This is a genomic window from Arthrobacter sp. TMT4-20, from assembly GCF_054510775.1.
Map to the genome: position 1 here is coordinate 57,672 of NZ_JBTNDW010000001.1, position 229,001 is coordinate 286,672.

The 229,001-nt window shown below is 63.7% G+C and carries 209 protein-coding genes, 5 tRNA genes, 1 other RNA gene and 2 riboswitches (2 of these 217 cut by a window edge); of the genes, 73 read left to right on the forward strand and 142 right to left on the reverse strand.

Translation table 11 applies throughout. The features are described from left to right. From ACX80Z_RS00250 to leuC, 4 genes are all read right to left on the reverse strand, one after another. A protein-coding gene (locus ACX80Z_RS00250; protein WP_459314539.1) for a lysophospholipid acyltransferase family protein crosses the window boundary here: on the reverse strand, window positions 1-29 show its 5' end (the start). It extends 730 nt beyond the left edge of the window; the window shows 29 of its 759 coding nt (coding positions 1-29); it begins with the start codon at window positions 27-29; its stop codon lies beyond the left edge, outside the window. A gap of 17 nt (window positions 30-46) precedes the next feature. Then, entirely contained in the window at window positions 47-1,474 is a 1,428-nt protein-coding gene (gene murA, locus ACX80Z_RS00255; protein ID WP_459314540.1) for a UDP-N-acetylglucosamine 1-carboxyvinyltransferase, read from the reverse strand. A gap of 205 nt (window positions 1,475-1,679) precedes the next feature. Next, window positions 1,680-2,279, reverse strand: coding sequence for a 3-isopropylmalate dehydratase small subunit (gene leuD, locus ACX80Z_RS00260; RefSeq protein WP_024476101.1), 600 nt, complete (start codon window positions 2,277-2,279; stop codon window positions 1,680-1,682). Between the two features lie 9 nt (window positions 2,280-2,288). After that, window positions 2,289-3,767 (reverse strand): 3-isopropylmalate dehydratase large subunit, encoded by a 1,479-nt coding sequence (gene leuC / locus ACX80Z_RS00265; protein WP_019483021.1) that lies wholly within the window; start codon window positions 3,765-3,767, stop codon window positions 2,289-2,291. A 109-nt stretch (window positions 3,768-3,876) separates the two neighbouring features. Here leuC and ACX80Z_RS00270 point away from each other — a divergent pair, with 109 nt between their 5' ends. Both ACX80Z_RS00270 and ACX80Z_RS00275 read left to right on the forward strand, forming a co-directional pair. Continuing rightward, window positions 3,877-4,596 (forward strand): IclR family transcriptional regulator, encoded by a 720-nt coding sequence (locus ACX80Z_RS00270; RefSeq protein WP_024476100.1) that lies wholly within the window; start codon window positions 3,877-3,879, stop codon window positions 4,594-4,596. 69 nt (window positions 4,597-4,665) lie between these two features. Further along, window positions 4,666-5,196: a DUF1697 domain-containing protein gene (locus ACX80Z_RS00275; protein WP_459314541.1), complete on the forward strand. Its 531-nt coding sequence runs from the start codon at window positions 4,666-4,668 to the stop codon at window positions 5,194-5,196. Between the two features lie 32 nt (window positions 5,197-5,228). Here ACX80Z_RS00275 and ACX80Z_RS00280 read toward each other — a convergent pair whose 3' ends face one another. From ACX80Z_RS00280 to ACX80Z_RS00320, 9 genes are all read right to left on the reverse strand, one after another. Then, window positions 5,229-7,091 (reverse strand): polysaccharide deacetylase family protein, encoded by a 1,863-nt coding sequence (locus ACX80Z_RS00280; RefSeq protein ID WP_459314542.1) that lies wholly within the window; start codon window positions 7,089-7,091, stop codon window positions 5,229-5,231. A gap of 477 nt (window positions 7,092-7,568) precedes the next feature. Continuing rightward, complete coding sequence (locus ACX80Z_RS00285) at window positions 7,569-9,212, reverse strand: GTPase family protein (RefSeq protein WP_459314543.1); 1,644 nt, start codon at window positions 9,210-9,212, stop codon at window positions 7,569-7,571. Further along, window positions 9,209-11,020 (reverse strand): dynamin family protein, encoded by a 1,812-nt coding sequence (locus ACX80Z_RS00290; RefSeq protein ID WP_459314544.1) that lies wholly within the window; start codon window positions 11,018-11,020, stop codon window positions 9,209-9,211. The genes ACX80Z_RS00285 and ACX80Z_RS00290 overlap by 4 nt, the downstream gene beginning before the upstream one ends. Before the next feature lie 84 nt (window positions 11,021-11,104). After that, window positions 11,105-11,177 (reverse strand) — tRNA-Glu (locus ACX80Z_RS00295). A gap of 87 nt (window positions 11,178-11,264) precedes the next feature. Beyond that, window positions 11,265-11,336 (reverse strand) — tRNA-Gln (locus ACX80Z_RS00300). A 70-nt stretch (window positions 11,337-11,406) separates the two neighbouring features. After that, complete coding sequence (locus ACX80Z_RS00305) at window positions 11,407-12,126, reverse strand: HAD family hydrolase (protein ID WP_019483026.1); 720 nt, start codon at window positions 12,124-12,126, stop codon at window positions 11,407-11,409. A 2-nt stretch (window positions 12,127-12,128) separates the two neighbouring features. Next, on the reverse strand, window positions 12,129-13,637 hold the full coding sequence (gene gltX / locus ACX80Z_RS00310; RefSeq protein ID WP_459314545.1) for a glutamate--tRNA ligase: 1,509 nt from the start codon (window positions 13,635-13,637) through the stop codon (window positions 12,129-12,131). Between the two features lie 105 nt (window positions 13,638-13,742). Then, complete coding sequence (locus ACX80Z_RS00315) at window positions 13,743-14,015, reverse strand: hypothetical protein (RefSeq protein ID WP_459314546.1); 273 nt, start codon at window positions 14,013-14,015, stop codon at window positions 13,743-13,745. Between the two features lie 26 nt (window positions 14,016-14,041). Continuing rightward, on the reverse strand, window positions 14,042-14,815 hold the full coding sequence (locus ACX80Z_RS00320) for a fumarylacetoacetate hydrolase family protein (protein ID WP_024476094.1): 774 nt from the start codon (window positions 14,813-14,815) through the stop codon (window positions 14,042-14,044). A gap of 555 nt (window positions 14,816-15,370) precedes the next feature. Between ACX80Z_RS00320 and ACX80Z_RS00325 the strand changes: the two genes are divergently transcribed. Continuing rightward, window positions 15,371-16,417, forward strand: coding sequence for a hypothetical protein (locus ACX80Z_RS00325; RefSeq protein WP_459314547.1), 1,047 nt, complete (start codon window positions 15,371-15,373; stop codon window positions 16,415-16,417). Window positions 16,418-16,434: 17 nt separating this feature from the next. Here the strand turns inward: ACX80Z_RS00325 and ACX80Z_RS00330 are convergent, their stop codons facing one another. Continuing rightward, window positions 16,435-18,060 (reverse strand): carbohydrate-binding protein, encoded by a 1,626-nt coding sequence (locus ACX80Z_RS00330; RefSeq protein ID WP_459314548.1) that lies wholly within the window; start codon window positions 18,058-18,060, stop codon window positions 16,435-16,437. 256 nt (window positions 18,061-18,316) lie between these two features. Between ACX80Z_RS00330 and ACX80Z_RS00335 the strand changes: the two genes are divergently transcribed. From ACX80Z_RS00335 to ACX80Z_RS00345, 3 genes are read left to right on the forward strand one after another with little or no spacing between them, the layout of a single operon-like run. Further along, the gene (locus ACX80Z_RS00335) at window positions 18,317-20,641 is read left to right on the forward strand and encodes a glycosyltransferase family 2 protein (RefSeq protein ID WP_050994955.1); all 2,325 of its coding nucleotides are present in this window, start codon (window positions 18,317-18,319) and stop codon (window positions 20,639-20,641) included. Window positions 20,642-20,698: 57 nt separating this feature from the next. Then, window positions 20,699-21,076, forward strand: a complete 378-nt coding sequence (locus ACX80Z_RS00340; protein ID WP_459314549.1) for a SpoIIAA family protein — start codon at window positions 20,699-20,701, stop codon at window positions 21,074-21,076. After that, on the forward strand, window positions 21,069-22,607 hold the full coding sequence (locus tag ACX80Z_RS00345; protein WP_459314550.1) for a putative bifunctional diguanylate cyclase/phosphodiesterase: 1,539 nt from the start codon (window positions 21,069-21,071) through the stop codon (window positions 22,605-22,607). Before ACX80Z_RS00340 ends, ACX80Z_RS00345 begins: the two co-directional genes overlap by 8 nt. Window positions 22,608-22,673: 66 nt before the next feature. On the opposite strand, the gene ACX80Z_RS00350 is transcribed toward ACX80Z_RS00345, so the two are convergent. Together ACX80Z_RS00350 and ACX80Z_RS00355 are read right to left on the reverse strand one after the other, a co-directional pair. Then, on the reverse strand, window positions 22,674-23,780 hold the full coding sequence (locus tag ACX80Z_RS00350; protein WP_024476091.1) for a branched-chain amino acid aminotransferase: 1,107 nt from the start codon (window positions 23,778-23,780) through the stop codon (window positions 22,674-22,676). Window positions 23,781-23,791: 11 nt separating this feature from the next. Continuing rightward, a complete protein-coding gene (locus ACX80Z_RS00355) occupies window positions 23,792-24,853 on the reverse strand; it encodes a 3-isopropylmalate dehydrogenase (RefSeq protein WP_019483037.1) in 1,062 nt (353 codons plus the stop codon). 135 nt (window positions 24,854-24,988) lie between these two features. Between ACX80Z_RS00355 and ACX80Z_RS00360 the strand changes: the two genes are divergently transcribed. The 5 genes from ACX80Z_RS00360 (at window position 24,989) to ACX80Z_RS00380 (ending at window position 31,016) form a co-directional block, all read left to right on the forward strand. After that, window positions 24,989-26,188, forward strand: coding sequence for a sensor histidine kinase (locus ACX80Z_RS00360; RefSeq protein ID WP_459314551.1), 1,200 nt, complete (start codon window positions 24,989-24,991; stop codon window positions 26,186-26,188). Next, window positions 26,185-26,955: a response regulator gene (locus ACX80Z_RS00365; RefSeq protein ID WP_459314552.1), complete on the forward strand. Its 771-nt coding sequence runs from the start codon at window positions 26,185-26,187 to the stop codon at window positions 26,953-26,955. Before ACX80Z_RS00360 ends, ACX80Z_RS00365 begins: the two co-directional genes overlap by 4 nt. 119 nt (window positions 26,956-27,074) lie before the next feature. Beyond that, complete coding sequence (locus ACX80Z_RS00370) at window positions 27,075-27,851, forward strand: ABC transporter ATP-binding protein (RefSeq protein ID WP_459314553.1); 777 nt, start codon at window positions 27,075-27,077, stop codon at window positions 27,849-27,851. A gap of 3 nt (window positions 27,852-27,854) precedes the next feature. After that, window positions 27,855-30,377, forward strand: a complete 2,523-nt coding sequence (locus ACX80Z_RS00375) for an ABC transporter permease (RefSeq protein ID WP_459314554.1) — start codon at window positions 27,855-27,857, stop codon at window positions 30,375-30,377. 105 nt (window positions 30,378-30,482) lie between these two features. Next, window positions 30,483-31,016: a hypothetical protein gene (locus ACX80Z_RS00380; protein ID WP_459314556.1), complete on the forward strand. Its 534-nt coding sequence runs from the start codon at window positions 30,483-30,485 to the stop codon at window positions 31,014-31,016. Between the two features lie 98 nt (window positions 31,017-31,114). Here the strand turns inward: ACX80Z_RS00380 and metG are convergent, their stop codons facing one another. Continuing rightward, window positions 31,115-32,686 carry a methionine--tRNA ligase gene (gene metG / locus ACX80Z_RS00385; RefSeq protein ID WP_116779124.1) on the reverse strand — a complete coding sequence of 524 codons (1,572 nt, stop codon included), beginning with the start codon at window positions 32,684-32,686 and terminating at the stop codon, window positions 31,115-31,117. A gap of 39 nt (window positions 32,687-32,725) precedes the next feature. On the opposite strand from metG, the gene ACX80Z_RS00390 reads away from it, so the two are divergent. Continuing rightward, window positions 32,726-33,514, forward strand: coding sequence for a DNA alkylation repair protein (locus ACX80Z_RS00390; protein ID WP_459314557.1), 789 nt, complete (start codon window positions 32,726-32,728; stop codon window positions 33,512-33,514). Here the strand turns inward: ACX80Z_RS00390 and serA are convergent. The 8 genes from serA to ilvD form a co-directional block, all read right to left on the reverse strand. Further along, on the reverse strand, window positions 33,511-35,103 hold the full coding sequence (gene serA, locus ACX80Z_RS00395; protein WP_019483045.1) for a phosphoglycerate dehydrogenase: 1,593 nt from the start codon (window positions 35,101-35,103) through the stop codon (window positions 33,511-33,513). The two genes, ACX80Z_RS00390 and serA, sit on opposite strands and share 4 nt — an antisense overlap. 189 nt (window positions 35,104-35,292) lie before the next feature. After that, the gene (ilvC, locus tag ACX80Z_RS00400; RefSeq protein ID WP_459304782.1) at window positions 35,293-36,318 is read right to left on the reverse strand and encodes a ketol-acid reductoisomerase; all 1,026 of its coding nucleotides are present in this window, start codon (window positions 36,316-36,318) and stop codon (window positions 35,293-35,295) included. Window positions 36,319-36,389: 71 nt separating this feature from the next. Further along, window positions 36,390-36,902: an acetolactate synthase small subunit gene (gene ilvN / locus ACX80Z_RS00405; protein ID WP_019483047.1), complete on the reverse strand. Its 513-nt coding sequence runs from the start codon at window positions 36,900-36,902 to the stop codon at window positions 36,390-36,392. A gap of 1 nt (window position 36,903) precedes the next feature. After that, complete coding sequence (locus ACX80Z_RS00410; protein WP_024476080.1) at window positions 36,904-38,793, reverse strand: acetolactate synthase large subunit; 1,890 nt, start codon at window positions 38,791-38,793, stop codon at window positions 36,904-36,906. A gap of 305 nt (window positions 38,794-39,098) precedes the next feature. Then, window positions 39,099-40,043: a PKD domain-containing protein gene (locus tag ACX80Z_RS00415; protein ID WP_459314558.1), complete on the reverse strand. Its 945-nt coding sequence runs from the start codon at window positions 40,041-40,043 to the stop codon at window positions 39,099-39,101. Between the two features lie 5 nt (window positions 40,044-40,048). After that, a complete protein-coding gene (locus ACX80Z_RS00420; RefSeq protein ID WP_459314559.1) occupies window positions 40,049-40,717 on the reverse strand; it encodes a DUF6318 family protein in 669 nt (222 codons plus the stop codon). Between the two features lie 288 nt (window positions 40,718-41,005). Beyond that, window positions 41,006-42,787, reverse strand: a complete 1,782-nt coding sequence (locus tag ACX80Z_RS00425; protein ID WP_459314560.1) for an HNH endonuclease signature motif containing protein — start codon at window positions 42,785-42,787, stop codon at window positions 41,006-41,008. A 164-nt stretch (window positions 42,788-42,951) separates the two neighbouring features. Then, complete coding sequence (ilvD, locus tag ACX80Z_RS00430) at window positions 42,952-44,655, reverse strand: dihydroxy-acid dehydratase (protein WP_024476193.1); 1,704 nt, start codon at window positions 44,653-44,655, stop codon at window positions 42,952-42,954. Window positions 44,656-44,771: 116 nt separating this feature from the next. Between ilvD and ACX80Z_RS00435 the strand changes: the two genes are divergently transcribed. Then, on the forward strand, window positions 44,772-45,263 hold the full coding sequence (locus tag ACX80Z_RS00435) for a hypothetical protein (RefSeq protein WP_019481270.1): 492 nt from the start codon (window positions 44,772-44,774) through the stop codon (window positions 45,261-45,263). 35 nt (window positions 45,264-45,298) lie between these two features. On the opposite strand, the gene ACX80Z_RS00440 is transcribed toward ACX80Z_RS00435, so the two are convergent. Continuing rightward, the gene (locus ACX80Z_RS00440; RefSeq protein ID WP_459314561.1) at window positions 45,299-46,249 is read right to left on the reverse strand and encodes a 2-hydroxyacid dehydrogenase; all 951 of its coding nucleotides are present in this window, start codon (window positions 46,247-46,249) and stop codon (window positions 45,299-45,301) included. Between the two features lie 115 nt (window positions 46,250-46,364). On the opposite strand from ACX80Z_RS00440, the gene ACX80Z_RS00445 reads away from it, so the two are divergent. The 4 genes from ACX80Z_RS00445 (at window position 46,365) to ACX80Z_RS00460 (ending at window position 48,308) form a co-directional block, all read left to right on the forward strand. Beyond that, window positions 46,365-46,496 carry a hypothetical protein gene (locus ACX80Z_RS00445; RefSeq protein WP_019481268.1) on the forward strand — a complete coding sequence of 44 codons (132 nt, stop codon included), beginning with the start codon at window positions 46,365-46,367 and terminating at the stop codon, window positions 46,494-46,496. Window positions 46,497-46,502: 6 nt separating this feature from the next. Continuing rightward, window positions 46,503-47,600, forward strand: coding sequence for a PQQ-dependent sugar dehydrogenase (locus ACX80Z_RS00450; RefSeq protein ID WP_459314562.1), 1,098 nt, complete (start codon window positions 46,503-46,505; stop codon window positions 47,598-47,600). 90 nt (window positions 47,601-47,690) lie between these two features. Beyond that, a tRNA-Lys gene (locus tag ACX80Z_RS00455) sits at window positions 47,691-47,766 on the forward strand. Window positions 47,767-47,879: 113 nt separating this feature from the next. Beyond that, complete coding sequence (locus ACX80Z_RS00460; protein WP_459314563.1) at window positions 47,880-48,308, forward strand: hypothetical protein; 429 nt, start codon at window positions 47,880-47,882, stop codon at window positions 48,306-48,308. A gap of 47 nt (window positions 48,309-48,355) precedes the next feature. Here ACX80Z_RS00460 and ACX80Z_RS00465 read toward each other — a convergent pair whose 3' ends face one another. Continuing rightward, a complete protein-coding gene (locus ACX80Z_RS00465; protein WP_459314564.1) occupies window positions 48,356-48,865 on the reverse strand; it encodes a MarR family winged helix-turn-helix transcriptional regulator in 510 nt (169 codons plus the stop codon). A gap of 141 nt (window positions 48,866-49,006) precedes the next feature. On the opposite strand from ACX80Z_RS00465, the gene bcp reads away from it, so the two are divergent. The 7 genes from bcp (at window position 49,007) to ACX80Z_RS00500 (ending at window position 58,154) form a co-directional block, all read left to right on the forward strand. After that, window positions 49,007-49,477 carry a thioredoxin-dependent thiol peroxidase gene (bcp, locus tag ACX80Z_RS00470; protein WP_024476198.1) on the forward strand — a complete coding sequence of 157 codons (471 nt, stop codon included), beginning with the start codon at window positions 49,007-49,009 and terminating at the stop codon, window positions 49,475-49,477. 57 nt (window positions 49,478-49,534) lie between these two features. Beyond that, window positions 49,535-49,619, forward strand: a tRNA-Leu gene (locus ACX80Z_RS00475). Between the two features lie 364 nt (window positions 49,620-49,983). Further along, window positions 49,984-50,688, forward strand: coding sequence for a fasciclin domain-containing protein (locus ACX80Z_RS00480; protein WP_019481246.1), 705 nt, complete (start codon window positions 49,984-49,986; stop codon window positions 50,686-50,688). Window positions 50,689-50,899: 211 nt separating this feature from the next. Beyond that, window positions 50,900-52,627 carry an ABC transporter substrate-binding protein gene (locus ACX80Z_RS00485; protein WP_459314565.1) on the forward strand — a complete coding sequence of 576 codons (1,728 nt, stop codon included), beginning with the start codon at window positions 50,900-50,902 and terminating at the stop codon, window positions 52,625-52,627. Window positions 52,628-52,717: 90 nt separating this feature from the next. Continuing rightward, a complete protein-coding gene (locus ACX80Z_RS00490; protein ID WP_024476201.1) occupies window positions 52,718-54,220 on the forward strand; it encodes a malate:quinone oxidoreductase in 1,503 nt (500 codons plus the stop codon). Window positions 54,221-54,269: 49 nt separating this feature from the next. After that, window positions 54,270-57,431 carry an efflux RND transporter permease subunit gene (locus ACX80Z_RS00495; RefSeq protein ID WP_459314566.1) on the forward strand — a complete coding sequence of 1,054 codons (3,162 nt, stop codon included), beginning with the start codon at window positions 54,270-54,272 and terminating at the stop codon, window positions 57,429-57,431. A gap of 162 nt (window positions 57,432-57,593) precedes the next feature. Further along, window positions 57,594-58,154 (forward strand): MarR family winged helix-turn-helix transcriptional regulator, encoded by a 561-nt coding sequence (locus ACX80Z_RS00500; RefSeq protein ID WP_459314567.1) that lies wholly within the window; start codon window positions 57,594-57,596, stop codon window positions 58,152-58,154. On the opposite strand, the gene ACX80Z_RS00505 is transcribed toward ACX80Z_RS00500, so the two are convergent. Then, window positions 58,148-58,951, reverse strand: coding sequence for a transglutaminase-like domain-containing protein (locus tag ACX80Z_RS00505; RefSeq protein ID WP_019481241.1), 804 nt, complete (start codon window positions 58,949-58,951; stop codon window positions 58,148-58,150). The two genes, ACX80Z_RS00500 and ACX80Z_RS00505, sit on opposite strands and share 7 nt — an antisense overlap. Window positions 58,952-59,055: 104 nt before the next feature. On the opposite strand from ACX80Z_RS00505, the gene ACX80Z_RS00510 reads away from it, so the two are divergent. Further along, window positions 59,056-59,973 (forward strand): oxidoreductase, encoded by a 918-nt coding sequence (locus ACX80Z_RS00510; protein WP_024476203.1) that lies wholly within the window; start codon window positions 59,056-59,058, stop codon window positions 59,971-59,973. 13 nt (window positions 59,974-59,986) lie between these two features. Here ACX80Z_RS00510 and ACX80Z_RS00515 read toward each other — a convergent pair whose 3' ends face one another. Further along, entirely contained in the window at window positions 59,987-60,769 is a 783-nt protein-coding gene (locus ACX80Z_RS00515) for a hypothetical protein (protein WP_459314568.1), read from the reverse strand. A 106-nt stretch (window positions 60,770-60,875) separates the two neighbouring features. Between ACX80Z_RS00515 and ACX80Z_RS00520 the strand changes: the two genes are divergently transcribed. Next, complete coding sequence (locus ACX80Z_RS00520) at window positions 60,876-61,793, forward strand: alpha/beta fold hydrolase (protein ID WP_459314569.1); 918 nt, start codon at window positions 60,876-60,878, stop codon at window positions 61,791-61,793. Window positions 61,794-61,830: 37 nt separating this feature from the next. Here the strand turns inward: ACX80Z_RS00520 and ACX80Z_RS00525 are convergent, their stop codons facing one another. From ACX80Z_RS00525 to ACX80Z_RS00555, 7 genes are all read right to left on the reverse strand, one after another. Beyond that, a complete protein-coding gene (locus ACX80Z_RS00525; protein ID WP_237742098.1) occupies window positions 61,831-62,775 on the reverse strand; it encodes a DUF368 domain-containing protein in 945 nt (314 codons plus the stop codon). A gap of 42 nt (window positions 62,776-62,817) precedes the next feature. Then, window positions 62,818-63,966 (reverse strand): cysteine desulfurase family protein, encoded by a 1,149-nt coding sequence (locus ACX80Z_RS00530; protein WP_459314571.1) that lies wholly within the window; start codon window positions 63,964-63,966, stop codon window positions 62,818-62,820. After that, window positions 63,963-64,880, reverse strand: coding sequence for a carboxylating nicotinate-nucleotide diphosphorylase (gene nadC, locus ACX80Z_RS00535; RefSeq protein ID WP_459314572.1), 918 nt, complete (start codon window positions 64,878-64,880; stop codon window positions 63,963-63,965). The genes ACX80Z_RS00530 and nadC overlap by 4 nt, the downstream gene beginning before the upstream one ends. Continuing rightward, window positions 64,877-66,439: an L-aspartate oxidase gene (nadB, locus tag ACX80Z_RS00540; RefSeq protein WP_459314573.1), complete on the reverse strand. Its 1,563-nt coding sequence runs from the start codon at window positions 66,437-66,439 to the stop codon at window positions 64,877-64,879. Before nadB ends, nadC begins: the two co-directional genes overlap by 4 nt. Continuing rightward, a complete protein-coding gene (gene nadA / locus ACX80Z_RS00545; protein WP_459314574.1) occupies window positions 66,436-67,734 on the reverse strand; it encodes a quinolinate synthase NadA in 1,299 nt (432 codons plus the stop codon). Before nadA ends, nadB begins: the two co-directional genes overlap by 4 nt. 17 nt (window positions 67,735-67,751) lie before the next feature. Continuing rightward, entirely contained in the window at window positions 67,752-68,525 is a 774-nt protein-coding gene (locus tag ACX80Z_RS00550) for an NUDIX hydrolase (RefSeq protein ID WP_024476211.1), read from the reverse strand. Between the two features lie 238 nt (window positions 68,526-68,763). Continuing rightward, window positions 68,764-69,255: an Lrp/AsnC family transcriptional regulator gene (locus tag ACX80Z_RS00555; protein WP_116778622.1), complete on the reverse strand. Its 492-nt coding sequence runs from the start codon at window positions 69,253-69,255 to the stop codon at window positions 68,764-68,766. Window positions 69,256-69,551: 296 nt separating this feature from the next. Here ACX80Z_RS00555 and ACX80Z_RS00560 point away from each other — a divergent pair, with 296 nt between their 5' ends. The 5 genes from ACX80Z_RS00560 to ACX80Z_RS00580 all read left to right on the forward strand — a co-directional run bounded on the left by ACX80Z_RS00560 (window position 69,552) and on the right by ACX80Z_RS00580 (window position 73,858). Then, window positions 69,552-70,583, forward strand: a complete 1,032-nt coding sequence (locus ACX80Z_RS00560; RefSeq protein ID WP_459314575.1) for a thiamine pyrophosphate-dependent enzyme — start codon at window positions 69,552-69,554, stop codon at window positions 70,581-70,583. Continuing rightward, window positions 70,576-71,613, forward strand: a complete 1,038-nt coding sequence (locus tag ACX80Z_RS00565; RefSeq protein WP_459314576.1) for an alpha-ketoacid dehydrogenase subunit beta — start codon at window positions 70,576-70,578, stop codon at window positions 71,611-71,613. Before ACX80Z_RS00560 ends, ACX80Z_RS00565 begins: the two co-directional genes overlap by 8 nt. Continuing rightward, a complete protein-coding gene (locus ACX80Z_RS00570; protein WP_019481228.1) occupies window positions 71,606-71,935 on the forward strand; it encodes a biotin/lipoyl-containing protein in 330 nt (109 codons plus the stop codon). The genes ACX80Z_RS00565 and ACX80Z_RS00570 overlap by 8 nt, the downstream gene beginning before the upstream one ends. 25 nt (window positions 71,936-71,960) lie before the next feature. Further along, window positions 71,961-72,761 (forward strand): alpha/beta fold hydrolase, encoded by an 801-nt coding sequence (locus tag ACX80Z_RS00575; RefSeq protein WP_459314577.1) that lies wholly within the window; start codon window positions 71,961-71,963, stop codon window positions 72,759-72,761. 128 nt (window positions 72,762-72,889) lie between these two features. Continuing rightward, complete coding sequence (locus tag ACX80Z_RS00580) at window positions 72,890-73,858, forward strand: serine/threonine-protein kinase (RefSeq protein ID WP_459314579.1); 969 nt, start codon at window positions 72,890-72,892, stop codon at window positions 73,856-73,858. A gap of 115 nt (window positions 73,859-73,973) precedes the next feature. Here ACX80Z_RS00580 and ACX80Z_RS00585 read toward each other — a convergent pair whose 3' ends face one another. Continuing rightward, window positions 73,974-74,129, reverse strand: coding sequence for a hypothetical protein (locus tag ACX80Z_RS00585; RefSeq protein WP_019481225.1), 156 nt, complete (start codon window positions 74,127-74,129; stop codon window positions 73,974-73,976). 128 nt (window positions 74,130-74,257) lie between these two features. Here ACX80Z_RS00585 and ACX80Z_RS00590 point away from each other — a divergent pair, with 128 nt between their 5' ends. Next, the gene (locus tag ACX80Z_RS00590) at window positions 74,258-74,710 is read left to right on the forward strand and encodes a PGPGW domain-containing protein (protein ID WP_459314581.1); all 453 of its coding nucleotides are present in this window, start codon (window positions 74,258-74,260) and stop codon (window positions 74,708-74,710) included. A 27-nt stretch (window positions 74,711-74,737) separates the two neighbouring features. Here the strand turns inward: ACX80Z_RS00590 and ACX80Z_RS00595 are convergent, their stop codons facing one another. From ACX80Z_RS00595 to ACX80Z_RS00615, 5 genes are all read right to left on the reverse strand, one after another. Then, window positions 74,738-75,634 carry a DNA-formamidopyrimidine glycosylase family protein gene (locus ACX80Z_RS00595; protein WP_459304916.1) on the reverse strand — a complete coding sequence of 299 codons (897 nt, stop codon included), beginning with the start codon at window positions 75,632-75,634 and terminating at the stop codon, window positions 74,738-74,740. A gap of 92 nt (window positions 75,635-75,726) precedes the next feature. Next, window positions 75,727-77,058: an MFS transporter gene (locus ACX80Z_RS00600; RefSeq protein WP_019481222.1), complete on the reverse strand. Its 1,332-nt coding sequence runs from the start codon at window positions 77,056-77,058 to the stop codon at window positions 75,727-75,729. A gap of 150 nt (window positions 77,059-77,208) precedes the next feature. Further along, window positions 77,209-78,663: a 4-hydroxyphenylacetate 3-monooxygenase, oxygenase component gene (gene hpaB / locus ACX80Z_RS00605; protein ID WP_459314582.1), complete on the reverse strand. Its 1,455-nt coding sequence runs from the start codon at window positions 78,661-78,663 to the stop codon at window positions 77,209-77,211. Between the two features lie 60 nt (window positions 78,664-78,723). Further along, window positions 78,724-78,945 (reverse strand): flavin reductase family protein, encoded by a 222-nt coding sequence (locus ACX80Z_RS00610; protein WP_459314584.1) that lies wholly within the window; start codon window positions 78,943-78,945, stop codon window positions 78,724-78,726. After that, the gene (locus tag ACX80Z_RS00615; protein WP_459314586.1) at window positions 78,881-79,276 is read right to left on the reverse strand and encodes a flavin reductase family protein; all 396 of its coding nucleotides are present in this window, start codon (window positions 79,274-79,276) and stop codon (window positions 78,881-78,883) included. The genes ACX80Z_RS00610 and ACX80Z_RS00615 overlap by 65 nt, the downstream gene beginning before the upstream one ends. 132 nt (window positions 79,277-79,408) lie before the next feature. Between ACX80Z_RS00615 and ACX80Z_RS00620 the strand changes: the two genes are divergently transcribed. Next, window positions 79,409-80,134, forward strand: a complete 726-nt coding sequence (locus ACX80Z_RS00620; RefSeq protein WP_459314587.1) for an IclR family transcriptional regulator — start codon at window positions 79,409-79,411, stop codon at window positions 80,132-80,134. Window positions 80,135-80,206: 72 nt separating this feature from the next. Here ACX80Z_RS00620 and ACX80Z_RS00625 read toward each other — a convergent pair whose 3' ends face one another. The 4 genes from ACX80Z_RS00625 to ACX80Z_RS00640 all read right to left on the reverse strand — a co-directional run bounded on the left by ACX80Z_RS00625 (window position 80,207) and on the right by ACX80Z_RS00640 (window position 87,084). Then, window positions 80,207-81,481 (reverse strand): MFS transporter, encoded by a 1,275-nt coding sequence (locus ACX80Z_RS00625; RefSeq protein ID WP_459314589.1) that lies wholly within the window; start codon window positions 81,479-81,481, stop codon window positions 80,207-80,209. Between the two features lie 78 nt (window positions 81,482-81,559). Next, window positions 81,560-84,811 (reverse strand): AAA family ATPase, encoded by a 3,252-nt coding sequence (locus ACX80Z_RS00630; RefSeq protein WP_459314591.1) that lies wholly within the window; start codon window positions 84,809-84,811, stop codon window positions 81,560-81,562. Next, window positions 84,808-85,974 (reverse strand): exonuclease SbcCD subunit D, encoded by a 1,167-nt coding sequence (locus ACX80Z_RS00635; RefSeq protein WP_459304478.1) that lies wholly within the window; start codon window positions 85,972-85,974, stop codon window positions 84,808-84,810. The genes ACX80Z_RS00630 and ACX80Z_RS00635 overlap by 4 nt, the downstream gene beginning before the upstream one ends. A gap of 75 nt (window positions 85,975-86,049) precedes the next feature. After that, on the reverse strand, window positions 86,050-87,084 hold the full coding sequence (locus tag ACX80Z_RS00640) for an aquaporin (RefSeq protein ID WP_116778632.1): 1,035 nt from the start codon (window positions 87,082-87,084) through the stop codon (window positions 86,050-86,052). 181 nt (window positions 87,085-87,265) lie between these two features. Between ACX80Z_RS00640 and ACX80Z_RS00645 the strand changes: the two genes are divergently transcribed. Next, window positions 87,266-88,318, forward strand: coding sequence for an ADP-ribosylglycohydrolase family protein (locus ACX80Z_RS00645; RefSeq protein WP_459314592.1), 1,053 nt, complete (start codon window positions 87,266-87,268; stop codon window positions 88,316-88,318). A 66-nt stretch (window positions 88,319-88,384) separates the two neighbouring features. Further along, on the forward strand, window positions 88,385-89,305 hold the full coding sequence (locus tag ACX80Z_RS00650) for an SDR family NAD(P)-dependent oxidoreductase (protein WP_035747476.1): 921 nt from the start codon (window positions 88,385-88,387) through the stop codon (window positions 89,303-89,305). A 40-nt stretch (window positions 89,306-89,345) separates the two neighbouring features. On the opposite strand, the gene ACX80Z_RS00655 is transcribed toward ACX80Z_RS00650, so the two are convergent. After that, entirely contained in the window at window positions 89,346-90,344 is a 999-nt protein-coding gene (locus tag ACX80Z_RS00655; protein WP_024476306.1) for a 3'-5' exonuclease, read from the reverse strand. A 90-nt stretch (window positions 90,345-90,434) separates the two neighbouring features. Here ACX80Z_RS00655 and ACX80Z_RS00660 point away from each other — a divergent pair, with 90 nt between their 5' ends. Next, window positions 90,435-91,031: an HAD family hydrolase gene (locus ACX80Z_RS00660; protein ID WP_019481211.1), complete on the forward strand. Its 597-nt coding sequence runs from the start codon at window positions 90,435-90,437 to the stop codon at window positions 91,029-91,031. Window position 91,032: 1 nt separating this feature from the next. Here the strand turns inward: ACX80Z_RS00660 and ACX80Z_RS00665 are convergent, their stop codons facing one another. From ACX80Z_RS00665 to clpS, 10 genes are all read right to left on the reverse strand, one after another. Continuing rightward, window positions 91,033-91,719: a hypothetical protein gene (locus ACX80Z_RS00665; protein ID WP_459314594.1), complete on the reverse strand. Its 687-nt coding sequence runs from the start codon at window positions 91,717-91,719 to the stop codon at window positions 91,033-91,035. Continuing rightward, the gene (locus ACX80Z_RS00670; RefSeq protein ID WP_019481209.1) at window positions 91,716-92,636 is read right to left on the reverse strand and encodes an ABC transporter ATP-binding protein; all 921 of its coding nucleotides are present in this window, start codon (window positions 92,634-92,636) and stop codon (window positions 91,716-91,718) included. The genes ACX80Z_RS00665 and ACX80Z_RS00670 overlap by 4 nt, the downstream gene beginning before the upstream one ends. Beyond that, window positions 92,633-93,007 carry a GntR family transcriptional regulator gene (locus ACX80Z_RS00675; RefSeq protein WP_019481208.1) on the reverse strand — a complete coding sequence of 125 codons (375 nt, stop codon included), beginning with the start codon at window positions 93,005-93,007 and terminating at the stop codon, window positions 92,633-92,635. The genes ACX80Z_RS00670 and ACX80Z_RS00675 overlap by 4 nt, the downstream gene beginning before the upstream one ends. A gap of 228 nt (window positions 93,008-93,235) precedes the next feature. Further along, on the reverse strand, window positions 93,236-93,919 hold the full coding sequence (locus ACX80Z_RS00680) for a DedA family protein (protein WP_459314595.1): 684 nt from the start codon (window positions 93,917-93,919) through the stop codon (window positions 93,236-93,238). A 55-nt stretch (window positions 93,920-93,974) separates the two neighbouring features. Then, entirely contained in the window at window positions 93,975-94,625 is a 651-nt protein-coding gene (rdgB, locus tag ACX80Z_RS00685) for an RdgB/HAM1 family non-canonical purine NTP pyrophosphatase (RefSeq protein ID WP_459314597.1), read from the reverse strand. After that, window positions 94,618-95,391 carry a ribonuclease PH gene (gene rph, locus ACX80Z_RS00690; protein ID WP_019481205.1) on the reverse strand — a complete coding sequence of 258 codons (774 nt, stop codon included), beginning with the start codon at window positions 95,389-95,391 and terminating at the stop codon, window positions 94,618-94,620. The genes rdgB and rph overlap by 8 nt, the downstream gene beginning before the upstream one ends. Before the next feature lie 92 nt (window positions 95,392-95,483). Beyond that, a complete protein-coding gene (locus ACX80Z_RS00695) occupies window positions 95,484-96,287 on the reverse strand; it encodes an MBL fold metallo-hydrolase (protein WP_459304479.1) in 804 nt (267 codons plus the stop codon). Between the two features lie 2 nt (window positions 96,288-96,289). Continuing rightward, on the reverse strand, window positions 96,290-97,219 hold the full coding sequence (gene murI / locus ACX80Z_RS00700) for a glutamate racemase (protein WP_019481203.1): 930 nt from the start codon (window positions 97,217-97,219) through the stop codon (window positions 96,290-96,292). A 97-nt stretch (window positions 97,220-97,316) separates the two neighbouring features. Further along, window positions 97,317-97,877: a DUF2017 domain-containing protein gene (locus ACX80Z_RS00705; protein ID WP_116778636.1), complete on the reverse strand. Its 561-nt coding sequence runs from the start codon at window positions 97,875-97,877 to the stop codon at window positions 97,317-97,319. Window positions 97,878-97,914: 37 nt separating this feature from the next. Continuing rightward, entirely contained in the window at window positions 97,915-98,223 is a 309-nt protein-coding gene (gene clpS, locus ACX80Z_RS00710; protein ID WP_019481201.1) for an ATP-dependent Clp protease adapter ClpS, read from the reverse strand. 69 nt (window positions 98,224-98,292) lie between these two features. On the opposite strand from clpS, the gene ACX80Z_RS00715 reads away from it, so the two are divergent. Beyond that, complete coding sequence (locus ACX80Z_RS00715) at window positions 98,293-99,642, forward strand: nicotinate phosphoribosyltransferase (RefSeq protein WP_019481200.1); 1,350 nt, start codon at window positions 98,293-98,295, stop codon at window positions 99,640-99,642. Continuing rightward, window positions 99,639-100,262 (forward strand): isochorismatase family protein, encoded by a 624-nt coding sequence (locus ACX80Z_RS00720; protein ID WP_459314600.1) that lies wholly within the window; start codon window positions 99,639-99,641, stop codon window positions 100,260-100,262. Before ACX80Z_RS00715 ends, ACX80Z_RS00720 begins: the two co-directional genes overlap by 4 nt. 61 nt (window positions 100,263-100,323) lie before the next feature. Here the strand turns inward: ACX80Z_RS00720 and ACX80Z_RS00725 are convergent, their stop codons facing one another. The 8 genes from ACX80Z_RS00725 to ACX80Z_RS00760 all read right to left on the reverse strand — a co-directional run bounded on the left by ACX80Z_RS00725 (window position 100,324) and on the right by ACX80Z_RS00760 (window position 110,038). Beyond that, window positions 100,324-102,105 (reverse strand): DEAD/DEAH box helicase, encoded by a 1,782-nt coding sequence (locus ACX80Z_RS00725; protein WP_116778639.1) that lies wholly within the window; start codon window positions 102,103-102,105, stop codon window positions 100,324-100,326. A gap of 14 nt (window positions 102,106-102,119) precedes the next feature. Continuing rightward, window positions 102,120-103,586 carry an MFS transporter gene (locus tag ACX80Z_RS00730; protein ID WP_459314601.1) on the reverse strand — a complete coding sequence of 489 codons (1,467 nt, stop codon included), beginning with the start codon at window positions 103,584-103,586 and terminating at the stop codon, window positions 102,120-102,122. 83 nt (window positions 103,587-103,669) lie between these two features. Next, window positions 103,670-103,984 (reverse strand): DUF3039 domain-containing protein, encoded by a 315-nt coding sequence (locus ACX80Z_RS00735; protein WP_019481196.1) that lies wholly within the window; start codon window positions 103,982-103,984, stop codon window positions 103,670-103,672. Window positions 103,985-104,033: 49 nt separating this feature from the next. After that, on the reverse strand, window positions 104,034-104,816 hold the full coding sequence (gene nagB / locus ACX80Z_RS00740) for a glucosamine-6-phosphate deaminase (RefSeq protein ID WP_019481195.1): 783 nt from the start codon (window positions 104,814-104,816) through the stop codon (window positions 104,034-104,036). 20 nt (window positions 104,817-104,836) lie between these two features. Then, window positions 104,837-106,408 (reverse strand): transporter, encoded by a 1,572-nt coding sequence (locus ACX80Z_RS00745; RefSeq protein WP_459314603.1) that lies wholly within the window; start codon window positions 106,406-106,408, stop codon window positions 104,837-104,839. After that, window positions 106,390-107,202, reverse strand: coding sequence for an ABC transporter ATP-binding protein (locus ACX80Z_RS00750; RefSeq protein ID WP_459314604.1), 813 nt, complete (start codon window positions 107,200-107,202; stop codon window positions 106,390-106,392). Before ACX80Z_RS00750 ends, ACX80Z_RS00745 begins: the two co-directional genes overlap by 19 nt. Window positions 107,203-107,289: 87 nt before the next feature. Further along, window positions 107,290-108,291, reverse strand: coding sequence for a tetratricopeptide repeat protein (locus tag ACX80Z_RS00755; protein ID WP_459314606.1), 1,002 nt, complete (start codon window positions 108,289-108,291; stop codon window positions 107,290-107,292). 34 nt (window positions 108,292-108,325) lie between these two features. Then, the gene (locus ACX80Z_RS00760) at window positions 108,326-110,038 is read right to left on the reverse strand and encodes a hypothetical protein (protein WP_459314608.1); all 1,713 of its coding nucleotides are present in this window, start codon (window positions 110,036-110,038) and stop codon (window positions 108,326-108,328) included. 302 nt (window positions 110,039-110,340) lie between these two features. Here ACX80Z_RS00760 and ACX80Z_RS00765 point away from each other — a divergent pair, with 302 nt between their 5' ends. Then, window positions 110,341-111,654, forward strand: a complete 1,314-nt coding sequence (locus tag ACX80Z_RS00765; protein ID WP_459304485.1) for an AI-2E family transporter — start codon at window positions 110,341-110,343, stop codon at window positions 111,652-111,654. Between the two features lie 49 nt (window positions 111,655-111,703). Here the strand turns inward: ACX80Z_RS00765 and ACX80Z_RS00770 are convergent, their stop codons facing one another. Further along, a complete protein-coding gene (locus ACX80Z_RS00770; RefSeq protein ID WP_019481189.1) occupies window positions 111,704-112,495 on the reverse strand; it encodes an alpha/beta hydrolase in 792 nt (263 codons plus the stop codon). A gap of 32 nt (window positions 112,496-112,527) precedes the next feature. Continuing rightward, window positions 112,528-112,860, reverse strand: a complete 333-nt coding sequence (locus ACX80Z_RS00775) for a hypothetical protein (RefSeq protein ID WP_024476289.1) — start codon at window positions 112,858-112,860, stop codon at window positions 112,528-112,530. Window positions 112,861-112,984: 124 nt separating this feature from the next. On the opposite strand from ACX80Z_RS00775, the gene nucS reads away from it, so the two are divergent. Further along, window positions 112,985-113,680, forward strand: a complete 696-nt coding sequence (gene nucS, locus ACX80Z_RS00780; protein WP_019481187.1) for an endonuclease NucS — start codon at window positions 112,985-112,987, stop codon at window positions 113,678-113,680. Here the strand turns inward: nucS and ACX80Z_RS00785 are convergent. After that, the gene (locus ACX80Z_RS00785; RefSeq protein ID WP_459314610.1) at window positions 113,677-114,693 is read right to left on the reverse strand and encodes an NADPH:quinone reductase; all 1,017 of its coding nucleotides are present in this window, start codon (window positions 114,691-114,693) and stop codon (window positions 113,677-113,679) included. The genes nucS and ACX80Z_RS00785 overlap by 4 nt on opposite strands. An 87-nt stretch (window positions 114,694-114,780) precedes the next feature. Here ACX80Z_RS00785 and ACX80Z_RS00790 point away from each other — a divergent pair, with 87 nt between their 5' ends. Beyond that, the gene (locus ACX80Z_RS00790; protein ID WP_459314612.1) at window positions 114,781-116,010 is read left to right on the forward strand and encodes an N-acetylglucosamine-6-phosphate deacetylase; all 1,230 of its coding nucleotides are present in this window, start codon (window positions 114,781-114,783) and stop codon (window positions 116,008-116,010) included. Between the two features lie 266 nt (window positions 116,011-116,276). Next, on the forward strand, window positions 116,277-116,480 hold the full coding sequence (locus ACX80Z_RS00795; RefSeq protein ID WP_019481284.1) for a cold-shock protein: 204 nt from the start codon (window positions 116,277-116,279) through the stop codon (window positions 116,478-116,480). A 100-nt stretch (window positions 116,481-116,580) separates the two neighbouring features. Here ACX80Z_RS00795 and ACX80Z_RS00800 read toward each other — a convergent pair whose 3' ends face one another. The 13 genes from ACX80Z_RS00800 to ACX80Z_RS00860 all read right to left on the reverse strand — a co-directional run bounded on the left by ACX80Z_RS00800 (window position 116,581) and on the right by ACX80Z_RS00860 (window position 128,014). Then, a complete protein-coding gene (locus ACX80Z_RS00800; protein ID WP_019481285.1) occupies window positions 116,581-117,012 on the reverse strand; it encodes a DUF2550 domain-containing protein in 432 nt (143 codons plus the stop codon). A gap of 11 nt (window positions 117,013-117,023) precedes the next feature. Beyond that, entirely contained in the window at window positions 117,024-117,308 is a 285-nt protein-coding gene (locus ACX80Z_RS00805; protein ID WP_019481286.1) for a F0F1 ATP synthase subunit epsilon, read from the reverse strand. A gap of 5 nt (window positions 117,309-117,313) precedes the next feature. Next, window positions 117,314-118,777 (reverse strand): F0F1 ATP synthase subunit beta, encoded by a 1,464-nt coding sequence (atpD, locus tag ACX80Z_RS00810; protein ID WP_019481287.1) that lies wholly within the window; start codon window positions 118,775-118,777, stop codon window positions 117,314-117,316. 85 nt (window positions 118,778-118,862) lie between these two features. Continuing rightward, window positions 118,863-119,756 (reverse strand): F0F1 ATP synthase subunit gamma, encoded by an 894-nt coding sequence (locus ACX80Z_RS00815; RefSeq protein ID WP_459314614.1) that lies wholly within the window; start codon window positions 119,754-119,756, stop codon window positions 118,863-118,865. Between the two features lie 90 nt (window positions 119,757-119,846). Then, window positions 119,847-121,481: a F0F1 ATP synthase subunit alpha gene (gene atpA, locus ACX80Z_RS00820; RefSeq protein WP_019481289.1), complete on the reverse strand. Its 1,635-nt coding sequence runs from the start codon at window positions 121,479-121,481 to the stop codon at window positions 119,847-119,849. Between the two features lie 100 nt (window positions 121,482-121,581). Continuing rightward, entirely contained in the window at window positions 121,582-122,397 is an 816-nt protein-coding gene (locus ACX80Z_RS00825) for a F0F1 ATP synthase subunit delta (RefSeq protein ID WP_019481290.1), read from the reverse strand. Next, window positions 122,397-122,945, reverse strand: a complete 549-nt coding sequence (locus ACX80Z_RS00830; RefSeq protein ID WP_024475444.1) for a F0F1 ATP synthase subunit B — start codon at window positions 122,943-122,945, stop codon at window positions 122,397-122,399. Before ACX80Z_RS00830 ends, ACX80Z_RS00825 begins: the two co-directional genes overlap by 1 nt. Before the next feature lie 50 nt (window positions 122,946-122,995). Continuing rightward, the gene (locus tag ACX80Z_RS00835; protein WP_019481292.1) at window positions 122,996-123,211 is read right to left on the reverse strand and encodes an ATP synthase F0 subunit C; all 216 of its coding nucleotides are present in this window, start codon (window positions 123,209-123,211) and stop codon (window positions 122,996-122,998) included. Between the two features lie 104 nt (window positions 123,212-123,315). Next, window positions 123,316-124,137 (reverse strand): F0F1 ATP synthase subunit A, encoded by an 822-nt coding sequence (gene atpB / locus ACX80Z_RS00840; protein WP_019481293.1) that lies wholly within the window; start codon window positions 124,135-124,137, stop codon window positions 123,316-123,318. Between the two features lie 85 nt (window positions 124,138-124,222). Beyond that, window positions 124,223-124,552: a hypothetical protein gene (locus ACX80Z_RS00845; protein ID WP_459314615.1), complete on the reverse strand. Its 330-nt coding sequence runs from the start codon at window positions 124,550-124,552 to the stop codon at window positions 124,223-124,225. Continuing rightward, a complete protein-coding gene (locus tag ACX80Z_RS00850; protein ID WP_459314617.1) occupies window positions 124,545-125,048 on the reverse strand; it encodes a hypothetical protein in 504 nt (167 codons plus the stop codon). Before ACX80Z_RS00850 ends, ACX80Z_RS00845 begins: the two co-directional genes overlap by 8 nt. Before the next feature lie 127 nt (window positions 125,049-125,175). Beyond that, window positions 125,176-126,183 carry an MraY family glycosyltransferase gene (locus tag ACX80Z_RS00855; RefSeq protein WP_019481296.1) on the reverse strand — a complete coding sequence of 336 codons (1,008 nt, stop codon included), beginning with the start codon at window positions 126,181-126,183 and terminating at the stop codon, window positions 125,176-125,178. A 1-nt stretch (window position 126,184) separates the two neighbouring features. Continuing rightward, entirely contained in the window at window positions 126,185-128,014 is a 1,830-nt protein-coding gene (locus ACX80Z_RS00860; RefSeq protein WP_019481297.1) for a polysaccharide biosynthesis protein, read from the reverse strand. Between the two features lie 168 nt (window positions 128,015-128,182). On the opposite strand from ACX80Z_RS00860, the gene ACX80Z_RS00865 reads away from it, so the two are divergent. From ACX80Z_RS00865 to ACX80Z_RS00875, 3 genes are read left to right on the forward strand one after another with little or no spacing between them, the layout of a single operon-like run. Continuing rightward, window positions 128,183-129,082 carry a glycosyltransferase gene (locus ACX80Z_RS00865; RefSeq protein ID WP_459314618.1) on the forward strand — a complete coding sequence of 300 codons (900 nt, stop codon included), beginning with the start codon at window positions 128,183-128,185 and terminating at the stop codon, window positions 129,080-129,082. A gap of 1 nt (window position 129,083) precedes the next feature. After that, window positions 129,084-130,055, forward strand: a complete 972-nt coding sequence (locus ACX80Z_RS00870; protein ID WP_459304492.1) for a glycosyltransferase — start codon at window positions 129,084-129,086, stop codon at window positions 130,053-130,055. 2 nt (window positions 130,056-130,057) lie between these two features. Then, a complete protein-coding gene (locus tag ACX80Z_RS00875) occupies window positions 130,058-131,041 on the forward strand; it encodes an NAD-dependent epimerase/dehydratase family protein (protein ID WP_459304493.1) in 984 nt (327 codons plus the stop codon). Here ACX80Z_RS00875 and ACX80Z_RS00880 read toward each other — a convergent pair. From ACX80Z_RS00880 to argS, 9 genes are all read right to left on the reverse strand, one after another. Further along, window positions 130,947-131,687: an L-threonylcarbamoyladenylate synthase gene (locus ACX80Z_RS00880; protein WP_019483134.1), complete on the reverse strand. Its 741-nt coding sequence runs from the start codon at window positions 131,685-131,687 to the stop codon at window positions 130,947-130,949. The genes ACX80Z_RS00875 and ACX80Z_RS00880 overlap by 95 nt on opposite strands. A 4-nt stretch (window positions 131,688-131,691) precedes the next feature. Continuing rightward, window positions 131,692-132,585 carry a peptide chain release factor N(5)-glutamine methyltransferase gene (prmC, locus tag ACX80Z_RS00885; protein ID WP_459314619.1) on the reverse strand — a complete coding sequence of 298 codons (894 nt, stop codon included), beginning with the start codon at window positions 132,583-132,585 and terminating at the stop codon, window positions 131,692-131,694. A 14-nt stretch (window positions 132,586-132,599) separates the two neighbouring features. After that, complete coding sequence (gene prfA, locus ACX80Z_RS00890) at window positions 132,600-133,676, reverse strand: peptide chain release factor 1 (RefSeq protein ID WP_019483132.1); 1,077 nt, start codon at window positions 133,674-133,676, stop codon at window positions 132,600-132,602. 150 nt (window positions 133,677-133,826) lie between these two features. Continuing rightward, window positions 133,827-136,139 (reverse strand): transcription termination factor Rho, encoded by a 2,313-nt coding sequence (rho, locus tag ACX80Z_RS00895; RefSeq protein WP_459314620.1) that lies wholly within the window; start codon window positions 136,137-136,139, stop codon window positions 133,827-133,829. Between the two features lie 360 nt (window positions 136,140-136,499). Next, entirely contained in the window at window positions 136,500-137,504 is a 1,005-nt protein-coding gene (gene thrB / locus ACX80Z_RS00900) for a homoserine kinase (protein WP_459314621.1), read from the reverse strand. Beyond that, entirely contained in the window at window positions 137,497-138,624 is a 1,128-nt protein-coding gene (gene thrC / locus ACX80Z_RS00905) for a threonine synthase (RefSeq protein WP_019483129.1), read from the reverse strand. Before thrC ends, thrB begins: the two co-directional genes overlap by 8 nt. After that, window positions 138,625-139,944 (reverse strand): homoserine dehydrogenase, encoded by a 1,320-nt coding sequence (locus ACX80Z_RS00910; RefSeq protein ID WP_019483128.1) that lies wholly within the window; start codon window positions 139,942-139,944, stop codon window positions 138,625-138,627. It lies immediately after the preceding gene. A gap of 49 nt (window positions 139,945-139,993) precedes the next feature. After that, window positions 139,994-141,442, reverse strand: coding sequence for a diaminopimelate decarboxylase (gene lysA, locus ACX80Z_RS00915; RefSeq protein WP_459304499.1), 1,449 nt, complete (start codon window positions 141,440-141,442; stop codon window positions 139,994-139,996). A gap of 2 nt (window positions 141,443-141,444) precedes the next feature. Further along, on the reverse strand, window positions 141,445-143,094 hold the full coding sequence (gene argS / locus ACX80Z_RS00920; RefSeq protein WP_459314622.1) for an arginine--tRNA ligase: 1,650 nt from the start codon (window positions 143,092-143,094) through the stop codon (window positions 141,445-141,447). A gap of 149 nt (window positions 143,095-143,243) precedes the next feature. Here argS and ACX80Z_RS00925 point away from each other — a divergent pair. From ACX80Z_RS00925 to hrpA, 3 genes are all read left to right on the forward strand, one after another. Beyond that, window positions 143,244-143,316, forward strand: a tRNA-Arg gene (locus ACX80Z_RS00925). A 192-nt stretch (window positions 143,317-143,508) separates the two neighbouring features. Beyond that, a complete protein-coding gene (locus ACX80Z_RS00930; RefSeq protein WP_459314624.1) occupies window positions 143,509-144,477 on the forward strand; it encodes a helix-turn-helix transcriptional regulator in 969 nt (322 codons plus the stop codon). 14 nt (window positions 144,478-144,491) lie between these two features. Next, window positions 144,492-148,439 (forward strand): ATP-dependent RNA helicase HrpA, encoded by a 3,948-nt coding sequence (hrpA, locus tag ACX80Z_RS00935; protein ID WP_459314625.1) that lies wholly within the window; start codon window positions 144,492-144,494, stop codon window positions 148,437-148,439. 13 nt (window positions 148,440-148,452) lie between these two features. Here hrpA and ACX80Z_RS00940 read toward each other — a convergent pair whose 3' ends face one another. Further along, entirely contained in the window at window positions 148,453-148,884 is a 432-nt protein-coding gene (locus ACX80Z_RS00940) for an HIT family protein (protein ID WP_459314626.1), read from the reverse strand. 121 nt (window positions 148,885-149,005) lie between these two features. After that, on the reverse strand, window positions 149,006-149,854 hold the full coding sequence (locus ACX80Z_RS00945) for a sulfurtransferase (RefSeq protein ID WP_116778480.1): 849 nt from the start codon (window positions 149,852-149,854) through the stop codon (window positions 149,006-149,008). A 136-nt stretch (window positions 149,855-149,990) separates the two neighbouring features. Between ACX80Z_RS00945 and ACX80Z_RS00950 the strand changes: the two genes are divergently transcribed. After that, window positions 149,991-151,085: a PLP-dependent cysteine synthase family protein gene (locus ACX80Z_RS00950; protein ID WP_459314627.1), complete on the forward strand. Its 1,095-nt coding sequence runs from the start codon at window positions 149,991-149,993 to the stop codon at window positions 151,083-151,085. A gap of 32 nt (window positions 151,086-151,117) precedes the next feature. After that, a complete protein-coding gene (locus tag ACX80Z_RS00955) occupies window positions 151,118-152,776 on the forward strand; it encodes an alkaline phosphatase D family protein (protein ID WP_459304504.1) in 1,659 nt (552 codons plus the stop codon). Window positions 152,777-152,841: 65 nt separating this feature from the next. On the opposite strand, the gene ACX80Z_RS00960 is transcribed toward ACX80Z_RS00955, so the two are convergent. After that, window positions 152,842-153,540 carry a helix-turn-helix transcriptional regulator gene (locus tag ACX80Z_RS00960; RefSeq protein WP_459314628.1) on the reverse strand — a complete coding sequence of 233 codons (699 nt, stop codon included), beginning with the start codon at window positions 153,538-153,540 and terminating at the stop codon, window positions 152,842-152,844. Window positions 153,541-153,613: 73 nt separating this feature from the next. Between ACX80Z_RS00960 and ACX80Z_RS00965 the strand changes: the two genes are divergently transcribed. Then, window positions 153,614-154,411: an alpha/beta fold hydrolase gene (locus ACX80Z_RS00965; protein WP_459314629.1), complete on the forward strand. Its 798-nt coding sequence runs from the start codon at window positions 153,614-153,616 to the stop codon at window positions 154,409-154,411. Here the strand turns inward: ACX80Z_RS00965 and ACX80Z_RS00970 are convergent. Further along, a complete protein-coding gene (locus ACX80Z_RS00970) occupies window positions 154,358-155,017 on the reverse strand; it encodes an MBL fold metallo-hydrolase (RefSeq protein ID WP_459314630.1) in 660 nt (219 codons plus the stop codon). The genes ACX80Z_RS00965 and ACX80Z_RS00970 overlap by 54 nt on opposite strands. A gap of 111 nt (window positions 155,018-155,128) precedes the next feature. Here ACX80Z_RS00970 and ACX80Z_RS00975 point away from each other — a divergent pair, with 111 nt between their 5' ends. Further along, the gene (locus ACX80Z_RS00975) at window positions 155,129-155,563 is read left to right on the forward strand and encodes a Fur family transcriptional regulator (protein ID WP_019483117.1); all 435 of its coding nucleotides are present in this window, start codon (window positions 155,129-155,131) and stop codon (window positions 155,561-155,563) included. Here the strand turns inward: ACX80Z_RS00975 and ACX80Z_RS00980 are convergent. The 6 genes from ACX80Z_RS00980 to guaB1 form a co-directional block, all read right to left on the reverse strand. Continuing rightward, window positions 155,560-156,447: a metal ABC transporter permease gene (locus ACX80Z_RS00980; RefSeq protein WP_019483116.1), complete on the reverse strand. Its 888-nt coding sequence runs from the start codon at window positions 156,445-156,447 to the stop codon at window positions 155,560-155,562. The genes ACX80Z_RS00975 and ACX80Z_RS00980 overlap by 4 nt on opposite strands. A gap of 2 nt (window positions 156,448-156,449) precedes the next feature. Beyond that, window positions 156,450-157,235 carry a metal ABC transporter ATP-binding protein gene (locus ACX80Z_RS00985; RefSeq protein WP_026041121.1) on the reverse strand — a complete coding sequence of 262 codons (786 nt, stop codon included), beginning with the start codon at window positions 157,233-157,235 and terminating at the stop codon, window positions 156,450-156,452. A 105-nt stretch (window positions 157,236-157,340) separates the two neighbouring features. Continuing rightward, a complete protein-coding gene (locus ACX80Z_RS00990; protein ID WP_459314632.1) occupies window positions 157,341-158,360 on the reverse strand; it encodes a metal ABC transporter solute-binding protein, Zn/Mn family in 1,020 nt (339 codons plus the stop codon). Window positions 158,361-158,470: 110 nt separating this feature from the next. Beyond that, window positions 158,471-159,565: a hemolysin family protein gene (locus ACX80Z_RS00995; RefSeq protein ID WP_459314633.1), complete on the reverse strand. Its 1,095-nt coding sequence runs from the start codon at window positions 159,563-159,565 to the stop codon at window positions 158,471-158,473. Continuing rightward, complete coding sequence (locus ACX80Z_RS01000; RefSeq protein ID WP_019483112.1) at window positions 159,562-160,908, reverse strand: hemolysin family protein; 1,347 nt, start codon at window positions 160,906-160,908, stop codon at window positions 159,562-159,564. The genes ACX80Z_RS00995 and ACX80Z_RS01000 overlap by 4 nt, the downstream gene beginning before the upstream one ends. A 315-nt stretch (window positions 160,909-161,223) precedes the next feature. Further along, complete coding sequence (gene guaB1 / locus ACX80Z_RS01005) at window positions 161,224-162,687, reverse strand: GMP reductase (RefSeq protein ID WP_019483111.1); 1,464 nt, start codon at window positions 162,685-162,687, stop codon at window positions 161,224-161,226. Between the two features lie 197 nt (window positions 162,688-162,884). Here guaB1 and ACX80Z_RS01010 point away from each other — a divergent pair, with 197 nt between their 5' ends. Continuing rightward, complete coding sequence (locus ACX80Z_RS01010; protein WP_459314635.1) at window positions 162,885-166,823, forward strand: multifunctional oxoglutarate decarboxylase/oxoglutarate dehydrogenase thiamine pyrophosphate-binding subunit/dihydrolipoyllysine-residue succinyltransferase subunit; 3,939 nt, start codon at window positions 162,885-162,887, stop codon at window positions 166,821-166,823. A 144-nt stretch (window positions 166,824-166,967) separates the two neighbouring features. Beyond that, window positions 166,968-167,567, forward strand: a complete 600-nt coding sequence (locus tag ACX80Z_RS01015) for a GDSL-type esterase/lipase family protein (RefSeq protein WP_459314636.1) — start codon at window positions 166,968-166,970, stop codon at window positions 167,565-167,567. Between the two features lie 83 nt (window positions 167,568-167,650). On the opposite strand, the gene ACX80Z_RS01020 is transcribed toward ACX80Z_RS01015, so the two are convergent. The 3 genes from ACX80Z_RS01020 to ACX80Z_RS01030 all read right to left on the reverse strand — a co-directional run bounded on the left by ACX80Z_RS01020 (window position 167,651) and on the right by ACX80Z_RS01030 (window position 170,257). After that, entirely contained in the window at window positions 167,651-168,493 is an 843-nt protein-coding gene (locus ACX80Z_RS01020; RefSeq protein ID WP_459314637.1) for a DUF2382 domain-containing protein, read from the reverse strand. Window positions 168,494-168,736: 243 nt separating this feature from the next. Beyond that, the gene (locus ACX80Z_RS01025) at window positions 168,737-169,168 is read right to left on the reverse strand and encodes a DUF1810 domain-containing protein (RefSeq protein ID WP_019483106.1); all 432 of its coding nucleotides are present in this window, start codon (window positions 169,166-169,168) and stop codon (window positions 168,737-168,739) included. A 120-nt stretch (window positions 169,169-169,288) separates the two neighbouring features. Then, on the reverse strand, window positions 169,289-170,257 hold the full coding sequence (locus ACX80Z_RS01030; protein ID WP_019483105.1) for a zinc-binding dehydrogenase: 969 nt from the start codon (window positions 170,255-170,257) through the stop codon (window positions 169,289-169,291). A gap of 141 nt (window positions 170,258-170,398) precedes the next feature. On the opposite strand from ACX80Z_RS01030, the gene ACX80Z_RS01035 reads away from it, so the two are divergent. After that, window positions 170,399-170,473, forward strand: a complete 75-nt coding sequence (locus ACX80Z_RS01035) for a 50S ribosomal protein bL37 (protein ID WP_116778527.1) — start codon at window positions 170,399-170,401, stop codon at window positions 170,471-170,473. A gap of 84 nt (window positions 170,474-170,557) precedes the next feature. Here ACX80Z_RS01035 and rsrA read toward each other — a convergent pair whose 3' ends face one another. Beyond that, window positions 170,558-170,818, reverse strand: coding sequence for a mycothiol system anti-sigma-R factor (gene rsrA / locus ACX80Z_RS01040; RefSeq protein ID WP_019483104.1), 261 nt, complete (start codon window positions 170,816-170,818; stop codon window positions 170,558-170,560). Then, entirely contained in the window at window positions 170,815-171,594 is a 780-nt protein-coding gene (locus ACX80Z_RS01045; protein ID WP_459304514.1) for a sigma-70 family RNA polymerase sigma factor, read from the reverse strand. Before ACX80Z_RS01045 ends, rsrA begins: the two co-directional genes overlap by 4 nt. Before the next feature lie 197 nt (window positions 171,595-171,791). Between ACX80Z_RS01045 and ACX80Z_RS01050 the strand changes: the two genes are divergently transcribed. The 11 genes from ACX80Z_RS01050 to ACX80Z_RS01100 all read left to right on the forward strand — a co-directional run bounded on the left by ACX80Z_RS01050 (window position 171,792) and on the right by ACX80Z_RS01100 (window position 182,087). Then, entirely contained in the window at window positions 171,792-172,370 is a 579-nt protein-coding gene (locus ACX80Z_RS01050) for a DoxX family protein (protein ID WP_019483102.1), read from the forward strand. A 7-nt stretch (window positions 172,371-172,377) separates the two neighbouring features. Then, entirely contained in the window at window positions 172,378-173,706 is a 1,329-nt protein-coding gene (aroA, locus tag ACX80Z_RS01055) for a 3-phosphoshikimate 1-carboxyvinyltransferase (protein ID WP_459314638.1), read from the forward strand. Window position 173,707: 1 nt separating this feature from the next. Beyond that, window positions 173,708-174,841, forward strand: coding sequence for a ribosome small subunit-dependent GTPase A (rsgA, locus tag ACX80Z_RS01060; RefSeq protein WP_116778492.1), 1,134 nt, complete (start codon window positions 173,708-173,710; stop codon window positions 174,839-174,841). A 102-nt stretch (window positions 174,842-174,943) separates the two neighbouring features. Further along, window positions 174,944-175,147 (forward strand): cold-shock protein, encoded by a 204-nt coding sequence (locus ACX80Z_RS01065; protein ID WP_019483099.1) that lies wholly within the window; start codon window positions 174,944-174,946, stop codon window positions 175,145-175,147. Window positions 175,148-175,426: 279 nt separating this feature from the next. Beyond that, complete coding sequence (hisN, locus tag ACX80Z_RS01070; protein WP_019483098.1) at window positions 175,427-176,236, forward strand: histidinol-phosphatase; 810 nt, start codon at window positions 175,427-175,429, stop codon at window positions 176,234-176,236. 53 nt (window positions 176,237-176,289) lie between these two features. After that, window positions 176,290-176,403, forward strand: a riboswitch (SAM riboswitch). A 36-nt stretch (window positions 176,404-176,439) separates the two neighbouring features. After that, on the forward strand, window positions 176,440-177,804 hold the full coding sequence (locus ACX80Z_RS01075) for an aminotransferase class V-fold PLP-dependent enzyme (protein ID WP_459314640.1): 1,365 nt from the start codon (window positions 176,440-176,442) through the stop codon (window positions 177,802-177,804). Window positions 177,805-177,884: 80 nt separating this feature from the next. Next, the gene (locus ACX80Z_RS01080) at window positions 177,885-178,643 is read left to right on the forward strand and encodes a class I SAM-dependent methyltransferase (RefSeq protein WP_116778494.1); all 759 of its coding nucleotides are present in this window, start codon (window positions 177,885-177,887) and stop codon (window positions 178,641-178,643) included. 49 nt (window positions 178,644-178,692) lie between these two features. Then, window positions 178,693-179,601 carry a metal ABC transporter substrate-binding protein gene (locus ACX80Z_RS01085; RefSeq protein ID WP_459314642.1) on the forward strand — a complete coding sequence of 303 codons (909 nt, stop codon included), beginning with the start codon at window positions 178,693-178,695 and terminating at the stop codon, window positions 179,599-179,601. Next, complete coding sequence (locus tag ACX80Z_RS01090; protein ID WP_019483094.1) at window positions 179,598-180,407, forward strand: metal ABC transporter ATP-binding protein; 810 nt, start codon at window positions 179,598-179,600, stop codon at window positions 180,405-180,407. Before ACX80Z_RS01085 ends, ACX80Z_RS01090 begins: the two co-directional genes overlap by 4 nt. Window positions 180,408-180,415: 8 nt before the next feature. After that, the gene (locus ACX80Z_RS01095; protein ID WP_459314644.1) at window positions 180,416-181,345 is read left to right on the forward strand and encodes a metal ABC transporter permease; all 930 of its coding nucleotides are present in this window, start codon (window positions 180,416-180,418) and stop codon (window positions 181,343-181,345) included. A 1-nt stretch (window position 181,346) separates the two neighbouring features. Further along, window positions 181,347-182,087 (forward strand): metal-dependent transcriptional regulator, encoded by a 741-nt coding sequence (locus ACX80Z_RS01100; RefSeq protein WP_459314645.1) that lies wholly within the window; start codon window positions 181,347-181,349, stop codon window positions 182,085-182,087. On the opposite strand, the gene crcB is transcribed toward ACX80Z_RS01100, so the two are convergent. Together crcB and ACX80Z_RS01110 are read right to left on the reverse strand one after the other, a co-directional pair. Then, entirely contained in the window at window positions 182,084-182,470 is a 387-nt protein-coding gene (crcB, locus tag ACX80Z_RS01105) for a fluoride efflux transporter CrcB (RefSeq protein WP_459314646.1), read from the reverse strand. The two genes, ACX80Z_RS01100 and crcB, sit on opposite strands and share 4 nt — an antisense overlap. Then, window positions 182,467-182,958, reverse strand: coding sequence for a fluoride efflux transporter FluC (locus tag ACX80Z_RS01110; protein WP_459314647.1), 492 nt, complete (start codon window positions 182,956-182,958; stop codon window positions 182,467-182,469). Before ACX80Z_RS01110 ends, crcB begins: the two co-directional genes overlap by 4 nt. A gap of 23 nt (window positions 182,959-182,981) precedes the next feature. After that, window positions 182,982-183,053: riboswitch (Fluoride riboswitch) on the reverse strand. Window positions 183,054-183,186: 133 nt separating this feature from the next. Between ACX80Z_RS01110 and ACX80Z_RS01115 the strand changes: the two genes are divergently transcribed. Then, the gene (locus ACX80Z_RS01115; protein WP_459314648.1) at window positions 183,187-184,287 is read left to right on the forward strand and encodes a carboxylate-amine ligase; all 1,101 of its coding nucleotides are present in this window, start codon (window positions 183,187-183,189) and stop codon (window positions 184,285-184,287) included. Here ACX80Z_RS01115 and ACX80Z_RS01120 read toward each other — a convergent pair. From ACX80Z_RS01120 to ACX80Z_RS01170, 11 genes are all read right to left on the reverse strand, one after another. Continuing rightward, a complete protein-coding gene (locus tag ACX80Z_RS01120; protein ID WP_019483088.1) occupies window positions 184,284-184,775 on the reverse strand; it encodes a YdeI/OmpD-associated family protein in 492 nt (163 codons plus the stop codon). The two genes, ACX80Z_RS01115 and ACX80Z_RS01120, sit on opposite strands and share 4 nt — an antisense overlap. Window positions 184,776-184,797: 22 nt before the next feature. Further along, window positions 184,798-186,525, reverse strand: coding sequence for an alpha-glucosidase (locus tag ACX80Z_RS01125; protein ID WP_459314649.1), 1,728 nt, complete (start codon window positions 186,523-186,525; stop codon window positions 184,798-184,800). A gap of 4 nt (window positions 186,526-186,529) precedes the next feature. Beyond that, a complete protein-coding gene (locus ACX80Z_RS01130; RefSeq protein WP_019483086.1) occupies window positions 186,530-186,754 on the reverse strand; it encodes a hypothetical protein in 225 nt (74 codons plus the stop codon). Between the two features lie 104 nt (window positions 186,755-186,858). Continuing rightward, window positions 186,859-187,229: a transfer-messenger RNA gene (gene ssrA, locus ACX80Z_RS01135) on the reverse strand. A gap of 100 nt (window positions 187,230-187,329) precedes the next feature. Then, window positions 187,330-187,701 carry a hypothetical protein gene (locus ACX80Z_RS01140; protein ID WP_019483085.1) on the reverse strand — a complete coding sequence of 124 codons (372 nt, stop codon included), beginning with the start codon at window positions 187,699-187,701 and terminating at the stop codon, window positions 187,330-187,332. 3 nt (window positions 187,702-187,704) lie between these two features. Continuing rightward, the gene (gene smpB, locus ACX80Z_RS01145; RefSeq protein WP_024476764.1) at window positions 187,705-188,178 is read right to left on the reverse strand and encodes an SsrA-binding protein SmpB; all 474 of its coding nucleotides are present in this window, start codon (window positions 188,176-188,178) and stop codon (window positions 187,705-187,707) included. An 87-nt stretch (window positions 188,179-188,265) separates the two neighbouring features. Next, window positions 188,266-189,777, reverse strand: a complete 1,512-nt coding sequence (locus ACX80Z_RS01150) for a peptidoglycan DD-metalloendopeptidase family protein (protein ID WP_459314650.1) — start codon at window positions 189,775-189,777, stop codon at window positions 188,266-188,268. A 28-nt stretch (window positions 189,778-189,805) separates the two neighbouring features. After that, window positions 189,806-190,720, reverse strand: a complete 915-nt coding sequence (ftsX, locus tag ACX80Z_RS01155; protein ID WP_024476767.1) for a permease-like cell division protein FtsX — start codon at window positions 190,718-190,720, stop codon at window positions 189,806-189,808. After that, window positions 190,717-191,421, reverse strand: a complete 705-nt coding sequence (ftsE, locus tag ACX80Z_RS01160; protein ID WP_019483081.1) for a cell division ATP-binding protein FtsE — start codon at window positions 191,419-191,421, stop codon at window positions 190,717-190,719. The genes ftsX and ftsE overlap by 4 nt, the downstream gene beginning before the upstream one ends. A gap of 159 nt (window positions 191,422-191,580) precedes the next feature. Further along, a complete protein-coding gene (gene prfB, locus ACX80Z_RS01165; protein ID WP_019483080.1) occupies window positions 191,581-192,699 on the reverse strand; it encodes a peptide chain release factor 2 in 1,119 nt (372 codons plus the stop codon). 57 nt (window positions 192,700-192,756) lie between these two features. Beyond that, window positions 192,757-193,887, reverse strand: a complete 1,131-nt coding sequence (locus ACX80Z_RS01170; RefSeq protein ID WP_459314652.1) for a carboxylate-amine ligase — start codon at window positions 193,885-193,887, stop codon at window positions 192,757-192,759. Window positions 193,888-194,107: 220 nt separating this feature from the next. On the opposite strand from ACX80Z_RS01170, the gene ACX80Z_RS01175 reads away from it, so the two are divergent. Then, window positions 194,108-195,247: an NAD(P)-binding domain-containing protein gene (locus ACX80Z_RS01175; protein WP_459304524.1), complete on the forward strand. Its 1,140-nt coding sequence runs from the start codon at window positions 194,108-194,110 to the stop codon at window positions 195,245-195,247. Here ACX80Z_RS01175 and ACX80Z_RS01180 read toward each other — a convergent pair. From ACX80Z_RS01180 to ACX80Z_RS01215, 8 genes are all read right to left on the reverse strand, one after another. Next, entirely contained in the window at window positions 195,182-196,771 is a 1,590-nt protein-coding gene (locus tag ACX80Z_RS01180; RefSeq protein ID WP_459314654.1) for an FG-GAP repeat domain-containing protein, read from the reverse strand. The genes ACX80Z_RS01175 and ACX80Z_RS01180 overlap by 66 nt on opposite strands. An 89-nt stretch (window positions 196,772-196,860) precedes the next feature. Next, window positions 196,861-197,337 (reverse strand): pilus assembly protein TadG-related protein, encoded by a 477-nt coding sequence (locus ACX80Z_RS01185; RefSeq protein WP_459314655.1) that lies wholly within the window; start codon window positions 197,335-197,337, stop codon window positions 196,861-196,863. Further along, window positions 197,334-197,777, reverse strand: a complete 444-nt coding sequence (locus ACX80Z_RS01190; protein WP_459314656.1) for a TadE/TadG family type IV pilus assembly protein — start codon at window positions 197,775-197,777, stop codon at window positions 197,334-197,336. The genes ACX80Z_RS01185 and ACX80Z_RS01190 overlap by 4 nt, the downstream gene beginning before the upstream one ends. After that, complete coding sequence (locus ACX80Z_RS01195; protein ID WP_459314657.1) at window positions 197,743-198,189, reverse strand: TadE family protein; 447 nt, start codon at window positions 198,187-198,189, stop codon at window positions 197,743-197,745. Before ACX80Z_RS01195 ends, ACX80Z_RS01190 begins: the two co-directional genes overlap by 35 nt. Continuing rightward, window positions 198,164-198,355 carry a hypothetical protein gene (locus ACX80Z_RS01200; protein ID WP_237715293.1) on the reverse strand — a complete coding sequence of 64 codons (192 nt, stop codon included), beginning with the start codon at window positions 198,353-198,355 and terminating at the stop codon, window positions 198,164-198,166. The genes ACX80Z_RS01195 and ACX80Z_RS01200 overlap by 26 nt, the downstream gene beginning before the upstream one ends. Window positions 198,356-198,438: 83 nt before the next feature. Then, window positions 198,439-199,380 (reverse strand): type II secretion system F family protein, encoded by a 942-nt coding sequence (locus tag ACX80Z_RS01205; RefSeq protein ID WP_459314658.1) that lies wholly within the window; start codon window positions 199,378-199,380, stop codon window positions 198,439-198,441. After that, complete coding sequence (locus ACX80Z_RS01210) at window positions 199,377-200,234, reverse strand: type II secretion system F family protein (protein ID WP_459314660.1); 858 nt, start codon at window positions 200,232-200,234, stop codon at window positions 199,377-199,379. The genes ACX80Z_RS01205 and ACX80Z_RS01210 overlap by 4 nt, the downstream gene beginning before the upstream one ends. Further along, window positions 200,231-201,457 (reverse strand): CpaF family protein, encoded by a 1,227-nt coding sequence (locus ACX80Z_RS01215; RefSeq protein WP_459314662.1) that lies wholly within the window; start codon window positions 201,455-201,457, stop codon window positions 200,231-200,233. Before ACX80Z_RS01215 ends, ACX80Z_RS01210 begins: the two co-directional genes overlap by 4 nt. A gap of 247 nt (window positions 201,458-201,704) precedes the next feature. Here ACX80Z_RS01215 and ACX80Z_RS01220 point away from each other — a divergent pair, with 247 nt between their 5' ends. After that, window positions 201,705-203,609 (forward strand): GH25 family lysozyme, encoded by a 1,905-nt coding sequence (locus ACX80Z_RS01220; RefSeq protein ID WP_459314663.1) that lies wholly within the window; start codon window positions 201,705-201,707, stop codon window positions 203,607-203,609. 51 nt (window positions 203,610-203,660) lie between these two features. Here ACX80Z_RS01220 and ACX80Z_RS01225 read toward each other — a convergent pair whose 3' ends face one another. The 6 genes from ACX80Z_RS01225 to ACX80Z_RS01250 form a co-directional block, all read right to left on the reverse strand. Beyond that, on the reverse strand, window positions 203,661-204,611 hold the full coding sequence (locus ACX80Z_RS01225) for a glycosyltransferase family 4 protein (protein WP_459314664.1): 951 nt from the start codon (window positions 204,609-204,611) through the stop codon (window positions 203,661-203,663). 50 nt (window positions 204,612-204,661) lie between these two features. Then, window positions 204,662-205,690, reverse strand: a complete 1,029-nt coding sequence (locus tag ACX80Z_RS01230; RefSeq protein WP_459314665.1) for a glycosyltransferase family protein — start codon at window positions 205,688-205,690, stop codon at window positions 204,662-204,664. Window positions 205,691-205,891: 201 nt separating this feature from the next. Next, window positions 205,892-207,079, reverse strand: coding sequence for a glycosyltransferase (locus tag ACX80Z_RS01235; protein WP_459314666.1), 1,188 nt, complete (start codon window positions 207,077-207,079; stop codon window positions 205,892-205,894). Between the two features lie 59 nt (window positions 207,080-207,138). Next, complete coding sequence (locus tag ACX80Z_RS01240) at window positions 207,139-208,938, reverse strand: ABC transporter ATP-binding protein (RefSeq protein ID WP_459314667.1); 1,800 nt, start codon at window positions 208,936-208,938, stop codon at window positions 207,139-207,141. Window positions 208,939-208,956: 18 nt separating this feature from the next. After that, window positions 208,957-209,358, reverse strand: coding sequence for a DUF2304 family protein (locus tag ACX80Z_RS01245; RefSeq protein ID WP_459314668.1), 402 nt, complete (start codon window positions 209,356-209,358; stop codon window positions 208,957-208,959). 5 nt (window positions 209,359-209,363) lie between these two features. Continuing rightward, a complete protein-coding gene (locus ACX80Z_RS01250) occupies window positions 209,364-210,029 on the reverse strand; it encodes a glycosyltransferase family 2 protein (protein WP_459314669.1) in 666 nt (221 codons plus the stop codon). Between the two features lie 100 nt (window positions 210,030-210,129). On the opposite strand from ACX80Z_RS01250, the gene ACX80Z_RS01255 reads away from it, so the two are divergent. Both ACX80Z_RS01255 and ACX80Z_RS01260 read left to right on the forward strand, forming a co-directional pair. Then, the gene (locus ACX80Z_RS01255; RefSeq protein ID WP_459314670.1) at window positions 210,130-211,275 is read left to right on the forward strand and encodes a glycosyltransferase; all 1,146 of its coding nucleotides are present in this window, start codon (window positions 210,130-210,132) and stop codon (window positions 211,273-211,275) included. 79 nt (window positions 211,276-211,354) lie between these two features. After that, the gene (locus ACX80Z_RS01260; protein ID WP_459314671.1) at window positions 211,355-213,337 is read left to right on the forward strand and encodes a DUF6541 family protein; all 1,983 of its coding nucleotides are present in this window, start codon (window positions 211,355-211,357) and stop codon (window positions 213,335-213,337) included. Window positions 213,338-213,359: 22 nt separating this feature from the next. Here ACX80Z_RS01260 and ACX80Z_RS01265 read toward each other — a convergent pair whose 3' ends face one another. From ACX80Z_RS01265 to glf, 4 genes are read right to left on the reverse strand one after another with little or no spacing between them, the layout of a single operon-like run. Beyond that, window positions 213,360-214,094, reverse strand: a complete 735-nt coding sequence (locus tag ACX80Z_RS01265) for an ABC transporter ATP-binding protein (protein ID WP_024475671.1) — start codon at window positions 214,092-214,094, stop codon at window positions 213,360-213,362. 2 nt (window positions 214,095-214,096) lie between these two features. Continuing rightward, the gene (locus tag ACX80Z_RS01270; protein ID WP_459314672.1) at window positions 214,097-214,987 is read right to left on the reverse strand and encodes an ABC transporter permease; all 891 of its coding nucleotides are present in this window, start codon (window positions 214,985-214,987) and stop codon (window positions 214,097-214,099) included. 3 nt (window positions 214,988-214,990) lie between these two features. Further along, window positions 214,991-216,991 (reverse strand): glycosyltransferase, encoded by a 2,001-nt coding sequence (locus tag ACX80Z_RS01275; RefSeq protein WP_459314673.1) that lies wholly within the window; start codon window positions 216,989-216,991, stop codon window positions 214,991-214,993. Then, window positions 216,988-218,175, reverse strand: a complete 1,188-nt coding sequence (gene glf / locus ACX80Z_RS01280; protein WP_459314674.1) for a UDP-galactopyranose mutase — start codon at window positions 218,173-218,175, stop codon at window positions 216,988-216,990. The genes ACX80Z_RS01275 and glf overlap by 4 nt, the downstream gene beginning before the upstream one ends. A gap of 120 nt (window positions 218,176-218,295) precedes the next feature. Here glf and wecB point away from each other — a divergent pair, with 120 nt between their 5' ends. Next, window positions 218,296-219,351, forward strand: a complete 1,056-nt coding sequence (wecB, locus tag ACX80Z_RS01285) for a non-hydrolyzing UDP-N-acetylglucosamine 2-epimerase (RefSeq protein WP_459314675.1) — start codon at window positions 218,296-218,298, stop codon at window positions 219,349-219,351. Here wecB and ACX80Z_RS01290 read toward each other — a convergent pair. Genes ACX80Z_RS01290 through ACX80Z_RS01310 form a run of 5 tightly spaced genes read right to left on the reverse strand, consistent with a single transcriptional unit; the run spans window position 219,337 to window position 224,538 of the window. Next, window positions 219,337-220,485, reverse strand: coding sequence for a glycosyltransferase family 4 protein (locus tag ACX80Z_RS01290; RefSeq protein ID WP_459314676.1), 1,149 nt, complete (start codon window positions 220,483-220,485; stop codon window positions 219,337-219,339). The genes wecB and ACX80Z_RS01290 overlap by 15 nt on opposite strands. Further along, entirely contained in the window at window positions 220,482-221,474 is a 993-nt protein-coding gene (locus ACX80Z_RS01295; RefSeq protein WP_459314677.1) for a Gfo/Idh/MocA family oxidoreductase, read from the reverse strand. The genes ACX80Z_RS01290 and ACX80Z_RS01295 overlap by 4 nt, the downstream gene beginning before the upstream one ends. Window positions 221,475-221,476: 2 nt before the next feature. Beyond that, window positions 221,477-222,577 carry a DegT/DnrJ/EryC1/StrS family aminotransferase gene (locus ACX80Z_RS01300; protein WP_024475677.1) on the reverse strand — a complete coding sequence of 367 codons (1,101 nt, stop codon included), beginning with the start codon at window positions 222,575-222,577 and terminating at the stop codon, window positions 221,477-221,479. After that, window positions 222,574-223,209: an acyltransferase gene (locus ACX80Z_RS01305; protein WP_459304542.1), complete on the reverse strand. Its 636-nt coding sequence runs from the start codon at window positions 223,207-223,209 to the stop codon at window positions 222,574-222,576. Before ACX80Z_RS01305 ends, ACX80Z_RS01300 begins: the two co-directional genes overlap by 4 nt. Window positions 223,210-223,248: 39 nt before the next feature. Beyond that, window positions 223,249-224,538: a nucleotide sugar dehydrogenase gene (locus tag ACX80Z_RS01310; RefSeq protein ID WP_459314678.1), complete on the reverse strand. Its 1,290-nt coding sequence runs from the start codon at window positions 224,536-224,538 to the stop codon at window positions 223,249-223,251. 191 nt (window positions 224,539-224,729) lie between these two features. On the opposite strand from ACX80Z_RS01310, the gene ACX80Z_RS01315 reads away from it, so the two are divergent. Further along, on the forward strand, window positions 224,730-228,701 hold the full coding sequence (locus tag ACX80Z_RS01315; RefSeq protein ID WP_459314679.1) for an FtsK/SpoIIIE domain-containing protein: 3,972 nt from the start codon (window positions 224,730-224,732) through the stop codon (window positions 228,699-228,701). On the opposite strand, the gene ACX80Z_RS01320 is transcribed toward ACX80Z_RS01315, so the two are convergent. Further along, on the reverse strand, window positions 228,698-229,001 hold the 3' portion of the coding sequence (locus tag ACX80Z_RS01320; RefSeq protein WP_459314680.1) for a hypothetical protein. It continues 137 nt past the right edge of the window; 304 of the gene's 441 nt are visible here — the last part of the coding sequence; the start codon falls outside the window, past its right edge; its stop codon occupies window positions 228,698-228,700. The genes ACX80Z_RS01315 and ACX80Z_RS01320 overlap by 4 nt on opposite strands.

The window sequence follows — 229,001 nt, forward strand, 5'->3', positions numbered from 1 at the left end:
GTGGCGCGGGACCTTCTGGATTCAGTCATAAACGAGTGCCGCGAGCCTAGCGGCCGCCCTCCACCGATGCCACAGCAGCGTCGGTCACAGGAGCGTCCGATTCAGCAGCGTCCGTCACAGGAGCGTCCGGTTCAGCAGTATCTGATTCAGCAGTATCAGAGGCGATATCGAAATCGGCTCCCAGGCCTTCGAGCTTGTCCTGGAAACGTTCGTAGCCGCGGTTGATCAGCTCGATGCCAGTCACCCGTGACGTGCCCTTCGCCGCGAGGGCGGCGATGAGGTGGCTGAAGCCGCCGCGCAGGTCGGGGATATCAATGTCCGCGCCATGCAACTGCGCCGGACCAGAAATGACCGCCGAGTGGAGGAAGTTCCGCTGCCCAAACCGGCACGGGACGCTACCCAGGCATTCGCGGTGTACCTGGATGTTGGCACCCATCCGGATCAGGGCATCGGTGAAGCCGAAACGGTTCTCGTAGACGGTCTCGTGAACAATCGACACGCCCTCCGCCTGGGTGAGGGCGACGACGAGCGGCTGCTGCCAGTCGGTCATGAACCCGGGGTGCACATCGGTTTCCAGGACCAGCGGGGACAGCTTTCCGCCGGGATGGTAGAAACGGATGCCGTCGTCGTCGACGTCGAACGCTCCACCGATCTTTCGGTAGGTATTCAGGAAGGCGGTCAGATCGAGCTGACGCGCACCCTCAACATAGATGTCACCCTGGGTGACCAGCGCTGCTGATGCCCAGGATGCGGTTTCGTTGCGGTCGGAAATGGCCTTGTGGTTGAAGCCACTCAGTTCGCTGACGCCCTCGATGCGGATGGTGCGGTCGGTCTGCACCGTGATGATCGCGCCCATTTTCTGGAGGACAGCGATCAGGTCCATGATTTCGGGTTCGACGGCGGCACCCTTGAGTTCGGTGATGCCCTCGGCCCGGGTAGCGGTCAGCAGTACCTGCTCGGTGGCACCGACGCTCGGGTACGGCAGTTCGAGCTTCGCGCCGTGCAGACCCTTGGGCGCCGAAATGGAGATGCCACCGGGACGCTTGTCCACGACGGCGCCGAAGTTGCGCAGCACCTGCATGTGGTAGTCGATCGGGCGGTCGCCGATTTTGCAGCCGCCCAGGTCGGGGATGAAGGCTTCACCGATGCTGTGCATCAGGGGGCCGCAGAAGAGGATGGGGATGCGTGAGTCGCCGGCGTGGGCATCGATGTCCTTGGACTGGGCCATCTTTGCGCCCTTGGGGTCCATGCTCAGATCCCCGGTGACGGGGTCCTTGGTGACCTCAACGCCGTGGAGCTTCAAAAGGCTGGTGACAACCTCGACGTCCTTGATCTCAGGGACATTCCGCAGGACCGAGGGAGCATTACCCAGCAGGGTCGCCACCATCGCTTTGGGCACCAGGTTTTTGGCTCCACGAACGGAGACCTTGCCGGTCAGAGGGACTCCACCACGAATGGTCAGCACGCTTCCCATGAACACCTATTTTCTTCGATTTGCACACAACAGAGATTGCCCCCAAAGCAGCAATTGCCTCCCGCTAAGCATAGGAGCATGTCTAGGAAGACTGAAATAGACTCCCCGGGGCTACTGTCGAAAACTCTCGATCTGCCCCATTCATTCCCCGCCGTTCCGCAGGAAAGCACCGCCGCCGATGACCTTGCTCACCGTCGGGCGTGGCTCAGGTGCGCACGGGGAGGGTCTTCGGCTTCCACGCCGGGCGGGAGGCCTCATATTTGGTGATGGTTTCCTCGTGGGTCAACGTCAGACCAATGTCGTCGAGGCCCTCCAGCAACCGCCAGCGGGTGTAATCATCGATCTGGAACGGAGCCGTCACGCTGCCGCAGCTGACGGTGCGTTCCTCCAGGTTGACGGTGACCTCGGTGCCGGGATGATTCTCGAGGACCTTCCAGATCAGCTCAATGTCATCCTGGGCCAGCTGCGCCGCGACCAGACCCTGTTTGCCGGAGTTGCCGCGGAAAATATCGGCGAACCGGGACGCCAGCACGGCCTTGAACCCGTAGTCCTTCAGCGCCCAGACCGCGTGTTCACGAGAGGAGCCGGTACCGAAATCCGGCCCCGCGACAAGGACCGAACCGGCGCTGAACGGAGCCTGGTTGAGGATGAAGTTCGGGTCCTTCCGCCACTCGGCGAACAGGGCGTCCTCGAACCCGGTCCTCGTGATGCGCTTCAGGTACACCGCCGGGATGATCTGGTCGGTGTCGATATTGCTCTGGCGCAGCGGCACGCCGATTCCGGTGTGGGTGATGATCTTTTCCATGGGAAGCTCCTAGGCGGCGTTCGCGGCTGAGGCAACGACGTCGTCGTGCTGGCCTGTTGTGGCGGGCGGCAATGGCTCGAGATCGGACGGCGAGCTGAGGGTGCCGCGGACCGCAGTGGCGGCGGCGACTACCGGGGACACCAGGTGGGTGCGCCCACCCTTGCCCTGCCGGCCCTCGAAGTTGCGGTTCGACGTCGATGCGCACCGCTCCCCCGGCGCCAGCTGGTCCGGGTTCATGCCCAGACACATTGAGCAGCCAGCGAAACGCCATTCCGCGCCGAAGTCCTTGAACACCTGGTCCAGGCCCTCGGCCTCGGCATCGAGGCGAACCCGGGCCGACCCGGGAACCACCATCATGCGGATGTTCGGGTCCTTGACCCGGCCGCGGATGATGTCGGCGGCAATCCGCAGGTCCTCGATCCGGCTGTTGGTGCAGGAGCCAAGGAACACGGTGTCCACCCTGATGTCCTTCATGGGGGTGCCGGCGTCCAGTGCCATGTACTCGAGGGCACGTTCGCAGGCCGCCTTGTCGTTCTCGTCGGCGAAATCGTCAGGGGACGGCACGGCCTGCGACAGTGAGACGCCCTGGCCGGGGTTGGTACCCCAGGTGACGAAGGGCTCCAGCTCATCGGCGTCGAGGAACACTTCGGCGTCGAACACGGCGTCGTCGTCGGTGCGCAGCGTCCTCCAGTTCTCGACGGCGGCATCCCAGTCCTCGCCCTGCGGTGCGTGGGGCTTGTCTTTCAGGTACTCAAAGGTGGTGTCATCCGGGGCGACCATGCCGGCACGGGCGCCGGCCTCGATGGACATGTTGCAGATGGTCATCCGCGCTTCCATGGACAGCGCACGGATGGCAGAGCCACGGTATTCGAGCACATAGCCCTGCCCGCCGCCGGTGCCGATCTTGGCGATGACCGCAAGGATGATGTCCTTGGAGGTCACACCGGGCTTCAGGGTGCCCTCCACCGTGATGGCCATGGTCTTGAACGGCTTGAGCGACAGGGTCTGGGTGGCCATCACGTGCTCCACCTCTGAGGTGCCGATGCCGAGCGCCAGGGCACCAAACGCCCCGTGGGTGGAGGTGTGCGAATCGCCGCAGACCACCGTCAGGCCCGGCTGGGTGAGGCCCAGCTGCGGGCCGATGATGTGGACGATGCCCTGTTCGGCGTCGCCCAGTGAATGCAGGCGCACCCCAAACTCTTTGCAGTTCGCGCGGAGGGTTTCGATCTGGGTGCGGCTGGTGAGGTCAGCGATCGGCTTGTCGATGTCCCAGGTGGGGGTGTTGTGATCCTCGGTGGCAATGGTGAGGTCCGGCCGGCGCAGCGGGCGACCCGCCAGCCGCAGCCCCTCGAAGGCCTGCGGAGAGGTGACTTCATGGACCAGGTGGAGATCGATGTAGAGCAGGTCCGGCTGGGATTCGGCACCCTGCACCTCGCCCTTGCGCACAACGTGTGCGTCCCAGACCTTCTCTGCGAGCGTGTTGCCCATGACCGGTTTCCCTTCGGAGCTCTTCTACTGACGTCTCGGACGGATGCATCCCAAAAAAGTTACATCCCAGACAGTTGCATCTCAAATGCTGAGACGGCAATATCATCCTATGGACAATATTAGCGGTGTAGGTGTGATAGACAAAGCGGCGACCGTGCTCGACGCCCTCGAAGCGGGTCCCACCACCCTGGCGCAGCTCGTGGCGGCGACCGGACTGGCCCGTCCCACTGTGCATCGCCTGGCGCAGGCCCTGGTGCATCACCGGCTGGTCAGCCGCGATATTCAGGGCCGCTTTGTGCTCGGCAGCCGCCTGGTTGAACTGGCTGCCGCTGCCGGTGAGGACCGGTTGATTGCATCGGCGTCCCCCGTCCTGCTGCACCTGCGGGACGCGACCGGTGAGAGCGCGCAGCTGTTCCGTCGGCAGGGCGAGTGGCGTGTTTGCGTGGCGTCGGCAGAACGCCCGATCGGTCTCCGCGACACCATCCCGGTGGGCACCCAGCTCTCCATGAAAGCTGGCTCCGCGGCCCAATGCCTGCTGGCCTGGGAAGACCACGACCGCCTCCTCAAAGGATTACAGGAAGCCCGGTTCACCCCGACGGTACTGGCCGGAGTACGACGTCGGGGCTGGGCCCAGAGCCTCGGCGAACGGGAGGCGGGGGTTGCCTCGGTTTCGGCCCCGGTCAGGGGGCCATCGGGACGGGTGATCGCGGCGGTGTCCATCTCCGGACCAATGGAGCGGCTGACCCGTCAGCCCGGACGCATCCACGCTCAAGTGGTCCTCAACGCTGCCCAGCAGCTCACCCACGCCGTCGGCAAAACCGCCGACTGATCGCCTCGAAGCCCGCACCTCGATAGGGTGTGGCTATGACTGTTGGTGTGGCATGACTGGGGGTGTGGCATGACTGAATATGCAATCTTCCTCCGTGGGGTCAACGTCGGCGGAATTATCCTCAAAATGGCTGACCTGCGCGCCGCCGTCGAGACACTCAACGTCAGCAGGGTGACAACGCTCCTGGCGTCAGGCAACGTCACCTGTACCACCGATCTGGCAGCTGATGAGCTCAAGGAGTCGGTTGAGAGGCTGCTGCGCGTTACCTTCGGGTATGACGCGTGGGTGGTGATCATCGAGGCCGGCAGGCTGCGCGAACTGGTGGAGGCCTGTCCTTTTCCCGCCGACGACCCCGCTAGCCACACCTATCTCACCCTGTGCTCGGATCCGGCGGCGCTCGCCGATCTCGTGGAAGCGAGCGCAGGACTTGAGCCGGGTCTGACAGTGCTGGGTCCCGAGGCCGCCGCCTGGTGGGCGCCGCGTGGTGGAACCCTTGAGTCTCCACTGAGCAAGCTGACCGCCAAGCCGCGGTTCAAGAACTCGACCACCACCCGGAATCTGAGGACCCTGCAGAAGGTACTTTCGGCTCTCGACAGCTAGCTGTCGAGGGCCGCATCGCCATTGGTGACGTTTTATGGTGCGGAATTGATGGCCCTGAAGAGGAATGCGGCCATCGCGTCGCGGTTCACCGGCTGCAAAGCCCGGTACGTACGCGTTCCATTGGGTTCGTCCCACCCGGTGCTAATGCCTTCGCTCGCGAGCCAGGACATCTCTTTGTAGAACAACTGGCTCGTCGACACATCCGCAAACGGCGACACTGCAGGCGGCGTATAGGGCGGGGAGCCACCCGCCCGGTAAAGGAACGCAGCCATCGCGTCGCGGTTCACCGGCTGCAAAGCACGGTACGTACGCGTTCCATTGGGTTCAGCCCACCCAGTGCTGATGCCCTCGCCAGCGAGCCAAGCTATCTCCTTATAGAACAACTGGCTCGTCGACACATCCGCAAACGGCGACACTGCAGGCGGCGTATAGGGTGCCTCAGCCGCACTGAACGTCGTGGTCCACTCAGTTGTGGCACCAGCCTGCAAGACGTATCCGTCAGTTGCACGTGCGGTGATCGTGACCGTGTCTACGCCAGGGTGGGTGCCAGCGGAGACCACTGTTCCGCTTACCAAGTACTCCACGCCCACCGTCGCTGGGATCGTATACGTGTCCTGGGCAGTCCCATCCTCATCGATGAACACCACCGCCGCAGGCACAACCGGAGTCGGGGCCGGATGCGTTGTTCCGGCGGCTGTGAGTTCGTAGTCATCCGTGATCAGCGTTCCATTGCTGATTAGGTTCAGGCCCATACTGATCGCCGAGGCGCCTGCAGGCACGGGCGGTGACGTCCAGGTGGCCTCGGTCCAGTCCACGGCTGCGTCGAACAGCGGACTCGATGTCCAGTAATTCCACGTGCCAAGTCCGGTTCGGTAGTAGAGGGCGAACTGGGTCGGCGCGGTTGACTGGTACCAGGCCTTCATCTCGTAGCTACGACCTGGGTCGGCGCTGGGCGCGCATTCGCCCAAATCGAGAGTTGGGAGGAGTTTCGCGTCGCCGTCGACATATTCGGCCATCGTCAACTGTTGGGCGACGGCGCCGGTGCGACCAGGGGTGACCCGGGTAAAGGTAGGAGAATTCGCCCCGTAAGTTCCGATAGACCAACAACTGGGTAGGCCGGGAATAGCGCTGGGCGTTTCAAGGCTGGGATTCTTGAGCAAGTTTCCAGTGGTGATCGGGGCCGGCGCGGCGGGACCGGAGACGGCTGGCTGTGTGGCTCCGCCGACGACGTCGTGCACCGTCTTGACCTCGATGGTGCCGGCCGCAACCTGTTCCGCAAGCCAGGTTGTGAATTGCGCGAAGATAGCATCGCTGACGGACAAGGTATTTCCATCAAGGCCAACGTGGTGGAAGGTCAGCTGCACCCAACCCCCGCTCCCGTTCACAGATTGCGTGACGGTATTCTGCAGATCGGCTAGTGTCCAGGTGTTATCCACCTGCTCGGGGGCGCCTGTGTTGTATGGATTGGCAGGGGGAATGGTTTCTGCGACCGGATAAGAAGCGGAGTCCGGATTTTTGCTTCGAACATCACCTAGACCGCGCGCACTGTTGTATCCGCAGTCTCTGACTATTGTTTCCACCGAAAGGCTTGAGGACGCGAAGGGGTAGGCAAAGCTCGTAATATTCAATCCCTTGTTGATCAGGTTGACCCGGTCGTTGCAGACCTGGCGCTTGGCTTCGTCCACCCCCGTGGCGGCCAGGTCAGGGTGTGTTACGGAGTGCCCCCCAATTTCATGACCGTCGGCCTGCAGCACCTGCACCTCGGCGGTTGTCAGGTAGCTCGGGGCATCCAAATACCCAGACGGGATGAAGAATGTACCCCTGAGTCCCTTAGCCTGCAGGGTGGCAGCAGCCGCTATCTGGTTGTCGTTCGCGTCATCGAAGGTAAGGCTCACTACGGTGTTCGCTACGGCCTGCGCCGGGGGCGCGAGGACCGTCCCGACGAGCAGACTAGCGAGTACCGACAGAACGCTCCCTACAGCGGTCCAACGGCTTCGATTGGAGGGAGCTCGGCGCGCTCTTTCCCCAGCATGGCCGGAGTCCGTATCGGCGGATCGTTCATCAAATGCACCCATGTCAGGATCCCACTACTCTGCTCAAGGGGGACCCGACCCCGACGAAGCCAGTCATCATCTGAGACATTTTGACCCCGATGCCCTGAACCGATCAACAGCCGAGCCGCTTGTTCCCCAGCGGTCCCGCAACGCCACAGGTTAGGGCAGTTGCGTAAGGCCCTCATACCAACCTTTGCTCGAAGCGTATTTTGTCTATACCCCCTCGTCGCGGGTAACCACTACCTCATCTGGTGTCGACATACCTGCCCGCACTACTTGCTCCTACCTGGTCTGCCGGGGCTGACCGCGGGTCCAGTCCTAGCCTCGGCCGCGAGCTGCGGTGACAGCCTTCCGGAACCCGTTGTACCTGGTGATCTCGGCCTCGACCGGAGCCACCACGTCCCGCGCGGCGACCTGGGCCACCGCGGCGTGGAGCCGCCGTCGTGCGCGGCGTCCCCGCGAACCAGCCGACACTTTGGCTGCAACAGCAGAGAGCAACGACACCGCGATTCCCAGTACCGCTCCCCCGATCGCCAGCAGCGTGGGCAGCGGGAAGCCCTCAACCATCGGCGTCTCGGGTGCTGGGAGCTGCAGGAAGCCCAGTGCGGCGAGCACGCCAAGCCACCCCAGCCCGGCGACAGCCGCAGCGAACAGCAGCCACTGCAGCAGGCCGATCACCGGCCACCACCAGGACCGTGTGCCCCAGCGGAGGTCGGTTTGCGCGATGGCCTGGTCCAGTCCGTCGGCGAGTGATTCGTTCGCCCCCTGGGCTGCACCGCGGATCTGCTCGCGCCAGGGTCCGCTGACCGATTGGGCTGCAGCGTCGGCGTACTCCCGCAGTGCCCCGTCCATGGCGGCGCGTTGCGCCGGTCCCGGGGTGGGCAGTGAGGTGCGATTGACTGCTGCGTTGACATCCGACCGGCGCAGGTTCAGGCGACGCAGCGGGTCGGGCCTAAGCTTGCCCAGCCAGCGGGTGACCGGCCACCCCGTCGCGGCGTGGGCGTCCCGCCGGTAGGAACCTACGACCGCATCGACCACCGTCTCGGTGCCGACGGCTCCAGCCAGCCGCTCCACCAGCCGTGACCGTGCCGCTTTGGGCGGCAGGACGGCGTCGGTCGGTCCAGCGTGCCCGGCCAGCTGCGTGGCAGCCGCCGTAACATCCGCCGTGAGCCGCGCAGTGGCAGCCTGCCGACGTTTTACCGTCTGCCCAATCTCCGTCACGAGCTGGTCCAGTCCGGCGCCGGTGGCAGCCGAGACCGGGTGCACTGCCACAGAGGGGAGTCCCTCGTCGGCGAGGATGCCGCGCAGCGAAGCCGTCACCTGGTCCACGTCATCCCCGATCAGACGATCGGTCTGGTTCAGCGCCACCATCGTGACGGCGCCGTGGGTGGACATCCGTCGGAGGAAGCCGTGATGCAGGGCGGCGTCGGCGTATTTCTGTGGGTCAACCACCCAGAGCAGGACGTCGACCTGCCCGGCCAGGCGCTCCACCACCTCGCGGTGGCTTGCAGCAGTGGAGTCGAAATCTGGTAAGTCCAGCAGGATCAATCCGTCGCCGTCGTCGGCGGAGGTTCGCCCCCCGAAGGCCAGCCGCGAGTGATCGGGCAGTTCGTGCCGCTGGGCCACCTGCAGCCAGTCCAGGAGCGGGCCGCTGCCCTCGGATTTCCAGAGCACGGCGAGGGGTTCGGAGGTGGTGGGTCGGCGTGCGGCTACCCGCGCGACCTCGGTCCCGGTCAGCGCGTTCAGCAGTGAGGACTTGCCACTGCCGGTGGGGCCAAAAATGCCGACGACGGTGTGGGCGGCGGACAAGGAGCGGCGGGTGCTGGCGCGGTCCAGCACCTCGTAGGCGGCCTTCAGGTCCTGCTCGGGGAGGCGCCCCGCGGCCAGCTCCCGTGCGGTATCCAGAGCTTCAAGCTGGTTCTGGACTGCTGACTCGGCCAGCTTGCCCTTGTGCCGGCTCACTGGCCGTGTCCTTCATCCGCGTAGCCGGCGTCGTCGTTCCCACGGTCAGCGGAATCGTCGCGGTTCAGGTCAGGCTTATCCGAACCGCGTGAGTCAAGGTCACGGGCATACGCCCGCAGGGTGTCGGCCGGGAGCTGCCGGGCTACCGGCTCCAGCAGTGTGAGGTAGCGCTGCTGCTCGGTGAGAAGGAGCGACTCACACCGGCGCTGCAGGTTGTCGCGGGCAGATTTCGCCAGCCGTCGGACAGCGTCCTCGCCGAAGAATGCTTCGAGTAGTTTCTGCCCGACGACGGCGGAGCCACCTGCCACCCCGATCTCCAGTCCGCTCAACCCTGCGGTGGAGGCGAACACCACCACCATGAGAGCGACTGCTACGCCGTTCACGCCGAAGGACAGCATCCGGGCAGTGAATCGCTTGTTCGCGCCCTCGGAACTGACCAGGTCCAGCAGGTCCTTCTGCCAGGCGCGGATCTCCCGCGCCACGGTGGCCGGGAAGTCGTCGCCGCGTGGCGGTAGCCCGGTGAGCAGTTCCCGGCCGGCGTCGCCGTCCCGCCAGGAATGTTCAGCCTTCTGTGCTGCCTGCGCCGCCTGTTCCACGATGACAGCGTGGAGCCCGGTCTCGATGGCCGTCTCCACGGTCACCGCCCGCGTGGGCCGACCGGTGAGGAACGAGCCCATGGCGTCGCGCACCCGGCCGACCCGCGATTCAAGGCCCCGCATGAACTCCCCCGTGCCGACAAAGTCCTGCCAGCGCGCCAACACCTCGCCGCGGAGCAGTGTCCCGTCCTGGGTGGATTCGAGGATCCCCTGGAGGGCGTCGTCGTACGCGCGGGTCGCCGCATCCCGCAGCCGGAGATATTCGGTGTGCTGCTCGTCCTGAGCGTCGGCTGCGTCGTGGACCCGTCCCGCCACGGAGCGGACTGCGCCGTAGAGGGTGCGGCGGGCAATTTCCTGCCGGCCGGTGGCGTCGGCCGCCAGCGCCCGCAGCCACCGGCGGATGGGGTCAACCGCATCTGCCGGGAGCATTCCCGCCGGGTCGAGCGGCAGCTCCGGAATGATGAAGATAGGCGCGTGGCCGAGATCGGCGTTCGCCAGCAACGTGTGCAGGTCGCTGCGGACTTCCTCCTCCACCCCGGCGGGGACCCGGTCCAGGACTACGGCGAGGAGGATGTCGCGTGCCGCAGCATCGGCCAGCAGTTTCCACGGCACAGCATCGGCGTAACGGTTCGCGGTGGTGACGAAGACCCACAGATCAGCCGCTGCGAGGAGCTGGCCGGAAAGCCGCCGGTTCTCGTCGGCGATCGAGTCGAGGTCCGGGGCGTCCAGCAGCGCGAGGCCCAACGGAATCATCGGGTCGGGCCGGAGCAGTAAGGCCCCTGCACCAGCGGCCAGGGTATCGGCGGGCTGTTCGGTCCCGGGTTCGACGGCGCGTACCCGGCTCAGTGTGGGCAGGACCCGTTGGTCCGAGAACCAGTGACCATCGGCCGGGTGATGCAGCAGGACTGGTTGCCGGGTGGTGGGTCGGATGGCCCCGGAGCGGGTGACTGGATGTCCCACGATGGCGTTGACCAGGGTGGACTTTCCGGCTCCGGTGGATCCGCCGACGACGGCCAGCAGCGGGGCGTCAAGGCTGAGTAACCTCGGAAGTACATAGTCCTCGAGCTGGGCCGCGGTTGCCGACGCGTGGAGCTGGGCGCTGTCCGCGCCATGCACCGCCAGAGGAAAGGACAACCCACGCAGCGCCTCCCCTGTCTGGCGTAGCGTCGCCAGAAGCGGCTGGGCATCGGCGGCAGGAAGGGTGTCAGTCACCACCCCATTCTGCCGTACGGCTCAGGGTGCCTGCGGTAGGGCAAAGAAAAACCCCCGGAATCCATGGGATTCCGGGGGTATCTGTGACCCCAGCGGGATTCGAACCCGCGTTACCGCCGTGAGAGGGCAGCGTACTAGGCCGCTATACGATGGGGCCAGTACTGTGTGCTGTCTGGCCTGCGCCAAACGAGCTAGATGATTGTTTCACATCTGATAGATCCGGCCAAATTGTCCGGATCTAACGCTGGGGTACCAGGACTCGAACCTAGAATGTTGGTACCAGAAACCAGTGTGTTGCCAATTACACCATACCCCAATGGCACATACCGGAGCGCTCCTGACGGAGCATCCGGGCCGCGGAAACCGCTCTGCGCCGAGAGATCACTTTACCGGATGTGCGGCAGTAACTGCAAAACGCCCGCCAGTGAGGTGATCCGGCGACCTGTGAAGTCCCCGGTCCCGGCGTCACGCCGGTCCAGCCACACCCCGATCAACCCCGCAGCGTCGGCGCCCTCGGCGTCGACCACCCTGTTGTCTCCCACATAGAGGGTGCGCTCCGGCAGTGTGCCCAACTGCCGTGCTCCTTCCAGGTAGATCGCCGGATCCGGTTTCGCCACGCCAACCGTGTCGATCCCGACGAGGACCTCGAACCGGGACAACCCCGACCGGTTGAGCTTGGCGCGCTGGTAATCGTGCACATTGTTGCTGACCGCCCCGTAGGGGATGCGTCGGCTCTCCAACGCGTCCAGGAGGGGGACGACGTCGTCGTACGGTGCGAAGTGCAGGGGCAGCGTCGCCTCATACGCGGTGTTCCAGTGGCGGGCAGCCTCACCCTCGAGTGGTTCCTCGACGAAGGCAGCCTGCGCATGCCGGACCCGATCCAGCCGCTGCTCGGTGAAGGTCAACTCCCCCGCGAGGAACCGGTCATAGGAGCCCAGCGGGTCGTGGGCGTATAACCGCTTGTACTCGGTCCAGTCCGCGTCGCTGAGATGCGCGAGGGTGTCCGCCCCCACATGGTGGAGGGTCCTTCCCATCGCGGTTTCCAGATCCACCAGGGTGTCGTCGATATCGAACAACACCCCGGCGATGTCCGGGAGGTGCTCCATGATCAGCCGGCCACGCTTCGGAAGGCGGCGATCCGGGCCAGCGAGGATTCCTTGCCGAGAATGACCATCGATTCAAAGAGCGGCGGCGAGATCCGCTTGCCGGAGACGGCTGTCCGGACCGGGCCGAAGGCCAGGCGTGGCTTCATGCCCAGTTCTTCGACCAGGGCCTGACGGAGCGCATCCTGAATGGTCTCGGTGGTCCAGTCGTCGAGCGGCTGCAGCGCGGCCTGCGCTGCGTCGAGGACTTCCCCGAGGTTTGCTGGCAGACCCTTGCGGGCGTCGTCGGCAATCTCGATGCCGGCGTCGGCGGTGAAGAGGAAACCCAGCATGTCCGGGGCTTCGCCAAGGAGAGTGATGCGCTCCTGGATCAGAGGAGCAGCCTCGATCAGGATCTGGCGTTCGCGATCGCTCAGGGTCTCGGCGAGGAAGCCCGCACCCTGAAGGTAGGGGATGATCCGCTGGCGGAAGTCTTCGGCCTCGAGCAGGCGCACGTGGGTGCCGTTGATCGCCTCGGCTTTCTTGAGGTCGAAACGGGCTGGGTTCGCCAGCACATCGTGGACATCAAACTTCTCCACCAGGGTGTCAACAGTGAAGATGTCCTCATCAGCCGACAGGCTCCAGCCCAGGAGTGAAAGGTAATTGAGCAGGCCTTCGGGGATGAAGCCGCGTTCACGATGCAGGAAAAGGTTTGATTCCGGATCGCGCTTGGAAAGTTTCTTGTTGCCCTGACCCATGACATAGGGCAGGTGCCCAAACAGTGGCATGTAGCTGGCGACGCCGATGTCGATCAGCGCCCGATACAGGGCAATCTGGCGAGGGGTTGATGAAAGGAGATCCTCACCCCTGAGCACATGGGTGATGCCCATCAGTGCGTCGTCCACCGGGTTGACCAGGGTGTAGAGGGGAGCGCCGTTGGCGCGGACCACTGCGAAGTCGGGGATGCTCCCGGCACGGAAGGTGATTTCACCGCGCACCAGGTCGGTGAAGGTGATGTCGTCGTCGGGCATCCGCAGCCGCAACACAGCACCACGGCCCTCACTCCTGAAGGCCTCCTGCTGGTCTTCGGTGAGGGTGCGGTCGTAGTTGTCGTAGCCCAGCTTCACGTCCCGACCCGCTGTCCGGTGGCGTTCCTCAACCTCTTCGGGCGTGGAAAAGGACTCGTAGAGGTGGCCGGCTGCCCGCAGCTTGGCGATGACGTCCTGGTAGAGATCGCTGCGCTGCGACTGCCGGTAAGGGGCGTGGGGTCCGCCCACCTCGACGCCCTCGTCCCAGTCGATGCCGAGCCACTTCAGGGCATCCAGCAACTGGGTGTAACTTTCCTCGCTGTCGCGGGCCGCGTCAGTGTCCTCGATCCGGAACACCATGGTGCCCCCGGTGTGACGGGCGTACGCCCAGTTGAACAGGGCGGTGCGGATCAGTCCGACGTGCGGGGTTCCAGTGGGTGACGGGCAAAACCGCACACGCACAGGGGTCTGATCGGTGACAAGGGGGATCTCAGCAGCATTAATCATGATGGGTCCAAGTCTACGGGGCGAGGGGCCCGACCCCGAGCGAAGCGAGGAGTTGGGAGCCCCGGAGACGCTACGGTGCTTTGGTCCCCAACCCCGAGCGAAGAGCTAGCTGGCGACGAACCACCAGGCGCCGAAGATCAGCACCGCAACAAGGGCGCCGACACCGAGCTGAACCCGAAGCGGTGTCTTTGGCCGGAAATAGCGAATGGGCAAGACGGCGGCTGCACCGAACCCCAGCGCTGCGAGAGCGGAGATCCACATCTGGGGCGCACCACCGATGGAGGCCGCACGGGCCAACACCAGCAGCAATGCACAGGCCGCGATGGCAAGGTAGCGCCCCAGCCTGCGGCGCTCGGCGCTCGGACTCCCCTTTTTCACCGGACCCCGCGGCACCCGCCTCATGGTCAGCGACGCGCCGGGTTGGACAACCGCCCGATACCCTCGATCTCGACTTCGTAGGTCTGGCCTTCGCTAATGAGCCCGACGCCGGCTGGCGTGCCGGTCAGGATCAGGTCACCTGGCAGAAGCGTGAAGGCCTGGGATACGTAGGACACCAGTTCCCGAACCCCCCAGATCATCTGGCTGGTTGAGCCGTCCTGCTTGAGTTCACCGTCGAGCCGGCCGCTGACCCGCAGATTCTCGGTGTCCAGTGCTGTTTCGATCCAGGGCCCAACGGGGCAGGAGGTGTCGAAACCCTTGGCGCGCGCCCACTGGTTGTCCGTTTTCTGGGCATCTCTGGCGGTGAGGTCGTTGGCGCAGGTGTACCCGAAGACCACTTCGTCTACCCGGTCCAGCGGCACGTCCTTGCAGATCCGCCCGATCACGACGGCAAGCTCGGATTCGAAGGAGATTTCGTCGGAGAAGGCCGGCAGCGCAATTGGATCGCCGGGGCCGATGACTGAGGTGTTGGGCTTGAAGAACATCAGTGGTGCTGGCGGAACCTCGTTGCCGAGCTCCTTGGCATGCTCCGCGTAGTTGCGGCCGATCCCCACGATTTTGCTGCGCGGGATTACCGGGGCGAGCAGACGGACATCAGCCAACTGGTGGCGGACGCCGGTGAGTTGCACACCTGAGTAGAAGGGGTCGCCAGCCATGACTGCGATCTCTTCCTGGCCTTCCTCTCCCTCAACCACTCCGAATGCTGGGTCACTGTCAACGACAAATCGGGCTATACGCATGAATCCCACGTTACCGTGACCTGAGCGCCTGTGCAGGAATCAGGCGCTCAGCGGGGTAGTAATTCCACAGTGAATTGCCCCGGACAAGCAAATGACCGTGAACCTGTCCCCAGTGGGCAAGTTCACGGTCATCCGGCAAACATTCAGCGCATTAATGCGCTAAATGTCATCATCGGAGCTTAGTGAGGCCAGTTTCCAATGTGAGGCCAGTTTCCAATTTTGGTGATGGTGCTCTGGAACCCGGTCGAGGCGTCAGCAGCGGTCGCTGTGGAGACACCGCCGATTGTGAGCACTGATACAACCATGAGCGAGGCAAATAGTCTTTTCATACGAGAGTCCTTTGCTTATATGAGAAAACGTGAGGCACCGAACCTCACGCAGTTTTATCAGTATACGAACTAAAAACAAAAAACCAAGCGTTTGGAAAGATGAACTTTTGGGAGCATTACCAGCCGAATATCCCCTAAACTTAGGCAGTCGGGTCCCCTCTCAACAAGGGGACTCTGCCGAACGACGCGAGGTCCACTAAAAACTGCACGGAGGGGCTACCAACCCATGGCAACAAATCAGCCCGGCGACCAGCTGTTGTACGAGCTGCGGGCCAGAGAAGCATGGAGCCAGCGGGACTATGAGAGAGCCCGCGTCATCGCAGGCCAGGCCGTTGATCTCGCGCGTGAGGACAACAACGAGGTGGCATGGTGGAACATGGCCTTCCTGCAAGCCGAGTGTTTGCGTGAAGAAGGCGCAGTCCAGGAATCAGTGTTGGTGGCGCAACAATTGCGCGACCATCCCCTCACCAGCCAATCGCCGTCCCTGGCGGTCCGGGTGCTTACCCTGCTTGCTGTCGGGCTTCAGGGGTTGGGGCAACTCCCCGAAGCTGTACGCCAAGCCGCAGCCGCGGTAGAAGTGGCAACCGGCGCGGTCGATGCTCCTGACCTGCGCGTCGAAGCCCATCAGGCCCTGATTGCCTCGCTCGCCGAGAGCGACAGGCTGGATGAGGCCTGGGCCCAGTGCCTCGCTCTGTCGGTACTGCTCTCCACCGAGATGCGGTCCCAGACCGCGGGGAAAGCACACTGGGCTATCGGCAACGTAGCTTTCATGCGGCACGAGGTGGCGGACGGCACAAAATTCCACTCGTTGGCTGCGGGCAACCTCTCGCCAAATAATGACCTCGACCTGTGGGCCCGGTTCAATCGAGCATCCGCTGCACTCAGGCTGGCGGCCGGCGTCGTTGACGCTGAAACTCTCGAGTGCATCGAACGCGCTGAGACTGCCAGCTCAATTGTGGGCGGTAACGACCGTGATCAGCTGGAGCTGTCCCTGACACGGGCTCACTGGCTGGTACTCACGGGCCAGCTCAACGCGGCGGTCAAGCGCCTCAAACCGATCTGTGCCGACAGCACCATCCTGGCTTCGCAGACTGCCGGTGAAGCAAATTTGCTGCTCGGACGTGCGCTGGCCGGGCGCGGCGACGACATTGAGGCAATGAACTACCTCGACGCCGCCAAGGCGAACTTCATCCAGTCCGGAGCCCACGATCGGGCGGCGCACGTCGCAGAATTGATCGAATCCCTCATGCAGCCCGAATCAACCACTACATAAGAGCCAGGCTTCCGCCCTTACGGGGACTCGCTGCGAGTTGCCGTCGGGGTGGGTATTGCCGACCGGGTGGGCCCTGAGGCGTCTTCGTCCTCAAGACCCTCGAGGAGCTCAATGACGTCGTCGTTGGACAGCCGATCCCACGGAGATCCAGCCGAACCCTGCAGGGCAGCTTCCGGGCTGTCGCCCTGGCTCCACCACTTGCATTCGAACACGTGATTGTCGAGCTTGACGAGATCACCGCTCTCATACACCTCTTCCGGATCCCATTCGTCGACGGTTCCGGCGGGAACGGTTGGCGCGGAGACTGGTTTTTCACCCGGCAGAACTGGCCCGATCAGCGTCCACGGCGTCTCATCGGCTCGCAGCACTGGGTTGTCCGGTGTGGAATCTTCGTTCCACCATTTGGCCACATACACGTTGCCATGCCAGACCACTCGCTGCTCAGCCACGTAGGTGGCGTCCTCGGACCAGATAGGGTACGGGCTGGTCTCGGGATTGTCCTCGACCAGTTCCGGAGTGGGTTCGGGCGAGGCCGAGGGGGTGGCGATGGTCTCGGAAGTTCCCTCGAACTCCTGACCCAGGAGCTGTGCGAAGCTCTGGCCGTCCTGGTCAATTCCGCTGCACCCAACCGAGACCACAGTCACGTCGGCGTAGTTGTCGCTGCAGGTGGCATCACGGTTCAGGGACCACATGGACATCCGGCCAATACCCTTTTCGACGGCGAAGGCGTTCAGAGCCGCAGCGTGATCAAGCGAGAACACCTCGCTGACGACGTCGTTCTGGCCGATCATCGGGGTGAGGCCGAGCTTGGTCCAGAGCGCCTGCGGACCGAGTGGCAGATCAGCGCGGCTGTACAGAGTGGACAGCTGTGAGTGGGTGGCTTCGGCGGCGGCAATCGACGCTTCAAGCATGCTCATTGTTTCGGGCCGGCTTTCACCGAAGTCCATCGTCATGATGTTCACCCCGGCGAGGTCCACTTCGCCTTCGAGCATTTGGGTGACTGCGGTGGTCCCCGGCTCGGTCAGGCCCGTCGGAGCAACCGGTAATGTCAGCCAGACGTTCAGGGGCTCATCGGCCGCCAACCGTTCCTGCTGCAGCAGCGCGATAGCCTCAGCCCGCCGCTCCCCTGCTTCGGTGTCGAGCAGGTTTTCGCCCTCGACGTCGAGGTCGATCGTGGAGAGATTGTACCGCTCGACCACTGAGGCGTAAGCGTCTTTCAGATCGTTGACGTCGGTGCAGGAGGTAGCCAGCTCATCATTGAGCAGACCACCGAAGGACACTGCCACTTCCCCGCCGCTCTGCAGCAGACGGGCGATCCGACGATCCAGGTCCATGGTGGATTCGGCTTCATCAAAGGAGTACGCCGCACCCCAGGATGGTTCACAGGGACTTTCCGGGTCGGCAACGACGAACGACAGAACGATGCTGCCGCCCTCTTCGGTCTGCGGGCGTTCAAAGGCGTAAAACGGAGTGGCAGTCGCATCGACGTAGCCGGCGAACCAGGAGCCGCTATCTTCGGCGGCCCGGGCGTCCTCAAACCGGCTCCAGCCGGTGACGGATCCGGCAACCACCGCTGCCACGACACCGATCACCAGCACGAGTCGAACAAACGAGAGTTTCCGACCCGGAAAGTGCCTTGACAATGTGTTCTCCCCAGGGTCGTGGCCCCCGCCAACCGAGGGAAAGTTGAAATATAAACTGTTACGTTAGTAACACACTATAGTGTCGAATCGTAGTGCTAGTGTTGCACCGTCATAGGACGACTGCATCCGGCGTACCGCCGCTGCGTGGAGTCGCTCAATGATCGTAGATCATCCCACTCGTCGGGTGGAAAGGCGAAAGCCATCTGCGATGGGAGCGGCAAAGTCCGATCCTGCAATCGAGTCGCTGGGGAGCGAGATGAAGGATCACAAAGTGGCTGCTGCCTCTGAGCAACAAAGTAAAGAATCAGTTCCGGCCGCGCGCAAGCGCCAGTGGGGTGCCGAGAAGCGGTCCGAGCCGCTCTCAATCGTCCATCCCACGCCGTCGCGTCGAAAGATCGCGCTAGGCCGCCTGGCCATCGTGGCCACCATGGTTGGGTGGGGCTCCTACGTTGTCACCACCATCCTGCGACAGCTGATCGACAACCCCACCGCCGGCTTCCGCTTCCAGTTCGAAGCGGTGTCGTACCTGATTGTCGTCACCTTCCTCACCTTCTCCGCCCTGCTGTACCTGGTGGCACGCCAGGGTGCCCTGTACCGGTTCCGGGACCACAAGCGGGTGCCGCGCGGCGAGCTTGACCGCCACTTCGCCCACTACGACGAGGGCATTACCGTCCTGGTGCCGTCCTACGCCGAAGAGCCACAGGTGGTGCGGGCAACCCTCTGGTCGGCTGCGCTCCAGGAGTTTCCCGACCTACGCGTTGTCCTGCTCCTCGATGACCCCCCGCACCCCACCGATCCGGTGGTGGCCGAGCGCCTGAAAATCACCCGCGAGCTGTCCGAGGGCATTGAGTCCCAGTTGCTTGAGCCCTCCACCCGTTTCAACGACGCGTTGACCAGCTACCGTGAACGACTTATGTCGCCGGGCCCAACCGGTGTGGACGAACTCGAAGTCCTCACCAACGAGTACATTGCAGCGGCCACCTGGCTGGAAGACATGGCGGCCCTCGAGCGGGTTGAAGACCACGTGGATGAGTTCTTCGTCGACCTGGTACTGATGGGCCTCGCCCGGGAGCTCCGCCTGACGGTACTCGGCCTCACCGCAGCGCGTGCGCAGGGCGAGCAGCCCAACGAAGACCGGGTCACTGAGCTGTACCTCCGGCTGTGCCGCATCTTCACGGCCCGGCTGGAAACGTTCGAACGCAAGATGTTCGCCTCGTTGTCCCACGAAGCCAACAAGGCGATGAACCTCAACTCCTACATTTCCCTGATGGGGAAGCGGTGGCACCGCGAGGAGTCCCCGAGCGGAACCATTCTGCGCCCAGCCGAAGGCCCCGCCCAGGTGGATCTGGACGTGCCAGACTCCACGTACCTCCTGACCCTCGACGCGGATTCGCTACTCCTCCGGGACTACTGCCTGCGTCTGGTCTACCTGCTGGAGTCCCCCGGAAACGAGCGGGTCGCAGTAACGCAGACCCCCTACTCCTCCTTCCGCGGAGCCCCGACCCGAATTGAACGAGTCGCCGGCGCGACCACCGACATCCAGCACATCCTGCACCAGGGCATGTCCTACTACGGCGCCACCTTCTGGGTGGGTGCCAACGCCGTGATCCGCAAGGAAGCGCTGATGGACATCCTCGAAGTCGAGGATGTTGGCGGGTTCGAGATCCACACCTACATCCAGGACCGCACCGTCATCGAGGACACCGAGTCCAGTGTTGACCTCGGTGCCCACGGGTGGACGCTGGTCAACTATCCAGAGCGCCTTAGCTACAGCGCGACTCCCCCGGATTTTGGCTCCCTGGTGGTCCAACGACGCCGCTGGGCCAACGGCGGGCTGCTGATCCTTCCGAAGCTGTGGAACCAGCTGCAGGACCGGCGCTACCGCCGGGACCGGATCCTGGTCCGCGAGGTACTGCTCCGGGTCAACTACATGGCGTCAATCGCCTGGGCGAGCTTCGGCCTGCTGTTCCTCCTTGGGTACCCCTACGACAGCAGGCTCCTCAGTCCACTGGTCTTCATGACCGCGATGCCGTACTTCCTCGCGATGGGTAGCGATCTCCGCGATTGCGGGCACCGCTTCAGCGACATCTTCAGGATCTATGGTTTCAATATTGTGCTGCTTCCGGTGAACCTGGCCGGGGTCCTGAAATCCATCCAGCAGGCGTTCACCGGCGAGAAGATCCCGTTTGTTCGCACACCCAAGGTCAAGGACCGCACCGCCGCCCCTGCCCTCTACGTGTTCATCCCCTACGCGATTGTCGCGTTCTCCCTCCTGACCCTGTGGCGCGATGTGCAGCAGGGGAACTGGGGCAACGCTGCATTCGCTGCTTTGAACGCGGTGCTGGCGGCTGGGGCAATTCGCGCCTACATTGGGGTAAACAATTCAATTGTGGACATGGTTCTCGGCGTCCTAAACTGGCTCTACGTACCGCCTCGCAAGAAGCGCGAGACGAAGTCACCGGTTATTGAGAAGTCACCTGAAGAAGCAGATTGGTCCTCCATCCTGTACCACGGAGACCGCCGCCTCAACCGTGACCTCCGGGGATCAAACGACCGCCGCCGACGGATTTCTTCGAGGTAGCCGTCAATCCGCTACCTACCTGGTTGGAGGACAGTCGCAGTCGAAGTGAAGGGGAACATGTCGGCTATCAATGTGCAGAGCGATCAATCAGGCGAAGGCCACCCGGGCAACGTCATCCGGCTGGTCATGCCGAAGGGCGTGGACATCACCGGTGAGATCGCTGAAACGCACGCTGCGCGCGCGCGGTCGATCGCCAATGGCAGTCTACGACCGGTGCTGCTGGAGATCTCCGGGGTCGGGTCGATCAGCCGCGATGCACGGGCAGTCTTCACCAGCTCCCGCACTTCCTCGGCGATAGCCGTGCTGGGTGCCTCCCCCGTGGACAGCGTTATGGCCAACTTTTTACTGGGCGGTGACCCGCCGCCCTGCCCCACCCGTTTTTTCACCACTGAGTCCGAGGCAATGGCCTGGTTAGGTAGTTGCCCGCATGCCTGACAATGAAACCGATCCCCGACTGGCCATGCTGGTCGATGGGATCGTTCGGCTCTCCCGCGGCGATCTCAGCACCCGGATGGAGCCCTCCGCGGCGCGGGACGACGTCGACGCCGTTATCACCGGCTTCAACCTGCTCGCCGAAGAGCTTGAACTGGTGCACCGTGACTTCGAGGATCGGGTGGAGAGCCGCACTGCGATGCTCCACCAGGCGCACCTGGACATGCGCGCCATGGCCATGACTGACGCGCTGACGCAGCTGGATAACCGGATTGCACTCCTCGCCAAACTGGAGGATGAGCTGGCGGCCGATGGTGATGCCACACCGCCGGCCCTGATCCTGCTGGACCTTGACTCCTTCAAGGACGTCAATGACAGTTTTGGGCACGACGCCGGCGACCGGGTTCTGCAGGAGGTCGCCAACCGTCTGGTCGGCGTCATCCGGGACACCGATACCGTCGCCCGCCTGGGCGGGGACGAATTTGCCATCCTGGTCCCCGAGGCGACCCTGGAAATCGCGCTCCGCATCGCCAACCGCGCTCTTGCCGCCCTGGGCGACCGCATCTCGCTGGACGAACTGCATGTCTTTTCCCGTGCCAGCATCGGGGTCAGGCTGGCCGAGCCTGGCCAGAGTCCCGAGAGTATCCTGCTGGACGCGGACACCGCCATGTACGTGGCCAAGCGGGAGGGCCGCAGCACCATCAAGGTCTTCGAACCGGTGATGTTGTTGCAGCGGCAGCTCAGAAGCCAGATTGCCTCCGAGCTCCGCGACGCCATCCGGTCGGATGAGCTGAGCCTTCACTACCAGCCGGTGGTCGACCTGCGTGACGGCCGGGTGCTCGGCCTGGAAGCCCTGGTTCGCTGGAACCATCCCACCCGCGGTTTCATCATGCCGGATGAATTCATCCCGCTGGCCGAAGAAATCGGCGCGGTGATCGAGCTGGACCGGTGGGTGATGGCGTCGGCGATCCGCCAGTACTCGCTGTGGCGCGCGGAAATGGAGCTCGACGACGATTTCCAGCTACGGCTGAACCTTTCGGCTGTCGAACTGCAGCAGCTCGACCTGGTGGACTATGTGCGGGGGCTATTGCGCCGGTTCGACATCCCGCCCGTCGCGCTGGTACTGGAAATCACCGAAACAGCTCTGGTAACGGGCGGCGAGGTGGAAACGTATTCGCTCCTGAGCCTGAAACAGCTTGGCGTGTGCATCGAGATCGACGACTTCGGCACCGGTTACTCATCCATCAGCTACCTGCGGAAACTTCCCGTCAGCATGGTGAAGGTTGATCGTTCACTGCTCAGCGAGCTGTCCACCGGTTCAATCCAGTTCGGCTTCATTGCTGCGATTCTGCAACTCATCCGGGCAGCGGGCCTGGAGGCAGTGTTCGAGGGAATCGAGACCCTTGAGCAGGCCGAGAAGCTAAAGGAAATGGGCTGCGTGGGGGGCCAGGGCTACTACTTCAGTAAGCCGTTGACCGTCGAGGACACCTCAGCCCTCCTGCGTTCCTCAGCGAAGCTGCCGCTCGCCTCCTAGCGGCCGGCTCACCACAATGACCCCCACCCCCGTGCTGCGGGGTGGAGGCCATCGGATGGTCGCGAGCTAGACCAGGCGGGTCAACCAGCCGTGAGTGTCAGGCGAAGTACCCGTCTGGATGCCCAGCAGCTGTTCCCTGATGGACATGGTGACCGCACCGGCCTTGGAATCAGGGGCACCGATCACTTCCGAACCGTCCTTCAGCTGACCGATCGGAGTGATAACCGCGGCGGTACCGCAGGCAAACACTTCAGTGATGTCTCCGGACGCCACCCCATCACGCCATTCATCGAGCGTGATCTTCCGCTCGGTGACCGTGAGTCCGCGGTCCTTGCCCAGCTGGATCACCGATGAGCGGGTGACACCTTCGAGGATGGTCCCGGACAGCGCAGGCGTGACCAGTGAGCCGTCCTTGAACACGAAGAAGACGTTCATTCCGCCGAGTTCCTCGACGGCGTTGTCATTGAACTGGTCCAGGAACAGGACCTGCTTGCAGCCCTGGGCCTCGGCCTCCAGCTGCGCTGCGAGGGACGCGGCATAGTTGCCACCGCACTTCGCGTTGCCGGTGCCGCCACGCCCTGCGCGCGCGTAGTTGCGTGAGACCCAGATGTCGACCGGCGCCAGTTCCCCACCGAAGTAGTTTCCGGCCGGTGAGGCAATGACGCGGAAAGATACTTCCCGTGCTGGCCGTACCCCCAGGAATGCCTCGGTGGCGATCATGAAGGGCCGCAGGTACAGGCTCTCCCCTTCCCGGGTGGGGATCCAGTTCTGGTCCGCCGCCACCAGCTGGCGGAGGGATTCGAGGAAGATGTTCTCGGGCAGCTGTGGCAGGGCCAGCCTTGCTGCAGAGCGGTTCAGCCGCGCAGCGTTCTGGTCCGCCCGGAACGTCCAGACCGATCCGTCCTCGTGACGGTAGGCCTTCATTCCCTCGAAGATCTCCTGACCGTAGTGCAGCACTGCTGCCGCCGGGTCCAGTGCGATAGGCCCGTAGGCTTCCAGACGCGCGTTGCCCCAGCCGCCGGCACCGGTGGTGTCCGCCTTGAAATCGACCACAACCGTGTGATCGGTGAAGTGGTTTCCAAACCCGGGGTCCGCGAGAATCTCGGCCCGTTCCTGATCGGATTTGGGGTTGGCAGAGGGGTGCTGGCTAAATTCCAGGTCGGTGGCTGTCATGGTTAACCAGCTTAGGACACCAGAGCGGCGATCGCATCGCCGATTTGGGCCGTAGTGCGGGGCGCACCGGTGCGGGAGGCGACGTCGTCGTCCACTGCGCGCTCAACCCGCGCGGCGGCGTCGTCGAACCCGAGGTGGCGGAGCATCAAAGCGACGGACAGAATGGCCGCTGTGGGATCGGCCTTCTGCTGCCCGGCGATGTCCGGCGCCGACCCATGAACCGGTTCGAACATGGAGGGGGCGGTGCGGTCCATGTTGATGTTGCCCGAGGCTGCCAGCCCGATTCCGCCGGTGATCGCCGCGGCGAGGTCGGTGATGATGTCGCCGAAGAGGTTGTCGGTGACGATGACGTCGAACCGCGCCGGGTCGGTGACCAGGAAAATCATGGCGGCGTCAACGTGCAGGTAATCGTGGGTGACGTCGGGGAATTCGGCGGCGACCGCTTCGACCGTCCGGCGCCACAGATGGCCTGAGTAGACAAGAACATTGTGCTTGTGGACGAGCGTCAGGTGGCGGCGGGGACGGTCATTGGCCCGGCGGAACGCGTCCCGGACTACCCGCTCCACGCCGTGGGCGGTATTGAGGGAGACTTCGGTGGCAATTTCGTGGGGGGTGCCACCGCGGAGAATGCCGCCGTTACCGGCGTAGGGCCCCTCGGTTCCTTCACGGACCACAATGAAGTCGATGTCGCCGGGTGCGGCGAGGGGGCTCGCGATGCCCGGGTAGAGCCGTGAGGGGCGCAGGTTCACGAAGTGGTCGAGGGAGAACCGGAGCTTCAGCAGCATCTCGCGTTCGATGATGCCCGAGGGGATGCGGGTGTCGCCCGGGGCAGCACCGACCGCACCGAAGAGGATCGCGTCGTGTTCGCGAAGCTTTGCGAGGGTCTCATCGGGCAGGGTCTCACCTGATGCGAGCCAGTGTTCGGCACCGAGCTGGTATTCGGTCAGGGCGAAGGTGGTGTCGAGGTTCGCGGTGACACTGTGGAGTACCTTGACGGCTTCTGCGATGACCTCGGGGCCGATTCCGTCGCCCGGGATGACTGCCAGCTGGACTGTTGAAGATGGTTCGCTCATAGGAACAGATTATTCAGGGTTCATATGATGGACAACTCGTCTCACTTAGTGAGATGCGCCTGACAGCTCCCCGCCGGGTGGTCTCCACCCAGGGACTGATGTTTAGGGGATTAGCACCGCCTAGAGTTGACTCCCATGGACCTCCACCACCGTCTCGCTCGTGTGCTGCGCGCCCACCCGGGCCGCGTGGACCTGGCGCTTACGGTGGTGCTGCTGGTGATCCTCGTCGCGCCAACCCTGCTCTCCTCCGCCGTGCCGCTCGAAATGCTCGCCGCAGCCGGGCTGGTTCTTCCCCTCGTCTGGCGGCGGTCCCGACCCGTCCACGCTGCGGGACTGATCGCGGCCGTCTCGGTGCTGCAACTCATCTTCTATGTGATGCCAGTTCCGGCTCAGGCGGCGGTGCTGATAGCCCTCTATGCCCTGGCTGCCTACGCTCCCCGCTGGGCGAGTCTGGGCGGACTTGCGGTGGCTTCAGTCGGCTGTTTCGCCGGTCTACTCAGGTACAGCGCCTACTTCGGAATCAGCCCCTTCGAGATGCGGGACGCGTCACTTCCCCTGTTCGTCGTGATCGCCGTCCTGGTCCAGTCTCTGGTTCTCCTGTGCTGGGCATTCGGCGATCTGGCACGCAACCGCCGACTCACCCTGCAGGCCCTCGAAGACCGCACCCGACGCCTTGAGGTGGAGCGCCAGCAGGAACGGGATCTGGCTGCTGCCGACGAACGCAGTCACATTGCGCGCGAGATGCACGACATCGTGGCCCACTCCCTCTCGGTCATCATCACCCAGGCCGACGGCGCCAGATACGCGAGCGTGCAAGACCCCACGGTGGCGCCAGCGACACTCGGCACCATCGCCGACACCGGCAGGGCCTCACTTCGGGAGATGCGCCGCCTGCTGGGCGTCCTGCGTGGCGATGAGGAAACATCGACGCGGCCGCTCCCGACCCTCGCAGATGTCCGGGCCCTGATCGAAACGGTCCAGCATGCCGGGCTGACCACCGCCTACTCGGTGGACGGCACCAGCCGACGTGAGCTCCCCGCCGGGGCCGAGCTGACCGCCTACCGCGTGGTCCAGGAGTCCCTCACCAACGTGCTGAAACATGCGGGACCCGACGCCCGCGCCGTCGTCGCCCTGGCCTGGACCCCGCGGGGCCTGAACCTCACCATTGACGACGACGGTCGCGGAGCCAGCGCCGATCCCACCTCTGCGGGCGCAGGGCAGGGCATCAAGGGCATGCAGGAACGGCTCGGACTCTACGACGGGGAGCTGACCGCCGTCGCCCCTGCTGGCGGCGGATACCGCATCGCCGCATTCATCCCCTACACGGAAGCATGACAGTGACAAACTACCCAGTGACGGATAACCCAGTGACGGATTGCCAGCTGACGGATGACCAGGTGACCGGCGAACCGGTCATCCGGGTGGCCCTCGTGGATGACCAGCGGCTGGTCCGCAGCGGCTTCACCATGCTGATCAATTCCCAGCCCGACCTGCGCGTCGTGTGCGAGGCGGGAAACGGGACCGAAGCGGTGGCCGCGTTGAACGCCACCAGTGCCGACGTGGTGCTGATGGACGTCCGGATGCCCGGAATGGACGGCATCGAGGCAACCCGCCGCATCCTGGAGCAGGCGTCGCGCCTGACCGGGGCGGCGGAACGGACCGGTCCGAAGATTGTGGTTCTGACCACCTTTGATCTCGACGAGTACGCACTGGCCGCGATCCAGGCGGGTGCGAGCGGCTTCCTGCTCAAGGATGCGCCGCCGGAGGAACTGCTTGAGGCGATCCGCACCGTGTATCGCGGTGACGCGGTGATTGCTCCCTCCACCACCCGGCGGCTGCTGGATCATGTGGCTCCGATGCTGCGCCGATCCTCCCCCGCTGCGGGCGCCAACGCCGAGTCGGTCAAGTCCCTGACGGCGCGTGAGCGGGAGGTCTTCGGACTGATCGCGCGAGGCCTGTCCAACCCCGAGATTGCCGGCAGCCTCTACCTGTCCGAAGCGACAGTGAAAACCCATGTGGGCCATATTCTGGCGAAGCTGCAGGCCCGGGACCGGGTGCAGGCTGTGCTGATCGCCTATGAAACCGGCGTGGTGCACCCCTAGCCCTGAATCTCCTCGTCCCGGAGCACTGGGATGACTCATCCCGCGGGATGAGGAAGGCAGCAGCGGAGACCGGACCGTAGGCTGATCCGCCACGAAGACTGCCGCCCTAGCGTTGAAGCATGAGAATTTCCGCCAACACCGCCGACCACCCTTCGACGTCGTCCGCTGCCTCCCAGCCGGCCGCGTCAGCCGACTCGCTCTCCAAAACCTATGGGCGTGCCGACACCCGCGTGCACGCCCTGAAGGAGGTCAGCGTGACCTTCGAACGCGCCCGGTTCACGGCGATCATGGGCCCCTCGGGGTCCGGCAAGTCCACCCTGATGCATTGCCTGGCAGGGTTGGACACCGCGGACTCCGGCCGCGTCCGGATTGGGGACACCGAACTCACCGGGCTGTCCGACAATGAGCTGACCCGGCTGCGGCGGGACCGGATCGGTTTCGTGTTCCAGGCCTACAACCTGATCCCCACGCTGACCGCCGAACAAAACATCACCCTGCCGGTGGCGCTTGCGGGTGGCACGGTGGACAGTCAGTGGCTGACCGAGGTCTGTGCCACCCTGGGCTTGGCCGACCGGCTCACGCACCGGCCGCATGAGCTGTCCGGTGGCCAGCAGCAGCGGGTGGCGGTGGCCCGCGCCCTCCTGACCCGCCCCGACGTGTTGTTCGGCGATGAGCCCACCGGCAACCTCGATTCCCGCTCCGGCGCCGAGGTACTCTCCCTGCTGCGCCGCAGTACGCGGGAAATGGGGCAGAGCATCATCATGGTGACCCACGACCCCGTGACCGCTTCCTATGCCGACAGCGTCCTGCTGATGAACGACGGCGAATTGGTGGGCCAGCTGGACCGCAGCACACCCGACGTCATCTCGCAGGCTCTCGCCGGACTGGGGGCCTAGGCGATGCTGCAGGTTGCACTTGCCCAACTCCGGATTCACGCCAGGCGGTTTGTTGCGGTGGGGCTGGCCGTGATGCTCGGCGTCGGCTTCCTGGCCGCGACCCTGATGGTCTCAGGCACTACGCAGGCCACCCTCCAACAAAGCATCGGGGCCACCTACGCGAAGGCTGACCTGGTGGTCACCGTCGGCGACGGCGGTCAGTCAGCACTGGAAACCGAGCAGCTGCTGTCCGGTATTGACGGGGTGTCGGCCGTCCACGCCGCGCAACGGACCCTCTCGACGCTGCAGCTTCCTTCGGGGCCGGCGGACGTCTTCGTCCTGAGCACCGCCCCGACTGAACTTCAAACCTCGACCATGGTCAACGGGGCCCTCCCCGCCGACGGTTCGGGAATCAGTATCGACAAGACGTCGGCCGCCGAGCTGGGGATGACGGTGGGCGACACCTACGCTCTGGAGCAGTCCTACTATTCGCTCGTCGGCGGCGACGCACCCCCTCCCATGACCGTCACAGTGACGCTCACGGGGATCACCGAGGATTCGGCCGACCCTTATCTCTCCGGTCTGCCGCAGGTCTACGCCGCGCCGGACCTGGTGCAGACCCTGAGCGTCCTGTCCCCCGGCGAGCAACCGCCCCAGGCCACCATCGCCCAGCTGGCCCTCCTCGGAACTGCCGATCCCTCAGCCGTCAGTGCCGATGCCACAGCTGCGCTCGCAGCAGCAGGCGTCTCGGCCGAGGTTCGCACCAGCGCCGAACAGGTGACTGCAGACGTGGCGGCTCTTTCGGGAGGGACTGACCAATTGACGGTGATCCTGCTGGCCTTCGCCATCGTCGCCGTCCTGGTGACCGTGCTGGTCATCTCCAACACGTTCTCCGTACTGGTGGCACAGCGAACCCGTGACCTTGCGCTGCTGCGCTGCATTGGCGCCTCGAGGCGTCAGATCCGCCACTCGGTCCTGCTCGAAGCCGCTGTGGTGGGGCTCGTGTCCTCGGTGCTCGGGGTGCTTCTCGCCGCAGGAGTGATGTTTACCCTCGTCTCTGTTGCAGCCGCGCAGGAGGGTACCGAGTTCGCCACCCTGGCCATCCCGGTCTCGGCCATCCTGGTGAGCCTCATCGTCGGCCTCGCGATGACCCTGGCCGCCGCTTTTGTCCCGGCCCGCGCCGCGACCGCTGTCGCCCCCCTCGAGGCGCTACGTCCCGCCGAGGACGCCACGACCGGGACCCGCAAGGGCAGGATACGGCTGGCCATTGGATTGCTGCTCGTGCTGCTCGGCGCCGGACTGCTCGGGGTGGGCGCCGTCTCATCGGCACTGCTGATCGCGTTACCCGGCGGTGTGTTCTCCTTTGTGGGCGTGCTGCTGTGCGCCTCCCTGTTCCTGCCTGCCCTCGTGACAGCCGTCGGCCGGCTCGCGGCACCGCTGGGAGTGCCGGGTAGGCTCGCGGCGCTCAATGCGGTCCGCAACCCGGCCCGGACCACTGCCACCGCCAGCGCACTGCTGGTGGGCGTCACCCTGGTGACCATGATGATGGCCGGCGCCCACACCTCGCGGGCCGCGTTTGAAGCCGAGCTCGGCGCCAATTACCCGGTGGACCTCGCGGTCCAGGAGGTCGGAAACGCTGCCGCTGCTGACGCTGCCGTGACAACAGTTCAGCAGCTGGCGGGCGTGGATGCGGCGATGGCCCTCTCGGTCGCTGCTGTCTCCGACGAGGCAGCCGGCACCCTGCCCGTGTACGCCATCTCCCCCGACGAGGCGGAGTCCGTGCTTCGCAATACTGGACTTGAGCTGGTGGACGACGTGGTGTTCATGCCGCAGGACTCCGGGCTCACCGAGGTGACGCTCGAGGGTGCGACAGGACCGGTCACTCTCCCGGTCCGGGAAGCCCAGACCCAGATTTTCGTTCCGGCCATCACTGAGGCCACGGCGGCGGCGCTCGGGGCGGCTCCCCTGCCGGGCGTTGCGGCATTGGGCGATGAGACGAGCATTCTGTGGCTGAAACTCGATGACTCACTTGATGCTGCCGGAGTGACTGGGCTGCGGTCCGAGATTGTCGAGGCGCTGAGGGTTTCCGAATATCAGGTCAATGGCGCTGCTATTGAACGGGTCTCCTTCAACGAGATCATCGACGTCATCCTGCTGGTAGTCACGGCGCTGCTGGCCGTCGCCGTGTTGATTGCGCTGATCGGCGTCGCGAACACACTGTCGCTGTCGGTGCTCGAACGCACCAGGGAATCATCCCTGTTGCGCGCGCTGGGCCTGACTCGTGGTCAGCTGCGCGGGATGCTCGCCGTCGAGGCGGTCCTCATTGCCGGCGTCGCTGCCGCCTTCGGGTGCCTGCTCGGGGTGGTGTATGGGTGGCTGGGCGTGCAGTCGGCGCTTGGTGCAATCACCCCGGTCACGCCGTCGATCCCCTGGGCGCAGCTGGTGGGGGTGGTCGCCGTCGCCGTCGTCGCGGCACTGTTGGCGTCGGTGCTGCCGGCCCGCCGGGCGGCTCGGCTGTCACCGGTCGAGGGACTCGCGACGGCGTGACCCTGACGGCGTGAATCCCGGGTGTGCCGAGCCGGGCCAAGCCGGGCGGAACCTGCGAAGATGGGGGTCATTATTCTTTGCAGGTTCCGTTCGAAAGGTTTACCCATGGATCACTCCCCGACCCCCCGCAGCAACTCGAACCCAGCCGACTCCAGCAGGCTGTCGGCCTACCTGGATGACCACCTGGTGGCATCTGCTTCCGGAGTGAAACTGTTTTCGACGGCCCAGGAATCCTGGTGCGGCACCAAGCATGAGCAGACCTTCGCCTCGCTCACCAAGGAGATCTCGGGCGAACGGGACGAACTCGCGCAGATCATCAGCTCCCTCGGCTACACGCCGAGCAAGGTCAAGATGGTCATCGCGCAGGTTGGCGCGCAGCTGAGCAAACTCAATCCCCTGAACCTCCGCCGCTCGGACAAGGGCGGCGGCGCACAGCTGGAACTTGAGGCGCTGCAGAGTATTGTCCGCGGCAAGGAATGCATGTGGGAAACCCTGGGCGCCCTCACCGAGGCTGGCTCGACCGAGCTAGACGCCGAACAGCTGCGCCACCTGGCCGATCGGGCCCGCAAACAGCAGGAACAACTCGCGCACGTGATGCGGGAGACGGCGCCCGAGCGTTTTCTCTCCGGCGACCACTAGCCGCCTGCCAAACAAACCCGCCGAGACGCGAGATCTGGCGGCCCGCTAAACCCGCCCCAAAGCTCGTGCGAGTCGCCAGCTCTCGCTGTTCGACGAGGTTAGCCCTCGGCGGGCTCTTCGTACTTCGGGAAGATCGGCGCCGGTGCCGGCAACGCCGTGCCGGCCACCAACGGCGTGGCGATTGCGCTGAACTGGCGGGCGACGTCGTCGGGCCCGGTGCCCTGGCCCAGCGCCGAGAGGAGCCGTCCGGCGCCGTCGGGCATGACCGGCTGAGCGAGGATCGAGACGATCCGGAGCACCTCCAGCGTCACGTACAGCACCGTGTTCATGCGCTCGGGGTCGGTCTTCCGGAGCACCCAGGGCTGCTGGTCGGCGAAGTACGCGTTCGTGTCGCCCAGCACTCCCCAGCTCAGTTCTAGCGCGCGGGAGAATTCCTGCCGGTCGAACGCGGTACGGGACGACTCCAGGAGCCCGTTGGCCTGCGCCAGGATCGCCTCGTCGGCCGGCGCGAACGACGACGGCGAGGGCACCTGCTCGTCGCAGTTCTTGGCCACCATCGACAATGATCGCTGGGCGAGGTTGCCCAGGTTGTTGGCGAGGTCGGAGTTCATCCGGCCCACGATCGCCTCATGGCTGTAGGACCCGTCAGCACCGAAGGGCACCTCACGCAGCAGAAAGAACCGGACCTGGTCGAGGCCGTACTGCTCCACCCAGTCCTTCGGCGCGACCGTGTTGCCCAGCGACTTGGACATCTTCACGCCCTTGTTGAACAGGAATCCGTGGATCATGATCCGTTTCGGCAGCTCGAGCCCTGCGGACATCAGGAACGCAGGCCAGTAGATGGCGTGGAAGCGTGAAATGTCCTTGCCGATAACGTGGACGTCGGCTGGCCAGTACTTTTTGAAGCGTTCCGACTCGGTATCGGGGAACCCGACGCCGGTGAGGTAGTTGGTGAGCGCGTCCACCCAGACGTACATCACGTGGTCTTTGTTGCCGGGGACCGGCACTCCCCAGTCGAAGGTGGTGCGGCTGATGGACAGGTCCTCCAGGCCGCGCTTCACGAAGCTGATGACCTCATTGAAGCGGGACTGGGGCGCACCGAACTCGGGCTGGTCGGAGTACAGGGCAAGGAGCTTGTCCTGGTAGGCGGAAAGGCGGAAGAAATAGCTTTCCTCTTCCGTCCAGGTCACCTCGGTGTCGGTTTCGGTGGCGTAGCGGACGCCGTCGTCGCGCACCTCGGTGTCGTCCTCGCTGTGGAACGCCTCGTCCCGCACCGAATACCAGCCAGCGTACTTGTCCAGGTAGATGTCGCCGCGGGCTTCCATCAGCTTCCAGATGGCGGAGGCAGCGGCGTAGTGGTCGGCGTCAGTGGTGCGGATGAAACGGTCATAGGAGCTGCCGACGTCGTCGTTCATGGCCTGGAACGCCTGGGCGTTGCGGGTGGCTAGGTCACGGACGGGGATGCCTTCGCGGTCGGCGGTCTGCTGCATCTTCAGGCCGTGCTCATCGGTGCCGGTCAGGAACATCACGTCGTAGCCGTCGAGGCGCTTGAACCGGGCCAGTGCGTCGGTGGCGATCGCCTCATAGGCGTGGCCGATGTGCGGGATCCCGTTGGGGTAGGAGATCGCGGTGGTGAGGTAATACGGGGGCAGCTGCTCTGTGGATGTCACCTAAAGAAATTACCCTGTTTTCCTGTCCCTTGTCGCTTCGTGACCGGGCAGCCCGCTGGTAACGTCCGTGGCATGGTCCCTGATCTGGCGCACGACGACGACGGTTCCGCCCCCGGGCCGGCGTCTGAAGCAACACAGTTGGTCGCTGCCGTACGCGACCGGCTGCGAACCGTTGCCGACCCCGCGAAGGCGCCCCGGATGCAGGCGTACATGAAATCCGCGATGCCCTATCTCGGGGTGTCGTCCCAGCCGCTCAAAGTGATCTGCCGGGAAGTCTTCACTGCGCACCCGCTTCCGGACCGGGCCCAGTGGGAGTGGGCGGTCCGCCAACTGTGGGACGGGGCAACTTTTCGGGAGGAACGGTACGCCGCCGTCGCCCTTCTGACCCACCGCCGCTACAGCGGCTATCAGGATGAGCAGACCCTCACGCTGTACCGCCAACTGGTGGAGACCGGCGCCTGGTGGGACTTCATCGACGTGATCGCCAGTCGCGGTGTGGGACCTATCCTGCGGGCCGCGCCGGAAACCGTGACGCCGCTGATGCGGTCCTGGGCCCGCGACGGCCACCTCTGGGTACGCCGGACGGCGATCCTGTGCCAGCTCCCCAGCAAGGGGGAAACCAACGCTGCGCTGCTGGCCGACGTCGTCGGGGTGAACCTTGAGGACAGTCTTTACGGCAAGGAATTCTTTATCCGCAAAGCGATCGGGTGGGCGCTGAGGGAGTATGCGAAGACGGATCCCGGCTGGGTGCTGGCCTTCGTTCAGGACAATGAAAAGGGCCTCTCGCCGCTGTCGCGGAGAGAGGCCCTGAAGCATTTGGGTGGCTAGCTCTGCAGATCCACCTCGCGTGCCACCGTCGCGCCGATCGCTTCCTTGAGGGCGTCGAGCACGTCCTGCGGAACCGCACTGTCGACGGTCAACAGGGAGAGGGCCTGGCCGCCCTCAGTGTTGCGGGCCACCTGCATGCCGGCAATGTTGATTTCCTTCTCCCCCAGCAGGCGACCGAGGGTACCAATCACGCCGGGACGGTCCTGGTACAGCAGGACCAGCAGGTGCTCGCTGATCGGGATTTCCAGGTCGTAGCCGTTGACGCCGACCAGCTTCTCGATCTGCTTGGGGCCGGTCAGGGTGCCCGCTACCGAGATCTGCGATCCGTCCGACAGCGCGCCCCTGATGGTGAGCACGTTGCGGTACTCCTCCGATTCGGGGGTGGTGACCAGCCGGGTGTTGATGCCCCGCTGTTCGGCGAGGATCGGAGCGTTCACGTAGGAAACCTGCTCGGAGACGATATCGGTGAAGACCCCCTTGAGGGCTGCGAGCTCCAGCGCCTTCACATCCAGGGAGGCGATTTCGCCGGCGACCTCGACCTCGATCTGGGTGAGCGAATCGTGGGTCAGCGCGGTGAAGATCCGGCCCAGCTTCTCGATCAGCGGGATTCCCGGGCGCACCTCAGGTGCGATGACGCCGCCGGCCACGTTGACGGCGTCGGGCACCAGTTCACCAGCCAGGGCGAGGCGGACCGACTTGGCAACAGACACGCCGGCCTTTTCCTGCGCCTCATCGGTGGACGCGCCGAGGTGCGGGGTGACCACCACGTTGTCGAGGGTGAAGAACGGCAGGTCGGTGCTGGGCTCGGTGACGAAAACGTCGACGCCGGCGCCGGCAATCTCGTTGGACTGCAACGCGGTGAACAGCGCTGCCTCGTCCACGAGGCCTCCGCGGGCCACGTTGACGACGTAAGCCGAGGATTTCATCTTCTTGAAGGCGGCCTCGCCAAGCATGCCCAGCGTCTCGGGGGTTTTCGGCATGTGGATGGTGATGAAGTCTGACTGTTCAAGGAGCTCGTCCAGGGTGACGAGCTGGACGCCGAGCTGGGCGGCGCGGGCCGAGGTGATGTACGGATCGTAGGCGAGGATTTCGGTATCGAAACCCTGCAGGCGGGCCGCGACGAGGGCGCCGATGCGCCCGAGGCCGATGATGCCGACCTTCTTCTCGTACAGTTCGATGCCCGAGTACTTGGAACGCTTCCACTCGCCGCCCTTGAGCGCTGCGCTGGCCTGCGGGATGTGGCGGGCGAGGCTGAGGATGTGGCCGACGGTCAACTCGGCGGCGGAGATGATGTTGGAGGTGGGCGCGTTGACCACCATGACGCCCGCCTGCGTGGCGGCTTTGATGTCGACGTTGTCCAGGCCGACGCCGGCGCGGGCAATGACCTTCAGGTTCGGCGCTGCGGCGATGGCTTCGGCATCCACCTGGGTGGCGGAGCGGACGAGGATGGCGTCGACGTCGACAATTGCGGCGAGCAGCTGGGCCCGATCCGAACCGTCGGTCTGCCGGATCTCAAAGTCGGGGCCCAAGGCCTCAACAGTGGCTGGGGACAGCTCTTCGGCAAGGAGAACTACGGGTTTGCTGGTCACGGGGGTGATCCTTCGCTGCTGTGCTGTGTGAGTTAGACAATTCGGGGGGATGTGGCAAGTCTAAATGGGCGGTGCGCCCGGGCCCGCTTTGTTACTCAGCGGGCCGGACGACGCCACAGCGCAGCACTCGGCCAGGACTCCGAAGGGCCCTGGCCGAGTGCTGTTGCTGTGTCGAGGAAACGACCGTATCTAGCGGGCTACTGAGCCTTCGTTGTAGTCGTCGTTCGTCTTGATCCAGGAGAAGAGCTTCCGCAGTTCGCGGCCGGTGGCCTCGATCGGGTGGTCCTCACCCTTCTTGCGCAGCTCGGCAAATTCCTTGCCGCCGTTGTCCTGGTCGTCGATGAAGCGCTTGGCGAAGGCACCGCTCTGGATGTCGGCGAGGACAGCCTTCATGTTTTCCTTCACCGAGGGGTCGATGACGCGGGGGCCGGAGACGTAGTCGCCGTACTCAGCGGTGTCGGAAACGCTCCAGCGCTGCTTGGCGATGCCGCCTTCAACCATCAGGTCGACGATCAGTTTCAGCTCGTGCAGGACCTCGAAGTAGGCGACCTCCGGCTTGTAGCCGGCCTCGGTCAGGGTTTCGAAACCGTACTGGATGAGCTGTGATGCGCCACCGCAGAGGACTGCCTGCTCGCCGAAGAGATCGGTTTCGGTTTCCTCGGTGAAGGTGGTCTCGATGACTCCGGCGCGGGTGCCGCCGATGGCCTTGGCGTAGGACAGCGCCAGTTCGCGGGCCTTGCCGGACGGGTTCTGCTCGACGGCGATCAGATCGGGGACGCCTCGGCCGGCTTCAAACTCGCGGCGCACAATGTGGCCGGGGCCCTTGGGCGCGACCAGAGCGACGTCGACGTCGGCGGGTGCCTTGATGTAGCCGTAGCGGACGTTGAAACCGTGACCGAAGAACAGGGCGTCGCCGGCCTGCAGGTTGGGGGCAATGTCCTCCGCGTACACGTGGCGCTGCACCTGGTCCGGGGTGAGAACCATGATGAGGTCGGCCTCGGCGGTGGCGTCAGCGACGCTCAGCACGCGAAGACCCTCGGCCTCCGCCTTGGCGCGGGACTTCGAGCCTTCTTTGAGGCCAACACGGACGTCGACGCCGGAGTCGCGGAGGCTCAGCGCGTGCGCGTGCCCCTGGCTGCCATAGCCAATAACAGCCACGGTGCGGCCCTGGATGATTGAAAGGTCTGCATCGTCGTCGTAGAACAACTCAGTCACTTGGTTTTCTCCTGTGTTTTTTCTTGCTGGAGTCCAGCTTGTGGTCTTTTGGGTGGAACTGCCGTTAGGTGTCAGGCGCTGCGTAGGGCGCGGTCGCTCATGGACTTTGCCCCGCGGCCAACGGCCAGGGTTCCTGACTGAACAATTTCGCGGATCCCGAACGGCTCCAGCACTGACAGGAGTGCTGTGAGTTTTTCGGCGGTGCCGGTGGCTTCGATGATCAGGGCGTCGGTTGAGACGTCGACCACCGATGCGCGGAACAGGTCGGCTGCCTGGGTTACCTGCAGCCGTGTTGCGGCATCTGCCCGTACCTTGACCAGGATGTGGTCGCGCTGCACGGAGGAATCGGGAACCAGCTCAACAATCTTGATCACGTTGATGAGCTTGTTCAGCTGTTTGGTGACCTGCTCCAGCAGGTCACCCTCGGCCTCGACCACTACCGTGATCCGGGACATACCCTGGATCTCGGTGGGGCCAACTGCCAAAGAATTGATGTTGAACGCGCGGCGCGCAAAGAGACTTGCGACGCGGGTCAGGACGCCGGGAACGTCCTCCACCAGAACGGAAAGCGTGTGACGAGCCATGTTAGTCCTCCTGCTCCCAGTCTGGGGTCATATTACGGGCAATCTGGATGAGGTCGTTGCTGACCCCCGAGGGGACCATCGGCCACACCATTGAGTCGCGGCTGACAACGAAGTCGATGACCACCGGACGGTCGTTGATCTCCAACGCCTGGGCGATGGTGGCATCGATGTCTTCGTCCCGTTCGCAGCGGAGGCCCGCACACCCGTAGGCGTCGGCCAGCTTCACAAAGTCGGGTACCCGGGCCGTGTCATGACCCGTGTTCAGGTCAGTGTTCGAATACCGGCCCTCGTAGAAGAGAGTCTGCCATTGGCGGACCATCCCGAGGGACGAGTTGTTGATGACTGCCACCTTGATGGGGATGTTGTTGATCACACAGGTGGCCAGTTCCTGGTTGGTCATCTGGAAGCAGCCGTCGCCGTCGATCGCCCAGACCACCCGGTCCGGATTACCCACCTTGGCACCCATTGCTGCGGGCACTGCGTATCCCATGGTGCCGAGGCCACCGGAGTTCAGCCAGGCGTGGGGGCGCTCGTATTTGATGAACTGTGCAGCCCACATCTGGTGCTGGCCCACGCCTGCGGCGTAAACCCCTTCGGGTCCGGTCATCTCGCCGATCCGCTTGATCACGTGCTGCGGTGCCGACAGGCCGTCGTCGGGCTGGGTGTAGCCCATGGGGTAGGTTTCGCGGAGCCGGTTGATCATGGTCCACCAGGCGTCGATGTTCGGCGCGCCGGTGGCTGCGAACTGCTCGCGCAGGGCGTTGGTGAGCTCGGGCATGATCTCCTTGACCGAGCCGACAATCGGAACGTCGGCGGTGCGGTTCTTAGAGATTTCGGCGGGGTCGATGTCCGCGTGGATTACCTTGGCACCGGGTGCGAAGGTGGACAGGACACCGGTGACCCGGTCGTCGAACCGGGCGCCCAGTGTGATGAGCAGGTCCGATTGCTGCAGCGCGGTCACGGCTGACACTGAGCCGTGCATGCCGGGCATGCCGACGTGCTGCTGGTGCGAATCGGGAAACACGCCGCGCGCCATCAGCGTAGTGACTACGGGTGCGCCAACAAGCTCAGCCAGTTCCAACAGTTCAGCGGCACCGTGGGCTTTGATGACACCGCCACCCACGTAGAACACCGGGCGCTGGGATTCGCTGATCAGCCGGGCTGCCTCGCGAACCTGCTTCGAGTGACCGCGAACCACTGTCCGGTAGCCGGGCAGGTCGATCTTGGGTGGCCAGGAAAACGTCGTCGTCGCCTGTTGCGCATCCTTGGAGATGTCGACGAGCACCGGGCCGGGGCGGCCGGTGGATGCGATGTGGAAGGCCTCGGCAATGATCCGAGGGATGTCGGCTGCCTTGGTGACCAGGTAGGAGTGCTTGGTGATGGGCATGGTGATGCCCACGATGTCGGCTTCTTGGAACGCGTCCGAGCCAATCACTGCGCTGTTGACCTGGCCGGTGATGATGACCATCGGAACGGAGTCCATGTGGGCGTCGGCGATGGCGGTGACCAGGTTGGTGGCGCCGGGGCCGGAGGTGACGATGCAGACACCCGGCCGGCCGGTCACCATGGCATAGCCCTGGGCCGCGTGCCCGGCGCCCTGCTCGTGGCGCACCAGGATGTGCCGGAGTTTTGTGGAGGCGAGCAATGGATCGTAAGTCGGAAGGATGGCTCCGCCGGGAAGGCCGAAGATGTCGTCGACGCCTAGCTCCTCGAGAGAGCGGACGATCGCTTCCGATCCGAGCATCTCCGTGGGCGGAACTACAGTGTTGGGGCCTCGGACGGCAGTGGGCTGGACGGCTTGCACTGAGTCACGGGTGTGGCTGCGCGCCGGGGCCGCCGGAGCGGTTGGTTTGGCCATCAGCGTGGGGCTGGAGGGCGATCCCTTGGACATTGGTGACTTCCTTGATGAATCGATACTGCTCGTGTAATGCGGGTGTCGTGCGCTTTGCGTCGGATGGGAACAAAAAAACCCCTCAGCCTGGTTGGCTCCGTGAGGGGTTGCGCGTGACGTAGTGTTACCAGTCGGGCTTTAGGCCACGCGCTTGGTAAGAAGGACTACTACGGATTCGAACTGCATATCTGTAGTTTCCACTCACCTTTTGGGGGTGTCAAACGGCGACACCTGGCGTCTCACTATATGGACACCTCGTCCAGTTAGTGGACACTAACTGGGTTGGCTTTTGGGCCGTCCTGTGGTCAGCATCCGATGCCTTGTGGGTTCTCCAAACAGGTCTCCGCCACGCTATGCCGCTCACTGCGCCAAATACTCATCAAATGCGGCTCCGAAGTAACCCTTGCCTGACCCGCAACAGGCAACCACGGACCACCATCCACCGAATAATCCCCAGCGAAGAGCGTATCCAGCCCGACCAGGTAGTCGCCCGTTTCGGAATACCTGTGGCTAGTTAAAGTCTCAACGTCGAAGCCGTCCCCGGGCAGCGCCGACCCAGGATCGGTGGTGACCAGGCTCGAACCGTCACCATACGACCACTCATACGACACTGGCCACGCACGAAGCCGAATCTGAGCGTTCTGGAACTCAAACGTGAACTCCTGCTCCTGCGCCACGGCATAAAGATTGCTGTGCGCATTCCGCAGTCCGAAATGATCCGGCTGAGAAAACACACCGGCAGCGATAATCGGTTGGCTCTCAAACTCGGTCAACGTAATGACGATAGGGGCTTCTTCCAGCGTCGCCGCCGTCGGGGCGGTCGGCGGGGCCCCCGGATACAAACAACCACTACGACCCGTCGCGGTCCGCGTCGGCGGACTAACATTGCGATTCACCTCAATCCACTGCACCAATACCCCATCCGCCTGCGCATCACACTGAGCATTCAACTGCACGCAATACGCAGGGTCCATAAAATCCTGCGCCCCAGCAGTACACACCCGCTCATACGTGTAATCCACCCCGTCATCCACCGGAAGATTGGCACTCGAGGCGTCCGAGGACTCGGTCGACTTTGTTCCTTCCGAACCCGATACAGATTGACGGGTAACGTTCCTCGCGCTGACATCGGACTCGTCGAACGTGATCCCCGACTCGCTTTCGGAGGCTCGAACAGGGGCCGCCGTCAAAAGCGAGAAAATAAGCCCCACCAACACCGCAATCGCACCAAACTGAAACACTGATTTCATTAGACTCATGTCCCCTCAGGGGATCCAAAGTCGAGCATGATCCATCGGTCTTCCTCATAGATAGCGATCACGACGTCGATGCTCGGATCGGACGGCGGTGACTCCCCCGTTTCACCACCAGACGGGGAGAACATCGTCACCCGGTCCTGCCCAACTTCGACAAATGAATTGATCGAACCAGCTGTGTTGGCTTCGAATTCAGACGAAAAGCTAATGACCTCTGCGTCACCACCAGCTACCCAACCGCCAGTAGAAAAATGGTCCTCTACGCCCTCGACGACATTCATACATGTCCCACACCCAGTGTCAGTGATCTCCAGGAACTCAGCCCAGTCGTTGGTGATATATCCGTAGCTGAAAAGCTCAAACCAGTACTCGGTGAAGGCTTCAAGGCCCTCGACCGAATTCTCATCGGCCAGGGGCGGCTTCTCTGGCACCGGGATGTTCGCCGCCGGGCCATTAGACGATGCGGGGCTCGGCTCGGGCGTGGAGGGTGCCGTGAGGGTGGAGCCTTGGGAGGGACTCGGCGACGTGTCGGCCGAAGTAGAGACGACCGGAGTTGACGGCCCCGGCGCACCGGGATCGGCCTGGCACCCCACCATCAAAAGACCAGGGATCATGACCAGCGCGGCGGTCGTCCGCCGCGAACCGAAGGTGCTGCGAGGCTGTGGCACTGTGACTCCCGAGAAACGGTGCGAGTCGAACCAATCGAAGACACCAGAATAACCGAATCCAAAGATTTGCAAACCTTTATCCACAACCCAAAATGACGTCAATCTCAGCCTAGGACCTTCGCCCGGCCCCAGAAGCCCGAAGGTGAAAGCCACATTGGACAGTCGTCGGCTGAACTGGGGCTGGGGGCACCGACGCTCCTGAACCGACGGTGGAGTCCCCTGGCAGTGCGGTCAGGTCTGTCTCAGTAGATCAAGGCACTTGGGCAGCACTGGAGAGAACTGACTTGGCTAGAAGGGCGGGGGTATGTCGGGTGGTGGTGCTGGGGGTGGGTCGGCTGTGGTGAGGTAGGTTTCGCCGGCAGGCGAGATCGCGATGATGGTCCCGGGCTCGGGTTGTTGGTAGTGCCAGTAGCCTTCGGTTTTGAACATGTGGTGACGTTTACACAGGGCCGCCAGATTCCCGTAGCTGGTCGTTCCTCCTTGGGACCAGGGGGTGGTGTGGTCGAGTTCGCAGAACACCGCCAACCGGTTACACCCCGGATGCCGACACGTCCCATCCCTGACCCGGACCGCATCCTTCAGGTCCTGCGGGACCCGATACGTGGTCGCATCAGCGCCTAACCTGGCCCCGGTAAAGGGGTGGGTAAGGATCCTCGTGAACGATGGTGCGTGCCCAGCGAGTTTCCGTGCCGTCTCGGGATCAATCGGCCCGTACCCTTCCAACTCACCCGGGGCATCCCCACCGAGGAGAGTCAACACCGGGACGGTGACGAACACCTTCGCCTGCACACCCCAATACGTACTGGCCTCCCCCGGCTGACTGGGGCTGGTGTTCGACCGGGATCCGGGGTCCGCTGTTCCCGGCCCGCCCCGGTCAGCGGCAGCACCTAAGTCAGCGGCACCAGCGGGGTCAGCACCGGGGTGGGTCCCAGCGGCAGCACCAAGGTTAGCGCCGGGGGCAGCAGCTGGGTCAGCGGGGTCGGGTGCATGACTCATGTGTCCAGTGGGTCCGGCACTGGTGAGGACGTCCACCAGAACATCGGCCCTGAGCTGGGTGAGAGTCCTGGCCTCGTCCGGGCCCTGCAAGGCCCGGGCTGCGGTATCGACCCGGTGGAAAATCCCGGCAGCCTGGTCGGTGGGTAGGTAGGCTTCGAGCCACGCCATCCCGTCGTAGGCAGGACTCAGCTGCACTAACCGGCCCAGGACTGCCTTTTGACGGCGGGTGCTGATCGACTCGGGGTGCAGCCTCTCCCGAAGCCTCACTGCCTGGTAATAGAACTTCGAAACCGTCATCTTCCCGGCCATCGTAATAAGCCGGTCCTCAAACGCCGCCGACGCCGCCGCGAAGGTATGGGGGATGCTGATGACTTCCTCCACCACAGCCCACGCGTGGCGACGGGAAAACCGGCCAGCTTCCAAAGCATGAAGGGTGGAAGGGTAATGCCGGACCAGCAGGGTGCTGTGTTCGATCAAGGACCCCGCGGTACGTTCCGGCAAATGCAACGCGGCACCGACCTCCGCCGCGGCGAGGGGCTTATCAAATCCAAAGGCCCCACGACCGTCGTGAATCCGCTCGGCCTGAAGGTCCAACGCCCGGGTAGCTAACTTGGCTTCCTGCGCATCAAGCCAGGACCTCAGCTCAGCGACGTCCTTCAACGCGTCCACCGTCTGAGCAGAGTCCAGACCCGCCACCGCAGCCAACCCAAGATGGCCGGTCAAGGCCGGCGATTCCGCACTGGAACGCACCCGCCCACCCGAACCAAATACCGGACCAGGCTTACCAGGCCCGTCGGCCTGAGGTGCCTCCCAGAACGCGTCAACGCTAAGTGGACCACCCGGACCATACCCACCCGCACTCCCCGAGGCACCCGAGGCACCCGAGGCACCCGAGGCACCCGAGCCACCCGAGCCACCCGAGCCACCCGAGCCACCCGAGCCACCCGAGCCACCCGAGGCAGTGTTCGCGGACCCGCTATCAGAAGCGGAATCGGAGCCAGAATCGGAGCCAAACTCAGGGCCGGAATCGGGGAAGAATGCCGATCCGGTAGCAGAGGCTTTACTGCTTTTCATACCTCCATTCCATCATCGAGCACTGACAGTAATGACAAAATAGGGCCCCATTTAGGGCCCCCAGGAAAACTTTTTTCAACTATTTTTCAGCACCGGAATTCAGGCACCGCAGACCCAGTCCCGGACCACCCCTCCCAAGTGTGGGAGGGGTGGTCCGGGAGGGGTTAGCCGCAGTACGCGCCCTCGGAGGCCGAGTGCACCAGCTTGGCGTACTTCGCGAGCACTCCCTTGGTGTAGATCGCCGGGAGCGGCTCCCAGCCGACCTTCCGGCTTTCGAGTTCGGCTTCGTCCACCAGCAGGTCAAAGCTCTTGTTGGGGATGTCGATACGGATCCGGTCGCCGTCCTTCACGAAGGCGATGGGTCCGCCGTCGACCGCTTCTGGTGCCACGTGCCCAATGCACAGGCCCGTGGTGCCACCGGAGAACCGGCCGTCGGTCAGCAGCAGCACATCCTTGCCGAGGCCCGCGCCCTTGATCGCGCCGGTGATTGCGAGCATTTCGCGCATCCCCGGGCCACCCTTGGGTCCCTCGTAACGGATGACGACGACGTCGCCGGCCTTCACGACGCCGTCGGCGAGCGCCTTCAGCGCACCTTGTTCCCGCTCGAAGACGCGGGCAGTTCCTTCGAAGACCTCGGCGTCGAACCCTGCGGTCTTGACGACTGCACCTTCAGGAGCCAGCGAGCCCTTGACGATGGTGATGCCCCCGCTGGCGTGGATCGGGTTGTCCATGGCGCGAAGGATCTTGCCATCGAGGTCCGGCGGATTGATCGACGCGAGGTTCTCGGCCAGAGTCTTGCCGGTGACGGTCAGGACGTCCCCGTGCAGCAGCCCGGCGTCGAGCAGCGCCCGCATGATGACCGGCACGCCTCCCACCTTGTCGACGTCGGTCATCACGTAACGGCCGAACGGCTTCAGGTCGCCCAGATGCGGGATTTTGTCACCGATGCGGTTGAAGTCATCGAGCGTCAGCTCAACTTCGGCTTCACGCGCAATCGCCAGCAGGTGAAGCACGGCATTGGTGGACCCGCCGAAAGCCATGGTGACGGCAATAGCGTTCTCGAACGCCTTGCGGGTCATGATGTCCCGCGCGGTGATTCCGAGGCGCAGGAGGTTGACCACTGCCTCACCCGACTTGCGGGCAAAATCATCACGACGGCGATCGGCCGACGGCGGCGCGGCCGATCCTGGCAGCGACATGCCCAGGGCCTCGCCGATGCAGGCCATGGTGTTGGCCGTGTACATGCCGCCACAGGCGCCTTCGCCGGGGCAGACTGCCTTCTCGATGCGGGTGAGGTCTTCTTCGCTCATCTTGCCGGCGGCGCAGGCGCCCACCGCCTCGAAGGCGTCAATCAGTGTGACTTCCCGCTCGGTGCCGTCTTCCAGTTTCACCCAGCCCGGCATGATCGAACCGCCGTAGAGGAAGACGCTCGCGAGGTTCAATCGTGCTGCGGCCATCAGCATGCCAGGCAGCGACTTGTCGCAGCCGGCCAGCAGGACCGAACCGTCAATCCGCTCGGCCTCCATGACGGTCTCCACCGAATCGGCGATCACCTCACGCGAGACCAGCGAGAAGTGCATCCCGGAGTGGCCCATTGAAATGCCGTCGGACACGGAGATGGTGCCGAACTGCATCGGGAACCCGCCGCCCGCATGAACGCCTTCCTTGGCGCACTGGGCGAGCCGGTTCAGTGACAGGTTGCAGGGAGTAATCTCGTTCCACGAACTTGCGACGCCAATTTGCGGCTTCGCAAAGTCGTCGTCGCCCATGCCGACCGCACGGAGCATTCCGCGGGCTGGCGCCCGCTCAAATCCATCAGTGACGGCCCGGCTTCGCGGCTTAATATCAGGGGTATTTTCCAGGCTCATGGGTCAAAGTCTAGGCGTACCCGCATTCCCCGCAATGCCATATGACCACCCTGTTACGGGACGCGGGAGTCACGCGGACTCTCGTCATCGGAGCTATGGCACGTAAACTCGGTCCTATGTCGACGCCTCCATCGGACCCTGACCCGCCAGAAGTGACCGACAAAGCCCCTGATAGCGACCAGCTCAAGGATGATCTGCGAAAAGTCTTCGACTCGCAGATCCCCAACTACGGCGATTACAACCTGGTCTTTGCTGCCAATGAGCGCTACAAACAACGGGAATCCGATGGCGCCCGTGTCACTATGCCGAAATATTACGTACTAGGCTACCGCTGGCAACCAACCGAAATCATGATCGCTCCTGTCGACTCGCATACGCTGGCGGGCACCGGCATCCCCGTGGAAATCAACATGACCAACCTCTCGCATGCCCACCGTCTGGCCAGCGGTCACTACGAAGTAGGCACCAGCACCGGAAAGACATTCCAGTTCGGCGTGCAACCGGAGGCGCGCTTCAGTTCAGGTCCGCACTCACAGCTGGTGATCGATCAACGCGACGATCATCAGGACTTCGACGCGTTTATGGCCGCCTTCATCGCGATGGCCTAGCACCCAAACTCCAGGGCACCCGCCGTCGGGAACCGTTAGCGGTAGAGGGATCCGCGCTGCACCAGGTTGGTTGGCTCCTCGCCGGCAGCAAAGCTGACCAGCTGGCGCCGCAACAACTTGATCATTCGCGGCCAGAATGCGCCGGTGTTGCCGCCGCTGTGGGGTGTGATCAGCGCCCCGGACGCCGACCACAGGGGGTGTCCCTCGGGGACGGGCTCCGGATCGAACACATCGAGAGCCGCCGACAGGCGCCCGGCAATCACTTCCGCCGTCAGAGCCTCGCTATCCACCACCGCGCCGCGGGCCACGTTAACGACCAGTGCGCCATCGGGCATCGCTGCCAGCACTTCGGCGTTGATCAGCCCTCGGGTCGCATCGGTGAGTGGTGTGATGACGATCAGCACTTCGGCTTCCCCTGCGAGCGTCACCAACTCGTCGCTGCCGTGCACGTGCCCCCATTCGTCGTCGCGGGCTGAACTGCCGACCCGGGTCAGCTCCACCTCGAACGGCTCAAGACGCCGGGCAATCTCGACGCCGATTCCTCCGACGCCCACCAGCAGCACCTTGCGGTCGGCGAGGCCGAGATAGCGGCCGGGCCGCCACTGACCCAGAGTCTGGTTGCGGACGGCGTCGTCAATGCCTCGGAGCGAGGCGATTGTGAGGCCAACCGCGAGCTCAGCGGTCGCGGCGGCGTGGACGCCCGCGGCGCTGGTAACGGCGACGTCGTCGCCCACCAACTCGGGGATACCCTCGTAGCCAGTGGATTGGGTGTGTACCAGCAGCAGGTTCGGCGCGCTCTTGACTGCAGCACCGAAAGTCTCGGGCGAGGACATGTAAGGCAATACGGCGGCGTCAATCTCTGCCAGATCTGCACCCACCGGATCCGCGTCGAAGTCCCACACCACCACCGAGATTCCATCCGGCGCTGGCTGCAGCGCATCGAGCATTTCAACACTGGGCACCGAAACTGTCTTGATCCTGTCCATCCCGAAAGCCTAACGTCCAGTTGCGGCCAGCGCCCTCCACGGCTGTGGACACTCGCGCGGGTTGGTCGTAACGTCGAAGGCGGTGGGTGTCCACCAGGTGCGTAAGGATCGTGTCATGGACGTAGTTTTCTGGGTGCTGCTGATCGTCGTCATTGTTGGCGCTGTCTGGTGGTTCCGCTTCCGGAGCGCGCCCGACGACGTCGATACCCACCCGCGCACTGATCCGCCGGCCAGCCGGAAGGATTAGACCATTTTGGCGAGCACCCGACGGCTACCGTCCGCTCTGGCAACCGCCGTCGTCGTGCTTCTGTCCCTTGCAGCGTGCACGGCTGGTGAGCCCAGCCCAATTGTCGGCGGCAGTCCGGCGACAGCGCCAGCGACTGAACCGGAACCTATCCGGCTTCCCGAACTCTCCCCCGGCGACCTTCGCGCGGAAGGGCTCAACGTCCCGTGGGCGCTGGCCACGCTGCCCGACGGATCGCTGCTGGTCACCGAACGCGAGACCGGGGAGATCAAACGGGTGGCCGACGGCGAGACAACTACCGTCGGAACCCTCGGCGCCGAGGTCGCAGCAGCCGGTGAAGGCGGCTTGCTGGGGCTGGCCATCGGCCCAGACTTTGACACGGACCCCAGATTGTTCGTGTTCTACACCGGCCCGACCGACAACCGGATTTCCAGCCTCACCTACAGCGAGGAGGGCCTCGGCCAGCCCGAAGAGGTGCTGACCGGTCTGCCGAAGGCTCATATCCACAACGGCGGACGGATCAAATTCGGCCCTGACGGCTACCTGTATGTGGGCACCGGCGACGCCGCTCAGGCGGACGCCGCACAGGATCCTGACAGCCTGGCCGGCAAGATCCTCCGAATCACCAGCGACGGCGAGCCGGCGCCTGGCAACCCCATTGACGGGTCGCCCGTCTACAGCCTCGGACACCGCAATGTGCAGGGCCTCGCCTGGGATTCAGCCGACCGGTTGTGGGCCAGCGAATTTGGTCCCGAGGTCGACGACGAGCTGAACCTCATCGAGCCCGGCGGGAATTACGGGTGGCCGGCAGTCACTGGCGCCCCCGGAGTAGCCGATTTCATCGACGCCCAGGTGGTGTGGCCCTCTACCGCCACCTCATCCCCAAGTGGAATGGCAATCGTCGATGACATTGCCTATATCGGCGGACTACGCGGAGAGAGGCTGTGGCAGGTGCCGCTGCTGGCGGGGGCCGCCCTCGCGCCGGTCAGCCACTTCGACGGCGAATACGGACGGCTACGCGATGTAATCCAGGGAACGGACGGAGAACTACTGATCGCCACCAACGAGGGCACCGAATCGCGGGTGATCACCGTCGACGCCTCGTAGCCGCCCGGCAAAGAACCAATTTCAGGTTTCAGCAGAAGTGCTGGTAGAGTTTCATGCTGTTGCGGTTGGCCCGATGGGCCCAGTCAACATGCACCTCTAGCTCAATTGGCAGAGCATCTGACTCTTAATCAGAGGGTTTCGGGTTCAAGTCCCGAGGGGTGCACCACCACTAAACCGTCTGATCGGCAGCACCGCCGATCAGACGGTTTTTTGTACCAGTTTGGTAGCGATTTTTCGCTCACTCTTCCCCTCCTTGCTCGCCCGCAGTAGCTTGGCGGCATGGAAGGGATGCCATCCCTCGGGGAAATACACACCGGAGAAATGAACCGGCGGGTGGCACGCGGTCGCTGGGCATCGATTGCCGCAGAATTCGGCATGCTCACCGGGCCCGAGGTCGACGCAAAGGTGGGCCCAAATTCCCCGCCAGCCGGATGCCTCGCAGCGAAACGACAGATCCTGGGGGTGGTTACCCGAGCAGGGCGGGTCCTCTATCCGGGGTTCCAGTTTGATCCCGAGTCTGGCCGGGCCCGACCCATGATTGCCGTCATCGCCTCGATTGGTCTTGCCGGCGGCTGGAAGGATCGGCACCTACTCCAGTGGTTCTGCTCACCCAACGGGTATCTCAGCGGCGACCGACCAGTTGACATTCTCGATGACCCAAACCGTCTCATCTTCGCTGCGCACAGCGACCTGGACCTCGTCTGGTGAATGACTGGTGAAGGGCCGAGTCCTTGGTCCGTCGGTCGTCGGTCGTCCTAGTTGTTTGACGGCAGCGGGCCGTCGGTGCCCGATGCGGTGGGAACCGTCGTGGCCCACCGGGGAGCTCCGAGTTCCCGGATCACACTCTGCAGATGGTCGCGGAGTTCGTCGGAGATCAGGCCCTCACCGGTCACCAGTGTGCGTTCGATATCTTTCGACTGAGAGAGAACGCCAAGGCCAGCGTCCGTTATTGAAACCATATGGCTACGCCGGTCCAGATCATTTCGAGTTCGGGAGACATGCCCCCGAGTTTCCAGCCGTGAAAGTGTCTTTCCCATGGTCTGCGCCTGTACCCGTACTATCTGGGCGAGGTTCGCCTGAGTCATCGGACCTTGACCCTCCAGAACACCCAACGCAATGACTCCGGCGTGGGTGACACCCAGGTTCACCAGCCGTTCATTCCACGCGTGCTCGACCAGGCGGGCAGCAGTGGTCAGCAGTCGGCCGGTGGGCCATTGCTCCAGGTCCGGCATAAAAGAAAGCACTTCCTCTCGCCGCACAGACATGCAGCGTTGATCACGGTAACGCCGACCGGTGTAGTTTCAAACGTATCGACCTTATTTACTTATGATAGCTACGGATTTGCGAAAAGTGTCAGCGCCACCATGGCCGACGCAACTAACAAACAAGCAGAAGGAATACAAATAATGGCTGAACGTCTAATGTCGGGCGAGGTAGCCCCCGATTTCTCCCTGCCCGCAGCCGACGGTTCCACCGTGTCCCTGAAGGACTATGCAGGCTCCAGCGTGGTGGTCTATTTCTATCCGGCGGCTTCCACTCCCGGCTGCACCACCCAGGCATGCGACTTCCGCGACAACCTGGCATCCCTTGCTGCCGCGGGCTACACAGTCCTCGGCATCTCACCCGACAGCGTGGCAAAGCTCCGGAAATTTGCCGATACAGAAGAGCTCACCTTCCCCCTCCTGTCCGACGAAGACCACGCGGTAGCCGAGGCGTGGGGTGCATGGGGTGAAAAGAAAAACTACGGCAAGGTCTACGAAGGCCTGATCCGCTCGACGGTCGTCGTCGGACCCGATGGACTGGTGCAACTACCCCAGTACAACGTCCGCGCCACCGGCCACGTCGCGAAACTTCGGCGAGACCTCGGCGTCCAATAGATTCGCGTACACTGGAGGCTGACGTTTTCGGCAGCTTGTCTGTCCTAGGCGTCGAACGCGCGAGTGGCGGAATTGGCAGACGCGCTGGATTTAGGATCCAGTGTCTTCGGACGTGAGGGTTCAAGTCCCTTCTTGCGCACCATAGCTATGAGTCGCGACATGGACTACATGCGAGTCGCGACAAAAGAAAACACCCCCCGCTTCGGCTGGGGGTGTTTTCTTTTGTCTGGGTGACCCGCTCGACGCGAGATTCGTCATCCCCACCCGGGCCGACACAGTTTCCCACCCCGGCAGGCCGCTCCACGGTGGGACCTGGGTCACATTGGGCCTCGGGAATCGCCGACCTTGCGCGGTCTTTACCCGGTGTAGAAAATTTCAGGAATCGCCACCCATCCTCGCTCCGAACACGACCGAAGTACCTATGAGACATCGACACGATGTGTTCGACAAGTTAGTTAGCTGATCGGCAGAGTACGCCCGGTCACACCAATGAAGGAGAAAATCCAATGGGAAACATCAAGAGCCGTAAGCTCTCCATCCTCGGTGTTGCTGCAGTGGCCATGTTCGGCCTCGCAGCATGCGGTGGCGGCGACACCGCAACTGAGTCCACCGGGGAAATGACCAGCGAGGAAATGACCACTACCGAAGCCGCTCCCGAAGCAACTGAGTCGGCAATGGAAGAGGAAATGGGCGAAGACATGGACCCAGCCGCAAACCTGGTTGGCCCAGGTTGCGCCGGCTACGCCGAGCAGGTTCCAGACGGCGACGGCTCGGTTGCCGGCATGGCCCTGGATCCAGTAGCAACAGCTGCGTCGAACAACCCGATCCTCACCACGCTGACCGCAGCCGTCACCGGCGAACTGAACCCAGATGTCGACCTCGTTGACACCCTGAACGGCGACGAGTTCACCGTCTTCGCACCGACCGATGATGCCTTCGCGAAGATCGACGAAGAGACCATCGCGGCTCTCCAGACCGATGCGGACCTCCTCACCGGCATCCTGACCTACCACGTAGTCCCCGGCCAGCTGTCCCCGGATGAGGTCGCCGGAACCCACACCACCGTCAACGGTGCAGAGCTGACCGTTGAAGGCATGGGCGACGAAATCACTGTCGGCGACGACGCTTCAGCAGTAGTCTGCGGTGGCGTAATGACCCAGAACGCAACCGTGTACATGGTCGACACCGTTCTGATGCCTCCTAGCGAGTAATTGACTCCCTGCTTCGAATCCTCTAACTCGAAACAGGGCGACAAAGGCTGGGATCCTGAACACCTTACGGTGCTCAGGGTCCCAGCCTTTCCTCGTATCCGGGGTTTGCTGGGGGATGACCGCTGGCGCCTGTCCGAACACCACTGGGATCATCATTTAGACTGGGAAACCTAAACAATTTCCGCCGTGTGCGGGTACGGCTGAGGAGACAATGGCAATGACCGCTGCTGCCAGGCACTCCGGTTGGGCCCGCGTGGCGCTGAGTGCCGTTGCGGTCTCCCTCTGCCTGACGGTTGCTGGCTGCACCGGGGCAACGCCCTTGCCGACGACGACGTCGTCGACTCCTGCACCCTCCCAAACCAATCCCGCCCAGGACCCCGACGCGGTCTTCACGTTCGGCACCGCCGCTGATCCGATCGGGCTGGACCCGGCCCTGGTGGCCGACACCGAGTCATACCGAATCACCCGGCAGATTCTCGAGGGCCTGGTGGGCATCGATCCGCTCACCTCCGAGCCCGTCCCGCAGCTCGCTGCCTCCTGGGATGAGCGGGAGGACGGCCGGGCCTACGCATTCACCCTCCGCGAGGACGTCGAATTCCACGATGGTGTGCCGTTCAACGCCCAGGCAGTCTGCGCGAACTTCGACCGCTGGTACACGCTCCCCCCGGAGACGCGCCCCTCGGACGGAACCGTCGCCTTCGGCTCGGTCTTCAACGCCTACTCGGACTCCCCCGAGCTATCCGTCTACTCCTCCTGCCAGCCCCTGGGCGAGTTCGAGGTGTTGATCCGGCTCAATAGCCGCCTGACAGGGTTCATCCCCGCCCTGGCGATGCCCTCCTTCGCGATGTCCTCACCCCGGGCGCTTGAGGAACTCGCCGCCGATGAGCTGACCGAGGAGGTCAACGACATAGCGGTGTCGCAGTACGCGCTCAGCCCTGTCGGCACCGGACCCTACACCTTCGAAAGTTGGGAACCGGGGGAAGTGCGGTTGTCCTCCTATGAGAATTACTGGGGGGCCCGGGGCGAGATCGGCACCGTCGTGTTCACCACCCTCCCCCTCCCCGATGATCGGCTGGAAGCACTCAACACCGGACAGATCGACGCCTACGACTTCGTTACAGTCGACAACGCCGGCGCCCTGGTCAGGGAAGGCCAACAGCTGCTCCAGCGCGACCCCTATTCCATCCTGTATCTCGGGATGAACCAGGACTTCCCCGGTGTGGACAGTCTGCTGTTCCGCCAGGCCGTAGCCCACGCCATCGACAAACAGGCCATGATCGATGGGCAGTTCCTGAACGGCACGGCGCCCGCCGATGAGTTTGTCCCGCCCAAGCTGGCGGTCACCAATGACGAGATCACCCGCTACGACTACGACGTCGAACTGGCCCAGGAGTTGCTGGCGGAATCCGGGTACGACGGCGAACCTCTGCCCTTCCACTACCCGACCGACGTCTCACGCCCCTATCTGCCGGCACCTGAGGGGGTGTTCGCTGTCCTCCAAACGCAGCTCGAAGAGGCCGGTTTCACTATTGACCCGGTGCCCACCGCCTGGGCCGATGGTTACCTTGAGGCCTTACAGAACGACGAGGAGCGCGCGTTCCACCTCCTCGGCTGGAGCGGAACCTACCAGGACCCCGACAACTTTATCGGCCAGCTTTTCGGCGCAACCACCGTCGAGTTTGCCTTCGAAGACAACCAGCTCTTTAGCAAAATTGACCGGGCCCGCACCCTTCCCGACGGCGACGACCGGGTGGCCGCCTACCAGGACATCAGCGACCAGCTGGCCCGGCGGCTACCAGCGGTTCCCCTCGCCTTCCCCATCTCTGCCCTGGCAGTCTCGGAGCGGGTAGCAAACTACCCCGTCAGCCCCGTGATGAACGAAGTGTTCAACCTGGTTGACCTGACCGACGTCGAGCTGGAAGCCACCGGGAGCGACTGATGACCTGCCACCCCCGCCACGACGGCGGACCAATTACCCAAGGAACCCACCAGACGCTACGCTCAATGCTAAGCGCCCTCGCCACTGGAGATGAAGTTGACTGCTAAGAACCAGGCGGAAATTCCCGCGGAACACACCGACGTCGTCCTGATCGGTGGAGGAATCATGAGCGCCACCCTTGGCGCCTTCCTCAAACAGCTGCAGCCTGACTGGAGCATCTCACTATTCGAGCGCCTCGACCGGGCCGGGCTGGAAAGCTCCGACCCGTGGAACAACGCCGGGACCGGCCACGCGGCACTCTGCGAACTGAATTACACCCCGGCAGGCCCGGATGGGACAGTTGACCCGGCCAAGGCCGTCGCCATCAACGAGCAGTTCCAGGTGTCACGCCAGTTCTGGGCCCACATGGTGGAAAGCGGCCATCTGGGTGATCCGTCCGGATTCATCAACCCCGTGCCGCACATGAGCTTCGTCTGGGGCGAAAAGAACACCGCCTACCTGCGCAAGCGCTACGAAGCCCTGCGGAGCCAGCCCCTCTTCGAAACCATTGAGCACGCCGAGGACCCCTCGGCCATCGCCGACTGGGCGCCGCTGCTGATGAGCGGCCGGACCGCTGGCCAGCCGGTGGCAGCCTCACGCGTGGCCGGCGGGACCGACGTCGACTTCGGGTCCCTGACCCGCGGCCTGACCAGTTACCTCGAAGCCAACGGCGTCGACCTCAACTACAACCACGACGTCGCCGATCTCTCCCGCGGCTCGAAAGGCCGCTGGGAAGTCAAGGTCCGCAACCGCGCTACCGGACAGGCCCGCACCGTCAACGCGCGCTTCGTCTTCATCGGGGCCGGCGGCGGGGCACTGCACCTGCTGCAACGCACCGGCATTCCCGAGGGCAAGGGATTTGCGGGCTTCCCCGTCTCGGGTCAGTTCCTGAAGTGCGGCGATCCGGACATCGTCAACCAGCACAACGCCAAGGTCTACGGCCAGGCGTCGGTCGGCGCACCACCCATGTCGGTGCCGCACCTGGACACCCGGTATGTCAATGGCGAACGGTCGCTATTGTTCGGCCCCTATGCCGGGTTCTCCACCAAGTTCCTCAAGCGTGGCTCGTTCTTCGACCTGCCCGGGTCCATCCGGCCGTCGAACCTGGTGCCCATGCTGGCCGTGGCCAAGGACAACGTGCCGCTGACCAAGTACCTGATCTCCGAGGTGCTGAAGAACCGGGACGCGAAAAACACCTATCTCAACGAATTCATCCCCGACGCCGACGGCGACAAATGGGACCTGATCACCGCCGGGCAGCGCGTCCAGATCATCAAGAAGGCTCCGGGCAAGGGCGGGGTGCTGCAGTTCGGCACCGAGGTCATCACTGCAGCCGACGGATCGGTCGGAGCACTGCTGGGGGCCTCCCCCGGTGCTTCCACCGCCGCGCCGATCATGCTCGAGATCCTGAAGCGCTGTTTCCCAGCCCAGCTTCCGGGTTGGGAGCCGAAGCTCAAAGACATGATCCCCGGCTACGGTGTGAAGCTCAATGAGAACTCCTCGCTCGCCGCTGACATCCTGTCCCGTACCGACCGGGTGCTGAAACTCCAGTAACCATCGCCAGAGCCGTCGACCCGGCCGGCAGAAGTAGAAGGCGCGGCACATGTTCCGTCTGGCTCAACTTTCCCTGGGAAACCGTGCACTGATTGCGCTGATCACCATTCTGGCGTCGGTGTTCGGTGTGATCACGATGGGCTCCCTCAAACAGGAGCTCATCCCGTCACTGGAGTTTCCGCAGATCACCGTGCTGTCGTCGGTCCCCGGCGCCTCACCGGAATACCTCGACCAGCAGGTGAGCGAACCGCTGGAGACCGCGCTTAGCGGCGTGGAGGGGCTCGAGTCGTCGTCGGCCACGTCCCGTACCGGGGTCTCTACCATCAACCTGATGTTCGCCTACGGCACCGACCTCGACCGCGCGCGCGGCCAGGTGGACCGGGCGATCTCGACGGTGCGGCCCCTCCTGCCCGAGGACGTCTCGCCGCAGTCCTTGGCCGGGAGTATCGCCGACCTCCCAATCGTGTTCATGGCCGTCTCTTCCGATCAGCCGCTGAGCGAGCTGAGCGGCGACCTCAACCGGCTGGCCGTCCCGCGGCTGCAGCAGCTGGAGGGCGTTCGCGCGGCCGAGGTCAGCGGCGGGGCCGGGCAGTACATCTCGATCCTCCCCGACCGGCAGGAACTCGCCGCCAACGACCTCACGGTCGCCGATATCACTGCGGCACTGGAGAACAACGGCGACCTCATCCCGGTGGGGACCCTCGAGGACGGCGACCGTTCCCTCACCATCCAGGCCGGGAGCCCCATCACCTCGCTCGAGGACATCCGCGTGCTGCCCCTCCTGCCGGAGGGCGGCTCCCCCGACGCCGGAGAGACGCCGCCGACGCTCGGCTCCGTCGCCGAGGTGGCAGTGGCCGACGACGACGCCACGTCGGTGACCCGCACCAACGGTATTGAGACTCTCGCCCTGACCGTGACGAAAATCCCTGATGGGGATACGGTCGCGATCTCCAACCTGGTGGAAGAGTTGCTGCCGCAGCTGGAAGCCGAGCTGGGCAACGGCGCCGAAATCACCGTGATCTTTGACCAGGCGCCCTTCATTGAACGCTCCATCAGTGACCTGACCACGGAGGGCATCCTGGGCCTCGGCTTTGCCGTGCTGGTCATTTTGGTGTTCCTGCTGTCGGTGCGGTCCACGCTGGTGACGGCGATCTCGATCCCCCTGTCGCTGTTGATTACGTTCATCGGCCTGTGGGTCACCGGCTACTCGTTGAACATCCTCACGCTGGGCGCCCTGACCATCGCGATCGGGCGGGTGGTGGACGACTCGATTGTGGTCATCGAGAACATCAAACGGCACCTCAGCTATGGCGAGGACAAGCGCGAAGCCATTCTCACCGCCGTCCGTGAAGTGGCCAGCGCGATCACCGCATCAACGCTGATCACCGTCGCGGTGTTCGCACCGATCGCCTTCGTCGGTGACCTGGCGGGTGAACTCTTCAGGCCATTTGCCCTGACCACCACGATCGCGCTGCTGGCTTCCCTGGCGGTGTCGCTCACCATCGTTCCCGTGCTGGCGTACTGGTTCCTGCCAGCCGCGGCATCCGATGTAGACCCGGACCTGGTCCGCAAGCAGGCGCATCAGGCCGAACGAAAATCCTGGCTGCAGCGCGGCTATCTTCCGCTCCTCGGGGCAACCCAGCGGCATCCGGTCTGGACCCTGACGGCCGGTGGCCTTGTCCTCGCAGGCACTGCCGCGATGATCCCCCTCCTCCAGACCAATCTGCTGGGGAACACGGGGCAGAACAGTTTCAGCATCAACCAGACCCTCGAACCGGGTTCCAGCCTGGACACCACTGTTGCTGCCGCTGCGCAGGCCGAGGAAGTGCTCGCTGGCTTTCCCGAGGTGGAGGAGATCCAGGTGACGGTGGGTAACGCGTCCAGTGGTTTCGCCGCCCGACTGTCCGGTGGAACGTCGGTGGCCGCCTTCACGGTGATTACCGCCGAGGACGCCGACCAGGAGCAACTACAGAACGAGGTGAGGCAGGAACTGGAGTCGTTGACCGGCGTCGGGACCTTCGCCCTCGCCACCCAGCAGGGTGGGCTTGGCACCTCAAGCACTATCGATGTGAACATCACGGCACCGGGTCCGGACGAGCTGCAGGCCGCCAATGACGCCGTCGTCGACGCCATGCAAGGCGTCGAGGGCGCCCGCGACGTGACCAGTAACCTCTCCGCAGCCCAACCCCAGGTGCAGATCAGCGTTGACCGGGCCGCCGCCGTCGCCGCCGGGCTCAGCGAAGGGCAGATCGCGGGGTTGCTCGGTGGGAGCATCAGCCCGATCCCCGGCGGACAGGTACGGCTGGAAACCACCGACTACCCGGTACTCATCGGTGAGGGCACCGAGGTGACCAGCCTGGACCAGTTGGAGGAACTCAATCTTCCGACCCCCGAGGGCCCGGTACCGCTGACCTCCGTTGCATCGGTGGTTGAGGTTCAGGTGCCGTTGACCATCACCAGTGCCAACGGGGAACGGACCGCCCAGGTCTCCATCACACCGTCCGGACAGAACCTGGGGGCGCTGACCACCTCGGTGACTGAACGTCTGGAGGGTGTTGAACTCCCTGCGGGAACCACGGCAACCCTGGGTGGAGCATCCGCCGAGCAGGCCGAATCCTTCGCTCAACTGTTCCTCGCCCTGTGGGCGGCCGTGGCGATTGTGTACGTGATCATGGTGGCCACCTTCAAGTCCCTGATCCAGCCGCTGATCCTCCTGGTCTCGGTGCCGTTCGCCGCCACCGGCGCCATTGCCCTCCTCGTCATCACCCAGATTCCGCTGGGGCTGCCGTCCCTGGTTGGCATGTTGATGCTGGTGGGCATCGTGGTGACGAACGCTGTGGTGCTTATTGACCTCATCAATCAGTACCGGCGCCCGCACGACGGAAGTCCGGGCATGAGCGTCGAGGAGGCGATCATCCAGGGTGCCCGGCAGCGACTGCGCCCCATCCTGATGACCGCGCTGGCAACGATCTTCGCACTGACGCCGATGGCCCTCGGCTTCACCGGCGAGGGTGGGTTCATCTCGCAGCCGCTGGCGATCGTGGTGGTGGGCGGTCTGGTCTCCTCCACAGCGCTCACGCTGATCCTGGTACCGGTGTTGTACCGGCTGGTTGAGGGTCGCCGGGAGGCCCGGTTGCAGACCCGGTTGCAGACCCGGTTGCAGACCCGCCGCGACGCGCCCGTCTCAGGGCGACGTGCCCGGGCCCACTGACCAGGATCTGGCTGCCCCACGGGGAACAGAATGCCCGCCGGCCCGGTTGTAACTATTGTGGATGCAGATGCATCTAGTTGGAGGAGGAATCATGCAGAGCGGTATCTTTACGGTGGGTAACGCGTTCCGGAACCTCCGACCTTCCAGCACCGACTCAAAACGATGACCGGACTCACCGTGCCTGAAAAATCTGGGCCTGAAACAACTGGGCCCGAAACAACGTCTGCGGCAACAGTGTCCGAAGCAAGAGTGCCTGAAACAACAGAACCGGCAATCCGGCTGACAGCCGAGGCCTGGGAATCCCTCTTCAGGGCGCAGGTGGCGGTGATGCGCCGGCTACGCAACGACCCGTCGTTCAAGAAACTCGCCATTGGCGAATACGACGTCCTGTTCAACCTCACCCGCTGCCCCACCGGCTGGACCCGCCTGAACGAGTTGAACCGCAGCCTGCTGATCTCGCAGCCGAGCCTGAGCCGCATGGTGGAGCGGCTCGAAGCCAAGGGCCTGGTCCAGCGGAAACAAGCCCCTGACGATCAGCGCGGCGTGATGGTGGCCCTGACCGATGCTGGCCGTGAGCTGCAACGCGAGATTGGCGCCGCGCACGTCCGGGTGATCCACACCCTGCTGGGCCCGATCCTGAAGACCGGGGAGCTGGAACAGTTACTGGAACTCACCCACCGGATCCGCGAGGGCGTCGACGACGCCGAGCGCGCCGACTACTGAAGCTGGATCAGCTCTCCCGGCTGATCGACCGGCAGGGAATCCACCACGGCTGTCACCTCGAGCGTCTCGAGTTGCAGGCTGCCCCCCACGGTGGAGAGGAATGCCGTATCCGAGGCGTCACGGCCGGTAGCGACCCGCAGCAGGGACTCCCGGGGAGCCAGGCCGGTGGCGTCGACGACATGCCAGGCGCCGTCCACCCAGGCCTCAGCCACAGCGTGGAAGTCCATCGGACTCAGTCCGGGCGCATACACCGCGGCGAGCCGGGCCGGAACGTCCTTGGCGCGCAACAGGGAGATCACGAGGTGCGCGTAGTCCCGGCACACGCCACGCCGCCCCAGCAGGGTTTCCACGGCGCCGTCGGTGGGGCGGGACGAACCCGACACGTAGGCGAGTTCCTTGCCTACCCACTCCCGTACCGCGTTAAGCAGTTCCGATCCTGCCAGGGTGCCAAATTCAGCGTACGACGTCGGCAGGAGCCGGTCCGATTCGCAGTAGCGGCTCGGGCGAACGTACCGGATGAGATCCGCTTCAGACGCCGCTTCGGCGGATGCGGTACCCGTGACCGTGGCGCTGTACTCAAGGGAAATGTTCGCCTCACCGTCCACTTTGAGGGTATGAAGCCGCCCACCGTGGATATCCTCCAACTCGCCTGGGACCACCGGTGCGCCATCCACCAGCACCACCAGGTTCTCTTCAAAACTGCTGTACCCGGGGTTTCGCACCGGGGCCAGGGCAAAGACGAGTGACGAAGCGGAACGGGTCCGCGCGATGATGCGGGCAGTCACTGATCGCTGCATGGGGGTACTCCTGATTGAGGGTATGAGGTGCCGGGCGCGGTAGGCCCACGGTGCGGACTCTATGCTGAAAGCTACCACCACGTTAGAACAAGAAAGGCCCCTTAGTGAATTCCACCCACCAGCACCAGATCCAGGACCTTGAGGGTCGCGCCGTCGTGATCACCGGAGCCAACAGCGGTCTGGGCTTGCAGACGGCGATAGCCCTGGCCCGGCGGGGAGCCTCGGTGACGCTCGCCTGCCGGAACGAGGCACGGGGAACTGAAGCCCTAAAGACGGTCAGCTCCCGGGTCCCGGGAGCCACTGTTGACCTGCGGATCCTCGATCTCTCGTCGCTGGCTTCCGTGCGGAGCTTCGCCGCCGGTTGGACCGCACCGCTGGACCTCCTGATCAACAACGCCGGTGTGATGGCCACGCCGAGGATCCTCACCGAGGACGGGTTCGAGCAACAGCTCGGCATCAACCATCTCGGCCACTACGCCCTGACCGGCCTCCTGCTGCCGCGGCTCCGCGAAGCGTCAGCTCCCCGCGTCGTCTCGGTCTCCAGCCTGGCGCACAAGCGGGGCACCATCAACTTCGACGACCTCAATTCCTCCACCAGATACCGCCGGTGGACCGCCTACAGCCAGAGCAAAATAGCCAACCTGTACTTCACCATGGAACTCGACCGGCGTGTCAGGGCCAACGGAGAGCAGCTTCTCGCGGTCGCCGCCCATCCTGGTCTGTCCAATACCAACCTCACGGCTGGCATGGGCACCACACCGGTACTGGACGTGCTGGGCGGTTTCTTCAAACTCTTCGGGCAGTCCGATATCGCCGGTGCCCTGCCGATCCTGCGGGCAGCAACCTCGCCGACGGCGAGCGGTGGGGACTACTCGGGCCCCGATGGTCCAGGCGAAACCAGGGGAAATGCCGTCTTGGTGGCACCAGCACCGCGGGTGCTCGACCCGCTGGTCGCCGGAAGGCTGTGGGAGGTCAGCGCCGCGATGACTGGCGTCACCTTCCCCGATCTTCCTGCTGCCTGAGAAAGAAACCGCGTTATTCCGCCACCTCGAGGGAAGCGATCATGCGCCGAATCTGGGTGAATTGTTCGGCATCGAAGAACTCCTCGGCGTCGGCAATGGTTTCAAACGATGCGGTCCGGGATCCCACCTGCTCGGGGGTCAGGGCTGTCAGCGAGATCGCATCCCCGAAGGAATACAGTCCAACGTGCTCCGGGCCCTGCACTGTGTTGTACAGCGTGCAGGCTACGCCGTCCGCGCCGCCCAGCACATCGGTGACACCGAAGGAACTGAAGAACCGGTAGCCCTCGATCAGCCGGACCACCAGCCGCGGCTCAATCGACTGGTCGGACTCGGCGGTCGACGGCAGATCCACGGGCTGGCTGAGGATCACTGTGTAGGGATTGGCGTCGTCGGGCGCGCAGTCCTCGTCCGTGGGCGTGATGCCCGTGTGCAGTTCAGCCACCGGACGCCCGTCGGCATTCTCGACGGCAACGTGAACTGATTCCGGCTCGAAACCTTCACCGGGATCCTCGATCGGCTCGGCGGTCCAGTCCGGTGGGAGCTCAAAGCTCACCAGGGCCTGAGGGTCGGTGAAGACCTGCCAGTCGTCGTCGGGAGCCGGGCGGTCTGCCACCGTGGGCTTCGGCGCCGGTGGGGTGGTCGCCGGCGCTGCGGAGCTGGGGTCCGACGACGGCGTCGCTGACTGCGCCGGCCGGTCGCCGATTTCCACGCCGGTACACCCGGATGCTGCCAGCGCCACGCTTAGCAACAGGACGCCCGCCGCAGCAATCCGCACTGGTCCCCGTGATCGACTCATCTGATGCGTCCCCTAATCGTCGGTTGCCGGGCCTCTGATCTGAGTCTAATCAGTGAAGCACCCCACCATGAGGCATCCACACCGGCCGCCGTGGAGAATTACTGTTATGACCCCTGATCTGTCCGATGCGACTGTTTCCACCGATGCACGTGTCTCCACGATGCGGTATCCCACAGCACTGGGGCCCGTCCAGGTCAGGATCTCGAGGACCGCCGGGGTAGCAGCGCCGCCCTGGGTCCTGCTGCACGGCGCCGCGGGGTCCTGGAAGACCTTCAGGGAGTTGCAGGCAGCACACAACTTTCCCACCGGCGTCGACACCGTGGTGATCGACCTCCCCGGGTGGGGCGACTCCCCCGGCGTCGGGACTTTCACGATCGAGTCGCAGGCCGCGGCCGTCGTCGAGGTCCTGACCCTTGCGGGCTACCGCCAATGGCGACTTTTCGGTCATTCGATGGGCGCTGTTCCGGCACTGGAGATCGCGGCGCTGGAACCGGACCGGACCCTCGCGGTGATCGTCCTATCTCCCACCTCGGTGATCGCTTCCGGCGCGTTCCGTCGCCCCTGGCGGAACCTCCTGACGATGGGACCACTCCTCGGGATGAAGGCGATCATGCGGTTTCTGCAGCTCACCGGGGTGCTGGCGCCACGCGTGGTGGCGGTTGCCCGACGCACCGGATTGCTCAGATTGGTGTTACGGCCCTTCGTCGTCGACCCTGCCGCCCTGACCGGCCCGGTTGTCGACGCGCTCGCCGTCGATGCCCGTCCTGCCGCCTTCGCCGTCGCCGCCCGGGCGTTGAAGCACTACGACTTCTCCCACTGGGCCCTGGCCGGGGGGACCCACCTGGTGTTGCGGGGCGAGCGGGATGTCTTCACCCCTGCCGCGGAGATTCGGGAGCTGGCACGATTGCTGCCCGACGCCCGGGCCCACGTGCTGCCGGGAACGGGACACTTCGCGCAGGTGGAGGACCCGGAGGCCGTAGCAGAATTCCTGGTGCGGGAAACCGTGTCACCACCGAACGCGTAGGGCGCCTGGGCAGGAGGGTCCTGGCCGAGTAAGGGTCCTACAAGGAAGCTGCCACTGCGGTGCCGCGCCGCTCCCGCAGCCAGAGGAGCAGGACCACTGTTGCCCCGCCCAGGGCGGCAAGGAGTGGGCCGAGCCAGTCGCCGTCGGGCTGGAGCAGTGTTCCGTTGTCCTGCCAGGGCCAGAGTGCCCGCAGCGATCCCAGGATCAGGCCGGTCGCGACCAGCAGCACCGCACGCCGATGCACCCGCAGGAGATATGCGAGCAGCTGAACGATTGAGGCGAGTCCCAGGACCGCGCCGCTGGCGAAGAGGGCGAGGTAGCCGAAGTCCCGCTCGCTGACCGCCTCGAGGGTCGGTTCGTACATGCCGAAGGTCAACAGGATGAACGACCCGGACAGCCCCGGCAGGGCCAGCGCGCACACCGCAGCGGCACCGCTCAGGATCAGCACCCACCAGGCGGGGTCTTCGACCTGCATGGAAGGGATGCCGAGCAGCCAGAAAACTGCTGCAGCGACGAGTAGAACCACCACGGGGCCGAAGATCCGGGTGTTTCGAGTGATCGGGCCGGCTTCCCTGGCCATTGAGATGGGGACCAGCAGGCTGGCCGAGACCATGCCGAGGAAGAGCGCATTCGAGAGTACCGGCTGGCCCTCTACAAAGCCGTGCAGCGGGCCGGACAGAGCGAAAAGGGCGAAGAACATGCCGATGAGCAGCGGAATCACCAGGGACCATTCGACGTCGCCCAGGTGGTGGGCGAAGCCCTTTCCGCCACGTTTGAAGACGAGCCGGACCACACCACGGATCAGATGATTCGCCGAGGTGATCAGGCGATCAAAAATACCCAGCACCAGGGCGACAGTCCCACCGGAGACGCCAGGCACCAGCTCGACAATGCCGATCAGGGCCCCACGAACTGCGTGGGCGAAACTGGAACGGAGAGTGGGGGCTGCGGGCTTCACTGGGAGCGGCGGGGAGGACGTCACCTATTCAACAGTAGTATGCCGACGGCCAGGGCGGGGATTCCGTTAAGCAGGGCGGCCCAGTGCCCTGACCGAGGCGACCGCCGCGGTGACGGCACGGGAGGCCAGGGCCATGTCGCGTTCGGTGGTGGCTGCGGTCCACGAGAACCGGACCGCCGTCTGGGCTGTTGTACGGTCGATTCCGAGCGCCAGCAGGACAGCCGACGGCTCGTCGCTTCCCGCGGCGCACGCCGACCCGCTGGAGCAGACCACGCCGCGGCGCTCGAGCTCCAGCAACACCGATTCACCGCTGGTTCCCGGGAAGCAGAACGACGCGAGATTCGGGAGACGTTGCTCCCGGTCTCCGGTCAGTACGGCGCCGGGCACGGTGTCCAGGACGTGGTTGATGAGATAGTCCCGCTGGGCTTTTGCCGCGGGGACCGCGGTATCCCGCTCGTCCTGCGCGAGGGCGAGCGCCGTGGCGAGCCCCACCGCTCCGGCAACGTTCTCGGTTCCGGAACGCCGTCCACGTTCCTGGCCGCCACCATGGATGAGCGGTTCCACCGGGATCCGGCCTTTGAGGTAGAGCAGACCGGCCCCCTTGGGCGCGCCCAGTTTGTGCCCGGACAGCGTGAGCGCGTCAACCCCCAGCTCGGCGACGCTCAGTGGCAACCAGGCGCCCGCCTGCACTGCGTCGGTGTGGAAGGGCACCGATGCCGCCGCGCAGAGGCCAGCGAGTACCCGCAGTGGCTGGACCGTCCCGACCTCGTTGTTGGCGTACATGATCGAACACAGCGTGGTGCCCGGTGTCAGTGCCTTCTGGAGCGAGTCAGGCTCAACGAGACCGGTGGCCGACACCGGGACAACAGTGATCCGGAACCCATGAAACCGGTGCAGGTAGTCGAGGGTTTCCAGCACGGCGGGGTGCTCGACGGCGCTGGTCACCAGGTGGCGGTCGCGGGGGGCGGCAAGCGCAATGCCCTTCAGCGCCAGGTTGTTGGCTTCGGTGCCACCCGAGGTGAAGGTGAGTTCGGAGGGGCGGCACCCCAGCACTGTCGCGGCCTGTTGCCGTGCAGCTTTCAGGGCAGCCGCTGCCGTTTCCCCCAGCGCATGGTGGCTGGAGGGATTGCCGAAGTTGGTGCTCATCAGCGGCCACATCGCCTGCAGCACTTCCTGACGCGGCGGGGCAGTGGCCGCGGCATCCAGATAAATCACAGGGCGGCCTCCGTGGCGCTCCCGGCGGCGGCTGGCTGGGCGGAGGTCAGCTCAAGGTCCAACCCCAGATCGAGTGAGTGGACGCTGTGCGTCAGTGCGCCGGAGGAAATGATGTCCACCCCGGTGCGGGCAATGGCTGCGACGGTGTCCAGCCGCACGTTTCCGCTGGCTTCAACCAGGGCACGCCCAGCCACCAGCCGCACTCCCTCAGACAACTGGGCCAGGCTGAAATTGTCGAGCATGATCGTGTCCACCCCTGCCGCCAGCACCGGCTCGATCTGATCGATCCGGTCCACTTCGACCTCGAAGTGCACCGTGTGGGGAAGCCGGGCCTTCGCTGCGGCGAGCGCCGCGGTGAGCCCGGTGGTTCCCCCGCGGGTCAGGAGGGCCAGGTGGTTGTCTTTGGCCATCACCGCGTCCGAGAGGCTGAAGCGGTGATTGAACCCGCCCCCGCAGCGGACCGCGTAGCGTTCCAGCACCCGCAGGCCCGGGGTGGTTTTTCGGGTATCGACGATGCGGGCGGGCGTGCCATCCACTGCCCGCACGAACTGGGCGGTCAGGGTGGCGATCCCGCTGAGCCGCTGCGCCAGGTTCAGGGCAACCCGCTCGGCGGTGAGCAGGGATCGGGCGGGACCGGACAGGACGGCCAGCACAGTGCCGACGTCGAACGCGTCCCCATCCGTCACCGGAAACCGCACGGTGACGCGCTGGTCGGTTAGCCGCATCGCGGCCTCGATGACCTGCTGACCGCAAAAGATTCCCGCCTCGCGGGCAACTATCGCTGCGTCGGCTCTAGCCGACGCCGGGATCAGGGTCTCCGACGTGATGTCGCCCCAGGGCGCATCTTCGGCGAGCGCCGCAGCAACGATGCGGTCGACGTCGGCCTGTGCTGGCTGCCCGGTCGGCTGGCTCATGACCGTGCCCTTCGATAGGAGGTGAGCTGCGGGGCGCTTTCCGCCGGGCGGGGGCCCGGGAAATCCGTGCGGTAGTGGGCTCCGAGGGACTCCTCGCGCGCAGCGGCAGCGTGCACGAGCAGCCGTGCGGCGACCACCAGGTTGGCGGTTTCGCGTTCCGCGACGGTGTCCCCGGCGGTGGAGTATTGGTCGAGCTGTTTGGCGGCCACCTGCAGGCCGGCTGCACTGCGCGTCACTGCTGCGTGATCGGTCATCAAGCTCTGCAGGGTACGGCGTTCGCAGACCTCGGACCGGTCGGGTTCGGGGAACTCGAGCCCGATGGCCGGGAACGTGGGCCAGCCGCCGTCGTCGGCCGCTGTTTGCGTGGCGAGGGCGTCGACTGCCCGCCCGGCATAAACGAGACCTTCCAGCAGGGAATTGGACGCCAACCGGTTGGCGCCGTGGACGCCGGTGCAGGCGGTCTCGCCGACGGCGTAGAGGCCGGGTAGGGAGGTCCTCCCCCACAGGTCGGTCTGGATTCCCCCCATCCAGTAGTGGGCTGCGGGGACGACCGGCAACGGCTCAGCAGACCAGTCAAAACCGTGGGCAGTGGTTTGCCGGTGCAGGGAGGGGAACCGGGCGGCAAGGAAGCCAGCTCCGCCGAGCCCGGTGGCGTCGAGGTATACCCGGTCCTCGCCTCGCTCCCGGAGGTGCAGGGCGGTGCTTCGGGAAACGACATCCCGTGGGGCCAGCTCCGCTGCCGGGTGGTAGGCGGTCATGAACCGTGCCCCGGACCCATCGAGCAGGATCGCGCCTTCCCCGCGGACAGCCTCTGAGATCAACAGGTTGCCGGGGACATCGAGGGCTGTGGGGTGGAACTGGAAGAACTCGAGATCCTTCACGACGGCGCCGGCGCGCCAGGCGGCAGCCAGCCCATCCCCGGTGGCGACCAGGGGATTCGTATTGTGCGTGAACAGCTGCCCGGCCCCACCCGTCGCAAGGATGACGGCGTCGGCGTCGACAGTGGTCAGTACCCCGGCACGCAGGATCAACGCACCGGTGACCGTGGGCGCTTCAGCCTCGTCGGTGCGCAGGTCGGCGAGGAACGCGTGTTCGAGCACCGCGATGCCGGGATCCTTCCGGACCGCGGCAATCAGCGCCTGCGCGACGGCGGCACCGGTCGCGTCGCCGCCGGCGTGAAGGATGCGCGACGCCGAGTGCGCGGCTTCCCGCCCCAGTGCCAGTTCTCCGCCGGCCGTGCGGTCAAAGGGCGCGCCCAGCGCCAGTAGCACCCCAATGTGGTCCGCAGCCGCAGCGCAGAGGACCTCGACCGCTTCGGGTACGCACCAGCCGTTGCCGGCCAGCTGTGTGTCTGTCACGTGGCTGGAGACCAGGTCATTGCCGCCCGGGAGTACCGCGGCGATGCCGCCCTGGGCATGCCAGGTGTTGCTGTCCGCCAGGTTCCCTTTGGTGAGCAGGGTGACCGCGGCGCGGGGTAGGGCTTGCCGGAGGCGAAGCGCCGAGTACAGGCCGGCGATGCCGCTGCCCACAACGAGCACGTGTGCCGGCGAGGTGTTCATGGCTGGACCGGTCGCGGCTGGACGGCGAGCATGCGCTCCAGCGCTACCCGGGATGGTGAGGCGACCGATTCAGCCACGGTAATCCGGTTCAGCACCGTGCCGGCCACCAGCGCTTCGAGGACCCACGCCAGGTATCCCGGGTGGATGCGGTACATGGTGGAGCAAGGGCAGATCACCGGGTCGAGGCAGAAAATGGTGTGTTCGGGGTGCTGGCTGGCAAGCCGGTTGACCATGTTGATTTCAGTGCCGACGGCGAAGGTGGTGCCAGGTGCGGCGGCTTCGATCGCTTTGCGGATGTAGTCGGTGGAGCCGGACTCATCGGCAGCATCAACCACCTCCATGGGGCATTCCGGGTGGACAATTACCCGGACACCCGGAAAGTCCGCCCGGGCCTTTTCGATCTGGTTCACGGAGAAGCGTTTGTGCACCGAGCAGAAACCGTGCCACAGGATCACCCGGGAGTCCTGCAACGTAGCCTCCTCGTTGCCTCCCAACGGCTTCCGCGGATTCCACAGCGGCATCTGCTCCACCGGTACCCCCATCGCCTTGGCCGTGTTCCGGCCGAGGTGCTGGTCGGGGAAAAACAGCACCCGCTGGCCCCGTTGAAAGGCCCACTCGAGGACGGCCGCGGCGTTCGAGGAGGTACACACGATTCCACCGTTGCGACCGCAGAAACCCTTCAGCGCGGCCGAGGAGTTCATATAGGTGACGGGGATAACGGGGACACGGCCGTCGTCGTCGGGCTCTGTTCCGAACAGCTCGGCAAGGTCTTCCCAGCAGTCGGTCACCGAATCGATGTCGGCCATGTCGGCCATTGAACAGCCCGCTGCGAGGTTGGGGAGGATGACCGCCTGGTCTGGCTGGGAGAGCATATCGGCGGTTTCGGCCATGAAGTGGACGCCGCAGAAGATGATGGCTTCCGCCTGGGTCTTCTCGGTGGCGGCGCGGGCGAGCTGGTAGGAATCGCCGATGAAGTCGGCGTATTTGACCACCTCGTCGCGCTGGTAGAAGTGGCCCAGGATGACCGCCCGGTCCCCGAGGGTCGCCTTGGCCGCGAGAATACGGACGTCGAGCTCCTCGTCGGTGGCGAGCCGGTACTCCTCGGGCAGCTCCCCCTGTCGCGGCGAGGAAAGCGGCGCCGGGTCGGCCATCGAGGCGCCGGGGCCGTAGGTGGGCTGGATTTCCCGGTCGATCGCCCAGGGGTCTTTGGCGAGGGCGGGCGAGCACGTGGTGACTCGCTGGGTCTGGGCCTGCTCGCGGGTCACAAGCTGGATCGCAGTGGTGACACTAGTCATGGGAAACTCCTGAAACTCTAGTCAGTCGAGGCGATGGTGGAGCTGGAAGCGCTGGTGGAGGTGGTCTCTGCTGGCGTGGCCTGGCCGGATGTGGCCTGGGTGCCGAGGGTCCCCGTGGACCCCGTATAGCGGTAGAGCCGGGGCGGCCGGTGTCGCACTCCCTGGAGGTAGTCATCGGTGGGGGTGATATCGGGGGTGGCCCGAAGCTGACGGCGGAAATTGGCGGGATCCAGGTGCCGATCCAGGACCGCCTCGTAGACTTCCCTGACCTGCGCCAGGGTGAAGGTCTCGCCAAGAAAGTGGTAGGCGATTGAGCCGTATTCCACCTTGCTGCGCAGCCGCCAGAGGGCGTAATCCACGATGGAATTGTGGTCGAAGGCCAGATCCTCGAGCTTGTCGGCGCGGAACCATTTCACATTCTCGGATTCCTGGGTCAGGGCAGCCTCGTCGGGTTGTACCAACGCCCAGTAGACGATAGAGACCAGGCGTTGAGTGGCGGCCCGGTCCAAACCGCCAAACGCGTAAAGCTGCTCCAGATAATTGGGGACCAACCCGGTAGTCTCCCGCAGGTTGCGCGACGCGGCATCCTGGAGCGACTCCACCTGGGCTAGCGGGCCACCCGGCAACGCCCACTTGCCGAGATGCGGCTGCCTGATCCGCCGGACCAGCGGCAACCACAGGGTGGGCCGGCCCGACGTCGCACTCGGCCGGAGCGCGAAGATCACCGTTGAAATCGCCAGCGCGGGTGGCTGCAACTGCCGCTCGGAGACGTTTGCTGCGTCTGCGTACATCGGATCCCCTTGCCTAGTGCTTCACCCATGAGTTAATGTCAGATTGACTCTAACTAATTTTAGCGGGAAATCCCCGGTTCTCCAACCCGCCCCCGCACGGAGCCGCCCCAACCCGGGATCGAGTCAACAGACATGACGGGTTACGGCCCGACAATCGGATATTTCTGGCGACTCGCTCTGGGGTGGGGGTGACTTAGGTGCGGGGCTGGTGGCGACTCGACCCGGGGGTGGGGGTGACTTAGGTGCGGGGCTTGGTGGGGGCGTGCTCGGCGGCGGCACGCATCAGCGGCAGGGTCCGACCCTCGAAGTGGGTGTTCAGCACGATCACGGTCGATGAGCGCACCACCGTCCGGGTAGCGATGATGGCGTCAATCACCCGCTGCAGGTCCGGGTTGGACCGGGCCGCCACCTTGGCGAGCAGATCGCTCTCGCCCGAAACGGTGTGCACTTCCTGGATCTCCGGGATCTTCGCCAGCGCGACGGCGACGGCGTCGTGCCCGGAGTCCTGGTGAATGGTCAGCGAACAGTAGGCCACCACCGGGTAGCCCAGGCTGCGCGGTTCAATCCTCGGCCCCCAGCCGGCGATCACCCCGTCGCGCTGCATGCGGTCGAGCCTCGCCTGGATGGTGGCGCGGGCAACCGAGAGGCGCCTCGACGCCTCAAGCACACTCATCCGCGGATCATCGGTGAAGAGCTCAGCGATTCGTGAATCGAGGGGATCGATGACCATGGATAACCTTTCGGGAGCAAAAGAGGCGCCGGTGTTGTATCTTGGCGAAATAGTGACTACTGTCACAGACGTTGGTCTATTCGACCAAGCGGCAGGGGTGGGTTCGACGGCGCACGTGCTCCTGTCGCTTTTTTTGTGCCGTCTTTTTCCCAGCCTATCGAACACTTTGTATATCAATTGCCAACATGTCTCAGCATTTCGAGACATACTGCGCAGCTCTCACCACACAGATTGCAGAGGCTGCATTTTGGACGTAGCGTCGCTCGAGCAGAGTGACTTCGATCATAAGGATGGCAATGAACTCCACGCCCACCCCTCCCGAGGAGGAACTGAAGAGGCTCTACCGGCTTTTGGTAACAGTGCGTCAGCTGGATATTGCGGCCGTCCGCTGGCAGCGGCAGGGCATCATCCCCGGCTACGCTCCCCTGCTGGGTCAGGAGGCGGCCCAGGTGGGCAGCGGCTTCGCCGTGGACACTGCGCTGGACTTCGTTTTCCCCACCTACCGGGAGATGGGCGTGGCCCGGGCCATGAACGTTGACATGGTGCAGTACATGGCCACCCACAAGGCCATCTGGCATGGCGGGCTTTACGATCCGGCTGCCACTCACCTTGCACCCATCCAGGCGGTAGTCGCCGGATCGGTTCTTCACGCCGTCGGGTGGGCCCACGGCCAGACCCTCGCCCGGCATGAGCGTCAGCCCGGTGCCGGCAGCGGCGTCGCTCTCACCTATTTCGGCGACGGAGCCAGCTCCCAGGGCGACGTCCATGAGGCAATGAACTTCGCTGCGGTGATGAAAGCCCCCGTGGTCTTCTTCGTGCAGAACAACGGGTGGGCGATCTCCGTCCCCACGGCCGCGCAGGTTGCCGGTGGCGCCGTGGCGGCCCGCGCCGCCGGTTATGGGATGCCGTCCCTCACCGTGGACGGCAACGACGTCGTCGCCGTCCTTGCGGCGACCCGGCAGGCGGTTGAGCATTGCCGCGCCGGGAACGGACCCATGCTGATCGAAGCCAACACGTACCGCCTGGGTCCACACTCCACGAGCGATGACCCGGGCCGTTACCGCTCCCTCGCCGACGAGCAGACAGCCCGCAGCCTCGATCCGGTGCAGCGTTGCGCGGACCTGTTGCGTACCGCCTACGGAACGGAGACCGATTACTTCGGCGCCGTCCTCGCCGAGGCCGAGGCCGAAACCGAACGGGTCAGGGAGGGTCTGGAGGCTCTCGAGCCGCGGCCCGGATCCGACATGTTCACCTACGTCTTCCAGGAGAGCACGCCCGCCCTGCAGCAGCAGGAGACAACATGGAGAGAGGAATCAGAGCATGTCTGAGCAGACGGCGGAGATCACGGCTCCGGTCACAGTCGATCCCGAGTCGCCCCTCGAGCACCTCTCCATGCAGCAGGCGCTGAATCGGGCGCTGGCAGAATCGCTGGACGAGAATCCCAAGACCGTCATCTTCGGGGAAGACGTGGGCCAGCTCGGCGGCGTGTTCCGGATTACCGACGGGCTGCAGCAGCGGTTCGGTGCGGACCGGGTATTCGACACCCCCCTGGCCGAATCGGGCATCCTGGGCATGTCGGTGGGGCTGGCGATGGCAGGTTTCCACCCCATCCCTGAAGTGCAGTTCGACGGGTTTGCCTACCCCGCCGTCAACCAGATTGTGTGCCAGATCGGCCGGATGAATTACCGGAGCCGGGGCACCCTCCCCATGCCGATCACCCTGCGGGTTCCCTCCTTCGGTGGGATCCGCGCGCCCGAACACCACGGCGAAAGCCTTGAGAGCCTCTTCGCCCACGTGCCCGGGCTGAAGGTGGTGTCGCCGTCGGACCCCCATCAGGCCTACCACCTGCTCAAGCATGCCGTGCGGCGCCCCGACCCGGTGATCTTCATGGAGCCCAAGGCCCGCTACTGGCAAAAGGGACAGGTCGACACCGCCGACGGCGGCACCCTCGAAGGCTCGCGCGTCGCCCGCAGCGGTCGGCACGTCACCCTGATCGCCTGGGGTGCGATGGTGTCACGCTGCCTTCAGGTAGCCGAGCTCGCGGCCGAAGACGGGATCGACGTCGAAGTCCTCGATCTGCGCTGGCTGAAGCCGATCGACGCTGCAGGCCTTGCAGCGTCAGTGCTGAAGACGAAGCGCGCCGTCGTCGTCCACGAAGCGCCGCGCACCAGCGGACTGGGCGCCGAAATCGCGGCATTGGTGACCGAGCAGTGCTTCAATGTTCTGAAGGCACCGGTGGAACGGGTGACAGGGTTTGATGTCCCGTATCCCTCCGGCGATCTGGAAGACGAGTACGTACCGAACATCGACCGGATCCTTTTCGGCATTCAACGAGTATTGGAGCATCGCCGTGGCTGAACTGTCCTTTCCGCTACCCGACCTGGGTGAGGGCCTGATCGAGGCTACAGTCCTGGAATGGCTGGTCGCCGTGGGTGACACTGTTGAACGCAATCAGCCGCTGGTTGAGGTGGAAACCACCAAGTCTGCCGTGGAGTTACCCTCACCGCAGGCGGGAACAGTGGTTAGAGTTCATGGTGAGCCGGGAGACGTAGTGAAAGTAGGGGACCCTCTGATTGTGTTTGAGGTCCCCGACAACACGGCCGGCATTGTTGGCACCGTGCCCGAGGAACGCGCGCCCAAGCGGCGGGTGCGCCTGAGCCTCGGGTCCGACGACGACTGACACGCCTAATCTGAGGGAGATCGATATGGGACGCCACCGGGACCACCTCGTGGAGGGCATTGACCCGCACCTGTCCGTTGAGGAACACAGCCCTGCGCAAAAGTCCGACGCACGCCCTGTGCTGTTGCTGCATGGATTTGCGTCGTCGTCGAAGTTGAACTGGCATGATTCGGGCTGGGTGAGGGCATTGACCGACGCCGGTCGACGGGTGATTACCGTCGATCTGCCGGGTCACGGGAGCAGCGCCTCCCCGGAGGAACGTGATGCGTACGCACCAAGCCGGATCCGGGCCGACCTGTTGCAGCTCCTGCTGGACTACCAGGTGACTCCCCTCGACGAGTCCAAGCCTTCCAGCGGCGTGGACATTATCGGATATTCGCTGGGATCGAGACTTGCCTGGGAGTTTGGCGCCACCCAGCCTGAACTGGTGCACCGGATGGTCCTCGGGGGGCCGGGCACCGCAGACCCCCTGGCTGATTTTGACCTTCCCGCCGCCCAACAGCACCTGACCGACGGCACCCCGATCGACGACGCCTCGACCGCCGGCCTGTTACGGATGGCCCGGCTGGTGCCATCCCACGACGTCTTCGCGCTGCTGACCATGGTGGAGGCGATCAAGGGCGAGCCGTTCAACGCTGCCGAGGCAGTGCCGCACATGCCGTTGCTGCTGGTCGCCGGCGACAAGGACGACCGGGCAACCACCATGCCCGAGCTGGCCGCGTTGAGTCCGCGCGCGGAGACTGTGTGGCTCCCGGGCCGAACCCACACCAATGCGGTGACGTCGAGGGCCTTCAAAACGGCTGCGATTGAGTTCCTCAACGGTTAGCTCACCGCGCTTTTCGCTGGCTCCGTGCGGCGCGTCACTACTCGCGCCAAAGTACGATAGCGTGGCATAGTCAGCGGACTTAGTAATACGAGCTGATCCCTGTCAATCTCTCGTACGGTGAGGACCCCGTGAACCAACTGCTAGCGCAGCGGTATCTAACCGCCGAGCTCCTCGGCACGGGCGGCGCGGCGGCTGTGTACCGCGCGATTGATCAGAACCTGGGCCGCGACGTCGCGGTCAAGGTGTTCAACCCCAGTACCTCCGACGACGACGACTACCGCCGGCAGCACACCGAAACACTACTGCTCGCCACGCTGAACCATCCGGGCCTTGTTACCCTCCACGATGCGGGGCTGCAGCAGGACGAGTCGGGCCGGACCACCAGTTTTCTGGTCATGGAACTCGTCGATGGGCTGGATCTGAGGAAACTCCTGAAGACCGAACGCCTCGAACCCCTAGCGGTGGCCCAGCTCGGTGCCGACCTGGCCGATGCGCTGGCCTACGTCCATTCCCAGGGCGTCATCCATCGGGACGTCAAGCCCGCAAACATCCTGCTGTACCGTTCCGACGAGCAGGACACCCGACTGTACTCGAAGCTGACCGACTTCGGCATTGCGCGGATGGTTGACGCCTCGGCGGCGACCGCCACCGGCGCCACCATCGGCACCGCCAACTATCTCAGCCCCGAGCAGGCGCACGGAACGGCTGTCGACTACAAATCCGACATTTACTCTCTCGGCCTGGTGCTGCTCGAATGCCTTACCGGCAAAAAGGCCTTCCCCGGCGCCGTCGTCGAAGCGGCCGTCGCCCGGCTCCTGCGCGATCCTGAGGTTCCCGCCGATCTGGGACCCTTCTGGGCCCCGCTGCTGACCAGCATGACGGCACGCGGCCCCCAGCAGCGCCCTGATGCCCACGAGGTTGCCCTGGCCTTGCGTGAGTACGCCGCGGCCGACGACGACCTCCTGGTGGCCAGGCCCGCCGGGCAGGCCCGCTCGGAGGAGTCCGCCGCTGAGTCGCCGGGGGCGATCACCGGCGGGATAACCACCGGCAACGTCTACATTCCGGCACCGCCGGCCCACGCACCCACCCTTGGCTAGCACCCCCACTCCCCCGCACACGAGCGCACCGGACCCAGGTACTGGCGCCGCGCATCGTGCCATGCGTCGCGGCCCGCTCAGCGGCGCTCAGTACCTGGAAAAGTGGTTCGGGGAGCTAGTTGTCTTCGTCCGAGGGTTCCTCGGGCTCAAAGCTCGAGGCCTCTTCAGTGACTCCTGCTCCTACCCCCTCCTCGGACTCCGGGATAGTGCCATCGGGGCCTTTCGACTTCTCGTCGGCGTTCGCATTTTCCGGCTCAGGCTGCTCAGTCATGGCGCTCCTTCTGGTTGCTGTTCAACTCGTCCTGTCATCCTAGCGAGTCCCGGTGGCGCTGACTCATCGAATGGCCCAGGGCTCGCTCCTGGGCGCCGGCGCCGGACCGAATATGGCAAGCTAATCAAATGATGAAGGCGGACCGCGTGCACCCCTGGATACGGCGAGTCGCCATTGAAGTGGGCGGGTGGACACTGGTGGTGCTTGGTATTGCCGGGTTGGTCCTCCCCGGTCCGGGCCTGCTATTGGTCGCTTCCGGACTGGCAGTGCTTTCCTTCCGCTATCCCTGGGCGGAACGGCTCTTGCACCCGGTGATGGCGCGGGCCATGCAGGCGGCCGAGCTGGGCATGCTGACCTGGCCGCGCATTGTGCTCAGTGTGCTGGGCGCGCTGACGCTCATGGCCACGGGAGTGATCTGGGGGTTACAACCCGATGTCCCCGGCTGGTGGCCGCTGGAAGACCGGTGGTGGCTGCCGGGCGGCTGGGTCACCGGTGGCACCATGATCGGCTCAGGCATCATTGCGTTGGGCCTGATTGTTTACAGTTACCGACGGTTCAGGCCCGGTCGGTCAGAACGCTAGACGCACGGCACCGGCCAGGTGCGCTGGCTACTTCAGGAACTTCGAGGTACGCCGGTCGGCCAGCGGTTTGCCGCCGGTCTGGCAGGTGGGACAGTACTGCAGCGAGGAATCCGCGAAGGAAACTTCGCGCACCGTATCACCGCAGACCGGGCACGCCTCGCCCGTGCGGGCATGTACGCGCAGTGACTGCCGTTTGGTGTCCTTGAGTTCCTTGGCGGGCCGCCCGGACGCAGCCTCGATCGCTGTCCTCAGCAGGTGGTGCATGGTGGTGTGGAGGGTGGCGACGGCGTCGTCGTCGAGCTTGTTGGCCAGGGCAAACGGCGAGAGCCGTGCCGCGTGCAGGATTTCATCGCTGTAGGCGTTGCCAATTCCCGCGATCTTTGACTGATCCCTCAGCAGCCCCTTGATCTGGCCAGCGTGGGCGTGTAGCAGGGGCTTGAATCCCGCCAGGTCCAACTCAAGCGCATCCGGTCCCAGCCTGGCGATCCCGGGAACCTCCTCAGGGCTCTCGACCACGTAGGCGGCCAGCGACTTGCGGGTCCCAGCCTCGGTCAGGTCGAAGCCCGGCTCACCCCCGGGTCCAGGTTCGGTGCCAGCGTCCGCGAACCGGACCCGCAGCGCGATTAGCCCCTTGCCCGGCTTCAGGCGTGCCGTGCTGAGACTGTCGGACCATCTGAGCCACCCGGCGCGGGCCAGATGCATCACCAGGAATAGCCCGCCGATCTCCAGCACCAGGAATTTGCCACGCCGGTCAACTGATTGAACCTGCAGCCCAGCCAGGGACTGCACGGGTACCTTGGCCGTCTTCAGCACCGAAAAGGACGCCACCTCAAGACCGGCGACGACGGCGGGCGGACCGTCCTCGGGGATGAGTTTCCGCCGAAGGAAATCAACGAGTCCCTGCACCTCAGGCATCTCTGGCATGGACCTAGGTTAACACTGCTGCACAACGGACGGGGCCGGAAGCAGCGGGAGGTCTCCCGCCGCTTCCGGCCCCGTTGATGCAGTATGACGCGCTAGTGGTGAGACACGCCCAGCGGTGCGCCCTTGGTCTCCTTGACCAGGCTGACGCCGATGAAGGAAATCACACACAGCACCATGATGTAGATCGCCACGGAACCCGACCATTCGTACGCCTCAAGGAGCGCCTGCGCCACTGTGGCAGCGAACGCTCCGCCGAGGATTGCGCCGAGGGCGTAGCCGATCGAGATGCCCGAGTACCGCACCTGGGCGGGGAACATTTCGGCGTACATGGCCGACATGGGGCCGTAGGACAGACCCAACCCAATGGTCAGGACGAACAGGGCCACCCCGTAGAGCACGATGTCGCCGGTGTCGATCAGCATGAACATCGGGATCATCCAGACGAAGACCCAGGCATAGCCGATCTGGAAGGTCCGGACCCGGCCAATCTTGTCGGAGAGCCAGCCTCCCACCATGGTGAAAATCAGCCAGCCGAAGGAGGCCAGCACTGTTGCCAGCAGCACCTCCTGGATGGGAAGTTCCAGACGCCCAGTGGCATACGAGATGAAGAAGGCAATCAGGAGGTACCCGGCGGCGTTGTTACCGATGAAGATGGCAGCCGACAGGAGCACGTTCTTGGTGTGGTTCCGGAACAGTTCACGAAGCGGCGCCTTGCTTTCCGCCTTGCGCTGCGCCATCTCCTTGAACACTGGGCTCTCGGCGACCGAGCGGCGGATCAGGTATCCCACCACGATCAGGACCACCGACAGCAGGAACGGAATCCGCCAGCCCCAGGCCAGGAACTCATCTTCGGTCAGAACCGTCCGCAGCAGCAACAGGAGGCTGGTCGCGAGGATCATCCCGATGGGGACACCGATCTGCGGGTAGGCCCCGAAGAGTCCGCGCCGGTGTACGGGTGCGTGCTCCACGGCCATGAGTGCTGCACCGCCCCATTCACCGCCGGCGGAGAAGCCCTGGATGATGCGGAACAGGATCAGCAGGATGGGTGCCCAGATGCCGATCTGCGCGTAGGTCGGCAGGAGGCCGATCAGAGCGGTCGCCCCACCCATCAGGAGCAGGGTCATCACCAGCACGGCCTTGCGGCCAATCCGGTCACCGAGGTGACCCGCGACGATCGCGCCGAGCGGACGGAAGAGGAAGCTGATGCCGATCAGGGCGAACGACAGGATCTGAGCCAGGCCGGGGTTCGAATCCGACAGGGGTGTCAGGAAGAGCCCGGCCAGGACTGTCGCAGTCAGCTGGGCGAAAATGAAAAAGTCGTACCACTCGATGGTGGTGCCGACCAGGGTCCCCGCCAGAACCTTGCGTTCCTCGCGGGTCACGCGTTGTTTGGGCTGGCCAACGCTGGTGGAAGAAGACGTCATTGTGTACTCCAGGGTGGGACGGACTATTTACTGACAGAACGTTCGGTTTGTGACGCTGATCATACTACCCCGGGATGGCCTAATGCACGCTCCCCGGCGACGACTTGCCGGAAGACCTGCCGGGAAGCCTGTCGAAATGCGGCGGCGCGCCTAGTCGGTACGAGCCAGGAACTCGCGCACCCGCGCCTGGACAGGGGCAGTGTCATAGCTTTTGACCAGCGCCCCGGCCATCCGAACCGGGTCGCCAAAGAAGAAATACTCATACAGGGCCTGACGACCCGAGAAACCGGAGATTGACGCGTCATGGGCCAGCTTGAATAGCCGCACCCGTTCGGGTCCGGTGAGCGTTTTGGTCTGGAGATACCGTTCGATATCCGGCAGCGCCGCACTGGCCAGATCAGCCTCGCCCGGGAGCGCCATCAGGCCGCTGGCGGATAATTTGCGGATAATCTGGGGGAAGCGCTGGGCCACCTTCGGATACCAGTTGCGTGCCGCGTTGAGTGTGGCCCACTTCGGCAACATCACGCCGTCGTCGTTCAGTGTGGCATCGACCTCGGACGCCCGCAGCAGGGCTTTGCCGATTTCGACCGTCTGGATGAGCTCGGCGAGATCCTCCTGGATGTGCTGGAATCCGCCGATACCGATGGACTCCGACAACTCCGCTGCCAGGCCGAGGAAGAACTCGCTCTTGGCTATGGTCCGCGTGACCACCTGGTGGGTCATCAGCGCCCCGGCGCCGGTTTCGGAGTAGAAGCCGTTGCAGAGGTCGGGGTGCCCGAGCATGAAGATGCGCTCGTTCGGCACGAACACGTTGTCGAATATGACGACGGCGTCCATTTCCTCGAACCGCGAAGCCAGCGGCTCGTCGTGGATCGACCCACCATTGTGGAGGGGGGTCCGGCACAGGTACCTCAGACCCTCAGCGTCGTTGGGGAGCGCGAACGCGAAGGAATACGGCGCATCCTCGGGGGTTCCGCGCAACAGGGTGGACGGGAAGACAAGCAGTTCATCGGCGATGGGGGCGTTGGTAGCGAGCATGCGGGCACCGTTGATAATGATTCCGTCGTCGCGTTCCTCGGTGATGCGGGCCGACAGGTGACCACCCAGCTGCTCCGATCCCGACACCGACCGATTGACCTGCGGCGGAATCAGCGTGTGGGTGGTGAGGAGATCATTCTCCCGGCAGAACTCGTAGTACCGGCGAATGTTCTCGCCGAACATGGGGTCCGCCTGGGCAAACCAGTGTTCGGCCGCGCTCAGCGCGGTCAGGCACCCATTCATGTAATCCCCGGTGCGGCCCAGGAAACCCTGCGAATATTCGGCCCAACAGGCCGTCGCCGCACGACGCCGTTCCAGGTCCGCGACCGTGCGCGGCACGAGGAAGGAGGCGTTGACCCGGTCACCGCTCGACGGCGATGGGTACGTCAGCCGGTCCGCATACTCGGGATCGTGCTGCAGATCGAATAGCCGGGCGTAGGACCGCGCCACATTACTGAACGCAGGGTGATCGGCGATGTTTTCGCTGACCACCTGACCATCGATGACCACGTGCGGTCGCATGGAATTCAATGTGTCCAGGTACTGCGTGCCGGATCGGATGCCCATTGTTCTTCAGTCCTCGAGGAAGTCGTGCGGTTCAGCTGCCTGGGGTTTTGGTGGACCCGGTCAGAGTAGGTCTTCCATCCCCAGCTGGTCTTCCGGGATGGTCGTGAAGCTACTGTTGGCGTACGCCAGGGCATCACCCTTGCGGTAGTTGAAATCCTGCACCTCGCCGAGGTACAGGGTGTGGTCGCCGCCGTCGTACGCTGCCCACGGGGTGCACTCAAAGTAGGCCAGGACGTTCCCCAGACGTGGCGCACCTTCCCCCCCCGACCCAGAGCGGCTCATCAACGGGTCGCCCGGCGAAGTGCAGGGCCAGTTGGCGCTGCTCAGCGCCGAGGATGTTGACGGTGAACGGTCTGCCGGCCAACTCGTCGTGGGCCGTGGTGCTGCGGGCGATACTCACCAGCACCAGCGGCGGATCCATTGACACCGAGGTAAAGGAATTGACGGTGATCCCATGACGCTTGGTGGCGCCGTCGAAGGTGACGATCGCGACGCCGGTCGCGAACCGGCCAAGGCTTCCCCTGAAGTGGTGGGCCCGCGGTACGTTCAGGGAGCGCCGACGTGCGGGTGCGCCGCTGCTGGCTGCACTCCCGTGCTGCGGTGAAGCGGTCATGGTCAAACTCCCTTGACGTGCCTGTACTAGCATTAAGGACAGCCTAGCTGTTCTATAGTTGAACAATTCATTCTGATAGTGAAATATTGGCGGAAGTGACGAAGACAACAGCCGCCCACCCGAGAGGACGCCATGGACAGTGTGCAGACCAGCGCTACGGTGGCACCGTCGTCACATTCCCAGACCCTCTCTCGGGGCATCCGTGCCCTGGAAATCCTGGCCGAAGCGCGCACCCCCCTGTCAATCGCCGAACTGTCCACGCAGCTTGGAGTGCACCGCTCCATCGCCTACCGCATCCTGCGGACCCTCGAAGACCACTCGCTGGTGGTGAGGGATGCTGCGGGTCGGGTGCAGGCGGGCCCCGGCCTCGCCGCGCTGGCCCGCGGCGTCGCGGGCGATCTGCAGTCGGCGGCGCTCCCCGAACTGACCCATTTGGCCAATAGCCTGGGCATGACCGCCTTCGTTGCCGTCCTGAACCAACATGACTGCGTCACGCTGGTCACGGTAGAGCCCCGGCACACCGGTGCCACCGTTGCCCAGCGCCCTGGCACCCGCCACTCGGTGAGCGCCGGAGCGCCTGGAATTGCCATCCAATCGGCAATGACTGAACAGGACTGGGCCCGTTTTGCCCCTGGCCAGCAGTACCGGGAAGCCGCGCGCACCGCGCAGCGCACCGGCTACGCGGTGAGCCACGATGAGGTGATTGAGGGCGTCTCCTCGGTAGCCGTACCGGTCCGCATCCCCGGTCAACCACCGGCAGCCGTAGCGCTGGTCTACATCCGCAGCCAGCACACTCCGGCGGAGCTTGGTGCTCAACTCGCGGATTGCGCGCGGACCATCGAACAACAGTTGCGCTGAGGCCACCCCCACCCCACCCGGGCCGAGGCGCGGGGTGCTGGGTGCAGGTACTGGGGTATGGGGTGCAGCGGGCTAGTCGGATTGATGCTGCCGGGGCACCGTCAATGAAACGACTCCCAGCACCAGCAGCGCACCAGCCGCAGCTACCGGAACCACGAAGGCAGAACTGAAGCCGTTCGCTTCCGCCAGGGTCCCGGCCACTGCGGCCCCGATCGCCGTCCCAGCGACAATTCCGCTGGCCAGCAGGGTCATGACCGTTCCCATCAGTTCCTTCGGGGCCACCAGGGAGCCGATACTGAAAATCGTGACCATCGTGGGTCCCACCGGGATACCCAGGACGAACAGCACCAGCAGCATCAGCGGGACCTCCTGCGGGATGAAGAGGAACAGGCTGAGCAGGCTCATCCCGCCAGCGGAGATGATCCAGCGAAACGACGCCGAGAATCGGGCTGACCAGTACGCCACCGACAGCGCCGCCGCCGCTGAGCTCAGACCCATCACGGCGTACAGCAGACCCGCCGACGTAGCAGCCCCGAACTCGCCGGCGAACGCGATCAGGGCCGTCTGCGTTGAGCCGAAGAAGGTACCCATTGCAACCATGCCAAGCACCGGGAGCGGAACCAGCAACCAAAACCGTCGGCTGCCGGGCTCCCTCCGGCGGGTGCTGGGCTCCCCCTCCCGGGCAGGGTGAGGACGCCGGTTTAGCGGCACCACGGCCTGGACCGTGGGGTGAATTGCGAACGCGCTCACCATGACGATGGTCAGCACGGCGGCGAGGGCCAGCGGCAGCCAGGGGGCAATCACACTCGCCAACAGGCCCACAAGTGCTGGCCCCAGAACGAAGGTCAGTTCATCCGCGGTGCTCTCGTAGGACAGCGCCGTATCCAGATCGCCCTGTTGGGTTCCGCGGGTCAGGGCGATCCACCGCACCCGGGCCAGTGGCCCGATCTGCGGGCAGGTCAATCCCATGCCGAAGGCTGCCCCGAGAATGAGTGCGGTGGAGGCCGCCGAAAAGTCAGGCACTGAGTAACTGGCCGTGACCACCAGGGCAATCGCCATAGTGTTCAGGACCGCCGAGACGAGCAGCACGGGCCGTTGCCCGGTGCGGTCGGCAAGGTACCCGAGAATAGGGGCTCCCAGCGCCGAACCGACGCCGACCGCTCCGGCGGCAAACCCTCCGGTTGCTACCGACCCGCTGGCCGCCGTAACCAGGGTCAGGGCCCCGACAGTCAACATGGCCAGGGGCAGCCGGGCGAAGAAGCCGATGGTGAGGAAAGAAGATCCGGCGAGGGCCGGGAGCCGGCCATAGCGTCCCAGCCGGCTAGCGGATACTGCGGGTAGTGTCATGGTGAGGGTCTTTCCGGATACAGCTGATTGCGCATCGTCCCCCCTCCCGATGCGCCCAACCCGGTGACAACCCTCAATTTACACCGTCTGCAGCCCATCCGTCTGATGCGGACCGGTGGGCTGATCGTCGATGGGCAGTTGGTCGATGGGCAGTTGGTCGACCGGTAACTGGTCGACAATCCGCAGGGTGGATCCGTTTCGTCCCTTGATCACCTGAAGCTGGGCGGTGATGCGCTGCTTGAGTTCGGCGACGTGGCTGACCAGCCCCACCATGCGGCCACCGTCCCGAAGCCCTTCCAGAGCATCCATGACCTGTTCCAGGGATTGGTCATCGAGACTACCGAAGCCCTCATCAACGAACAGTGTCTCGATCTCGATTCCCCCTGACTCGGCCTGAACGACGTCGGCCAGGCCGAGGGCGAGCGCCAGGGCCGCCATGAAGGATTCGCCGCCTGAGAGGGTTGCCGTGTCCCTCGTATTTCCGGTCCAGCCGTCGATGACGTTGAGTCCCAGGCCCGACTTCTTGTTGCCCGATAGCGCATCACTGTGCACGAGAGCATAGCGCCCATCAGACATGGCCAGCAGCCGTTCAGTCGCTGCATCCGCTACCTGCTCCAGGCGTGCAGCCAGCACGTAGGTGCCAAGACTCATCTTGTACGAGTTGTCTCCGCCTCCGGCCGCGGTGTCGGCCAAGGATTTCACGAGTTCATACTCGGTCCGCAGCGGCAGCACCAGCTTCTCCTGGCGGCCCATTTCGGCTGCATAGCGTTCAAGCTGTGCCGCCGACTCCTCGATCATCCGACGTTTGACCTCACTTTTCGCGGCGCGTGCAGCCGATTCACTCTCCGCCGCTGCCGCTGCTTCAAGCACTTCGCGGGTCACTGCCAGCAGACCGGCTGCCTCGTCCTGAAGTGCCCCGGCAATCTCCGGCAGGCCCTGATCAGCTTCCAGCCGGTGCGTGGTGCGCTGATAGCCGCTGAGGAACTGCTCGGCGCGCTGCAGCCCAGCCGACGGCAGCAGGGCCGCGCGCACCTCATCCGGGTCGTCGAATGACGAGTTCAACAGTCCCTCGGCCAGCGAGCCAAACGCCTGATCGTGGCCGTCGCGGGCACGGATCAGGCCCTGCAGGGCGTCCCGACAGGTGGCAATAGCTTCGTGTCCCGCCGACAGCTGAGTAATCCGTTCCGCCAGGGTGTCATACCCGTCGCGGAGCGTGACCAGCCGCCCCGTCACTTCCCCTCGCTGTTCCTCCAGCCCGGCAATCAGTGACCGCAGTTCAGCAAGTGAAGTTGTCAACCCGTTGTAGGTGGCAGTGAGGCTTTCTTCGCGTTCGGTCAACTCGACCAGCCGGGCCGTGACGCGCTCCAATGCCTGTCGTGCTGCGACTGCTTCCGCCAGCAGGCCAGTGTCCCGCGTGAGCTCCTCCTGCACGTCGGCAGCATCCCTGCCACCACCCTGCGCCTCCAACCTGGCGGCCTCCAGGACTGCCTCGTCCCGCACTCGTCGGATCCGGTCCAGCTCCTGCTCGGCGGCGTCCTGCTTTCGGTGTGCAGCCTCTTCCTGGTCGTGGGTGACCAGGGTGTCCAGATCGGCCGAGGCCGGCCGGGGATGGGACCGGCTGCCGCAGACCGGGCAGTCACTATCGTCGGTGAGCCGGTCAGCCAACTCGGCTGCAGCCTGTTCCAGGCGTTGCCGGAGGGTATCCAGCCAGTGACCCTTGAGCTCTAGGAAGCGCCGTTCGGCTGCCGTGTACTTCTCCTCCTCGCCCAGGACCCTGTCTCGCGCGGTCCCGAGGGCCGCGATCGTGGTCAGGAGCCGCTTGCCCTCTGCCACCCGCTCCCCCAGCGTCGATTCCTGGTTGACCTGACGCTCAAGCTCGCTACGCTCCGCACGGGCTTCGGCGGCCTCGGCGCGGACCTCCGCCTGGGCACCCGAGCAGTCCGCAAGGGCTGCCTCAATCCGTTCCTGCTCAGCCGCCGCCTTGGCGAGCCTGTGCTCCAGCGACTGCAGACGCTGTTCCTCCGGCAGTGCCGAGCGCAGCACCCCGAGGTCTGAGGTGGCACTGGTGCAGGCAGCATCGAGCACGCCGATCGTCTCGTCAAGGCTGGACCCCGCGCCGTCGACGCCGGCAGGGCTCACATCGACGCCGGCAGGGCTCACGTCGACGCCGTCGGCGGCGGTGATGGCGGAAATGACGTCGTCTGGATTGAGGCCGGGCACCAGGGATCCGGCCACCTCGGATTCGGCGATCCGGAGCGTTGCGACCTTCGCCCCGGCGGTGGCGTGGCTGAGCGTCCGCTCTGCCTGATCCAATGAGCGGAGGCCACCTTCCAGGATGCGGGCCTTCCGATCCCGTTCCACTGCAGCCTGAAACACTTCCGCATCCTCACGCTGGGCCAGATGCGCGGCCTCGTCAGCCCTGAACTTCGCCAGTGCACCCTGGCGCGCGTGGAGGGCCGACGTCTCCTGGTGTGCCTGTCGGAATGCAGCAAGCTCCAGCGAATCCTTGGTCGAAGTCTGGGTTGCGCTTTCCAGCGCACCCGCGAGACGCAACTGCAAGCCGCTGATGGTTTCCGGTCCGGCTTCCTGGGTTTCCGGAGCCGCGTCGGACCCAGGGGCGGAATCGGGGGCGGGGTCCGCCTCGCCCCCCATGAGAGCATGGCGCTCCACCTCATCCAGGGCCCGACGGAAGATGTGGGTCAACCCGGCTTCGGCGTCGGCGACCCGGCCGCCGAGCGCCCGGGCTCGTTCAGCGAGGACTTGCTCCACCTGCTCGAAACGGTCGGTGGAGAAGAGCCGCTGCAGCAGTTCCCGGCGGGATTTCGCATCGGAGCGAAGGAAAGCGGCGAACTCGCCCTGTGGCAGCATCACCACCCGGGTGAACTGCTCACGATTCATGCCGAGAAGGGTCTGGATCTCGTCGCCGGCTTCATCGTTTCGGGCGGATTTCTGGACCCATTCGCCGTCGACCTGCTCCCTCAGCAGGGTGCGGGCCGGCTCGGAGGTGGTCCCCTTGCCCCGCTTGGCCGGGCGATTCCATTGCGGATTGCGGATCACTTCCAACCGGCGACCGCCCACGCTGAACTCGCAGGTCACCTCGGGGGCCAGCGACTCGGGTGCGTGGTCGCTGCGGAGCCGCTTTGCACCCTGCCGGGCGCCGGGCACCGATCCATAGAGCGCGTAGCAAATCGCGTCGAGTACGCTCGATTTTCCGGCGCCCGTGGGACCGTTCAGGAGGAACAGACCGTGGGCACCCAACCTGTCGAAGTCGACCTGCTGGCGTTCAGCGAAGGGGCCGAACGCCTGAAGTTCCAGGCGGTGGATCCTCACCGTTCGACCTGTGCCGAACGGACTGTCTCAAGGGCGGAGGTGATGACAGCGCGTTCGCCATCGTTCGCTGGACGGGACCGGACGTGGTCAAAGAAGCCACAGCACACCTCCACATCATCAGTGGCCGTGGCGATGCGCTGGCTGTAGGTCTGCGCTGCGCGTTGCCGGTCACCGGCCGGTTCGAAGTTCAATACCAGGGTGGTGGGGAAGCGGCTCCGCAGGCGCTCCATAGCCTGGGCGGGCCGGTCAGCGTCGGTGAGGGTGATGTGGCAATAGGCGTTCTCGGCCCAGTCATGGCGCGGGTCCGCCAGCAGGTCCTCAAGTTCCCCAGTCAGGACCGCCAGCTCGCGGTACCCTGGCCAGTTAATTGCACTGACCTCACCCAGCCCGTCGGCGCTGATGTCCACCAGCCAGGCGCCCTTGGCCTGGTTGGCTTCCGAGAACGAATAGGGCAGGGGCGAACCGGAGTACCGCACATTGGGTGCCAATTGCTGCTGGCCATGAAGGTGCCCCAGGGCCGTGTAGTCGAAGGATTCAAAGAGATCGAGGGGCACGGCACCAACCCCACCCACGCTGAGATCGCGTTCGCTGGCCGAGGTGATACCGCCGCTGGCGAAGGTGTGCGCCATGACCAGGGACCGGACGGTCCCGGCCGCCCGGCGATGCGCCAGGTCCGAATGGACCCGGTCCAGGGCTGCCCTGGTCACGCTGGTGTGTGTCGGGGCCTCGGCTCCGAGCCCACCTGCGACCAGCCGCGGCTCGAGGTAGGGCAGGCCATAGACGGCCAGCTCGGCGCCGTCGTCGTCAAGGGGGAAAAGGACCGGCCGTGCAATGTCCTCAAGCCGGGTGCGTAAGTGCACTCCGCCGCGTTCCAGAATGCGACCGCCGAATCCCAGTCTGGTGGCGGAGTCGTGGTTTCCACTGGAAACCACCACCTGCGCTCCGGCCCCGGTGAGACGATCCAGCGCGTCGTCGAAGAGGCCGACGACGTCCACGCCGGGCAGTGCACGGTCGTAGACGTCGCCGGCGATCAGCACCACATCGACTTCATGCTCGCGAACAGATTTCTCGAGGTGGTCGATGAAAATCCGTTGCGCCTGAAGGGTACCCACACCGTGGAACGACCGTCCCAGGTGCCAATCGGATGTGTGCAGTAGCCTCATGATTCCAAGCTACCGGCCCCCACTGACATTCCTGCGGAGGGTTCCCGGCGGTGCGGACTTTGGCCGGGTTTTAGCCTACTTTTCGTCGCGGCGATCGTCGGATCCGTCGAAGAACGTCCGTGCCTCGTCGGTCCCGGCGGGACGGTCGACCTGACCATCCTCGGCCGTGTCACCGGTGCGTGCATGGCCCGCCGGGTAGCGGTCAGCCGACGTCACCCCGGTGGTCTGCGAGGGGGCGTTGACCCCGGTGGCTGCCGGGGCTGCGTCGTCGTCGGCAGGTGCGGCGACGGATCCGTCGGCCGGCCCAGCCACCCCGGCTTCACTCTTGCGTCCACCAAACAGCTCGGTGCTGCGGTAGATCAGTCCAGCGATCGCTGCGCCGAGCACCGGTGCTACCCAGAACAGCCACAGCTGCTCGATGGCCCAGCCTTCGGAGAAGATGGCGGCGGCGGTTGACCGGGCTGGGTTCAACGACCCGTTGGTGATGGGGAGCAGGAAGGTCAGCAGCGCGGCGTAGACCAGCCCGATGGCGAAGGGCCCACCGGCGTTGCGCAGCGCACCAGTGGCGGTGCGGGAGGTAGCCCCCAGCACGACGGCGACAAAGATCGCGGTGCCGACAACCTCGGCGAGGAGAGCGCTGCTCAGGGCGAACTGGGTGGGCGAATTGTCTGCGTAACCGTTGGCCGAGACGGCGAACAGGGCCTGGACGCTACCGGCAAACTGCTGGTTGGCGCTCAGGAGCAACCAAATAAATACTGCTGCGACAACGCCGCCGACCACCTGCGCCACAATGTAAGGCAGTACCGAGGCCCACGAGGTTTTACCTGCGATTGCCGAGCCGAGCGTGACCGCCGGGTTGAAGTGACCCCCCGACACATAGCCGAACGCGACCATCGCTCCGATCAGCGCCAGACCGAAGGCGAGAGTCGGCTGAACACCCGTCTGGGTGTTCAGGATGGTAACGCCCAGTCCCGCGAGGACCAGCAGGAACGAGCCTGCTGCTTCGGCGAGGGACCGGGCCACCAGTGGAAAGTCTTTGATCCCGGCAGCGCGCCCGGAGTGTTCCGGGTCCGCGTGCAGATCGTGGCTGGGCAGAGATGTCTGCGTCATGGTGAACGTATTCCTTCAAGCTGAATGGGAGAGTCGAGATGGGGGTCGACTCTATTGTCGGGACCGTACGATCCGGTCAGGCAAACCCGTCCAGCGTTCCACTTGTTGCTGGATGCCCGCTGTGAGCGGGCGACGCCGGTGGACGGGGCAGTAGCACCATACCCGACACTAGACTGTTGAGGTGCCTGTTGCCCCGACTTATTCCGACCGTGTTCATGGCTGCCTGCTGGGCGGTGCCCTCGGCGATGCCCTCGGCTATGCCGTCGAAGAACTCGACCTGCAATCCATCCGGACAGCCTACGGTCCACACGGTGTGACCTCCCCCGACGCTTTGCCGGACACGTTCCGGTTTTCCGACGATACCCAGCTCACGTTGTATACGGTCGACGGACTCGTTGATGCCATCCAATGGGCCAATGATGGAGTGGCGGCTGATGAGACCGCCTGCCTGTGGCTGGCCTACCTGCGGTGGCTGGCGACGCAGGGCGAGACGCCGTCGTCGTCGGCGCCTGCTCCCCCGCCCCGCTGGATCGATGCCCAGGAAGTCCTTCAGCACCGCCGCCGGCCCGGCGCGGCGTGCCTCAGCGCACTCCGCAGCGGAGACATGGGCACCCAGGCGCGGCCACTGAATCTTGACGCCAAAGGCTCCGGCACGGTGATGCGTTCCGCCCCGTTTGGGCTGGTGCCCCATATTCCTGTCGAGGTTGCCGATCGGCTGGCGATGAACGCCGCCGCACTGACCCACGGCCACCCCACGGCCCAGCACGGCGCTGCCGTGGTCGCCGTCCTGATCCACTCAATCGCCCGTGATGGCAAGCCTCTCGCTGAGGCGGTGGCTGCCGCCGTCTCCCGGGCAGCCGCTTCGGCGCTACCCGAGCTGGTCCGCCTCCTTGAGACCGCTGTCAAACTGGCCGACGACGGCGGTGTCTCGCCTGAGCTGATGACAGCAGCCCTCGGTGGTGGGTGGACAGCTGACGAAGCCCTGGCGATTGCCGTGTATGCGGTGCTGGCAACCGAGACGACCGCGGGAGTAGAGGACCACTTCCGCGCTGCGCTATGCCTCGCGGTCAATCACGACGGTGACAGCGACACGACGGGGTCGATCGCCGGCAACATCCTCGGCGCGCTCTACGGGGTGCAGGGGCTGCCCGCCGCGTGGGTGTCCTTGCTGGAGGGTGCCGAAACCGTCAGCGCGATGGCTCAGCTGTTGGTGGAAACCACCTCGACCGGCTGAGCCTTTCCCTGGGGCGATTCTGGGGGCGATTCTTGGGCTGGGCCCTGCTGTGCCTAGTCTTGGCTCATGGATAACTGGAGTCCCGCTCACCTGTCGGATCTGAGCGGCCGCACCGTGGTGGTCACCGGAGGGAACGCCGGGCTCGGCTATTTTGCCTGCGAGCAGCTGGCGGCGGCCGGGGCAACCGTGGTGATGGCGTCGCGCAATGAGCAGAAGGCCACAGCGGCCATTGCAGCGATCCGGCGCAGGGTTCCCGACGCAGACGTCCACTACCAGGAGCTCGATCTGGCCCGGCTCGACTCGGTACGGCAGGCCGTGGAAGTGCTCTCCTCACGGGGTCCCCTCGATGCGCTCCTGGCGAACGCCGGAGTTGTGGGCGCGGCCGGACGCCAGCACACGGCGGATGGTTTTGAGCTGCAGTTCGGCACCAACCACCTGGGACATTTTGCCCTCACAGCGGGCCTGCTGCCTGCCCTCACCGCTGCGCGCGGCCGGGTGGTTCATCTGGGCAGCATCAGCCACCGCTGGGTCCGGCTGAACACTGCCGACCTGATGCCAGCGAAGTACAACAATCCGCGCTCCTACGCGACGTCGAAGCTGGCTGTCATGACCTTCGGTTTCGAACTCGCTGCCCGGCTTCACCTGCTGGGGAGCCCGGTACAGAGCATCGTGGCCCATCCGGGTCTGGCCCTGGACATGCTCACTCCGCACCGACCCGGAATCGGTTTGAACGACACCCCACCCGCTGCACAGCGCCGCGTGCTGGCACCCGTCTCGCACGGCAAGGACACCGGGGCGTGGCCACTGGTTCGGGCGGTGGGTGATCCGGGCGTCGACAACGGCTCCTACTGCGGGCCGAGCGGCTGGTTCCAGTTACGGGGTCACCCGACGTCGGTGCCGGCGCATCCGCACGCCCGCGAGCGCAACACCGCTTCCCGGCTGATCGACGCGTCGGAGGAGCTCACCGGGGTCCAGCTGGCCCTGTAGAGCGGCTGGAACCGTAAGCAGGTCAGGGACCGTAGACCGGTCAGGGACTGTCGACGGGCCAGCGGCCCTCAGTCATCTGCAGGAACTCGGCTTCCGAGAGGACCTCGATCCGCTGGCCTCGCTCGTGGAGGTCGAGAACACGCCGGGCTTTGCCGGTGACGCGTCCATTGCGCAGATCCGAGGCCTCAAATCCGTCGCCCACCACCAATACTGTGGTGCGTTGGGTGACCGTGCTCGCTGGTTGGGCGCCGAGCCACGCGGCCCGTTCCTTGGCCTGCGGACGAGGCATGCCGAGCGTGCCGGTGAACACCACCGTCTGGCCGTACAGCGGGTTCGCCGGATCGGCTGCGCCATTCGCGGGCGGGTTCAAGCCCTCCTCGGGCCACCCGGAGGGGCCGGTCCGGGTAGCAACCGGGCCACGGGCCAGGGCACCGCGCGTCGCCTTCGAGACAGGGTTGATTCCCGGTACGTAGGCATCCTGGATCGAGAGTGGGAGCCGCTGCAGCGCGGCTAGTTCTGCCAGCGAGTCCGCACCGTTCATCCTGGCGATGTCGATCATGATGCCGGCACACGCCCTGGCATCCTCAACTGCATCATGGTGGTTGACCAGCGGGACTCCGGCCGCCTCGGCGACGAAGGGCAGCGAGTACGAGGGCAGCGAATAACTGCGCCGGGAGAGCACCACGGTGCAGGTGTAGTTGTAGGCCGGGCCCGCGATGTTGGAAACTTCCTGTCCCGACCTGATGACGCCCAGATCGAAGGCCGCGTTATGTGCCACCAGGACGTCGTCACCAATAAAAGCACCGATCTCCGGGAATAGGTCCCCAAACCGTGGCTGGGTCGCCACCATCTCCGGGGAAATGCCGTGGATCCGTACGTTGCGCCAGTCGAAATGGTCGTGCCCCGCGGGAGGGCGCATCAGCCAGTGGGCCTCGTCCACGATCCTGCCGTCCCGCACCTTGGTCAAGCCAACCGCGCAGGGCGAGCCACGGAACCCGTTTGCTGTCTCAAAGTCGATTGCTGTGAACTCAATTCCCACCGGGTCAACGCTACGGGTTGAACCGACGGATTTTACCTAACGTTCACCCGCGCGCCGGGAGATACCTGCCACAGTCCCCTACCCTGAGGTATGGGAAAGACACAGTGGTACCTGTTCGATTACGGCATGGTGATCTCCAATGCGCCCACACCCGAGGACTGGCTGAACCTCGAGGATGCTGCTGGCGTCCAGCTGATGGACCCCGGCTCGCCCTACTGGCAGCACCGGTTAGACTTCGATGCTGGCCGCAAGACCAGCGTCGAATACTGGTCGCTGGTCACCGGACGCGACGTCACTGAGAGCCGGACGGACCTGCTCGACACGCTGGATGCCAACCAGTGGTCCCACTTCAACCTGGAAACCCTCGATGTCCTCGAGGAACTCAGCAGCCAGGGTGCCCGGCTGGCGCTGCTCTCGAATATGCCTGCCCCGATGGTGGCCAGGTTTGAGCAGGCGTCCTGGACCGGGTACTTCACGAAGATGTACTTCAGTTCGGTGCTCCAGCTGGTGAAGCCGCAGCGGGAAATCTTCGAACACGTGCTGAGGGACCTTGGCGCCGAACCACATGAGGTCACCTTCGTTGATGATGCCCAGGTCAATGTCGCTGCCGCGCAGGAGCTGGGCATCGACGCTATGCTCCACCAGCCAGGCATCGACCTGCAGCGTGAGCTGTTCGCCCCACGCTGAGCTAGGGCACGGCCCGTCGCAGGGTGAGGTAGGACCCGCCCGCCAGCGCCAGGCCGACGACGGCGAGCCAGCCTGCGACGCTCAGCTGGGTCTGGCTGCTGAGGAACTGGCCCACCTGGCCCCAGAGTTCCTGGCGAGTGAGGTAGAAGACGAGGCCGACCAGCAGGACTGCAGTCCCGATCCCGGTGATCAGGAGTCCCGTGGTCTGCCACCGTTTGTAGATGGTCGCGGCCCAGAAGCCAACCAGGAACAGCACCATCATCGCCGTGAAGTAGAAGACCATCATCGGCAGGCCGGATCCTTCGGCAATCCAGTCAATCGCGAAGAATCTGCCGTTGAGTCCCCACCCGTCAGTTGCTATCTCGATCAGGCCGAGCACGTAATAGAGTGCCGTTGTCACTGCCGCAATGATCGAGAACAAGCCGAGGGTCCCGAGGAAGAAGGACTTGCGACTGATACTCAGTCCCTGCGAAAAGGGGAAGGTCAGGGTGAGCGACTGGATTCCCAGCGCCAGGAAGTACCACATGATGGCCTGGGAACCGCCCGAATATTTTGCTCCCTCATAGGGGATGAAGGACCAGATGACCCAGCTCAACCCGAAGGACGCAACGAGGATTACGGCCGGAATGCCGATAAAGGTCCATCTGTTGCTGAGCTGCATGCGCATGACATTGACTACACGACTCATTGTGATACCTCCAGCGAGTGGTTGTGCACGGCGTCCAGATCGCCGCTGGTCGCTGCCAGGGTTCGACGGATCACCAGCTGCTGCAGTGAGACCGGAGCGAGCTCCAGGCCCAGCTCTGCGGCCTCGCGTTTCTCCGTCGGCGTGAGCACGCCGACGGCAGTCACCGAGGCCAGTGAGGCGAAGTTGTCGGTGTGAAGAATTTCCCGGCCGGCAAGGAACGCCTTCACCACGGTTGCGGATCCGACCACCGTGAACGCCGAACCCCTGATGCTCTCGGCGTCGTCGTTCATGATGATGCGGCCTTTGTCGATCACGATCACGTGCTCCAGGAGATTCGCCACCTCATCGATCAGGTGGGAGGAGAGCACTACGGTCCGCGGGTGTAACGCGTAATCCTCGACGAGCCGGTCGTAGAACAGCTGCCTCGCCACGGCGTCCAGACCAAGGTAGGGCTCATCGAAGAACGTCAGCTCGGCGCGGGATGCCAGACCGATGATGACCCCGACGGCCGAGAGTTGCCCGCGGGAGAGCTTCTTGATCGATCGCTTGAGGGGCAACTGGAAATCCTCGACCAATCGGTTGGCAAGTGCCTGGTCCCAGTTGGTGAAAAACAACGCCGCCGACCGGAAGGCATGCTTGGGCGTGAACGCATCTGGATACTTTTGCGATTCACGGATGAAGCAGATGCGGCTCAGCACCCGTTCATTCTCGTAGGGACTCTCACCGAAGACGGCGACTGTCCCGGAGGTCTGGAAACCCTGCGCGGTGAGGATGGACATCAGGGTGGTTTTGCCTGCCCCGTTACGTCCGAGGAGGCCGTAAATTTTCCCGGGCTGCAGCGACAGGCTCACCCCGTCGAGCGCCGTGGAATTGCGGTAGGTCTTGATCAGATCATGTGTTTCGATAACGCTGCTCATGGTGTTCCCCCCGAAACTGATTCGCTGGAGCGGACCATTTCCGCCAGTTCGGAGGGGCTGATTCCCAGCTTCCGAGCCTCTACCGCCAGCGGGCGGACGTATTGGTCAAAGAATTGGTCCCGCCGGCGCTGCAGGAGCGCGGCGCGGGCACCGGTGGCAACAAACATTCCTATTCCCCGTTGCTTGTAGAGAATGCCCTCGTCCACGAGCCGGTTGACGCCCTTGGCGGCAGTCGCCGGGTTGATGCGATGGAAAGCGGCAAACTCGTTCGTGGATGGGACCTGCGCCTCTTCGGCCAGGGTTCCCTCGACAATCTCGTTTTCGATCTCTTCGGCTATCTGAAGGAAGATGGGCCTACTGTCGTCGATCATCTGGCCCCCCGGTGACCAGTCAGCTGGTCAATTGGTTAGTTACTGATGTAACTAACCATACAACCGGGGGCGGGCGATGCCAAGGCTTTTTTGGGACGGCTGTGGTGGGCACGGCGCCGTCGGGAACTCCTGCGCAGTTGGCGGGTGAAGCACGCCTCGAACCCGCCACTGCCGCTCGGGCGATTGGGGACACTCGCCACGGCTGCACAATCGGCAGGAGGCCGTGTGTCAGGCCGGGTCCCGCTCAGCCCGATTGCGGCGAATCTTCAGGATCCGGCTGACCACAAAGTAGCCAAGGAATACGACGACGGCGGCGATCACGATTTTCTGGAACACGTCCGCATAGGCTTCGACAACGTGCCAGTTTTCCCCGAGGTAGAAACCGGCCAGCACGAAGATGCAGTTCCAGATGAGGCTTCCTGCGGTGGTGAGGGCAATGAATATCCAGATCGACATCCGCTCGATGCCCGCCGGGATGGAGACCAGACTGCGAAACAGCGGAATCATCCGGCCGAAGAACACTGCCTTGTAGCCGTGGCGGTCGAACCAGGCCTCTACGCGGTCCACATCCTCCAGATCGACCAGTGGGACCCGGGACACGATGGCCCGCATCCGGTCGCGTCCCAGCCAGGCGCCCAGCAGGTACAGGATCAGCGCACCGACCACTGAGCCTGCGGTGGTCCAGAAGATGGCTTCGAACAGGGTGAAGCTACCCCGGCTTGCCGTGAAACCCGCCAGCGGCAGGATGACTTCACTGGGCAGTGGTGGAAAGAGGTTTTCCAGTGCGATCGCCAGACCGGCGCCGGGCGCGCCGATGGTTTCCATCATGGAAACAGCCCAATCGGAAATGCCGTCCAGCACCGACCCGCCGCCGGTCGGGGTGGTCGGTGCTGTCTGCGAGGAAATAGTCATATCCTGACCAATTTTGCCCTACGAGCCTGGGCTTTGCCGGGAGCGGAGGCGGGATTCAGCGCAACGCTTCGATCAGGTGCGGCAGCAAAGCCTTGAAGGCTTTCGCGCGGTGGCTGATCGAATTCTTCTCCTCCGACGACAGCTCGGCACAACTCTCCTCACGGCCTGCCGGCTGCAGAATGGGGTCGTACCCAAATCCACCGGCTCCGCGGGGCTCGTCGAGGAGGGATCCCCTGAGCTCGCCCAGAGCCACCTGGGCGGTCCCATCCGGGAGGGCTACCGTGGCGGCGCAGACGAATGATGCGCCGCGCTGTGCCCCCGGTATGTCGGCGAGCTGTGCCAGGAGGAGCTGCAGGTTGGCTTCATCATCACCGTGGCGTCCTGCCCACCGTGCCGAAAAGATCCCCGGCGCACCGCCGAGCACGTCGACGGCGAGACCCGAGTCGTCGGCAACTGCCACCAGCCCGGTTGCCGCCGCCACCGCCCGCGCCTTGAGGAGGGAATTGGCTTCGAAGGTGGTGCCGCTTTCGACGACGTCGGGCGCGCCGGCTGTCGCAGCGTCAATAACCTGCGTATCAACGTCAAGACCAGGAACCTGGCCCCGCAGCAGTTCACGCAGTTCCCGGAGCTTGCCCGCGTTACGGGTGGCGAGCACCAGCCTGGGTGCTGCCACAGCCGGTCGACCGTTCCCGGTGTTCTCAGACACCGGCACCCTCACCAAGGATGTCGAGCTGGATCTGGGTCAGCTGGGAAGTGCCGAGCAGGGCCAGGTCAAGGAGTGCGTCGAGCTCGTCACGATCAAACGGTGCACCCTCGGCGGTGCCCTGGACCTCCACGAACTTGCCGCTGCCAGTGACCACCACGTTCATGTCCGTTTCCGCGCGGACGTCCTCGACGTAGGGCAGGTCAAGCATGGGCACGCCGTCGATGATTCCGACGCTGACCGCGGCGACCGTGTCGATGAGGGGCTGCGCCGACGCGGCGATGAGCTTGTTTTCCTTGGCGTAGCGGATTGCTTCGGCCAACGCCACGTAGGCGCCCGTGATCGCTGCAGTGCGGGTGCCGCCGTCGGCCTGGAGTACGTCACAGTCCAGCACAATGGTGGTCTCCCCCAGCGCCTTCGTGTCAATGATGGAGCGCAAAGACCGCCCGATCAGACGGGAAATCTCGTGGGTGCGGCCCCCAATTTTGCCCTTGACCGATTCGCGGTCCGATCGGGTATTGGTGGCGCGGGGAAGCATGGCGTACTCTGCCGTGACCCAGCCCTTGCCCTCGCCCTTGAGCCAGCGGGGTACGCCCTGGGTCAGTGATGCGGTGCAGAGGACACGGGTGTTGCCGAACTCGATGAGTGCCGACCCTTCGGCCTGGTTGGACCAGCCGCGGGTGATGCTGATGGGTCGGAGCTGGTCCGGGGTGCGGCCGTCCGCCCGGAGGATGGCAGCGATGGGCGAGGAAGTGTCTGCTGGAGTCATGGGCTTAAGTCTACGGGCCGGCGGAAAAGTGGCCGAGCCGCAAGACCGCTGTTGGGCAACCACTCGTGTGCGGGGGCGGTACTTTTTTGGCGTCAGATCTCGTAGGAAACGCCAGCAACCGCGACGGCGAGATCCCCACGGTAGCTGGTCCTGGCCTCCTCGATGGTCCTGTTGGCGTCATTCCACACCGGGATGTGGGTGAGCAGCAACCGGTCCGACGACGCCGCTGCCGCCACCTGCCCGGCCCGCCGGCCGGTAAGGTGGACGCCCTCAATCGCGTCGTCACGGCCCTCGTGGAACGCCGCCTCGCACAGGAAAACATTGGACCCGGCGGCGGCCTCGATCAGGCCGTCGCAGGCATCCGTATCGCCGGAGTAGGTCAACACCCGGGGCGGGTCGCCGGGATTGTCTCCCGCGACCTCGACGCGCAGGGCATACGCCTCCTCGACCGGGTGCAGCACCGGGTACGGCGTGACGGTGAAGGGCCCCAGGGTGACGGCGGCGCGGGATTTCCAGATCTGGAAGTCGAAGTCCTCATGCATACCGGGGTCGAGGTCCAGCCCGTAGGCGGTCGCCATCCGGTCGGCGGTACCCGCGGGGCCCCACACCGGGATCCGCGGCCGGTGCCAGCCGTTGGGATCCCAGTGCACCGCAACGTGCAGACCGCAGAGATCCATGCAGTGGTCGGGGTGCAGATGGCTGAGGAACACTGCATCAATATCGCGCAGGTCCATGTAACGCTGCAGCGCGCCCAGGGCGCCGTTGCCGAGATCGAGGAGGATCCGCCAGGTCCGGGTGCTGTCACCGTCGGGCACCGTCGCGGTCACCAGGTAGCACGACGCCGGCGATTGGGGGCCAGGAAACGACCCGCTACAGCCCACGATGGTCAGCTTCATGGCTAGGAGTTCCCCCTCGCATCGGCGCGCGCAGTGGCGATCATTTCCGGGGTGATCCTGGCCATACTTCCGGTGGGATACTGGGCGGCCACATGGTCGACGTGTTCTACGCTGAGGACCTCGGGTCCCAGGAACCGGCGGGCCAGCTCACCGAACCGCTGGGCGTCACCGGTGGCGACGAAGTGGTGCCTGGGCTGAGCCTCCCCCACCCGCTCCAGGTCGTGGGAGATCAACGCACGATAGACATCCTTCGCGGTTTCCTCGGCGCTTGAGACGAGTGTGACCGCATCCCCCATCACATAGGAGATCGCCCCGGTCAGCAGGGGGTAATGAGTGCACCCCAAGACCAGCGTGTCCACTCCCGCCTCCTTCAGCGGCTGCAGGTACCGCTGGGCGGTCGAGAGGAGTTCAGGACCCGAGGTGATCCCAGCCTCGACAAATTCGACGAACTCGGGACAGGCGGCTGAGGTGATGGACAGGTGCGGAGCGGCGGCGAAGGTGTCCTCGTAGGCGCGGGAGCCCACCGTGGCTGAGGTGCCGATCACCCCGATCCTCCCGCTCCGGGTTGCAGCGACGGCCCGCCGGACCGCTGGCTGGATCACCTCGATCACCGGGATGCCGTAGCGGGCGGTGTAGCGTTCGCGGGCGTCACGGAGCACGGCCGCTGACGCGGAGTTGCAGGCAATAACCAGGAGTTTGACGCCTGAATCCACCAGCTCATCCATTACGCCCAACGCGTGGGCGCGAACCTTGGCAATGGGCAATGGGCCGTAGGGGCCGTGAGCGGTGTCGCCGACGTAGAGAATCGACTCGCGCGGGAGCTGATCAATCACGGCGCGCGCAACTGTCAGCCCACCGACGCCCGAATCGAAAATGCCGATCGGGGCCTCGGTTCGCTTCACTGCTGAAAAATCGCCCGGGACGGAGGTCATAACCTACCGACCATAAGACCTGTCACCGGGATTAGACGAACCCGACGCCAGTGGAATTAGTCACAGCCTTCGACCACAGCTGCGCGGCAGGCCTCGTTCACTTGTCTTTCAGCCCAAACAGGGCCTGGACCAGTGACTCCTGAAGCCAGCTCGCAAAGTTGTACACCAGCGCCAGGTAGGTCTCGACGTCGTCGGCGTCGGCGACGTCGTCAATGTTGTGAAGGCGGGCCGCGTCCTCGTCGGTTTCGATTTTCAGCCGGTCCGCGAGGACCAGCCGGACGTCGTTGAGCGCCCGGGCCATCAGCCGGGCCTGCTCGGCGGTGAGGGTCAGCGGGCTGGACTCCAGCAGCAGGGCACTGCCGCGCAGGGTGCCGATCTTGTCCTCGCGGAGGGACCGTTCGGTCAGCCGGCGGAATTCCAGCGCCTCGCCGTCGTCGTTCCGGACCGCATCCGGCAGCAACCTCCTCACGGCGCTGTCTGAGGGGGTGACCGCGGTGCTATCCACGCCGACCATGGCGGCGAGCGGATCGGCATTGGCTGGCTCGGCGGGCTCCAGCAGTTCGATGATGTCCTCGAACAGCTTGCGCAGCAGCTGCCGCTCCCCCGAATCCAGGGTGCCGATGATCCCACGACGGGTTGCCTTGAATGCCTTGGCCAAGAATTCTCCTTAACGCACAGTTACTGGGTAGCTCGCCTCAGGGGGCGTCGGACTTCTGGAACGTCGCCCAGAGTCCGTAGGAATGCATGGCCAGCGTGTCCCGCTCGGCCTCTTCCCGGCTGCCACCGGCGACCACCGACTTACCCGCCTCGTGGACTTCCATCATGAGCTTGTTCGCCTTGGCTTCGCTGTACCCGAAATAGGTCTGGAACACGTAGCTGACATAACTCATGAGATTGACCGGATCATTCCAGACGATCACTACCCACGGGATATCACTGGCGGTCAGCTGGTCGGTGTCCGTTTCCTCGAGCCGTTCGGTGTCCGGAGCGGTGCCAACAGTCATAGCACCATTGTAGAACGCAGGTCGGGTGACAGGATTCCGGTTGTGTCGGCGCCCAAACGGGTTAGAGTCGTGACTGTGAGCCCCACCAACTCCGCCCCGGTCGTCAGCACCCGGGCCAGCACCGCCCTGTATACGGACCACTACGAGCTGACCATGCTTCAGGCCGCCCTGCATTCCGGGGCTGCGCACCGGAAATCGGTTTTCGAAGCTTTCGCACGGCGCCTCCCGGAGGGCCGACGCTATGGGGTGGTGGCCGGAACGGGACGCCTGCTGGAGAGCCTCGAAAACTTTCGCTTCGGCACTGAACAGCTGGACCACCTGTCAGCGGCCGGAGTGGTGGACACCCTCACTCTTGACTGGCTGGCCGACTTCCGCTTCGGCGGGAACGTCTGGGGTTATGCCGAGGGCGAGGCGTACTTCCCGCACTCCCCCATCCTGATCGTTGAGGGAACCTTCGCCGAGGCCTGCATCCTGGAAACCCTGGTGCTCTCCATCCTCAACCACGACTGTGCGATTGCCTCGGCCGCGTCACGGATGACCGGGGCGGCCGGCAGCCGTCCCTGCATCGAGATGGGGTCGCGCCGCACCCAGGAGGAGGCTGCGGTGGCCGCCGCGCGGGCCGCGATCATTGGGGGTTTCGCCAGCACCTCCAACCTAGAGGCCGGTCGGAGGTACGGCGTGAAGACCGTCGGCACCGCAGCCCACTCCTTCACCCTGCTGCACGACACGGAGCGGGATGCCTTCGCCGCCCAGGTCGCCACGCTGGGCGCCGGAACATCGCTGCTGGTGGACACGTACGACGTCGAACGCGGCGTCCGGACCGCCGTCGAGGTGGCTGGACCGGAGCTGGGTGCGGTGCGGCTGGATTCGGGCGACCTCGTGGCCCAGGCCCGCTGGGTCCGTCAGCTGCTCGATGACCTGGGCAACCACAACACCCGGATTGTGGTCACCTCGGATCTCGACGAGTTTGCGATTGGCTCCCTCGCCTCCGCTCCCGTGGATTCCTACGGCGTCGGCACCTCACTGGTCACCGGTTCGGGCGCCCCGACCGCGGGCCTGGTCTACAAACTGGTGAGCCGGACCGATGACGACGGCGAATTCGTTTCAGTAGCGAAGTCAGCACTGAACAAGGCCTCGCGCGGCGGGCGCAAATACGCACTCCGCCGCCTCAACGACGCGGGCATCGCCACAACCGAGGTGGTGGGAATTGGCCGCTCGCCTCACGACGACGGAAACGACCGGCCGCTGCTGCAGCAATTTGTCAGCGACGGCGACATCCTGCCCGGCTGGACCGGGGCCGATGCGGTGCGCCGCGCCGTCGAACACCACCGGTCGTCCATGACCGAACTGCCGGGCTCGGTCATGCGACTGCAGCGCGGAGAACCCGCCATCCCCACCGAATACGAGGAGGAACCATGACCCGCGCCCTGATCATTGTCGACGTCCAGAACGATTTCTGTGAAGGTGGGTCGCTAGCCGTCGACGGCGGCGCCGACCTCGCCTCCCTGCTCAGCGACTTCATCGACGAGCAGGGCGGGGAGTTCGATCACATTGTCGCCACCCAGGACTGGCACATCGACCCTGGAGCCCACTTTTCACAGACCCCTGACTTCCTCCACTCCTGGCCGGTCCACTGCGTCGCCGACAGCAAGGGATCACGGTTCCACCCGGACCTGGATACCGAGAATGTCGAAGCAGTCTTCCGGAAAGGCCAGTTCGAGGCGGCGTACTCGGGCTTTGAAGGCGTCCTCGCCCCCGAAGACGAGGTTCCCACCGGCGAGCAGAAGCTCGGCGCCCTGGCTGAGGGGTCGACAGAAGACCCGGTGACACTCGATGACTGGCTCCGTGAGCGGGAGGTCGATGAGGTGGCACTGGTTGGCCTTGCCACCGACTTCTGCGTCAAGGCAACCGCCCTGGACGCTGTAGCGGCTGGCTACACCACCTCGGTCCTGGTCCGCTACACCCGCGGGGTCCACCCCGACGGCGTCGAGACCACCCTCGAGGAACTCGAAGAAGCCGGCGTCGAACTGGTCGAGTAGGACCTGGCCTTCGCTGCCGCGCGCCCAGGTCCCTCACCCTTCGCGGTAGTGCACCGGGCGGCTATTTCCGGCCGATGAACCAGTCCTGCAACTTCTTCAGCCGCCGCTGGAGCTGATCCTCGTTGGCCTGTGCCACGGCCGGACCGCCGCAGGCCTTCCTCAGCTCGGTGTGCACCACACCGTGGGGCATGCCGGAGCGTGCCGACCAGGCTGATACGTTCTTGGCGAGCTCACCCCGTAGTTCTGTGAGTAGCCGGTGGTCAACGACCAGCGGCTCGGGGGCTGGCGCCACCGCGACGCCCTTGCGTCCCCGGCGGGTCTGTTGTTCCTGCTGGCGTTGGCGCAGCAGAACTCCCACCTGGTCAGCGTCGAGCAGCCCCGGAATGCCGAGGAAATCCTGTTCATCCTCGCTGCCCATTTCGCCGCCGGTACCGAACTCACCGCCGTCGAAAAGAACCCGGTCAAAGGACGCCTGGGATTCAAGCGCCTCAAACTTCTGCTTGGTCAGTTCGTCGGAGGCTTTCTCGGCACGGTTCGCCTCCTCCATCAACGCTTCCTCGGGGGCGAACCCGTCCTCGTCAGTCGCCGGACGGTCCAGGGCATGGTCACGCTCAAGTTCCAGCTGGTTGGCGAGGATCATCAGGTTCGGCACCGATGGCAGGAAGACCGAAGCGGTCTCTCCCCGGCGTCGGGCACGCACAAAGCGTCCCACCGCCTGGGCGAAAAACAGCGGCGTCGCTGTCGAGGTTGCGTAGACCCCGACGGCGAGCCTCGGTACGTCAACGCCTTCGGAGACCATCCGGACCGCTACCATCCAGCGCTGCTCGCCAGCCGAGTACTCCTCGATCTTCTCCGACGCCTTCGCATCATCCGAGAGAATCACTACCGGTGATTCGCCGGTGATCTTCTTGAGCAGGCCAGCATAGGCCCGGGCGTCGTCGTGGTCGGTGGCGATCACCATGCCGCCGGCGTCGGATACCGTCCGCCGCACCTCGGAGAGCCGCTTGTCGGCCGCGGCGAGGACCGCCGGGATCCACTCGCCGGTGGGGTTCAGCGCCGTCCGCCAGGCATGAGCGGTGATGTCCTTGGTGACTGACGCTTCGCCGAGCGAAGCCGCCATCTCCTCGCCGGCGCTGGTGCGCCACCGCATCTGGCCCGAGTAGGCCATGAAAATGACAGGCCGCACCACGTGGTCCCGCAGGGCCTCGCCGTAGCCGTAGGTGTAATCGGACTTGGAGCGTCGAATACCGTCGGCGTCGGCCGCGTACTCGACGAAAGGGATCGCCGCCGTGTCCGAACGGAACGGCGTCCCGGTGAGCGCCAGCCGCCTGGTCGCCGGTTCGAAGGCTTCACGAATACCGTCACCCCAGGACAGGGCATCGCCACCGTGATGAATCTCATCCAGGATGACGAGGGTCCTGGCGGCTTCGGTCTTGGCACGGTGCAGCATCGGCTTGCTGGCCACCTGGGCGTAGGTCACTGCCACGCCGATAAAACCCTGACCGTGACGGCCGTCAGCGTTCCGGAAGTTGGGGTCGATCGCCAGGCCAATCCGCGCCGCGGCGTCAGCCCACTGCCGCTTCAGGTGGTCAGTCGGCGCGACGATAGTGATCCGGTTGATGGTGCCGCGTTCCACGAGCTCGGTGGCAACCCGCAGCGCGAAAGTGGTTTTACCCGCGCCCGGGGTGGCCACGGCGAGGAAATCCTGCGGGCCGGTGGCAAAGTACTTGGCGAGCGCCTGCTCCTGCCACTGCCGGAGTTTCGGCGCCGTACCCCACGCCGCGCGTTCCGGGTAGGCCGGTGGCAGCGATGCACCTGTGGCAGGGGCAACGCCGAAGAGCATGTTATTACTCACGCTTAAGAAGAGACCTTTCCATGCCTGTCTGTGTCTGGGTGGGGACTAGCCGGCTCATCGGAGGATCCCAGCACCGCCCTCGAACCGGCAACTATACCGGCAACCGCGAAGAGGCACAGAGCCAGCCAGATCGCAACAAACACGCCCACCTGTCCCGGGTTCGACGGGTCACGTAACAGGGCGAAAAGCCCTCCCGCGATGGTGCTTCCGACCATCCCACCCATCTGGTCGCTGAGTTGCAGCGAGGAGGAGTTTTTCCCCCGCTCCTGTGCCGGTGAGAGCTTCAGGACCAGCACCGAGGTGCTCGACAGGGTCATTCCCATGGCAAAACCGGCAAGGGTCCACACCACCACCAGAACCCAGAAGGGCACCGTCGGAACCGAGACCAGTGCCAGTCCGCCGACGCTGGTCGACAGGATCGACGCCCCAAGGACCAGCAGCCACTGTCGGCGGAAGGTGACACGAGCCTGCACAAAGGCCCCCGCACTCCACCCCAGGGCGCCGGCGCTCAGGGTGAGGCCGGCGGTCGCCTCATTCATGCCACGCGAGGTCACCAGCATCAGGGGAAGGAACGCCTCGGCGCCGAAGAACGCGGCGGTGACCAGGCCGCGGGTGGCGATGATGCTCGGCAACCCTCGGGCGAGCCGCACTGTCCCCTTCGGCAGCAGGCGGGGGAAGGTCAGCGCTGCGACGGCGACGCCCCCGGCGGCGAGGAGCAGGAGCACTATTGACCCGGCGCTGTCCCCCAGGCCCTGCGCTGCGAGCCGGTTGATGGCGAATTGGGCGGCCAGCACGCCGCCGGCAAGGGCCATCCCGGTCAGGGACCGCCGTCGTCCGTCACCGCGGTTACCGGCACCTGGCTCGGGGGTTGTCAGTGACGCGGTTTTCGGCCAGACCATGACAAACGCTGCCAGGACAATCGGCACGACCCCCAGGAACACCCAGCGCCAGGTGAACTCCTCCGCCAGGTAGCCAGCCACGGCGGGTCCAATCAGGGACGGCAGCACCCAGGCCGCGGATAACCACCCGAAGATCACTGGCTGGCGATGCTGGGGGTAGGCTCCTCCGATGATGACGTAGACGGCCACCACCATGAAACCGCCCCCCAGCCCCGACACTGCCCGGCCCGCAGTAACCAGCCAGAATTCGCCCGCGGCACCTGAGACCAGCAGACCCGCGATCATCAGCGTCAGGCCGACGGCGAGCGCGGGGCGGGGACCTACCCTGTCGCACCAGGTACCGGCAATGACGGTGCCCAGCAACGACGCTGTCAGATACATCGAGAAAGCCAGCCCGTAGCCGGACACCCCACCGAGTTCCTCGACCACCGCAGGCATGGCAGTGGTGACCGCCATCGCCTCGAAAGCGGCGCAGGTGATGATGGAAATGATCCCGATGGTCAGGGGGCGCAGGCTGGCTGGCTCCCCGGTAGCGGGCTCTGCCGTGTTCGGGGCGGGGCGATCTGTCATGAATCCTTAGTCAACCTACGACTTGGTCAGCCCGCGACGAAGCGGCGGTGCCGCGCCGACACCTAGCTCGACCGCGCCGGCACCTATTTGTCCTTGTCGTCCTTACCCGGACGCATTCCGTTGTAAATGTCTTTGCACTCGGGGCAGACCGGAAACTTCTGGGGGTCACGGCCCGGTGTCCAGACCTTGCCGCACAGCGCGATCACCGGGTCCCCGGACAGCGCGGACTCCATGATCTTTTCCTTGCGCACGTAGTGCGCAAGGCGTTCGCGGTCGCCGGGTTCCAGTTCCTCGCGGAGCTCTTCGCGCTCCAGCGTCGCGGTGGACCCTGAGCGTTGGGGGTCGCTCCGCGGGTCGCTGCGGGGGTCATTGTCATAGGGATCTGCAGGCGTACTCATGGTTTCCATCCTATCGTTGCTCAGGTCGTCCAGCCTGTCGCGGGGTCGGCTAGATTCCCTGCCAGGCAGGCTTGTTCGCGTAAGTATGGCGATAGTAATCGGCTAGTTTCAACCCAGAAGCGGCGGCCTCATCGATGAGAACGGTGGTGTGGGGATGCATTTGCAGAACGGATGCCGCGCAGATGGCGGCTACCGGCCCCTCCACGAAGTCGTGGACCGCCCGGGCTTTCTGCGCCCCGGTGGCGATCAGCACCACGTGGCGCGCGTCCATGATGGTGCCCAACCCCTGGGTCACCACGTGGTGCGGCACCTCGTCAATGCTGTCGAAGAAGCGGGCGTTGTCCTTGCGGGTCTGATCGATCAGGCTCTTGATCCGCGTCCGTGATGCCAGGGAACTGCCCGGTTCGTTGAAGCCGATATGCCCGTCCGTACCTACCCCGAGTAGTTGAAGATCGACTCCCCCGGCCTCCCGGATAGCCTGCTCAAAGGCGGCGCACGCGGCGGGAATGTCGTCTGCGGCACCGTCGGGGCCATGGACGTTGTCCGGGTGAATGTCGATCCGGTTCGTGAACTCCCGCCGAATCACCTCCCGGTAGGACTCCGGGTGGCCAACAGGTAGCCCCACATATTCGTCCAGGGCGAAGCCGTGGACGTCGGCGAAGCTCAACGAACCAGTGTGGTGCCGGCGGGCGAGCTCGTCATACACCCCGAGCGGGGAGGAACCAGTGGCGAGGCCCAGCACCGCGTTCGGCTTGCGTCGGACCAGGTCCTCGATCGCGTCGGCTGCCACAGCTGCAATGGCCGCTTGATCAGGGAGGATTACTACTTCCATCAGCTGTCCTATCGTCTGAGCTATTTGTTGACGGCCACTGCCTGCAGCAGTTCGGGGGCCCTCCGGTCGTACCACTGTCCGCCCAGCTTCACGCCGCCCATCAGCAGCGCGGCACCCAGGACGCAACCAACTACCAGCGTAAGCCAACCGAAGACGCTGTTGCCGGTGACAAAGTAGGCGATGGCGAGTCCGAGTTCCGGCAGCACCAGCGCGGTGAGGACCAGCCAGCCAATAATCTGGACTGCGAACATGGAGAATCCGGTTCCCGGCGGTGTTTTCAGCGGGCTCTCGCCCGGGAGCGGCACGTTGTAGGTGTACCGGGCGGAGACCACGCTGGAGAACCCGATCCCGGTCAGCAGGACACCCACCGACAGGCCCAGCATCACCGGCAACTGCTCAAGGCTGCCGGAAATCCACAGCGGACCCACGGTGAAGACCAGCACCGCGGGGGCAGCGATCACAGCTACCGCCAAGGCGCGGCCCGCCCGGTCTGCCCACCCGCTCACCCCGGTGGAAAGGTGCAGCCAGAACGCCGTGTTGTCATAGGAAATGTCGGCCGAAATGGACCAGGCGAGGAGGAACGCGATGATCGGGCCCACGAAATTCAGCATCGTGAAGTCCCCGGACTGGTAGGCGAAAAACAGCATGAGAAGCGGGACCAGCGGGACAATCACGATGGACCCGAGGTAACGGGGATCCCGCGCCCAGTAGGTCAAGGCGCGGGCGGCAACTGCCCCGGTGGGAGTCGCCGGAAACCGGCTGAAGAAGCCCAGGTTGCCTGCCGCTTTTCGGGTCACCGCGTTGTGGGCAGGCGTCACCAACGCCCGGGCCAGGCTGAGCTGCCAGAGCCAGGCCAGCAGGGCGAGGGTAGCGACGCCGAAGGCGAACCGCAGCGCGGCGGTGAGGTAGGCGCCGTCGGCCACGTCCGCCGGAACCGCCCAGAAGACACCCAGCGGCGTCCACCCCAGGATGGCCGCCAGCTCGCCGGCAAATCCGACCGACTGTTCAAACCCGGCCGCTATCCCGGCGATGACGGGCCCCAGCAGGATGATCGGCACCAGCACCACCATGGAGCTGACATCCTTGAACGTGCGCGACGAGGTCAGCGACATGACTGCCGTGGCCGCCAACCGTGAGGCCACGACACACAACAGGGTGGCCAGAATAGCGCACACCACCGCCACCACTGCTGCGGCAGGGTAGAGCCGCCAGGTACCAACCTGACCGAGCGCGGCAAGTAAGGTGATGATCCCCGGGATGCCGATGACCGCGCCCAGCGCGAGCCCGGCGATCAGTTGCGGCATCGGCACGGCGAAGGTAACGAACCGTGCCGGGTCGAGGGTCATATCGATGCCCGAAGAGACCATCGGCACCACAATCCAGCCGAGGACGACTGCTGACCCGGCAATCACCACTACGTTGCGAATAATCTCCGGTTCAGCGGTGCCAAAGGCAAACAGCGCCAGGATCAGCAGGCCCAGCATTCCCAGACCGTACAGGCCGCCCAGGATCACGCCGATCAGTGCCCAGGTGCTGCGTTTGAGGGAGTTCCGCAGGAGGGTGAGTTTGAGCCTTAGGAGGTGCGCAACCATGTGAGTCCCTCCGCGGTGTTGCGTCCGCCCACCAGTTCCACGAACCGGTCCTCGAGGCTGGAGTCCCCGCGCACTTCATCGACGGTGCCGGCGGCCAGGACTGTGCCGGCAGCGATCACCGCAACGTGGTCGCACATCCGCTGGACCAGGTCCATGACGTGGCTGGAGACGATGACTGAACCGCCGGAGCTGACATAGCTGTTCAGGATGTCGCGGATGTTGGCTGCCGATACCGGGTCCACCGATTCGAACGGCTCATCGAGGACCAGCAGGGACGGCGCGTGGATCAGCGCCGAGGCCAGGGCGATCTTTTTGGTCATGCCGGCCGAGTAATCGACCACCAGGGTGCCGGCGTCGTCAGTCAGGTCGAGCGCACGGAGCAGGTCCGCGACCCGCTCCGCCACCGTGTCGCGGTCCATACCGCGCAGCAGGCCCGCGTAGGTCACCAACTGTTCCCCGGTCAACCGGTCGAACAGCCGCACCCCGTCGGGGAGAATCCCCATCAGCTTCTTCGCCTCGAGCGGCCGAGCCCACACGTCCACGCCATGCACCCACACCTGGCCGTGGTCCGGGCGCAACAAACCCGTGGCCATCGACAGCGTCGTGGTCTTGCCAGCGCCGTTCGGGCCCACCAGTCCGTAAAACGAACCGGTGGGGACATCCAGGTCGACGCCGTTCACGGCGATCTTTTCGCCAAAACGTTTGGCGAGTCCCCGGATCACCAGCGCCGGGCTCTCCGGAAAAGCGGGACCGCCGGCAGGGCCCGGGGACAAAGGCATAGATGGTGTGCTCATCCCTCCACGCTAGCAACGTCAAGAGAGACCCATCGTCATCCAAAGGGACGAATTACCGCCCACAGACTCCGTCCGGCGGATGAAAATCTAGAACAGGGCACGTGCCAGTGCTCCCCGCGCCTTGGTGACGCGCGGGTCGCTGATCCCGACGACGTCGAACAGGTCAATCAATCGCACCCGGGCAACTTCGCGGGGTTCCCCCGCGGTCCGTCCAATGAACGAGACGATCCTGGCGAACGCGTCTTCAACGTGGCCTCCCGAAATGTCCAGGTCCGCGACGGCGAGCTGGCTCTCCACCGAGTCGGGCTCGTCGGCTCCGCGCTGCCGGATCGTCTCGGCGTCGACCTCCTTGAGCCGCTGCATCAGTTCCACCTGGGCCAGCCCAGCTTTCGCCTCGGCGTCTGCTGGTTGCTCTGCCAGGGCCTGCCGGTAGGCGGCGACGGCAGCGGGGTAGTCACCGGCCTCGATGGCATCGAAGGCGGCCTGATGCAGGGGCGGCAGCGGCGGCTCTTCGGGAGCGGCCTCCTCGCCGTCGGCACCTTCCCGCAGCGACCCTGAGACGCCGTTCGAGCCCGCCACTTTCAGCAATTCGTCAATGAAGGACCGGATCTGGGCTTCGGGCAGCGCGCCCTCGAACAGCGGCACCGGCTGACCCTTCAGGACCGCCACCACGGTGGGCACCGTCTGTGCCTGGAAGGCCTGGGCTATCTGGGGTTGCGTCTCGACGTCGACCTTGGCCAGCAGCAGCCGACCGTCATGTTCGACCGTCACCGCTTCCAGCACCGCTGTGACGCGGGACGATTCTTCGCTCCAGGAAGCCCTCAGGTCCACGATTACCGGAACCTGCGATGACAGCTGAACCAGCTGAGGGAAGCTCTGCTCGGTGACCTCAACGACGTAGGGGCTGCCTGCCCCTACGCTGGCGGCTCCGGGTGCCGAATCCGCCGGGGGTGCTGCGGGGGCGGGGGTCCCGCCCTGCTGGGCGGTCCGTGCGGCGTCGGCCCGTGCCTTCAAAGCCGACAGATCCACGGCTCCGTGCAGGTTCATTGACGACGGCGGGAGGGGCCCGCGGTTGGTTGGAATACTCATGGTTCCGCCTTTCAAGGGTGGTCTCTGGTGGAAGTTACCGAAGTTCGGCGGAGAGCAACTGCTGGGCGGCACCGATGACCCGGATGCGCTCATCGCTGCCGGCAGGCGGTACATACATCATTACCGCTTCGCCATACCGCACGTCGATGCCCTCGTCGGTTGAGGTTTCGCCGGTCAGCGACTCGTAAACGGTGCCGTCGAGGTCGATCGAATCACCGGCGCCGCGCGGGACGCTGGAATAGGTGTGGTTCAGGTAGCCGAAGACCATCGCGCCGCCGTCGCTGGTGGACAGGGCGTGCGTGAAGTCCTGCTCGGACTCATGCACGAAGGTAATGTCGGCAGAGTCGTTACCCGGATCGGCGACGACGTCGGCCTGGAACGAGGTGATGGCATCCGCAAAGGAATTAGCCTCGAAGGTTTCGGCGTTGTCGCCGTCGGGCTCCGACAGGAAGTCGGCGATCGCGTCCATCGCGTCCTGGGGGGCTAACGCAAGCTCACCTGCGACGTCGACCGGTACCTCGGCTACCCCTGCGGCACCGTCGGAGGCCGGGAAGGTGGTGCCGGGCAGCATCTGGATTGCGGCGCTGAGCTGGTAGTTCGACCGGGGGTCGGCCTGGACCAGGACCAGTGCGTGCGGCACCGGGTTCTCGTCGGACTGGGTCAGGGCGACGACGGTGCGGGGCCAGCTGGTCTCCGATGAAACCATTGTGGTCAGGACGGGCTCGGCAGCCACCGGGGTGGGCTCCGGGACGTCACTGGCCTGAGACCGGACGTCATAGTTGGCGGTCCGGAGCGCCAGGGCCGCCTCGGCGACCCGCGGCTCAAGCAGCTCCGCATCGGATGCCGCGTCACCTTCCGCAACGACAGTCGCCACCGAGGCCAGAATTCGTTCCAGCTGGCTTTCCAGCAGTACGGGTGGGGCCGGTTCGTCGGCCGCTTCGGAAGTCGCTGACGCAGTAGAGCTCGGGTCCGAACTTGGATCCGGGCTCGGGACCGAACTTGGATCGGAGGTGCTGGCGTGAGCCAGCCCGGCGCCCGAGACAGTCAGCCCTGCAACGACGACGGCCATCCCGAAGGATGCTCCGCCTGCCCGCTTCGGCTTCTTCCGGGTTTCCATGCGGCGCTGGTGGGCTCGCGAGCCCTCGGCAGCGGGCCGGTTGCGCTTTGGTGTGACAAAGAAGAGGGCAATCCCCAGCACGATGGCAAGCGCGCCGATCACAATCAGGGGCACCGCCCAGCCGGTGGTCGCCTCGTTGGGCCAGGTGACCGAGATGTCGGTGGGTGCCGGGTTCTCACCGTCGGCTGCCAGGAGGATTGACCAATCGCCCTCGGCTGGATCGAGCCAGCGGTAGGTCACACTGCCATCGGCGGTTTCCTCGCTGGTCCAGAGGTCGGAGCCGCTGGGGTTCGGGACCGTCTCTTCACCCTCGGTGAACGTGGTTTCCAGGCCCTCCTCGGCAATGGCGGTCACCCGCAGGTGCGCGGCGTCGCCCACCCAGGCGTCGACATCCCCGGCACGTCCGACGGCGAGCGTGAAGGTACCTTCGCTGCGCACCGTAATGTCGACGTCGTCTGCGTCTGGAGCCTTCGCCCCGGCATCGATCACGGTGACCGGGCCGGCCTCGGACCCCGCGGGGACGGAGGCCGTCACGGTTTCCGGCGGGGACCAGAACGTGAGCTGGCCGATGCCCAGGAGCATCAGCAGCGCACCGATCACCAAAGCGGGGACTGCAATCTTCAAACGCACTCAGATACCTATCGTTGCTCGTGCGCAGCACGGCCGCGCGTCAGGCGCCGACGGAGGTCCGACGACGCGATGTCTTGTGCAATACCTTGATCTAACGTCCCATCGTAACGAACTTCGGCCCCGCGGCGGGATTTTTATGGGGGTGATCACTCTCGGCATGCGCGCAGACCTGGCGCACGACGTCGGGTCCCCGGCCCGACACGGTAAGCCGACAGTAGGCTGTTAGTGTTTCGCTAACCTTGCTTTAGCGGTTTTGAACCTTATTGCCCGCCGCATGCACTACTGGGAAAGCAGAATGAAGCGTGAGTGATCATCAGGATGTTCCGGCGGGCGAGCCGCTCCCCCGTCCCGCCGCCTCAGTTGACGGGCAGGGCGGTGCACCAGCGGCTTCCGCTGCCAGCCCATCTCACCGCAGCATGATCAGGGCAATTTTTCGCGGGCTCCGCCGGCCTATTCCTGGCGCCCAGCCGCGGCTCCGGTTTGAGTTCCCGCCCGAGCGGATCCCCGCGCCGGTGCCTACCGACGACGACGTCTCACTCGGTGACGACCGGCTGAAGTTCGGAAACGCCCAGCCCCAGTCCATGCGTCATCACCCGATTCACTTCGGTTTCATGGGGACGGTGGGCGTGGGGCTGGCTCTGCTCGCCTACTTCATGATCACCAACGTGGGCCAACTGCTGCTGTGGATTGGCGCGGCAATGTTCATTGCACTGGGGCTCGACCCCATTGTCCGGTGGCTGGAAAAGAAGAAGGTGCCCCGCCCGGCAGGGATTGCGGTGGCGCTGTTGCTGCTTGCCGGCATCATCGCGGCCTTCTTCGCCACCCTGATTCCCACCATCGTGAACCAGACCAGCCAGTTTGTGGATCGGGCGCCCGGTTTCGTTGATGATTTCCTCAACTCCGAGTTCTTCCAGACTGTCGATGAACAGTTCCAGGTCCGGGAACGTGTCACCGAGGAAGTCAACAACTTCTTCAACGACTCGGACGCGGTAGGCGGCATCTTCGGCGGTGTGCTGGGCGTTGGCACCGTCATTATCAACAGCCTGTTCGGTACCCTCATTGTCCTGGTCCTGACCCTCTATTTCCTGTCCTCGCTGCCCGCAATGAAGAAGTGGGCGTACCGGTTGGCGCCGCGCTCACGCCGCCCCCGGGTGGAGTCGCTGGCGGAGGAGATCACCAGCAGCGTCGGCAACTACGTGATTGGGCAGGCCTGTGTGGCCATCCTCAACGCGACCTTCGCCTTCGTTTTCATGACGATCGCGCAGGTGCCCTTTTCGGTCCTCCTGGCCTTCGTCGTCGCGCTGCTGGCCTTCATCCCCCTGGTGGGCGCCCTGATTGCGGCAGTGATCGTGACGGCGGTCGCGATGACTGCCGGCTGGCAGACGGCGCTGCTCTTCGCGGTGCTGTACCTCGCCTATCTGCAGGTCGAGGCATACTTCATCTCGCCGCGGATCATGCAGCGCGCAGTGGCGGTACCCGGTTCGGTTGCAGTCATCGCCGTTATTGCCGGCGGAAGCCTCCTGGGTGTGCTGGGCGCGCTGATTGCCATTCCGACAGCCGCAGCGGTGATGTTGCTGCTCAAGGAGGTCTTTATCGCCCGCCAGGACAGTCAGTAAGCCAGGACAGTCAGGTCACCGGGGCAGGACGCTGTGTCAGGACGCTGTGTCAGGACGCTGTGGCTGCGGCTCCGGTCCAGGTAGTGGGCAGTGACTGCGATGCCCCGGGCAGCACGGTGTCGGTGATTTCATCCAGGACCCGGGCGGCGTACTTCTCCCCCACCCACAGGTGCTTGGCGCCGTCGACGCCGATCACCTCGGCCTGGGGGATCCGGGCGAACCGCTCGGTCGCTGCCGCTGGCTGCAGGTAATCGTCGTGCTCGGGGACCAGCACCTTGAGCGGCAGGCCGGACGCGGCCCATGCCTCAAGATCTTCTTCCCCAGCACGATGCAGTGGGGGCGACAACAGCACCGCCCCCTGGATCAGCGGGGCGATCGGATCAAGGGCGCCGTACTTCAGGCACAGCTCGGTGCCGAAGGACCAGCCCACCAGCCAGATGTTGCCTGGGCTATGCTCGGCCGCCCAGGCGACGGCGGCCTCAATGTCGGCGCGCTCGGCAACCCCACCATCGAACTCGCCTTCGCTGCAGCCCCGCGGCGAGCACGTGCCACGGGTGTTGAACCGCAGCACCGCAATGTCCGCGAGTGCCGGAAGCCTGAAGGAGGCCTTGCGGAAAACGTGGGAGTCCATGAACCCACCTGCAGTCGGCAGCGGATGCATCATCACCAAAGTGGCACGGGCCGGCCTGTCCGCTGGCTCAGCGAATTCGCCCACCAGGCGTAGTCCGTCGGTGGTGCGCAGTTCGATCTCGGTGCGCCGCGCCGGGAGGACCGTTGACGCCCTGATATCCATGGGTCCGTCGGACTCGGTGAACTCATAACTGGTTACGGTGGAAGTCATCGTTTCAGTCTAGGGGAACTGCAGTGGGCGGTTCAGTACCGGTAGCTGCGGGTCCGCCAGCAGTTGACGTGCCAGTGCCTCCGGCCAGCGAGCCCGGCCGCTGCACCAAACAGGGAGTCCTCCTGCCAGACCACCAGGTGCGCAAGACCGGGTGGGATCACCCGGTGGCACCCGGGACAGACATAGTCCTTGGCCGCGTTGCGCTCGGTGATCCGCCGGACGGACCATTCGCCGTCGGGAGCGCTTTCCCGGGTCGGTATCCCCGCCCGCGCACGCTCCAGGTCGATTTCCGGCACCGGTTCTGCCTTCCTCCCGGGCTGCGCTGACGGCTTCCCGGGACGGCGAGGGCGGTTGGAGCGGGGCATAGGTCAAGTCTGCCTGACGAATCGCCGACTCGGGCACAACCGGCGTCCGGTGGGGCGGGGTCCAGCCGCGTCCTGTGGGACGATTTAGGTAATCCCCACCACACAAGTTCCCTGGAAGGCTTTCGTGCGTTTAGTCATAGCCCAGTGCTCAGTCGATTACATCGGGCGCCTCCGCGCCCATTTGCCCCTCGCCACCCGGCTGCTGATGGTGAAGGCCGATGGGTCGGTGTTGGTGCATTCCGATGGTGGTTCCTATAAGCCGCTCAACTGGATGAGCCCGCCAGCCTCGCTGCGGATCTCCACTCCCGAGGAGGCCGACACTGAACTGGGCGTCACCGAGGTGTGGAACGTTCAGCATGCCAAGAGCGATGACCGGCTGGTCATTAACATCCACGAACTGATCCATGAGTCTTCCCATGATCTGGGTGTTGACCCCGGTCTGGTCAAGGACGGAGTCGAAGCGGACCTCCAACGGCTACTCGCCGAACAGATCCACCTGGCCGGAACTGGTTTCACCCTGATCCGCAGGGAGTACATGACCGCCATCGGACCGGTCGACATCCTGGCCCGTGATGCTGCCGGTGCCACAGTAGCCATCGAGCTCAAGCGCCGCGGCGACATTGACGGCGTCGAGCAACTGACCCGCTACCTTGAGCTCCTCAACCGGGACCCCCTGATGGCGCCGGTCCGAGGGATCTTCGCTGCCCAACAGATCAAGCCGCAGGCCCGGGTCCTCGCACTGGACCGGGGTATCGACTGCCTGGTACTCGACTACGACATGATGCGTGGCGTCGACGACGTCGAGTCGCGCCTCTTCTAGGCCTCGGCCACGCGGATCAGCACCTTGCCGGTGACACCATTCTCGACGGCGTCGTGTGCGGCGGCCGTGTCCTCAAGGGCGAACCAGGTGATGGGAAGCCCTGCGGACTCTCCAACGGGCAGCGCGCCCGCGCGGAGGGCAACGGTGATATCCTCGGCGGCTGCGTGGAGCGCCTCGGTTCCCACCGTGTAGAGGAGCAACCCCTGCCACCGAACGTTCTTAGCGAAGCTCGGGACGATCGGAGCCGTGAAACTATCCCCGTTGTTATTCGCGTAGTAGGCGATGCTGCCGTGGTTGGCGATGACCTCGACGTCAAGCAGGGCGTTCTGACCGGGAGCAACCTCGACCACGTGATCGACGCCGTCGGGAGCGATGTCGAGGATACGGTCGGCAATCGAGTCATCCGGGTAGCGCACCACGTGCTGGGCCCCAGCGGCGCGGGCCAGCCCGGCTTTCGCTTCGCTGCTGACCGTCGCAATGACCGTTGCACCAGCCCAGACCGCAAGCTGAATCGCTGCGTGACCAACAGCCCCGGCACCCCCCTGGACAAGGACGATCCGGCCAGCCAGGGCCTCCGGTGCAAGCCGGGCCGGACCGTTCTCATGAACTGTCAGTGCACGGTGAGCCGTCATCGCCGGAACGCCCAGGCTGGCGGCGACCTCGAAGCTGACGCCTTCAGGAAGCTGAACAACACGGTCTGCCGGGAGCACGGCGAATTCCTGGGCGGTTCCGGTCGGGCGGCCGTGGGCGGCAAGGTAGATCCACACCCGGTCGCCGGCCTTCAGAGCGGTGACTCCCTCGCCGACGGCGTCGACCAGGCCGGCGCCGTCCTGGTTCGGAACCACCTCGGGGAAGGCGAGATCACCGGCGGCGCGGGCCTTCCAGTCGGTCGGGTTGACGCCGGAGGCAAGAACCCGAACCCGTACCTCGCCGGGACCGGGGGCGGAGACCTCACGGTCAGCGAGGGAGAGAACTGAGGATGCTCCAGTGCTGGAGTAGACGATTGCTTTCATGGCTGATGGAACAGGGAAGTCCAGCCCCCTATTCCCCGACCCTGCTGTGCCCAGGCCATATTGGTCCGCTGCACATAGAATCGGGGTATGTCCAGCAGCGAAAATTCAGGAACTTCACCCGTGAACTACCTCCGCGGACGCATCGCCACTGAGTCGGGCATCATTGATGACGGTGTCCTCGCCTACGACGGCGACCGCATCGCTTACGCCGGACCAGCGGCTGGGTTCCGCGGCGGCGACTCTGAGCCCGAGCGTACCTTCCCACCAGGAAGCCTCGTTCTCCCCGGCCTCGTCGATACCCACTGCCATGGCGCCAACGGTGGAGACTTCACTAGCGGCGATGCAACCCAGACCCGGATGGCGATTGACTTCCTGCAACGGAGCGGAACCACAACATCCCTCGCCAGTACGATGACTGCGCCCCCCGCCGACCTGTTGAGAGCACTCTCAGTTCTGGCGGAGCTGGCGGAAGAGGGTTTGATTGCCGGTATCCACGCCGAAGGCCCGTTTGTCTCCAAGGTTCGCTGCGGCGCCCAGAATCCCGACCACATTGTCGCCCCCACCCCGGAGTATGTAGCGGCGCTGATCGATGCGGCTCAGGGGCGGATGAAGACGATGACCTATGCCCCGGAGCTTCCCGGCGCGGACGCCCTGATTGATGAGCTGACCACCCACGGCATCACCCCCTCGCTCGGGCACACCGACTGCGATACCTCAACCGCAGCCGCTTCCCTCGCACTGGCATGGGAGGAGATGGACTCCACTGGATTCGATGGGTACACCGGACGCCCCACCGTCACCCATCTTTTCAACGGAATGCCGCCCCTGCATCACCGCTCCCCCGGGCCGGTTGCCGCCTGCCTCAGGATCGCGAAGGCGGGCAACGCCGTCGTTGAGCTGATCGCCGACAACGCCCACCTCGACCCTCAGACCGTGCTCACCGTCTTCGAACTGGTTGGCGCCGAAAACATCACTTTGGTCACCGACTCCATGGCGGCCACCGGGCTCCCCGACGGCGCGTATCACCTCGGATCGTCGGCGGTCACAGTCACCGACGGTGTTGCCACCCTTGACCGCACCGGATCCCTCGCTGGTGGCACCGCAGTGCTCCTCGATGTGGTGCGCCGGACCGTCGCCGCCGGGGTACCGCTCCTCGACGCCATCACATCGGCGACAGTCGTACCGGCCAATGTGCTCGGTCTTGCCGATGAGCTCGGCAGTCTTCGCCTCGGGCTGCGGGCGGACGCAGTGGTGGTCTCCCCCGACCTGCACCTGCTGGCGGTGCTTCGCGAAGGCGTCTGGCTGGCTCCGCTCTAGGCGATCGGACCAATACTTTTGCTCTGTTCGAGACGATAAATTTACCGAACAATGGTTGAAATTCCGTTGACCAGCACTAGCCGTTATGTGATGCTTGTTCCAGTCTTTGTGTACGTGTTTTAGCATGCTCGCAAGACAATGTTGCGAGCGTGTGACATCCGAAACGGAACCGTGTATCTCGGGTGCCGATAGGTTGTTTCCGTGAAGTGACTCCGGGTTCACATGCAGTGTGTGGGTCAGAACATTTCATTATGGAGGAGAAACAAATGGCACAGGGAACTGTGAAATGGTTCAACGCTGAAAAGGGCTTCGGCTTCATCACCCCGGATGACTCCGACGGCGATGTCTTTGTACATTACTCGGAGATCCAGACCGGTGGCTTCAAGACCCTCGACGAGAACCAGCGTGTTCAGTTCGAAATCGGTCAGGGCGCCAAGGGCCCCCAGGCTACCGGGGTTACCGCCCTCTAGCGACAAAGCTGTCCGCTAGACAGCAAGAGCTTTAACCACTGGGGACCTCCACGCAGCTGCGTGGAGGTCCCCAGTGGATAAACGCTATTCAAAGGAAGCGCTAGCGCCAGGTACCGATCCCGACAACCGGTCCCGCTTCAAGCCAGGATGACAGTCCGGCGTATACATCGAACTTCATGGCCAACAGCAATTCCTGACCCTCATAGTCCAGACATACCACCACCGCCCCGGGCTGAATCCTTCTCTTTTCAGCCTCGGTTGGCTGTCGCCATCCCTTGAGCTCCAGGGAACTGCGCAGGTAGCGGTAGCGGGGCCGCGGGCTCAGGGACGCCATCCTGAGCCATTCCAGGTGACGGTCCGTATAACGACAAACCCCCATCCGCCATCCCTCGGGAGGGAAGCAGATGGAGGCGTCGAAGGTGCCTAGCGCCCCGCGGAGCTGTAGGCGTCGCAGACCGAAGGCCAGAATGGCAAGCACCAGCAGCAGGAACACCGCTGCGAGCGTGATGAACGCTATACCGAGACCGTCCATCGCCGAATCTGTCAGCGAGTCTCCGCGGACACTGGGCCGCCGATCTTCGCGTTGTCGGCCACGATTACTACCCGGTTGCTGTCGACGGAGAAGAAACCACCGTCAACCGAAACCAGCAGTCGTTCGCCGGAGACAGGTTCAATTGCCATTTCGCCTTCAGCCAGGATGGCGAGCATCGGAGCGTGCCCAGGCAGGATGCCAATCTCGCCATCGCTGGTGCGCGCCCTGACCATGGTCGCCGCGCCGGACCACACAAAGTGATCCGCCGCGACGATTTCTACTTCGAGTTCAGCCATGAGAGCTACTTTCCGGTCTGCTCTTGGATCTTGGCCCACTGGCGCTCGACGTCGTCAAGACCGCCAATGTTGAAGAACGCCTGCTCAGCAATGTGGTCAAGGTCGCCGTTGGCGATGGCGTTGAAGCCTTCGATGGTGTCCTTGATGCTGACGGTGGAACCCTCAACACCGGTGAACTGCTTCGCCGTGTAGGTGTTCTGCGACAGGAACTGCTGGATACGGCGGGCCCGGGAGACAACAATCTTGTCTTCCTCAGACAGTTCGTCAACACCGAGGATAGCGATGATGTCCTGCAGTTCCTTGTTCTTCTGAAGGATCTGCTTGACGCGCACCGCAGTGTTGTAGTGATCGTGGCCAATGTACTGGGGATCGAGGATCCGCGAGGTCGATGTCAGCGGGTCGATCGCCGGGTACAGACCGCGGGACGCGATCTCACGCGACAGCTCGGTGGTCGCGTCGAGGTGCGCGAAGGTCGCAGCTGGTGCCGGGTCGGTGTAGTCATCCGCAGGCACGTACACGGCCTGCATCGACGTGATCGAGTGGCCCTTGGTTGAGGTGATGCGCTCCTGGAGGAGACCCATCTCGTCAGCAAGGTTTGGCTGGTAGCCCACCGCGGAAGGCATCCGGCCCAGCAGGGTCGACACCTCGGAACCGGCCTGGGTGAAGCGGAAGATGTTGTCAACAAACAACAATACGTCCTGCTTCTGGACGTCCCTGAAGTACTCAGCCATGGTCAGGGCTGACAGGGCAACCCGGAGGCGCGTTCCTGGTGGCTCATCCATCTGGCCGAAGACCAGCGCGGTGTCCTTGAGGACCCCTGCTTCTTCCATTTCTACCCAGAGGTCGTTACCTTCACGGGTACGCTCGCCAACACCAGCGAACACCGACGTGCCACCGAAGTTACGGGCCACACGGGTAATCATTTCCTGGATCAGCACCGTCTTGCCAACACCGGCGCCACCGAAGAGGCCAATCTTGCCACCCTTGATGTACGGGGTGAGCAGGTCAATGCTCTTGATGCCGGTTTCCAACATCTCGGTCGAACCCTCAAGCTGGGCGAATGCCGGCGGCTTGCGGTGGATGGGCCACCGTTCGGTGATCTCCAGCTGAGACTCCTCGACGTCGAGGGGCTTGCCCAGAACGTTGAAGATGTGACCCTTGACGACGTCGCCAACAGGTACCGAGATGGCGCTGCCGGTGTCGTGGACAACGGTTCCCCGGACCAGACCGTCGGTGGCCTGGAGCGAGATTGCACGCACCAGGTTGTCACCGAGGTGCTGTGAGGTCTCGAAGGTGATCATGTGCGTCTCACCATTGAGAGTGATCTCAGTGGTCAGCGCGTTGTAGATTGCGGGAATGGCGTCAGCCGGGAACTCGACGTCGACAACCGGGCCAATGACACGGGCGATTCGACCTGTGCCGCCGGATGCAACTGAGTCACTACCGTGCTCAATAGTCTGGGCAGTCATCTCTCTCACTTCACTTACGTAGATGGCGTGGGGCTAAGTCTAACTAGGGTGGAGCAGGTTCTGGAACTGGTCGATCGGGGCGAAGTCAGGACGCGCTGAGCGCGTCCGCACCTGCCACAATCTCCGACAGTTCCTGGGTGATCTCCGCCTGGCGCGCAGTGTTGCGGAGCCGGGTGTACTTCTTGATGAGGTCCGTTGCGTTGTCGCCTGCGGACTTCATTGCCCGCTGACGGGCGGCGAGTTCGCTCGCTGCGGCCTGCAACAAGGCCGCGAAGATCCGCGACTCGATGTAGCGGGGAAGCAGTGCGTCCAGAACCATTTCGGGCTCCGGCTCGTACTCGTAGAGCGGCAACAGATCCGACTCGGACGCTGCTTCCTCTTCAACGACCTCAAGGGGAAGCAGGCGGATTACCGTAGGTTCCTGCAACACCATTGACTTGAAGCGGGTGTAAACCACGTGGATCTCGTCGACGCCGCCGTCGTCGAAGTCCGTACCGAACTCGGCGAGCAGTGCTTTGCCGATCTCGCGTGCCGTTTCGAAATCCGGCGCGTCAGTACCGCCGATCCACACGTTCTCGAATGCGCGGTCGCGGAAGTCGAAGTAGGCCTGCGCCTTCCGACCGACAAGGTAGGTTTTGACTTCCTTGCCTTCCTCCCGAAGCAGCTCGATCAGTGATTCGGCCTGCTTCAGCACGCTCGCTGAGTAGGATCCTGCGAGTCCGCGGTCCGAGGTCATCACGAGAACCGCCGATCGCCGAATCTGCTCCGGCTCGGTGGTAAGCGGGTGATCGATCTCTGACTGCGATGCCACTGCTGAGACGGCACGGGTGATCGCATTGGCGTAGGGCAGGGACGAGGATACTCGTGCCCTTGCTTTGCCGATGCGAGAAGTCGCGATCAGCTCCATCGCCTTGAAGATCTTCCTCATCGACGTGGTCGACGTGATCTTCTGGCGGTAGACCCGGATCTGGGCTCCCATACATGTCCTTTCCTTCGTAGTCCACCTGGGGATTACGGCTAAGGCCGGGGGTGGTGCCGGGGCGCTTGACGCACCCCGGCACCGGTTTCCCTAGCGCTTCTGCTTGACGATCTTCTCCTGGTCGACCTCGTCCTCGGAGAGGGCGCTGTACTCTTCGTGACCGGCTACCAGACCATCGTGGCCTTCGCCGAAGAATCCCTGCTTGAAGTCGTCGATCTGCTTCTTCAGCTCGTCAACGGTGGAGTCCTCAAGGAGGTTGGTCTCGGCCAGAGTGGTCAGGACCGACGACTTGTGCCGCAGGTGCTCGAGGAACTGGCCTTCGAACTTGCGGACGTCCTCAACCGGTACGTCGTCGAGGTAGCCGTTGGTGCCGGCCCAGATCGAAACAACCTGATCCTCTACGGGGAACGGTGCATACTGGCCCTGCTTGAGCAGTTCCATCAGGCGCGCCCCACGGGTCAGCTGCTGACGCGATGCTGCATCCAGGTCCGAGGCGAACATGGCGAACGCCTGCATGTCCCGGTACTGCGCGAGGTCCAGCTTCAACGTGCCCGAGACCTTCTTCATGGCCTTGACCTGTGCTGAACCACCCACCCGTGACACCGAGACGCCGACATCCACTGCTGGACGCTGGTTGGCGTTGAAGAGGTCCGACTGCAGGAAGATCTGCCCATCGGTGATCGAGATGACGTTGGTCGGAATGAACGCGGAGACATCGTTGGCTTTGGTCTCGACGATCGGCAGACCGGTCATCGAACCCGCTCCGAGCTCGTCGGAGAGCTTCGCGCAACGCTCAAGCAGACGGGAGTGCAAGTAGAACACGTCGCCCGGGTAGGCTTCGCGTCCCGGTGGACGACGCAGCAACAGCGACACCGCGCGGTAGGCTTCAGCCTGCTTGGAAAGGTCATCGAAGATCACCAGTACGTGCTTGCCGGCATACATCCAGTGCTGGCCAATGGCCGAACCTGCATAGGGAGCCAGGTACTTGAAGCCTGAAGGATCGGAGGCAGGTGAAGCAACGATCGTGGTGTACTCCAGGGCGCCCTTGTCTTCCAGGGTCTGGCGTACCGCAGCAATGGTGGAGGCCTTCTGTCCAATTGCGACGTAGATGCAGCGAACCTGCTTCTTGACATCGCCGGATTCCCAGTTGGCCTTCTGGTTGATGATGGTGTCTACCGCGATGGCGGTCTTACCGGTCTGGCGGTCACCGATGATCAGCTGGCGCTGGCCCCGGCCGATCGGGATCATGGCGTCGATCGCCTTGAGACCGGTCTGCATGGGTTCGTGCACCGACTTACGCTCGGTCACGCCGGGAGCCTGAAGCTCCAGTGCGCGGCGTGCTTCAGCCTTGATCTCGCCGAGATCGTCGATGGGCTGTCCCAAGGGGTCAACCACTCGGCCAAGGAAGGCGTCGCCCACTGGCACGGAGAGGATCTCCCCGGTGCGGTGGACTTCCTGGCCTTCTTCGATGCCGGTGAAATCACCGAGGACGACGACGCCGATTTCACGGGTGTCGAGGTTCTGGGCGAGGCCCAGAGTGCCATCTTCGAAACGCAGCAATTCATTGGCCATCACCGAAGGCAGACCCTCTACCTTGGCGATGCCATCGCTGGCGGTACTTACGCGGCCTACTTCAACGCGTTCGGCGTTGCCGGGCTCGTAGGATGCCGCAAACTCGTTCAACGCATTACGGACGTCTTCGGCGTTGATGGTCAATTCGGCCATCTGCAGTCCCTGCTCTCCTGTGTTGTGATCGCCGCTGCTTCACGGCGACCGGTGTGTGATTGAAGTCTGTTGTGTGTCTGGGATAGGACGGTTGCCCGGCCTACACCGCTAGCTTTCGCCGCAGTTCAGACAGCCTGGCGATTACCGTGGAGTCAACCACTTCATCGCCAACCTGGACGCGGACCCCGCCGATTAGCGACGGCTCCACTGTGACATTGGTCCTGAGCTCGCGACCGAACAGGGAATTGAGGCCCTGCTGCAACCGTGCGAACTGTTCATCGGTCAGCGGACGGGTAACGCTGACGTTCGCAATCCAGCGGTCGTGCCGTTTGGCCACGAGCTCTACGAACCGCTTCACCAAGTGAGTGGGCTTGATGCCGCGGGGCGCCTGAACTGCCTGACGCACCAACAGCTGCGCTTCGGCTCCGGCGTGTGGCACCAGTTTCAACGCGAGGTTTACCCTTGCGTCGACGGTTGCCTGCCGCTCGGACAGAGCGCGCTGCAATTCGTGGCTTGATTCAACGGTCCTGATGAAGTCGAAAAGGTCGTTTTCCAGACCCTCAAGACTCGTTGCACCATTGTCCCGGTTCTCCGCTACAGCAATTGCAGCGGTTGCGCCGAGGGTTTCCAGCGCGTCCCCGAGATCGCGGGCCACTGCCCAGCGCATGGAGACCAGATCCCTGACCACCGACGCTGTCTGCTCCGAGACCTTGCCAGCTACCAGGGTCGAAACCAGTGCGGCTTTATCCCTGCCTTCGCGGGAAGGATCGGTCAGCGCACGACGGAGACCGGCGTTGTTGTCGAGCATGTCGAGGACCCCGAAGAGTTCCTCGGCGAGCGACAGCGTTGCGCCGGGCAGACGGGTTTCTAGATCTTTGAGTGCCGTTGCCAGGGACTGGCTGGATACACCTGCCATTACTTCGATGCACCTGCGCTCTGAGTTTCGAGGTCGGCCAGGAAGCGATCGACTACCCGCGCGGACCGCTGATCATCAGAGAGCGACTCTCCGACGATGCGGCTGGCGAGGTCGGTTGCCAGCGTGCCAACTTCGGCGCGCAGTGACACAACAGCTGCCTGACGTTCTGCTTCAATCTGGACGTGTGCCTGCTCGGTGATACGAGCTGACTCAGCCCCGGCCTTTTCCTTCAGTTCCGCGAGGATCTGCGCACCTTCGGCGCGTGCTTCCTCACGGATGCGGTTGGCTTCAGTGCGTGCATCCACCAGCTGCTGCTTGTATTCGTCAAGCGCTGCGTTTGCTTCAGCCTGTGCTGCTTCAGCCTTGGCAATGCCACCTTCGATGGCTGCAGTCCGCTCTGCGAACGTCTTCTCAAACGCCGGCATCACGAACTTGATGACGATGAACATCAGCACCGCGAAGCCCACCAACGTAACGAGCAGTTCCCACAGATTCGGGACCAGAGGACTTGTGCCCTCTTCTGCCGCCATTATCGCTGCGTTAAGCATGTTTCACCCGTCTTTCTTTAGCTAGTCTATGGACCGTAGCGGACGCGTAATTACGCGCCGATAACGAACGCGAAGACCAAGCCGAGGATGGCGAGTGCTTCAGTCAATGCCAGTCCGAGGAAGGCGATGGGCTGGAGGACCCGCTGGGCTTCTGGCTGACGCGCTACACCGTTGATGTATGCGGCGAAGACGAGTCCTACACCGATACCACCACCAATTGCGGAGAGACCGTATCCAACGAGGTTGAGGCTACCCTGTACTTCCATTGTGTTCCTTTCAAGATGCCGCTTGCTGCGACAGGTTGTTTGGGATCATCCCCGACGGGGAAGTCTGTATGTGTTAGTCGTGAAATTTAGGCTAGTCGTGAGGACTAGTGAGCGTCGGCGTGGAGTGCGCCTTCGATGTAGATGGCTGCCAGCAGTGTGAACACGTACGCCTGGAGGATCATGATCAGCACCTCAAGCATGTACATGGAGACGGCTCCCACGAGTACCAGCACGCTCGTACCCTGCAGCAGGATGTTTCCCGTCAGCACCATGTATTCAATGGCCGAACCGGCCAGGGTGATGATGAGGTGACCTGCCAGCATTGTGGCGAAGAGTCGGAGTGAGTGGGTCACCGGCCGGACGAGGAAGTTCGAGATGATCTCGATGGGTACCACGATCGGCAGGATGTACCAGGGAACTCCTGACGGGACAACTGCCAGTTTGAAGTAACGCAGTCCGTGCTTCTTGATACCAATGCCAACCCAGAGGAGGTAGAAAATCGCCGCAATGGCGTAGGCGCTACCTGGATGGGAGAAGCTCGGCAGCTGAAGGAACGGAATGGCGCCGAAAATGTTGTTCACGAGGACGAAGAAGAATGCGGTGAAGAGCCACGGCACATACTTCATGAAGTCCTTGCCGCCGATAATGTCCTTACCGATGGAGTTCCTGACGAATCCGTAAGCGGACTCCCCCAGGAACTGCATTTTGCCGGGGACCAGCTTTCCCTTGCGGGAGGCAATGATGAAGAAGATGGCAATAAAGATGACTGACAGGATGATCATCAGCATCTGCTTGCCGAAGCCACCCTCGAACCAGACGCCGTATTCACCGCCCCACGGGAAAATATCCCGGTAGTGGGTGTCGTCAATTGTGGGGGCTATGAAACCCTCATCCGTTGTAGTGGCCGGGAGCGCAAGCGCGATCAACGCGTTTCCTCTCTGCAGTGTCCATCGTTGGGCAGGTTCTGATCGGGCATGGATTTACTGCTCCGACACATTAAGTTTTCGACATTCACTTAGGGTTCTCCCCAGCCTTCCCGCCACTGTCCCGCGGCGTCGAACCGGGATCAGCTGGTGTAGCGCGGGTGAGGTTATGCATATGGGAGAGGTAGAAACCCCCGACTGCACCCAAGAGACCTCCAACGAGCACTATCCATTGTGTTCCCAGGAGGTTGTCCAGCCCCCACCCTATCAAACTCCAGACGAGTATCCCGCCAATAATATAGCTAAAGACTGCTATCCCAGCGTTGTATCCGCCCTCGCCGTAGGGGCCTCTGACGTCGTCGCTGGCGTCGGCTCGGGAGGCGCCCTGCTGGGGGTCCTGAGGATGGGATTCAGCCAAGGTCGAACTCATTTCCTGGTACCGGCGCTGTCGGCGCGGGGTCGTTGTAGAGCTGGTGCCGGGCCTTGGAGAAGACGTAGAGCTCCACCGTCTGCCACAGGATCACAGTTCCCACCGCTCCCCCGAAGAACCAGTTCGCCTCAAGCCAGGGTGGAGTGCCGAACACGAAGAGGACAACCGCGAACCCAACGACCTTGATGGCATAGGTTACGGCGAAGAGGCCAATCGCGCCTGAGGGGTTGTTGCGGCCGGCGAAGTGACCGACCGCGAGGCTGATGCCGAAGAAAGCGACGACGACCGCGAACCCGAACATCGCGCTCAAGGCAGCGCCCGGGCCAGTGACGAAAGCCGCGACCGCAGCAGTCACAGCAATGGCTGAGGTAGTGACCAGAACGCATTTTTTCAGAATTCCCAACCACAGGGATCCCGAAGGATCAGCGGCGGGATGGGCAGTGCCTCGACGGGCACCGACGCCCGAGGCGTCAGGTGTGCTCATAGGGAATCCATCCGTAGATTCGATGTGAGGGAAGTCCCCGACTCAGGCCACGGGATGAATGCCGCGGGCTGCGGTTCAATTCTACCGTACATAGAAATAGCTCCGTGCTGGCTGAAGAGGTGGAGACTTACGGTACGCGGGTGGCCCGCGCCCGTCCGGCAAAAATTCGTGGGGAATACAGATAAAGGGTCACTACTGCTGCGGCGAGGAGCGAGAAGGCGACCGCTCCGAGCGGCGATGCCGTCGCGGCAACAAATCCGGCAGCTCCGGTAAGCACCGATGCGCCGGTGACGACCAGCGCCGCCTGCACATGGGTCAGACCCACATCGGTGAGGCGTTGGTAGACATGCTCCCGGTGGGAGGCGTACCAACGGTCACCGGCCCGGACCCGGCGCAGGAACGTAGTAAAGGTGTCAGCGAGGTAGATCAGCACCGGCGAGAGCAGATACTCGAGGTACACGCCCGCGAGCAGGCCTGTCACCGCAATGGCTGCGATCGATGCGCCGAGCAGATAGCTCCCGACGTCGCCGAGGAAGACAAATCCCCTGCCCAGATTCCAGGGCAGGAACCCGGCGAATGCTGCCGCGACGACCAGGCCTGCGACGACCAGCCACAGCTGGCTGTTGAGGACCCCGGCCACGGCGTAGAACACTCCGACTGCTACCCCGTGCAGGCCGGAGATCCCGTTGATTCCGTCCATAAAGTTGGCTGCGTTGACGTAGGCCGCCACCGCCAGTGCGCCGACGGGGACCCACCAGAAGCTTTGGCCAATGGTCCACGCCAGGGCTGCTGTGCCCAGCGCGCCGATCGCCAGCTGCAGCACCGCACGCACCTGGATCGAGATGCCGCGGTAGTCTTCGACCCAGCCGAGCAGCGCCGCTGCCGAAAGCATCCCCAGGATAATCAGGATCAGCGACCGGTCAACAGCTACCAGGCCGGTAGCAAGAGAAAGGATCAGACCCGCCGCGATTCCCACCGCAACGGTGATACCCACCCCCCGAATGACCACTGTGGTGTGGGAGGAGCGTTCATTGGGGATGTCCAGCACGCCCAGCTTTTCCAGCAGGGGTTTGAGGACAAAAGGCAGCACTGCACTGAGCACTAGGGCGGCCCCGACCACCACCGCCAGCTGCACGCTATACACCTTCGATTCCGCCCTTGCGCTTCCAGTCGACCAGGTTCAGATGCACCGGGTCCAGTGTTGACACTGACGTGTGGGAAATCTTGGGATGCAGGGGCCGCGCGCCGTCTTCGCCGAACCCCACCAGTTCCTCATGCAGCTTCTCCCCCGGTCTCAGCCCGGTGAATACCACTTCGATGTCCTTCCCGGACATGGCAATCATTCGCTGGGCGACGTCGAGAATTTTGACTGCCTCGCCCATATCCAGAATGAGTACCTCGCCTGGGCGTCCGATCGCCCCGGCCTGGATGACCAGCTGACATGCCTCGGGGATGGTCATGAAAAAGCGGGTGACCTCCGGGTCAGTCACAGTGATCGGTCCACCGACCCTGATCTGCTCGGTAAAGAGGGGCAGCATCGAACCTCTGCTCCCAATGACATTTCCGAACCGGACTGACACGTAGCTGTTTGCGGTCTGGCTGGCCTGCCAGGCGGTGAGCTTCTCGGCGACCCGTTTGGAATGTCCGAGCACACTTGTGGGGTTCGCGGCTTTGTCGGTCGAGATGTTGACAAAGTGCTTCACCCCCGCTGCCTTGGCCGCATTGAGCACATTCTGCGTGCCCAGCACGTTGGTCTTCCAGGCTTCCTCCGGGTACTGCTCCAGCAGTGACACATGTTTGAGCGCTGCTGCGTGGAACACCACCTCGGGCCGGCGCTCCTCGAAAATCCCGAGCAGCGTATCCGCGTCGCGGATATCGGCCAGCACCGTGTCTCTGCCGGTGAGCAGGCCGCGGCCCGTCATCGACAGCTGGGTAGTTTGCAGCCCGGTTTCGTCGCGGTCCAACATGATCAGTTCGGCTGGGCTGAACTGCGCGAGCTGACGGCACAGTTCGGACCCGATAGACCCGCCCGCTCCGGTGACCAGAATCTTTTGCCCCGTGATGTAACCTGCCACCTCATCTGCATGGATATCCACGGGCCGACGGCCGATCAGGTCTTCGACCGCAACTTCCCGGAAATCGGAGAATCCAGCACCGGATCCCCCGGTGGCCAGCATGTCGCGCAGCGGTGGGAGGACCAGAACCTTGATATTCATCCCAGCCACCAGATCCGACACCTTGCGCACCTGCGCCGCCTCGACATCAGCGAAGGCGATCACCAGGACTGAGGCGCGGGTGCGGGCGATGATACCGGGGAGGTCTTCCAGCCGACCCAGTACAGGCACGGTCGCCAGCCTGAGATGCTTCTTCGCCGGGTCGTCGTCGATCAGGCCCACCGGGAAATACGGGGATTCGCGGTCCTGGATCATCCGGCCGACAAGGGACCCGCCGAGGAACCCTGCGCCGTAGATCAGGGTCCGCTGTGCGTCTTCGCCGGGTTTGGCTTTGCTCTCCACGAACATGCGCTTGAGATAGCGGGTCGACGCCATGAACATGCAGGCGAAGGGGAAAGCAATGATGCCGATACTGCGGGGGATCTCAATAATGGAGAAGAACACCACACTGACCAGCAGGAGGATCACCGACACGATGACGGTCACGATGACCAGCAGCTTGGCTTCGTGGAAGCTGCCGAAGCTGTACCGGCCCCGGTACAGGGCAAAACTCAGGCCGACCGCGAGCTGGGCGACAAGCGCCACAGCGCAGAACACGACTACCCCGGTCATATTGATCTGGTTGATCAGCAGTTCATACCGAAGCACCAGGGCCAGAAGAATTGCGACAATCCAGGCGACTGAGTCGAAAATATACTGTGACCAGAGCCAGATTGCTGGCTTCTCCGATCGGGGCGTGGTGCGGTGTCCGGACCCGTCCCGGGCTGGATCCACGCTGTCAGCGAGTTTCATGGTTCCTAACAACGGCTCGGCGAATGTTCAAACGTGCGCTGAGAGTCCTCACGGCAGAATCTCAGCCCGTGCTGGTGTAATAGACTCTCTCTACCCGAGAATACTAACCGCACTACCCGGCCCTGACCGCCTTCGAGGCGTGTTGTGAGTGGACCGGAAAGGACTGTTTTGCAGGATACCGTGGCCGTTGCGGCAGTAACTTTTGACCGCCCCGACGACCTCCGTACCCTCCTGCTGGCGTTGTCCCAACAGAGTGTGCCGCTCACATCGGTTGCATTGGTCGATTCCGGGACGCAGGATATCGAAGGCATTGCAGGTGAATCCGATGCACCCGTGAACTACATCCGTTCCCTGAGCAACCTGGGCGGCGCCGGCGGTTTTTCCCTGGCGATCCTCTCCGCCATGGCCAGTGGTGCCGAGTGGGTCTGGATTATGGACGACGACGCCCACCCCGAAGACCCCGAGGCGCTTGGGACTCTATTGGCGGCCGCCAAAGCCGAGGGACTCGACGTCGTCGTGCCCCTGATCGTGGCACCCGGCGAACCGACCAGGCTGTCCTTCCCGTTCCGGGTGGCGGGGCGATCGGTGCATGACCGGGCCGAGGTCGAGAAGCTGGGGATCATCAAGGATGTTGGCCAGTTTTTCAATGGTGCGCTGATTCGTACTGACGTTTTTTTCAGGGTGGGGCTCCCCGACCTGCGACTGTTCATCCGCGGTGATGAGACTGACTTCATGCTGCGCCTTCGTCGGGCCGGGATCCCCTTCGGCACCGTGACGACAGTCGCCCTCAGCCATCCCCCCGGGTGGGCCGAGACGCAGCAGGTACTCGGTGACCGGCTGCATGTCCTGGTGCCCGAGACCGCCTTCAAACGCTACTTCTATTACCGCAACCGCGGGTACCTCACCCGCCGGTATCTGCGGGTCAAATCGCTGGTCGCTGATGGGGTGGGGTACCCGCTATATTTCCTGAAGCACCGCGACCTCCGAGGATTCGCTGAGTGGTTCAAGGCCTATTCCACCGGTGTCCGCGGGCGTGGCTTCGGGCCACCGTCGGATCAGGGCTACTGAGGTGGCTTCCTCCGCCACGGCGGTGACGGTGGTTGTCACCACCTTCAACCGCGCCGGTTACCTGCGCGTCCTGCTGGAAACGATCGCACGCCTGGATCCCGCACCGAGCAGCGTCATCGTCGTCAATAATGCGAGCACTGACAACACCGACGAGGTGATCGCATCCGCGAACCTTCCCATGCCGTTGATCCATCATCGGTTGCGGAAAAACGTTGGCGGGTCCGGTGGTTTCTCGGTTGGGGCTGAGCGGGCCCTCGCCGAGGGTGCCGAATGGCTGTGGCTGATGGACGACGACGTCGAAGCCCTGCCTGGTGCGATCGCCGCGTTTCAGCCCTGGATGGGAACCTATCGGTGCCTTCACGGCCGCCGCTTCGACCACTCCGGCAAGCCGTTTTTCTGGCAGCACCACTTCAATGCGTTCCTTGGCGTGCACTTCCCGGTCCGCGGCAACGTGTTCAGGCACCGTCCGGTGTTCCACACCAATGTTGGGTGTTTCGAGGGGATGCTGGTGCACGCCGATGTGGTGCGCCGCGTTGGGCTACCGGATCCACGGTTTTTCCTCAACGGAGACGACACCACCTACGGTTGGCTGATCGCCCAGTCCGAACCGGTCGCCTATATCAATGAATATGTCCTGAAGAAGGCCAGACCGCAGAAGCAGATCGACCTTGGCGTGCGCCACCTGAATGATTCCAACGACCTGGGCCGCTACTGCGGCATGCGGAACCGTGGCCACCTGGCGCGGTACCTGCGCGTCAATGGCAGGTTCAACCGTTGGGGGTTTGGCCTGGGAACCCTCCTGACTGCGGCCAAGGAGGTGCTCCGGCTGGTGGCTGTCGAGCACTCCCTGTCCGGTCTCGCTCCCCTGTGGCGGGGCTGGATCGAATCGCGGGGTATCCTCAGGGACCCCGAGTGGCAGCCAATGCCGCCGGTCGACCCCGACCGAACCGCCCACGTGAAGGAAACCCGCTGACCATGTCCTGGCTGATTCTCGGCGCCACCGGCTTTGTCGGATCGGCGATCCTGCAGGCCGCCGAGGCCGCGGGCCTCGACGTGGCTGGCGCTCCGGCGCCCAGACTCAGCAGCGAGGCGACGACGGTGGCCGAGCTTGCTGCCGAGGGATCCACCCATCCGACCCTCGCCGGGCTCACTGCCACGCTGGCAGGGGTTTCGGTGGTGGTGAACGCAGCAGGCCTGGCCGCACCCCGCAGCGGTGATACCCCCGAACTGCGTGGAGCGAATGCCCTGCTGCCAACAATCCTTGCGCAGGCCTGTGCAGCGGCCGGGGTCGATCGTCTAATCCACCTCAGCAGTGCTGCCGTCCAGGGGCAGCGGGACCAACTGGACGAGTCCCTGGACCTCGCCCCTTTTTCGGCCTATTCCCGGAGCAAGGCCCTCGGCGAGCAGGCTCTTCAGGCGGCGGCGTCCGCCTCACGCATTGTCATCGTCCGCGCCACCTCGGTTCAGGGTGCCAACCGGCCGACGACGACGGCGCTCGCCCGGTTGGCTGCCTCACCCCTGGCTTCCGTTGCAGCCCCTGGTACTGCCGCGACGCCGGTCACGTCCGTCGAATCACTGGCCGATTTTGTCGTCAAGGTGGGCACCTTTGAGGGACCGGTCCCGTTGGTCGTCCTCCAGCCGAGCGAGGGGATGTCCGTCCGCTCTGTCCTGGAGGCTGCGGGTGGTACGCCCATCGTGCTGCCGCGACGGCTGTGCCGCGTGCTGCTGCGCGCCGGCTACGCGGTATCGAAACTTGCCGGCGAACGGCTCCACGGCAGCCTGCGCCGGGTGGAGCTGATGTGGTTTGGCCAGGCCCAGGAGCCAGGTTGGGCGGCAGCCCAGGGCATCCGGGTCGAGCAACGTGTCAGCGGGGTGTTGGAGAGTGCGGCGTCCCGGCGTCGTCAGGGCCGGTCGGGCCGGCAGGGTCGCTCGGGCCGGCAGTCTCCGGCGAATCGGTAGCCTCAGCCGGGTCTTTGAGTGCCGGCACCACGACCTGTAGCTGGTCCAGGCTGATGCTGCCTGCACGGACCAGGCGCAGTTCATCACCCGTCGCATCAATGATGGTTGAGGCGGTGGCGCTGCGCGGGCCGCCCTCCAGATACACCTGGACGGAGCCCGCCAGCTGATCGAAGGCGTCCGCGGCGGTGGTTGCAGCCGGCGCTCCCGTGCGGTTGGCTGAGGAGACAGCCAGCGGACCTGTCAAGGCCAGCAGGTCCAGGACCACCCGATCATCGGGCACCCGCAGTGCCACGGTGCCGAGAGTGTCGCCCAGGTCCCAGGTCAGTGACGGCTGCGCGCGGAAGATCAGGGTCAGACCGCCGGGCCAGAATGCCTCGGCCAGCTTTCTCGCGTCCGGATGAATCTCGGCGGCAAGGCCATCCATCGTCTGTACGCGGGGAATCAGGACGGGAGGCGGCATGCTTCTCCCCCGCCCCTTGGACGCCAGCAAGGTGGCAACTGCCTGCGGCGAGAAGGCATCGGCGGCAATGCCATAGACGGTGTCGGTGGGCACCACCACACACTGGTTGGCCGCGATGGCGCGTTGGGCGTGGGCTAAACCGTCGCTGCGCTGGGCGGGGTCGGAGCAGTCATAGCTGGTGGTCACAGAATTATTCTTTCACTGGTGCGTGGGGATGGGCAGGGTGGCTACGCACAGCCGACGTGGAGCGGTCGCGTCCGGTGAGGTCCTGGTGGGTCTGAACCGCGGTCCAGTGCTGGTCTGCTGTCAGAAGAGCGGCAATCGCGGGTGCCTGGACCTCGGCGTGTTCCATCACGAAGTAGCCGCCAGGGACGAGCAGCCGGGCAGCGCTGAGCGCCGCCGCTTTGGGGAGCTCGAGGCCATCAGCGCCGCCACCGTACAGTGCGATCTGCGGGTCGTGGTCCGCCACTTCGGGTTCCCGGGGAACCGCTGCCGACGGAATATAGGGCGGATTGGACACCACCACATCGAAGCTACCGTCTTCTTCCCCCAGCGCATCCCGCAGGTCACCAAGGATCAGCGTCACGCCCCGGCTCACCACATTGCGTTCCGCCCAGGCATACGCCAGTGGGCTGAACTCCACCGCGTACACGTCGGCGCCAGGCACTTCGTCGGCGATGGCGGCGGCGATCGCACCGCTCCCGGTGCCCAGGTCAACCACCCTGGGCCGGGTCAGCGTCAAGGCGTGATCAATGGCGAGCTGCGCCACCGATTCGGTTTCCGGGCGCGGAATAAACGCCCCGGGGCCCACTGCCAGCTCCACCCGGCGGAAATAGGCGACGCCGGTAATGTGCTGCAGCGGCACCCGGCGCTCACGCTCCGCCACCAGCTCAAAAAACCCGGCCGGCGCCGTCGCGCCCAGCAGCGCAAGGGTCTTCACCCGCCCCACTGGCTCCCCCAGCAAATGAGCGGCCAACAGATGAGCATCGACGCTGGGACTGGGCACGCCGGCGTCGTTCAGAAGACCGGTGGCCCGCACCAGGGCGGCGTCGAGCGACTCATCGGAGCGGGGTTGTTCGTTCATGATTCAGCGGACGTTCAGTCGTCCTCGCCAATCGCGTCCAGCCGGGACTGTTCATCCATTTCGATGCCCGCCTGGACCACCGCTTCAAGGTCGCCGTTCATCACCGCGTCGAGGTTGTAGGCCTTGTAGCCGGTGCGGTGGTCAGCGATGCGGTTCTCGGGGTAGTTGTAGGTGCGGATGCGCTCGGAGCGGTCCATGGTGCGGATCTGCGATTTGCGGATATCCGAGTTCGCGGCGTCGATCTGCGCCTGCTGGTGGGCGAGGATACGGGACCGGAGCACCCGCATGCCTGCCTCACGGTTCTGCAGTTGCGACTTCTCGTTCTGCATGGCCACCACGATGCCGGTGGGGAGGTGGGTGATGCGCACAGCCGAGTCGGTGGTGTTCACCGACTGGCCGCCCGGTCCGGAGGAACGGTAGACGTCGATCTTGAGATCGTTCTGGCTGATCTCCACTTCCTCTGGCTCATCCACTTCGGGCAGGATGAGCACTCCTGCTGCCGAGGTGTGGATCCGGCCCTGCGATTCGGTGACCGGGACCCGCTGGACCCGGTGCACGCCGCCTTCGAACTTGAGGCGGGCGTAGACACCCTCCCCCGGCTCGTTGGAGGAGCTTTTGATCGCCATCTGGACATCCTTGTACCCGCCGAGGTCGGATTCGTTGGCAGAAATGATCTCGGTCTTCCAGCCACGCGTCTCGGCGTACCGGGTGTACATGCGCAGCAGGTCGCCGGCGAACAGGGCTGCCTCGTCGCCGCCTTCACCACCCTTGACCTCGATGATGACGTCGCGGCTGTCGTTCGGGTCTCGCGGGATCAGCAGACGGCGGAGCCGTTCCTGGGCGGCGGCGAGTTGTTCCTCAAGGACCGGAACTTCAGCGGCGAACTCGGGGTCGTCAGCCATCTCCTGAGCTGCCTCAAGGTCGTCCTTGAGCGCTTCCCACTTGGTGTGCGCGTCGACAATACCGCTCAGCTCGGCGTACCTGCGGCCAAGCTTGCGGGCCAGCACCTGGTCGGAGTGCACTGCCGGGTCGGAGAGCCGTAGCTGCAGCTCGGCGTGCTCATCGAGCAGGTTCTGGATCGACTCAAACATCTGGGCAATTCCTCTTTCGAACGGATTCCATTCAACAGATATAACCCATTTCGGGCGGTTTACCCGTCATTTCTGTTGACTCGGTTGGTTAAGCACAGCCGCCCACGCACCGTCCGGTGAACCGGTAGGGCGTGGGCGGCGGGTAGCTTGCTAGTCGTCGTCGTTCTTGGAACCCAATGTGGTCTTCTGGACCTGCATCAGGAACTCGACGTTCGACTGCGTCTCCCGGATCTTGTTGGTCAGCAATTCAAGTGACTGCTGTTCGCCCAGTCCGGAAAGGACCCGGCGCAGCTTCCACATGATCTTGACCTCGTCCGGGGACAGCAGCTTCTCTTCGCGACGGGTACCGGACGCGTTGACGTCCACCGCTGGGAAGATCCGCTTGTCAGCGAGGTTCCGGGACAGGCGCAATTCCATGTTGCCGGTGCCCTTGAACTCCTCGAAGATGACCTCGTCCATCTTGGATCCGGTCTCCACGAGTGCAGTGGCGAGAATGGTGAGCGAGCCACCGTTCTCGATATTGCGCGCGGCACCGAAGAAACGCTTCGGCGGGTAGAGCGCTGCCGAGTCGACGCCACCGGAGAGGATACGTCCCGAGGCTGGCGCAGCCAGGTTGTAGGCACGACCCAGGCGGGTCATGGAGTCGAGGAGCACCACAACGTCCATTCCCATCTCGACCAGGCGCTTGGCGCGCTCGATTGAGAGTTCGGCGACGGTGGTGTGGTCATCGGCAGGACGGTCGAAGGTCGAGGCAATGACCTCACCCTTCACCGTGCGCTGCATATCGGTGACTTCCTCGGGCCGTTCGTCGACCAACACCATCATGAGGTGAACCTCGGGATTGTTGATGGTGATCGCGTTGGCGATAGCCTGCAGGATGAGCGTCTTGCCCGCCTTGGGCGGGGAAACGATCAAGCCACGCTGGCCCTTACCGATGGGCGCAACCAGGTCGATGACGCGGGGGCCGATCTTCTTGGCCTCGGTCTCGAGACGCAGGCGTTCGGTCGGGTACAGCGGCACCAGCTTGGCGAACTCGACGCGGTCCTTGAGTTCCTCGGCTGGCTTGCCGTTGACCGAGGTCACGCGGATCAGCGCATTGAACTTCTGCCGGGTGTTGTTCTGGTTCTCGCCGTCGCGGGGGGCGCGGATGGCACCCACCACTGCGTCGCCCTTGCGCAGGTTGTGCTTCTTGACCTGGGCGAGGGAAACATAGACGTCGTTGGGACCGGGCAGGTAGCCGGAGGTCCGCACGAACGCGTAGTTTTCCAGGACGTCCAGGATGCCCGCGACGGGCAGCAGGACGTCGTCCTCGGTGACCTCGACGTCGTCGACCTCGGGGTTCTGGTTGCGGTTCCGACGACGATCGTTCCGGTCGTTGCGGTCGCGGAAGCGGTTGCCGCGATCGTTGCCACGATCATTGCTGTTACCGCGGTCATTACTGTTACCGCGATCGTTGTTGTTGCGATCGTTTCCGCTGTCATCGCGGGAGTTCCGGTTGCGGCGGTTGCGGTTGCGCCCACGCCCGTCGTCTTCCCGGTTCTCGTTGCCGTCATTCCGGTTGTTGGTCCGGTTGTCGTTGCCGTCGTTCCGGTTGTCGTTCCGGTTATCGTTGCGGTTGCGTCCGCCACGGTCAGTGCGGCCGTTCGACTCGCTCTGGTCGTTGGAGTCATTCGACTCTCCGGTGCCCTGGGCGCTCCGGTCAGCATTGTTCCGGTCAGCGTTGTTCCGGTCAGCGTTGTTACGGTCAGTTCCTCGCGAGGAATCATCCGACGACGACGTTTCGGAAGACTCGGTCGTGGTGCTGTCGGTTCGCTCTTCGCCGCGACGTCCACGCCGGTTTTCCCGGGGAGCGCGGCCACGGCCTCGTTCGCCACCGCTATCGCGGCCAGTGTTCTCACGGCCGTTGGTGTCACGGCCGCCGTTGTCACGGCTGTTGGAGCCGTCTGCGGTCTGCGCATCGTCGCCGGTTGAGGCGGCAGACGCATCAGCCTGGGTTGCCTCGGCGGCGGGCAGGCTCACGACTCCGTCAGATCCGGCACGCCGGTTCCGGTTCCGGGTGCGCGATGGACGCTCCGTCTGCTCTGCTGCAGCGCCGTCGCTATCCTGTGCCGGCTCGGCTGCAGTATCAGCGTCGCTGCTGGTGGCACGGCTGGATGAACGGCGCGATGACCGGGCGGAGCCGTTTGACTGGCTGGCTTCCGATTGTGTGGCACCGTTCCCCTCTGTCGGGGCGGCGTCCTTGGGACGATCCGCTACCGCAGAACCACGCTGATGATCTGAGATGGCCGATACCAGGTCGCCTTTGCGCATCCTGGAACCGCCGGTGATGCCCAACTGACCGGCGAGAGCCTGGAGCTGGGCGAGCTTCAGCCCGGCAAGGCCGGAGCTTTTGGAAGCGGGAGCGTCGGCTGTGCCGGCGTTTGATGTGTCCACACCTGATAACAGGTCAGTGGTTTCAGTCACGAAGGATCCTTCCCCCTCGTCGGGCGGTCCAACTCTGAAGTGGACCGCGTTTGGTTAGCCCCGCCGCCGTCATACATTCTGGTCGGAAAGGGTTCGGTCCTGCCGGAAGAGTCCGACCTGGCCGTGCGTGCTGGGAACCTTCAGAAGTAAGTAGGCTGTCGGTTTATCTTCAAACCGCTGGCACTCTGTCATTCGTGGGAGGTTACACCGGAGGTGATGCGACTGCTGATAACCATGCAGCTTTGCGGCGGTCAAAAGAAAATGACGGCCAGATCAGCAGAAGCACTCAGCTGAACAGTAAACCATCCTGCCACAGTGCGACTGTTTGAAACAGTAACGACAGTTGAGATGGGTCACAGCTCATTTCCGTTGGTGCACCACCAGTTTAGCACCCTCGGGGGCCACGGTCAGCTTTAGGACGCGCCACTCGGTCGAGGAATTCTCGTTGATTGACTCGTCGGTCAGCGAATGGATGAGCTGTTCAACGGTCCTGGCCTCGGCGTCGCTGGTTGCGAAGGTCATCACCGTTGGGCCTGCCCCGGAAATCACTGCCGGAAACCCCTGCGCCCGCAGTTGCCGCATCAGAGTGGCGCTGGGCAGCATTGCCTGGGCACGGAAATCCTGGTGCAGCGCATCCTGGGTGGCATCCAGCAGGAATTCGGGCTCCCGGGACAAGGCGTGCACCAGAAGCGCCGCACGGCCCGCGTTCGAGGAGGCACTTGAATGCGAGACAGACGTCGGGAGCAGCGCCCGCGCCGTCTCAGTCGAGAGGCTGGTGGCAGGAACGGCGGCTATCGGAATGATTGAGGGGTGCACCGGCACCCGGGTACTGCGGAAGACCCTTCCGGTTTCCCAGGAGATGGCCAACGCACCCAGCAGGGCAGGCGCCACGTTGTCGGGGTGGCCCTCAAGGGTCGAGCACAGCTGGAGCAGCCCAGCCGAGTCCATCCTGTCGGCGTCAGGCAGGAGGAAATTGGCGGCCAGCACGGCCGAGACGATCGCTGCGGCCGACGACCCGAGCCCCCTGCCGTGCGGGATCAGGTTCTGCGTCTCCAACTCGAGCCCCGGGCAGCCGAAGCCTGAGCGTTCGAGCGTCTCGAGCAGCGTGCGGGCCACCAGATGGGTTTCATCGCCGGGGAGATCCCCTGCGCCCTCGCCGGTCACGGTGACGGTGACGGTGCCGCTGGTGGTGGTCCGCACCGTGACAGTGTCGAACAGCGAAACGGCAAGGCCAAGGGTGTCGAATCCCGGCCCCAGGTTGGCGCTCGTCGCGGGGACGCTGATCGTTGCCGCCTGGCCCGCCGCCACCATCCTGGTGCCGGTGCCCCACCGTTCGGCCGCTGGCGAGGACACCCGTTCACTCACCCGCAGTATCCTCAAGGCCCAACGCTGTCGCGACGCTGACGACGTCGAAATCCACTTTGGTGGGCTCGACGTCGGACCCGTCGGCAGCTTTCAACGCCCACTGGGGGTCCTTGAGGCCATGACCAGTCACTGTGATCACGATGGTCTTACCCACCGGCGCCAACCCTGCCGCATGCTTTTTCAGCAGGCCAGCAACACCGGCCGCCGATGCCGGTTCCACGAAGACTCCCTCTCGTGCCGACAGCCAGCGGTGCGCTTCGAGGATTTCCTCGTCGGTGACGGCTTCAATCAGCCCACCGGACTCGTCGCGCGCTGCAATCGCCTGGTCCCAGGAGGCCGGGTTGCCGATCCGGATGGCCGTCGCGATCGTGTCCGGCTCGGTCACCGGGTGGCCCTTGACCAACGGCGAGGCGCCCTCTGCCTGGAAGCCCCACATCACCGGACGCTTGGTGGCGACCGGGGCGAGCACTGTGCTGTCACCGACCAGGTGCGGGTTGGCGTAGGGCTCGGAGTATTCCTTGTAGCCCTTCCAGTAGGCAGTGATATTGCCGGCGTTGCCGACCGGGAGCAGATGATAGTCGGGGGCGTCACCCAGGACGTCGACCACCTCGAAGGCTGCGGTCTTCTGGCCTTCGATACGCGCGGGATTGACCGAGTTGACGAGGAACACCGGGTACGCCTCGGCAAGCTTACGAGCGACATCGAGGCAGTTGTCGAAGTTGCCGTTGACCTGCAGCAGTTCAGCGCCGTGGGCGATGGCCTGGCTCAGTTTGCCCATGGAAATCTTGCCGTCCGGAACCAGCACTGCACAGGTGATGCCCGCCTGGGTGGCGTAGGCCGCAGCCGAGGCGGAGGTGTTTCCGGTGGAGGCGCAGACCACGGCCTTGGCCCCGGATTCAATCGCAGCGGTAATGGCCATGGTCATTCCGCGGTCCTTGAAGGAGCCGGTGGGATTCATTCCCTCCACCTTGAGGAACACCTGCGACCCGGTCAGTTCGGATAGCGCCTTGGCCGGGACCAACGGTGTCCCACCCTCGCCGAGGGTGATGACCTGGGTGGATTCTGTCACGGGCAAACGATCTGCATATTCGCGGATAACGCCGCGCCATTGGTGAGCCACTTAGGCTCCTTCCACTCGAAGGACACTGGTCACCGAGTTGATCACGGCGAGGTGCTGGATCTGTTCAACTGTTGCGGCGAGGGCCGCTTCGGTAGCGCGGTGGGTGACGATGCGAAGTTCAGCCGTCGCCTGGCCAGGGTCATCCGCGGGATGGATGCTCTGCCGCAGGGTTTCAATGGACACGCCCTGCTCGGCGAACAACTGTGCGATCCGCGCCAGGACTCCTGGCTGGTCAGCGACGTCGAGCCCGATGGAGTAGCTCGTGCGGACTGCGTCGATATTCATGGACGGGACATGGCCGGTGGTGGTTTCGGTCCGGCCGGGACCGCCCAACACCAGGCGGCGCGCAGCGCTGACAACGTCGCCCAGCACCGCGGACGCGGTGGGGGTACCACCGGCCCCCTGTCCGTAGAACATCAGTTCGCCCGCGTTCTCGGCCTCGATGAACACCGCATTGAAGGCACCATGGACTGCGGCCAGCGGATGATCGCGGGGCAGCAGGGTCGGGTGCACCCTGACGCTGACGCCCTCGGTGCCAGCGCCGTCGGCGTCGTCCCTCGGCAGCAACTCGGCGATGGCCAGCAACTTGATGACAAACCCGGCGTCCTTGGCTGCGGCGATATCCGCGGCGGTCACCTTGGTGATGCCTTCGCAGTAGACGTCTTCCAGGGCAAATCGGGTGTGGAAGGACAGGGACGCGAGAATGGCGCCCTTGGCCGCGGCGTCGTGACCCTCCACATCGGCAGTCGGGTCAGCCTCGGCATACCCCAGGCGCTGTGCTTCGGCCAGGGCATCGTCGAACTGGGCGCCGGTGGTGTCCATCTGGTCAAGGATGAAGTTGGTGGTGCCGTTGACGATGCCCAGTACACGGGTGATGCGGTCACCGGACAGGCTGTCCCGGATGGGCCGCAGAATGGGGATCGCACCAGCGACCGCCGCCTCGTAGGAAAGCTGGACCCTTGCGGCGTCGGCCTTCTCGTAGAGGGTGGGCCCGTCGAGGGCGAGCAGCGCCTTGTTGCCGCTGACCACCGTGGCGCCGTGTTCGATCGACCGCAGGATCAGGGACCGGGCGGGTTCAATTCCACCCATCAGCTCGATCACAATGTCGACGCCCTCGACCAGTGACTCGGCGTCGGTGGTGAAAAGTTCGCGCGGCAGGTCGACGTCGCGGGGTGCGTCAATGCTGCGCACTGCAATTCCGGTCAATTCAAGCCGGGCGCCGGTACGCGCTGCCAGCGCGTCGGCGTCCTCGAGCAGGATGCGCGCCACCTGGGATCCCACGTTGCCGCAGCCCAGCAAGGCGATCCGAAGTGTCGACATGGAGTCGGTGTTCGAAGCTGTATCAGATGAAATAGTGTCGCTCCTGCAATCAGTTGGTGGTGCGGGGGATGTCGCGGGCCAGGATGTCGTCCTCGGTTTCGCCGCGCACAATCAGTCTGGCCTGGCCGTTCCGGACTGCTATCACTGGCGGGCGGGCCACCCAGTTGTAGTTGCTGGACAGCGCCCAGCAGTAAGCGCCGGTGCCCGGCACAGCCACCAGGTCACCGGCATCGGTGTCCACGGGGAGGTAAACATCCCTGACCACAATGTCGCCGCTCTCGCAGTGCATTCCGACCACGCGGGACAGCACACCGGAGGCATCCGACGAGCGGGAGGCCAGGACCGCCGAGTAGTCGGCGTCGTAGAGGACCGGGCGGGGGTTGTCGCTCATCCCACCGTCCACCGACACATAACGCCGGGGCGCAGTGTCGCCACCCTCGACGTCGACCCTCACGGTTTTGGTCGTCCCCACGGTGTACAGGGTGAACGTTGTTGAACCTACGATCGCGCGACCCGGCTCAATGGAAATCCGTGGGACGCGCAGTCCCAGTTTGGCGCAGGTGGAACGCACGACGTCGGCCATCGCCACGGCGATCTCTGCCGGTGGGCGTGGTTTGTCGGTTTCGATGTAGGCAATCCCATAGCCGCCCCCGAGGTCCAGTTCGGGCAGCTCCACGCCGTGGCGGTCCCGAACGTCCGCCAGGAAAGCGAGCAATCTGCGTGCCGCGAGTTCGAAACCCTCAGGCTCGAAAATCTGTGACCCGATGTGGCAGTGGACGCCGAGCAGGTTGACCGTTTCGTGGCCCAGCGCCGCGGCGACGGCCTGAGCTGCGGGTGAGGACTCGCCGTCGGCCAGTGACAGCCCAAATTTCTGGTCCTCGTGGGCGGTTGCAATGAACTCGTGGGTGGAGGCGTGGACACCGGGGGTCAGCCGGAGCATCACGTTGGCGGTGGTGCCGCGGGCGGCGGCGAGGGCTGCCACCCGTTCGAGTTCGGGGAGGCTGTCCACCACGATGCGCCCCAGCTTCAGGTCAAGCGCACGGCCCAGTTCGGCGTCGGACTTGTTGTTCCCGTGCAGGCCGAGATGTTCACCGGGAATTCCCGCGCGCATGGCGATGGCAAGCTCCCCGCCCGAGCAGGTGTCAAGGCGTAGGCCCTCTTCAGCCACCCAGTGCGCTATTTCTGTGCAGAGGAACGATTTCCCCGCGTAGTAGACGTCTACTCCCCCGCAGAGGTCGGCAAACGCGGCGTCGAACGCGTCCTTGAAGCTCCGGGCGCGGGTCCGGAAATCGTCTTCGGACACGACGAACAGCGGCGTGCCGAACTGCTCGGCGAGATCACTGACCCTCAGGCCACTGATGGTGAGCTCGTCACCGGCGCGGTCGACGTCGTGAGCCCACAGGGCGGGGTTCAGCCGGTTGATGTTGTCGGGGTAGCTGAGCCAGCCGGGGGCCAGCGGTGAGGCGTTATTCAGGTTCACTTCAGGTCCGTTTCCCATCGTCACATCCGCTCCGGTGCCGATACGCCAAGCAGCCCCAGGCCGTTGGCGAGCACCTGCTGGGTGGCGTTGTTCAGCCACAGCCTGGTGCGGTGCAGGTCGGTGACCGGCTCATCGCCGAGCGGCGCGATGCGGCAGGCGTCGTACCAGCGGTGGTAGGTGCCCGCGATGACCTCGATGTGGCGTGCCACCCGGTGCGGTTCGCGGAAGGCTGCGGCCTGGGCCACCATGCCGGGGAACTGGCCGAGCGCCGCCAGCAGTTCGCCCTCGGTGGGGTGGCTGAGTTCGGAGGCGTCGAACGCGCTCGTATCCACCCCTGCCGCGGCCGCGTTGCGCTCCACCGCGTGGGTCCGGGCGTGAGCGTACTGGACATAGAAGACCGGGTTGTCGTTGGTGCGCCGGGTCAGAAGGTCAAGGTCGATGTCGATGTTCGAATCCGCCGAGAAGCGGGCCAGGGTGTAGCGGGCGGCGTCGACCCCTACGGCGTCGACCAGGTCCTCGAGCGTGACGACGGTGCCGGCGCGCTTGGACATCCTGACGGGGACGCCGTCCTTCATCAGGTTGACCATCTGCCCAATCAGCACCTCGACGGTGTCCGGGTCATCACCGAGCGCGGCTGCTGCTGCCTTGAGCCGGGCCACATACCCGTGGTGGTCGGCGCCGAGCATGATGATGTTCAGGTCGAAGCCGCGGCGGCGCTTATTGACGAAGTAACCAATGTCGCCGGCGATGTAGGCGGGGGCGCCGTCCGATTTGATGACCACCCTGTCCTTATCGTCGCCGAACTCGGTGGACCGTAACCACCAGGCCCCGTCCTCGAGGAACAGGTTGCCCGAGGTTTTCAGTTTCTCCAGCAGGCCTTCGACGAATCCGTCCTGGAAAAGGGAGTGCTCGTGGAAGTAGACGTCGAAATCGACACCGAAGTCGTGCAGCGACTTTTTGATGTCGCCAAACATCAGGTCGACCCCGAGCTCACGGAACCGCTCGACCGAATCGTCCTGCTCTAGGTCGAGGATGGCTGGATCGAGCACCAGGACCCGGGCAGCGATGTCATCGATGTAGGCGCCGCCGTACCCGTCCTCGGGTGATGGCTCGCCCTTGGCGCTGGCCCACAGCGAGCGGGCGAACCGTTCCACCTGGGCGCCGTGGTCGTTGAAATAGTACTCGCGGGTCACCGCGGCGCCCTGGGACTGGAACAGGCGGGCAAGCGCGTCGCCGACGGCGGCCCAGCGGGTGCCGCCCAGGTGGATGGGTCCGGTGGGGTTGGCCGACACGAACTCGAGGTTGATCTTGGTGCCGGCCATGAGCCCGCTGGTGCCATAGCCGGACCCGGCGTCGACGATTGAGCGGGCCAGTTCACCTGCGGCGGCGGCATCGAGGGTGATGTTCAGGAAGCCTGGACCGGCGATCGCTACGGTCTTGACGCCGTCGAGCTGTTCCAGCCGTCCGCTGAGGAGCTGGGCGAACTCGCGCGGGTTCATCCCCGCCTGCTTGGACAGCTGCAGGGCAATATTGGTGGCCCAGTCTCCGTGTTCCCGGCTCCGTGGTCGCTCCACCCGCACCTCAGAGGGAAGCTCGACGTCGAATTCGCCCGCGGCGACGGCGTCTTTCAGGCATGCGGAAATGGCAGCAGATAGTTCTTCAGGAGTCACCCATCCAGCATAACGGCGCACGCCGCTGCGGCCATTTCTGTGACGCAGCGGCGCCCACCACACGAGGGCGGGCCAGGGGTTTTCGTCCAGGGGTGCTTCCCTGATAAGCTCAGTGAGTCCCATTTCGGGGCCGGTCTGACCGGCGTCCCGCCTTCGTAGCTCAGGGGATAGAGCGTCTGCCTCCGGCGCAGAAGGTCGTAGGTTCGAATCCTATCGAGGGCACAGAACAACCCCCAGATTTCACCGAAATCTGGGGGTTGACTGCTTTAACCGGCCAGGTCTGGCCGTGAGACTCCAGCACTGCACTGCCCCCGCACCCCCGAAGCTGCCCGGTCGATTCGTTGCTGCTGTCTTCGGCTGAAATAGGGGCGATTCAGGACAGCTACTGACCTGGTTGAGGAGTATTTTGGAGCCATGTTGGAAACTTCGGCACGGCTGCTCCACTTGCTTTCCCTGCTTCAGCTGCGCCGCGAGTGGACCGGCTCAGCACTGGCGGACCGGATGGACGTGACCGAGCGCACCGTCCGACGGGACATCGGCAAGCTCCGCACCCTGGGCTATCCCATCCATGCCTCGCCCGGCGTCGCCGGGGGCTACCAGTTGGGCGCTGGCGCGCAGCTGCCTCCGTTGTTGCTCGACGACGACGAGGCACTCGCCGTCGCCCTCGGCCTCAGTGCCGTCACGGCTAGCCCCGTCGCCGGAATCGGCGAGGCATCGGTGCGGGCGCTCACCAAGCTGGAGCAGGTACTCCCCAGCCGACTCCGACCGCGGTTCGCCGGGCTGCGAAGCGCCGTCACCAGGATGGCGGCGGTGAGCACACCGGTCCGGCCCGAGATCCTCACCGCCCTGTCCTCAGCCATCACCGAACGACGCACCGTGGTGTTCCGGTACTCCCGCCAGGATGGCGAGTCTTCCCGGCGACTCGTTGAGCCCTACCGACTCGTGGACACCGGTAGACGCTGGTACCTGGTGGCCTGGGACACGATGCGTGAGGATTGGCGGACGTTCCGGGTGGACCGGTGTCAAAGCGTTCCGGCGCAGCGGGAGCGCTTCACCCCGCGCCCACTCCCGGCCCGTGATCTCGCCCTGTATGTGCAGCAGTCAATTACGCGTTTCCCTTACCAGTACGACGTCGTCGTGCGGCTGACCGGCAACATCAACGAGGTGTCACAAAAGGTGTCCCCGGATACCGCCGAACTCCAGAGCGACGGCGAGGAGCACACCCTGATGAGGGCCGGCTTCGACTCGCTCGACTGGCCGCTGATGCATCTGGTGGCACTGGAGCTCGAGTTCGAGATCCTGGAACCGCCGCAAATGCGTGAGCGGGCCCGGTTGGCGGCGGCCCGGTTGACCAGGGCATCGGGAGATAGTCCTACCGCCTAGAATTGGAACCAATCATGGCACTGACTATCTCCTATCCCCCTGAACTGCCGGTTTCCGAGCGACGCGCTGACATTATGGCCGCGATCGCCGCGAACCAGGTGACGATCATTGCTGGCGAGACCGGCTCCGGCAAAACCACCCAGATTCCGAAAATGTGTGTGGAACTGGGACTCGCCGAAAACGGCCTGATCGGGCACACCCAGCCACGACGCCTCGCCGCCCGCACCGTTGCGGAACGTATTGCCGAGGAGTTGGACGTCAAGGTGGGGGCCGAAGTGGGCTTCCAGGTGCGGTTTACCGGCGAGGTCAGCCGCAGCACCAAGATCAAGTTGATGACCGATGGCATCCTGCTGGCGGAAATCCAGCACGACCGGCTGCTGAAAAAGTACAGCACCATCATCATCGACGAGGCCCATGAGCGCAGCCTCAACATCGACTTCATCCTCGGGTATCTGAAGCGGATCCTCCCGCAGCGACCCGACCTGAAGCTCATCATCACCTCGGCCACCATCGACCCTGAACGCTTCGCCGCGCACTTCGCGGCCGACGAGGCCGTCAGCGTCAAGCAGCCTGCACCGATCATCGAGGTTTCCGGACGGACCTACCCGGTGGAAATCCGGTACCGCCCGTTGACCCAGCCGGCCGGTGAGGCTGACGACAGCGCCGACCCGGGCGATCAGGAGGAGGACCGCGACCCCCTTGACGCCGTGTGCGACGCCGTCGACGAGCTGGCTCGGGAAGCACCCGGCGACATCCTGGTGTTTTTCTCCGGCGAGCGCGAGATCCGTGACGCCGCCGATGCCCTCCGCGCCCGGGTGCAGGTCAACCCACGGCTGAAGGGCACCGACATCCTGCCGTTGTTCGCCAGATTGTCGCTGCAGGAACAGCACCGGGTCTTCAAGCCTTCCGGCCCGGGACGCAGGATCATCCTCGCCACCAACGTTGCTGAAACCTCCCTGACCGTTCCCGGGATCAAGTACGTGATTGATACGGGTACCGCCAGGATTTCGCGGTACTCTCACCGCACCAAGGTGCAGCGGCTCCCGATCGAGCGGGTATCCCAGGCTTCCGCCAACCAGCGCTCGGGCCGCTGCGGCAGGGTTTCGGATGGCATCGCCATCCGCCTCTATTCGCAGGAGGACTTCGAGGCCCGCCGCCCGTTCACCGACCCCGAGATCCTGCGTACCAACCTGGCGGCTGTCATCTTGCAGATGACCGCCATGGGCGTCACCCGTGGGCCGAAGGATGTCGCCGACTTCCCCTTTGTTGAGCCTCCGGACTCGAAGGCGATCAACGACGGCGTCACGCTCCTGAAGGAGCTCGGTGCGCTGGAGGCTTCGGGAGGCATCTCGGCAGTTGGCCGGAAACTCGCCCAACTGCCGGTTGACCCGCGGCTGGGCCGCATGATCGTGGAGGCCGGCCAGCGTGGCTGCGCCAAGGAAGTAATGGTCCTTGCCGCGGCCCTGACCATCCAGGATCCGCGTGAGCGTCCACAGGCCGATCAGGGCGCCAAGCTGCAAACCGCGACAGCAATGCACAAACGGTTCCTCGACGAGAATTCGGACTTCACCGGATACCTGAACCTGTGGCGGTACCTGCAGGAACAGCAGAAGGAACTGTCGTCGACCCAGTTCCGCAAACTGTGCCGCAACGAATTCATCAACTATCTGCGGGTCCGCGAGTGGCAGGACCTGTTCGCCCAGCTTCGCCAGTTGGCCAAACCGCTGGGGATCACCCTCTCGCCCGACCCCGTCGATCCGGTGGGCAACGACACCGCAATCCATATCAGCCTGCTCGCGGGCCTGCTCAGCCACATCGGCCTCTACGATCAGCGCAAGCGTGAGTATGCCGGTGCGCGGGGTACCCGGTTCGCTGTGTTCCCCGGCAGCGCCTTGTTCAAAAAGTCGCCCGACTGGGTGATGGCGGCCGAACTGGTCGAGACCTCACGGCTCTGGGCGCGGGTGGCCGCCAAATTCGACCCCCTCTGGGCCGAAGACGTGGCGCCGCACCTGGTGAAGCGCAGCTACAGCGAGCCGCACTGGTCCCGGAAGATGGGGGCGGTGATGGCCCATGAGAAGGTCACCCTGTATGGCGTCCCGATCATCCCGCAGCGCCGGGTCAACTATGGGCGGATCGACCGCGAGGTTGCCCGCGACATGTTCATCAGGCATGCCCTGGTCGAGGGCGACTGGAAAACCCACCACAAATTTTTCCACCGCAACAAGGCACGCCTCGCTGAGATTGAGGAACTGGAAAACCGGTTGCGCCGCCGCGACCTGATGGTCGACGACGAGACCCTCTTCGAGTTCTATGACGCCCGCGTAGGGCCCGAGGTGGTGTCCGAGCGGCACTTCGATTCCTGGTGGAAGGACACCCGTCACCGCCAGCCGGACCTGCTCGACTTCCTGCGCGGTGACCTGCTCGCCGAAAACAGCGACCTGGACGAATCAGCGTTCCCCAAAATCTGGCACCAGGGAAGCTTCGAACTGCCGCTGAGCTATGAGTTCTCCCCCGGTGTGCAGGGCGCGTCCGACGGCGTGACGGTGCAAATTCCCGTGGTGTTCCTGAACCAACTCGACGCCCGGCCGTTCCACTGGCAGATTCCGGGGCTCCGGGTGGAACTGGTGACAGCCCTGATCAAGTCGCTACCCAAGCAGGTCCGCAAGAACTTCATCCCCGCCCCCGATGTGGCGCGCAGCGCCGTCGCTGCGCTGCACACCGACTTCGACCCGGCACGCGACGACCTTGAGGAGTCCCTGGAACTGGTACTCCGCCGGTTGAAGGGCCACGTCATTGCCCCCGGGTCGTGGAACCGGAGCGTCCTTCCCGAACACCTCCTGATGAGCTTCCAGGTGATTGACGGCCAGGGCAAGATCCTCGACGAGGGGACCGACCTTGCCGCCCTGCAGGAACGACTGGCGCCGCAGACACGCCGCGCGATTGCCGAATCCCTCGGTGCCACACCCGCTACCACCCGGCCGACAAAGGCACCCGCCCGCGCGACGTCAGCAGCAAAGTCCCAACCGGCGAAGTCCCAGCCAGCCCATCCCGTGGGCATCGGGATCACCGAGCGGTCCGGCCTGACGTCGTGGACGTTTGGCGACCTTCCCCGGCAGGTGACCCGGCTGGTGAACGGACACACGGTGACGGGCTACCCGGCGTTGACCGACGAGGGTACCGCGGCCGGACTCGCCGTCTTCCCCAACCCGGCCGAGCAGGGTGCGTCGATGCGCGACGGAGTGATCCGACTCCTCGTGGTGCGCGTTCCCAGCCCCGCCAAGTATGTGTTGGAGCATCTCAGCAACGCCGAGAAGCTCACTTTCAGCCAGAACCCGCATGGCAGCGTTGCGGGACTGATCGAGGACTGTACACTCGCGGCGGTCGACAAGCTGACCCCCGAGGCACTGCCCTGGACCGAGGCCGAGTTCAACTCCCTTTACGAAACCGTGCGGGCCGAACTCATCGACACGGTCTTCACTGTCACCGCCACGGTTGAAAGGATCCTGTCCAGCACCCGCCGGATCGAGAAGCAACTCAAGGGCTCCACCAGCCTCGCCCTGATCACCGCGCTGAACGACGTCCGGAGTCAGCTGGAACAGCTCGTCTACCCGGGGTTCGTGGCGAAAACCGGCTACACCCAGCTCAGTCACCTGCCCCGCTACCTGACCGGCATTGAGACCCGGGTCGCCAAGCTGGCCGGCAACGTGCAGCGCGATTCGCTGGGCACGGCTGTGGTCCAACGCCTGGAGGACGAGTACGACGACGCCGTCGCCGCCCTCGTTCCCACTGGCCGGAAGACGCCTCCCGCGTTGCTGCGGGTGCGCTGGATGCTCGAGGAACTGAGAATCAGTCTGTTCGCGCAGGAGCTCGGCACCGCGTACACCGTTTCGGAGAAGCGGATCCGTGCGGCCATCGGCGAGGCCATGGCCGCGCAGCGCACCGGGGTGGGCTCGACCGGGTAGCTAAAGGCTGCCGCTATCCGTCGGTTGGTACGTGCTCGCCGTGCCCGGCCGACCGTAGGGCTCCCCGCAGCGCGTCAGCGTTGGCGTCGAGCCGGGCCGGATCCGGGTTGTGGTCGACCGCGTGAACGTCGAAGTCGCTGGCGCTCTGCGTCGGCCAGACATGGACGTGCAGGTGCGGTACCTCGTACCCCTCTATCAGCACTCCCACCCGTTTCGCCGAGAACGCGGTGGTTTGCGCCTTCGCGATGGTCTGGGCGACCGCCATCACCTTGCCCAGCAGCTCAGGTTCCGCCTCCACCCAGTGCGCCACCTCCTGACGGGGCAGCACCAGGGTATGCCCGTCGGTGAGCGGAGCGATCGTGAGGAACGCGACGACGTCGTCGTCCTTCCAGACGAAGCGCCCCGGAATGTCGCCGTCGATGATCTTGGTGAACAGGGTACTCATGCAAACTCCTTCAGTTCCGGATCGAGTCAACACAGATAACGGGTTTCACGTCGAAAATCGGCTCTTTGTGTTGACTCGATGGTGGGATGTGTTGACCCGATGGTCGGGGTGGGTGGTCGGGTTAGGCGCCGGTGGCGACCGGCAGGTCCGAGCGGGATGACCATTGGGACCAGGACCCCGGATAAAGCGCCGCCGGGTAGCCAGCGATTTCCAGGGCAGCGATCTGGTGGGCGGCGGTAATGCCCGATCCGCAGTACACTGCGACGTCGACGGCGTCGTTGACGCCAAAGGCTTCGAAGCGCCGGCGCAGATCGGCGGGTGTCTTGAACCTCTGGTCGGGGGCAAGATTCTCGCTGGTGGGCGCACTCACCGCACCCGGAATGTGGCCGGCTTTGGGGTCGAGTGGTTCCACCTCGCCGCGGAAACGCTCTCCGGCACGCGCGTCCAGCAGCACACCGTGCTCGGCGATGCCCTGCACACCATCGATGTCGGTGACGGGCATTGCACCACTGCCGCCCTCTTCGTCGAGGCCCAGCTCCACCTCGCCGAGGCAGTGCTGTTCCTCGCCCCCTTCAGTCTCGTACCCGGCGTCGACCCAGGCGGCGAGGCCACCGTCGAGCAGCTGTACCGTGTCGAGACCCGCCCACCGCAGCAACCACCAGAGCCGGGCGGCGGAGGTATTGCCTGAATTGTCATAGGCCACCACCACGTCGCCGTCGTTGATGCCCCACTGCCGGGCGGCTTCCTGCAGTTGCTCAAGGCCAGGCAGCGGGTGCCTGCCCTCCCGCGCCGACGGTTCACCGCTCAGTGTGGCTTCGAGGTCAACGTACACGGCGCCGGGGATGTGGGCTGATTGGTAATGACCGTGGCCGTGGGGATCGCCCAACGCCCAGCGGACATCCAGCAGAACCGTCTGCAGGCCGGAGGTCATCCGGTCCCGCAGGGTCTGCACGTCCATCAGAGTCTTCATCAAGATCTCCTTTTAATGTGACCGGCAACACTGCCGGACCTGATGCAATCCAGTCCACCACAGCCCGGGCCGGTACTCCAATCTCGCCGTCAACGACTTTCCGCCCCTCCGTTGGGCGGCCCGGTAGGCTGAACCAGTGAACATCCTGAGCCCCCTCTCCAACCGGTCCTGGGCTGCTGAGGCCATCCGCCGGATCGAGGCTGAAAACAACCGGTCAGCCGACACCCATCTCTACGCGGTCCCCCTGCCTGAACACTGGGGAGTCGACCTGTTCCTGAAGGACGAGTCGACCCACCGGACAGGCAGCCTCAAACACCGATTGGCTCGGTCGCTCTTCCTGTTCGGACTGGTCAACGGCTGGATCAACGAGCATACGACGGTCGTTGAGGCGTCCAGCGGGTCGACGGCGGTTTCCGAAGCGTACTTCGCGCAACTTCTGGACCTGCCGTTCATCGCTGTGATGACCCGCACCACGAGCAAGGAAAAGATCGACCAGATCGAACAGTATGGCGGCGCCTGCCACTTCGTTGACCACGCCTCCGAGGTTTACGCCGCCGCAGCAGGCCTTGCCGCCACGACTGGCGGCCACTACATGGATCAATTCACCTACGCTGAGCGGGCAACGGACTGGCGTGGCAACAACAACATCGCCGAGTCGATTTTCGGGCAGCTGGCCCTGGAGCAGCATCCGGTTCCCGACTGGATCGTGGTGGGCGCCGGGACGGGCGGCACCAGCGCCACCATCGGGCGTTACATCAGGTACCAGCGCCACCACACCCGGCTGGCCGTGGTCGACCCGGAGAACTCGGCCTTTTTTCCGGCCTGGCGTACCCCCGGCACCGCGGCGGCGGGGAGTCCTTCCCGGATTGAGGGCATCGGACGGCCGCGGCTGGAACCAAGTTTTGTACCCGGCGTCATTGACCACATGATTCAGGTCCCCGACGCCGCGTCGGTCGCGGCGATGCGCCACCTACGCCAGCTCACCGGACTGCATGCGGGCCCGTCAACCGGCACCAACCTGTGGGGAGTCTGGGGGCTGATCGCGGACATGGTCGGCCAGGGTCGCCGCGGCAGTATTGTCTCGCTGATGTGCGACGCCGGCACCAGATACACCGGGTCCTACGACGACGACGCCTGGCTGGCAGCGCGGGACCTGGATCCAGCCCCCTACCTGGCAGTGCTGGAGCGCTTCTTTGTCACCGGGAGTTGGCCCGGTGAACCTGCCAGATAGCGGCGGTCTCGGGAACCGGGTAGAACTGAATAATGACTGATTCCCTGGTACTTGGCCCCATGATGCGCTACGTCGATCTGACCTCGGCCAGCATCTGGGTGGAAACCCGCCAGGCTGCACGGGTCACGGTGACGGCCGGTGACCAGTCCTGGACTGCCCGGACGTTCGGTGTGCATGGCCACCACTACGCCCTGGTGGAGGCTAACGGTCTGGAACCGGGAAGCGTCACCGCCTACACGGTGTCGATTGATGGGGAGCAGGTGTGGCCCGTGGAAGGGTCAGCGTACCCGCCGTCAATGATTGCGACGCTGACCCCTGATAAGCCCATCAAAATGGCGTTCGGTTCGTGCCGGACCAGTGTCCCCCACAACGAAGCGGGAAACAGTAAACACGGTGTCGATTCGATGCGTGCCTACGCCCTGCAGATGGCCGCGGGAGTGGACGACGTCGCCTGGCCCGATCTGGTGGTGTTCCTGGGCGACCAGGTGTACGCGGATGTGACGAGCGACGCGATGCAGGAGTTCATTAGGGCGCGCCGGGACATTGACGAGGAGCCCGGGGAGGAGCTCAAGGACTATGAGGAGTACGCCCACCTGTACAACCTGGCGTGGTCCGACGACGCCAACCGCTGGCTCCTGTCCACCCTGCCCAGCGCAATGATTTTCGACGACCACGACATTCGGGACGACTGGAACACCTCCCTGGCCTGGAAGCACGCGATGGAGGCTACCTCCTGGTGGCAGGGCCGGATCGTCTCGGGGCTGGCTTCCTACTGGGTGCACCAGCACCTGGGCAATCTTTCACCCGAGCACCGGGACCAGGACGAGATCTGGCAGTTGATCAGCTCGCACGACGGCGAGACGGAACTGGACATCAGCAACGTGCTGGACCAGTTCGCTGACCGTGCCAATCAGGAGCCGTCCACCTACCGGTGGAGCTTTGCCAGGGAAATTGGTGACGTCCGACTGGTGGTCCTGGACTCCCGTGCAGGCCGGGTACTCGACCCCGCCCAGCGGTCAATCCTCGACGACCGGGAAATGAAGTGGCTGGATGGACAAATGCAGGGCGGCTTCCGGCATCTGCTGATCGCCACCTCGCTGCCGTTCCTGCTCCCTGCGGGTTTGCACCACATCGAAGCCTGGAACGAGGCACTCGCCGACGGCGCCTGGGGCAGGTTTGGGGCGAAGATCGGCGAAAAGATGCGGCGCACTGTGGATCTGGAGCACTGGGGTGCGTTCCAGCGAAGCTTCCGACAGGTGGCGACGATGGCGGTTGAGGTGGCAGATGGGAAGCGTGGCAAGGCACCCGAAACCGTCACCTTCCTGTCGGGGGACGTGCACTTCTCGTATGTCTCCGAGGTGGAGCGCACCTCGGGGAGCCGGATCATCCAGGCGGTCTGTTCGCCGATCCGCAACCCGCTCCCCCGCGCCATGCGTTTTGCTACCGCCATCCTGTCCTACGGCGTCGCAAGCCCGGTGGGGGCACTGGTGGCCCGGTCGGCGAAGGTGCCGAGTCCGCCCTTCCGGTGGTCCGGGCTGAAAGGCCCCTGGTTCGACAACAATCTGGCCGGCCTCGAAGACGGCCCAGCTGGTCTGCGGTTCTGGTGGGAGCGCGGGGTGGTGGTCGACGGCGACCACCTCTCACCCCGGTTGGAAGAGGTCTCCACGGTGACCGTCTCACCGCGGAACTAGCTCATCACGCGGTTTGAATCCGTCACTGCGTTGGATGTACTGACCGGAGCGGCTGATTGGGTGACTCACCCGCTCCGAGCGTGCACCGGTCTGGCGTTCGCTGGGGGTTCTCCGACCTCGTGGATGGTATGGCCGACGCAAGCCGTCCTGGTTACGCTGGCTCGTTCGATGCGAGACACGGTGAACCATCGCATTGCGTTGCGCAGTCGGCACCACCCCACCAGGTACCACTGGCCGTTCGTGGCGGCGAACAGCACTGGCTCAACGTCGCGGGTGGTCGTGGTCTCGTCTCCCGATGTGTAGGAAATGCGGAGTACCCGCTGCTCGGCCATCGCCTCCTCCAGCGCCGACTTGGTTGCCCGCGAAGAGGAGGGAAGCGCGTTGACCCAGACGCGGTGAGCGAGTTCGTCGACTCGGGCTCGGGTTTTAGGATCGAGGACGTCCATAATCTTCTGGATACCTGCTGCCGCCAGATCGGCGTAGGGGGCATCGGCTGCAGCGGATACGGCTGCCATGAGGGCCACGGCCTGGGCTGGGGACAGGCTGACCGGCGGCAGGGATCCTTCTACAGCCAATCCGTAGCCACCGCCCGGACCTGGGCGGGACCATATCGGCGCACCGCTGTTCTCTAACGCATCGAGGTCTCTCTTGATGGTGCGCACGGATACCTCAAACTCTCTCGCCAACCGCTCAGCGGAAACGCCGCGCGCACCGCTGCGGCGCAACATCTCGGATAATGCATGGAGCCGTTCGACTCGTTTCACAGTTCAGCATCCGACAAATTCTTGACATAAATAGTGACACACCGTTGTCTTGGGTGCCTGCGAGGGTTGTGGCATGTCAACTACTACAAGCAATCCGATCATCATTCTCATCGCCGGCCACTGGCTGGGGGCCTGGGCGTGGGATGAAGTCCTTGAACACCTGACCACCGACCACTTTCGTGCAATCGCGGTGACACTGCCCGGTCTTGACGGGGACGATCCCGAGCGTGCGGCGAAGACTCTCGACGATCAGGCCGCAGCGGTCCTGGATGTCATCACCCAACTCGGGATTTCCGAGGATCAGCCCGCAACTCTCGTCGCTCACAGTGGGGCGAACGCCCCCGTCAGCCTCGTCCTTGACCGACACCCTGAGTTGGTTCATCGAGTGGTGTGGGTCGACTCCGGCCCTGTGGCGACGGGAACCGCCTTCGCCCCAGACCTCCCCGGGGAGTTGAAGGAACTTCCGCTGCCACCCCTCGACGTCCTCGCACAGCAGGCGAGTCTCGAGGGCCTGAGCGCAGAGGTCCTCGAGCGTTTCCGGGCCCGGGCCGTCCCCGAACCCGGCCCCGTGCTTCGTCAGCCCGTCGATCTCACGAATGATGCTCGCCGCAAGGTCCGGACCACCCTGGTGTGCTGCTCGATCCCGAGCGCGCAGGTGCTCGAGCTTGCCCGCGCGGGCCATCCCATGTTTGCCGAAGTCCCGACCATCGAGCACCTCGACGTCATTGACCTTCCGACGGGGCATTGGCCTATGTGGAGCCGTCCCCGCGATCTCGCCAGGGCCATTCAGTCAGCGGCTTCTCAACCCGACGCTGCCCTAGATCGTCACGCTCTCACCGGGGGCAAGATGACGGAACTCGGTGCCATATAGGCCTCCGATCCGCGCCAGATGGCCTTCGACCAGCTGCAGACCGGTTTCGTTGAGGAGCGCATCGTGGATCTGGAATGCCCGGGCCGCCCGCACTGAAGTGACGAAATCGATCACTTCGGCTGTCTTGGACCACGGCGCGTGCACCGGCACCAGAACCGTCGACACGTCAACGCCATGCGGGACTATGAATGAATCGCCCGGGTGGTAGAGAGAACCGTCGATGAGGTACCCAATATTGGCCACCATCGGAATATGCGGGTGGATCAGCGCATGCTGACCACCGAAGGTCTGCACCTCAAAACCTGCAACACTGTACCGCTGCTCGGGCTCGGCCGTATGCACCCGGTCCAGGCCACCGGCGTCGAGCCGCTCGGCCAACATCCCGGCCACCTTCGTTGGTGCATAGATCAGCAGTGACTGGTCCAGTTGCAACGCCGCCACCACCTTCTCCTCGTCGAAGTGGTCGGCATGCTGATGGGTGATCAGCACCGCGTGTGCCCCCGCCAGTGCCGTCTCGGCCTCCGAGAATGTTCCCGGGTCGATCACGAGCACGGCACCGTCTTTCTCCAACCGGACACAGGCATGAGTGAATTTGGTGAGCTTCATCGCGTCAGCCTACCGCCGACCACCCCGGCAGCAACAGGACCGGCAGCTGAGCGCTGGTAACCTTATTCGCGACAGTCAGTAACACCCGAGCCGTCAGGAGGCGATCCGTCAGTGCCACCAACAGCAGAACCGACAGCACGCAAGGGACCGGAACAACGGGTCACCAAGCAGCGGCTGGCGGTAAGCGCGGCGCTGGATAAGCTCGACGATTTCGTCAGCACCCAGGAGCTTCACCGGCGCCTGCACGAGGCAGGCAACGCGGTGTCACTGGCCACCACCTACCGGATTCTCCAGTCGATGTCCGAAGACGGGTTGGTTGACGTGCTGCGCAACGGCGAAGGCGAAGCCGTCTATCGCCGGTGCGACGCCCCGCATCACCATCACCATTTGCTCTGCCGGAGTTGCGGGCGCGCTGTCGAGATCGAAGCGCCAGCCGTTGAGAAATGGGCTGCACGGATTGCTGAAGAGTATGGCTACACCGAGGTGGCCCACACCGTTGAAATTTACGGCCTCTGCCCGGCCTGCACTGCCGGGGCTGCGGGTTAGGCCGGGCGCACCACTGCTGGTGTTGAAGTGGTCGAGGCGGTGCGTCTTCCGCGCTGCCAGCTAATTCCCCGGCAGACGAGGTAGATCACGAAGGAAATTGTGGTCACGTAGGGACTGATGGGGATCCGGCCACCCAGGGCCAGGAGGATCCCGCCGACCACTGACACACAGGCAAAAATCACGCTGAGCAACACCACGATTCGTGGCGACGACGTCACCTTCAGCGCCGCTGCTGCCGGGGTGATGAGCAGGGCCAGGACGAGCAGCGCTCCCACCACCTGAATGGACAGCGCAACCGACACGCCCAGCAGGAACATGAACATGATGGAGAGCCCCCGCACCGGCACGCCGCGAGCCTCGGCGAGGTCGGCGTCGGCGCTGGCAAAGGTGAGCGGCCGCCAAATGGCGAGCAGCGCCACCATCACCGCCACTGCGCAACCCGCCAGCAGGGACAGCTGGACATCATCGACCGAGACAATCTGCCCAGTCAGCAGGCCAAACTTGTTGGCAGCGCGGCCTTCGTACAGCGCCAGGAACAGGATGCCCAGGCCGAGACCGAAGGGCATAATCACACCGATGATCGAGTTCCGGTCCCTCGCCCTGATCCCCATGACGCCGAGGACCACCGCTGCGAGCACTGAACCCACCAGGGATCCGTAGATCACATTCGCCCCGATGAGGAGGGCAAACGCTGCGCCCGCAAACGACAGCTCGGCGATGCCGTGGACGGCGAAGGCGAGATCGCGCATCATCACGAACGTGCCGATCAACCCGCCGAGAAGCCCCAGCACTGCGCCCGCCCAGAGCGAGTTCTGCACCAGAGGAAGCAGATCCGAGTAGTTGTCGAAGTTGAAGATTGCGGTCAGGATCTCCTGCAGGTCCACTGTCAGTGTCCTTCCGCGTGATGGTGGGTGGTGTCATCGGGCAGCCCGACGACGATGATCCGGCCCTTGCTGTGCAGGACCTCGACATTGCTTTTGTAGAGCTCGGACAACACTTCACTGGTCATTACCTCGTGCGGTGCGCCGACCCTGAACTGGCCTTCGGCAAGATATAGCACCCGGTCGACGTAGTCGATGATCGGGTTGATCTCATGCGTCACGAAAACCACTGCCGACTCGTTGACCCGGCACTGCGAGTTGATCAATCCGCTCACTGCCTGCTGGTGGTGGAGATCAAGGGAGAGCAGCGGTTCATCGCAGAGAAGCACCTGCGGATTGGTCGCGAGGGCCTGGGCTGCGCGCAGCCGCTGTTGCTCTCCCCCGGAAAGCCGCCCGACAGGCGCGTCGGCATAGGAGGAGGCACCCACCTTTTCCAGCAGGGCATCGACCGTGGCGTTGTAGTCCCGGCCCCTCCATCTGAGCCCCCACCGGTGACCGTCGACGCCGAGGCCCACCAGGTCACGGGCCCGCAGCGGGGTTTCCGGCGGAAAGGACTTCTGTTGGGGGATGTACCCAATGTCGCGGCTGCCGCGACGCACCGCCGAGCCGTTGACGGTCGCCGAGCCAGAGTCAAGCTGCTGAAGGCCCAGGAGGACCTTCAGGAGACTGGTTTTCCCTGAACCGTTGGGGCCGAGGACAGCGAAAAACTCGCCCTTACCGATATCGAGGTCAAGATTCTGCCAGAGGACACGGTCGCCGAAGGAGAGCGACGCCGATCGGAGCCGAACCATAGGTTCTGTTTCCGGCCGCTCGGCCGTGCGGTGGTCTTGGGTCAAAGCCAGTAGGTTCATCTCCAGCGAAAAGGTAGGTGGCGTGGCGTTTCCACCATCAGTTGATCAGGGGGCGAGGACGCTCTCGATACCGTCCACATTGGAAGTCATCCAACTCAGGAAGTCTTCCCCCTCAGGCACTGTCTCCGTGAAGTTGACGATTTCCACCCCGGCCTCGTCCGCGGCGTCACGAACGGTCTGGGTCTGGGGACTTTCTGTTTGCTCATTATAGGCAAGGAACGCCAGCGAATCGTCCTCCATGAGGTTCATCATTTCGTTCAGAACGGCAATTGAGACATCCGATCCCTCTTCAATCGCCTCGCTGTAGCCATTCGGCGTGACGTTCTCCAACCCTGCCGCTTCGAGCAGGTAGACGGGGACCGGTTCGGTGATTGCGACAGTTTGGCCTGCGGAGACATCCCCCAGTTCCGAGAGCCGCTCGATCAGGGCGGTGATGCCCGCGTCAAACTCCTCAACATTGGCGCTGTACACTCCGGCGTTGTCGGGATCCAGCGCGGTCAGCGTCTCGCCAATCGCAGCCGCCACGGCCCGCATGGTGTTCAGGTCATACCAGACGTGCTCATTCGCCGAGCCGTGGGCATGTTCCTCGGCCGACTCACTGGCATGTTCCTCGGCCGACTCACCGGCATGCTCGTCCTCACCAGCGTGCTCGCCCTCATCCTCGTGCTCCTCCTCGAAGCCCTCGAAGCCTGACTCGCTGACTGCAGAAATCAGGTAGTCATGGTCCATCTCCACCTCGTCGGCCAGCAGGTGCAGGAACGGGTCGTACCCGCCACCATTCTCGATCAGCAGGTCGGCCTCGGAAACCGCCAGCTTGTCCTGAACGGTCGCCTCATAGGAGTGCGGGTCCTGCGCCAGGCTGTCAACAATCGAGTTCACCGAGACGTTCTCTCCACCGATGGTCTGCGCGATGTCTCCGTAGACATTGGTGGAGGCAACCACCTGGATCCCATCCTCGGAGGTGTCTGCTGCAGCATTGCCGCTGTCTGCCTGACCGCAGCCGGTCAGGGCCAGCGCCATCGCTGCTACTCCGAGGAGGCCGGTTGAGGTGGAAAGACGTTGCATGTATCCCTCGATCTACGTGATTGGAACTTGGATCAATAACTCCTGACCCTGAGTCTAACGCAAACGCGAATCATTCGCATATCGAGGGATACGCTGTCGCGGCCGGGCGCCTAGCTAATGCTGCGGTCGAGGCCGAGCTCGTCCACACTGGAGCCAGTCCGCCGGTGTCCCTGATTTTGCGTGGCATCCCGGATCTCTCCGATCAGCTGCTCAATAACATCCTCGAGGAAAAGGACTCCGTGGGTGGCGCCGTCGGGACCCAGTACCCGAGCCAGGTGGGACCCGGTGCGTTGCATGGTGGTCAACGCCGTCTCGATCTCATCATCCATTCTCAGGTTCGCAAGGGTGCGGACCTTGTTTTCAGTAATCGGTTTGGAGTACATCTCCTCGGAAATCGACATGATGTCTTTGAGGTGCATGTACCCGGTGAGGACGTCGTTCTCATCCATCAACACGAACCGCGAGAATCCGGTTCGCCCCACAGTCTTCTCGAACTCTGCTGGGGTGGAGTCCGTCCTGACGCTCACCAGCTCATCCAGCGGCACCATGACCGTCCCGGCAGTCTGGCCCGAGAACTCGAGGGCGCCGGAAATCAGACCGGAGCCGTCGTCAACGAGCCCGTGGCGAGTGGATTCCTGAACGATCGACTGCACTTCCTCAAGGGTGAACGAAGAGGTCACCTCATCCTTCGGCTCAACGCGCATAGCCCGAAGAATATGGTTCGCCAGCCAGTTCAGCGACCCAATAATGGGATTCACCACCCGCGCAATCATCACGAGCGGTGGTGCCAGCAGAAGCGCAGCCTTATCGGCGACGGATACCGAAATGTTCTTCGGGACCATTTCGCCGAACGTGACGTGCAGGAAGGTCACGATCAGCAAGGCGATGGCGAAAGCGATGATGTCAGCGGGTCCCGCAGGGATTCCCACTGATTCAAACGGAACCACCAGGAGGTGATGGATCGCGGGTTCGGCGACCTGCAGGATCAGCAGCGAGCACACGGTGATGCCCAGCTGCGCGCAGGCGAGCATCAACGAGACGTGCTCCATCGCCCAGAGCGTAGTTTTGGCACGCTTGGATCCCTGGTCGGCCAGAGGTTCAATCTGGCTGCGGCGCGCCGACATGACAGCGAATTCGGCGCCAACGAAGAAGGCGTTTCCGATCAACAGGACAATCAGCCATATGATTCCGGCCCAGTCGCTCATCGCTGACCTTCCATTGCGGCGTTTGATACTCCGCCAGTTTCATCTTCAGGGGGCAGCGGGATGAAGCTGACCCGGTCGATTCGACGACCATCCATACGTTCCACCTCAAGGATCCCCTCGGGGACATCGACCCGGTCACCTGGGGCAGCAATCCGGCCCAGCTGGGCCATGATGTACCCGGCGACGGTTTCATAACCAGCCTCGTCGGGTACCGAGAGGTGCGGAATCTGCTCGGTGACCTCGTCCGGACGCATCAGGCCCGGAAAGAACCAGTTACCCGAAGCGCTCTGCAGCACCCCAGGTTTCAGCTTGTCGTGTTCGTCCGAGACCTCGCCGACAATCTCCTCGACCAAATCCTCGAGGGTGACGACGCCGGCAGTGCCGCCGTACTCGTCGAGTACCACCGCCAGCTGAAGATTCGCTTCACGCAGCTCTGCCAGGAGGGAATCCAGGTGTACCGTCTCGGGCACTCGTAGTACCTCGGTCATAATGGTCCCGGCTGGCAGCCCCGCACGCTTGCTGCGGGGAACCGCCACTGCCTTCTTGACGTGGACCACGCCGCGAATGTCGTCGGGTGAGTCAGCGATCAGCGGGAACCGGGAAAAGCCGGTCCGACGGGCCAGGTCGACGACGTCGGCCACGGTTTGATCCGAATCGATCGTTTCCATCCGGATTCGCGGGGTCATGACGTCGGCGGCGGTCCGTTCGGAGAAGCTGAACGTCCGGGCCAGGAAGTTGGCGGTGCCAGCGTCGAGGGTGCCCATCTCAGCCGACCGGCGGACCAGGGAGGAGAGTTCCGAGGGGGTGCGGGCGCCGGAGATTTCCTCTTTCGCTTCCAGTCCAAAGAGGTTCAGGACACGGTTGGAAAAACCGTTCAGCACCACAATCGCCGGTTTGAACACCCCGGTGAAGATCAGCTGGGGCCGCGCCAGCAGCTTGCCGATCTTGAACGGAAGGGCGATCGCCAGGTTTTTCGGAACCAGCTCGCCGATCAGCATTGAAAGCAGGGTGGCGAGTGTCATCGCGATCACCAACGAGACCGTGCCGAGGATCGCGGCGGGGATACCGATGGCGCTCAGCGGGCCCTGGATCAGGCGGCCGACGGACGGTTCCATGACGTAACCGGTCAGCAGGGTGGTGAGGGTAATTCCCAACTGGCAGCTGGAGAGCTGGGTGGAGAGCGACTTCAGACATTTGAGGAGGGGCACAGCCCCCTTGTCGCCATTGTCAACGGCCCGTTGAACGTAGGTCTGATCCAGCGCCACGAGCGAGAACTCGACCGCGACGAAAAAACCAGTACCGAGGATCAGCAGCAGGCCCGCTATCAGGAAATAGATTTCCACGGTGCACTCACCGCCAGCCGGAATTGATGGTGTAAATCATCCTGGTGGCATCGAAAAGACCCGGGCTCAACCGGTCTAGAAGGCTCCGATAAAGACTCCGCTGAGCTGGCACCGGAAACGCTTGGTCCGTTGGGATCTGGTTCGATGGGGCTCAATACTGCCTGGAGTTGGCGATGGGCATTAATGCGGGGTCTGCCGGCGCAAGTCGACCGTTTTGCGGAAAAATGCCGCGAACGCATCGAGGGCCGGCCCCTAGAGGAACTGTCCATAAGAGCTTCAGTTTACATCAGGGACCGGCCCGCGCTAGTTCTGTTTCTACCAGCTCTGCGGCAGGGGCCGGCCCTCTTCGTAACCTGCGGCCGACTGCACCCCGACCACCGCGTTCTCCCGGAATTCAGCCAGGCTACGTGCCCCCGCGTACGTCATCGAGCTGCGTAGCCCCGCCGTGATCAGGTCCAGAAGATCCTCAACCCCGGGCCGGGCCGGGTCCAGGTACATTTTCGAGGTGGAGATACCCTCCTCGAAGAGGCCCTTCCTGGCTCGCGCGAAAACGTCGTCGCGCTGGGTCCGGTTCTGGACCGCACGAGCGGAGGCCATGCCGAAGCTTTCCTTGTATTGCCTGCCGCTGCTGTCAGTCTGCAGGTCACCAGGGCTCTCATAGGTGCCAGCAAACCAGGAGCCAATCATCACCTGGCTGGCGCCCGCAGCGAGCGCCAGGGCAACGTCGCGTGGATACCTCACACCGCCGTCGGCCCAGACCTGCGCGCCGAGCTCGCGCGCCGCCTCGGAGCATTCATGGACCGCAGAGAACTGGGGGCGTCCCACCGCGGTCATCATTCGGGTGGTGCACATGGCGCCTGGGCCGACTCCCACCTTGACGATGTTGGCGCCGGCCTCCACCAGGTCACGCACCCCATCGGCGCTCACCACGTTTCCCGCGACGATGGGCACTGGCCGCGCGAGGCCGTTGACGACACCTCTGACAGCTCGCAAAGCGTCAATCATCTTTCGCTGGTGGCCGTGGGCGGTGTCCACCACCAACACGTCCACGCCGGCGTCGAGAAGTTCAGCAGCCTTCGCCTCGACGTCGCCGTTGATGCCCACCGCTGCTGCGACGCGGAGGGAGCCGTTCGCGTCGAGCGCCGGCCGATAGATTGTCGACCTGAGCGCACCGGTGCGGGTCAGGACGCCGAGCAATTCACCGTCACGGGAGACGGGTGCAAGATTGGTGCTCGCTGCGTCGAGTTCCTCGAAGGCGAGTTGCAGTCCCGCCGCGGTGTCGCCCTCGAACCGGGAGGACTCGAACTTGATGAAGCTGGTGCGCATCACCGACTCCAGTGAAGCAAAACGGTCGACCCCTTCACAGTCGGATGCCCGGACTATTCCTACGCAACGATTTTGCTCGTCCACGACCATCACTGCCCCGTGGGAGCGCTTGTTCATCAGGTGCAGCGCATCGATCACCGTGTGCTCCGGCTTCAGGCGCAACGGAGTCTCATAAACGGCGTCCCGGCTCTTCACCCACTGGGTAACCTCGGCGATGACCGCCGAAGGAATGTCCTGCGGCAATACCGCGAGCCCTCCTCGACGCGCCACCGTTTCCACCATCCGCCGCCCGGTGACAGCCGTCATGTTGGCCACCACCAGGGGAATGGTGGTTCCGGTCGAATCGTCGCTCGCCAGGTCAACATCAAACCGGGAGATCACTTCGGAAGCGGAGGGGACCAGAAAAACGTCCGAATAGGTGAGGTCGGTGGCTGGCTGATTGATAAAACGCATGAGGGTTACTCCTGGATCGGCATCAGCAAAAAGTCTATGTGCTGCACCAGACACTTCGAGCATTCGAGGGATTGGCTTGTTACCTCGGACTGTCATTAGACTGACTGCGGGTCTGTATACAGTTTTATCTCGCTTTAAAACACGCTGCAGGCGACTGAACCGGGCTCAGGGCAACTTACGGAAGAGGCGTATTACTAGTGCCAGAACAACCCAACCACCGTTTACCTGAAGAATTCGGCGGAAACGAGTGGCTTGTCGACGAGTTATACGAAAAGTTCCAGCAGGACCGGAACTCGGTGGACAAGAAATGGTGGACCCTGTTCGATTCCTTCGCGGCCGACGACTCAAAGTCCGAGAACGGCCGCCACACCGCCCCCCGCGCCGCGACAGCCAGCACCAGCAGTGTCGATAACAGCAGTGTCGATAACAGCACTATCGATAACAGCAGTGGCGATCTGGGCCACAACCCCGCCACCCGCGAGTTGCCCGTGGTAAACGCCGAATCCAACTCCCCCAAGGCGTCGGGCGAGTCTCCGGCCAGCTTCGAGGAATCGGCAAAGCCGCCGGTTCCCAAAGAGACCCATTCCAAGGCCGAGGTCAGAGCCGAAGACAACGCTGATCGGGCGATCGAAAAGGCAGCCCAGGAAAGAGCCGAAAAGCCCGTGTCCAGGCAGTCAGACAACGCCAAGGCCGAGAAGCCCTCGACGACGCCAATTCCTGCCCAGCTGCCCAAGTCGGACCGGACCACCGACATGGACGAGGACACCGTCAAGGTGCTGCGCGGCCCGGCCAAGGCCATTGCCACAAATATGGACGCCAGCCTGACCGTTCCCACCGCCACGAGTGTTCGTGCCATTCCGGCCAAGCTCCTGATCGACAACCGGGTGGTCATCAACAACCACCTGGCCCGGGCCCGCGGCGGCAAGGTGTCGTTCACCCACATCATCGGGTACGCCATCATCCGGGCGCTGGCCCAGTTCCCGTCCCAGAACGTGTACTACGACGTCGTCGACGGCAAGCCCGCAGCGGTGCAGCCAGCGCACGTAAACTTCGGCCTGGCCATCGACATGCCGAAGCCTGACGGGACCCGCCTGCTGGTGGTGCCCAACATCAAAAAGGCCGAGACAATGAACTTCTCGGACTTCTGGCACGCCTACGAGGAGCTGGTCAAGAAGGCCCGCGGTGGAAAGCTCGGCGCCGACGACTACGCAGGGACAACGGTTTCGCTGACCAACCCGGGCGGGATCGGTACCGTTCACTCGGTGCCGCGCCTCTCCAAGGGCCAAGCCTGCATCATCGGTGCCGGCGCCCTCGAATACCCCGCCGAGTTCCAGGGCTCCAGCGAAAAGACACTCGCTCAGCACGCGATCAGCAAAACCATCACCCTGACCTCAACCTACGACCACCGTGTTATCCAGGGTGCCGGCAGCGGCGAGTTCCTGCGGATCATTCACCAGTTGCTGCTCGGCGAGCAGAACTTCTACGACGAAATCTTCGAAGCCCTGCGGATTCCCTACGAGCCGGTGCGGTGGAGCGCCGACATCCAGGTTGATCCGATGGATGAGATCAACAAGGTTGCCCGTATCCAGCAGCTGATCCACGCGTACCGGGTGCGCGGCCATCTGATGGCCGACACCAACCCGCTGGAGTACGTGCAGCGCAAGCACGCCGACCTCGATGTACGGACCCACGGGTTGACCCTGTGGGATCTGGACCGTGAATGGCCCACCGGCGGGTTCGGTGGCAAGCCGATGCTCAAGTTCCGCACCATCCTTGGTGTGCTGCGTGACGCCTACTGCCGCACGACCGGCATCGAGTACATGCACATCCAGGATCCCGAGGAGCGTCAATGGTTCCAGGATGAGCTGGAGCACTCATACTCCAAGCCGAGCCGCGAAGAACAGATGCGGGTGCTGCACCAGCTCAACGCTGCTGAAGCGTTCGAAACCTTCCTCCAGACCAAGTTCGTCGGCCAGAAGCGTTTCTCCCTTGAGGGCGGCGAGTCGCTGATTCCGCTGCTCGATTCGATCATCTCCAACGCAGCCGACGACGGCCTCGACGAGGTAGCGATCGGTATGGCCCACCGCGGCCGGTTGAACGTGCTGACGAACATTGCCGGAAAAACCTACGGTCAGGTCTTCCGCGAATTCGAAGGCACCCAGGATCCCCGCTCGGTGCAGGGATCGGGCGATGTGAAGTACCACCTCGGCACAGAGGGCACCTTCACCTCGGACAGCGGCAATGAGACCAAGATCTATCTAGCCGCGAACCCGTCCCACCTTGAGGCAGTCGATTCCGTGCTGGAGGGGATTGTCCGGGCAAAGCAGGACCGCCTCGACCTGGGCGATGCGTTCCCGGTCCTCCCGATCCAGATCCACGGCGACGCGGCTTTCGCGGGCCAGGGTGTTGTTGCCGAGACCCTGAACCTGTCACAGCTTCGTGGCTACCGCACCGGCGGCACCATCCACATCATCGTGAACAACCAGGTTGGTTTCACCACCTCCCCCACTTCGTCACGGTCCTCGGTGTACTCCACCGACGTCGCGAAGATGGTCCAGGCCCCGATCTTCCACGTCAACGGAGACGACCCTGAGGCAGTGGTTCGGGTAGGCCAGCTTGCTTACCAGTTCCGGCAGAAGTTCAACAAGGACGTTGTGATCGACATGGTGTGCTACCGCCGTCGTGGTCACAATGAGGGCGATGATCCGTCGATGACCCAGCCCATGATGTACAACCTCATCGAAGCGAAGCGCTCGGTGCGCAAGCTGTACACCGAGGCGCTGATCGGTCGCGGCGATATCAGCCAGGACGAGGCGGAGCAGGCACTGCGGGATTACCAGGAGCGCCTGGAGCGGGTCTTCGCTGAAACGCATGCTGCCCAGACCTCCCCTATCCCGATCGTCACCAAGGACGCCGCAGCAGTATCGGACATCGAACGCCCCCTGTCGCAGCAGTCCGACACGGGGGTCGGCGTACCTGCCAGCACAGCGATCACCCCGGAAACCCTCGCCCACATCGGCAAGGTTCACACCGCAGTCCCCGAGAACTTCACCGTTCACCCGAAGCTGAAGGCGCTGCTCGACAAGCGCGAGCAAATGTCCCGCGAGGGCGGCATCGACTGGGGCTTCGGCGAACTGGCAGCGTTCGGCTCGCTCCTCATGGAAGGTGTCCCAGTCCGGCTGGCGGGCCAGGACTCACGCCGTGGAACCTTCGTGCAGCGCCACGCGGTCTTCCACGACCGGGCGACCGGCGAGGAATGGTTGCCGCTCGATGACCTCAGCGACGCCCAGGCGAAGTTCTGGATCTACGACTCGCTATTGTCGGAATATGCTGCCATGGGGTTCGAGTACGGCTACTCGGTGGAACGCCCTGATGCCCTGGTGCTCTGGGAGGCCCAGTTCGGCGACTTCGTCAACGGCGCCCAGACCATCATTGACGAGTTCATCAGTTCGGCAGAACAGAAGTGGGGTCAACGCTCCTCACTGGTGCTAATGCTGCCGCACGGTTATGAAGGGCAGGGCCCCGACCACTCGTCGGCCCGCATTGAGCGCTTCCTGCAGATGTGCGCCGAAGACAACATGGTCGTGGCCAACCCCACGTCCGCGGCATCCCACTTCCACCTGCTGCGGCGCCAGGCCTACACCCGGCCGCGGAAACCGCTGATCATCTTCACGCCAAAGCAATTGCTCCGGTTGAAGGCGGCGGCCAGCTCTGTCGAGGATTTCACCAACGGCACCTTCCTCCCGGTCATCCCGGACAAGCAGGAACCCAATGCCAAGGACGTCGACCACGTCATCCTGGTCTCCGGTCGCCTGTACTACGATCTGCTGGCATCGCGCCAGAAGACCGAAGACCAGAAGACCGCGATTATCAGGGTGGAACAGCTCGCGCCCCTCCCGGTCGAGGACATCAAGGCGGCCGTCGGCAAGTACCCCAATGCAGACCTGGTATGGGCTCAGGACGAACCGGCGAATCAGGGACCGTGGCCGTTCATCGGTCTGAACCTGCCGGAACACCTTGACCGGCCATTGCACCTGGCGTCGCGTCCAGCCTCGGCTTCGACTGCCACCGGCTCGGCCAAGCGCCACGCAGTGGAGCAGGAGATCCTGGTGAAGAAGGCATTCGAACGGCAGTAACAACCGACCCATAGGTAGTTACGTATGATGTTGGGTGGGGTGCCGTGCACCCCACCCAACAGTTTTTTTGAGCTCGGTTCGAAACCCGGATCGCAGTGGCGCAACCAAGTGATAAAACGATGAGCGGACAAAGGTAACCAACCAGTGGAACAACGCAGAATCCGGCTCGCAGCCGTAGGTGACGAACTGCTCGCAGGCCTGGGCGATCCTCGAGCCCTTGGCTGGTTTGGCCGCGTCCTCGCCCGGACAGCCCCCGACGGCGTCTCCCTGCAGGCGTTCACCCTCGCCGCCCCGCAGGAGGGCACCGAGGCACTCGCGAACCGGTGGCTGCAGGAAACCGGACGCCGTTTCGATGATGGATTCGAGAACAGGCTCGTCATTGGCCTCTCCGATCGGGACCTCGATCTGGATCTGTCAACGGCGCGCAGCCGGCTCAACCTCGCCAACATCCTCGACGGTGCCGCGCAGATGAGCGTCAAGGTACTGGTGGTGGGGCCTCCCCCCGGTCTGGATGCCGAGCGTAACCGGAGACTGGCTGACCTTTCGGCGGCCTTCGCCGATGTCACCACGCGTCGGAAACATGTCTACGTGGACACGTTCACTCCCCTGCAAGCCCATGAGCAGTGGCGGAGCGATCTCGCGGCGAATGGCGGCGGGCCGGGTCAGGCTGGCTACGGTCTGATGGCCTGGCTGGTTCTCCATCGTGGCTGGTTTCTGTGGCTCGACGTGCCCGCACCGGAGTAGTACCGGCCTGTTCCTGGTAATGCCAGAAGGCCCCAGAATACAAACGCTGGGGCTTCTGACCTCACTTTAATGCGGTTAGATGCCTAGTCGCGGGCAGGGTCGGCATCCGTATCGATCTGTTCCTTGCGGACTTCTTCGGTAACGGTTTTCTCGTCGGTGACCGTTTCCTTGCCGAGACGAACACGTTCGACTGCAACGGTGTCCTTCTCCACAACAGGCGTCTCAGCATGAAGGATCACTTCGTGTTCCTCTTCACTGATGTCCGGTCCGGAGGTGGCATCCCCGCGGTTGGCATCCGTGATGGGCTCGCGCTCGATGGTGACTTCCTCGCGGGTGACCGGAACTGTTTTGGTCACCATTTCGGTCACCACGTGCTTGCGCAGGCGCGCACGCCCTACCTCCCGGCTTTCGGTCCCGATGTTGAGACGCTCCTCCGAGCGGGTCATCGCGTCATCCGTGGTGGGCCCCGAGGTGTCATGGCCCACGTTGCCGGTCTCATTCACGCGACCGGTTCCAGCGCGGGTCTCAGACTCGGGTCCGTCAAGGAAATCACTGTTGCGACTGCTCGGTACGGTACCCGCCTGATCGACGTTTCCGGTACTGGCGGAACCGCTCAGCCCGTAATGCTGGTAGAGCCGGCTCTCCTCCTCGGCTGACAGGTCAGCATCCGGATCCACCCGTGGCGCATCCTTGATCTGGTCTTTGGAATACCCAACCCGAACATCATCACCGTCGACCTCGGCGCCCTCAAGAGGCGCGAAGGACTCGGAGGTACCAAACATGCCTGTCTTCACCGTCACCCAGCTGGGATTGCCGCTCTGGTCATCCAGGTAGATCTGCCCCACAGATCCCACCTTGGCCCCGTCGTTGTCAATGACATTTCCGCCGCTGTTCAGAATGCGGTCAATATGATCAGTTGTAAGCACTTTCTTACTCCTTGTCAGTTATAACCCTGGGTGAAATGAACTCACCGTGCCTTGTTTAAAGGCGTTTCAGGACCCTGAGGTGAAGGAGACTAAGGTTGCCGCCCGCCAATGCGGAGGGCCGTTCGCTCCACTGGACGCCGGGGAGCCAAGGCCACCTCACGATGGTTCCGAAACTCGCCGCCCGGGTCTGAAGCAACAAGAGAAACGTAACCCTAAGCAGGCTTACTGTCAATGAGGTGCGGGCTATTCATTGGCAATCATCCGATCACTCACCGGGTCGGGATCGCCGTTGAAATATCGCTCCAGTACCTGTGCGAATACCTGGCGATCCGGGTCTGCCCTAAGAAACAGCGTCAGCGACGACCGCAGTTTCTGCGCATCCAGCGGACCGAAGATCAGGTCCGCATCGGAACCGGTCAGGGACAAAAGAAGTTCTGCGGCGGCCATCAGGCGTGGGCCTAAAACGGGGTGCGCGAGAAACTCCTGTGCCTCGGCGAGCGACGAGACCGCGAACCGTTGTGCTGTGGCGCTCTTCCCAAGACCGGCGAGTTGGGGGAAGACGAACCACATCCAGTGGGTCTCCTTTTTTCCGGCGGCCAGCTCGGCCATGGCACGCTCGTAGGTACCGCCGCCGTTCTGCGCCGAGACGAAACGCTGCAAATCACTGGCTGCCACGTCTTGCCGTCCTTTTCGCAAACTCACCGCTGCCGAAATTTGTCACCATAGAGGTATCCCTCTGCGTCGGACACGGTATGTCGCAGCTACCGTCACCGACGCTGGAAGATACGAAAGCACCTAGTGAGTGAAGACGATCTTCCCGAATACCTCGCCCTCAAGCATTTTCCTGAAGCCCTTCTCTGCCTGCTCAAGGGGAAACACCTCGTCGATTTCAGGGCGCACCCCCGTGGCAACCAGGAAGCGGGTGAGCCTGATCAGTTCTTCACGGGTCCCCATGGTGGACCCCAGGACCTTCAGCTGGAGAAAGAACACCCGGTTGAGGTCGGCCCCTGGCGCGGCGCCGCTCGTGGCACCACACGTTACCACCGCACCGCCGGGCTTCAACGATTTCAGTGAGTGGGACCAGGTGGCCTCGCCGACTGAATCGAAGACAACGTCAACTCGCTCAGGCAGGCGCGCGCCGTCGTCGAACACTGCGGCAGCGCCCAGTTCCAGCGCGCGCTGCTGCTTGGCCTTACTCCGGCTGGTCACCCAGACCCGGAAGCCTGCCGCGCTGGCCAACGAGATGAGAGAGGTGGAAACCCCTCCCCCCGCCCCCTGCACCAGGATGGTGGACCCGGGCGCGGCGGGTGAGACGGTGAACAGCATCCGATAGGCGGTCAGCCACGAGGTGGGCAGGCAGGCGGCCTCCTCAAAGCTCAGCTCGGGAGGCTTGGGAATCAGGTTGCGTTCCGGGACCCAAACGACGTCGGCCATCGCGCCGGGCAGCTTCTCGGAGAGAAGCGAACGCCGCGGGTCAAGGGTCTCATCCCCCTCCCAGCCGGGTGAGGAAATCACCCCGTGAACCAGCACCTCGTTGCCGTCGTCGTCAACTCCCGCCGCATCACACCCGAGGACCATCGGAAGTTTGTCGGCGCCCAGGCCCACACCGCGGAGCGACCACAGGTCGTGGTGGTTCAACGCAGAGGCCCTGACCGTGACCCGGCGGTACCCTTCGGGCGGATCGCTGGCTGTCAGCTCGCCAATCACCAGACCATCCAATGGGTCCTCGGTGGAAAATGAGTCAACGTATACGGCGCGGGTCACGTGGTGCTCCTTCGGTTCGACTGTCCTACCATCCTAGGACCGCTGGACCCTGCCAACGACGATCCCCCGGTTGACGGCTGAGACGACGAAGTGTGGGAGACTGGATGGTAGTCCAAATACTTTAGAAGCAAGGAGGCAGCCATGAGCAAGCGAGCACGCAAGAAGCGCGACCGCAAGAAGGGCGGCGCTAACCACGGTAAGCGCCCCAACGCCTGAGCAGTCGGGCTAATAGCAAAAAGGAGCCCCCGCGCCGATTATCGGCAGCGGGGGCTCCTTTTTGCTGGGCTCAGTTTGCCGGGCCTAGTGCTCGGCTGTCTTGATCTGGCTGATCCGGTCCAGGATGCTTGTCTTCAGGGTAGTGGGAGCTACCTCGGTGCAGGATCGCTTGACCACCGAGCGAATGACGCACTCGAGGTCGTGCTCCTCGGCACACTCGGGGCAATCCTCGAGATGGTTCTTGATCTCCACCAGGTCGTCGTGGGACAACGCCCCGTCCAGATAGTCGTACAGGCGCTCGATTCGGGAATCGGCGCAGTCGCCAAGGCTCTGACAGTCGCTCATTTGCCACCCTCCTGTGTCTTCGCCGTGCCGCTACCCGCTACAGCCTTCGCGGCGCCAAGGCCCCGATCGTGAGCATATTCGGCGAGCAGTTCACGCAACAGCTTGCGCCCCCGGTGCAGCCGCGACATTACGGTGCCGATAGGGGTGTTCATGATCTCGGAAATTTCTTTGTAGGCGTACCCCTCCACATCGGAGAAGTAGACGGCCAGCCGGAATTCCTCCGGAATGGCCTGCAGCGCCTGCTTCACGTCTGAATCAGGAAGATGATCCAGCGCCTCTACCTCGGCCGACCGTAGGCCAGCGGGGGTGTGTTCCGCCGCTTTGGCGAGCTGCCAATCCTCGATCGTGTCCGAATGAGACTGCAACGGCTCGCGCTGCCGCTTGCGGTACAGGTTGATATAGGTGTTCGTGAGAATGCGGTATAGCCAGGCCTTCAGATTGGTGCCCGGTTTGTACTGATGGAACGCCGAGAAAGCTTTGGTGTAGGCCTCCTGCACCAGGTCTTCAGCATCGGCCGGGTTCCGTGCCATCCTCATGGCAGCCGAATAGAGCTGATCCACATACTGCATGGCGTCCCGTTCGAAGCGGATCTTCCGATCTGCATCCGATTCCGTTGACACATCCAGTTGATCGTCTTCGGCTGGGGCACTACCCGCCGCGGCTGTTGTATTCATTGAGGAAAAGTCTACGCGCCCACGCCCTGAGGGACGCACTGGCGCTACCGTCAGCTGGAAATCGGGCGTCTCACTGACTGTTGCGGCGATCGCCGTCATCATCCGCCTCTCATTAGTTCGGTTGGTTGTCTACTGCTCATAACCGACGGCGCTGGTTGGTTATTCCACTGCTGCACGTCAACCGGCCCCAACCGAACACCCCGGGATGGGCTCGCCAGAGATACCCGTGTCGCCTTACCAATTTAAAAGTGCAAAACTAGGACTCAAGTGCCCGATCAGTCAATAGCCAGGAGGCAATCATGACCCTTGTTCGCGTAGTAGCCCGCCCAATGCTTGCAAGTTCGTTCGTGGTGGCCGGGATCGACCGGCTGCGCAACGCCGAAGCCGCCGGCGCACAGCTTCGCCCCACCCTCGACCGGCTCAACAAAGCGGTACCCTCGGCGGCATCGGTCACCGCCAACGAGAAAGTCGTTGCCCAGGCCCTCGGCGCCGCTCAGGTAGGCGCCGCAGCTCTGCTCGGCATCGGACGTTTCTCGCGGGTCGCCGCGCTGGTGCTGGTTGGCACGGCGGGGCTCAACACCCTAGTCGATTTCAAGTCCGCGGATTCCTCGACGGCCGAGGCACGCAAGAACCGGCGCAACCAGCTCCTGAAGAACGTCTCGCTGATCGGTGCAGTTCTGCTGGCATCGGTGGACACCAATGGCCGCCCGGGCCTCGCGTGGCGTGCCGAGCACTTCGCGTCCGACGCGAAGCGCAACGCCAAGGCTCTTGGGAACGACACCCGCAAGAACGCCAAAACCATTGCCAAAGACACTGAGAAGCAGCTGAAGAAGGCCAACAAGTCGGTCCGCAAGACCGCGTCCGAACTGGTGGGTTAGCAGGTCAATGACCCCCGTGGAACTGTCGCATTGGCCAGCACCCTACGCAACCTCGTCCGTCAATGCGACAGTTCAGGTGCCCGGCTCCAAGTCGCTCACCAACCGTTTCCTGATCCTCGCGGCCCTCGCTGACGGGCAGTCGAGGTTACGGGCCCCACTGATCTCCCGGGATTCCATCCTGATGGTGGAAGCTCTTCGGGCCCTTGGTGCCGAGGTGACCGAAATTGCCGGCGACGGCGCATTCGGTCCCGACCTGCTGGTGACGCCCATAGACCTCTCAGTAGGCGGTGACGCCGCCATCGACTGCGGCCTTGCCGGCACCGTGATGAGGTTTGTGCCCCCGCTCGCAGCCCTGCGGCAGGGAACTACTTCCTTCGACGGTGATCCTCACGCCCGCCAACGCCCCATGGGTGCCGTCATCTCCGCACTCCGCGGGCTCGGGGTGGACGTGGATGACGACGACGACGGGCTGTTGCCATTCACCCTCACCGGTACGGGCTCCGTCCCCGGCGGCAGACTAGTCGTCGACGCCAGTGCCTCCTCCCAGTTCGTCTCGGCGCTCCTCCTGGTCGGCGCACGCTTCACCGATGGGCTCCAGCTGGAACACGTCGGCCCACCCGTGCCCAGCCTCGACCACATCGCCATGACCGTCGACGTCCTACGGGGGGTCGGCGTCGATGTCGACGATTCAGTACCCAACCAGTGGCGAGTATCCTCCGGGCGGATCAGCGCCTTTGACTTACGGATTGAACAGGACCTCTCCAACGCAGGACCATTCCTCGCGGCAGCCCTGGTCACAGCCGGCACCGTACACATCCCGAACTGGCCCGCCGGCACTTCACAGGTTGGCGACCAGTGGCGACAGATCCTCACGCAGCTCGGAGCCGACGTCACCCTCGCCCAGGGAACATTGACCGTCACCGGCGGCTCGACCATCCGCGGCGCCAACCTCGCAGACACCAGCGAACTTGCGCCGACCGTGGCGGCGCTGTGCGCCCTGGCTGATACCCCCTCAGTCCTCACCGGAATCGCCCACCTGCGCGGCCACGAGACGGACCGGCTGAAAGCCCTCGCCACCGAGATCAACCGGCTTGGCGGTGACGTCACGGAAACCGCTGATGGGCTGTCCATCAAGCCAGCCCCCCTGCACGGCGGCGTGTTCAGGACCTACGAGGATCATCGGATGGCGACGGCCGGCGCCATCATCGGCCTGGCCGTCCCGGGGGTGGAGGTCGAGAATATCGGCACCACCGCCAAAACCATGCCCCAGTTCCCCCAGCTCTGGGCTGACCTCGCTGCTACCGGAAACCCAGCTGACGCCGGGTCCGGTCTCTGACGTGGCAACCGGAGGAAACCGCGGCGGGGCTCGGTCCTGGGACGAATCCGATATCAGGGTGCGGCCCAACAAGAAGGGCACCCGGCCCCGCACCAAGGACCGGCCAGCCTATGACGATGCCGTCACCGGGCGGATCGTCACAGTGGACCGCGGACGGTACACCGCCGTCGTCGATGAGGACGGTGACGGTGAGCGGGTAGTCATCGCGGCCCGGGCCCGCGAACTCCGTCGAACTCCGGTGGTTGCCGGTGACCTGGTCGCCCTGGTGGGCGACCTTTCCGGCGGCCCGGACGCACTGGCACGGCTGGTCCGTGTTCAGGAGCGCCGGACTTTGCTGCGCCGGAGCGCCGACGACACCGATCCGGTGGAGCGCGCCGTCGTCGCCAATGCGGACCAGCTGGTGATCGTGGTGGCCGCGGCGAACCCTGAACCTCGCACCGGTTTCATCGACCGCGCTCTGGTGGCAGCCTACGACGCCGGCATCCAGCCCATCCTCTGCGTCACCAAGGCAGACCTGAAAGACCCCACCGAGTTGCTCGACAACTACCGACACCTCGATCTTCCGGTCATCATCAGCCGAACAGCCACCGCCGATGAAGGAGTGGAGAGCACCTCGGACGACGGCCTGTCCGCCCGGCTCCTCGGTGACGCCGTCAACCAGTTGCGGTCCCATCTCGATGGGAAAGTCAGCGTGCTGCTGGGACACTCGGGCGTGGGTAAATCCACTATGGTCAACGCGCTCACCGGATCCAACCGGGCAACCGGCGGAGTGAACGCGGTGACAGGCAGGGGAAGGCACACGTCGTCGTCGGCGGTTGCCTTGAAAGCCGGAGATTCCCTGCCGGGGACCTGGATTATCGACACCCCGGGTATCCGCTCGTTCGGTCTGGCCCATGTTGACCCGGATCGAATTCTTCAGGCCTTCCCCGACCTTGAACCAGGTACAGCTGAATGCGCCAGAGGATGCCGCCATGACCGGCTAGCGGTGAAGTGCGGCCTGGACCCGTGGGTGAGCGAGGGGCGGGCAGGCGTTTCGGGCCCAGTCCGGCTGGCCTCCCTACGGCGGCTGCTCGGCTCCAGCGTCCCCGAGCCCAAGGGAAATACGCAAGAAGCTAAAGAGCTCGGCGAACAGTAGACCTGATAGGCTTAAAGCAGTTGTGGTGTTAAGCACTAATTTTCGCCTCAACGAGAACCCCGAAGCACGGGGGGATTCTCACACACAAGGAATATGAAAAAAATGGCAACAGGTACAGTCAAATGGTTCAACGCTGAAAAGGGCTTTGGATTCATTGCTCCTGATGACGGCGGCGCGGATGTATTCGCCCACTTCTCAGCAATCAACTCCAGCGGATTCCGCGCCCTCGAAGAGAACCAGAAGGTCAACTTCGAGACCACGCAGGGCCCCAAGGGACCGCAGGCCGAGAACATCACCGTTATCTAATAACCCAGATACGTAGCCCGTCCCACTGGACGGCTCCCCACAGGACACCGAAGCGGCTCACCGCTGCCGGTGTCCTGTGGCGTTTAAGGTGCCTCCTGCCCACCGTATCCGGGCAATGGATGGGCAGCTACGGAACTCTCCACCGAACCTGGCCATACAGTGGGCAGGCGGGCAAACTCCGGAAATCCTGGACCTGGTGGTGGCCCGTTGGTGCAGGGCTGGTGCCACGGGGCCGGGCACATCCCGCACTATCGCGGGGTTAGGCGATAGGTTGAAGGTATGAACCACCGCCAAAGCTATAACGATGATCTGCGCCTTGCCCACGTCATGGCCGATTCTGTAGACGACCAGACCATGTCGCGATTCAAGGCCCAGGACCTGGTGGTGGAGACCAAGCCAGACCTGACCCCGGTAACCGATGCCGATAAGGCTGCCGAAGAGTCGATTCGTGGCCAGCTCTCCCGCGCCCGCCCCCGCGACGCGGTGCTCGGCGAAGAGTTCGGAAGCAGTGGTGCCGGCTCGCGTCGCTGGATCATCGATCCCATCGACGGCACCAAAAGTTTTGTGCGGGGCGTCCCGGTCTGGGCCACCCTGATTGCGCTGATTGACGAGGGGCAACCGGTGGTCGGGTTGGTCAGCGCTCCGGCTCTGGGCAAACGCTGGTGGGCCGCCACCGGGACCGGCGCCTACATGGGCAAGTCCCTCGCGGCGGCAAGCCGGCTCAAGGTATCCAACGTGTCCCGGCTCGAGGATGCCTCGATGTCTTATTCCAGCCTCTCGGGCTGGAAGGAACGCGGGAACCTGCCGGAATTCCTGACCCTGACCGACTCGGTGTGGCGCAGCAGGGCCTACGGCGACTTCTGGTCCTACTGTCTGGTTGCGGAGGGCGCAGTCGACATCGCCTGCGAACCCGAGTTGAACCTGTATGACATGGCGGCCCTGGTGCCGATCATCACCGAGGCCGGCGGGCGCTTCACCTCGCTGGAAGGCACCGACGGACCGTTTGGCGGGAATGCTTTGGCCACCAACAGCACCCTCCACAATGACGTGCTGCAGATCCTCAACCCTGATGTTGATGACTTGCTTTAAGAAGCCGTAATAAAAAGCCTGGGGCGCCTGCCGTGCCCTAGGCTTTTTCTATTGGTCACGAGTGTCAGCGCTAAACCCCGGTTTGCTGGCCGGCAACCCTCCTCTTCGCGGCGGGGTGCCCCGGGTGACGACCAGGCCGTCCCTGACTGGGCTGGCAAGCGCGGACACCCTGCTGCGGGGTCCACCACCGTTGGAGATCCAGCATGACTATTGCAACCATCGAGCCGTTCCACCATTCCACCTCAACCGTGAATCAGTTGGCGAAGGTGGTGGGAGATGACCTGTTGGTGCCGCTGCTTGGGGGTAGCGAGGTACGCTACGTCAATCTCGACTACGCCGCGTCCGCTCCGGCGCTGGTCGAGGTCCTCGACTTCGTCAATACGGTTATCCCCTTCTACGCCAGCGTCCACCGCGGCGCCGGCTACACCTCCCAGGTTTCCACCTCGCTGTACGAAAATGCCAGGACAACAGTCCGGCGTTTTGTGGGTGGACGCAGCGACGACTTAGTGATCTTTACCCGCAACACCACCGACTCGCTGAACCTGCTGGCCGGCTGCGTGCCCTCCACGGGGGAGGTGTTGTACCTGGATGTCGAACATCATGCCAACCTGTTGCCCTGGCAGCAGCTCCCCCACCGCAGCCTCACGGCCGGCGTGACGCTCGCCGACACCCTTGAGCGGGTCCGCGCCGAGCTATCCACGGGTGGGGTCAGTCTGCTGGCGGTCACCGGGGCATCCAATGTCACCGGCGAGCTTCTACCGATCAGCGAGTTGGCTGAATTGGCGCACGCCCACGGGGCGCGAATCGTGGTGGATGCCGCCCAGCTCGCACCCCATCGTCGGATCGACATCAGCCGCGATGGTATCGACTATGTGGCATTCTCGGGTCACAAGCTATACGCGCCGTTCGGTGCTGGCGTGCTCGTGGGCCGCCCGGACTGGCTGGACGCCGGCACCCCGTACCTGCCCGGCGGTGGAGCCGTGCGGAGGGTCAAAGCCGATTCAGTCTCCTGGGCCACCGGACCGGCCCGCCATGAGGGTGGCTCGCCCAACGTGGTGGGCGCCGCTGCCCTCGCGCATGCTGCCGAGGTGCTCGCGTCGCTGGACGAGGATGCCTGGCTGACCCATGAACATGCCCTCCGGTCTGCGTTGACTTCCGGACTCGAAACGCTACCGGGGGTTACAGTGCACCAGCTTTTCCCGGACAGTGCCGACCCCATCGGGGTGGTGAACTTTTCGGTGTCCGGTTACGACGCCGGACTTGTCGCCGCGTATTTGTCTGCCGAACACGGGGTGGGCCTCCGCGATGGCAAGTTCTGCGCTCATCCCCTACTCAAACGGCTCGGGCTGCCGTCGGGTTCGTTGCGGGCCAGCGTGGGTCTGGGATCCCAGCCCGCGGACGTCGAGCGGCTGTTGAGCGGCCTCCGGTCCCTCCTGGCCGATGGTCTCACCGCAGATTATGTAGTGGACGAGGAACGCTGGGTACCGGCCGCCGAGACACGAACCTTTCCGGTGTGGGCTCCCCACACGCCGGGGACGGCGGGCGCTGCGCCGTGCTCGAGGGACTAGCCTCAGCAACTGGTGCCAGGAGGCGATTGACCGGTGCGGGATAGGCTTGGATCCCACCCATCGACAACAGGAGCGCACAGATGCCCCGCGGCGGCCCACGTCTGCACGACACCCGGCGAGTCCACCTCGCTGGCGGCTACCTGGACGGCGGTGCGCAGTACGACCGGGTCCGGCCCGGGTATCCCACCGACATTGTTGACTGGCTGATTCCCACCGGCGCGTCCGCCGCAGCCGACGTCGGCGCGGGCACCGGAATCTTCACCGCAGAACTCGTGAGGTGTGGGCTGAAGGTGACCGCCGTCGACCCCTCGGCGGACATGCTGGGGGTCCTTAGCACCAAGCTCCCCGCTGTGGTCGCTGTCGTCGGGACCGCCGAGGCCACCGGCCTGCCAGCTTCCTCGGTCAATCTGGTAACCATGGCGCAAGCCTGGCACTGGGTTGATCCGGTGGCAGCCACCACGGAGGCTGCACGGATCCTCACACCGGGCGGCCGCTTGGGACTGATCTGGAATCAGTTGGATGTTTCTCTGCCGTGGGTGCACCGGCTTAGCCGGATCATGCATGCCGGAGATGTCTACAAACCGGATCATCGGCCGGCGATTGGACGAGAGTTCGGGGCGCTTGAACAGCGATCGGCGCGGTGGGCGCAGCCGCTGGGCACCTCAGATATCGTCGACCTCGCCAAATCCAGAAGTTACTACCGTCGGGCGGGTCCAGAGATTCGGGCCAGGGTCGAGGCCAACCTCGACTGGTACCTCCACGAACATCTGGGATTCGCCGCCGATGCTCAGGTGGAGTTGCCGTACTTCACCCATTCCTGGCGGGCAGACCGCCTGTAAGAAGACCGGAACACTGTTGCTAAGGCATGCCAATGAGTTAGATTTAGGTATGCCGAAACTTTTTGTTCCGCTGGTGCTTCTTCTCGTACTGGCACTCACCGGCTGCGGTGCCAGCCCGGCCGTGCAGGCGAGGCCAGCCGACGACGACGACCGCCCGCTGGTGCTGACCACCTTCACTGTGCTCGCGGATCTGGCAGATCAGGTGGGCGGCGGGCACGTCAGGGTTGAATCCATCACCAAAATCGGCGCTGAAATCCACGGCTACGACCCGACGCCGTCGGACCTGGTCAACGCTCAGGACGCCGATCTGATTCTCGACAACGGTCTGGGCCTTGAGCGCTGGTTTGAACGCTTCCTGCTTTCGGTGGATGCCCCGCGCGTGGTCCTCTCCGACGGCGTCGAGCCGGTCGACATTCGCTCTGGCGCCTACAACGGACTGCCTAACCCCCATGCCTGGATGTCCCCCGCCGCTGCGCAGATCTACGTTGACAACATCGTGGTGGCCCTGACGGACCTGAGCCCACCGCATGCCAACGATTTTGAAGCCAACGGATCCCGTATCAAGGCCGAGCTGCAGTCCATGCTTGACGAGCTACGCGCTGCCTTCGCCGACACCTCAACCCCTGCCCTGGTCACCTGTGAGGGGGCCTTCTCCTATCTGGCGCGGGACGCGGGACTCGACGAGTCATTCATCTGGCCGGTCAACTCTGATGCTGAGGGCACACCGCGGCAGATCAGAGAGGTGATCGGTTTTGTCCAAACCAACGAGGTCCCGACCGTCTTCTGCGAATCGACTGTCAATCCGTCGGCGCAGGAGCAGGTTGCGTTGGCCACGGGTGCGGAACTGGCCGGGCCGCTGTACGTCGATTCGCTGTCCGGTCCGCAAGGCCCGGTTCCCACCTTCCTCGACCTCCTCAGGTACGACATCAAAGTAATTACTGAAGGGCTGGCCCCATGACCTCGTCCGTTCCACCGCAGGCCGTCACGCTGGGAACCGAGGCGGTTGCTGCCATCTCTGTCTCCGGCCTCACCGTCAGCTACAACGAGGTGCGGGCACTGAGCGACGTCGACCTCAATCTGGCGAAAGCGCGCATCTGCGGGCTGATCGGCGTCAACGGGTCAGGCAAGTCGACCCTGTTCAAATGCCTGATGGGGCTGGTCCAGCCGCAGTCCGGCGCCGTTGCGATTTTCGGCAAGGACCAGCGCACCGCCCGGCGTAGCAACCTCGTGGCCTATGTCCCCCAATCCGAGGACGTCGACTGGACCTTCCCCCTCTCGGTGGGCGACGTCGTCCTGATGGGCCGCTACGGCCGAATGCCGCCGTCCCGCCGCGCCAGCCGTGCGGACCGCGACGCGGTCGACGCCGCACTGGAGCGGGTCGGCCTGACCCAGCAACGCAACCGGCAGATCGGCGAATTGTCCGGCGGGCAGAAGAAGCGCGCCTTTGTTGCCCGCAGCATCGCCCAGGACGCGCAGCTACTGCTCCTGGATGAACCGTTCGCGGGGGTGGACAGGACCAGCGAAGCCACGCTGGTCAGTCTGCTCCAGGAACTCAGGGACGAGGGACGGACCGCTCTCATCTCCACCCACGACCTCGCCGGGATCCCCGAGCTCTGCGACGAAGCGGTACTGCTGCACAACCGGGTCCTCGCGCATGGGCCGCCCTCCGAGGTGCTGACCCATGAGTTGTTGGCTCTCGCGTTCGGGCCGCTGCCCACGGCAGGTGGCGCCTCTCGTCCCCGACCCGCACCCGAAGAAAGTTAGACCACGCCATGGAAGTCCTCAATTTCCTCACCGAGCCGCTGCAATACGGCTTCCTGACCCGCGCCCTGATCGTCACTGTCTGCGCGGCGGTCGTCGCGTCGGTGCTGTCCTGCTGGCTCATCCTGATGGGCTGGTCGCTGATGGGCGACGCCGTTTCCCACGCGGTGCTGCCAGGCGTCGCCCTGGCCTACATCATCGGCATCCCCTTCTCCATCGGCGCCTTCGTGTTCGGGGCGGGGGCGGTTGCGCTGATCGGTCTCGTGAAGTCGACCACCAAGCTCAAGTCGGACACCGTCATTGGGGTGGTTTTCACCGGACTTTTCGCCCTGGGGCTCGCAATTGTGTCCCGTACTCCCTCCCAGGTTGACCTGATGCATATTCTGTTTGGGAACGTGCTGGGTGTAACCAACGGGGAATTGTGGCAGGTGGTCATCCTTGGCGTGCTGACCCTCGCCATCGTCCTGTACAAACGCCGCGACCTCACACTCTTTGCCTTTGACCGCACGCATGCGCACGTGATCGGGCTGAATACCCGGGCGCTCTCCACCCTGCTGCTGGGTCTCCTGGCGCTGAGCGTCGTCGTCGGCCTGCAGGCGGTGGGAATCATCCTGGTGGTGGCCATGCTCATCACCCCCGGAGCCACAGCCTTCCTGCTGACCCGCAGCTTCGACCGGATGCTGATTATCGCCTCGAGCCTCACCGCGGCCGCGTCGGTCGCCGGCATCTACGCCAGCTATTACCTGGACATCTCGACCGGTGCTGCCGTGGTGCTGTCCCAGTCGCTGGTCTTCGTCCTGGTGTATCTCTTTGCCCGGCGAACCGGGGTCCTCTGGCAGGCGGCAAGCCGACGTCGGTTGCGCCGCTACTCCTCACAGAAAAACCACACCCGGACTCGGAGAATCAACACCACTGGCGTCCCTACGGGAAGTGAGACCTGAGATGGCACAACGGACAGCTTCGGCGCTTAGCGCCGGGTCAACGAGCGTTCAGGACTATGTGAAGGTCATCTATACCTTCACTGAATGGCAGGATCGGCCAATAACCGCCTCGCAGCTTGCGGCCCGACTGTCGGTAGCCAATTCCTCGGCATCGGAAATGGTCCGCAAGCTGATGGATCTGGGCCTGGTGAGCCATGAGCCCTACAGCTCAGTCGAGCTGACCGCAGATGGACTGCATCTGGCGTTGACGATGGTACGCCGTCACCGTCTTCTGGAGACCTTCCTGGTGAACGAACTGGGCTATCGGTGGGACGAGGTTCATGACGAGGCGGAACTGTTGGAGCACACTGTCTCCGACACGTTCATCGAACGCCTCGACCGGAAGCTTGGGCATCCCGGGAGAGACCCGCACGGGGATCCGATCCCCACCGCCGACGGGAAGATCACCCTGCCGAACGCCCATGCGCTGGAGGAGCTCGACGACGGGCACCGCGGCCGTATCACCCGGATCAGCGACGCAAATCCGGAGCTGCTCCGGTTCCTCGCCGCTGAATCCATTGCCCTTGACTCCCCCGTGCAGGTCCTCCAGCGGAAACCGTTCGGAGGCCCCTTGGTGGTCAGCGTCGGCGATACGGGCACCGCAAGGACTTTCGATTTCGGCGAAGAGCTGACGACTTCGCTGTGGATTGAGACTGATCAGGTTCATTCCGGATGCCGCCTGCCCGAAGCGGCGGTCCGCTAGCCCCCGACCAGGAGCGCACCGATGGCGACGCCAGCCGCAGCGGCAAGGAGCGCCAACGTGGCTGTCCCCAGCCCGTTGACGACGGCACTCCTCAACTGGCCGCTCTGGATCAGCCTGGCCGTTTCGACACTCGCTGTGCTGAACGTGGTGAAACCACCGAGAAATCCGACGCCCACGATGAGCTCTGCTGCCAGGGGGACCTGCTCGCCGAGGGCCAGCCCGCCCAGCAGCCCCAGCAACCCCGAGCCCAGGATATTGATGGCGATGGTGCTCCAGGGGATCGCCGTCGCGAACCGGGCCCGGATGGTGCCGTCGAGCATGAACCGCGCGACGGCACCGGTGCCGCCTGCAACACCAACCAGCAGGATCAAAAGTACACTCACGGGAGGTCCATCTCCGACCTGGTGTCAGGCCGGCCCTGTCTACCTCTGGCAACCGCTGCACCCACGCCAATCCCGGCGAAACTCAGCAGGACTCCCCCCAGGAGACTGACTGCGACGTACGCGGCGGCGAACCCGCTGGCGCCGTCTGCGGCCAAGACGATGGCTTCCAGGGCAAACGCACTGTAGGTGGTGAATCCCCCAAGGAACCCTGTTCCCAACAGAAGCCGCACCATCAGGTACCCGCCACGGTCCGGACCGGTACGTAGCAGGCCCTCCAGTAACAGGCCCAGCAGGAATGACCCGCCCAGATTGATTGCCAGGGTGGGTAGCGGCAGGTCCTGCGGGGATGGAACCACCCCATTCAGCCAGACTCGGCACAGTGTGCCGGCCACACCTCCGGCGAACACCAGGGCAATGAATGTCAGGCGCCGGTGGGGCGGCCGGTCCATGACGACCGCGGACGGCTCACCCTGATCTGGTTTGGACACAGCGCACCTGCCTCTATCGAGTGTCAAAGGCAGGAACCATCAGCCATGGTGGCGGTTCGGGCAGCACCCCGGCGGGATCCATCGCCGTAGCCTCGACTATATCGGATTGCCAGTTGGACCCGGTGAGCGGTTCAGCATTAGCCGTCAGCAATTCGAGGATGCAATGATCACTATCAGCACAAGTTGTTCCACCCCACCTGCCCGCACCCATCTAGCCGAAGGTTCCACATGACAACGCTGGGGATCGAAGAAGAGTACCTCCTGCTGGACCCGGCCTCGGGGTTGCCGGTGTACCGGGCCAACGAGGTGCAAGCCCTTTTGGAACAGTCGCCCACGATAGAGGCAGAGGACGTTCAGCGTGAACTCCTCAGTTGCCAGATCGAGACGGCCACCCCTGTCTGTCATACCCTGACCGAGGCCGAAGAGTCGTTACTGCACTTCCGCCGCCGGATCTCGGCCGCCGCCCGGAAGGCTGGCGTGCGGGCCACCGGCTCGGCCACCGCTCCACGCATTGAATCGGCGTACCCCACCCTGACCGATAACCAGCGCTACCACCAGCTGCGTGAAAGCGCCCGAGGCATTGTGGCGGATCAGTTTGTCAACGGTCTTCATGTGCACGTGGGAATCCCTGACAAGGAGAGCGGTGTGCAGGCGCTCAACCGGATCCGGCCATGGCTGCCGGTCATCACAGCCCTCAGCACCAATTCGCCGTATTGGCTGGACCGGGACAGCGGCTTCGCCAGTTGGCGGGTGATCCATTACCGTAGGTGGCCGATTCAGGGATGCCCACCAGTCTTCGCCGACGCGGCCGACTATGAACGTCGCATCGAACGACTGGTGGCGACCGGGGTGATCATCGACCGCGGGGTGCTGACCTGGATGGCCCGCCTGTCGGATGCGTATCCCACCCTGGAGGTCCGGACCGGCGACGCCCAGCTGGAGGCCCAGGACTCGGTGCTGCTGGCTGCCCTGGTCAGGGGTCTCGTGTCGACGGCGGTCCGCGACGCCGAAGCCGGACTACCTTTCCTGGATCCCGACCCGGAGCTGCTCGACGCCGCCATGTGGCAGGCGGCCAGGCACGGGCTCGCCGCAGACCTGGTCGATCTGGGAACCGGAACCTTGATTCCTGCACGCGAACAGATGGGCCGGCTGCTGGCCTACACGGCGGATGCTATCGAGACGGAGGGCGATACCGAGTGGGTTGCCGCGGGACTGGACACGGTCTGGGCACGCGGTACGGGGGCCGAGCGCCAACGCAAGGCGATGGAAACCGGCGGCATGGCGTCCCTGTTGGAACTCTACAGCTCGGCATTGACCGCCGAACGCTAACCCGGTTTCTGGTTTGCCCTGCCCTCGGCCAACCGTTGCAGTGTCCTGTTGATCCGCGCCTCACGGGTGGCCTGACGTTTCGCTGACGCGATCCACAGCGCATACTCGCGCTGACGTGAATAGGAGAGGGCTCGAAATGCATCCTCTGCGCCGCCAGCCGTGAGGGCTGCCGACACATCATCGGCAAGTTCAACGACCCGTTCGCTGGTGTCGAGTGTCAGCGACACCCTCACCGTATCGCCCGTGGTTTTGCCGATTTCCGTTTGCACATCCGATCGGACCAGGAGCAGATGGCCGTCACTGTAGGTGACCAGCGAACCGCGGTAACCGATGCCGTCGAACGCGGCCCTGACCGGGATCCTCCCGCTCGCACCGAACGTTTCGGGCACGCTGTGGGGGAACTGAACAAACGATGCCGACCCAGCCACGGTTGAGCGCTGGATGACGGCATCGAACTCGATGGGGCCAGGATCTCGAAAGTGGGCCATTCCAGAAGCTTAGCGAACTCGTCTAGGGCCGAGCGGTCTGGAGTACCCGAGCCTCCCACGGCCGCAACCGTCCAGTGTCACCGGCGCCTCCGTCCGGGTAGTTGCTCAGTAGCCGTTTTCCCTGGCCAGCGCCCTGCGGCAGGATCAGGTTCTCCCCCGATACGTTCGCGACCACGGTGAGAGTTTCACCCTCGTGGGTCCGGGTGAACGCGTACAGGGTGGGGTGGTTGCCTTCGAGGAGGTTAAACCGCCCGAGCCTCACCACAACGCTGTCATGGCGCAGCCGGATCAGCCGCTGATAATACCGAAAAATGGAGCGATCCGAAGCCCGGTCCGCTTCGGCGTTGATGGTGGGGTAGTTCGGGTTGACGCTGAGCCAGGGCTCGCCCGTGGTGAAGCCTGCATGCGTGGCGTCCGACCACTGCACGGGTGTCCTGGCGTTGTCGCGGCTCATGACACGGATCGAGGACAGCACTTGTTCCGGGTCCAAGCCGAGCACAGCCGTCGCCTCGTTGAAGTAGTTGATGGATTCCAGGTCGCGGAAATCATCGATTGAGGAGAACGGCACATTGGTCATGCCAAGTTCCTCACCCTGATAGATGTAAGGGGTTCCCCTGTGCAGGTGGAGCAGTGTCGCCCACAGGGTCGCGGACTCGTACCTGAACCTGGTGTCATCCCCGAACCGTGACACCAGCCGCGGCTGGTCATGATTGTTCAGGTACAGGCTGTTCCACCCGGCCTCCGCCAATCCCGTCTGCCAGCGGTTCCAGGAGGCCTTCAGGTCACCGAGGTTCAGCCCCCGGTAATCCCATTTGCCGCCCGGCCCGTAATCCAGACCCACATGCTCGAACTGGAAAATCATGTCCAGCTCGCGGCGGGCAGGATCAGTGAATAGCCGGGCCTCCTCAATTGTTGCGCCCGGCATCTCTCCCACGGTGATCAGCTCAGCGGTCCTTCCGGCGAAAACCTCACGGTGCATTTCCTGGAGGTAGTCGTGGATCCGCGGACCGGAGATGAAGTGCGGAGCACCGTCGCCCCACAGGCCGCCAGCCGGCACTCTCCCGTCCGGCAGGGTCTGATCCTTCGAAATGTAGTTGATGACGTCCATCCGGAAGCCATCGACACCGAGGTCGAGCCACCAGTTCATCATTTCGTAGACGGCGGCCCGGACTTCGGGGTTTTCCCAGTTCAGGTCTGGTTGCTGGGGTGCGAACAGGTGCAGGTAATACTGCCCGGTTTCTGGATGGAGGGTCCAGGCGGGCCCGCTGAACGCCGATCCCCAGTTCGACGGTTCGGCCCCTTGCTCCCCAGCGGCGAAGCCGTCGCGGGGGTCCCGCCACCAGTACCAGTCCCGTTTGGGGTTATCGAGTGAGGAGGACGACTCCCTGAACCACTCGTGTTCGTGAGAGGTGTGATTGACCACCAGGTCCATCACGAGCTTCATACCGCGGCGGTGCACTCCATCAAGGAGCTCCCCGAATTGTTCAAGATCCCCGAATACCGGATCGATGAGCCGGTAGTCGCTGATGTCGTAACCGTTGTCGTGGTGCGGGGACTGGTACACCGGAGAGAGCCAGAGAACATCCACGCCCAGCTCAGCCAGATAGTCGAGTTTACCGATGATGCCGGGCAGGTCGCCGACGCCGTCGCCGTCGGAGTCGGCAAAGCTGCGCGGATAGATCTGGTACACCACCGCGCCGGTCCACCAGGCCGGCTCACTCGGTGTCGGCTCTGTCTTCGCTTCGCTCATAGGGTTAGCGCCCTTCGTTCCGGCGGACCATTCCAACAATGAGGCAGATCAATCCGACTGCCAATGGGATCAGGGTGTACAGGGTGTGGGTTCCGCCGACAAAGCTCATGTAGAAAATGAAAATGAAGGATCCGATCACCAGAATCAGCCCGGTGTTGACCAGGAAGCGACCTCGATTGGGCGGCGGCAGGGGAGGAAGCCAGGGTGGTGGATCGTCCGTCCAGTTCATACCGTCAGTCTACGTCCGGCTGGCGGTGACCCAGCGCGGCTGCCGGTGTTAACGACAAAACGTCCCTCCCCCAAAGGGTAGGGACGTTTAGCCGTCGGGCTGTTTCGTGGAGATGGCGGGAATTGAACCCGCGTCCGATGCAGTGTAGTCAGGGCTTCTCCGGGCGCAGTTTGCGTCGGTTTTTCTCAGCTTCAGCAGTTCTGCAAACAGACTGCTGCCAAGCTCAGTTACATAAGAGTCCCCCGGAAACCTGTAACAAGTTTCAGGAGCAGTGGCCCTCTAAATGACGCCAGGATCCGGGACGAGAGCATTCCCGGGCTGACGGACTTGGTCTTACTGCTTAGGCAGCGAGAGCGAAGTCAGTGCGTTTTTGTTCGGCACTTATATTTTAACAAGGAGCGTTAACGAGATAGCCTTGTAAATCCTCGGCCCGCTTCCCCTGTCGCGACTAACATCGTCGAAACCTGTCATCCCCGTGTGTAGTTATCAATGTACTTCTCCCCGAATTGCTTCGGATCTACCAGTATAACGCACCCTCCCCGGCGATGTATTCCCGGGTCGGCCCCACGTCCGGACTAAAGGGTAATCCCGAACATGACAATGGGCGACTGCCACAGGGTGACTACCACAAACGACACGGCCACGAAGGCGAGGCCCAGCGCGGCGAGGGCGGTTGTCGCTGCCTGCTTGCGCTTGAAACTCCACCAGAACACCAGGATGTTCATGAGTACCAGCAACGGCGCCACCCAGATGATCAGTTGGGCCAGATACAGGTAGATCAGGAAGAAGAACGGGATCAATGCGAAAATACCCACCGGAACGATTGCCAGCAAAAGCAGCAGATCGATCAGGGCGACCAGCGTGACCCACCAGGGTCGACGGTAGCGCAGTTCTGATACGTCGGGATCCTCCCTGGGTTCCTGCGCATCCCAGAAAACGTCGCTCATACCTTAGCTGCCCCGGTTCTTGTCGCGCATGTCCCGCAGAGCTTCACGGTTGTCTTGTTTTTCCCGCAGGGTCTGACGCTTGTCGTAATCCCGTTTACCGCGTGCGACAGCAATTTCGACCTTCGCGCGTCCATTCAGGAAGTACAACTGAAGCGGCACCAGGGTGAATCCGCTTTCCCTGATGCGCTGGGAGATCCGGGTCAGCTCGTCCCGGTGCAGCAATAGCTTGCGACGGCGGCGGGCTGCGTGATTGGTCCAACTGCCCTGCGTGTACTCGGGAATGTGGATGCCCTCGAGCCATAGTTCGTCATTGTAAAAAATGGCGAACCCGTCCACCAGGGACGCCCGCCCGGCCCGGAGCGACTTCACCTCGGTGCCCATCAGGGCGATGCCGGCCTCGTAGGTATCCAGCACCTCGTAATCGTGCCGGGCCTTCCGATTGGTGGCCACTACCTGTCGGCCACTTTCCTTGGGCACGGTACAACTCCTTCATGTCTGGGGGTCTTGCTCCTGGCTCACGCCTAGGGGCCGATTTGCTGTCCCCTCAGTCTACGGCGTCGGTGACTACAGCAGGCCCAGCGGGTCGACCAGGCTGCCGTTGAGCACCGTTTCAAAATGCAGGTGACAGCCGGAAGAGTTGCCGGTGGTTCCGGTGCGGCCGATCAGCTGACCGGCGCTGACCTTTTGCCCCGGTGAGACGTCGAAGCTGGAGAGGTGGTAGTAGTTGGTCGCCAGCGCGTTGCCCTGGACCACACCATGGTTCAGGACGATACGGTTTCCGGCGCCGGAGAGCGCGTTGGAATCAGCGAACCAGACTTCGCCTGCTGCGGGAGCGTAGAGCGGGGTACCGCAGCCCACACCGTAGTCGAGGCCCGTATGGGTGTACCCGCCCGACCCGTTGAAGTCGATGGTGCCGACCGGAGTTGCACGCCAGCCGAATCCTGAGGAGATGGGACCGCTGACAGGCGCCCGGAGACCGAACGCTGAAGGATTGCCGGATTGAATCGGCGCGATTGGCCTGACCGTGGCCGGGACGATTGGTTCAGGCGCGACTGGCTTGGGCGCCGGTCGTTGCGCGGCTGCGGCCGCTGCAGCCGCAGCGGCGTTGGCTGCTTCGGCAGCAGCTGCTGCCTCCGCTGCGCGGCGTTCATTCTCGATGCGGGCCCGCTCTTCAGCCTCAGCCTTGAGCCGCGCTTCCTCCCGCTTCCGCGCCTCTTCAATCAGACGTGCCTGGCGTGCGGCGATATCGGCGGTGACCTGCTCGTGGGCGGATTCCACCTCGGCGAGCTGAGCCTCAATGACCGGCTTCTGTTCTTTAAGCTCATCGGACAACGCCGAGGTGTCGGCGACCAGGGTGTCCACCTTGCTCTTCTCGGCCGCTGCATCATCACGGGCTATCTGCTCGGCCGCGAGAGCCTGTTCCGCCTGGGCTTTCAGGTCGAGGATTTCCGCCTCGACCGCCTCAAGACGTGCCTCCGAATTCACATTGGTCGCGTTCTGCTGCGACAACTGGTCCATGGCAGCGTTCTGGCTCCGTAGTGCCTGGTCCACCATGTCGATGGAATTGGTGAGACTTTCAGTGCCCTCAGAGCCGAAGAGCAGGGACAGGTTTGAGGGTACTCCCCCATTTTTGTAGGCCTGGGTGGCAATCTGCCCGATCATCTCCCGGGTCTCTCCCATCGCTTCCTGGTCGAGATCCATCTGTTCGCTGATCTTGTTTCTGGTCTCCTGGGCCAAATCGACCCGTTGAGTGAGTGCAGTGACCTGGCCGGTGGCGGTTTCGACCCGGCCCTGTGCGTCGGCGAGGGCCTGCTGGGCGCCGGGCAGCTGGCCCTGGAAGACACGGAGCTGCGCAATCGTTTCGGAAATATCGGCGTCGAGGTATTCGATTGATTGCTGGACGTCCTCGATTTCCTGCTCGAGGGCGTTCTGGCGGTTATCCAATTCATCGGCGAATACCGGCGCGCTGAACCCGAGGGCGAGCGCGACAATCACCGCAATCGACGTGCCAGCGACGGTCTTGGTCACGACTGATTGTTTGGCCGACTTGGTCGACCAAGGATTTACAGCAGGCATATGCTCTCTTTCGTTCCTGGTCATTACTCTAAACCCTCAAGTAACGTCGGAGGGTCAGGAGTGATGACACCCCGGCCAGCACTCCACCCAGCAAGATGAGCAGGGGTGCAAGGAGCAGTACCTCAGTCGAGGAGATGAAGGCCGTTTCCGGGTACATCTCGGCGAGTACGCCGTTGAGGGCGAAGTGGGCTACCGCCCACAGCGTGCCGGTTGCCAACAGGCCGCCGACCACCGCCGCGATGACTCCCTCCAGGACGAACGGGAGTTGGATGACCGCTTTGCTGGCGCCGACCAACCGCATGATTCCGGTTTCCCGCCGGCGGCTAAACGCAGAAAGCCTGATTGTGGTTGCCACCAGCAACACGGCGCAGAGCAACATCACCCCCGCTATGGTCAGGGCGATCGCCGACGCAACATTCATATAGGTGAAGAGGCGTTCCAGTAACTCCCGCTGGTCGCTCACGACGTCAACACCTGGGGTCGAAGAGAAGGCTTCGTTGATGACCTCGTACTTTTCCGGGTCAACCAGATTGACCCTGAATGATTCGGGGAGCTGGTCGGCTGTCACCGAATCGACAATTGGAGAATTCGCGAACTGGTCCTGGAAATGGCCCAGGGCTTCTTCCTGTGACTCGTATTCGACCGTCGAAACATATTCACTGAAGGAATCGGATTCGAGGATGGCCTGGATGTCATCCCGTTGCTCGTCGGACACGGGGCCCGCCGCGCAGCTCGGTGAGGTGGAGTTATCCACGCAGAGGAATACGGCCACCTGAACGCGGTCGTACCAATACCCCTTCATCTGGTTGATCTGTAGCTGAAGGAGTCCCGCAGCCCCAACGAAGGTGAGGGAAATGAAGGTGACCAGAACGATGGAGATCACCATGGCAAGGTTCCGGCGGAGACCAGACCCTAACTCACCGAGGACAAACGCGAACCTCATTGCGCCGACACCTCGGTCTCGCCAATGTAGATGCCCTGCGCGTCGTCCCGCACCACTGAACCGTTGCGAAGCTCGACCACTCTTTTGCGCATGGTGTTCACGATGTCGTCATCGTGGGTTGCCATCACCACTGTGGTGCCGTTCGAGTTGATGCGGTCCAGTACTTTCATAATTCCCATCGACGTGGTGGGGTCCAGGTTGCCGGTGGGCTCGTCGGCCAGCAGGATTCCGGGCCGGTTCACGATGGCGCGGGCAATGGCCACGCGCTGCTGCTCGCCACCTGAGAGTTCATGGGGCATCCTGTTGTTTTTACCCTCCAGGCCCACTGTCTGCAGTACGTCGGGCACTGTCTCCCGGATCACTGCACGGCTCTTGCCAATTACCTGCATGGCAAAGGCGACATTTGCGAAGACGGTCTTGTTGGGTAGCAGCCGGAAGTCCTGGAACACCACACCGATACCGCGGCGCAGCTTGGGCACGCGCCAGCTTGGGATGTTGGCAACGTTTTGCCCTGCGACGTAGACGGCGCCCCGGGACACCCGGTCCTCTTTGAGGACCAGCCGGATGAACGTTGATTTACCGGAGCCCGAGGCCCCGACCAGGAAGACAAATTCTCCACGATCGACTTCGAGGCTTACGGCGTCGAGGGCGGGTCGAGAGTTGTTGTCGTAGACCTTGGTGACAGTGTCGAATCTAATCATGACTACTTTGCGCCCATATGAAACTGCCAGTGCACGGGCATTTGCTGGGGGGAAGAAAGTACCGGCCACTAGACTATAGCCACGCCGCTGCGCCTTGCTGGCTCACCGTCGCGGTGTGTCGCAGAGCGTTTGGTGGGCCGGCAGGCCGCCCAAATCCGCCTATTCGGCCGGTGCAGCCCTGTTGTTGGCCCGCCACCTGATGCCAGCGTCGATAAAGTCGTCGATCTCGCCGTCGAACACTGCCGAGGTGTTACCGACCTCGTGGTCGGTGCGTAGATCCTTGACCATCTGGTACGGGTTGAGCACATAGGAGCGCATCTGGTCGCCCCAGGATGCCTTCACATCGCCGGCCATTGCCTTCTTCTCGGCGTTCTCCTGTTCCTGCATCTGAAGCAGGAGTCGGGATTGGAGGACCCTGAGCGCAGCCGCCCGGTTCTGGAGCTGGGATTTTTCGTTCTGCATGGACACGACAATCCCGGTGGGGATATGGGTCAGCCGCACCGCCGAGTCGGTGGTGTTCACCGATTGGCCGCCGGGCCCGGATGACCGGAAAACATCGACTTTGATCTCGTTGTCGGGAATCTCCACCGAGTCGGTTTGCTCGATCAGCGGAATCACCTCGACGGCCGCGAAAGAGGTCTGGCGGCGACCCTGGTTGTCAAAGGGGCTGATCCGGACCAGGCGGTGCGTGCCGGCTTCCACCGACAGGGTGCCGAAGGCGTACGGCGCCTTTACCTCGAACGTGGCGGACTTCAGTCCGGCCTCTTCGGCATAGGAAGTGTCAAGGACCTGGGTGGGGTACCCGTGGCGTTCGGCCCACCGCAGGTACATGCGGAGCAGCATTTCCGCGAAGTCGGCGGCGTCCACTCCGCCCGCGCCGGAACGGATGCTCACTACCGCCTCCCGCTCGTCGTACTCGCCTGCCAGCAGGGTCACTACTTCGAGCCGGTCCAGGGAGGCGCTCAGGGACGAAAGTTCCTTCACTGATTCTTCTCTGGACGCCTCATCATCCTCGTCCTGGGCCAGCTCCACCAGCACTTCGAGGTCTTCGATCCGCGAGTAGAGGGTCTCGAGGCGTTCAAGCGCCGACTGGCGGTGGGAAAGTTTCGACGTGATCTTCTGTGCGGCGGCAGGATCATCCCACAGGTTGGGTTCACCGGCCTGTTCGCTCAGCTCCGCGATGTCGGTGCGGATCGCTTCAACATCAGCAACCTGCTCGATGTTGGCGTATTTGGTGCGGAGCGCGCGGATTTCTGCGGGAAAATCGATGTTTGCCATGATTGAACCAGCCTACGTCATGGCGCTGACGGCGGCCGCTGGCTGATGGCGCCGCTGCTAGTCAAGCGGGCCCTGCTGGGTCCGCTCCACTGCATCGGTGATGAGGGCATCGGCACCTTCGCGCATCATGGCACGCTGATAGTCGGCGCCCGTGCCCCGGCGCTCGATCTGGTGCAGGAGCCGAAGCACGGTCGCTTCGTCGTCGTAGTCGCGCAGTACCGGAAGCACCCGCTCAATGAGGAGGTGCACGGCGTCGGCCGCCTCGCACAGCCCGCCCAGGACTGGGTTCACCAGAGGTCCACCCAACCCGTACCTGCTCGCCGTCCAACTCGCCGCCCGGAGATCGGCGGACGTGGCGCCGGGTGCTGGTTCACCGGCCCGCCAGGCTCTGGCACTTTCCTCCACGAGGGCCCTCGCTAGGGCGGCAATCAGAACGGCGTCGGCACTGAAAAGGCAGACATCGCAGACCCTGATCTCGACCGTTGGGTGCCGCTGGGCGAGCCTCGCATCCAGGTAGACCATTCCTTCGTCGAGGATGACCCCGTCATTCAGCCGGGCGCGGATCATCTTCTCGTACGAGGACACGGATCCAAACGCTTCATAGGTCCCCGAGGTGGGCCAGCGCAAATTCAGGGGGTACCGGTAGCTGGCGTAGCCGCTGTCCGCTCCGTTCCAATACGGAGAGTTGGTGCTGAGTGCCAGCAGGACGGGCAGCCACAGCCGGATCCGGTCCAGAACGGCAACCCCCTCGTCGGGGGATTCAATCGAGACGTGGATATGAAATCCGCAGGTCAGGTGTTCGGCGAGCGCAAGCCCATAGAGGTCCCTCATCCGGGCGTACCGGTTGTCTGGTGCCAGCCGGAGTGCCGTCGGGTGGATGCTGGTGGCCAGCGCCGCGACCCGCGCGCCGGCCTGTTGGGCCGCGCGGTCGGCCTGGCGTCGGCCCCCCTGAATTGCTGCCGCCAGGTCCCCCAGAGCGGAATAAGGCTTGCTGATGACCTCCAGTTGTTGCTGCTGCAGTTCCAGCGTCAGTTCGCTGACGTCGTCGGCGGCGGGTACGACGCCGGACAACACCTGCGGCGCGAGCGGCGCCGGCCGGCCGGTGTGTTCATCCAGGAGCAGCAGTTCCTCTTCCACACCGAAGGTTCTTACCGCAGGACCGGTGGGGTTGTTGTCTGCTGGCTGCACTGCCTGCCCCCTTCTGGGCGTCAGCTCTGCCGATCATCATCGGATTCGAAGATGAGAGCTTAGTCAGAAGGTTCCTCAAATCTGAAAATGGTGTCAAGGGTCAATCGCGGTCACGGCACCTGACGCCCCTTGAGCCATTTGGTGTGGATGGGGGTGGAATAAGCGAGGCCTGAGGTCAGTTTTAGCGGTGGAAGACTACGCGCACGAGTGAGAGGGCAGAATGCTGAGGACGGTCGTGATCGGAGCCGGGCAAGCTGGCCTGTCCGCGGCATACTATCTGCGGCGGCAAGGGCTTGAACCCGATGAGGACTTCGTGGTCCTGGACGCCAATGACGGCCCCGGTGGCGCCTGGCGTCACCGCTGGCCGTCACTCACCTTCGGCACTGCCCACAATATTCACGACCTGCCGGGCCTTGAGGTTGGCATCCCCGACCCGACCGAGCCCGCGTCGTCGGTGGTCAGTCGCTACTACGGCGATTATGAAAGGCAATTCGACCTCCCGGTACACCGCCCCGAGGCGGTCACCGAGGTGGTGTCCCCCTCCCCAGCCGGTCCATTGCGAGTAGTAACCCAGTCAGGCAGCTGGGATGCCGAGCTAATCATCAATGGCACCGGGACCTGGGACCGGCCCTATTGGCCGTTTTACCCCGGCCGGGAGCTGTTCCTGGGGAGCCAGCTTCATACCCACGATTTCCAATCTGCGCGGCACTTCCGTGGCCTGCACGTGGTGGTGGTGGGGGCGGGGACGTCAGCGGTCCAGTTCCTGCTCCAACTTGCCGACGCCGGCGCCACAACGTCCTGGGTCACTCGCCGTCCGCCGTCCTTCACCGGGCGGGAGTTCAATGCCGAATGGGGCAGGGAAGTCGAAGCCCGGGTCAACGAACGAACGGCGGCCGGACTCCCTCCTGCGAGCGTGGTGTCGACCACTGGTCTGCCACTGACCCGCCAATATCAAGACGGGATAGCTGCAGGGATCCTCGTCTCGGTGGGTCCGATGCGGGCTGTCACCCCAGAGGGCGTCCTGTTGGCAGACGGGACAGAAGTCCGCGCGGATGTCATCCTGTGGGCCACCGGGTTCCGTCCGGCACTGGACCACCTCGCTCCGCTGAAATTACGGGAGGCCGGGGGCGGAATCCGGATGAAAGGGGTGCATGTGCTCAAGGATCCACGCGTGCTGTTGGTGGGGTACGGTGCCTCGGCCTCAACACTTGGCGCTACCCGCGCGGGCAGGGCGGCCGCAGTCGCCGCTGTGAAGCGACTGCGGGAGGTGGGGAGCCTGAGGGCTGGCGTGGCATCAGAAGATCAGGTTCAGTCCGTTCCACCCAGTGCCCACCTGCATTCGGGGCAGCCAGCCCCCTGAGCCGTTGCCCGGATACAGCCACAGAATCCCCCGGCTGTCACGAGCAAGGACATCGGCGGTGCGATCCCCGTTAAAGTCGCCGGGGCTCATCACCGCTGTCATCGAGTTCCAGCCGTGCCCCACCCTCGAGCGAGGCAGCCATCCCCCTGTGCCGTTGCCCGGATACAGCCACAAATAGCCGTTCGCTTTGTCGCGGGCCAGCAGATCAACCCGGCCATCGCCATTGAAATCACCGGGACCCACAATGGCGTTGAAGGCATTCCAGCCACTACCAACCCGGACCCGCGGCAGCCACCCCCCGGACCCATTTCCCCGATACAGCCAGAGGTACCCGGTGGTCCGTTCCCGGGCGAGAACATCCACAAACTGGTCTCCGTTGAAATCCCCTGGCCCAAGGATGCTGTTGAAAATGTTCCAGCCACTACCAACCCGGACCCTCGGCAGCCACCCTCCTTTGCCGTTGCCCCGGTACAGCCACAGATATCCGGTAGCCGCCTCGCGGGCCAGCACATCAGCGGGACCGTCGCCATTGAAGTCACCCGGTGTCTCGAGAACGTCAAATCCGTTCCAGCCCGACCCGATCCGGACACCACTCCACGCAGTGCCATCTCCCTTTCCGCGGTACATCCGGAGATCACCGGTCGCTGTGACGCGAGCCAGGATGTCGTTGTTCCAGTCACCGTTGAAGTCGGCGGTGGAACGGGACAGCGTCGATGCTGGAATGGCCAGGGGTGTGAAGGCGTAGGGCTCGCAGGTCAGGTTGTAGTCCCGGGTGTCGTCGTACCACTGGGAGAGATAGACGCGCCCGCCGGAGAAACTCGGCTGCCGGCAGCGGTCCAGGGCCTCGGTGGGATAGTCCAGCCTCCCGGCCGTCGCCCACACCGGCACCCCGGGAAGTCGCCAGGATCCGGTGATCTCCGCCCACCCCGAGGCATAGGAGTAGAGGCCGTAGGAGAAGCCCGCATCGCGGAGCCCGCGCATCAGTCCCTCGATGATGAGCCGGTTGTCGCGTTGCTGCGCCGTGGTGCTGGTGGGCCACGGCTGGGCTGGCCGGGGTTCGACGTCGATCCACACCACCGGTGGCCGGAACCCTATCCGGTTCATGCTGGCGACGGCGAACCGCGCTTCCGAGTACCCCACGTTCGATAGCCGACCCGCACGGGTACTGCTCGCCCACGGCCCTCGTGCACCATAGGTATTCAACTGGGCAGCAGTGGGAAACCCTGCCATTGCGTAGCCGTGGGTCGACTTGTTATTGGTTTTGGTCCAGGTGACCTGACTTGCCAGGCATGGGTTTTCGGTGAAGGGCAGACCCTTGGTGAGTCCGATAACCACGAACTGGGTTGACGTCGGCGGCATAGGCAGGCCGAAACCGCCGGCCGCTGGTGGGCATTGGGGCCAGGAGATATCGTGACCGTAAAGGGGGGCGGCCTGCGCAGGGGGTGCAACTGTCACGAAGCCGAAGAGAAGCGCCAGCGACGTTCCAATCGCCAATGCCATCCGTCTGAGCGAGCGAGCCATCATGTGAACCACCTCATCCAACTAGATCATTTTACCGCCGATCAGGGGTTTGGGATGGGTCAAATTCCCGCCAATTTGATCGTTCCGAAGTCTCAGCGGGTCAACTCTGAGCGGGCCTCGGCGGTCACGGCGATGGGGATCCCCTCCGGTACGAGAAAGTTCACGACGGGTGGATGGACAACCGCAGTCAACACCACCTGGGCCGTCCTGTTGTCAGGTGCTCCGGTCCCCGGGTCCATCGTCAGCCCGTCGAAGCGTGCGCTGGCACCGGTCAGGTGAAGGTACTCCTGCACCGTTGTCCGGACCAGCGTGGCATCCAGTGCTGGCAGGGGGGCCTCCGCACCCGGAAGTGGCTCGGCCAGTCTGAAGGTGTCGGCGGCGGTCAGGGCCGCGCCGTCGGCAACTGACAATAGCTTTTGCCGGTCGAGGTAAACAGCCGATGCGGCGAGCACCACGGTCAGAATTAACAGGGATAAAAGCAGGTATCCGATCACCATGACTATGACCTGCCCCTCCTCGGGTCCGGAAGCATGAACTTCCCGGACCGAAGGGAACTTAGGGCGGGTCATCTGAACCGTTCCACCAGTTGTGTCGCCGACGAGTCGACGACCACTACCGAATCGTCGACGCTGTGTCCGGGCGGCATGAACGGCAAGTTGATGCCGAGCCGGACACCGACCGTCACCCCTGAACCGGGGGTGAGGCATTCACCGTTGCAGTTCACCTCGATCTCCGCTTCCGACGCGTCGAAACCGAAATCGTTCAGGACGAGGATCGCTGCCTGATGCGCCTGAAAGGTTGCCTCAGGCAGCGATTCCTCGGTGACGTAAATTTTGGCTGCCTGATCAGCGGCCCCGACCACGGCGAAGGAACCCGCCTGTAACCGACCAATGGTCAGGACAAAGTAGATCACCGGCACCAGCAAAACGAGTCCGAGGAAGACAAATTCGACGACGGCGCTCCCCCTCTCCTGTTCAGCTGTCGGTGGGCTCGCGTGGAAGCACCGCATGACCAGTCACCTCCAACACTCCCGCGGGACCGATCAGGCCGATCACTGGCAGTGGCGCCCGGACGGTCACCGCCAGCAGCGACAATCCGTTCTGGTTGATTTCGTCGACGGAGATTTCCTCGGCGTATCCATCGCTGAGTGCAGTGGAGATGATGACTCCAGTTCGCTGTTGCGCGTCGGCTGCGGTCCGATCAGCCAGCGTTCCGTAGCGTGCCCCTGACGACGCCGCATCAATCAGGGTGTTCCGGACGTGAAGCACCAGGGTGAGCTGGATGACCGCAACGAAAATGACGGTCAGGAGTCCCCCGATCAGTGCGAAGTCCACCACCGCTGCCCCACGCTCGTGGCTGGTATTGCCGTCCGGTTCTCTCCTCACCGCTGGCCGATCAGGGGCTGACGCGACTGATCGCATCGTTGAAGAGGTTCTCCAATGCGGGGCCGGCCAGAGCGAGCAGCGCTGCTACCAGTACCGCGGACATTAGGGTGATCATCACCCAGCCGGGAACATCTCCTCGCTCGGGCGGGTCATCCGCTGCGTTGTTCACCGTTCTCACCAGCCGGGTGAGCGCGAGCGCCAGGTACAGGTGAAGAGCTTGCAGGATCCGGTAAATGATTCGGTTCAGTTTCACTTTTTCCTCTTCCGTCGACACTGGTGGGTGGATTACAGGCCAAGGCTGATGAGTGCGATGCCTGGGTACACGGCAAAAAGGACCGTCAGGGGAAGCACCCCAAAAACCAGGGGGATCATCATGGCGATCTCCTTCTTCCCGGCTGCTTCCATCAACTCGCGTTTGGATACATCACGGACGTCCTGCGCCTGCGCCCGGAGAACATCGGCGAGCGGAGTTCCACGCTGCACAGCGACAGTGATGCCATCCACAAAACGCACCAGTGGTGTCAGCCTGGTCCGGTTCGAAAAATCCTGCAGAGCAGTCATTAGCGGCGACCCTGCTCGGGTTTCCGCGAGCACCCGCTCGAACTCCCGGGAAAGCTCCCCGTTAGATGTTCGACAGATCCGCTCGAGGGCACCCGTCGCGCTTTCGCCTGCGCTGACCGCGAGGGCCATTAGCTCGGCCAGGCTCGGGAACTCGGCCAGCATCCTAGCTTCCCTTCTCCGAATCTGGACCGACAGGAAGTAGTCCCGCAACACGTAGCCTCCCACCGTGCACCCGATCACGATGGCTACAGCGGGAAGCGGGCCGATGCTGCCCGACATTGCCAGGGATACCATCAGGAAAGTGGATGTGCCAAGGCCGAAAGCTGCCCACAGTATTTGCTTGGCCCGAAAGTCGGCCACCTGTTGTTCCTGACCCGCCTGCGATAGGCGTCTCGCGAGGGCTGCGGATGCCGGGTTGAACCGGCCCAGCCAGCGGACGACGTCGTCCAGTACCGGCCGTGCGATGCGCTCGATTGGCCCAAATGGGCTCACTGATGACGGCGGTCCATCCAGTAGCCGGGAACGAACGTCCACTGATTTCAGCTGCGGTGCTACACGGTCAACGAATCGTGCTGGTCGAAAGAAGGGGACCCGCACCAGAATGAGCCAAAGACCAGCCCCGAGGGAGCCGCCCATCAGGATGGCCAGTGCCTGGTGGTCCATCATCGCAGTACCCGTTCGTCCTGGGGCAAGGCGCCGATCCGGAGCATAATCCGGTAGCAGACCACCGAAACCACCAGACCGCCAATTAGCACTCCGGCACCCGTGGCGGTGTTATAGGCTCTTACCGCTTCCGGGCGGGTAGCGAGCAGCATCAGCACGAGCCAGGGGGCAGCAACGGCCAGCCGCGCAGCATTGATGGTCCAGGACTGGCGGGCTTCCAGTTCGCTTCGTGTCCGGGCGCTATCCCGCAGAAATTCCGCGAGCGTGCCCAACAGCCGTCCAAGGTCGGAGCCACCTACATCCCGAGTCATTCTCAGCGCCTCGATGATGCGATCTGCGACCGGATCAGCGAGTCTGGCTTTCAACCGCTCCAGGGCATCATCGAACCGGGCGCCCGCGCGGTAGTCGTCGCTGAACGCGGTGAAGGCATGACGCAGCTCTGTAGGACCCTTCTCGCCCAGTTGGCTGATGGCTTCGGGCAGGGACAGCCCTGCGCGGATGGCTGATCGCAAGTGATCGACGACGTCGGGCCAGAGTTCTCTGAGTGAAGCCGCCCGACGACGCGCGTGCCACCTGACGACTCCCACGGGTAGCAGCGAACCGAACAGACCGAAGCAGGCCGCGATCGGAGGAGACCCTGTGAGGACGAGCACCGCAAGGAAGACCACCCCTCCGATGCCCAGTGACGTGGCAATCAGGCCTCCCGCTGAGACAGCTTCGATACCCGCGCGCAGCAGCAGGTCGTCAACTCGGCGGTTTCGGCGAGTAGTCTGCTGACTTTTGCGCGGTTCAGCCCAGAAGGACCACCAGATCATGAACAGACCCGTTCCGAGTCCTGCCCCGATGACCGTAGTCATGTCGCTGGTTCCAGGAGGCGGGCAATCTGGAAACCTGCACTGGCGAATTTTTCTTCGGAGGGCATGGCGGACGCTGTGACAACGAGGTCACCGTCGACTCTTTGAAACACGGTCGATGATTCGATGATGCCGTTTTCCACCCGCCTGCCGAGGGACAGAATTTCAGTGACCCTCCTGCGTCCGTCTCGAAAGCGTTCGCAGTGAACCACGAGATCGATGCATGACGCCACAGTGGGCACCACAAAAGCACTAGAGATGTTGTCGCCGGCCAGCAAGGGAAGAGTGCAGATCTTAGTCACTGCGTCATGGGCGCTGTTGGCATGCACGCTGCACATCCCCGGCAGCCCAGAATTAAGGGCGACCAGCATGTCAAGGCTTTCCGCCTCACGAACCTCACCCACGATCAGCCGGTCGGGGCGCATCCGAAGCGCTTCTTTGACCAGTCTCCGGAGCGGAATCTCCCCCTGTCCTTCCAAATTGGGTGGTCGGCATTGCATTCCCACCACGTCTCGCAGCGGAAGCTTGAGTTCGAAGATTTCCTCGACCGTCACCACCCGTTCCCGGGAGCCGATACTCGAACCGAGACAGTTCAGCAGGGTTGTTTTACCGGCCTGGGTGGCGCCCGACACCAGGATGTTCAGCCCGCTCACTACCGCTGCGTCGAGGAATCGGGCAGCTTGCGGCGACAGGGTCCCCAACCCGACGAGGTGTTCCAGCCGGGTCGCTTTGGCAATGAACTTTCGAATATTGACTGACCAATGACGGCGCGTCACATCCGGGATGACCACATGGAGGCGTGATCCATCAGGCAGTGCCGCATCCACAAACGGAGAGGATAGGTCGAGCCGTCTGCCCGATGATTTGAGCATGCGTTCGACCAGGTCGTGGATTTGCTGCTCGCTCAAAACCAGCGAGGTCAACTCTGATTCACCGGATCGCGCCACGAAAATCTCGGTAGGTGAGTTGATCCAGACCTCTTCGACTGTCGGATCATCGAAGAACGGCTGCAAGGCGCCAAAACCGGCGACGGCGTCGAACACGAACTTCCGCGCCACGTCGCGCTGCCCGAGTTGTGGGAGTGTACCGAGCATGGTGCGCTCGTCGTAATCGTCAACGGCGGCCTGTACCAGGCGCAACACCTCATCACTCTGCCGGGCCGGGTCTAGCCCACGACGGCGGATGAGCTCACGAACCTCATCCTCGATAATGCGTACGGCGTCCATAGGAGTCCCTTGAAACAGGGCAGCCCGGCCTCTGGGGCCGGAACGCCCGAGACCGTGGGTGTAACCGGTGAATGCACTACAGGATAGGGGAAACAGGGGTCTTCGCCCACCCCCTGGTCAGGCGCTGTGGATAACGATCACCCTTGCCGTCACAGCTGCATCTGTAGTCACATCAGTAACAGTGGGCTATCCTCGAGGGGACGACGCCCTCTCTCGCCTCGGGCTCGCATGACTCGGAGACTTTTCTGTGAACCACTCTCGCGCCTCTACTGTCCTTGCCGCCGCATTCCTTACCGCAGCGTTAGCTGCTGGGTCGGTGCCAGCCGTCGCCACCCCGCAACCCGTCCCACCAGAACCGACCATTTCGGCGCCGGCTGACGCAACGCCGCCCGAATTGACACCTGCTGGTCCTCCTGATGGCCCCACGACGCCGGCTCCTGCCGAGCCGGAGATCGTCGATCCTGAGATCGTTGATCCGGCGGCGGGGACTCCGCTGCCCGGCGAGGTGGCGCCCGCAGAGATTGCACCTGAAGAACTTACCGCTGACGAATTAGCCGCGGATCCTGAAGCACTTGCGAAATTGATCGGTCCCCATGGTGCGAGCCTGGGGCAAGGCGCCGAGCGGATCGCCGAGTCCGGAGATCCGCAGATCCCAACCGCCCGGGAACTTCAGAACCAGTCAACTTTGAGCGACGCGCCTGCAGCAGCTACCGATCCTGCGGCGGTGAACCTGTGGCGCCCCCAAGGCACACTGGGCGTTGACGTCAGCAGCTACCAGGGCAACGTCAACTGGGCAACCGCCTGGAACCAAGGCTCGCGATTCGCCTACACCAAAGCCACCGAGGCGACGAGTTACAAGAACCCCTACTACACCCAGCAGTACACGGGTTCGGCAAGCGCTGGCATGGTCCGCGGCGCCTACCACTTCGCCATCCCCAACGTGTCCTCCGGAGCTGATCAGGCGAATTACTTCATCGACAACGGCGGCAACTGGACCTCGGACGGTAAAACCCTTCCGCCACTGCTCGACGTCGAATACAACCCCTACCCGTCGCTCGGAAACTCCTGCTACAACATGAGTCCCTCGCAGATGGTGAACTGGATCAGGGACTTCTCGAACACGATGCTCAACCGCACCGGTCGCGTGCCCATGATCTACACCACCACCGACTGGTGGAACAGGTGCACGGGAAACTCAACAGCCTTCGCCAACCACCCGCTGCACATCGCCTCCTACAACAATGTCGGCGCGGGCACCCTCCCCTCCGGCTGGAACAAGTACAGCCTCTGGCAGTACACCAGCAAAGGTCCAGTGGTCGGCGACTGGAACGTCTGGAACGGCACGTCCGCCGCCCTTCAACGCTTCGTCCGGAACGAGGCAGCGCCAGCTCCGGCACCCCAACTGCCCTCAATCCGTTCAACCGCCGACGTGATAGCAATCGACAGCGCTGGCAAGCTCTTCAACTATCCGAGCACCGGGCGCGGCTCACTCGGGACCAGGGCACAGATCGGGACAGGTTGGGGATCCGCCAAATCAATTCACCAGGTGGATTGGAACGACGACGGAGTCCTCGACATCCTTGCCCAGTGGAATAACGGCCGGCTGAGCGTTTACTACGGGCAGCCAGCAGGAGGATTCCAACCGGCCATCGTTCTGGCAGCGTCAGGATGGGGTGGCATGCAGCTCTCCGTTGGCGATTGGATACGTGGCGCCCGCCCATCCATAACGGGCGTCCGTGCGGACGGCTCACTCCATTACTGGGCGCAGACCCGCACCGGATCCTTGGCTGCTCCTCGCCAAGTCGGCCACGGGTTTAACGGAATGCAAATAGTGATGACCGATTACGACACGAACGGCACCCAGGATCTGCTCGCTCGCAACAGCAAGTCACAGCTGGTGTTGTACAAGGGCAACGGCGACGGTCGCTTCGCTCCTGCGTCGAGGCCGGTAGTTGGCTCAGGGTGGGGAAAGATGGTGACTCTCAACGCGGTGTCGGGCTTCAAGGGCAGCGGCACTCAAGGCATTATTGCCAAACGCAACGACGGCAATCTGTATTACTATTCGATCGTGGACGGGGCCCGGTGGGGTACCTCAGGGCAGATCGGCCACGGCTGGTTGTCCATGAGGATCACTGGCGCTCAAATCAACTAAGCGGTAATCAGCACCCGAACGCGGCGCCCGGCCAGCGCCGCGTTCGGGTGCTTACCTGCGGGAGCCGCGTTGTTCGATCACGGCCGAGTACAGGTCAAGGAGGGTCGCCACACCAACCTTCGCGTCATGTACCCGCCCAATAAATCCCGGCCCATCCTGGACGGAAGCAGCTCCCCGAACGTCGTCAATAACTGAGAAGACGCTGGCGGCGACCGCTGCTGGCCCGGCGGCGCCCAACAACTGGAGCAGCGGATAATACTCAGGATTGGCGCTGCTCACGACTGGTACGCCGGTAGCTAACGCCTCAAGTTCGCTGACGCTGAGGACGTCAGTCATTTGCCCAATGACCACCGACGCCGTCGCCAGCCACTCACGGTAGTCATCGTGTGGCATTTTCGGGACGAGGGTGACGCCCACATTCCGGGCTTCTTCCGTCTCGGACCCCCAGTCCAGTCCTAACAGTTCAAGGTCCGGTCGTTCCCGCTTCAGGCGTGCGGCTACCTCAATCTGGGCTTCAGCACCCTTCACCGGATCCCAGCGGGACGCGAAGATCACGCGGCCCGTCACTGGTCGCCACCGCGGGGCTCGGTCCAATCGCACCGTCACGGGAAGGTACACCGCCCGGTCTGTGAGATTCTCGACGTGTTCCCTTAGATCAGGGGTCGAGTAGAGAACCCGATCGGCGTGTTCAGTGCCATAACGCAGCTTCGGAGTCCAGTCCTCTTCGTACTGGCGGGTCCGCACGTCAGTACCGTGAAGGTGAAGGACCCATGGTGACCGCAGCCAGCGCGCGTGGGGAGCCAGTCCGCCAGTGTGAATATGAACGACGTCCGAACGCGCGCTTTCCAACGCTAACGTCGCATCCCAGGCAACCGGACGCGTTCGTTTTACGATGTGTCCCAGCGGGCCCGACCACTTGCGCCTGTAATACCAAGGAATTCCGGTCATCCTCCAAGGTTGGCCCATTTCGTTGGCCATATCCACCAGGTTCCGGCCCACCATTGCCGCATCATGGACGTGGAGGGCTCGTATGTGATTCGGGTATCCGGACACTATGCGATACCGCTCAGCTTCTTGACTGCCTTGGCCCAGATGATCGATTCATTCGCCGCACCAAGGATCTCGGCGTTCTCGTGGGAAGCCTGTTTCATGGCCGCAATTTCCTCGGCTGTGGCAGCCACGAGCAGTTTCGCTGACGTCTCGGCGTCAAAATCCTCCGCAACAATGCCGATTCCGTATTGGTTCACTATCCCAGCCATCTCTGTCGATGGGCCGATGAGGAGGGCAAGACGGGCCTGGACGAATTCGAAGAGCTTATTCGGCAAAGCGTGCCGCATGTTGAAGTTTAGTGGCGGGCACAGGTAGAAACCTACGTCGTAACCGTGCAGGAAAGGCACAATCTGATCGAAACTCACTGGGGGCAGTACCCGGACTGCGTTGTTGGGTATGGAATCTGCCAATGCTGTGAGCTCGTCAATATACTTTTGCTCCCCGGGAACGAGCACCACGTCGAAGGTGGCAGTTCCAGGTTTGATCTCGTTCGCCCGCTTGACGGCTTCCATCATTACTTCGATTCTGCGGCTTCGCCCAGCAGCCCCAGCATGGACCAGGCGTAACGGCAGCTTCACGGGCGTCGGGGAGAACCGCGGATCGTATGGAGAGGCATTCTTGACAACTCCCGGCTCTGGAATTCCGTATACCTTTGCGTACTCCTCAGCGATGCCCTTAGCGACAGTTGTCACGGAATCGGCTTTCGTCACATACTTGCGGCAGGCCCAATTCATCATGGGGCCGATAAGCAGGCGCCAGACGATCTTGTCCTCTCCCTGCCGGGGTGCGTACTCATGCAGATCGGCATGAACACCCAGACGGGGGCGCAGGGCGACCGCCAAGGGCACGGCCAGTGCGTCGTTAGCCACGACGACGTCAACGCTGCCTGCGGGCACAAGCCGACGAACCAATTTCACACGTTCCGAATCGAAATACAGCCGTTCATGGAAGCGAGCGCCCAACAATAGACCGAGGTTGACCGATCCAGTCCTCAGCCGCTCAAGGTTCCTCGGTACCTCAAAATGCTCCACGGCCCCTTCCACCGCTTTCCCATAACCGCAAGTCACGACGTCTGCGAACTCACTGAACAACCGAATCTGGCGCAGAACACGCGGATCCCTTTGGATCTCGGAAAACGATAGAACAAGAATTCGCGGTCGAACCGCCGGGGCAACTGCTTCGGTCATTTCTTCACTTTCATTGTCGGTGCGTGGGTCGGTGTACCGTTCTAGCTATTGTCCTCGGTCCAGGAGCGCCTTGACCGCATCAGTCCAGGGTGCCGACAGGGTTTCTGCGCCCAATTCCTTCGATGCGCCGTGCGATGCTCGCTTCTTCTCCGATACCTCGTCGGCCGTCAGTCGAAGCAACAAGTTGGCTGTCGACTCAGCGTCGAACCCCTCGGCCACCCACCCGACACCGTGACTGATCACCACCTGCTCCATTTCGGGCGACGGCCCGATGATCACGGCGAGTCGAGCCTGAATGTATTCAAACAGCTTGTTTGGTAGTGCGTATTTCAGATTGAACGTGGTCGGCGGACAGATAAACAGCCCCACGTCGTAGCGATGCAGCAGCGTGACTATCTGGTCGAATCTGACGGGTGGTATTACTCGGATCGCCTCACCCGGGACAGCATTCGCCCGTTCAATGAGCTCAGCTATGTAAAGCTTCTCGCCGGGGACCAATACCAGGTCCAACGTAGCTGTCCCAGGCACTTGGCGGTTTGCCTCCGCCACCGCGTCGATCATCACTTCTACCCGCCGGCTTCGTCCGGCCGCGCCGGTATGAACGATACGGAGCGGGCTTTCCACCGGGGTCGGGCTGAGTTGGCTCTCATAGGGTGCGGCGTTGGGAACAAACGATGGTTCCGGAAAACCGTAGACCTTGTTGTATTCCCGTGCAATCCCCTTCGCGACAGTCGACGTGGACGATGCTTTGCTCACGTACCGCCGGCACGCCCAATCCATGAAGGGTCCCACGAGGAGCCGCCACCGACGTCGGTCCTCACCCTGGCGGGGTGCGTACTCGTGAAGATCCACATGCACGCCCTTGACCGGCCGTAAGGCGAACGCCAGAGGCGCCGCTATCGCATCGTTGGCGATGATAACGTCAAAACTGCCTTCAGAAACCCTTTGCCTGACGTAACGCACTTTTCCCGACCCAAAGTACAAACGCCGATACATTCTCAGGATGCTGAGGGAGACCACCAACTTGTAGTTCAGGCGCCAGGGCTCGAGGCTCTGCGGTATTTCAATATGATCAGTTACACCCGATGGAGCACCCCCATATCCACACGAAACGACATCGGCGGAACCGCGGAGCAGGCCGATCTGCCGAAGAACCCGGGGGTCGCGTTCGATCTTGGAAAAAGACAAGACGAGGATGCGCGGACGCACTGTAGGTTCGCGGATATCGGTCATATCAATTCACTTTCAGCGCCCCATCAGGATCGCGGATCGCAGGTTTAAAGTGCTTCGGATCAAGCCAGACCTGCAAGAGCCGCTTGCTCGGCAAAGTCGGGCATTTGCGCGACCACCTCGGAGAAGGTTCCCTGGGCTGCGAGACGACCATCGGCGAAGAAGAAGACAATGTCGCTGTCCCGGATCGTCGAGAGCCGGTGTGCGACGGTGATCGTTGTGACGCTCCCGGCCAGGTTCCTGATGGCCTTGGTCACGGCAGCCTCAGTGGTTGTGTCGAGGGCGCTTGTCGCTTCATCCAGCACGAGGATTGCCGGGTCGGCGTAGAGGCCACGGGCAATACCGAGGCGCTGCCGCTGTCCACCGGACAGTGCCATTCCCCGCTCGCCGGCGGCACCGAGGATGCCGTCGGGCCGAGCCTCAACAGCGTCGAGCATTTGGGCACGCTTCAGTGCCCGTCGAACACGGTCCGGATCGACCTGATCCGGATCCCAAGTGAGGGCCACGTTTTGGGCGATCGATGCGTCGAACAGGGATACTTCCTGCGGTACGTAGCCAACCCGAGACCTCCAGGAGTGAAGGACCTTACGCATTGGAATGCCGCCGATCAATACCTCGCCGGAGCTCGGTAGCAGCAGGCCAAGTAGGAGGTCGATCAGCGTGGACTTCCCGGCACCCGATGCGCCGACGACAGCGACGCGCGAGCCGGCGGGGATGGTCAGGCTGAGCTCGGAGAGTGCCGGAGCTTCAGTATTGGGATAGCTGAAGTTGACGTTCTTGAGGACAATGTCCGGCACGCCCACTGGAAGTTCAGCCTGATCGGGTTCGTCCTGCTCTTTCGCACGGGCTTCCGACTCCCGGATGTCGGTGAGCACCTGCTCGGCGAAGGGTGTACTTGAGTGAACCATCGACAGGATCGCTTGAAACCGTGTCAGTGACGGAATAATCCGAAAACCTGCCACACCAAATAGCGCAACCGCAGCCAATGCGTTGGTCACCGGGTCTATCCCTGCTGGGCTGGTGAGCATACCGATGGCGCCTACCAGCATGAACCCGCCGATCAGTGCTGATTCGAGGACAAACCGTGGCACCTGGCTCAGGAAGGATGCCATGGCCCTCGCCTTGGAGGAGTGAATCCGGTTGCTGTGAACAGCGCGTTCGACGTCGTCAGTGGCGCCTTTGAGGGTGACTTCCTTAAGCGCACCAACTGCCTCAGTCAGCAGTCTGACAGTCTTGAAGGAGAACTGCCGGTTGCGGCGGCCATTGGCTACTGCCCTGCGGGAAATAACGCGGGACAGCAGGACCGCTACCAGCCCAAGGTAGATGACTGCAGTTGTGGCGGTAATCCAGTTGCTAACAAAAAGCACCATGAGGACGGCCAGTACTGAAACAATTTCTCCGGCGAGGGTCATGGAGGGCATCAGGACGCCGGACACCGTGATTGACACTCCGGAATCGACTGAACGCACCAGTTCCGCCGAGTTCCGCTTGAGTCGGTCCACCCACGGAGCTCTCATGTACGCAGCGAGCAGCCGGTCGCCAATCGCCACTTCATGGGAGGCGAAACGGGACGTGGCGAAACGCAGGAGCAGCACATTCAACGCGCTCTTAATGATGACCAGCGTGCAGAAGATCGCCAGAACCGTGATGTAGTCGGGCACGGAATCGATGGTGCCGAAGGGGCCCAGCTGGACCGAATTACCGGTGATGATGCTCGACATGACGATGGCAATCAACCCGAGCGCGACGACGTCTATGAGCGACAGCAAAGAGGAGAGGATAGCGAACCGGATGAGGAATTGCCTGGCAGAATCCGGGAGTACAGCCAAAAGCTGCTTGTTAATCTGTATCAGTGATTTCATATCTTTTGGAACCTTAGCCTAGTTGCCGTCGTGAGGATTCCCGGAACGGGTTCCCTGCGCCTCGGGTGGCTGAGTCCCGGTCTCCCAGATCCTCGGGGTCTCGTCTAGAGCGATCCGACGGGCTAGCTTGGTCATGGACTCTTCCATCCTGCGGTAACGCTGTGCTGTCGATGCCATGAATACCAGGAAGCACACAATGAGGGCGTACAGAACAAGGTCTGTGCCCCGACCAATTCCAAACGCTTGCGCCACGCGGGTCAATACGACGGGAAAGAAAATCGACAACGCTGCGACGAGGGCGAATGCGAGCAGCAGGATACGGCGGATCGCCAGGTGATGGGCATTAGCTCCCCCCCGCATCAAAACGAGGGAGCCCAGAATTACGGCAAGCACGAGGACGATCTGAACTATGAACAGCATGAAAGTTACCTAAGGAAGAGGTCGGCCAAAATATTCACGCCGTTCAGGAGTGATTGACCTTTGGACTTCGAATATTCTGTATACACGATCTCCACCGGGTGTTCCACGATCGTGGGCTTCAGCTCGGCCAGCTGGTGGATCAACTCTGACGCATGAGCCATCCTGTTTTGCCTCAGATGGATCTGACGGAGGGTGGCGGCATTGATGACGCGAAGACCATTGTGTGCATCGGTTAGGTCGATACCCGTCGATGCACTCGATTGCCAGGCAACCAGCCGCAGGACTACACGTTTAAGCGGAGAAATCTTGGTTCGGTCATCGAGAAAGCGCGACCCTAGGACCACATCAGCCTCACCGGCGGTGAGTCGAGCCAACATATCTGTAGCGTCTTGCACTCGATGCTGACTGTCAGCATCGAAAGTGATAACCGCATGCAGCTCCGGGTCCTGCAATGCGTATTCAAAGCCGGTTTGTAGTGCGGCGCCCTGGCCCAGGTTCACCGGGTGCCGCACGACTACCGCACCGGCTTCGGTGGCCACTCGTGGCGAGTCGTCGGTACTTCCGTCATCGATGCAGACGATATGAGGAAAGTGGGGAAGGAGCCCCTTAATAACGTCGCCGACAACAGTGGCTTCGTTATACATTGGCACTACAACCCAGGAACGGCTCATCAATTCAGTATCGCATAGCTACTGTCGAGGACCTGCCGTGGACGGGTCGCGTCTAAGCTGAACCAATGAGCTTTCCACCTGAAGACGACGGCGGCCAATAATGAGGCCACAGATACTCTGCATTTCCTTCTCCGACATTGATTCGGATTCGCGGGTGCTGCGGCAGTTAAGGCTGCTACGCGAGGCAGGCGACGTAACAACAGTCGGTTATGGCTCTGCCCCAGCCGGAGTCAGGGAACACCTCGAAATCGATTCCGCCCGCCCCTCGCTCCCACAGACCGTGCCGGGGGTAGCCAAACTCGCGCTCCGTCTGCACAAAGCGGTCGAGTTGCGCTCTCCGGCCGAGCAGGATGCCCTGAAGCTGTTGTCCGGGCGGAAGTTCGATCTGGTAGTTGCCAACGAGGCGCGCGCGCTCCCCTTGGCTCATGCAGTCGCCGCTGGAGCACCCGTGTGGGGCGACATGCATGAGTGGGCGCCCGAGGAACGCACCCAGGTGCTCTCCTGGCGGCTGCTCGTCGCTCCCTATATGACGCACGTCTGCCGCCAGTATCTTCCAACTGTCAGTGCAGTGACTACTGTCAATCACTCGATCGCTGATCTCTATAGGGATCGGTTCGGAGTACCGGTAGAAGTTGTCCGTAACTCCCTGCCTTTCACCCAGCTGGAGCCGTCGCCCATGGAGTCCGGCACCATCCGTTTGGTACACAGCGGGGGCGCCGTGCCCGGACGCAACCTTGAGAGCCTCATTAGCGCCGTCGCTCAGCTGGATGACCGGTTCACCCTCGACTTTTACCTCGTGGAAGCGCGCGACGGCGGCAAGTACCTCCGCGCGCTGAAGGGCCTGGCTGACGATGACAGCAGGATCCGATTCCATCCCCCGGTGAAGCCCGAAGAGCTGGCCCGCACCCTCAACGCCTACGACGTCGGCGTCTACCAGCTGCCCCCAGCCACCACCAACCAGCGTCTCGCCTTGCCGAACAAGTTCTTCGATTTTGTCCAGGCACGCCTGGCATTGGTTTTTGGTCCCTCCATCGAGATCTCGCAGCTGGTCCGGCAGCACGACCTTGGTTGGGTGACTGATGATTTTGATACCGAGTCCCTGGTCAAAACCCTGAGAGAGCTCACTCCCGAGGACGTGCAGCGATATAAGCACAACTCTCACGCCGCTGCGGCAGTGCTCAGCTCCACCGAGGACGAAAAAACTTCCCGAGCCATCATCGACCGCCTACTCAGAGCCAGTAGCTAATCCGCCAGTGGACTCGGATTCTCTCAGCCTTCTGAAGTATGGTGGCTACTGTTCCAAAATCGATGACCCAGGAGAATAAATGACGTGGTGGCAAGCTGCTCCCACAATCCTCAGTGCCCTGGCATTGATGTTCATCCCCGGCTACCTCATTGCCCGCTCCTGCGGCAGTAGGGGAATCACCGCAGGGGCGCTGGCCTCCCCACTCACCATCAGCGTCATCGCGCTGGGAGCAATTGCAGCGGACCTGGTCGGAGTAACGTGGAGCCTCTGGGTATTGATCGTACCCGTCCTCCTCCTCAGCGTGGGTGGACTAACCGTCCGCCTCCTGTGGCGCCATACTCATCCCACTGCTCATTCCGCCCGCCCTGCAGCACAACAGCACTCGGTCCAGCGGTCGATCGCGTTTGGATCGGCATTGGCCCTTGCAGCCGTGTTGATCGGGTGGCGGCTGATCGAAATCATCATCTCCCCGGACAATGTCTCGCAGACTTACGACGCCGGATTCCACCTCAACGCGCTGCAGTTCATCAGCGACACAGGCTCGGCTTCTTCCCTCACGTTGGGTGGCCTGACAACCAACGGCGCTGACCCTTATTTCTACCCGGCCGCCTGGCACGGTTTCGTCTCACTGCTCACCCAGCTGACCCAGGCGAGCATACCGGTGGCTGTCACAGCCTCAAGCCTGGTGATTTCGGCAGTGGTCTGGCCGATTGGCTGCATGTTCTTGTGTACCCGGATCACGGGCAACCGTCCCATCCCGCTTCTGGTCACCGGTGCACTCTCTGCAGCGTTCGGCGCCTTCCCTTACCTGATGCTTGATTTTGGCGTTCTCTACCCGAATTTGCTTTCCATAGCGCTGCTCCCAACCTCGATTGGCCTCGCAGCCATGGTCCTGCGCCTGAGCGCCGATAACCACGAAAAATGGGCAGTGAGTCTTCTGGGGTTCTTCGGAACGCTTCCCGGGCTCGCTTTGGCGCACCCGAGCACTCTGATGGCTCTTCTCGCCCTCATGTTGCCGATGGGCGCCGTCGCCCTTGTCCGGCATTGGCGTCACCTGCACCACACGCAGTCGAAGGCGTGGAGATATCTCCCCTCAGTTGCCTCGCTGATCGTCTACGCGGTGGCTGTGTACTTGTTGTGGCTGCGGCTTCGGCCCGGAGAGGCCGCCTCCGACTGGAAGCCATTCCAAACCCCGGCACAAGCGTTCGGCGAGGTGCTCACATCAGCACCTCAAAGTCGACCCATCGCCCTCATGCTGACCATCCTCGTGCTGGCAGGAATTCTTCATGTCCTCCAGCGGAAGGGCGGCTGGTGGGGATTGAGCCTATTCGTCGTGACCGGCTACCTCTTCGTGGTGGCGACAGCCTTCCCCCAGGACGACTACCGGGCGCTACTGACCGGTGTCTGGTACAACGACAGCTTCCGACTTGCAGCACTGCTCCCGGTGACCACCATCGTTATTGCTGTGATCGGCGGTTCCTGGCTCGTCACGACTTTCGTGGCTCGGATCCAATCCTCGGCAACGGGCGCGCATCGATCCGGATACAGAGCGTCACTGCCAGCGGTTGCTGCGTTGGTGATTGCCATAGCTGTCATCACTGTCGGCTCCCAGGGCAAGCAGATGCGGGAAACAGTCACCACGGCTCAAGAGAGCTACGAGCTCACCGAAGATTCCGATTTCCTGTCCATCGATGAACGGGCACTCATTGAGCGGTTGCCGGGCCAGTTGCCCGACGACGCGGTCATCGCTGGCAATCCCTGGACAGGCACCCTCTACGCGTACGCACTGGCTGGCATACCAACGCTGACTCCTCACGTTGGCTCGACCGGAGGCGACGAGAATCTGACCATCCTGAACCGTCTTCACCTAGCTGGCTCCGACCCTGACATATGTCAGCTAGTCGAAACACTCAATAGCTACTACGTGCTCGATTTTGGGGACACAGAGTTACACCTAGGCGACCATAACTACCCCGGTGTCGAGGACATGGCGATCAAACCTGGTTTCCGGCTACTGGATTCGGAGGGCGATGCCGCCCTCTACGAAGTAACTGCCTGTTAGGTACTGGCTCCCCCGGTAGCCGCTAAATCGAGCCGCCGCGGAGATGGGCGACGGCGTCGTGAACTGGCCCGTCGAAGATAATCTTGCCGTGGGCAAGAATGACTCCCCGTTCGCAGACCTGAGCAACGAGGTCCAGATCATGGCTGACAACCACAAGTGTCTTCCCAGCCGCTGCCAACTCCATGATCTTGGCGATGCACTTCCGCTGGAACGGTTCATCCCCCACGGCAAGGATTTCGTCGACAAGGAAGACTTCCGGATTGGTGTGCACTGCGACGGAAAAGGCCAGGCGAAGGTACATACCCGAGGAGTAAAACTTCACCTCCGTGTCGATGAACTGACCGATCTCCGAGAAATCCACGATGGATTCGAACAGGTCATCGATCTGTTGCTCCGTCATGCCCAGGATGGCTCCGTTCAGATAAACGTTGTCCCGACCGCTCAGGTCCGGGTGGAAACCCGCCCCTACCTCAATCAGCCCGGCGACTCTTCCCCTGGTCCGCACTGTGCCGTCGTCCGGCAGCATGACGCCCGAGATGTGTTTCAGGAGCGTCGACTTCCCCGAGCCATTGAGCCCCAGCAGGGCCACCGACTCTCCCTGCCTAACATCCAGCGATACATCGTCCAGCGCGTGAAACTTCTTCGATAGGTCGCCTTTGCGGCCCTTGACGAGCCAGACGAACGCCTCCTTGATGGAACGGGTATGTCGCAACACGAACTGTTTGGAAATGCCGCGTACTTCGATTGCAGTCGTCACGGTCACAGCTCCTGGGCGAAGCGGCCCTCAAGCCGCCGGAAGGTCCATTGGCCCAAAATGGTTACGAGAAGGGCAGTCGTCAACCCGATCGGGAGCCACATGTCGAGCAGGTTCGGCGGCGCAGCGATCAACGGATCGGTAATCTCCGATGTGGTGGGAAGCCAGAAAGCAAAGTGAAACAGTTCAACTGCAATGGTCAACGGATTAGCCTGATAGATCACGAGCAGCACCGACGCCGTTCCTGCCGAAAATGCCGTTGCCAGGCCATCCCGGACCATGGTCCAGGTATAGAGCACCGGGGACGCCCAGGTGGCGATCATCAGGAGCATGTCGACGAAGTTCTCGCTGTCCCTGAAGTACACATTTGCGGCACCAAAGAACAATCCCAGACCGGTGGCCAGCAACGCGACAATAGTGAAACCAACCACCGCAGCAAAGAGCTGGAAGAAGCCGGGGGTCCAGCCAGCGAACAGGCAGGCCACCAGCAGCACCAGCAGTTGTGGAAGGAAATGCACCGCCGACACCCACACCGAAGCTACCGGGAACAGTTCGCGGGGAAGGTAGATCTTCTTGATCAACCCGCCGTTGCCCACCACTGACCGGGAGGCGTTACCGAGCGCCTCATTGAAGAAGTTGATCAGCACGATGCCCGAAAACAGGTAAATGGCATAATTCTCGGTGTTGCGGTTCATCCCAAGGAAAACCCCGAGCGCAAACCAGAACACCAGGAACTGCACTCCTGGCTTGACGTACGACCAGAGGATCCCCAATACGGAGCCGCGGTATCTGACCTTCAGTTCCTTGGCGACCAGAAGCTTCAGAAGGAAGCGGGACCGCAGGACGTCGCGGAGACCAGCCCCCAGACCGGGCGTGGTGAGTTCGCTGGTGCTCAACCGCTATCCGCTCTTCTCGGAGTTTTCTTCGAAGGTCTTTTTCCAGGACTCGAAGGATGTGATCTCCTCGGCAGCTGCCTTGTACCTGGCGCTTAACTGGGGCCAGTTCCGAAGGATCTCAGCGTTCAGCCGGCCCGCTTCGGTGAGCATTGCACGCAACTTCCGCGGGTCGCGCTGGTACCAGGACGCTCCACTGCCTTCGGCGTTCGAGACAACGGCGCTGTCGTACTGCGACATCCGCCACCACTTGTTGTCCTGGTGCGCCACGAAAGCCTGCGGTCGTTCCCGGCTGGAGTCCTGCACCGGCTTGCTCAGCTGGCGGACAATTGTCTTCGCCGCCCAAGGCACCAGTGTTGCATAGGAGGGAGCCTGGAAGCCCTGCCCTTGCCGTGGTGGCTTGTCCATCCGAGCCCCCGGGAAAGCATCAGGGTCAGTCTTGAACTGGGAATCGGGGAAGTCCTTAGACATTTCCCGGATGTCGGTGAGCTTGGTTGGGAGCACCTCGTGGAGCTGCTCCGGTCCCTTCAGGATGTCCTGGAGAGCCATGATCCTGCCTCGCGCCGTGTAGTACTGCATGGAGATCAGGTGCTTGATGTCCATGTACCCGGATTCGCGTACCACGCGTCCGCCATGCTCGTACGGGCTGTGGATTAGCGCGGCGATCATCCGGTTGCGGGTGTGGAAGTAGGCCTGCCAGCCCACCAGGTCATCCTTGTCGATCCATGACACATGCCACACCGCTGAACCAGGCATGGACACCGTCGGGTAACCGGCGGCCTTGGCACGCAGGCCGTACTCGGCGTCGTCCCACTTGATGAACACTGGCAGCGAGAGGCCAATGTCGCGGATGACTGTTGTCGGGATCAGGCACATCCACCAGCCGTTGTAGTCCACATCCACCCGACGATGGAGCCAGGGCGTATGACGGAGGTTGGAGCGAACAAAGTCGTGACCCAGTACCTGGCCAGCCACCGGCTGGTCAGGTTGGAAGCGCCACGGGTTCACTGTCTCTCCAAAAGTGTGGAGGACGGTTCGGTTGTATAGATCGAACATGTGCCCCCCGACGATGGTCGGGGTTTTGCAGTGATCCGCGAAGGTCAGCAGTCTGGCAATGCTCTCTGGCTCGATCACCACGTCGTCGTCGAGCAGCAGAGCGTAGTCGCTACCGTTCTCCACCGCCTCGTACATGCCGCGAGCAAAGCCGCCTGAGCCGCCCAGGTTGGCCTGGTTGATGATCCGTAGTTTCCCCCGGAGCGCTGCCTTCACTTCGGCGAAACCAGGCTGATCTGCCACCTTCTGGGTCCCCTGGTCGACTACCAGGATTTCCTTGAGGGGTGCTAGCGCCTCGGGGTGGTCTGCCAGGATCGAAAGGTTATTGAGGCAGAAATCAGGTTTGTTTAGGGTGGTGATCTCAAGGGTGATCGAGCCCTGGGCCTCGACTGAATGCGGTGCCTGCCACTCGGCTTCGTCCAGGACCAAGCTGCCGGACCCAGCCACGAGGTCAAACCAATACCAGCCACCGTCGCCGAACGGGGCGAGGGACAGATCGAACGTCGTCACTGACGAGTCGGTGACCCGCTTGGTTTCCACGTGCTGAAGGGAACCGCGGGCGTTGGATTTGTAGACGCTGATTCCGCCGTCGCCGGTAGTGGCGACGCTGAGTCGTACCGACTGGACTGTGGTCCAGCGGCGCCAATAGCTGGCGGGGAAGGCGTTGAAGTAGGTGCCGAAGGAGACCCGCTCGCCTGACCTCACCAATGTTGAGCGGCGGGACTTGAAGTCCTCGGCGTGAATTTCTTTCGCATCGCCGCTGCGCGCCGATCCGCCGCCCTGGGGGGACACACTGCCGTCCATGGTGTTGAGCTGCACGCTGAGCGCACTTCCCGTATCCATGTAGAGCGAGGCCGTATCCAGGTCACTCTGGTTGGGCAGGACGACGCGCTGCAGGGTTTGCCAGCGGGGTTCCCCGGCGTCGTCGGTGGTTGTGATGACGGCATCGCTCATGCGTCTACCCCTCCGCTTTCGAGCTTGGTGCCGCCCGTGAAGTACGGCTTGAGCTTGTTGTCGTACATGGACAGCGCTGAGCTGATTGCCATGTGCATGTCAAGGTACTTGTAGGTACCCAGCCGGCCGCCGAACAACACCGATTTCTCACCCTTGGCGAGGTCGCGGTAGGCGCTCAGCTTGGCGCGGTCATCGCTGGTGTTCACTGGGTAGTACGGCTCGTCGTCTTTCTGCGCAAACCGGGAGAACTCGCGCATGATGACAGTCGCGTCCTTGGTGTAATCCCGCTCGGGGTGGAAATGGCGGAACTCATGGATCCGGGTGTAGGCGATGTCTTCGTCTGGGTAGTTCATCACTGAGCAGCCCTGGAAGTCTTCGATCGGAAGAACTTCTTCCTCCAAGTCGATGGTTCGCCACGACAGGTCGCCTTCGGCGTAGTCGAAGTAACGGTCGACCGGCCCGGTATAGATCACTGGAACCTGGCCCAGGGTGGCTGCCCGGGAGAACTCGTGATTGTCATCGAAGAAGTCGGTGTTGAGCTGCACATGGATGTTGGGATGGTCTGCCATCCGTTCGATCCAGGCCGTGTACCCGTCTACGGGCAGGCCCTCGTACTTGTCGTTGAAGTACCGGTTGTCATAGGTGTAGCGGACCGGGAGCCGCGAGATGATCTCCGCGGGTAGGTCCCGGGGATCGGTCTGCCACTGTTTGCCTGTGTAGTGCTTGATGAACGCCTCGTAGAGCGGCCGACCGATGAGCTGGATGCCCTTGTCGTTCAAGTTCTGCGGGTCGGTCCCCGCCAGTTCCCCGGCCTGCTCTTGAATCAGCGCCCGGGCCTCGGCTGGCCCGTAGGAGGACCTGAAGAATTGGTTGATCGTGCCCAGGTTGATGGGCATTGGGTAGACCTCGCCCTGATGGCTCGAGTACACCTTGTGCACATAGTTGGTGAACTCGGTGAACCGGCTCACGTAGTCCCAGACACGTTCGTTGGAGGTGTGGAACAGGTGCGCCCCGTACCGATGGACCTCGATGCCGGTTTGCGCTTCTTTCTCGCTGTAGGCATTACCGCCAATGTGGTGGCGACGGTCAATGACCGCTACCTTCAGGCCGAGCTCGGTGGCCGCCCGTTCAGCAATGGTCAGGCCGAAAAAGCCCGACCCTACGACAACGAGGTCAACGTTCACAAACACTCCTGAATTGTTGGGGGCAGCGCCGACTACTCAGCGCTCTGCCTGCACAAGATTACCGGAGAATCGGGTTGCGCCTTGTATTTGGGCCACTGGGCAACAGCTAAAGTGGAACCCATGCGTATCCTTAGCGTCGTTGGCGCACGCCCACAGTTCGTCAAGCTCGCCCCCATTGCCGCAGCAATGAAAGGCCAGGTTGAGCACATCATCGTTCATACTGGCCAGCACTACGACTCCCTGATGTCGGATGTGTTTTTTCAGGACCTGGCCATTCCCGCCCCTGACTACAACTTGGGTGTGGGATCGGGCAAGCATGGCAAACAGACCGGGGCGATGCTCGCCGGGCTTGAGGAGATTTTCGAGCAGGAACGCCCTGACATGGTGCTCGTCTATGGAGACACCAACTCAACTCTTGCAGCAGCCCTCGCGGCTGTGAAGCTGCACATTCCGGTGGCACATCTTGAGGCGGGTCTCCGCTCGTTTAACCGCCGGATGCCGGAGGAACACAACCGGGTGCTGACTGACCACGCCTCCGACCTCCTGCTGGCTCCCACCGAAACAGCTATGGCCCATCTTGCCACTGAGGGATTGGCATCGAAGAGCGTGCTCGTTGGCGATGTGATGACTGATGTCCTGTTCAAGACCCGTGATTCACTGGTTTCGCAGAACGAGCAGCTACCGACCGGGATGGTCAGTGGCGGTTACTACGTGAGCACCATTCATCGACCGGACAATACAGACGATCTTGGCCGACTCCAGCAGATCGTCACGTCCCTGTCTCAGCTCGACAAGCCGGTACTGCTGCTGGCTCACCCACGCCTGGTGGATCTCGCGGCGCGCCATGGCATCGAGCTGGAAACCGGATCCATCCGCGTGGGCCAGCCGCTAGCTTACCCCGGACTGATCAATGCGGTGATGAACAGTGCTGGCGTAATTACCGACTCGGGCGGCCTGCAGAAGGAAGCCTTCCTGCTGCGGGTGCCGTGCACAACCATCCGCCCAGAGACTGAGTGGGTGGAGACAGTCGAGCTGGGCTGGAACGTACTGGTGTCCGACGATCTGAGCGTCCTGGCAGAGATGGTGCAGCGCCCTCAGCCGTCCCCGACCTCTGCCGCACCTTACGGCGAAGGCGACGCAGCACTTGAGGTAGTGCGCGCCCTACTGGTCAGGTAGCTGACGCAGGACCACTGCCGCGGCGCGTTGACCTGTAAGGCGCAGCGAGGCATTGTCTTCGACCCACGCTGAGCGCGCTGCCCTGCCGTCATCGCTCTGACGCAGCACACGGATCATCTTCTCGGCGACTGCTTCAGCAGAAAACTCCGAGGCGAGCCCGAGCCCGTTGTCGGCAACCATGCTTGCGCAGTCACCCCCGCCGGCGTAGATCACAGGTGTTCCGCAGGCTGCCGCCGCATAGATCTTGGTAGGTTTGGCGAAGTCATATCCCTGGTCCGGCACGATACTGACCACTGCGGCTGTCGCACCGCGGATCCATCGCGCGGCTACCGCAGGCTGAACCACTCCCCCGAAGGTAGCCCTGCCGGGCGCGACGTCGTCCGCTAGCTGGCGTAGTTCGGTCTCGGCAGATCCTTGACCAAAGAAGTGAAGCTGAACTGCAGGGAATTCCTTGGCGACCAGCGCAATCGCTTCGATAAAGATGCCGGCACCCTGCCATTCCGACATCGTTCCGGTGTAGACGAAGTATGGGTATTCGACCGGGGCTGAATCACCGTCGCGGGTGAATACTGTCGTATCTACCCCGTTGTTGACAACTGTCAGACGCTGCGGATCCACTTCGAAGGCAGCAATCTGGTCGGCTACCCCGTCGGAGATGGCGATCACGGTGCTGGCTTTCCGCAGGGCGTGCCCTTCCAGGAACCGCATACAACCAATCACCCACCGGGGCGCCTGGATTGCGACGAGGGCATCCGTCCAGACGTCGGCCGCATAGTAAACATAAGGCCGACGGCGCAGCACCGAGCTAAGCGCTACCATCACACCTGTGGTGGGGGGCGGCTCCGAGACGACGACGTCGGCCCTCGACAGCAGGAGCCTAAAGAACAGAGGAACGTCGAAGGACATGTACTGCACATAGCCCCGGACGTTGCCGCCAGCGTCGCGTAGCACCGGCCACCGTGAAACATCGGGGCGCCGTGCGGTGCCCGGTGTCTCTTTCGGCGGCTGGGTCGTCAGCACGCGGACTGATGCTCCGGCCTCGCGTAGGCCGCTGACAAGAGCCTCAAGACGGAAGGCTGCGGCACCTACCTCGGGGGGATACAGGCGGGTGGCTACCAAAACCCTCGGCTTCACGCAGTGAGGCTTATCATGGACATTTTGGTGGCCGATTCGATGATGGCCTCTGCTACACGGAGGGTGTTGAGTCCTTCGCGCATGGTGACGATGTTGTTGGAGGTGCCCAGCACGGCGTCCCTGAAGGCCTCGTGTTCGGATCTGAGGGGTTCGCGTTTGGTCAGGGCGAGGCGGGTGATGTTGCCTTCGGAGACTCCCCTGAAGTTGGAAACGGCTTCCCACTCGGTGTTGATGGTGCCGTTTTCGAAGAACGTCAGGTCGGCTGTGAGGGTATCAGCGACGAACGCTCCCTTTTCCCCCGTGACCACGGTGAGGCGTTCCTTCATCGGGGAGAGCCAGTTCACCAGGTGGGAGGTGATCACGCCGTTTTCCAACTGGCACGACGCGGTGACCATGTCCTCGTGCGGGCGACCGGATCGGGTGCTGGTCAGCGCGGAGACTGATGCGAAGGGTGACTGCGCGAGCCAGGCGGTCAGATCAATGTCGTGGGTGCCGAGGTCCTTCACGACGCCGACATCGGCGATGCGGGACGGGAACGGGCCCTGACGGCGGGTAGCGATCTGGTAGACCTCCCCCAGGTCGCCGTTCTCAATCCTGGCCCGCAGTGACTGCAACGCAGGGTTGAACCGCTCGATGTGGCCGACCGCTCCGACCAGATTGCGCTCTTCAAACGCGTCCACGAGGCGTTGCCCGCCGTCGATGGTCGACGCGATGGGCTTCTCGACCATGGTGTGGATGCCCGCGGCCGCCAACGCCAACCCGACTTCCTCATGGAGACCAGTCGGGACCGCGCACACAGCCATGTCGATGCCCTGGTTGATGAGCTCTTCGACCGAACCGCAGACCGGCAGGGACCCGGCGACACCATGCGGGTCGCCGAACGCATCAGCGACAGCGACGAGTTCGAGGCCTTCAACTTCCCGGATCACCCGGGCGTGATGGCGTCCCATCATGCCGAGCCCGATCAAACCGACTTTCAGATCAACCATGCTCAGGCTCCTGCCGTGGTCAACGCGTTGACCGCTTCAACGATGCGTTCCAGGTCTTCCTGGTCCAGCGACGGGTGCACCGGCAGGGATAGCACTTCCTGGGCCGCGATCTCCGTGTTGGGCAGGTCCTCTTCACGCATGAAGGACGGCAGACGGTGGTTCGGGATCGGGTAATACACTCCCGAACCGATCTGGTAGTCCTCCTTCAACGCGGAGGCTAGCTTGTCCCGGGCAGCAGCGCCGCCATCGACCCGCACCGTGTACTGGTGGTAGACGTGCTCGGCTCCCGGAGCCACGGCAGGGGTGCCGACCCCGGTGAGATTCGCATCCAGGAACGCGGCATTAGCTTTGCGCTGGGCCGTCCAACCCATCACCTTGGTCAACTGGACCCGCCCGATTGCAGCATGCAGGTTGGTCATCCGGGCGTTGAAGCCCACCAGCTCGTTCTCATACTGGCGTTCCATCCCCTGGTTACGCAGCAACCTCAGGTTCCGTTCGATGGTCGCGTCGCCGGTGGACACCATGCCACCCTCGCCCGAGGTCATGTTTTTCGTCGGATACAGCGAGAACATCGCGAAGTCCCCGAACGTGCCCACTTTCCGGCCGTCCAGGCCCGCACCATGAGCCTGCGCCGCGTCTTCGAACAAACCGATTGAATGCTTATCGGCCAGGGCCCGGAACTGAACGATGTTTGCGGGGTGCCCGTACAGGTGCACCGGCATGATGCCCTTGGTGCGGTCGGTGATCAACGACTCCACGTGGGCAATGTCCAGGCAGTAATGATCCAGTTCAATATCAGCGAAGACCGGTGTCGCACCGGTCAGGGCCACCGAGTTGGCGGTCGCGGCGAATGTGAAGGACGGCACAATCACCTCATCCCCCGGGCCCACCCCCGCAGCCAACAATCCCAGGTGCAGCCCGGACGTCCCGGAATTCACTGCCACAGCCGCCCGACCGTCTAACAGGACGTCGGAGAACTCGGTCTCGAAGGACGCCACCTCGGCGCCCTGCGCGAGCATCCCTGAAAGCAGTACCGCATCCACCGCTGCCCGCTCGTCGTCCCCTACAATCGGCTTCGCTGCCGGAATGAACCCTTTACTCATGCCTCTACCCCTACTGGTTTCAGTATTGAACTCGCTGTTGAACCCGCTGCTGTTGAACCCACTGCCGCTGTGGTTTCTTCGTACTTTTCTCCGGTGGCCGGGCACACCCAGGTACCCGCCTCGTTGCGCAGCGGGTGGCCGGCCTTACCGACCCAGCCAACCCGTTTCGCCGGGACCCCCACCATCAGGGCATATGCCGGAACATCCTTGGTCACGACGGCGCCTGCGGCCACAGTGGCCCACTCACCGATCGTCACCGGTGCCACACAGACGGCGCGGGCGCCAATCGACGCGCCGTCGCCGATGGTGACGCCGACCGGTGTCCAATCGTGGGCGCTCTTGAGTTCACCATCCGGCGACACCGACCGCGGATATGTGTCATTGGTCAGCACCACCGCCGGGCCGATGAACACCCCATGACCCAACGACGCCGGCTCGTAGACGAGCGCGTAGTTCTGGATTTTCGAATTCGCGCCAACCTGGACACCGGTTCCGATATACGCGCCCCGGCCCACGATGCAGTTCTCCCCCAGGACCGCGTCCTCACGTACCTGCGCCAGGTGCCACACCTTGGTGCCCTCACCGAGGGTGGCCTGGGCGGACACATCAGCGCCGTCAGCTATGAAACTCATCGAGTCCTTCTTCCGTTATGAAGCGCGTGTCGCAAAGGATCAGGCCTTGCCGATGACCCGGTACAGCACACCGTCCCAGTGCTCAGCCGAACTCACCCGACGCCCATCAATGAATGCCTTCACCCCAGGAAGATCAGCCGGACCCAACGACGCATACGACTTGTGGTTGGCCTGCACCACGGCGGCATCGATCGGCTCACCCAGGTGGTACGCCTCGAAACCCAGACGCTCAAGTTCCTCATCCGTGTACATCGGATCATGCACCAACGCGGTAGCTCCACGGGCCTTGAGCGCATCAACGGCAGCGAACACCCCGGAAAACGCTGTCTCCTTCACTTCACCGCGGTACGCGGCGCCAAGCACCACCACCCGTGCACCCTGAAGGTCGCCATACGCGCCCTCCAGAAGCCCAATCGTGTAATCCGGCATACCAGCATTAGTCTCACGCGCGGCACGGACCACCGTCGCGTCAGGGTCATTCCACAGATACAACCGCGGATACACCGGAATGCAGTGACCGCCCACCGCGATACCTGGCTGATGGATGTGGCTATACGGCTGCGAGTTCGACGCATCGATCACCTGATAAATATCAATCCCGGTCGTCGCCGCGAACCGGGCAAACTGATTGGCCAACCCGATATTCACATCCCGGTACGTGGTCTCAGCCAGCTTCGACAGCTCCGACGCTTCAGCGGAACCCAAATCCCAGACGCCATTCCCCCGAGGCAGATCGGGACGGTCATCAAAGTCAAGGACAGCCTCATAAAACTCAACAGCCGTCGCCGCGCCGGCCGGGGACAACCCACCCACCAGCTTCGGGTACTTCCTCAAATCCTCGAACACCCGACCAGTCAGCACCCGCTCTGGGGAGAACACCAAATGGAAATCCACGCCCTCGACCAAACCTGAACCAGCCTCAAGCATCGGCTTCCACCGCGTCCGGGTCGTACCCACCGGAAGAGTCGTCTCAAACGACACCAACGTGCCAGGCGTCAAATGCTTCGCCAGCTCATTCGTCGCCGCATCCATCCAACCGAAATCAGGCTTCGCATCCTCATCAACGAACAACGGGACCACCAACACCACAGCATCAGCACCAGGCACCGCATCCGCGTAATCAGTGGTAGCCCGCAACTTCCCCGCCGGAACCAGCTCCGAAAGCTTCTCCTGCAAATGGGCTTCGCCCGGGAACGGCTCAACCGCCTGGTTCACCAACCCAACTACCTGAGCGTTCACATCCACGCCGACCACCTCGTGGCCCTTGGACGCGAACTGCACGGCGAGCGGAAGCCCGATTTTCCCAAGCGCAATAACAGCAATCTTCACGAAACAATGACCTTCTCTAGTGGCAGGTAAAGAACATGTCCAGCCGGACCCAGTAGTCAAGCCTATAGGCACACAGGGAAAAACGCCTGATCTGCGTTTGTCCACTTTTCGCCTCGGCAGGCCGCCCGGCCTGCCCTGGGCCGATAGCGTCGGTGACAGAAATCGTTGGATTCCGCCGAAGGTCCGGGCCTATGCTGCTTCACCTCACACTGGTTTGGGCGCCCTGCCCTTCGGCGCCACCACAAGGCAGGACGATTGAGCTGGTCGTTGACACCTCGCTGATTAGGTCGGCCCTGGCGCTCCGAGATGCTCTGTTCGCTGGTTACAACACTGGTGCGTGCACCGTCGCGGGTCAGTCGCTGGAGGATCTGAGTCTCGGCGTGGCACCCCTGGTGACTGGGGCGGTGGTCGTGGCAGGCGGCACGGTCCCCTGCCCGGACCGGCCCCGGGGCGGAACATTACCGCCACACCTGGTCTTTGTCGTCTGTTCCGGACCGGATGCTGGCCAGCTGGTAGGGCTAACCCGCGGTACGTACTCGGTCGGACGCTCGGGAACTGACATTGTCCTTGACGATCCTGAAGTGTCGCGGGTCCACGCGCTGCTGACCGTCGAACGGAATCGTGTCCTGCTGCGGGACGTCTCCTCAGGCAATGGGACCTGGGTTGATGATTCGCTGGTAAGTGAAGCTACTGTCTCGGTCACATCCAGGATCAGACTAGGGGGTAGCCGTTGCCGTCTCTCACTGGTAGATCAGCCCCCGCCGGGCGAGCCGGTTCCCCATCTTTCAGAGCCCCTCGAGGTAGCGCGCCCGAGCTCTGTCACCGCAAACCCGGCGATGGTGGCTGCCGCCCTCGTTCCGCTCGCTCTGGGAATCGGTTTAGCCCTGACCACCGGGATGTGGCTTTTTCTGGGCTTCAGCGTGTTGTCGGCCGGGGTCGGCTTGGCTCCGCTGGTGGCGCGCCGCCGTGCACGCCGTGGTTTCGCTGCCGCCCTAGCCCGGGCAGCCGAGGAGGACCGAGATCGACGGCGGGCCGTGTGCGACGTCGGCTGGCTGGCCTTACAGGCCGTCGCATCAACCTGTCCCGATCAGGCAGTTCGCCGCGGAATGGACGGAATCCCGGTTTTCGTCAGGATTGGGGAGGGGACCCAGCACGCGAACCTGGTGGTCAAGCCGGCAGGCGGATTTTGGGCTCCTCCGCTTTTGACTGATGTTCCGGTGGTTATTGAACTAGCTTCGAATGGAACAGCATTTCCTGTGCCGGAGATCAGCATTTCGGGGTCCGGACTCCACCTGCTGGGACTGGCTCGATCTCTGCTGCTTCAGCTAAGCCATTCGCCCGGTGCCGCGATCTGTGTTGGAACCGACGTTGAACTGCCGGTGGATGCACGCTTTCTTCCTGGGATTGTGCTGGCTGATACGGACACGGCGCTCGCCGAACTTTCCCGGGCCGACTTCCCGGTACCGGTGTTGTTGTTCGGATCGAGTGCCCTCTGGAATCCGCCGAGGGGACGGTTGGCTGCGATTTTCAGGTTTGGGGTCGGCCCTGGGGAGGAGTTACCCCCGGGGCCGGACGGGTCTGGGATGCGCATTGATCTTCGCTGCGGTCAAGCCGATCTGCTGGCCGAAGGATATCCGAGCAGTTTCCGCCCGGATCTGGTGGGTAACCGGTCGTTCGGCAGGCTTGCCCGCGCGCGGGCGATCCGGGGGTTCGCTGATTGTCCTGCGGCAGTGGCTGGTATCGGCCAAGAGTTCCCAATCCCGTTTGGCCGGACCAGCCTCGCCCTTCTCGTACCGACCGCACCTGAGCAGGTGATCCGCACCTGGGCCAGGCCCGGGCCGGGCCTCGCCGCACCGATTGGCCCCAGCGCTGCGGGCGCACTGATCTTTGACCTGGTCTCGGACGGACCACACTTGCTCATTGCGGGGACTACGGGGTCGGGAAAATCAGAGCTCCTCAGATCCCTGGTTCTTTCCATTGCGCTCCACCACAGTCCCAGTGACGTGAACTTTCTCCTCATTGACTTCAAGGGTGGTGCCGCGCTGCGGATACTCTCCGACCTGCCGCATGCCGTGGGCCTGCTGACCGATCTGTCGGCGGCCGCAGTGGCGCGGGCCCTCAAGTCCTTGCTGGCAGAGATCAGGCGACGGGAGCAACTCTTCGCACGGTATCTCGTCGGTGATATCCGCGAGTGGCCGGACCCCGACAGACCAGTGCTCCCCCGCCTGGTTCTGGTCATCGATGAGTTTCGAATGCTCGTGGAAGATGTTCCCGGTGCGATGGGGGATTTGATGCGCGTTGCCACCCTCGGGCGGTCGCTGGGCATTCACCTGATCATGGCAACCCAACGCCCTCAAGGTGCCCTGTCGCCGGATATCAGGGCCAACGTGACCGCCACCATGGCGCTCCGGGTCGGATCAGCGCTTGAGTCTCACGATCTCATCGGATCCACGGCGGCAGCCACCATCCCAGTGGATGCACCCGGACGAGCCCTTCTAAAAGTGGGATCCGGGAACCCGATCGAATTTCAGACTGCATCAACGGGAGCGCCCGGAAACGAGGGTGCGACCGGCGCTGGAGTTGTCGCCCTGGCCAGCTACCTCCGGCAGCCAGAGGCCGCAAGCCCCACCCCGGTGCAGGGCCAGCGGACGGTGATTCCCACACCCATAGCTCCCGAGCTGGCCACACGGCTGGTGACTGTGCTGGCTGCTGCCACGGCCATGAAACCGGGCGCTCCGCTGCACTATCCGGTCCTGCCAGAGCTACCCGCAATAGTGCCACCACTTCCCGACCCGTCCAGCCCCCCGGGCACCGTCCCGTTGGGGTTGCTCGATCTACCGGAGCAGCAGTCCCAACGTCAACTCCTGTGGTCCCCTGTTGAGCAATCACATCTCGCACTGGTCGGCTACCCGCCTGGCGGGACCACCGATGCCCTGGTACACCTCGTGGATCAGCTGGTGCACCGGGTACCGGATCATCACCTGTATCTTCTGGACGGCGATGGGAGCCTCGGGTGGGCGGCCCCGGCGCCCCAGGTAGGCGCGTATGTCGGCCCGCAGGAGCTCAAGCGAGCTGCACGCGTTCTGAAGCTGATATCCGAGCAGGTCATCACCCGGCTTTCGCGTTCCCCCGGATCCGACGACGGCACTCCCCCCAACCCTGGGCTGGTTGTGGTGATTTCCGGGTGGGGCCGCTGGGCGGGAGCGCTCCGAAACAGTCGGTGGGCTTGGGCCGAAGGGCTTCTGCAGGACATTGCCCGGGACGGTCTCGCTGCTGGCACCACCCTGGTGGCTGCCGGCGGACGTGAGCTGACAACCTCCCAGTTTTTTACTCAAATTCCCAATCGATTGTATTTTCCTCTGGGCGCAGGCCGAGAAACGATTCTGACGTGGCCAGCCCATTCGCCAACGGAAGATCTACTAGGGCGCTGCCTGGCTCAGGGGCCGATCGGGACTACAGCGGGCGCCCTGGGACAGGTGGCCCTCGGACGAATAACCGGACCCGCCGTCAACCCTGCCACCGGGCCACAGCCGACGACGCAGCCCTTCCGGGTGCTGCCCATTCCCTCGGTAATCCGCGCGTCCGGCGACCTGTTCAGGGCCCCGGTTGGGGGTCCGCTGCGCGTACCAATCGGCGTCGGCGGCGACGAGCTGGGAGTGGTTTACCTTGAGCCGACGAGGGGTTCGGTGTTCCTTGTCCTGGGCAGCGCAGGTTCAGGGCGCACCACCCTCCTCCAGCGCATCGCGGCGTCGGTACCCACCGGCACGGTATGTCTGGGCCCGGGCTCGCAGGCCGAGCCGGACTCCTTCTGGAGGGACCTGGCCCTGGCCCACCGTGCCGGTGATGAGCCACCCGATGCTCTTCTCCTGATTGATGACGCCGATCGGCTCGCACCCGAGACGCACCGCCATCTCGCTGTGCTGGTCGCGGCGGGCTATCGGCTCATTCTTACGGCCCTGAACAGCCCTGCGGTCACCAGAATCCCGTTGGCAGCCCAGGCACGATCGGCACGGGCGGGAATGGTCCTTTCCCCCCGTCAACCATCTGATGGAGATTTTTTCGGCGTACGACTGGACTGTGATGATTGCCCCACCCCGGGGCGTGGGTTTCAGCTGGGCCACGGTGACCCACTTGAGGTCCAGGTTGCGCTCCCCCCTGGTTAAAGGACCTTGGGGCTGTCTGCCGTACGCGTGGTGTGGGCGACAACTGGTTTGGTGAACAGGAGCAGCACGACGGCCGCCGCCGGTAGCAACAGGGCCACACCCACAATCACGACGCCGGCTGACAGCGTGGGTATGGCGATCACGATCATGAAGAGTTGGAACACCAGCGCAGCGGATCTAGTCCAGCGGTACCCGCGGAGGAGGTTGTAGCTGACCGCCAGTAGCCAGATCGCGAGCACCACGAGGAATACCATGGTGAAGACTGCCCCGCCGAGCGAGGTGGGTGTGCTGGTGAGGAGC

What these genes read in the sequence shown, in the direction of transcription:
- ACX80Z_RS00725 (WP_116778639.1), bottom strand. Translation starts at nt 102,105, where the DNA reads ATGCTCTTCGGCGTTGCCCCTGCCACAGGTGCATCGCTGCCACCGGCC.
- ACX80Z_RS00370 (WP_459314553.1), top strand. Translation starts at nt 27,075, where the DNA reads ATGAGAATTTCCGCCAACACCGCCGACCACCCTTCGACGTCGTCCGCT.
- prfB (WP_019483080.1), bottom strand. Translation starts at nt 192,699, where the DNA reads ATGGCAAACATCGATTTTCCCGCAGAAATCCGCGCGCTCCGCACCAAA.
- nadA (WP_459314574.1), bottom strand. Translation starts at nt 67,734, where the DNA reads ATGACTAGTGTCACCACTGCGATCCAGCTTGTGACCCGCGAGCAGGCC.
- lysA (WP_459304499.1), bottom strand. Translation starts at nt 141,442, where the DNA reads ATGGGAAACGGACCTGAAGTGAACCTGAATAACGCCTCACCGCTGGCC.
- ACX80Z_RS00355 (WP_019483037.1), bottom strand. Translation starts at nt 24,853, where the DNA reads ATGAGCGAACCATCTTCAACAGTCCAGCTGGCAGTCATCCCGGGCGAC.
- ACX80Z_RS00550 (WP_024476211.1), bottom strand. Translation starts at nt 68,525, where the DNA reads ATGTACGCAGACGCAGCAAACGTCTCCGAGCGGCAGTTGCAGCCACCC.
- hpaB (WP_459314582.1), bottom strand. Translation starts at nt 78,663, where the DNA reads ATGGGCATCCGATCCGGCACGCAGTACCTGGACACATTGAATTCCATG.
- bcp (WP_024476198.1), top strand. Translation starts at nt 49,007, where the DNA reads ATGGCTGAACGTCTAATGTCGGGCGAGGTAGCCCCCGATTTCTCCCTG.
- ACX80Z_RS01240 (WP_459314667.1), bottom strand. Translation starts at nt 208,938, where the DNA reads ATGAAATCACTGATACAGATTAACAAGCAGCTTTTGGCTGTACTCCCG.
- ACX80Z_RS00660 (WP_019481211.1), top strand. Translation starts at nt 90,435, where the DNA reads ATGGGAAAGACACAGTGGTACCTGTTCGATTACGGCATGGTGATCTCC.
- ACX80Z_RS01175 (WP_459304524.1), top strand. Translation starts at nt 194,108, where the DNA reads ATGCTGAGGACGGTCGTGATCGGAGCCGGGCAAGCTGGCCTGTCCGCG.
- ACX80Z_RS00615 (WP_459314586.1), bottom strand. Translation starts at nt 79,276, where the DNA reads ATGACCGCTTCACCGCAGCACGGGAGTGCAGCCAGCAGCGGCGCACCC.
- murA (WP_459314540.1), bottom strand. Translation starts at nt 1,474, where the DNA reads ATGGGAAGCGTGCTGACCATTCGTGGTGGAGTCCCTCTGACCGGCAAG.
- ACX80Z_RS00875 (WP_459304493.1), top strand. Translation starts at nt 130,058, where the DNA reads ATGTCCTGGCTGATTCTCGGCGCCACCGGCTTTGTCGGATCGGCGATC.
- ACX80Z_RS01085 (WP_459314642.1), top strand. Translation starts at nt 178,693, where the DNA reads ATGCCGAAACTTTTTGTTCCGCTGGTGCTTCTTCTCGTACTGGCACTC.
- ACX80Z_RS00635 (WP_459304478.1), bottom strand. Translation starts at nt 85,974, where the DNA reads ATGAGGCTACTGCACACATCCGATTGGCACCTGGGACGGTCGTTCCAC.
- ACX80Z_RS00490 (WP_024476201.1), top strand. Translation starts at nt 52,718, where the DNA reads ATGAAGTTGACTGCTAAGAACCAGGCGGAAATTCCCGCGGAACACACC.
- ACX80Z_RS00990 (WP_459314632.1), bottom strand. Translation starts at nt 158,360, where the DNA reads ATGCAACGTCTTTCCACCTCAACCGGCCTCCTCGGAGTAGCAGCGATG.
- leuC (WP_019483021.1), bottom strand. Translation starts at nt 3,767, where the DNA reads ATGGGCAACACGCTCGCAGAGAAGGTCTGGGACGCACACGTTGTGCGC.
- ACX80Z_RS00750 (WP_459314604.1), bottom strand. Translation starts at nt 107,202, where the DNA reads ATGAGCACACCATCTATGCCTTTGTCCCCGGGCCCTGCCGGCGGTCCC.
- nadB (WP_459314573.1), bottom strand. Translation starts at nt 66,439, where the DNA reads ATGAACACCTCGCCGGCACACGTGCTCGTTGTGGGCAGCGGCATCGCC.
- hrpA (WP_459314625.1), top strand. Translation starts at nt 144,492, where the DNA reads ATGGCACTGACTATCTCCTATCCCCCTGAACTGCCGGTTTCCGAGCGA.
- ACX80Z_RS00745 (WP_459314603.1), bottom strand. Translation starts at nt 106,408, where the DNA reads ATGGTTGCGCACCTCCTAAGGCTCAAACTCACCCTCCTGCGGAACTCC.
- ACX80Z_RS00415 (WP_459314558.1), bottom strand. Translation starts at nt 40,043, where the DNA reads ATGAAATCAGTGTTTCAGTTTGGTGCGATTGCGGTGTTGGTGGGGCTT.
- ACX80Z_RS00985 (WP_026041121.1), bottom strand. Translation starts at nt 157,235, where the DNA reads ATGGTTCGGCTCCGATCGGCGTCGCTCTCCTTCGGCGACCGTGTCCTC.
- clpS (WP_019481201.1), bottom strand. Translation starts at nt 98,223, where the DNA reads ATGACTGTTGGCACCGCTCCGGACACCGAACGGCTCGAGGAAACGGAC.
- ACX80Z_RS00850 (WP_459314617.1), bottom strand. Translation starts at nt 125,048, where the DNA reads ATGAGCACACCTGACGCCTCGGGCGTCGGTGCCCGTCGAGGCACTGCC.
- ACX80Z_RS00555 (WP_116778622.1), bottom strand. Translation starts at nt 69,255, where the DNA reads ATGGTCATCGATCCCCTCGATTCACGAATCGCTGAGCTCTTCACCGAT.
- ACX80Z_RS01095 (WP_459314644.1), top strand. Translation starts at nt 180,416, where the DNA reads ATGGAAGTCCTCAATTTCCTCACCGAGCCGCTGCAATACGGCTTCCTG.
- ACX80Z_RS01120 (WP_019483088.1), bottom strand. Translation starts at nt 184,775, where the DNA reads ATGGCCCACTTTCGAGATCCTGGCCCCATCGAGTTCGATGCCGTCATC.
- ACX80Z_RS00670 (WP_019481209.1), bottom strand. Translation starts at nt 92,636, where the DNA reads ATGAGCAGCGTTATCGAAACACATGATCTGATCAAGACCTACCGCAAT.
- ACX80Z_RS00830 (WP_024475444.1), bottom strand. Translation starts at nt 122,945, where the DNA reads ATGCTTAACGCAGCGATAATGGCGGCAGAAGAGGGCACAAGTCCTCTG.
- ACX80Z_RS00575 (WP_459314577.1), top strand. Translation starts at nt 71,961, where the DNA reads ATGGGACGCCACCGGGACCACCTCGTGGAGGGCATTGACCCGCACCTG.
- atpD (WP_019481287.1), bottom strand. Translation starts at nt 118,777, where the DNA reads ATGACTGCCCAGACTATTGAGCACGGTAGTGACTCAGTTGCATCCGGC.
- nadC (WP_459314572.1), bottom strand. Translation starts at nt 64,880, where the DNA reads ATGAGCCAGCCGACCGGGCAGCCAGCACAGGCCGACGTCGACCGCATC.
- ACX80Z_RS00695 (WP_459304479.1), bottom strand. Translation starts at nt 96,287, where the DNA reads ATGAAGCTGACCATCGTGGGCTGTAGCGGGTCGTTTCCTGGCCCCCAA.
- ACX80Z_RS00335 (WP_050994955.1), top strand. Translation starts at nt 18,317, where the DNA reads ATGAAGGATCACAAAGTGGCTGCTGCCTCTGAGCAACAAAGTAAAGAA.
- ACX80Z_RS00650 (WP_035747476.1), top strand. Translation starts at nt 88,385, where the DNA reads ATGGATAACTGGAGTCCCGCTCACCTGTCGGATCTGAGCGGCCGCACC.
- ACX80Z_RS01235 (WP_459314666.1), bottom strand. Translation starts at nt 207,079, where the DNA reads ATGACCGATATCCGCGAACCTACAGTGCGTCCGCGCATCCTCGTCTTG.
- ilvN (WP_019483047.1), bottom strand. Translation starts at nt 36,902, where the DNA reads ATGGCTCGTCACACGCTTTCCGTTCTGGTGGAGGACGTTCCCGGCGTC.
- ACX80Z_RS00825 (WP_019481290.1), bottom strand. Translation starts at nt 122,397, where the DNA reads ATGGCAGGTGTATCCAGCCAGTCCCTGGCAACGGCACTCAAAGATCTA.
- ACX80Z_RS00595 (WP_459304916.1), bottom strand. Translation starts at nt 75,634, where the DNA reads ATGCCAGAGATGCCTGAGGTGCAGGGACTCGTTGATTTCCTTCGGCGG.
- rsrA (WP_019483104.1), bottom strand. Translation starts at nt 170,818, where the DNA reads ATGAGCGACTGTCAGAGCCTTGGCGACTGCGCCGATTCCCGAATCGAG.
- ACX80Z_RS01050 (WP_019483102.1), top strand. Translation starts at nt 171,792, where the DNA reads ATGACCCTTGTTCGCGTAGTAGCCCGCCCAATGCTTGCAAGTTCGTTC.
- ACX80Z_RS00515 (WP_459314568.1), bottom strand. Translation starts at nt 60,769, where the DNA reads ATGAGTCGATCACGGGGACCAGTGCGGATTGCTGCGGCGGGCGTCCTG.
- ACX80Z_RS00565 (WP_459314576.1), top strand. Translation starts at nt 70,576, where the DNA reads ATGTCTGAGCAGACGGCGGAGATCACGGCTCCGGTCACAGTCGATCCC.
- ACX80Z_RS01065 (WP_019483099.1), top strand. Translation starts at nt 174,944, where the DNA reads ATGGCAACAGGTACAGTCAAATGGTTCAACGCTGAAAAGGGCTTTGGA.
- ACX80Z_RS00440 (WP_459314561.1), bottom strand. Translation starts at nt 46,249, where the DNA reads ATGGACAGGATCAAGACAGTTTCGGTGCCCAGTGTTGAAATGCTCGAT.
- ACX80Z_RS00350 (WP_024476091.1), bottom strand. Translation starts at nt 23,780, where the DNA reads ATGACAGCCACCGACCTGGAATTTAGCCAGCACCCCTCTGCCAACCCC.
- ACX80Z_RS01210 (WP_459314660.1), bottom strand. Translation starts at nt 200,234, where the DNA reads ATGACTACGGTCATCGGGGCAGGACTCGGAACGGGTCTGTTCATGATC.
- ACX80Z_RS01090 (WP_019483094.1), top strand. Translation starts at nt 179,598, where the DNA reads ATGACCTCGTCCGTTCCACCGCAGGCCGTCACGCTGGGAACCGAGGCG.
- ACX80Z_RS00970 (WP_459314630.1), bottom strand. Translation starts at nt 155,017, where the DNA reads ATGAAGCTCACCAAATTCACTCATGCCTGTGTCCGGTTGGAGAAAGAC.
- ACX80Z_RS00340 (WP_459314549.1), top strand. Translation starts at nt 20,699, where the DNA reads ATGTCGGCTATCAATGTGCAGAGCGATCAATCAGGCGAAGGCCACCCG.
- hisN (WP_019483098.1), top strand. Translation starts at nt 175,427, where the DNA reads ATGAACCACCGCCAAAGCTATAACGATGATCTGCGCCTTGCCCACGTC.
- ACX80Z_RS01185 (WP_459314655.1), bottom strand. Translation starts at nt 197,337, where the DNA reads ATGACCCGCCCTAAGTTCCCTTCGGTCCGGGAAGTTCATGCTTCCGGA.
- ACX80Z_RS01195 (WP_459314657.1), bottom strand. Translation starts at nt 198,189, where the DNA reads ATGCGATCAGTCGCGTCAGCCCCTGATCGGCCAGCGGTGAGGAGAGAA.
- ACX80Z_RS00805 (WP_019481286.1), bottom strand. Translation starts at nt 117,308, where the DNA reads ATGGCTGAACTCGAAGTAGAAATCGTCGCGGCGGATCACTTTGTGTGG.
- ACX80Z_RS00320 (WP_024476094.1), bottom strand. Translation starts at nt 14,815, where the DNA reads ATGCGTATAGCCCGATTTGTCGTTGACAGTGACCCAGCATTCGGAGTG.
- ACX80Z_RS00560 (WP_459314575.1), top strand. Translation starts at nt 69,552, where the DNA reads ATGAACTCCACGCCCACCCCTCCCGAGGAGGAACTGAAGAGGCTCTAC.
- ACX80Z_RS01115 (WP_459314648.1), top strand. Translation starts at nt 183,187, where the DNA reads ATGACAACGCTGGGGATCGAAGAAGAGTACCTCCTGCTGGACCCGGCC.
- ACX80Z_RS00735 (WP_019481196.1), bottom strand. Translation starts at nt 103,984, where the DNA reads ATGAGTACGCCTGCAGATCCCTATGACAATGACCCCCGCAGCGACCCG.
- ACX80Z_RS00795 (WP_019481284.1), top strand. Translation starts at nt 116,277, where the DNA reads ATGGCACAGGGAACTGTGAAATGGTTCAACGCTGAAAAGGGCTTCGGC.
- ACX80Z_RS00640 (WP_116778632.1), bottom strand. Translation starts at nt 87,084, where the DNA reads ATGACGCAGACATCTCTGCCCAGCCACGATCTGCACGCGGACCCGGAA.
- ACX80Z_RS00625 (WP_459314589.1), bottom strand. Translation starts at nt 81,481, where the DNA reads ATGACACTACCCGCAGTATCCGCTAGCCGGCTGGGACGCTATGGCCGG.
- ACX80Z_RS00945 (WP_116778480.1), bottom strand. Translation starts at nt 149,854, where the DNA reads ATGAAGACTCTGATGGACGTGCAGACCCTGCGGGACCGGATGACCTCC.
- ACX80Z_RS01305 (WP_459304542.1), bottom strand. Translation starts at nt 223,209, where the DNA reads ATGAGTTTCATAGCTGACGGCGCTGATGTGTCCGCCCAGGCCACCCTC.
- ACX80Z_RS00375 (WP_459314554.1), top strand. Translation starts at nt 27,855, where the DNA reads ATGCTGCAGGTTGCACTTGCCCAACTCCGGATTCACGCCAGGCGGTTT.
- ACX80Z_RS00995 (WP_459314633.1), bottom strand. Translation starts at nt 159,565, where the DNA reads ATGAGCGACTGGGCCGGAATCATATGGCTGATTGTCCTGTTGATCGGA.
- ACX80Z_RS00720 (WP_459314600.1), top strand. Translation starts at nt 99,639, where the DNA reads ATGACCCGCGCCCTGATCATTGTCGACGTCCAGAACGATTTCTGTGAA.
- ACX80Z_RS00270 (WP_024476100.1), top strand. Translation starts at nt 3,877, where the DNA reads ATGGACAATATTAGCGGTGTAGGTGTGATAGACAAAGCGGCGACCGTG.
- ACX80Z_RS01150 (WP_459314650.1), bottom strand. Translation starts at nt 189,777, where the DNA reads ATGCCTGCTGTAAATCCTTGGTCGACCAAGTCGGCCAAACAATCAGTC.
- ACX80Z_RS00600 (WP_019481222.1), bottom strand. Translation starts at nt 77,058, where the DNA reads ATGACGTCTTCTTCCACCAGCGTTGGCCAGCCCAAACAACGCGTGACC.
- ACX80Z_RS00610 (WP_459314584.1), bottom strand. Translation starts at nt 78,945, where the DNA reads ATGAGCCGCTCTGGGTCGGGGGGGGAAGGTGCGCCACGTCTGGGGAAC.
- ACX80Z_RS00520 (WP_459314569.1), top strand. Translation starts at nt 60,876, where the DNA reads ATGACCCCTGATCTGTCCGATGCGACTGTTTCCACCGATGCACGTGTC.
- ACX80Z_RS00785 (WP_459314610.1), bottom strand. Translation starts at nt 114,693, where the DNA reads ATGAAAGCAATCGTCTACTCCAGCACTGGAGCATCCTCAGTTCTCTCC.
- ACX80Z_RS00500 (WP_459314567.1), top strand. Translation starts at nt 57,594, where the DNA reads ATGACCGGACTCACCGTGCCTGAAAAATCTGGGCCTGAAACAACTGGG.
- ACX80Z_RS01045 (WP_459304514.1), bottom strand. Translation starts at nt 171,594, where the DNA reads ATGATGACGGCGATCGCCGCAACAGTCAGTGAGACGCCCGATTTCCAG.
- ACX80Z_RS00325 (WP_459314547.1), top strand. Translation starts at nt 15,371, where the DNA reads ATGGCAACAAATCAGCCCGGCGACCAGCTGTTGTACGAGCTGCGGGCC.
- ACX80Z_RS00860 (WP_019481297.1), bottom strand. Translation starts at nt 128,014, where the DNA reads ATGAAACTCGCTGACAGCGTGGATCCAGCCCGGGACGGGTCCGGACAC.
- ACX80Z_RS00680 (WP_459314595.1), bottom strand. Translation starts at nt 93,919, where the DNA reads ATGACTATTTCCTCGCAGACAGCACCGACCACCCCGACCGGCGGCGGG.
- ACX80Z_RS01245 (WP_459314668.1), bottom strand. Translation starts at nt 209,358, where the DNA reads ATGCTGTTCATAGTTCAGATCGTCCTCGTGCTTGCCGTAATTCTGGGC.
- guaB1 (WP_019483111.1), bottom strand. Translation starts at nt 162,687, where the DNA reads ATGCGTTTTATCAATCAGCCAGCCACCGACCTCACCTATTCGGACGTT.
- ACX80Z_RS00485 (WP_459314565.1), top strand. Translation starts at nt 50,900, where the DNA reads ATGGCAATGACCGCTGCTGCCAGGCACTCCGGTTGGGCCCGCGTGGCG.
- ACX80Z_RS00675 (WP_019481208.1), bottom strand. Translation starts at nt 93,007, where the DNA reads ATGATCGACGACAGTAGGCCCATCTTCCTTCAGATAGCCGAAGAGATC.
- ACX80Z_RS00835 (WP_019481292.1), bottom strand. Translation starts at nt 123,211, where the DNA reads ATGGAAGTACAGGGTAGCCTCAACCTCGTTGGATACGGTCTCTCCGCA.
- ACX80Z_RS01225 (WP_459314664.1), bottom strand. Translation starts at nt 204,611, where the DNA reads ATGGTGGGCCGGAACCTGGTGGATATGGCCAACGAAATGGGCCAACCT.
- ACX80Z_RS00730 (WP_459314601.1), bottom strand. Translation starts at nt 103,586, where the DNA reads ATGACAGATCGCCCCGCCCCGAACACGGCAGAGCCCGCTACCGGGGAG.
- prfA (WP_019483132.1), bottom strand. Translation starts at nt 133,676, where the DNA reads ATGTTTGAGTCGATCCAGAACCTGCTCGATGAGCACGCCGAGCTGCAG.
- leuD (WP_024476101.1), bottom strand. Translation starts at nt 2,279, where the DNA reads ATGGAAAAGATCATCACCCACACCGGAATCGGCGTGCCGCTGCGCCAG.
- ACX80Z_RS00940 (WP_459314626.1), bottom strand. Translation starts at nt 148,884, where the DNA reads ATGAGTACCCTGTTCACCAAGATCATCGACGGCGACATTCCGGGGCGC.
- ACX80Z_RS00965 (WP_459314629.1), top strand. Translation starts at nt 153,614, where the DNA reads ATGTCAACTACTACAAGCAATCCGATCATCATTCTCATCGCCGGCCAC.
- ACX80Z_RS00775 (WP_024476289.1), bottom strand. Translation starts at nt 112,860, where the DNA reads ATGCCCCGCTCCAACCGCCCTCGCCGTCCCGGGAAGCCGTCAGCGCAG.
- prmC (WP_459314619.1), bottom strand. Translation starts at nt 132,585, where the DNA reads ATGAACGAACAACCCCGCTCCGATGAGTCGCTCGACGCCGCCCTGGTG.
- ACX80Z_RS00425 (WP_459314560.1), bottom strand. Translation starts at nt 42,787, where the DNA reads ATGAAAAGCAGTAAAGCCTCTGCTACCGGATCGGCATTCTTCCCCGAT.
- ACX80Z_RS01260 (WP_459314671.1), top strand. Translation starts at nt 211,355, where the DNA reads ATGACGTGGTGGCAAGCTGCTCCCACAATCCTCAGTGCCCTGGCATTG.
- ACX80Z_RS00815 (WP_459314614.1), bottom strand. Translation starts at nt 119,756, where the DNA reads ATGGGAGCCCAGATCCGGGTCTACCGCCAGAAGATCACGTCGACCACG.
- ACX80Z_RS00380 (WP_459314556.1), top strand. Translation starts at nt 30,483, where the DNA reads ATGGATCACTCCCCGACCCCCCGCAGCAACTCGAACCCAGCCGACTCC.
- ACX80Z_RS01080 (WP_116778494.1), top strand. Translation starts at nt 177,885, where the DNA reads ATGCCCCGCGGCGGCCCACGTCTGCACGACACCCGGCGAGTCCACCTC.
- ACX80Z_RS00770 (WP_019481189.1), bottom strand. Translation starts at nt 112,495, where the DNA reads ATGACTTCCACCGTAACCAGTTATGAGTTCACCGAGTCCGACGGACCC.
- ACX80Z_RS00800 (WP_019481285.1), bottom strand. Translation starts at nt 117,012, where the DNA reads ATGGACGGTCTCGGTATAGCGTTCATCACGCTCGCAGCGGTGTTCCTG.
- ACX80Z_RS00360 (WP_459314551.1), top strand. Translation starts at nt 24,989, where the DNA reads ATGGACCTCCACCACCGTCTCGCTCGTGTGCTGCGCGCCCACCCGGGC.
- ACX80Z_RS00930 (WP_459314624.1), top strand. Translation starts at nt 143,509, where the DNA reads ATGTTGGAAACTTCGGCACGGCTGCTCCACTTGCTTTCCCTGCTTCAG.
- ftsE (WP_019483081.1), bottom strand. Translation starts at nt 191,421, where the DNA reads ATGATTAGATTCGACACTGTCACCAAGGTCTACGACAACAACTCTCGA.
- ACX80Z_RS00755 (WP_459314606.1), bottom strand. Translation starts at nt 108,291, where the DNA reads ATGAGTATTCCAACCAACCGCGGGCCCCTCCCGCCGTCGTCAATGAAC.
- ACX80Z_RS01100 (WP_459314645.1), top strand. Translation starts at nt 181,347, where the DNA reads ATGGCACAACGGACAGCTTCGGCGCTTAGCGCCGGGTCAACGAGCGTT.
- ACX80Z_RS00790 (WP_459314612.1), top strand. Translation starts at nt 114,781, where the DNA reads ATGTCCAGCAGCGAAAATTCAGGAACTTCACCCGTGAACTACCTCCGC.
- nagB (WP_019481195.1), bottom strand. Translation starts at nt 104,816, where the DNA reads ATGGAAGTAGTAATCCTCCCTGATCAAGCGGCCATTGCAGCTGTGGCA.
- ACX80Z_RS01255 (WP_459314670.1), top strand. Translation starts at nt 210,130, where the DNA reads ATGAGGCCACAGATACTCTGCATTTCCTTCTCCGACATTGATTCGGAT.
- ACX80Z_RS01205 (WP_459314658.1), bottom strand. Translation starts at nt 199,380, where the DNA reads ATGATGGACCACCAGGCACTGGCCATCCTGATGGGCGGCTCCCTCGGG.
- aroA (WP_459314638.1), top strand. Translation starts at nt 172,378, where the DNA reads ATGACCCCCGTGGAACTGTCGCATTGGCCAGCACCCTACGCAACCTCG.
- ACX80Z_RS00460 (WP_459314563.1), top strand. Translation starts at nt 47,880, where the DNA reads ATGGAAGGGATGCCATCCCTCGGGGAAATACACACCGGAGAAATGAAC.
- ACX80Z_RS01075 (WP_459314640.1), top strand. Translation starts at nt 176,440, where the DNA reads ATGACTATTGCAACCATCGAGCCGTTCCACCATTCCACCTCAACCGTG.
- ACX80Z_RS00620 (WP_459314587.1), top strand. Translation starts at nt 79,409, where the DNA reads ATGGACAGTGTGCAGACCAGCGCTACGGTGGCACCGTCGTCACATTCC.
- ACX80Z_RS00445 (WP_019481268.1), top strand. Translation starts at nt 46,365, where the DNA reads ATGGACGTAGTTTTCTGGGTGCTGCTGATCGTCGTCATTGTTGGCGCT.
- murI (WP_019481203.1), bottom strand. Translation starts at nt 97,219, where the DNA reads ATGACCTCCGTCCCGGGCGATTTTTCAGCAGTGAAGCGAACCGAGGCC.
- ACX80Z_RS00275 (WP_459314541.1), top strand. Translation starts at nt 4,666, where the DNA reads ATGACTGAATATGCAATCTTCCTCCGTGGGGTCAACGTCGGCGGAATT.
- ACX80Z_RS00365 (WP_459314552.1), top strand. Translation starts at nt 26,185, where the DNA reads ATGACAGTGACAAACTACCCAGTGACGGATAACCCAGTGACGGATTGC.
- ACX80Z_RS00305 (WP_019483026.1), bottom strand. Translation starts at nt 12,126, where the DNA reads ATGGAGCACCTCCCGGACATCGCCGGGGTGTTGTTCGATATCGACGAC.
- ACX80Z_RS01125 (WP_459314649.1), bottom strand. Translation starts at nt 186,525, where the DNA reads ATGAGCGAAGCGAAGACAGAGCCGACACCGAGTGAGCCGGCCTGGTGG.
- ACX80Z_RS01215 (WP_459314662.1), bottom strand. Translation starts at nt 201,457, where the DNA reads ATGGACGCCGTACGCATTATCGAGGATGAGGTTCGTGAGCTCATCCGC.
- ACX80Z_RS00480 (WP_019481246.1), top strand. Translation starts at nt 49,984, where the DNA reads ATGGGAAACATCAAGAGCCGTAAGCTCTCCATCCTCGGTGTTGCTGCA.
- ftsX (WP_024476767.1), bottom strand. Translation starts at nt 190,720, where the DNA reads ATGAGGTTCGCGTTTGTCCTCGGTGAGTTAGGGTCTGGTCTCCGCCGG.
- ACX80Z_RS01130 (WP_019483086.1), bottom strand. Translation starts at nt 186,754, where the DNA reads ATGAACTGGACGGACGATCCACCACCCTGGCTTCCTCCCCTGCCGCCG.
- ACX80Z_RS00505 (WP_019481241.1), bottom strand. Translation starts at nt 58,951, where the DNA reads ATGCAGCGATCAGTGACTGCCCGCATCATCGCGCGGACCCGTTCCGCT.
- rph (WP_019481205.1), bottom strand. Translation starts at nt 95,391, where the DNA reads ATGACTCCAGCAGACACTTCCTCGCCCATCGCTGCCATCCTCCGGGCG.
- ACX80Z_RS00955 (WP_459304504.1), top strand. Translation starts at nt 151,118, where the DNA reads ATGACTGATTCCCTGGTACTTGGCCCCATGATGCGCTACGTCGATCTG.
- ACX80Z_RS01300 (WP_024475677.1), bottom strand. Translation starts at nt 222,577, where the DNA reads ATGAGTAAAGGGTTCATTCCGGCAGCGAAGCCGATTGTAGGGGACGAC.
- ACX80Z_RS00590 (WP_459314581.1), top strand. Translation starts at nt 74,258, where the DNA reads ATGATGAAGGCGGACCGCGTGCACCCCTGGATACGGCGAGTCGCCATT.
- ACX80Z_RS01315 (WP_459314679.1), top strand. Translation starts at nt 224,730, where the DNA reads ATGCTGCTTCACCTCACACTGGTTTGGGCGCCCTGCCCTTCGGCGCCA.
- ACX80Z_RS00495 (WP_459314566.1), top strand. Translation starts at nt 54,270, where the DNA reads ATGTTCCGTCTGGCTCAACTTTCCCTGGGAAACCGTGCACTGATTGCG.
- ACX80Z_RS01275 (WP_459314673.1), bottom strand. Translation starts at nt 216,991, where the DNA reads ATGAGCGATGCCGTCATCACAACCACCGACGACGCCGGGGAACCCCGC.
- ilvD (WP_024476193.1), bottom strand. Translation starts at nt 44,655, where the DNA reads ATGAGCCTGGAAAATACCCCTGATATTAAGCCGCGAAGCCGGGCCGTC.
- ACX80Z_RS00910 (WP_019483128.1), bottom strand. Translation starts at nt 139,944, where the DNA reads ATGTCGACACTTCGGATCGCCTTGCTGGGCTGCGGCAACGTGGGATCC.
- ACX80Z_RS01180 (WP_459314654.1), bottom strand. Translation starts at nt 196,771, where the DNA reads ATGATGGCTCGCTCGCTCAGACGGATGGCATTGGCGATTGGAACGTCG.
- ACX80Z_RS01250 (WP_459314669.1), bottom strand. Translation starts at nt 210,029, where the DNA reads ATGAGCCGTTCCTGGGTTGTAGTGCCAATGTATAACGAAGCCACTGTT.
- ACX80Z_RS01190 (WP_459314656.1), bottom strand. Translation starts at nt 197,777, where the DNA reads ATGCGGTGCTTCCACGCGAGCCCACCGACAGCTGAACAGGAGAGGGGG.
- ACX80Z_RS00345 (WP_459314550.1), top strand. Translation starts at nt 21,069, where the DNA reads ATGCCTGACAATGAAACCGATCCCCGACTGGCCATGCTGGTCGATGGG.
- ACX80Z_RS00465 (WP_459314564.1), bottom strand. Translation starts at nt 48,865, where the DNA reads ATGTCTGTGCGGCGAGAGGAAGTGCTTTCTTTTATGCCGGACCTGGAG.
- ACX80Z_RS00410 (WP_024476080.1), bottom strand. Translation starts at nt 38,793, where the DNA reads ATGTCCAAGGGATCGCCCTCCAGCCCCACGCTGATGGCCAAACCAACC.
- ACX80Z_RS01140 (WP_019483085.1), bottom strand. Translation starts at nt 187,701, where the DNA reads ATGAGCGACGTTTTCTGGGATGCGCAGGAACCCAGGGAGGATCCCGAC.
- ACX80Z_RS00585 (WP_019481225.1), bottom strand. Translation starts at nt 74,129, where the DNA reads ATGACTGAGCAGCCTGAGCCGGAAAATGCGAACGCCGACGAGAAGTCG.
- wecB (WP_459314675.1), top strand. Translation starts at nt 218,296, where the DNA reads ATGCGTATCCTTAGCGTCGTTGGCGCACGCCCACAGTTCGTCAAGCTC.
- ACX80Z_RS01295 (WP_459314677.1), bottom strand. Translation starts at nt 221,474, where the DNA reads ATGGTTGATCTGAAAGTCGGTTTGATCGGGCTCGGCATGATGGGACGC.
- ACX80Z_RS00665 (WP_459314594.1), bottom strand. Translation starts at nt 91,719, where the DNA reads ATGAGTCGTGTAGTCAATGTCATGCGCATGCAGCTCAGCAACAGATGG.
- atpA (WP_019481289.1), bottom strand. Translation starts at nt 121,481, where the DNA reads ATGGCCGAATTGACCATCAACGCCGAAGACGTCCGTAATGCGTTGAAC.
- ACX80Z_RS00435 (WP_019481270.1), top strand. Translation starts at nt 44,772, where the DNA reads ATGTCGACGCCTCCATCGGACCCTGACCCGCCAGAAGTGACCGACAAA.
- gltX (WP_459314545.1), bottom strand. Translation starts at nt 13,637, where the DNA reads ATGATTAATGCTGCTGAGATCCCCCTTGTCACCGATCAGACCCCTGTG.